Raw genomic sequence first — 229,666 nt, forward strand, 5'->3', positions numbered from 1 at the left:
TGCGGGAGTCACGAACGGCATGTCGCCCAGGCACACCAGCCAGCCATCGGCATCCAGACTGGCTTCGACACCCGTGCGCAGGCTGTCGCCCATGCCTGCGGAGTCGAGCAACACCACCTCGCAGCCGTAGGTTTCGCCCAGCTGAATCACCTGCGTCTTGTGCGCACGGGTGACCAGCACACGCCGCTCGAGCGTATCACCGAGGTTGCGCATCACCTGTTCGATGACGCTGCGCTCGATGCCGTCCAACCCGCTGCACTGGGCAAGCAGTTTGTCGCTGCCCTGCCCTGCGGCGTCCTGGAAACGGCGCCCTTGCCCTGCAGCGAGAATCAATGCACAGGGAGCGGTGATGGCTGACATGGGGGTAGGCTCCGATAGTCGCGATGCGCCGTACGGACGCTCAATACAGATTGGGTTCCATCTCCAGCACCACACCGAAGCGTGACTGGATATCGTCCTGGATCCGCTGGGCCAGGGCATGCAGCTGCTTGCCCGATGCATTGCCGTGATTGACCAGCACCAATGACTGCAAGCGGTGCACGCCGGCGTCGCCCTCGCGATGGCCCTTCCAGCCGGCGCGCTCGATCAGCCAACCCGCCGCCAGTTTGTACAGGCCATCGGCCTGGGGATAGGCAACCACATCGGGATGCTCGCGGCGAATGGCGTCCAGCACCGAGGCGGTCACGACCGGGTTCTTGAAGAAGCTGCCGGCATTGCCCAGCTCGGCAGGGTCGGGAAGCTTTTCTCGACGGATGCTGCAGATGGCGGCGCTGACGTCGGTGGGCGTCGGGTGCTGGATTCCCTGTTCGGCCAGCCGCTGACGCACCGGGCCGTAGTCCAGATGCACCGGCGCGGAACGTGAAAGCGTGAAGCGCACGCGCAGGATCACCCAACGGCCGGGCTGGCGCTTGAACAGGCTGTCGCGATAGCCGAATGCGCACTCGGCGGCGCTGAAGTCGCGTATCTGCAACGTGTCCCGGTCAAGCGCAGTGAGGCCGGCGAACACGTCTTTGATCTCGACGCCGTAGGCACCGATGTTCTGCATCGGCGCCGCACCCACGGTTCCAGGAATCAGGCTGAGGTTTTCCAGGCCCGCCAGACCCTGTTCCAGCGTCTGCAATACGAAGGGATGCCACGGCTCGCCGGCTTCGGCTTCCAGCACCACCTGATCACCCGCCTCTGCGAGCACGCGCACGCCGCGGCTGGCCATGCGCACCACCAGTACGTCGGAGAGGTCGGCGGTCAGCAACAGGTTGCTGCCACCACCGATCACCAGCGCACGCAGACCGTTCGTGGTGGCCCAGGCCAACGCCTGGATCAGCTCGACATCGTCATGCACCGCGACCAGAAACGCCGCCTTCACCTCGATACCAAAGGTGTTGTACGGCTTGAGCGACTGGTTGGCGCGAATGTCCAGGTTCAACAGCTCACCTGCCGGAACGTTGCCATGGGCTGCCATCAAGCCTCCAGCAGGCGCCGTACGCGCTCCAGGTCTTGCTCGGTGTCGACACCGGCGGGCGGCGCCTGCACGGCATCGGCCACATGGATGCGTACCCCGTGCCAGAGCGCACGCAGCTGCTCGAGGCGCTCGGTGTTTTCCAGCCAGCACGGGCCCCACTGCACGAAGTCCTGCAGAAAGCCGGCACGGTAGGCATAGATACCAATGTGACGACGGTAGGGCACCTGAGCCGGGAGGGCATCGCGATCGTTGGCGAACTCGTCGCGCGCCCACGGCAGCGGTGCTCGGCTGAAGGTCAGCGCCAGGCCGTTCAGGTCGGTGACCACCTTGACCACGTTGGGGTTGAACAACGCTTCCACGTCCGTGATCGGCTCGGCCAGGGTTGCCATGGCGGCCTCGTGGCTGGCAGCGAGATTGGCCGCCACCTGGTCGATGACTACGGGCGGAATCAACGGCTCGTCGCCCTGCACGTTGACCACGATGGACTCGGCATCCACACCCAAAGCCTGGCATACCTCGGCCAAACGGTCGGTACCGGACTCATGATCGGCCCGGGTCATCACCACCTCGGCGCCGAACGCTCGGCAGGCGGACTCGATGCGCACATCGTCGGTGGCAACCACGACTCGCGCCGCCGTGCTCTTGCAGGCCTGTTCCCAGACATGCTGGATCATCGGCTTGCCGGCGATCATCTGCAGTGGCTTGCCCGGCAGGCGGGTCGACTGGTACCGCGCGGGTATCACTACGGTGAAAGCCGTGCTCATTTATCCAGGCGCTCGTCGTCGGTCAGGGTCCGCGCTTCGGTTTCCAGCATCACCGGAATGCCGTCGCGGATGGGATAGGCCAGGCCAGCGCCCTTGCTGATCAGCTCGCGCTTGTCGGCGCTGAGCTTGAGCGGACCCTTGGTGATCGGGCAGGCGAGGATATCGAGCAGTTTGGTGTCCATGGAAAAATCCTTCAGGGCAAGGGGATCAGGGCAAAAGGCTGGTCAGGCGCTGGTCGAGCCAACCGATGAAATGGGGCGAAGGCTGGGCGTCGACGGCCAGGTACCACCAATCCGCAGCGGCGAACTCGCGGCACTTCACGGCATCTTTCTCGGTCATGACCACGGGCAACGGTGGCTCGAAACACAGGGCCTGCGGCGTGAACCGGGCATGATCGGCGAAAGCGTGAGCGACAGGCTGCCAGTGTAGCGCCTGCAGGGTGTCGAAGAAACGTTGTGGGTTGCCGATCCCGGCCACGGCGTGCACTGCCTGCCCTGGTGGGAAATGGCTCAATGGCCGGCGCTCGCCGCTGCGCACGTTGATCAACGCCCGGGCTTGCAGGGTCAGGCCGTAGCCACGCGGCGAATCGTCGGCGGCACCGTTGAACAGCACGGCATCGACCGAACGCAATCGCTCGGCGGGCTCGCGCAACGGACCCGCAGGCAGGCAGCGGCCATTGCCCAGCCCGCGCGCAGCGTCGATCAGCACCAGTTCGATGTCGCGCGCCAGGCGGTAGTGTTGCAAGCCATCGTCGCTGAGCACCAGGTCCACGGGCTCGGCTTCGAGCAGCGCACGTACGGCGCGGCCACGGTCGGGGTCGATCACCAGCGGCACCCCGCTGCGCCGCACGATCAGCAACGGCTCGTCGCCCGCCTGGGCAGCGTCCTGATCGGCGCGGACCCGCCATGGCAGGCTCGGTGGCCTGGCGCCGTAGCCGCGACTGACCACGCCAACGCGCAGGCCGCGCGCCTGGCAGTGCTCGATCAGCCAGAGGATCATCGGGGTCTTGCCGGTGCCACCGACGGTGATGTTGCCGACCACCAGCACCGGCACCGGGGCGCGGTAGATTGCGCCCTGCCCGGCCTCGAATCGCCGACGCTTGCGCGCCACGACACTGCGGTACAGACATTCCAGCGGACGCAACAGCCACAGCGCGCGATGGCCGGCATACCAGGCGGCGGACAATCGGTCGGCGAAGCTCATCAGGGATTCGCCTGCGCCTCGACGGTGATCATGCTGATCTGGCTGAAACCCAGCTTGCCGGCCGCGTCCATGGCGCTGATGACCGCTTGATGCGGCGTCTTGCCGTCGGCGCTGATCGACAGTGGCAGCGAGCTGTCACCGGCCGATGCGGTACGCAGGGCGTCGAGCAGGGTCGGCAGGTCGCTTTTCGGTAGCAACTGGTTGTTCACCGCATAGACGCCTTCGGCGCTGATGGCGATGTCGATGCGTTTGAGGTTGCTGGCCTGTTCCGGCGCGCCGTTCACCGCTTCGGGCAGCTCGACACGCAACTGGGTTTCGCGAGTGAACGTAGTGGTGATGACGAAGAACAGCAGCAGCACGAACACGACATCTATCAGCGAGATCAGGTTGAGCTCGATGTTTTCCCGACTGCGACGACGAAACTTCACGCTTTTTCCTCGGCCAGGTCGACCTCGCGATCCCCCTGCACGACTTCCACCAGTTTGATGGCTTCCTGCTCCATGCCGACCACCAGCTCGTCGATGCGCCGTTGCAACAGGCGATGGAAGAACAGCGCCGGGATCGCGACGATGAGACCTGACGCCGTAGTGACCAGCGCTTTGGAAATACCGCCTGCCATGAGACCGGGGTTGCCGCTGACGGTGCCTCCGGTGAACGAGCCGAAGATCTCGATCATGCCGATCACGGTGCCCAGCAGACCGAGCAGCGGCGCCATGGCGGCAATGGTGCCCAAGGTGCTGATGTAGCGTTCCAGCTCGTGGATGACTCGACTGGCCGCCTCCTCGATGCTTTCCTTCATGATTTCGCGGCCATGGCGAGAATTCGCCAGGCCAGCCGCGAGGATCTCGCCAAGCGGCGAGTGGGCACGCAACTCCTTGAGCTTTTCCTTGCTCAGTTGCTTGTCTTTCTTCCAGCGCCAGACCTGGCCGACCAGATGGGCAGGCGCAACACGGCTGGCACGCAAGGTCCACAAGCGCTCGGCGATGATAGCCAGGGCGACGATGGAGCTCACTATGATTGGCAACATCATCCAGCCGCCAGACTTAACCAATTCCCACACAGGTACGATCCCCTCGAAAAAGTTCGCCACTCTACCATAGGGGTGAGGCGCGTCGAAGCGTGCGATGACCGTTGGAAAGCTCAGGGGTGGTCGGGTGCCTCGCGCCAGAAACGTCGCTGGGAGCGCTGCCGCTGCACCGGGCCAAAGGTACCCAGGCGGACACGCAACGCGCCGTCCTCGGCGGTGTCGTGGGTGGCGATGCCCAATGCCTGAAAACGCGCCAGTACGGAGGCATGGGGATGGCCGAAGGTATTGCCATGCCCCCTGGAGATCAACGCTGCCTGTGGACGCACTGCATCCAGCAAGGGCTTGCTCGATGACGTCCGGCTGCCGTGGTGCGGCACTTGCAACCAGTGCGCCTGAACCGGCAAACCGCTCGCGACCAGGGCTTTTTCGGCCGCCGCGTCGATGTCGCCGCTGAGCAGCAGGCGCTCGCCATTGGCTTCGACCCAGAGTACGCACGAGGCAGGATTGCCGGGCACGGCCGACGGCCAGCGCCACAAGACGAACTTCACCTCGTCCCACTCCCAACTGCGCCCAGGCTCGCAAGGCTGCGCCTGCCACGCGGCGGGCAAAAGGTCGGGCTCACCGGCCAGCGTCTGGTCGACCGGCAGGCGTCGCATAACGGTGCCAGCACCACCGGAATGATCGAGGTGCGCATGACTGATGATCATCGCATCCAGGCGCCGCACGCCCAGGGCTACCAGGCTGGGCACCACCACACTGGCGCCGGCGTCGATTTCGCCCAGGCCGGGACCGGTGTCGTAGAGCAACTGGTGGTAGGCGGTGCGCACGAGCACACCCAGCCCCTGGCCGACATCCAGCACCCAGATATCGGCCTGGCCCACGGGCGGTGCCTGACGCGGGCTGAACAACAGCAGCCCGACCATCGGCACGCCCAACCAGCGCAATGGAGTACCGGCCGGCAGCAATAGCAACAGCACGCCGATGACCAGCACCAGCCATACCCCGGGCGACAGCCCCGGCGGCAGCCAGGAAGGCCCCCACTCGGCGGCCCAGGTCAGCCATTGAAACAGGCCGCGCAGTGCGCCGCCGGCCAGCCACAGCAGGGTTTCGCCCACCCAGGGCACAGGCAGCAGCACGGCACCGGCCATGGCCACCGGCAGCACCAGCAGACTGATCCAGGGCACGGCCAGCAGATTCACCAGCGGCCCGCTGATACTCACCGGCAACGCCAGGGCCACCATCACCGGCAGCAGACCCACCGCCACGCAGCACTGCGCGCGCGTCCAGGCCTGCCACCAGCGCCAACCGCCCAGACGTCCGGAAAACGTCAGCAGCAGCACTCCCACCGCGCAAAACGACAGCCAGAATCCCGGCTGCAGGCTGACCAGTGGGTCGACCAGCAAGACCGTGGTGAATGCCAGCAGCAGCGGCGACCACACGCCCAGGTGGCGAAAGCGCAGCCGCCACAACAGCACCAGGCCGATCATGATGCAGGCTCGGCGTACCGGCACCTGGAAGCCGGCCAACAGCCCATACGCCAACGCGCCGGTGAACGCCAATGCGCAGGCACAGGGCAACCAGGGCCAACGCGCCGGCCAGACACCGAGTTTTGCCAACAGGGCAACCAGGCCATACAGCAACCCCGCAAGCAGGCCGACGTGCTGGCCTGAGATGACCAACAGATGCACGGTCCCCGTGGCCTGGAGAACGTCCCACTGCTGGCGGGACACGCCCGAACCGTCGCCCAGCAGCAAGGCGGCGAGCGTGCCGCCCTGCTGCTGGCTGTCCACAGCCAGCAGCCGCTGACGCACGCCATCGCGCCAGGCCAGACGGGCGGCCCGCACCCGCCGGCCGGCCTTGACGCTGCCGGTGGCGCCGATGCCCTTGGCCAGGGCCCAGGCCTGGGCGTCGAAACCTCCGGGGTTGACCAATGCCCGCGGCCGCTTGAGTTTCACGGCCAGCCGCCAACGCTCGCCGCTGACGACCCGCGGGCCGCCATACCAGGCCAGGCGCAGGTGCGACGGTAGCTGCGCACGGCGCGACCAGGCTTCGGCCAGTTCGAAGCGCACCGTGCTGCCGTTGGTTGCCGGCAGGCCCACCACCTCCCCTTCGAGCCACAGGGTTTGTCCGTCCAGCGCAGACGCCAACTGTCCGTTCGTCGCCCAGTGGGCGTGCAGGCAGGCCCAACACAGGCCCAGCAGAACGAGCGCGCAATGCCAGCGGCGCGCTGCCAGCAACAACATCGCACCTGCACCCATGCCTACCAGCCAGCTCAATGATGGAAGCGTCGGCAGCCAACGCAGACACACCATCCCGGTCGCCAACGCCAACATCGCTGTGCGCATACCTTCCTCCCTGGAAAAACCGCCGGGCAAGGCTAAGGGCAAACGGGCCGCGTCGCGCCTTATCAAATGTCACAAAGTCTGAGCTCGGACTTCAGGCAACTTGTGCATACTGCCGGACACATCCAGACAGATACGTGCGAGACCGCTATGCCGCGTCGCCTGTTCAAGCGCTACATGCCGGACCCAGAGACGATTCGTGAACACAAGTCGCTGCGATTTTTGGGTCGCCTCCTGCATGACGCCAACCTCTGGCACCTGAACCGTCATTCCGTGGCCCGGGCGATGGCGGTCGGCCTGTTCGCCGCGTTCATGCCCATCCCGCTGCAGATGCTCCTGGCGGCGGCCCTGGCCATCGTGGTGCGCGGCAACATGCCCATCGCGGTCAGCCTGGTGTGGCTGACCAACCCGATCACCATGCCGCCGGTGTTCTATTGCACGTACAAGGTAGGGTCCTGGCTGCTGGGTCAGCCACCACGGCAGCTACCCGACGCCTACAGCTGGGACTGGGTGATGAGCCAGATGTCCACGCTGTGGCAGCCGTTCCTGCTCGGCTCGGTGGTGACTGGCGTGGTACTGGGAGCGTTGGCATACTTCCTGACAATGTTTTACTGGCGCTGGTGGGTCAGTCGCCAATGGCGGCGACGCAAGCAGCGGCGGTAGCACTGCTCACTGTGGCGTGCAGCAGGTCGGAGCACGCGCATCGAGTGGTGAATTCAGTGTATCTTGCCGCCGGTCAGGACGAGTTGTTGTGTTAAAAACCCAGCGGCTTGGCAACTTGCCACCAGTGCGCTTGTCCTAGCCTCGAACGTCAACACAGCATTCTCCTCTAGGGACTCCGTCATGCTCCGATCATTGCGCTTCGCTGCCCTGCTTGGCGGCCTCATCATGAGTGCGTCCGCGTTGGCGAAGGATATCGACCCCGCCACCTATGGCTATCCGCTCACCAACCCGTTCGAGGCCACGATCGCTTCGACACCGCCGGAGCTACGGCCCAAGCTGCCCCTGGACGAAGACATCGATCAGGCCGACTACAGCCTCAACGTGCGCCCGGAGCGAGAGTTCATCCTGCCGGACAATTTCTGGGCCGTGAAGAAGCTGCGCTATCGCCTGGCCCAGCAGGACCATGCCGCGCCGCTGATCTTCCTCATTGCCGGCACCGGTGCGCCCTACAGCAGTTCGCTCAACGAATACCTGAAAAAGCTGTATTACCAGGCCGGCTACCACGTGGTGCAGCTGTCCTCACCCACCAGCTTCGACTTCATCAGCGCCGCGTCGCGCTTCGCCACTCCGGGCGTGACCCGCGAAGATGCCGAAGACCTGTACCGGGTCATGCAGGGCGTGCGTGCCCAGCATCCGAAGTTGCCGATCACTGATTTCTACCTGACCGGGTACAGCCTGGGCGCGCTGGACGCCGCGTTCGTCAGCCAGCTGGATGAAACCCGCCGCAGTTTCAACTTCAAGAAAGTGCTGCTGCTCAACCCGCCGGTCAATCTGTACACCTCGATCACCAACCTCGACAAGTTGGTGCAGACCCAGGTCAAGGGCATCAACAACAGCACGACGTTCTACGAGCTGGTCCTCAACAAGCTGACGCGCTACTTCCAGCAGAAGGGCTATATCGACCTCAACGATGCGCTGCTCTACGATTTCCAGCAGTCCAAGCAGCACCTTTCCAACGAGCAGATGGCCATGCTGATCGGCACCTCGTTCCGGTTCTCGGCTGCCGACATCGCCTTCACCTCCGACCTGATCAACCGCCGCGGGCTGATCACGCCGCCCAAGTATCCGATCAGCGAAGGCACCAGCCTCACGCCGTTCCTGCGCCGGGCGCTGCAGTGCGACTTCGACTGCTACCTGACCGAGCAGGTGATTCCGATGTGGCGCGCCCGCACCGACGGTGGCAGCCTGCTGCAGCTGGTGGATCAGGTGAGCCTGTATGGCATCAAGGACTACTTGCAGAACAGCACCAAGATCAGCGTCATGCACAACGCCGACGATGTGATCCTGGGCCCTGGCGACCTGGGCTTTTTGCGCAAGACCTTTGGCGATCGCCTGACCGTTTACCCTTATGGCGGCCATTGCGGCAACCTCAATTACCGCGTCAACAGCGACGCTATGCTGGAGTTCTTCCGTGGCTAGAACATTCCTGTTGATGGCAACGCTGCTGTGCGCAGGCGTTGCCCAGGCCGACGACAGCACCGTCCAGAAGGTCGACAGCGACGGCTTCAAGCAACCGTTGCAGGTACTCAAGTTCAACCCGGGCCTGGACCAGCGCGAGTTCGAGCGCTCCACGCTCACGGCGCTGAACGTCTACGACCCGTTGGAAAACCTGAACCGGCGCCTGTATCACTTCAACTATCGTTTCGACGAGTGGGTATTCCTGCCGGTGGTCAACGGCTATACGTACATCACGCCGTCGTTCCTGCGCACCGGGGTGAGCAACTTCTTCAGCAACCTGGGCGAAGTGCCGAGCCTGGTCAACAGCCTGCTGCAGTTCAAGGGCAAGCGTGCCCTGGATACATCTGGACGGTTGTTGGTGAACACCACGCTGGGCGTGGCGGGCCTGTGGGACCCGGCCACCTGGTTCGGCCTGCAGAAGCAGGCCGAAGACTTCGGCCAGACCCTGGGCTTCTACGGTGTGCCGAACGGCGCCTACCTGGTCTTGCCGATCCTGGGGCCGTCCAACCTGCGCGACACCACCGGCCTGGTGTTCGACTTCGCCGTCGAGAACCAGATCAATTTCCTCAATGTGTCCGAGGTCAGCAGCAATCATCCAGAGTTGTGGGCGTTGCGTGCCGTGGATCGGCGCTACAGCAACAGCTTCCGCTACGGTCAGCTGAACTCGCCGTTCGAGTACGAGAAGGTGCGTTACGTGTACACCGAGTCGCGCAAGCTGCAGATCGCCGAGTAAGCGCATCGCGCACGGGCCTCTTCGCGGGTATCAACCGCTCCTACGAGAGCTGAGCTTCAGGCGATTGTGAGAGCGGGGTCGACGCTGGTTCGTCCACCCCACCCCGCTCAGCGCTTCTCGTACAGTTTCGGTGCGCCGACTGGCCGCGACTTGAAGCGGCGATGGGCCCACAGGTACTGCTCGGGGCATTCGGTCACGGCCTGTTCCACCCACTGGTTGATGCGCAAGGCATCGGCCGCTTCGCTCTCGCCGGGGAACCCCTGCAGCGGTGGATGCAAAACCAGCCGATAGCCAGAGCCGTCTTCCAGTCGCCGTTGCGTGAACGGGATGACCCGTGCCTTGCCCAGCCGGGCGAAATGCGTGGTAGCCGTCACCGTGGCCGCCTCGATACCGAACAGCGGCACGAAGATGCTCTGCTTGGCGCCATAGTCCTGATCGGGTGCGTACCAGATAGCGCGGCCCTTGCGCAGCAGCTTGATCATCCCGCGCACGTCCTCGCGTTCTACCGCCAGCGAATCGGGATTGTGCCGTTCGCGGCCCTGGCGCTGGACGAAATCGAACAGTGCATTGCGATGCTCGCGGTACATGCCGTCGATGGTGTGGCGCTGGCCCAGCAACGCTGCGCCGATTTCCAGGGTGGTGAAATGCAGCGCCATCAGAATCGCGCCCTCGCCCTCACGTTGCGCCGCCTGCAGGTGTTCGAGCCCTTCGATGTGCGCCAGCCTTGCCAGGCGCGCCTGTGGCCACCACCAGCTCATGGCCATTTCGAAGAATGCGATGCCGGTGGATGCGAAGTTTTCCTTGAGCAGGCGTTTTCTTTCGACGGGCGGCATCTGCGGGAAGCACAACTCGAGGTTGCGCGCCGCCACGCGGCGACGTTCGCTGGCCACGCGGTACATGCCCATCCCCAGCCAGCGGCCCAGCCTGAGCAAGGCGCGATACGGCAATTGCACGACCAGCCACAACGCGCCGAGCCCCAGCCACAGGGGCCAGAAGCGCGGATGAAGAAAAGATCGGCGAAAACGCGGGCGGTCCATTGACGATTCCGAACAGGCAACAAGGCGGGGCATTCTACATGGGTTGACCACCCATCGCTGCGTCGCGGCTTGCAGGGGAAGGTGGTTCTCGCTATAAGTCTCGGCACTTTTTTTAGTTACAAGGCGCGTTTTGCCGACCATGAGCCAGACCGATCAGCTAGACCAGGAACCTGTGTTCCAACTCAAGGGCAGCATGCTCGCCATCACCGTGCTTGAGTTGGCGAAGAACGATCTTGCCGGCCTCGACCGCCAGTTGGCGGCCAAGGTCGCGCAGGCCCCGAACTTCTTCAGCAACACGCCGCTGGTGCTGGCGCTGGACAAACTGCCCGCCAACCAAGGCAGCATCGACCTGCCGGGCCTGATGCGCATCTGCCGTCATCATGGCCTGCGGACCCTGGCGCTGCGTGCCAGCCGCATCGAAGACATCGCGGCGGCAATCGCCATCGACTTGCCGGTGCTGCCACCCTCGGGTGCCCGCGAACGACCGCTGGAAGTCGAAGAGCGCAAGCCCGAGAAGCTTCCGGAAAAGCCTCCAGAGCCCTTGATCCAGCCGACTCGCGTGATCACCACGCCGATCCGTGGCGGCCAGCAGATCTACGCTCAGGGCTGCGACCTGGTGGTGATCAGCTCGGTGAGCTCGGGTGCCGAACTGCTGGCCGATGGCAACATTCATGTGTACGGCCCGATGCGTGGCCGCGCCCTGGCGGGCATCAAGGGCGACCGCAAGGCCCGCATCTTCTGTCAGCAACTGGGCGCCGAACTGCTTTCCATCGCCGGGCAGTACAAGGTCTCCGAAGACCTGCGTCGCGACCCGCTGTGGGGTGCGCCCGTTCAGGTGAGCTTATCGGGGGATGTGTTGAACATCACCCGTCTTTAACGGATACTGCCGCCATTTTCAGCGCAACTTTCAAATAGCGCGGTTGTCGAGCGGTACGCTTCCGGTACCGCAGACACATGCAGTCCGCCGATGTTTTGAAGTCATGTTTTCTCGGGGATTAACAGTCCCTTTTTAAGTAGGGGTGATACACCTTGGCCAAGATTCTAGTGGTTACATCCGGCAAGGGTGGTGTGGGCAAGACCACCACCAGCGCCGCCATCGGCACCGGCCTCGCACTGCGCGGCCACAAAACCGTCATCATCGACTTCGACGTCGGCCTGCGTAACCTTGACCTCATCATGGGCTGCGAACGCCGCGTGGTGTACGACTTCGTCAACGTGGTGAACGGTGAAGCGACCCTGCAGCAGGCCCTGATCAAGGACAAGCGCGTCGAGAACCTCTTCATCCTGGCTGCCAGCCAGACGCGCGACAAGGACGCCCTGACCAAGGAAGGCGTCGAGAAGATCATCACCGAGCTGTCCAAGACCCACGACTACATTCTGTGCGACTCCCCGGCAGGCATCGAGAAAGGTGCTCACCTGGCCATGTATTTCGCCGACGAAGCAATCGTGGTGACCAACCCCGAGGTGTCCTCGGTACGCGACTCGGACCGCATGCTTGGCCTGTTGGCGAGCAAGTCGCGACGCGCCGAGAACGGCGAGGATCCGATCAAGGAACACCTGCTGATCACCCGCTACAGCCCCGAGCGCGTCAGCCGCGGCGAGATGCTGGGCGTGGAAGACGTCGAGGAAATCCTGGCCATCCGCCTGCTGGGCGTGATTCCGGAATCCGAAGCAGTGCTCAAGGCGTCCAACTCGGGTACGCCGGTGATTTTCGACGACCAGAGCGACGCCGGCCAGGCGTACAGCGATGCCGTCGACCGTTTGCTGGGCAAGGAAAAGCCCCACCGCTTCCTTGATTTCAAGAAGAAGAACTGGGTCGAGCGCCTGTTTGGAGGTCGCTAATGAATATTTTCGACTTCTTTCGTGACCGCAAGAAAGGCAATACCGCGTCGGTCGCGAAAGAGCGTCTACAGATCATCGTGGCGCATGAACGCGGCCAACGCACTACCCCTGACTACCTGCCGGCTCTGCAGAAAGAGCTGGTGGAAGTGATTCGCAAGTATGTGAACATCGAGAGCGACCAGGTACAGGTTGCGCTCGAGAATCAGGGTAGCTGCTCGATTCTGGAATTGAACATTACCCTGCCCGACCGCTGAGCCCTGCGCTCGGCTCCACGGCGGCCCGCCGGCCCTTTGCTGAAAAGGGTCGACGCGCCGCCGTTGGCGTTTCTGAGAGATAGACCTTTCATGCCGTTGTCGAACATTCGCATCATCCACCAGGACGCCGCCGTGCTGGTCATCGACAAGCCGACCCTGTTGTTGTCGGTGCCCGGGCGCGCCGACGACAACAAGGACTGCCTGATCACCCGCCTGCAGGAAAACGGCTTCCCCGAGGCGCGCATCGTGCATCGCCTGGACTGGGAAACCAGCGGCATCATTCTGCTGGCGCGCGATGCCGACAGCCACCGCGAGCTGTCCCGTCAGTTCCACGACCGCGAGACGGAAAAAGCCTATACCGCCCTGGCCTGGGGCCAGCCTGCGCTGGACAGTGGCAGTGTCGACCTGCCGCTGCGCTACGATCCGCCGACCAAGCCACGGCACGTGGTGGATCACGAGCACGGCAAGCATGCGCTGACCTTCTGGAAGGTGCTGGAGCGCTGCGGCGAGTGGTGTCGCGTGGAGCTGACGCCGATCACCGGGCGTTCCCACCAATTGCGCGTGCACCTGTTGTCGATCGGTCATCCGCTGCTGGGTGACCGGCTGTATGCCCACCCCGAGGCGTTGCAGGCACACGAGCGGCTTTGCCTGCATGCCAGCATGCTGGCGTTTACCCATCCGGTGACGGGCGAGCGGATGAAATTCGAGTGCGCCGCACCCTTCTGAACAGCGGTGAGGCTTTCGCGGCCGATGACCGCTCCTGCCGGTATGCCAGGTCCTGTGTGGGAGCAGCAGCCACACGGGTGGGCAATCGGGTAAACTCGGTGGCATTGCTGTCTGGAGTTTTCTATGCGTGAAGCTTTGAACCAAGGCCTGATCGATTTTCTCAAGGCCTCCCCTACCCCATTCCACGCCACCGCGACGCTGGCTCGCCGCCTCGAAGCAGCCGGTTACCAGCGGCTGGACGAGCGCGAGAGCTGGAACACGGTGCCCGGTGGGCGCTACTACGTAACGCGCAACGATTCCTCGATCATTGCCGTCAGGCTGGGCAAGCATTCGCCGCTGCTGAGCGGCTTGCGCCTGGTTGGCGCTCACACCGACAGCCCCTGCCTGCGCGTGAAGCCGCAACCCGAGTTGCAGCGCCAGGGCTTCTTCCAGCTGGGCGTCGAAGTCTATGGCGGTGCGTTGCTGGCGCCCTGGTTCGACCGCGATCTGTCGCTGGCCGGGCGGGTCACCTTTCGCCGTGACGGCAAGGTCGAAAGCCAGCTGATCGATTTCCGCCTGCCGATTGCCGTGGTGCCCAACCTGGCCATTCATCTCAACCGCGAGGCCAACCTGGGCTGGGCGATCAACGCACAGAACGAACTACCACCCGTGCTGGCTCAGGTGGCCGGTGACGAGCGGGTCGATTTCCGTGCGCTGCTGACCGAGCAATTGGCACGCGAACACGGGCTCAATGCCGACGTGGTGCTGGATTACGAGCTCAGCTTCTACGACACGCAAAGTGCTGCGGTGATTGGCCTGCACGGTGATTTCATCGCCGGCGCGCGGCTCGACAACCTGCTGTCCTGTTATGCAGGCCTGCAGGCCCTGCTCGATGCTCAGGGCGATGAAAGCTGCGTGCTGGTGTGTACCGACCATGAAGAGATCGGTTCCAGTTCGGCCTGTGGCGCCGACGGGCCGATGCTCGAACAGGTCCTGCAGCGCCTGCTGCCCGAGGGCGACGAGTATGTACGCAGCATCCAGCGTTCGCTGCTGGTGTCGGCCGACAATGCCCACGGTGTTCACCCCAACTACGCCGACAAGCACGACGCCAACCACGGGCCCAAACTCAATGCCGGGCCGGTGATCAAGGTCAACAGCAACCAGCGCTACGCCACCAACAGCGAAACGGCGGGGTTCTTCCGCCACCTGTGCATGGCCGTGGAAGTACCGGTGCAAAGCTTCGTGGTACGCAGCGACATGGGTTGCGGTTCGACCATCGGCCCGATCACCGCCAGCCACCTGGGCATCAGGACCGTCGACATCGGCTTGCCGACGTTTGCCATGCATTCGATTCGCGAGCTTGCCGGCAGCCATGACCTGGCGCATCTGGTGAAGGTACTGGGCGCGTTCTATGCCAGCAACGAGCTGCCCTAGCAGCACGCACGTGAGCGGCCGGCACGCAGGTGACGCTCACGTTTACACTCTTCGTGGTCGGCCCTCGGCGGGCACAGGGCGGACCACGCAAACACCGATCTACAGGTGATTCCACTGATGGCCCTTTTCCTGCGCCTGGCGCTTGCAGTCCTGATGCTACTGCCGATCACCGCCCAGGCCGTTGCCTTGCCTGGATTGCTGGGGGGAAGTTCGGAGAAACCCGCCGAGCAACCTGCCCAACCCCTGGGTCAGTCCCTGGATCAGGTGATCCAGACCCTGGAAAACGAACAGCAGCGCACGCGCCTGCTGAGCGACCTGAAAAAACTGCGGGACAGCACCCGGCAAGCCCAACCTGCGGCCGAGCAGGGCGTGCTGGGCATGATCGGCAGTGCCCTGGCGCACGTCGACCAGCAGTTTTCCGGCGATAACAGTCCGTTTCAGCGCTGGGGCGCGGAAGTCGCCCTGGCCCATGAAGAGCTAGAGGCGCTGGCCCTGCCGATGGCCGAATGGCCGCCGATCATCGGCGCATTTCTGTTGATCATTCTGGTGTGGAGCCTGCTTGCCTACAGTTTGATCTGGATCGGTCATCGCGTGCGTGTGCGCTTTGGTCTGTCGGAAGAGTTGCCGCAGCATCCGCGTACCCTCGACCTGCTGCGCTTTGCCTTGCGCAAGCTCGGGCCCTGGCTGGTGGCGCTGGTCATTACCGTTTATGTGGGCTACGCCCTGCCCTCTTCATTGGGCAAGAGCCTGGCGATGGTGATGGCCTACGCGCTGGTGGTCGGCACACTGTTTTCCGCGATTTGCGTGATCGCGTTTTCCCTGCTCGACGGACCCCATCGACACCGCGCGCTGAACATCCTGCGTCACCGTGCGTTTCGCCCCCTGTGGCTGATCGGCAGTTTCGCCGCCTTCGGCGAGGCGTTGAGCGACCCACGGATGGTCGCTGCGCTCGGCCAGCACCTGGCACACAGCGCCGCGACCCTGGCCAATGTGCTGGCGGCACTGTCGACCGGGCTGTTCATCCTGCGCTTTCGCCGGCCCATCGCCCACCTGATCCGCAACCAGCCGCTGTCGCGGCGCCTGACCCGACGAGCCTTGAGCGACACCATCGAGATCCTCGGCAGCTTCTGGTACCTGCCGGCGCTGGTGCTGGTCGGCATCTCGCTGTTCGCCACGTTCTTCTCGGCCGGCGACACCAGCACGGCCCTGCGCCAGTCGCTGATGTGTGCGGTGCTGTTGATCCTGTGCATGGTCATCAATGGCCTGATCCGGCGTCACGCCCTGCGCCCGCCCAAGGGCCCGCGGCGTCATGCCTTGTATTCAGAGCGCTTGAGTCACTTTGCCTACACCTTGATGCACCTGCTGATCTGGGTGGTTTTCATCGATCTGGGGCTGCGCGTGTGGGGCATGTCGCTGATCGGCTTCACCGAAGGCGATGGCCACGAGATCTCGGTGCGCCTGGCCAGCCTGGTGGGCACGCTGATCTTCGCCTGGCTGGTGTGGATCCTGGCTGACACCGGTATCCACCATGCCCTCACGCGCTCGCGCAAGGGCATGGCCAATGCGCGCGCGCAGACCATGATGCCGCTGATTCGCAACGTGCTGTTCGTGACCATTTTCATCATTGCGGCGATCATTGCCCTGGCCAACATGGGCATGAACGTCACGCCACTGCTGGCGGGTGCGGGTGTGATCGGCCTGGCCATCGGTTTTGGCGCGCAGTCGCTGGTGGCGGATCTGATCACCGGGCTGTTCATTATCATCGAGGATTCCCTGGCCATCGATGACTACGTGGATGTAGGTGGGCACCTGGGCACTGTGGAAGGCCTGACCATCCGTACCGTGCGCCTGCGCGACATCGACGGCATCGTGCACACCATTCCGTTCAGCGAAATCAAGAGCATCAAGAACTACTCGCGGGAATTCGGCTATGCCATCTTCCGCGTGGCGGTGCCCTACAGCATGGGCATCGACGACGCCATCAAGATGATGCGCGAAGTGGGCCAGAAGATGCGCAGCGATCCGTTGCATCGGCGCGATATCTGGTCGCCGCTGGAGTTTCAGGGCGTGGAGAGCTTCGAGTCGGGCACGGCGATCCTGCGGGCGCGGTTCAAGACCGGCCCGATCAAGCAGTGGGAGGTGTCGCGGGCCTTCAACCTGGCACTCAAGCGGCAGATGGACGAGGCCGGGCTGGACCTGGCGACGCCGCGCCTGAGTGTGCAGGTGATCACGGCAGGGGCGGTTGGCGAGAAATAGCGGGGCGCCCTTCGCGGCCACTGACCGCTCCTACAGGGGGTCTAGGCTTTCGCGGCCGATGGCCGCTCCTACGGCGATCCAGATCTCCCGTAGGAGCGGTCATCGGCCGCGAAAGGGGCGCCGCGATGCTACAGATTCACCACATTGGCGATCCGCACCGGCGCGCTGTCATCAATGCGCAGGTTGTGAAAGTCGAACAGGTTGCGGTCGGCCAACTGCGATGGCATCACGTTCTGCAGGCTGCGGAAGATGCTGTCGGTGCGGCCGGGCGTCTTGCGCTCCCAGTCAACCAGCATGTCCTTGACCACCTGGCGTTGCAGGTTTTCCTGGGAACCGCATAGGTTGCAGGGAATGATCGGGAACTGCTTGAAGTTGGAGTAGGCCTGGATGTCCTTCTCGTGGCAGTAAGCCAACGGCCGGATCACCACGTTGCGCCCGTCGTCGGCAAGCAGCTTGGGCGGCATGGCCTTGAGCGAGCCATTGAAGAACATGTTGAGGAAGAACGTCTCGACGATATCGTCGCGGTGGTGCCCCAGGGCCATCTTGGTTGCACCGATCTGGTCGGCGAAGTTGTACAGGGTGCCGCGACGCAGGCGCGAGCACAGCGAGCAGGTGGTCTTGCCTTCGGGGATCAGCTCCTTGACCACCGAATAGGTGTCCTTCTCGACGATGTGGTACTCCACGCCCAGCTGTTCCAGGTAGGCCGGCAGCACCTGCTCGGGGAAGCCCGGCTGCTTCTGGTCCATGTTCACGGCGACGATGCTGAAAGCGATGGGCGCCACCTTCTGCAGGTGCAGGAGCACATCGAGCATCGTGTAGCTGTCCTTGCCACCCGAAAGACAGACCATGACCTTGTCGCCGTCTTCGATCATGTTGTAGTCGGCGACGGCTTCACCGGCCAGCCGGCGAAGGCGTTTCTGCAATTTGTTCTGGTTGACCGAAAGAGTGCCCATGGCGACAGGATCCGCGAGGTGTGTGACAAAAGCCGGGCATTTTACGCGCTTTGATGTATTGGGTGTAGCGCCGCGGCAAGCGATACCTACGCGTGGTACCGACGGGTGGCTCGGCAATGCCTGGACGTTGCGGCATAATCGGCGCATCTGGAGTGTGTCAAAGAATGCCCGAGCAACTCAATCAACGCGTCGAAGCCTGCTTCTGCCAGGCCGAACTGTTTTTCAAGCGGCCTTTCCGGCGCCCGGTGGTCAGCACCAAGCTGCGCGGGCAGAAAGCCGGTGTCGCGCACCTGCATGAAAACCTGCTGCGCTTCAATCCACAGCTCTACCGCGAGAACACCGAGGACTTCCTCAGGCAGACCGTGCCCCACGAAGTCGCGCACCTGGTCGCCCATCAGTTGTTCGGCGACCGCATTGCGCCCCATGGCGAGGAATGGCAACTGATCATGCGCGGTGTCTACGAGCTGACACCCCACCGTTGCCACAGCTATGCGGTGAAACGTCGCCAGGTTATCCGTTACCTCTACAAATGCCCCTGCGCCGACGGCGACTTCGCCTTTTCGGCCCAGCGCCACGGCATGGTTGGCAAAGGCCGCCGCTACCTGTGCCGGCGGTGCCGCCAGACCCTGGTATTCAGCGGTGAAACGCGCGTGCAATGATCGTCATTCCCTTGCACGACGAGGCTGGGCAGAATGCGCACATGAATACAGCCCTCCCCGCTTGCCTGAGCGATCTGCGCCAGCACTGGCCACTGCCTGAATCGGTGCCCGGCGCAAGGTTGTTCAGCAACCGTTTCGAGCACAGCGCGTTCACGACCGAGGATTTCGCGCGGTGCGGCATCGTGCCGCCTGCGTCGATCCAGCGTTCGGTGGCCAAGCGCCAGGCCGAGTACCTGGCTGGGCGTGTCTGCGCACGCGAGGCACTGCTGGCCCTCACCGGCGAAGCGCAGGTGCCGGTCATCGGCGCCGACCGCGCGCCGATCTGGCCTGAACAGACCGTAGGGTCGATTACCCATGGCAGCGGTCGGGCCGCAGCCGTGGTCGCCAGCCGCGATGACTGCCAGGGACTGGGCCTGGATATCGAGAGCCTGCTGCCGCTGGCGCGCGCCGAACGGCTGCGCGCGGAAATACTGACCCGGGACGAGCAGGCCCGGATGGACCCGAACCAGGTGGCCATGGTGGTGACCCTGACGTTCTCCCTCAAGGAAAGCCTGTTCAAGGCGCTGTATCCGCTGGTAGGCAAGCGCTTCTATTTCGAACATGCCGAAGTGCTGCATTGGTCTGCCCAAGGGCAGGCACGCCTGCGCCTGTTGATCGATCTGTCACCGCAGTTCGCCAGCGGATTCGAAATCGACGGGCAGTTCGCCTGGCTCGATGGGCAGCTGTTGAGCCTGGTGGCGGTCCGTTGAGACCACCCCGACGGCAGCGTGCTCGGCGTGCTCGGCGTGCAGCGGCTTTGCTGGTTGCACTGGCGCTGTGGGCCGGCCTCTCCGGCGCCGCCGATCTCGACAGCCCGCGTCTGCTCGATCAGACGCTGAACAGCCAGGCTGCACGGCAATCCATCGCGCGAATCCTCGCTTCACAGCCGTCGGTGAGTACGCCCTATCGAGGTGCCCGGGACTTTCTCCAGGCACAAGGGCTGGCCAACCATGCGACAACCACTTGGGATGAACTGGACACGCTGCCTGCACGCGGCCACAGCCTGATGCTGCTGCACCGGCAAACACCGCTGTCGGCCCAGCAAGTCGACCGTCTGCTGGGCTGGGTACAGCGTGGCGGACGCCTGCTGGCGGTCGCCGACGCCTTGTGGGACGAGGCCCGCGCCAGCAGTGGGGACGCTTTGCTCGATCGCCTGCAGATTCGCGTGCAGTCGAGCTCGCAGTTGCCGCAACTGCCGCCTGCGGCGGGCGACGACTACCCTTCGCTGACCAAGCTCTATCTGGAAGACGAATCGGCGCCGGCCTACATGGGTTTCGACACGCAACGCCATCTGGATGACCCGACCGGCAAGGTCCAGTCCTGGGCCAACAGCAACGGCGCCACGCATCTGATGCAGATGGCCTACGGCGAGGGCCTCATCACCCTGGTCAGCGATGCCCGCCTGTGGACCGACGAGCAGATCCAGCGCTACGACAATGCCTGGCTGCTGTGGTACCTGAATCAGGGCAGCGAAGTGACCTGGGTGTTCGAGCCGGTGCCTGAGCCGCCTGGGCGATACGCGCTGTGGGTGTTTGCCGCGCTGCTTCTGGCAGCCGTGCCGGGCCTGTGGTGGATGAGGACGCGACAGCGGCCGCACCGTGCGCCGAACCTGCTGGACCGAAGTCAGTTGCGGGGCATTCGTGAGCAAGGACGTCGATCCCTGCGCGAGCTGGGGCCGAGAGAAGTGTTGGCCGCCCTGCAGCGAGACCTGCTGCAGCGTGCCTGCCTGCACCATCCGGGCTTCGACGCGCTTGCAGTGGCCGAGCAATGGCAGGTGCTGGCCCAACTCTCGCAGCAATCGACCCGCAGCATCGGTGCCGCACTGATGCCCGTGCGCGGTCGGCGGATGCCCGCTCGAGTGTTCACCCGCACCGTGGCGCAATTGCAAAGCTTGCGGGACAGCCTGGGGCCAATGTCGGCCGCTGCCCGGATCGGCCACCCCGTCGCTGCTGCAGTGGGGACGGTCGGGCCGTCCGCCGTGCCGGCCGAACGGGCGGTGATGATCCTGCTCGAGTGTGGTGCCTGGTCCAGTCACCCGGGTGCCCACTCAAGCGACCTGAAACACGCCGTACACGCTTGCCTGCAACTGGGCGAAACAGTACTGGCTGACGGATTCGCCGTCGGCCTGCACGTGTCTTCCAGCACGTCGCCCGTACACTTGAAACCGCAACCCGGCGCCGAACAGTTGCAGCGCCTGGTTGAAGCGCTCGCGCAGCTCGAGCCCTGCCCGATAGACGGCGATCCCGCCACGGTCCTGGATGCCCTGCACCGCGACGAACACGACTACGCACTGCTGGTGATGGTGACCGGCTTTCATGCCGGGATCGAATCGACCTTGCCCCTGGCGTTGAGCAGGGCCGCGCAGCGCTGGCCGGTATTGCTGGCCAGTCTGCGCGACGAAGCACTCGAGCGCCTGCGTCAACAGCCAGTCCGAACCCGCCGCGAAGCACTGCTCTACTGCGGAGTGATGCAGCGCCTGTTGTTGCGCCAGCGCCTGCATGATCGGCTGGCCGCAGGCGGCGTGAATGTCGTGGACGCATGGCCTGGCGAGATCGCCGCAGAATCGCTGATGCGCTATCGAAGCCTGCGGCAGCCGCGTACCTGAACCCTGGATGACCCGTCAGGCCGACGTGCCATGGGGATGGAACGTGAAATACTGACGCAGCGCGTCGACCAGCTTGAGGAGCTCGGTGGGCACCTGGCCCTGCAGCTCGAAGCCCGAATCGTAGTGCCCCGGCGTGGCGTCTTCATGGCACCACAGGCACTGCGCCGAGAGGTCGATGAGCTTGGGCTCGCCTTCGACCGAAGGGATTTTCACCTGCAGTTCGAACACCGGCCCGACCAGCAACGGCAGCTCGCTGATCAGCATCAGCCCGACATCCGACACGTTGCCCATGTAGCCCATGGCACGACCGGTGTGACGGTTGTAGACCTTGAGGTAGTACGGCAGTTGATGCCGCTCGATCCGACGCTCGGTGTACATGATGGGCCTGCTGTAGATATCCGGCATATGTGTCGTGTTCATCCTCTGTCGTTTCGTAGCTCCACTCGTCCAGCGTAGCCCAGGCCTTCTTCAAGGCCGTTTCAGAGTACAGGAAATTTACCTCAGAATGCCGCCGGCCGTGGCTGCGCGGGCACACCCGGACGCACGTGGCCCAGTTGATCGAGTGTCTGCAGACGCGCCTGGGCGCGGTAGGCGTACTCGCTGGAGGGATAGCGGTTGATGATGTACTGGTAGGTCTGGGCGGCATCGACGTACAACTTCTGGCGCTCCAGGCACTGGCCACGCAGCATCGAGACCTCCGGTTGCACATAGGGCCGCGACCGGCTCTTGCGGTCGACCTGGGACAGTTCCAGCACGACTTTCTCGCAGTTGCCGTCGTCGTAGGCGCGATAGGCGCTGTTCAAGTGCTGGTCCATCGACCAGCGGGTGCAGCCTGACACGGCGATGGCCAGGGCAATCAATACAAGCGCGCGCATGGGATTCTCCTGCCGCAGGGGGGTATCAGGGTTTATCGACCCATTGCCGGGAATCTTCAATACCCAGGCATTGGATGCCGGTGCGTGCAAATCCTCCCGGCCAATTCCTGGACATGTTGTGCAGAGGAACGATGACTACAGCGCAATTGAGGAGTAGCCTTTGGCAGCGCTTCAATAAAGGAGTCAGTGCATGACCGTTCGCCGTACCAAAATCGTTGCCACCCTGGGCCCCGCCTCCAACTCGCCGGAAGTGATCGAACAACTGATCAAGGCTGGTCTGGATGTCGCTCGCCTGAACTTTTCCCACGGTACACCGGATGAGCACAAGGCTCGCGCCCGTCTGATCCGCGAGATCGCCGCGCGCCTGGGGCGTCACGTCGCCCTGCTCGGCGACCTGCAAGGTCCGAAGATCCGCATCGCCAAGTTCACCAACAAACGCATCGAACTGAAGGTCGGCGACCGCTTCACCTTCTCCACCAGCCATCCGCTCACCGACGGCAACCAGGAGGTCGTGGGTATCGACTACCCGGACCTGGTCAAGGATTGCGGCGTGGGCGACGAACTGTTGCTCGACGATGGCCGCGTGGTCATGCGCGTGGAAACCGCCACCGCCGACTCGCTGCACTGCTCGGTACTGATCGGCGGTCCGCTGTCCGACCACAAGGGCATCAACCGCCGCGGTGGTGGCCTGACCGCACCGGCCCTGACCGAGAAAGACAAGGCGGACATCAAGCTTGCCGCCGAGATGGACCTGGACTACCTGGCCGTGTCTTTCCCGCGTGATGCGTCGGACATGGAATACGCGCGTCAGTTGCGCGACGAGTCGGGCGGTACCGCCTGGCTGGTGGCCAAGATCGAACGCGCCGAAGCAGTCGCCGACGACGAAACCCTCGACGGCCTGATCCGCGCCAGTGACGCGGTCATGGTGGCCCGCGGCGACCTGGGAGTGGAAATCGGCGACGCCGAGCTGATCGGCATCCAGAAAAAGATCATCCAGCACGCTCGCCGCAACAACAAGGCGGTGATCGTGGCGACCCAGATGATGGAGTCGATGATCCAGAACCCGATGCCGACCCGCGCCGAAGTGTCCGACGTGGCCAACGCCGTGCTCGATTACACCGACGCCGTGATGCTTTCGGCCGAAAGCGCTGCCGGTTCCTACCCGATCGAAGCCGTGCAGGCCATGGCGCGGATCATCGTCGGCGCCGAGAAGCATCCGACCAGCAAGAAGTCCAGCCATCGCCTGTACACGCAGTTCCAGCGTTGCGACGAAAGCATCGCGCTGGCTGCGATGTACACGGCGAACCACTTCCCGGGTGTGAAGGCAATCATCGCGCTCACGGAAACCGGCTACACCTCGCTGATCATGTCGCGCCTGCGTTCTTCGGTGCCGATCTTCGCCTTCTCGCCACAGCGAGCTACCCAGGCCCGTGCCGCGATGTTCCGCGGGGTCTACCCGGTGGATTTCGATCCGGCCGTTCTGCCGCCGAGCGAGGTGAGCAAGGCTGCCATCGACAAGCTGCTCGAGATGGGCATCGTGCAACAGGGCGACTGGGTCATCCTGACCAAGGGCGACAGCTACGCACAGACGGGTGGCACGAACGGGATGAAAATCCTGCACGTGGGTGACCCGCTGGTCGACTGATAGCCGTTGGCTGCAAGACCGAAGGCCCCGGGGTTGAAACCTCGGGGCCTTTTGCATTTCTGTAGGAGCGCTCTGTGGCCCGCGAATGCGTGTTGCGACTCAGCCGCGGCCGACGAAGACATCGCTGTACAGCTGACTTCGGGGCAGGCCGGCCAGGAACAGCCTTCGGGAAAACTCTTCCACGCTGATCGGCGAGCCGCACACCAGGGCGATGGTCTGGCGCGACAGGAGGCGCAACGGCGGCGGCTCGCCTGCCGGAAACTGCTCTACCGCAAGGTTGGCATGAAGCTGGGCAAGCGCGCGCAACGGTTCATGCAGGTAGTGCTCGTTGGCCATGTGCAACAACCGGATCGGGCCGTGATGACCTTGTCGCAACGCTTCTCGCAGCACACCCCACAACGGAGCCAGACCCGTGCCGGCAGCGAACAACCACAATGGCCGAGCCTGCCATTCAGGATCGTAGTGCAAGGCTCCACCGCGCACTTCGCCCAGCTGCAGAGTATCGCCAACCTTCAGGCGACGAGCCTGGTCGATGAAAGCACCGGGGCGCCGACAGTCCAGATGAAACTCCAGAAAGTCATCGGCCTGGGCGAGGCTGGCGATGGAATAGGGCCGCGCGATTTGCACGCCGTCGGGTGCAACCGTCCACAGCAACATGTGCTGACCGGCCTGATAGCGCAGCGGGCGCTGCGCCTCTAGTCGAAGGCGCAGCACGTTTGCCGAAGGCCAGTCACAGCCGATCACATGCGCCGTCACACCGTCGCCCTGTGGATCGAAGACAGCCACCCGCAGATCCTCGACGACTTGACACTGACAGGCCAGGCGCCAGCCCTGCTCACGCTTGGTGGCATTCAACGCATCGGGCTTGCGGTCCTGTGGCTCACCGCCAACACAGCGCACCAGGCAGGCGTGGCAACTGCCGGCGCGACAGCTGAAGGGCACCTGCAAGCCGGCCTGGTTGAGGGCGTCGAGCAGGTTGCTGCCCGCCGCCACCGTCCAGCGCCTGCCACCGACGTCCAGCTCAGGCATCGGCCATGTCCCAGGCCGCCGCGCAGCGGTTGCGGCCCTCACCTTTGGCGCGATACAGCGCCTGGTCGGCACGCTGCAGCGCATCATCCAGGTCATCGCCCTGCTTGAGCATGGTCATGCCCACCGACAGACTCAGATTGGCTGCGCCCAGCCCTTGCGGATCGGCGTCGGCAAAGGCGCTGCGCAGCCGCTCGCAGCACCGCACCAGCTGGTCTGCGTCGACTTCGGGCATGAGCAGCACGAATTCTTCACCGCCGTACCGGGCCAGCACGTCGCCGTCGCGCAGGCAATCCTGGGTCAAGGCCGCGAAGGCTTGCAGCACCTGGTCACCGGCCGCATGGCCGTGGATATCGTTGATGCGTTTGAAGTGATCGAGGTCGATCAGCGCCAGGCCATGCTCGACATCGGGCTTGAGCGTGGCCAGCTCGCGCGAGGCCAGGTGCAGGAAGTGTCGACGATTGAACAAGCCTGTCAGCTCATCGGTGGCGACCAGGTCTTCAAGCTGGCGCATCATGCCCCGCAGGGTGTCCTGATGGGCCTGCAAGGCATAACGGCGTTGGCGCATGCGTTGGCGCGAGGTTTGTACATAGCTTGCATACATGCACAACCACAACAGCACCACCAGCATGGCGCAGATCTGCAGAGTGGCCAGGCCCGGGTCCGGCAGGGCCATGCGGTAGGCCTCCCACAGATTGACCCCGACGAAGGCGACGAACACCACCAGCGCACAGCGTACGAAGGCGCGACGTGGCAGGTGGAAAACGCCGAACAGCAGGATCAACACATACATCACCATGAAGGTGCCGCGTGCCACTTCCAGATTGCCGATCAACCAGGTGTGCCAGGCTACCGCCAGCAGCACCTGAAACTCGGTGAGACTGGGATCGCTGAAACGTTGATTGGCACCGCTGCGAAATACCCAATACAGCGCGCCCTGGCTGATCGCGACCAGGCAGGTGGTGCCTACCGCCGTCACCAGAGACACGCGGCAATACTGCGTCAGAACCGCCACCCACACCAGCGCCACTACCAAAGCGTAAGTGCCGGCGGCCAGTGAGAAACGCTTGATCAGTAGATGTTGCAGGGTGGACTCGGTCACTCGCAGGCTCGCTGTGCTGAATGGGAATCCCTCCCCTGATTGCACCGTAATAGTGCAAAGGCGTGATGCCATAGTAATGGCCAAGGGGTGAAATAACTATTCAAATTTGGATTGCTCGACGAAGTCTACTGGCTACCGGACCAACGGCGTATCCGCCTCGACACCACGCCAACCCGCCATTGCGGAGTGTCAGCTCGATCCAGCCGCGCTATACTGCCGCGCCTTTTTCGCGCCGACCTGCTACAAGTTGACGCACCTCGAAAGCCATGCGCCAGGCAAGACCTGACCGGCTTTTTCAACGAATGTTCCCCACAAGAGGAGCGCGCCCCATGACCGTGATCAAACAAGACGACCTGATTCAGAGCGTCGCCGACGCCCTGCAATTCATTTCCTATTACCACCCCGTGGATTTCATTCAGGCCATGCACCAGGCCTACCTGCGTGAAGAATCCCCGGCGGCGCGCGACTCCATCGCCCAGATCCTGATCAACTCGCGCATGTGCGCCACCGGCCATCGGCCGATCTGCCAGGACACCGGCATCGTCACCGTGTTCGTGCGGGTAGGCATGGATGTGCGCTGGGACGGCGCCACCATGAGCCTGGACGACATGATCAACGAGGGCGTGCGCCGCGCCTACAACCTGCCGGAGAACGTCCTGCGCGCGTCCATCCTGGCCGACCCGGCTGGCGCTCGCCGCAACACCAAGGACAACACGCCGGCCGTGATCCACTACTCCATCGTTCCCGGCAACACCGTGGAAGTGGATGTGGCCGCCAAGGGCGGTGGCTCCGAGAACAAGTCGAAGATGGCCATGCTCAACCCGTCCGACTCGATCGTCGACTGGGTCCTCAAGACCGTGCCAACCATGGGCGCCGGCTGGTGCCCGCCCGGCATGCTCGGCATCGGTATCGGCGGCACGGCCGAAAAGGCTGCGGTGATGGCCAAGGAAGTGCTGATGGAGTCCATCGACATCCATGAGCTCAAGGCACGTGGCCCACAGAACCGCATCGAGGAGATCCGCCTGGAGCTGTTCGAGAAAGTCAACCAGCTGGGCATCGGCGCCCAGGGCCTCGGCGGCCTGACCACCGTGCTCGACGTCAAGATCATGGACTACCCGACCCACGCTGCCTCCCTGCCGGTGTGCATGATCCCCAACTGCGCCGCCACTCGCCACGCCCACTTCGTGCTCGACGGCTCCGGCCCGGCTGAACTCGAAGCGCCGGACCTGGACGCTTACCCGGAAATCGTCTGGGAAGCCGGCCCGTCGGCGCGCCGGGTCAATCTCGACACGCTGACGCCCGAAGAGGTGCAAAGCTGGCAGCCCGGCGAGACCATCCTGCTCAATGGCAAGATGCTCACCGGCCGCGATGCGGCGCACAAGCGCATGGTCGAGATGCTGAACAGGGGTGAAACCCTGCCGGTCGACCTCAAGGGCCGTTTCATCTACTACGTCGGCCCGGTCGATCCGGTCCGCGAAGAAGTGGTAGGCCCTGCCGGCCCGACCACCGCCACGCGGATGGACAAGTTCACCCGGCAGATCCTCGACCAGACCGGCCTGCTGGGCATGATCGGCAAGTCCGAGCGCGGCCCAACCGCCATCGAGGCGATCAAGGACCACAAGGCCGTGTACCTGATGGCCGTGGGTGGCGCCGCCTACCTGGTGGCCCAGGCGATCAAGAAGTCGCACGTAGTGGCCTTCGAAGAACTGGGCATGGAAGCGATCTACGAGTTCGACGTCAAGGACATGCCGGTCACCGTGGCCGTCGACAGCAAGGGTGAGTCGGTCCACATCACCGGGCCAGCCATCTGGCAAGCCAGGATCGCCGAAAGCCTGGCGGTGGAAGTGCAGTAAGCGTTTTGTGCTGAACCGAGAAGCCCGGCTCTGTGCCGGGCTTTTTGCGTTCATGAGCCGGATTCAGCTGGACAGGCGACCCTAACCGCGTGGCCAGGCTTTGCCTACCTATCAGTTCTGTGGATACCCCGCTCTCGGCAGGCCCGCTAAAAAGTCGGCCTGATTACCCCCTTGAGCGAGGCACACCATGAACACACCTGAACTCCCCGACCCAGTTTTCGACGACGGCGACCACCTGCCTCCCGAGGTCGAGCTGCCCGAGCTGGCGGATCCAACACCTAACCCGCTGTTCGACAACCTGGTTCCGCTCACTCCGGAAAACCGCCTGCTGGGCAGAATGAGCTTCGCCGACGCGATGCCGGAAATGGGCATGAGCTCGGTGTTCGACATCATTCGCCAACCCAAGGCCGAATTCACCCGTCAGCTACGCACCCTCAGCGATGCCGATGGCGAGCTGGCCTACGACAATGCCCTGTGCTACGCCACCCAGATCGCCCGTTCCTATCGTGAAGACATCGTGTCCTCAGGCCGCAACCTGCCACTGATCGCTCCGCAGACCGGCGTGCGTGCACTGGTCGACATCGGCCCGAGCTACCCCAACCTGTTCAAGGAAAACTGGGACCAGTTCTGCAAGGTCGGCGCCATCGAAGCCATGGACGGCCCCGTGGCCTACCTGGGCTCGTTGCGCCGCTTTGCCGAGCAGAAGATCGAAGGCGCGTCCACGTCGCCACTGCGGATACCGCTGGCGGTGCGCCGGCCGGACCTGGACAGCCTGGTGATCGACGAGCAGAGCACCTATCAGAGCCGCCCGATGCTGGACCTGGTGAACACGGTGCTCACCCAGGGCATCGAGAAGTACCAGGTAGAAAAAGAAGACCCACGGCCGGTGCATCAACTGCTGGCCGAGAAGAAACACCCGTTCGTCTTTCCCTATCACTTTGCCCATCAGCAGGTGAGTTTGGCGCTGGAAGGTGACAAGCCAGTACTGGGTGCGCTGAACCTGGCGCTGAGGACGGGTCTGCAAGCATCCGCCCATCCTGTGGATCAACGTAACGCCTTGGCGCTGTTGTCCGGTTTGAGCCCTGCGCAGCAACATCTGTTAATGGCCGAAAGGCGCTTTCCAGCCTTCAACTTGTCGCTGCAAGGCCCTAGCTGGTACACACCAATCATTTCAAACATCCACCTGTGGGACAGCAACACCACTCATATCGAGATACCTGAGCAAGAGTCGGTCATAAGCGTTTTACACACTGACAGCGATACGCTGATAGAAATGCGCCTGATCAACAATGGCCGATCCCAGACAGTCAAACTGCGTGGTCGAGTGCTTCAGGAAGGTGCTGGCGGCAGTTGGAAAATGAGCCATCAGCATGCGGATGGTAACTTGGGCATTTGTTTTGTTCTCTATTACAAAGCCGAAGATAATCCCGGAGTGGAGTTGGCACTTCACTATGATGCCCCCTTGGTATTGAACGTCATGGTGACTGTTGCCGGCCAATCGCGCATCGGTCGCCAGATGGTGTTCGATGTCAGTACGCTTGGCGATCCTGTTCTGGGCCGTGATTTGAACGTTGCCGAGCGCGACTATCTCCAGGCCCACCTGGCAATTGACCAACGTAACCTCGGCGAGTCGCTGTTGAACCGGGCCAAGGTCTTCTGCGACAAAACCGGCGTCGATGCCCAACAGCTGACGGCACTGCTCTCGCAAAAAGACCATAGCCCTCACGTCTCGCCCAATTGCCCCATCCGCAACAAGACCGGTGCCAGCAATCCGTTGCGACGCTCGCCTACACCGATGAACTATGGCGCTGTTTTCATCAACGGCAACGGGGCCATTGATCGCTTCAAACCCCGCGACAACAGCTATCAGTACAACAACGCTGTTTCCCTTGTGGAAGAAACGCTGGGCAGCGAGCGTACTGTCTATCTGGCCTATACCTCACTGGATAGGTTCGACCGAATGCAGCGCATGATCCGCCTGCAACGTTGGACCAAACTGCCATTCGCCGAGTTGGATACCCTGATCGTCTCGGCCATGCGCGCGGAAGGCGATGCCAACCCTGACTTGACCCTCAATCCTAATACGTTGCGTATGCTGGGCGCTTATCGCTATCTCAATGGCCGCCATGGCATTGGCGCTGAAGAGTTCGCCGCGTTCGTTCATGATGTGTCTGCGTTCGCCAGCGGCACCCGCACACCGCTGTTCGACCAGGTATTCAACAACCCGGTACTGTTCGGCACACCCCTGGTTCTGGACCACGGCTCATTCAGCCACACCAGTGACGACCCTGCCCACCAAGCCACTGTCAATCAGCTGTGCGCAGGGCTTGGCTTGACACCTGAGGCATTCGCCGCGGTCGCGCTTCAGACCATCGAGCATGTCGGTCCTCTCAACCGCTCACTGCTCACGGTGTCGGCTTTGTACCGACTGACCCGAATCGCACGCCTGTTCAGGCTCGAGGTAGAAGACTGTCTTTACCTGATCGAGTGCCTGGGCGGCCGCACCTACCTGCGCCATTGCACTGTGGGCACGCTCCTGCAAGGTAATGAAACGCAAACGGACGTGCTGGATATCCTCATTCATCTGGATGGCGTGGTCGACTGGTTGGGGCGCCACAAGTTGAGCGTTGCCAAGATGAGGACGCTACTTGCGGTGGATGCCGAGGCCAGCCCGACCACAGGCGTGCTCGAACGTCTGCAACAGCTGGCAAGCGACGGTCGCAGCACTGCCGTGACACCGGTGGCAGTGGCCGCCTTGGCTTTGCCCGGCAAGGCCACAGGGGCGACCATCGACTGGTTCAGCGAACTGGGCAAGGGCGCCAACGCGCTCATCGACAGTGCAGGGTTGATCAAGCCACCGAACGCAAACGTGGCAGGCAGTGATCACGCGCAACTGGCCGCGCAGGTCCGCGCCTTGATCGCAACCCTGGGTCTGGGGAGTGACGACGTGGCTGCCGCTGAAACCCGGCTTACTGCTTTCTTGCTCGACGCCTGGGCCCGCCAACAGCGCTTGGTCGAAGGCCTGCTGCAGGAACACACCACGCTCCTGCCGGAATTGGCGGTGTGGGTCGCCCACTGCGCCGATGTTTCACCTTACCGCCTGCTCGAGCGCACCCTCCAGGCCTGGCCGATGGACGCCGAGCCCGATGCCGCCAAAGTGAGTGCGGTTCTGGCCGACCTGCGCCAGATCGACACCTGCGCACGCGCTGTCAGCTGGGCCAAGGTTGGCACCGCCGCGTTGCGCACCTTCGTCGTCAACCCGGCGTGGCTGGGGTGCGAAAGCCTGTGGCCGTTGTCCTTGAACACCCTGCACCTGCTCAAGGCCTACGACAGCCTGTTCAACACCTTGGGGCAGCCGGAAGAGCGCCTGCTCGGTTACGTGCAGCAGGCCAATGCATTGGTATCCAGACGGCCCGGCAAACGCCAACTGGCGGTCCAGTCGCAAACCTGCAATGCCGCACTGGCGAGCTTGCTGGGCTGGAGCGAAAGCGAGGTGGCGGTGCTCACCGCGCTGCTGCCTCAGCAAACCGCCAAGAGCGTTGCCCATATCGACTGGGTGCGCCGCGCACAGGCCCTTTCGCTGGAAACCGGCCTCAACGCCGCGACCCTGCTCAAAGCCTGCTCCCTGCATGCCGACAGCCCCGAAGCTGACTGGCAAGCGGTGGGCCAGGCGGCCATGGCGGCTGTAAACCGCTGATTCACTGGGTGTCCAGGCCGGCCCCTTCGCGGGCAGAGGGCTCAGCCCGCGAAGGGGTCAGCACTGGCGCCCCTCCATTACTCATCCAAAGGAATACCTGCATGACCATCGCAGCCACACTCAACGAAAGCTTTCGCGACGCCCTCGTCGCCTACTACCTGGGCGAAGTCGTGCCCAACGACGCCACTCTGGCCGACCTTGGCCTGGCCAATAAACTGAAAACCGAAAACGACCTGTACGAATACCTGCTGCTGGACACCCAGGTCACCCAGGCCGTGGAAACCAGCCCCGTAGCCAGTGCCATCGCCAGTCTGCAGCAGTACATCAACGGCGCGCTGCTGGGCATGGAGCCGGGTTACAACGACGTACGCTTCAGCGAAGCGCTGCTCGGCGAATGGCGCGACCAGCGTAGTCAGTACCCACTGTGGGCGGCCAACCAACAGTTGGCCTGGTACCCCTCGCTGTACATCGACCCCTCGCTGCGGATGAAGAAATCCAGCTATTTCCAGCAGCTCGAGAACGACATCAATCAGAACCGCATCAGTTTGGACACTACTCAGGAGGCGGTGCAGAACTACTTGGCCAGCTTCGAGGAAGTGGCCAATCTGAGCATCATCAACGGTTACATCGCCGGCACCGACTTCAAGGAGTCCACCTACTACTTCATCGGCAAGTCCCGCGCCGAGGGCGCCTACTACTGGCGCTCGGTGAACATGGCCGAACGTACCTACGTCAGTGGTACTCAAGGGCCGAAGGTGGACAATCCGAACCCAGGGGCTTGGTCGGACTGGAAACGGGCCAACCTGCCCATCTCCGATACTGCCATCGAACACACCATTCGCCCGGTTTACTTCAATAACCGGTTGTTCGTGGTGTGGGTTGAGTACGTTGAAAGTGTAGAGCCCGGCGGCAGCGGTGACCTTGAGGCCACGCCGCCCGAAGATGGCAAGTATCCCCATCGCTCATTAACCAGCAGCAAACCAAAAATGTCGGCGAAGCTGCGCCTGAACCTCACCTACAAGAAATACGATGACAGTTGGAGCGCACCGCAGTGCTACATGGATGTTGACGTTGACCCGGGATCAGCCGCTATGCTGGACGTACACACAGTTGCGGTAGTGGATAAGTCGACAAATCCTGAAGGCCTATTGATGCTGATGCACAAAGGTTATTCGACCGGCGCAAACAACGACGGTACCCGCGACACCTACAAGTGCCTGAAGAGTCTGAAGCTAGACAAAAACTTCGTGACCACGGCGCTATTTCCTGAGCGCGGGATGGTTGATGACGACACCTCCGACACCGGCATCTACAGGTTGATGGTACTGCGAGCGGGACGATTGTTCGCCAACGCCAATGCCGGGCGTTTTCAGTTTCCGGTAACAGCGGGCGTCATATCCATCAAGTCTGTAAGCACCACTTCCCCCCATCCCAATAGTTCTGAAGTTCAAGGCTGGAACTATCTTGGGTGGCAGGACAGGGTGGGGAATAGTTCGGTAAACCGCCAGGTGACGTTCAACGCCACGACCAACAGGCTCAGCTTTTCATCACACGTGGCCACCGCGTTCACATCCGAACAAGAGTTCAATATCGAGTGTACAAACACTGGCTTTAGTTTATCGTTGATCGGACTCAAACCGACAGATGCAACGAGCGACATTATCCTGGACGCAAGGTCCACATTTCGAGCTACATATGACGCTTTCAAGCAGAATTTCGATTACACATTTTACAAAAGTCGTGAGGGTACATTTACTCCATTCCTGAAAAATAGTACAGGCTCAAACCTGACGCTGAACGCTTCGTCCGGTACCGCCAGCCTAGCAGGCAAGCGGTTGACGCGGGCAGCCTTTGACCGCCTCACCGGTTCAGATCCAGCCATTCCACCAGGGCTCGGCCTGACTATCACGCATACGAGCAGTGGCGTTTTTTTCCATCAGGGTCTTCTCAACGCTTTACCCAACACCCTCACTCAGAACTATCAGCAATTTCTCGCCCGAGCAACGTCGGTTACTACGCCAACACCGCCCAGCATGACGCAAAAGACTAATCTGAAAGTTGCGCCGACAGCGACTTCCGAGTTGTTACCCGGCCAGCATAACCAGAGCATCGATATCGCCATCAATCCGGAGACACTGCGGCCTGATTGGTCAGCCAACTTCCCGGACACAACCTTCACCGTCATTCACGGCGTCTATGTAACCCAGCGTGGTGTTGGCGTTACCAGAAGCCTGGGGCACTGCTGCAAAGCTACAAAAATCGAACTTCAGGCGATTGGTTCCGGAGACAGCCTGCGCGCTCCAAAGATTTCTCGGCATACCAACCCAACGTTGGGCACCGTTGAGTACATAGACTTCGCCAACTCAACAATTGCCAAGAACGACAACAACAACGCCAACCGACAACCCATCCGCATGAACACCCTGTTCGCCCGCAACCTGATCGAGCGCGCCAACGTTGCCTTGGAAAACCTGTTGTCCTGGGAAACCCAATGCCTGCCCGAGCCTGGGCTAGGCAACGGCTCGGCAGACCCCTTCATGGACTTCAAAGGCGCCAACGGCCTGTACTTCTGGGAGCTGTTCTTCCACCTGCCGTTCCTTATCAGCCACCGCCTGAACACCGAGCAACAGTTCAGCGAAGCCGAGCACTGGCTCAGCTTCATCTTCGACCCGAGCCGACGCGCCGACAGCAGCGGCCGTCCCGACTACTGGAACGTGCGCCCGCTAGTGGACGACCTGAGCCGCGAGCGTGCCACCCGCGCGCCGATCGATCCGGACGGCATCGCCAGCGACAACCCGGTGCACTACCGCAAGGCGGTGTACAGCCACTTCGTTCGCAACCTGCTGGACCGCGGCGATGCGGCGTATCGCCAGTTGACGCCGGATGCGTTGAACGAAGCCAAGCTTTGGTATGTGCGCGTGCTGGACCTGTTGGGCCCGCGTCCGGACAAGCGCCTGGTCAGCGGCTGGAAGCCGCTGACGCTGAAAAAGCTGTCGGATTCGGTCAGTGGCGGGCTGCGCGCGTTCGAGCAACGTCTGATCGAGCAGGAGCGCCTGGTCGCCGAAAGTGCCGCCGAGAACGACGGTCGGTCACTCATCATCTTCCAGCAGCCGCCGCTGGCGCTCATGCCTTTTGCGGTCGACCCTTCGCTGGCCGAACTCGACAGCCCACATTTCCGCGTGGCCCTGAACCGCGAACTGGTGCAGAACTGGGACACCGCCGAAGCGCGGCTGCGCAACCTGCGGCATAACCGCACCCTGGACGGCAAGCCGCTGCAGTTGCCACTGTTCGCCGCACCGCTGGATCCACGCGCGCTGATGTCGGCGTTCGGCTCCGCAGCCGCCGGGGGCGGTAGCGGTCGGTTGCTCGGCCAGGAAATCCCGCACTACCGTTTCAGCGTCATGCACAACCGTGCCAGCGCTGCGGTAGAAAACCTGATCCAGTTCGGCAGCACCCTGCTCTCGTTGCTAGAACGCAAGGACAACGCTCAACTGCAGGAAATGCAACAGCAGCAAGCCTGGGACATGGCCAAGCAGGCCATCGTCCTGCAGCAGCTGGTTCAGGGTGTGGAGGCCGAAGGCCGCAAGGCGCTGTTGGCCAGTCGTGCAATCGCTGAAAACCGCTTGAGCCATTACGCCACCCTGGCTTCTGAAGTCGTGAGCGCCGGCGAAGTATCTGCCGGCGCCTTGCACCTGCAAGGTCGAGTCGCCGAAGGGGTGGGTTTCGTCTCCCAGGCCATCGGCGAGGGCCTCAAGGTAGCGCCCAACCAGGTCGGTGCAGTGGGCGGCGTAATCGCCGGCATGGCCGGTGGCGCAATCGTCGGCGCCACCACTGGCGGCTGGCGCCTGGAAGGCGTCACCGGTATTGCCACCGCCGTGGCGCAGGGCATGGCCACCGCGTTCCATGGTGCAGCCGAAGCACTGGACCGCACCGAGCAATACCGTCGTCGCCATCAGGAGTGGATGCACGCCGAAGAACAGGCCAAACGCGAGATCGAGCAGATCGATGCGCAGCTGGCGGTGCACGACGAGCAGGCCAAGGTCACCGCCGAGCAGTTGCGGCAGACCGAACTGATGGTCGATCAAGCGGCCACCACCTATCAGTTCCTCAACAAACGCTTCACCAATGCCCAGCTCTACCAATGGCTCAACGGTCAGTTCGCCACGTTTTACTACCAGGCCTACGACACCACGTTGTCGCTGTGCCTGGCCGCCGAAGCGTGCTGGCAGTACGAGATCGCCGACTTGAAGACCCGCTTCGTTCAGCCAGGTGCCTGGAAGGACAGCTACCGCGGCCTTACCGCCGGTGAGTCGCTCAAGCTCAACCTGATGAAGATGGAAGCGGCCTATCTGCAACGCAATGCGCGCTCGCTGGAGATCACCAAGACCGTGTCGGTGCGCCGTCTGCAGGAAACCGAGGCCAAGCCGTGGGCGACCATCGTCGAGGACCTGGGCAAGACCGGTGGGCTGGAAATCAAGCTGGAACAGGGCCTCTTCGACAACGACTACCCCGGCCAGTACCTGCGCCGCATCAAGCGCGTCAGCGTGACCTTGCCAGCGGTGCTGGGCCCTTACGAGGACCTGGCGGCCGTGCTTACGCAAACCTACAGCAAGGTGGAAATGGCCGACACGGTGGGTGCCAACGTCTGGGAAAACATGCGCGCCAGCCAACAGATCGCCCTGTCCAGCGGTGTCGACGACGACGGCATGTTCACCCTGAACTTCGACGACGAGCGCTACCTGCCGTTCGAGGGCACAGGGGCGGTGTCGACCTGGAACCTGCGTTTCACCCGCTCCACGCCCGAGCTGTTGGCGGCGTTGAGCGATGTGATCGTGCGGGTTAGCTACACGGCGAAGTCGGCGTAGTTCGGGCGGTCGCTTTCGCGGGCAGAAGGCTCGCAAACAAGGCGACTCATCATTCAAAGGACCGGGCCACGCGCTCGGTCTCTATCCCATCTTCAGTGATACCTACTCATGAATACACACCACGACACTCCACTGGCGATCAACACGCCTTCACTTCCCAAAGGCGGCGGCGCCATCCAGAGCATCGGCAAGGGCTGGGGCTCGGTGGGCGCCAGCGGCGCTGCCTCGTTCAGCATCGCGCTGCCACTCTCACCTGGCCGCGGCGCCACCCCACAACTGGGCTTGAGCTACAGCAGCGGCGCCGGTAACGGCCCCTGCGGCATGGGCTGGGGGCTGAGCCGCCAGAGCATCGCCCGGCGCACGCAAAAAGGCGTACCGGCGTACACCGTCGACGACGAAATGGTCGGCCCGGGCGGCGATGTCCTGCTGCCACAGCGCGACGCCCAAGGCGTCATCGTCAGCACCACCGTCCATACCTTTCGCGGCCAGGCGCTGGGGGCCAGTTACCGAGTGACTCGCCACTGCCCCAGAGTGGAAGGCAGCTTCGCGCGTATCGAGCATTGGCAGCTGGACGATGCCGACGCCGGGTTCTGGCTGGTCCATGGCAGCGATGGCGGCCTGCACCTGTACGGCAAGCGCGCCAGTGCGCGCGTCTTCCCAGCCCACGCGCCGAAGCAGGTGGGCGAATGGCTGCTGGAGGAATCGGTAACGCCCACCGGCGATCACGTCGTCTACGAGTACCGCGCCGAAGACGGCGTTGGCCTGGCTGAAGGCGATGAACGCGACCACAGCGCCCAGCGTTACCTGAGCCGTGTGCGCTATGGCAACTTCACCGCCCATGCACCGCTGTATTTGTGGGATGAAGCGAGCCTGCCCGAGCATTGGCATTTCGACCTGGTGCTGGACTATGGCGAACGCGCCATCGAGCAGGGCAGCGTACCGACCTACGCCGCCAGCCAGCCCTGGCCGCTGCGGCCCGACCCCATCGCCAACTTTGCCTACGGTTTCGAACTGCGCAGCTTGCGGCGGTGCCATCAGGTGCTGATGTTCCATCGGTTCGACGAACTGGGCAGCGTGCCCGTGCTGGTCAACCGCTTGTGGCTGGAATATCGCCAGTGTCACGGTTACAGCCTGCTCACGGCCGCCATCGCTCAGGCCTGTGAAGGCACCGAGATGGTCGAACAGCCGCCGCTGGAATTTCGCTACGAGCATTTCCGCTTCGAAGACGCGCGTTACCGCGGGTTCGAAGCGATGCCGGGCCTCGACGATGGCCAGACCTATCAGTTGGTTGACCTGTATGGCGAGGGCCTGCCCGGCGTGCTTTACCGCCAGGACGACAGTTGGCGCTACCGCGAACCGGTGCGCGGCGATGACTCGGCCGACCCAGATGCCGTGGCCTACGCACCTTGGCAGCAATTGCCCAGGCAACCGGTCGCGGACGCGCGCAAGCCCGCTCGCCAGTTCCTCAGCGACCTGACCGGCGACGGCCGTCTGGATTGGATCGTCGCCCAGCCCGGGTACAGCGGTTTCTTCACCTTGGGCAACGATCGAGCGTGGTCCGGTTTCCACCCGTTCGATGCCTTTCCACTGGAGTTCTTCAGCGCCGAGGGGCAAATGACCGACCTTGTCGGCGATGGCCTGCGTGATTTCGCGATGATCGGCAGCCGCAGCGTGCGGCTGTACCCCAGCGCGCGCGACAAAGGTTTCGCCCTGCCCCGTGACGTTGCCCACGCCGACGACGCGCTGCCATTGGCCAGCAACAGCCAGCATGAGTTGGTGGCGTTCAGCGACGTGCTGGGCAGTGGCCAGCAGCACTTGATCCGCATCCGCCATGACGAGCTGCGCTGCTGGCCGAACCTGGGCCGCGGCATGTTCGGCAAAAGCTTCAAGATGGCCAGCCTGCCGTTTGCCTTCGGTGAGTTCGATGCGTCGCGGGTACGTCTGGCTGACCTGGATGGCTCCGGCGCCGCCGACCTGATCTACCTGAGCAGCGAGCATGCGCAGGTGTTCCTGAACCAGAGCGGCAATGGCTTTGCCGAACCGGTGCTGCAGGCCTGGCCCCAGGGCCTGCGCTACGACAACAGCTGGCAGGTCAGTGTTGCCGACCTGCAAGGGCTGGGCTGTTCGAGCCTGGTGCTCAGCGTACCGCACTTGCCGGGACAGCATTGGCAGCTGGACTTCAATTCAGGTCGCAAGCCCTACCTGCTGGTGGGGTCGAACAACAACATGGGCGCCGACACCCAGGCCTGCTACCGCAGTTCGGCTCAGGAATGGCTGGATGAAAAAGCCGAACAGCTGGCCGCAGGGCTCACACCGGTTGCCGAACTGCCGTTTCCGGTGCACGTGGTGGTGGGCCAGACCCAGCACGACGAGATCACCGGCAATACCTTGAGCCAGCGCGTGCAGTATCGCCGAGGTCATTACGATGGCCGCGAGCGCGAGATGCGTGGCTTCGGCCTGGTGATCGCCACGGACTCCGAAGCGCCGTCGGCGAGTGCCGAGCCAACCTCGCCAGTGCTGCTGACCAAGACCTGGTACCACACCGGCCGAGCAGTGGATGAAGTCCTGCATGGCACCGTCGAGCATGATCCGCAGGCACGGACACTGGGCCCGATTCTGCTGCTGCGCCACGATGCCCAGACCGGCAATGACAGCATCGTCACCGAGCAGGACGAAGGCTTGCGCCACGACATGGCCTGTGCGCTCAGTGGTCAGGTGCTGCGCACCGAAGTGTTCGGCCTGGACGGTCAAGCCTGCGCGGCGGTGCCTTATTCGGTGCAGGTACAGCGCCCTGCCCTGCGCCTGCTGCAACCGCGCAGCGCGCGGCAGCGTTACGCCACCCTGCTGCCCATGACCCTGGAAACCCTGAGCTACCAGTACGAGCGCATCGCCGACGACCCGCAATGCAGCCACAGCGTGCAATTGCGCGCCGATGCTTTCGGTACAGTGACCCACGCAGTCAGCATCGCCTATGCCCGGCGCAAGCACGAGATCGACGCCCCACCCTACAGCGACGAACACGAGCAGACCTGGTGGCGAGATGCGTTCGACCCGGCCCAGCATCGCTATTACTTCAGCGAAAGCCGTACCCAAGCCATCCATCTGGCCGATGACCCACAGTACTGGCGCTTGCACCTGCCCTACCGTGCACGGGGCAACGCCTGGTCGCTGCCCAAGGCCGACGTGACACTGGACCAGCTCGGCTACGAAGCGCTGTTGCGTGACGATGGGCTGTTGGGCAACACCGCGCCCAGGACCCTGACCGCCTTGAGCATGCAACGCTATCAAGGGTGCAGCGACGGCAGCGCCAGTTTCCTCGCCCTGGCCGACTTCGCCGAGGCGGCCGAGCTGGATGAAGCAGCGCTGCAAGCCTATGCAGAGGTATTGGAGCCGCAAGCGCTGGACGCCAAGCTGGTGGAACTGGGCTATCGACGCATGCCGGCATTCCTGCCCGAAGAGCCGGACCGCGTGCTGTGGTCGGTGCGCCAGGGGTATGCCACCTACGGCGACGCCCAGGCGTTCTACAAGGTCCAGGCCTACCGGCAGAGTCCCGCGATGGGTGAAACACGCGTGCAGTACGATGCCTACCAGTTGCTGCCAGTGAAGGTAATCGCCGCCGATGGCTGCACTACCCAGGCACGGTATGACTACCGGCACTTGCAGCCGGTGGACGTGGTCGACCCCAACGACAATCGCCAGCAAGCCAGCTATGACGCCTTCGGACGCTTGTCGCTGAGCAGCTTCTTCGGCACCGAGATGGGCGAGCCGGTGGGCTTTGCACCGTTGCAGGGCCAGACCATGGCCGGCAGTATTGCCGAAGCGATTGCCGACGACGCCGCTGGCCTGGGTGACTGGGCCATGGCCTATATCCATGAAGGCGATGCCTGGATGGGCGAGGTGCCCGCTGTTGGTGTGACCGACAGCTACGCGCTGGGCGAGCAGGTGATGGCCGGTCGCGTGACCCTGAGTGGGCAGCTGCGTGCCTCGGCTCGCAAGGGATGGCAGCAGGGCCTGTTGGCCGACGCGGTCGCCGAGACTCTGGCGCCACTGGCCAGCTATCCTCGCCAGCCGGTTCGCGTGGCGGCGTTCCAGGCCGATCGCTACCCCGGCGACCCCGAGCGCCAGGTACGCATGAGCATCGAGAGCTTCGACGGCTTCGGGCGCAACCTGCAAAGCAAGCAGCGGGTCGAGCCCGGCATGGCCCACCAGGTGGACGGTGACGGCATGCTGCTGGCCGAGGATGCCCATGCCGATCCACGCTGGCGGGTCAGCCAGCGCGTGGAGTACGACACCAAGGGACAGGTGATTCGTGTGTACCGTCCGTACTTCGCCAACAGTGATCGCTATATCGATGACGCCAGCCATCGCGATGCCGAGCACAGCTACCATGACCTGCAGCGCTATGACGCTCTGGGACGGCCGACGGAGACCTGGACTGCAGCCGGCTGGTTGCGCCGCCAGCGCCATACCCCTTGGTACAGCATCAGCGAAGACGAGAACGACACGGCCGAGGAGGTGCTGGCGATGCGCGCTGCCGAGGCTTGATCCCTGCCGCCGCTAGCCCGGCGGACACTGCTCGCAGGGCGGCATGTCGCCGCCCTGTCGAGCCATGAAGTGACAGCGTCGCTTGCCAAGCCCGGTGAGCGTCAGTTGTCTAGTGGGCCTGTGGCGAGGTTCACCAAAAGTCTGGGGACAAACGGTCATTTGCCTCCAGTCCAGACACGGCGCGGGCTAGCGCCGTCACCCACACAATACCCACATGTTATCCACAGTCTGGCACCTTGCAATGACCCCCAGACCGCATTATCTTGTATCCCCGGCGCGCAAAACCACTACATGTAGGGTTTCGCCTGAAAAACCAAGCACAAGTCAAAGCAAGAACTCAAGCCCTTGCAGCGTGCTTTCCCCGAGTTTTTTCGCCCACGAATTCTCCGCCTGCCGCTACCTGCGGACGGCCGCATTTTCCGCTCTTTCCTACACCCGGCTGAAGGCCTCGGCCTTCCGCGGACAGCTTTTCGGTGACGGACCCAACGATTGGCGTCCGCTCAAATTTTTGAACGTGGAGATACTCACCCCATGCAAACCGACACAACTCGCGAGAACTCGCCGGCCAAGGCGCCGCAGGCCAACGATGCCAATCTGGATCTGGCCGCGACCGCTCCAGGCCAACTGCGCGTGATCAAGCGCAACGGTACCGTGGTCGGCTACACCGACGACAAGATCACCGTGGCCATCACCAAGGCGTTCCTTGCAGTTGAAGGCGGCAACGCCGCCGCCTCGTCGCGCATCCACGACACCGTCGCGCGCCTGACCGAACAGGTCACCGCCACCTTCAAGCGGCGCATGCCATCGGGTGGCACCATCCACATCGAAGAGATCCAGGACCAGGTCGAACTGGCCCTGATGCGCGCCGGCGAGCAGAAGGTCGCGCGCGACTACGTGATCTACCGCAACGAGCGCTCCAAGGAGCGCGCCACCCGCACTCCGGCCGATGCACCGGTCGAAGCGCACCCCAGCATCCGCATCACCAAGGCCGACGGCAGCCTGGCGCCGCTGGACATGGGCCGCCTGAACACCATCATCAACGAAGCCTGCGAAGGCCTGGCCGAAGTCGACGGCGGCCTGATCCAGAAAGAAACCCTGAAGAACCTGTACGACGGCGTAGCCCTCACCGACGTCAACACCGCCCTGGTGATGACCTCGCGTACCCTGGTCGAGCGCGAGCCGAACTACTCGTTCGTCACCGCCCGCCTGCTGATGGACACCCTGCGCGCCGAAGGCCTGAGCTTCCTGGAAGTGGCCGAAAGCGCCACTCACCACGAGATGGTCGACCTGTACGCGAAGGCACTGCCTTCCTACATCGCCAAGGGTATCGAGTTCGAACTGCTGAACCCCGTGCTGGCCACCTTCGACCTGGAAAAACTGGGCCGGGCGATCAACCATGAGCGCGACCAGCAATTCACCTACCTGGGCCTGCAGACCCTGTACGACCGCTACTTCATCCACAAGGATGGCGTGCGTTTCGAACTGCCGCAGATCTTCTTCATGCGCGTGGCCATGGGCCTGGCGATCGAAGAGAAGAACAAGGAAGACCGTGCGATCGAGTTCTACAACCTGTTGTCGTCCTTCGACTACATGGCCTCGACCCCGACCCTGTTCAACGCCGGCACCCTGCGTCCGCAGCTGTCGAGCTGCTACCTGACCACCGTACCGGACGACCTGTCGGGCATCTACGGCGCGATCCACGACAACGCCATGCTGTCCAAATTCGCCGGCGGCCTGGGCAACGACTGGACGCCAGTGCGCGCGCTGGGCTCATACATCAAGGGCACCAACGGTAAATCCCAAGGCGTCGTACCTTTCCTGAAGGTCGTCAACGACACCGCCGTGGCAGTGAACCAGGGCGGCAAGCGCAAGGGCGCGGTCTGCGCGTACCTGGAAACCTGGCACCTGGACATCGAAGAGTTCATCGAGCTGCGCAAGAACACCGGTGATGACCGTCGTCGTACCCACGACATGAACACCGCCAACTGGATCCCCGACCTGTTCATGAAGCGCGTCTTCGACGACGGCAAGTGGACCCTGTTCTCGCCCAACGAAGTGCCGGACCTGCACGACCTGACCGGCAAGGCCTTCGAGGAGCGCTACGAGTACTACGAAGCGCTGACCGAGTACAACAAGATCAAGGTATTCAAGACCGTCCAGGCCAAGGACCTGTGGCGCAAGATGCTGTCGATGCTGTTCGAAACCGGCCACCCATGGCTGACCTTCAAGGACCCGTGCAACCTGCGCTCGCCGCAGCAGCACGTGGGCGTGGTCCACAGCTCGAACCTGTGCACCGAGATCACCCTGAACACCAACAAGGACGAGATCGCGGTCTGCAACCTGGGCTCGATCAACCTGCCGAACCACATTGCCGACGGCAAGCTGGACACCGCCAAGCTCGAGCGCACCATCAACACCGCCGTGCGCATGCTCGACAACGTGATCGACATCAACTACTACTCGGTGCCGCAGGCGCGCAACTCCAACTTCAAGCACCGCCCGGTCGGCCTGGGCATCATGGGCTTCCAGGATGCGCTGTACAAACAGCACATCCCGTACGGTTCCGATGCCGCCGTCGAGTTCGCCGACAAGTCGATGGAAGCGGTCAGCTACTACGCCATCCAGGCGTCCTGCGACCTGGCCGACGAGCGTGGCGCCTACGAGACGTTCCAGGGCTCGCTGTGGTCCAAGGGCATCCTGCCGCTGGATTCGCAACAGATCCTGATCGAGGCCCGTGGCCAGAAGTACATCGATGTCGACCTCAACGAATCGCTGGACTGGGCGCCGGTCCGTGCCCGCGTGCAGAAAGGCATTCGCAACTCGAACATCATGGCCATCGCGCCGACCGCGACCATCGCCAACATCACCGGCGTGTCGCAGTCGATCGAGCCGACCTACCAGAACCTGTACGTGAAATCGAACCTGTCGGGCGAGTTCACCGTGATCAACCCCTACCTGGTTCGCGACCTGAAAGAGCGCGGCCTGTGGGACTCGGTCATGATCAACGACCTGAAGTACTACGACGGCTCGGTACAGCAGATCGAACGCATCCCGCAGGAATTGAAAGACCTCTATGCGACCGCGTTCGAAGTGGACACCAAGTGGATCGTCGACGCAGCCAGCCGTCGCCAGAAGTGGATCGACCAGGCCCAGTCGCTGAACCTGTACATCGCCGGCGCTTCGGGCAAGAAGCTCGACGTGACCTACCGCATGGCCTGGTACCGTGGCCTGAAGACCACCTACTACCTCCGTGCCCTGGCCGCGACCAGCACCGAGAAGTCGACCATCAGCACCAGCAACCTCAATGCAGTGTCGAGTGGCGGCAACAGCGCCCCGATGCAGGCCGCGCCAGCCGGCCCGGCTCCTGTGCCAAAGGCCTGTGCAATCGACGAGCCGGATTGCGAAGCCTGTCAGTAGGGTTCATAAGCTTTAAACGTATACTTAGCTAAATCTCCAACCCCAATAGATACAAGGGGTTGGAGCGTCCACTCCTCGTATACCCTCTCTATACTTGCCGCCCTATCTAGCTCATAGGTCGGAATCGTATACATTGCTCACTTTCCCCATCAGATCTTTCACCGAATTAGACGACTTTCCGATGACCGCGCTGGTCGATCAGGAAGGGCGCCCATTTAATGTTTCGGACTGCTTTTGGTGAAAGACACGAGCGGTTTTGGGGGACTCCTCACATCCAGCGCAATTCGCCAATACCCGACGTCATGCCAGGCGCCATGCTTGAATCCCACTTCTGGATACGTACCGATGTGAGCGAAGCCCAGCGCTTCGTGCAACCCAATACTGCCGTCGTTGGGCAGCGCGATCCCGGCGTAGGCTGCGTGAAAACCTTGCCTCTTCAATGTCGGCAGCAACACGTCATACAGTGCCCGACCGACGCCACTACGGTGCGCTTCTGGCGATATATAGACGGTAACGTCGACCGACCAGCGATATGCCTCCCGAGCCCGGTGCTGACTGGCATATGCATAGCCGATGACCTGGCAGTCTCGCTCCGCTACCAGATACGGGTAGGTAGGCAAAGTCGACCCAATCCGCTTGGCCATTTCTTCGACGGTAGGGGGCTCAAGCTCAAACGAAATCGCGGTGCGTTCTACCATCGGTGCGTAAATTGCCTGGATGGCTTGAGCGTCCGAAATCTGCGCAATCCTTACTGTCGTGTTGCTCATCTCTATCCTATTGGTGGCTCAAATCGATCTTTGATTGACTCGTTTCGAGAGTGCCTCGGCGCTTTCCTTGCGCTCCGAGTAGCGGTCTACCAGATACGTTTCCCGGCCCCGAACCATCAGCGTGAACTTCATCAGTTCCTCCAGCACGTCCACCACACGGTCGTAGTAGGCAGATGGCTTCATACGCCCTGCGTCGTCGAACTCCAGGAAGGCTTTGGGTACTGACGACTGGTTTGGGATGGTGATCATCCGCATCCAGCGCCCGAGGGTCCGCAGCTGGTTTACCGTGTTGAAGGACTGTGATCCACCGCAAACCTGCATGACGGCCAGCGTCTTGCCCTGAGTGGGCCGGACAGCGCCCATGGTGAGCGGAATCCAGTCGATCTGGGCTTTGAATACAGCAGACATTGCACCGTGACGCTCTGGCGAACACCACACCTGTCCCTCTGACCATAGAACCAGATCCCGCAGCTCTTTGACCTTTGGATGGTCTTCCGGAGCGTCGTCGGGGAGAGGTAGACCCGAGGGATCAAAGATGACGGCTTCGGCTCCGATTAGGTTCAGGATGCGCGCTGCCTCTTGGGTCAGTAGCCTGCTGAAAGAGCGCTCACGGGTCGAACCATACAACAACAAAATACGTGGCTTGTGGGCCAGGTGATCGTGGCCCTGAAGCAGATCCATTGAGGGGATATCAACCAGTGACAGATCCAGATTTGGAAGATCCGGACCAATATCCGTGGACAATTCGTCCATTACAGTTCACCTATTCGATCTAGTTCGCGCTTCAATTCCTGCGGTGTAAGCGTCGAATGATCCAGACTGAAGAATGCCTCGAAACGCTTTTTAATCAGGACTACGGTTGCGTCAAATGCGGCCTGGATTTCGCTGTCTGTTCCTTCAACATCGGAAGGATCGGCAAGACCCCAGTGGCTTTTGACAGCAGGCCCGAAATAGACCGGGCAGGGTTCGCCTCCAGCCTTGTCACACACGGTGATCACCACATCCGGTGGTGAGTTCGAAAAAACCTCTGAGCCTTTGCTGTAGAGATCTGTGGTGCCGATACCGAGCGCTTGCAGCGTGCTCACGGCACGCAGGTTCAGGTGCCCGCTTGGGAAGCTCCCCGAACTGAGGGCAGTAAAACCGCTCGGGGCCACGTGGTTGAACACCCCCTCCGAGAGAACGCTCCGGCAGCTGTTTGCCGTACACATAAATAGTACTTTCATGGGTTTCTCCTAGACAGGGATGCTCAGCCGTAACGCCAGTGCCATCAGCGTTACCAGCAAGATAGGAAGGGTGAGGATGCTGCCGACTTTGAAGTAGTAGCCCCAGGTGATGCGGATATTTTTCTGCGACAGCACATGCAGCCACAGCAACGTGGCCAGACTTCCGATGGGCGTGATCTTGGGGCCAAGATCGCAACCGATGACGTTGGCGTAGATCATGGCCTCACGTACCAGTCCCGTAGCGTCGCTGCCCTGAATGGACAGAGCGCCGATAAGCACACTCGGCATGTTGTTCATGATCGAAGACAACAGCGCAGCGGTGATACCGGTGCCCAAGGTAGCGGCCCATAGGCCATGCTCGGCAAATATGTTCAGCAGCCCCGAGAGCGAGTCGGTTAGGCCGGCATTACGCAGGCCATAGACCACCAGATACATGCCCAGCGAAAACACGACAATTTGCCAGGGCGCGTGCTTGATGACCTTTCTTGTGGAGATGATGTGGCCTTTACCTGCGATGACCAGCAGGATCATCGCACACGCAGCAGCAACGGCGCTGATGGGGATACCTAGCGGCTCCAGTGCGAACAGACCAATCAGCAGCAGGCCAAGTACCCACCAGCCAGCAATGAAGGTCGCCCGATCACGAATTACCGACTCTGGAGCCTCAAGCTGACCCGCGTCGTACTGGGCGGGAATGTCCTTGCGATAGAACATCCAGAGCATGAATAGCGTCGCTGCCACCGCCACCAGGTTCACTGGCCACATCACCGATGCATACTTACCGAAACCCACGCCAAAAAAGTCTGCCGAAACGATGTTGACCAGATTGGACACCACCATGGGCAGACTGGCGGTATCCGCGATAAAGCCTGCGGCCATCACGAACGCTAAAGTCGATGCTGGACTAAAGCGCAGCGCCGTCAGCATCGCGATGACGATCGGGGTCAGAATCAGTGCGGCTCCATCATTGGCGAACAGTGCTGAGACGGCTGCACCGAGCAGGATCATCAGCGCAAACAGGCGTCCGCCTTTGCCCTGACCCCAGCAAGCCACATGTAGCGCCGCCCATTTGAAGAATCCCGCTTCATCGAGCAGCAAACTGATGATGATCACGGCAATGAAGGTCGCGGTAGCGTTCCAGACGATGTGCCATACAACCGGCACATCCCCCAGGCTCACCACGCCGGTCAACAATGCCAGAACGGCACCCGCTGCTGCGCTCCAGCCGACGCCTAAGCCCCTTGGTTGCCAGATAACGAGCACGAGCGTAACTACGAAAATCGACGCAGCGATGAGCATGGGTATGTTCCAGATCAGGAGGTCAGCAGCAGGAGGCTTGGCGCACTGGTCTGTCTTCCATGGAAGCCAGCCGCCCTTGATGGTCGTTAACCCAGGACTGGTGGGCCTGTGTAGTGACGTTCAGAACATCTAGCGCCCACTGTTCAAGTTCGGGATGTAGGCGGTAGTAAACCCACTGACCCTGCCTGCGATCCGCGAGTAACCCGCAAGCACGCAACTGTGCAAGGTGCCTGGAAACCTTCGACTGGTTATCGTCCAGTGCCCAGATCAACTCGCACACGCACAGCTCACCCTCTGCGGACAGCATGAGCATGATCCGAGCGCGGGTTTCGTCTCCCAGGCACTTGAAGAAGGTGTGTGGTGCAAGGTTCATAAGCAATCGACCTAGATATGTGGATAACCGAATATACAGATATAAACACATTCAGTTCTCTTGCACAAATGACTAGCGACCGGACTTGATGATCCAGGTATCGGAGGTTGAGGTTCACTTCAAAGGCAGCGATAGCGCGAGATCAGCACTCGCCAGCTTGCATGTGATCGACGATTTGGGGCCTAGTTGATTCCCCATGGACTCCCCATCTGACTCGGCTCCGGTGTAGGCGATCTGCCATACGTCGCTAAGTCCGCTTGCGATATGATGCCAAGCAGATATCAAGCAGGCAGCTTGGGAACGGTTGAAAGGCCGGGGCTGTATGGCTTTTATTTCACAACACAGGAACGTGTTCTATGCCAGTCGATGCACCTCCATTTGTCCCTCCACCACGACTGCCTGTAATTCCTCTCCCACCCACGTACCAAGGGCAGCAGGCATACCTTCCACCAGGTGCTAGTGAGTGGATGCCGCTGACAGCTGAGGCTTATCAAGTCCTGAAGGGCGTCGAGCCTGATGATGAAAATGTGATCAGCTCGAACAGGAATAGGCTTAGCGAGATGTTTTCGTCTGCTCTTCAGGTACCTAACTTAGGTTTTTTTGCTGGAAGCGGTACATCTCTAGGTAACCCAGGCGGGCCTAGCATGTGGAAGCTATGGCAAGACTCGATGTGTGACCCGCAGACCCATGCGCTGACAGCTGCCGGCCAGCAGGTTACTGAGCGTGTCCGTTACGCCGAGCGCGATAATCCGAACATTGAGCATTTCTTATCACAGTGCGACGCCTACCTGGCGTTCAATGACGACCAAGTCGTCGAAGAGTTTGTCGCACGCGTGAAGGAGCAAATCCTACACGCTTGCTCAACGTTCATTACTCTGCCCACTTCAGACATATCGGCATATCGTGAACTCCTCCAGAAGCTGGCTAGGAGAAGGGTTCGTGACCCGCGCCTGAAGGTGTTTACGACAAACTATGACATGTGTTTTGAAACGGCAGCGTCGGAACTGGGCATGGTCATTATTGACGGATTTTCCTACACCCGCAGACGCCGGTTTGACGGCAAACATTTCACGTACGACATCGTGCGCCGGGAGGCAGACAGCCACGAGTTTGCCGAAGGCATTTTTCAACTGCTGAAGCTACACGGATCAGTCAGCTGGAGCCGTGATGGTCATGAAATCTATGAGGACAGCCGACCGACGCCGGAAAACGCATGCCTGATATATCCCGCAAAAGGAAAATACCAGCAAGCGTTTCTTCAACCCCACTTGGAGCTGCTTTCAAGATTTCTGGAGTTTTTACGTCAACCAAACAGCTGTCTGGTTGTGTCAGGATTCGGGTTTAACGATGACCACCTTTCCGAACCGATCTATTCAGCCTTGCAATCCAACCCTAGCCTGAAGCTGATTCTTTGCGACTACAGTGGCATCAGCCATGTCCACAATCGTGGGGATAATGGATCGAGCGCCTACTGGGGAAAATTCCGCGATCTCGCTCAGCGTGGTTTCGACGTCCATTTTGTTAGTGGTTCATTCAGCGATCTGGCCGCGCATATCCCCCACCTACGCACGGCTTCGCCAGCTGAGAATTTGGCGAACGCAGTCAAACGGATCGGTAGGTAATCATGTCCCCAGAAGGAATACTCCTTAGCACGCTTAAAATCGGGGTGGTCACCAGCGTGGCTGCGCAGTTGATCAAAATCAACTTGGCACATGCTGGAGAGAACAGCGGTCGATATCTCGGTCAAAATCGCTATGGCAAGGGTGAGGTGGGGGAACTGGTTCTGATCGAGGGTCAGCAGGCAGTGCTCTTAGGACGCATCACCGAGGTGAACCTACCTGATCGCGAGCGTACCGAGATTTCCCAAGATTTTGCTGGCACGCATGCTATTGACGCGATCGGCTTTATCCGCCTGCTGGGGTCTGTTCACCCTCACACCTTGAAAGTCACTGCAGGCGTCAGCTCCTACCCACGATTGGGAGACCGGGTTTACTCAGCACCGGGCTCGTTTATCTCCAAAATCCCAACATTGATTTCGAGCGGAATAAATGGAGAGTCTCCCCGCGTAACGCTTAACCTCGGACATGTTTCTGGGGACGGCGGTTTCGCGATTGCTGTAACGCCAGAAAAACTCTTTGGTCGGCATTGCGCGATCTTGGGCTCAACTGGGGGAGGGAAAAGCTGGACGACTTCAAAGCTTATTGAGGAGTGTCGTCGATATGCCTGCAAGATCGTGCTTGTGGACGCTACCGGGGAGTACCGGTCGCTTGAGGGGGAGGACTCAACACATCAACATCTTGGAAACCCGCTGCATCGCACGACAGGCTCACTTGAGGTAGGCATTCCACCCACCTGCTTCAATGAGACTGATTTCATTGCACTCTTTCAGCCATCTGGTAAAACCCAAGGCCCGAAACTCAGAGAAGCCATCAAGAGCCTGAGACTGGCAGCGTTGGCTCCAGATATCTTCCCAGGAGGGTATGTCCCGAAAGTAAGTCAACTCAAAGCTGATTTCCGTCGAGCGATGAACAGGGACGACAACGCCAACAGGGTAGGTAATCCAAATCTACCCTTCGATCCGGGCATGTTGGTTCGGCAAATTGTCGAGGAATGCTGCTACCCGACCGGCCATAACAACGATATGACTAGATGGGGCGCTGCGAGTAGCGAGCTATCTTATTGCTCCTCTCTTATGACACGTATCATGAGCGTAATGGACTCCCCTTCGTTGAGCAGCGTATTTAGCCCAGCTCAGGGCTTACCGAGTTTAGTTGAACATCTGGATGAATTTATTACCGGTGAAAAGCGGCTATTCAGAATATGCCTCAGCTCAGTTGGCTATGAGTTCAACGCGAGAGAAGTCATCGCCAACGCTATCGGCAGACTGTTATTGCTTCGAGCACGCAACGAGTCTTTCAGGCAGCGCCCGCTAATCGTCATCTTGGACGAAGCTCACAATTTCCTAGGAAAAACATTAGGGAATGAAGACGACGTTCAGAACTTGGATGCGTTCGAACTCATCGCGAAAGAGGGACGAAAATACGGGCTTAACATCTGCCTGGTGACTCAGCGACCGCGAGACATCACAGAGGGAGTGCTGAGTCAGATGGGCACGTTGCTCGTGCATCGCCTTACAAATGATCGTGACCGAGAAGTGGTCGAGCGTGCGTGTGGAGAGCTGGATCGTTCCGCTGCGGCGTTCTTGCCCAATCTGAAACAAGGTGAGGTGGCATTGGTAGGTGTAGATTTTCCAATCCCTGTAACTATTCAGATCGGACGTCCCACCCAGCCTCCAAAATCGGACGGGCCGAGCTTCCAAGAATTATGGTGGAATCGCGATCCTGGTCGATAGGCGCTAGCTTAGCCGGATTGAAGCGTGGCCTGCTCGTAGATTGGTCAGGGACGTCCGACATCAGAAAATTGGGGGGTTAAAATCTGGACTGTAAAAACGTATACTTTGACCTTCAAAATGAAGCTGAAAACACCAAATGTATACGTTTTCGCAAAAAATTCTGAAAAATTATCTGGTCAAACCCCCGCCAGCGTTGGGCAAGACGAATGTATACGTAGATTCCTATAAGTATTATGCCAGTAAGCGGCGGCTAGACCCTGAAGCCCGCCTCACGGTAACGTGAAGCGGGCTTTTTTGTGCTCGGCGCGCGGACGCTGTTCTCGCACATCCCGAAACACCGCACGTGGAACCTTCCCCACGGTTACCCGTCAACCCCTCGAACCCACTCTCGGATTGGTCACTACCATGAAAACCACCGCTGCCCTGCTCCTGGCCTGTATGGCCGCCCCAGCCTTTGCCGCCGAAATGTCGCACAGCAACAGCGACATGACCCCAATGCAGCACGAGTACATGACGAGCATGGAGACCATGCAGAAATCCATGCACGAAGGCGGCATGGAGACAGACGCCGACGTCGCTTTCGCCAAAGGCATGCTGGCCCACCACAAGGCCGCACTGGACATGGCCAGGATCGAGTTGAAATACGGCAAGGACGCTGAGATGCGCAAGCTGGCCGAGAACATCATCAAGGCCCAGCAGGCGGAAATCAATCAGATGGAGACGTGGGTCAAGAAGCATCAGAAGTGATGTAAGCTTTCGCCCTATCGCGCTCGCCCCCCACTTCAAGGAGTCCGCCCATGAGCAACCGCCAAAGCGAAATCGCAGCCGCCCTGGCCGTGATCCCGCCGTTCGCCGACGACCACGCCATCGACCAGGAAATGGAACGCCGCAAGGCGTTCATCAAGCAGTGTCTGACCACGGCCGGCTTGAAGGTTCTGGTACTGGGCATCAGCGGCGGCGTCGACTCGCTCACGGCCGGGCGCCTGGCACAGGTGGCCATCGAGGAACTGCGCGAGAGCAGCGGCGACCCTGACTACCGATTCATCGCAGTGCGCCTGCCCTACAACGTCCAGCACGACGAGGACGACGCTGCCGCCTCGTTGCGCTTCATCAAGGCGGATGTCGAAGAAACGGTGAACATCGCCGATGCCGTGCAAGGCGTTGCCCAGCAGACAGCACAACTGCACGGTCTGAGCGATGCCCGTCGCGATTTCGTCATGGGCAACGTCAAGGCACGGATCCGCATGGTCGCGCAGTACACCATCGCCAATGCCAACAATGGGCTGGTGATCGGCACGGACCATGCCGCCGAGGCCGTCATGGGGTTCTTCACCAAGTTCGGTGATGGGGCGTGCGACCTGGCGCCGCTCAGCGGGCTGGTGAAAAACCAGGTTCGTGCCATCGCCCGCCGGCTCGGGGCACCAGACAATCTGGTGATGAAAGTGCCAACGGCCGACCTCGAAGAACTGCGACCCGGCAAGCCGGACGAAGACGCCCATGGCGTGAGCTACCAGCAGATCGACGCGTTCCTCCACGGTGAGCCGGTGGGCGACGAAGCCTATGGGATTATCGTGAAGGCGTACGACCAGACGCATCACAAACGTGTGTTGCCGTTTTCGCCTTGATTTCCCTTCGATGTGCGGTTGATCATCTGAACAGGTCAGGGAGATCAACCCACAATGAAATTGCATCAACTGCGCGCACTTGTCTGTATTCATGAAACCGGGAGCCTGCAAGACGCCTCGCACGTGCTGCACCTGACGCAGTCGGCATTGAGCCGGGCGATGAAGGAACTGGAAAACGAAATGGGGGTTACCCTTCTGGTTCGTTCCAACAAAGGCATGAGCCTGACCGAGCATGGCCAGCGCATGCTGACCCACGCTCGCCAGGCGCTGGAAAGCGTGCGGCGAGCGCGTCAGGAAATCGAAGACATGAAGGGGCTGACCGTGAGCGAGGTCACCCTGGGAGTGACGCCCGTCACCGCGCTGCTGCCGCCACTGCAACAGACCCTTCTGCGTTTCCAGCAGACCTACCCAAACGCCGCGCTGAAGGTACTGGAAATGCGCCCTGCCCAGTTGCTGCAGCATCTGCGCGATGGCCTGCTGGACTTTGCCCTGACGTCGCAAGTGCCAAGCCATGCCGTAGGCCTGGACTGGCAGCCGCTGTGCCGCATTCCCGGCAGCGTGGCGGTGCGCAAGGATCATCCGCTGCGCCACGTGCGATCGCTGCGGTTACTGCAGCACGCCCAGTGGATCAGCGTCGATCCTGTTGCAGACAGCCAATCCCAGTTCAATCAACTGTTCGCTGGCAGCGCGCTCGGCCGCCCGTCCAAGGTGTTCGAATGCACCGCAATGAATCTGGCGCTGAAGATGCTGATCGAGAGCGATGCCGTGATGGTGGTCAGTGAGAGTGCCCTCGGACCCTGCTGGGCGGGCATGACCGATATGGCCAACTACCTGCATACGCTTGAGTTGCAAGAGGCGGTTCCCGATTTTTCGGTCAATGTGGTGTGCGTGAACCAGGCCTACCTGACCCGGACCGCGAGCCTGTTGTTCAGTCAACTGCAGGCCAGCTTTGCGTAAACGGCCACTTGGACCAATGCCCTGACGGCAACCCCTTCAAAACAGCGGATTCAGACATTTCGAGTTGAGCAATACTCAAGCCCTTGCCCGGACCGCAATTTCAGACGCTCCACATCGCCGAATCCCCAGGCTAGAGCCTACGGTCAGTGAATGAAACGGCTTCAGCTCAGCAGGCAACGCCTCCCACGGTTACCAACCTTCCCATTTTCCGCTACTCGTCTGGATGGTTTTGGGTCGCTCATCCCCCGCCAGCAGCGCCATCCGGTATCAGTCATCGCCTCCATTGAAACCAAGCCATAAGCCCTTGATTAAATGTGATGTGCAGTGACTGAACCCATCCCCGACACTGGCCCGCACCACGATTCCGGGTACAGGCCTTACCTATGAAAAGCACTCTTGCCAGCGATTCACCTCTTCCTGTCGCCGATGCACCGCCCGCACCGCAGCCCAACAAGATGCGCCGGGTCATCATCGCTTCTTCCCTGGGCAACGGCCTGGAGATCTACGACTTCACCGTGTACAGCTTTTTCGCAGTCATCATCGGTCAGTTGTTCTTTCCCGGGTCCTCACCCATGGCCTCGCTGCTCATGTCTCTGGCGACATTTGCCGTCGGCTTCGTCATGCGGCCCTTGGGTGCGTTGCTCATCGGTCGAGTCGCCGACCGCCGAGGGCGCAAGGCTGCACTGTCGTTGACCATTGCCCTGATGACGGTGGGTACCGGCATCATCGCCTTCACACCCACCTACGCCAGTATCGGCATCAGTGCCAGTGTCCTGCTGGTGATCGCCCGGCTGCTGCAGGGGCTTTCGGTCGGTGGCGAAGTGGGTTGCGCGTCGGCGTTCATGATGGAGTCGGGCCGCACCGACAACCGTTGCTTCGTGGTCAGCTGGCAGGGCGCCAGTCAAGGCGCTGCCGCATTGCTGGGTGCGGGCACGGGCTTGCTGCTGACCAGCAGTCTCAGCGAGGCATCGTTGCTGGAGTGGGGATGGCGGGTGCCCTTCGTGATCGGCCTGCTGATCGGCCCGGTCGGCTGGTTCATCCGCCAGCATCTGGATGAAACGCACACGGCCACCGCCACTGCACCCTCGCTGGGACAGTTGCTCAAGACGCAAAGCCGCACCCTGTTGCTAGGCATCGCCTGGATGTCGGCAACCACCGTGACCATGTACATGGTGGTCTATTACATGCCCACCTACCTGACCCAGACACTTGGCCGCCCGCAGAGCCTGGGGTTTGCCCTGGTCGGCCTGGCCAGCGCCCTGCTCGTCGTCATTACGCCCATCGCCGGCCGTTATGCGGACGGTTTCATTCGCCGCAAGCCGTTGCTCTATGGGGTTACCGGGCTGGCGCTGCTGACGGTCTACCCGGCATTCATGCTCTTGAGCCACGAAAACGTTCTGCTGTGCATCGTGGCCATCATCCTGCTGATTCTACCGATGGCGATCGGACTGGCGCCGAGCATGGCCATGCTGCTCGAAGCATTCCCCCGGGAACAGCGGGTGACCGGCATGTCGATCATCTACAGCGTCAGTGTGACGCTGTTCGGTGGATTCTCACCGCTGCTGGTGACATGGCTGATCAACGTCACCGGCAACCCATTGACCCCGGCGCTGTACCTGGTGGCCACCGTGGCGCTCAGTCTGTGTGCCCTGCGCCTGCTGCCAGAGCATCCCGGCCGCGACTGATCGTTCAATACACTGCAACACAGAGGAAGATGCCCATGAGCGAGCCCATGGTTCACCCGCACCTGCTCAGCACTGCAACACGATTTGCGACACTGCGCCAAGACATTCACCGCCACCCCGAACTGGGGATCGACACCTGTCGCACCGCGGCAATCGTGGCCGAACGGCTCGCTGCATGGGGTTATGAAGTCCATGCCGACGTGGGCAAAGGCGTTGTGGGCGTACTCAGGCGTGGGCAATCCACACGTACGCTGGGCATCCGAGCGGACATGGATGCATTGCCCATCCTGGAGCGCAACGGGCTGCCCTGGGCAAGCGAGCGCCCAGGCTGCATGCATGCCTGTGGCCACGATGGGCATACTGCAACCTTGCTCGCGGCGGCGGAGCATCTGGCGGCAGACGCTCGATTCGACGGCACCTTGAATTTGATTTTCCAGCCGGACGAGGAAGGTTTGACGGGGGCGCGCTCGATGCTGCAAGCCGACCTGTTCGCCAGGTTTCCCTGCGATGCGGTCTATGCCTTCCACAACATGCCCGGCTTGCCGGTCGGGGTGGCCGTGGTTCAGTCCGGCGCCTTCATGGCGTCTTCGGAAGAAGTGCAGATTACCCTGACAGGCCGAGGTGGCCATGGCGCCATGCCGGAACGCGCCATTGATCCTATACCAGCCCTGGCAGGCATCATCACTGCGTTGCAAACGGTGGTTTCGCGCAACCTTTCGACCAGCGACGCTGCGGTGGTGAGTGTGGGCAAGGTCCGCGCCGGTACCGTCTACAACATCATTCCAGAGAGCGCCACCTTGATGCTCGGTGTGCGTACCGCAACGCCTGCCGTACGCGAAAAGGTGGAGCAACGGATCCGCGAAATCGTGCAGGGGCAGGCAGCCAGCTTCGGCGTCACCGCAGCCATTGAATACCGGTTGCTGGCACCCGTGCTGGTCAATGCGCCCGAAGAAACCGCACGTATGCATGCCGCAGCCTGCGCGGTGTTGGGTGCGGACAATGTGTTGGAGCAGATGCCGGTGCGCTTGATGGGCAGCGAGGACTTCGCCTGGATGCTGAACGAGCGCCCAGGCTGCTATTTCGTCCTGGGGAACGGCACTGGATCGTTCAATGGCTGCTCGGTGCACAACGACCACTATGACTTCAACGACGCGGTCATTCCCTTGGGCGCCGCGTGCTGGGCGAGGCTGGTGGAAGACTATCTGCAACCACTGGGCGACTAGCGCTTGCTTGCCGCCTGAATCAACGCCTTCATCTCGGCCACCGCGGCCTTGAAGCCCACGAACAACGCATGGGCCACCAGCGCGTGACCGATGTTCAGCTCGTTGACCCCGCGAATCGCGGCCACCGGCTCGACGTTGTGATAGTGCAGACCATGGCCGGCGTTGACGATCAGCCCGTGGCCCAGACCGAAACCCACGCCGTCGACGATTCGTTGCAGCTCATCGGCGACATCGGTCGGGGTCTGGGCGTCGGCATAGCGGCCGGTGTGCAGTTCGATAGCCGGCGCACCCACCCGCTTCGAGGCTTCGATCTGGCGCTCGTCGGCATCGATGAACAGCGACACCTCGCACCCCAGCTTGCCCAGACGCTCGACGGCGGCCTTGATCTTGGCCTCCTGACCGGCGACGTCCAGGCCGCCCTCGGTGGTCAGTTCTTCGCGGGTTTCAGGCACCAGGCAGACGTGAGCCGGGCGAATCTGCTCGGCAAAGGTCAGCATGGCCTCGGTAACGCCCATTTCGAAATTCATTCGCGTCTGCAACACGTCCTTGAGCAGCAGCACGTCGCGCGGCTGGATGTGCCGACGGTCTTCACGCAGATGCACGGTGATGCCATCGGCTCCGGCTTCCTCGGCGTCGAGCGCGGCCTTGACCGGATCGGGGTAGCGCGTGCCACGGGCCTGGCGCAGCGTCGCCACGTGGTCGATGTTGACGCCCAGCAGAATGCGGTTACAGGTATTCACGAGAACTCTCCGAAAAATCCAGGCCACAGCATACGTGTTGGTCAGGGCTTGCGAAACAGCTCGCGACTGACCAGCGGCCGACCGCCCAGGTGCACCGCCAGGGCCTGGCGCATGAGGCGCTTGGCCGCCGCCAGTGCACCTGGCGTTTCCCAGCTGGCCTGGGCCATGGCCAGCAACTCGGCGCCCTGGAACAACCCTGGCTGCAACAGCTCGACCCGTTCCAGGCCAGCATCCACCAGCAAGCGGTACAAGCCGTCGGTCGCTACAGGCTCACCATTGACGTCGACGTCCAAGGCGAAGCCATAACCGAGCTGGTCCAACAGGCGCCACTCGAAGGAGCGCAGCAAAGGCTCCAGCGCCCGCCCTGCGCCAAGTGCCTGAAGGGTGGCGGCATAATGCTCGAACAGCTGGGGGTGGGGATCTTCACTGGGCAACAGGCGAATGATCAGCTCGTTGAGGTACAGGCCGCTGAACAGCGCGTCGCCGAGCATCCACACCGCCACCCCGGCGGACTCCATACGCGAAACGTTCTTGAGTTCGCCCTTGCCGCGAAACTCGACCTCGAGCGGTACGAACGGACGCGCCAGGGTGCCCGCCTTGCCGCGCGCGTTACGCAACACGGCGCGCAGGCGGCCCTGGGGGGTGAGGAAATCAACGAGGGCACTGGTTTCGCGATAGGCGCGCGAGTGCAGGACGTAGGCAGGTTGTGGCGTCGGGGCATTGGACATGACTTACGCAAACCTGTAGCAGCGGCGCAAGCCGCGTCACGAACCCACGCGAACGAACAGAAGATCTGCTGCACCCTGTGACGCGACTTGCGCCGCTGCTACAGGGTGTCGTCCGCGATGTGAAATTACTGGTCGTTGTAACCCAGCGAACGCAGCGCTCGCTCGTCGTCGGACCAGCCGCCCTTCACCTTCACCCATAGATTGAGCATGACCTTGGAGTCGAACAGCACCTCCATGTCCTTGCGCGCTTCCATGCCGATGCGCTTGATACGCTCGCCCTTGTCACCAATGATGATTTTCTTCTGACCATCACGCTCGACGAGGATCAAGGCATGGATGTGCAGCGTCTTGCCCTGCTGCTTGAATTCCTCGATCTCGACGGTGATCTGGTACGGCAGCTCGGCGCCCAGCTGGCGCATGATCTTCTCGCGCACCAGTTCGGCAGCGAGAAACCGGCTGCTGCGGTCGGTGATCTGGTCTTCCGGGAAGAAATGCTCGTTCTCCGGCAGATGCCCGGCAATCACTTTTTCCAGCGCTTCGAGGTTATGCCCGTGCTGCGCGGAAATCGGCACGATCTCGGCGTTCGGCAGCTGCTCCTGCAGCCAGGCCAGGTGCGGCATCAGCTCAGCCTTGTCCTCGATGCGGTCGGTCTTGTTGATCGCCAGGATCACCGGCCCCTGCACGTACTGCACCCGCTCCAGAACCAGTTGGTCTTCGTCCGTCCACTTGGTGCGGTCGACCACGAAGATCACCACGTCGACGTCTTTCAACGCTGCCGAGGCGGTCTTGTTCATGTAGCGGTTCAGGGCCTTTTCATTGCCCTTGTGCATGCCCGGGGTGTCGACATAGACGGCCTGGATCTCGCCCTCGGTCTTGATGCCCAGCATGTTGTGGCGGGTGGTCTGCGGCTTGCGCGACGTGATCGCCAGCTTCTGCCCCAGAATGTGGTTGAGCAACGTCGACTTGCCGACATTCGGACGGCCGACGATGGCTACATAGCCACAACGGGTAACGGGTGCATCAGTCATTGCCATTCTCCACGCCCAGGGCGATCAGGGCAGACGCGGCGGCCACCTGTTCGGCGATGCGACGGCTGACGCCCTGGCCCCGGCTTTTCTCATTCAGAAGGACGACTTCACACTCGACGAAGAACTGTCGGCAGTGCGGGTCGCCCTGGATATCCACCACTTCATAGCGCGGCAGTTCAGCACCGCGCGACTGCAGGAACTCCTGCAGGCGGGTCTTGGGATCTTTGTTGGTGTCGACCAGCGTCAGTCCTTCGAACTGCCCTTCCAGCCAGGCCAGCACGCGATCACGCGCTGCATCCATACCGGTGTCCAGGTAGATGGCCCCGATCAGTGCTTCGAGGGCATCGGCCAGGATCGATTCGCGGCGAAAGCCACCACTCTTCAATTCGCCCGAGCCCAGGCGCAGGTAATCGCCCAGATCGAAGCCGCGGGCCAGTATGGCCAGGGTTTCACCCTTGACCAGACGCGCCCGCAGGCGTGAAAGCTGGCCTTCGCGGGCTTGCGGAAAACGCTCGAAAAGCGCTTCGCCAGCGACGAAATTGAGGATAGCATCGCCGAGAAACTCGAGGCGCTCGTTGTTGCGCCCGGCGAAGCTGCGATGGGTCAGTGCCAGCACCATCAGGTCCTGGTCCTTGAAAGTGTAGCCCAGCTGGCGTTCGAGGCGGCCCAGGGAAGCAGTCACGGCTTGACCACGCTGAACTCACGATCGAACTTGACCACCACATCCAGATTCTGGATCAGTGGCTCACGCTTTTCGTACTTGAGGTGGGCCTTGAACGTGTTACCCGCCTCGGTGATGCTTAAAACCTTGTTCAAATCCAGATCCTGAATATTGTTGACCTGCATGGCCCGGCTGACGTGGCCATAGAATTCACCCACTGTATCGACCCGGGTGGACTTGTCGGCACCCGCCGACTCGATGGCCTGGGTCAGCGTCCGGTAGTCCATGTAGTGCGGCACCAGCTTGAAAGCCGTACTGGCCACGAACGCGATCACCGCCAGGGTGAGCAACCAGCCAACGATGGACATGCCTTGCTGGGACTTCACTGCGTTCATGCTGGACACCTCTGAAAACATTCGGCGCCGTCCGTGGACGGCGCCGGCGGCGCTACTTGATCAGCCCGACTCGCGAGAAGTTGGGCAAGTGGCTGAGCTTGGGCTCGGGCCAGCTCATCCAGATGGCAAAGGCCTTGCCGACGATATTCTGGTCGGGGACCATGCCCAGCAGTTCCTTGGGAATCGACGGATCGTCCCAGTAGCGGCTGTCGTTCGAGTTGTCGCGGTTGTCGCCCATCATGAAGTAGTGCCCGGCAGGCACCGTCCACTGGCTGTCGGGCGGCGCGCGATAGCGCGACATTTCCTGGCGGATGACGTGCTCGACTTCGCCCAGCTTTTCCTTGTACAACTCGGCGCTGCCCAGGCTGCCCGGCTCGCTGCCAACCAGTTGCCGCGCGATCAATTCGCCGTTGACGTACAGCTGCTTGTCCGAGGTGTAGCGAATCTGGTCGCCCGGCAAGCCGATCACGCGCTTGATGTAGTTGACGTTGGGGTCGCTGGGGTAGCGGAACACCATGACGTCGCCGCGCTTGGGATCGTTGACCTCGATGATCTTCTTGTCCACCACCGGCAGGCGAATGCCGTAGGAGAACTTGTTCACGAGGATGAAATCACCCACTTCCAGGGTCGGGATCATCGAGCCCGAAGGAATCTGGAATGGCTCGACCAGAAACGAGCGCAGCACCAGCACGATGAACAGCACCGGGAAGAACGACTTGCCGTACTCGACCAGCAGCGGTTCCTTGTCCAGGCGCTCGACCACCGCCGGCTCGGGCTGGCTGACGCTGCCCTCGTAGGTGGCGATCGCAGCCCGTCGTCGTGGCGCCAGGACGACCAGATCAAGCAAGGCCAGCAGACCACAAACGGCTACGGCGATGACCAGCAACAGCGGGAAATTTAGTGACATAGGACTCGACTATTCCAACCTGAGCACAGCAAGGAAGGCTTCCTGTGGAATTTCCACGTTGCCGACCTGCTTCATGCGTTTCTTACCGGCCTTCTGTTTCTCCAACAGCTTGCGCTTACGGCTCACGTCGCCACCGTAACACTTGGCCAGTACGTTCTTTCTGAGCGCCTTGACAGTGGTCCGGGCAATGACCTGTCCGCCAATGGCGGCCTGGATTGCCACATCGAACATCTGCCGAGGGATCAGCTCCTTCATTTTCTCGGTCAACGCACGGCCCTTGTAGGCCGCATTGTCGCGGTGCACGATCAGCGCCAGGGCATCGACCTTGTCGCCGTTGATCAACACATCCAGCTTGACCAGGTTGGCCGACTGGTAACGCTCGAAATGGTAATCCAGCGAGGCATAGCCACGGCTGGTGGATTTCAGGCGGTCGAAGAAGTCCAGCACCACTTCATTCATCGGCAGGTCGTAGCGAACCTGAACCTGGCTGCCGAGGAATTGCATGTCGCGCTGCACGCCGCGCTTCTCGATGCACAGGGTAATGACGTTGCCCAGGTGCTCTTGAGGCACAAGAATCGTCGCCGACACGATCGGCTCGCGGAAGTCCTCGACGGACGAGGCGTCCGGAAGCTTCGACGGGTTGTCCACATAAATGGTTTCACCGGTCTTCATGACCACTTCGAAGATCACGCTCGGCGCCGTGGTGATCAGGTCCAGGTCGTACTCGCGCTCCAGGCGCTCCTGGATGATTTCCATGTGCAGCATGCCCAGGAACCCGCAGCGGAAACCGAAGCCCAGGGCATCGGAGCTTTCCGGCAGGTACTGCAGCGAGGAATCGTTGAGGGTCAGTTTCTGCAACGCGTCGCGGAAATCTTCGAAGTCTTCCGAGCTGACCGGGAACAGCCCGGCGTAGACCTGCGGCTGAATGCGCTTGAAGCCGGGCAGCACGGCAACATCGGGCGTGCTGCTCAAGGTCAGGGTGTCGCCGACCGGCGCGCCGTGAATGTCCTTGATGCTGCCGATGATGAAGCCCACCTCGCCCGCCTTGAGGTCGGCCGTGGCGGTGTGCTTGGGCGTGAAGACGCCGACGCTGTCGACCAGGTGCACCTTGCCGGTGGACTTGACCAGAATCTTGTCGCCCTTCTTCACCCGGCCATGGCGCACGCGCACCAGCGAGACAACGCCCAGGTAGTTGTCGAACCAGGAGTCGATGATCAACGCCTGCAACGGTGCTTCGATATCGCCGGTAGGGGCTGGAATGGTCTGCACCAGGCGCTCGAGCACGTCGATCACGCCCATGCCGCTCTTGGCGCTGCAGGCCACGGCGTCGGTGGCGTCGATGCCGATGATCTTCTCGATCTCGTCCTTGACCTTGTCCGGGTCGGCCTGGGGCAGGTCCATCTTGTTCAGCACCGGCATCACTTCCAGGCCTTGCTCGATGGCCGTGTAGCAGTTGGCCACGGACTGGGCTTCGACGCCCTGCCCCGCATCCACCACCAGCAGCGCGCCTTCGCAGGCCGCCAGCGAGCGGCTGACTTCGTAGGTGAAGTCGACGTGCCCAGGGGTATCGATGAAATTCAGCTGGTAGGTTTTGCCGTCCTGCGCCTTGTAGTGCAGGGTGACGCTGTGCGCCTTGATGGTGATCCCGCGCTCACGCTCCAGGTCCATGGAGTCCAGGACCTGGGCCTCCATTTCGCGGTCGGCCAGGCCGCCGCACATCTGGATGAACCGATCGGCGAGGGTCGACTTGCCGTGATCGATGTGGGCGATGATGGAGAAATTGCGGATATGACTCAAATCACTCACGGGTCAACACTCAAAAAGGCTGCGGGCCGAACGCCCAACGAAAAATAGCCGGGAATTGTACCTGAATAACGTTCGGGTGTGGGAGCGGTGGGTCGAGGGGTGGTTGTACGGACGTCTTCGCGGGCACAGGGCCCGCGAAGGCCACACCACCGCTCACAAAAAAGGCGACCCGAAGGCCGCCTTTCGTTCATACACCCAACCTGCTTACTCAGCCAGCTTGAAGGTGATGAAGCTCGCCCTGCCCTGACGCAGCACGCGCATGGACACCGAACGATTCTTCGGCAGGCCCTTGGCGATATCGGCGAACTGCTTCGACGACTCGATGGCCTGGTTGTTCAAGTGCGTGATGACGTCGCCGGGCTGCAGGCCGATCAGCGCAGCCGGACCGTCCTGCACCTCCTTGATGACCACGCCGCCCTTGAGCTCGAGTGCCTTTTTCTGTTCGGTGGTCAGCTCTGCCACCGACACACCCAAACGATTGCTGCTGCGCTCGGTCTGGGCCTTGGCGCCTGTATCCAGGTCCTGATCGTCATCCGGCATCGCACCAACGGTTACGTCGATCGTGCGGCGCTTGCCTTCCCGGATCACTTCCAGGCTGGCCTTGGCACCGGCCTTGAGCCCTCCGACCAGGTGCGGCAGGTCGGCCGACATATCGATCGGCTGGCCATTCATGCTCAGGATCACATCACCTACCTGCAAGCCGCCCTTGGCTGCCGGGCCTTCTTCGAGCACCTGGGCAACCAGTGCACCGGCCGGCTTGTCCAGGCCGAACGACTCGGCCAGGTCCTTGTTGACCTCTTGAATGACCACGCCCAGCCAGCCGCGGCTGACCTTGCCGTCCTTCTTGAGCTGGTCCGAAACGTCCAGGGCAACGTCGATCGGAATGGCGAATGACAAGCCCATGAAGCCGCCGGAACGGGTGAAGATCTGCGAGTTGATACCCACCACTTCACCGTTCATGTTGAACAGCGGGCCACCCGAGTTGCCCGGATTGATCGCCACGTCGGTCTGGATGAACGGCACGTAGGCGTCATTGGGCAGTGTACGGCCCTTGGCGCTGACGATGCCCTTGGTGACCGAATGGTCGAAGCCGAACGGCGAACCGATGGCCAATACCCACTCGCCTACTTTCAACTTGGCCGAATCGCCCAGCTTGACCGTAGGCAGGTTCTTGCCGTCGATTTTCAACAGCGCCACGTCGGTGCGCGGATCGGTGCCGACCAGCTTGGCCTTCAGCTCACTGCGATCGGACAGGCGCACGATGATTTCGTCGGCGTCGGCGATCACGTGGTTGTTGGTGAGTACATAGCCGTCGGCCGACACGATGAAACCCGAACCCAACGACTGCGCTTCGCGCTGACGATCGCCGCGCTGCGGGGAACGCGGTCCACCGCGCGGCATGTTGCGCTCGAAGAACTCGCGAAACATCGGCGGCAGGCCTTCCAGATCTGGCATCTGGCTGGCAGCCACACCGCGATCCGGCAGCTTCTGCGTGGTACTGATGTTCACCACGGCGGGCGAAGCCTGTTCGACCAGCGTGGTGAAATCAGGCAACGCTTCAGCCTGCACGCTGGCAACGTTGCCCAGCATCAGCACTGCCGCGAACAGTGAAAGAAAGGGGTTGAAACGTGTTATCGACATACGGCTCCCGTTCGTAACGAGCATGGTTGAGCAATAGGGTTGTGCGGTCGGCAAAACCGGAATTCGGCCCTCTGGCAATCCCGTGTTCCGGCGCGGCGCACGGCAGCGAACCAGCAACTGCATAACGGTTCGCCCCCGAAGCACAGACCTATAAGAAAAAAACCGGCGGTTTGCAACCTGCATGAAACAGCTTTCACGTTACGTCGCGATGATTAAACCAGCATGAAGGCCTGTCGCGACGCATGGACGGCGCCTTTGGGCGCGCACAGTTCAACGCCGAGCCTGAACATCCTGGCGTTGCATCGACAGGGCTATTCGCTCTGCGGTACCCAACGGGATTTCACCCACTACCGTGATCATCATTTCACCTTCCGAGGTCTTCAACCGTCGCGACACTGCCGCCGTCGGGCCAAGCTGGACGCGGGTATCGCGCGCAGATGCACCATTGAGCGGTTCAACAAATACAGAAAAATGCGCAAGCCCATCGGCGTACAGCAGACTGGTCACACTGGCATTGCTGGCCGAAGATTTGCGCAGGCCTGTCTGAGCCAGTTCGAAGCCAGCCGGGATCCATTTGGAGCGCCACGCGGAGACATCGCGCGGTGCAGTGGCAGCGAGCGCGTGCAATACAGGCTTACAATTTGGTGTCGCCTTCAAGTCAGCGGACGCAGGGGTTCCCACTGCCAGACGCGTGTACTGCAAGCGTTCGAGCAGTCGCCCTTGCGCGTCGATCAACAAAGACTTGAGCAACAGGCCGGTACGTGCGTCCAGATGCATCTCGAAGGCATAGCGGTCGCGATCCCTGGGAACCAGAGTCACCACCACCGCCTCGCGGCCGGCGACCCTGGAAGCTCCGGCAACGCGCAGGTCGTACCACGACATCAACTTGAGCGGATCGACAACGCCATCGGAGCCAACAGGACCTTGCACCACGCCGAGCACTGGGTTGCCCGTTGCGCAGGCCGTACGGCCACCGGCCTGGACACGCTCGGACGCGATACCATCCAATTTGAGCACACGCTCACGCACCCCGCCGTCGCCAGCACGGTGCCAAACCTGATAAGTGGAGAAATCACCGTCACGTTCGTAGACGAACGTGCCTTCGAAACTCTGCGTGCGCTCGGCGCGCGTCATGCTTTCAAGCCACTGAGCTGCATCGGGTGCAGCAGCGGCCGGTGCGGCCAGGCCAAGGAGAAATGGCAGGAGCAGAGCCGCACGCATGATCGGGATTAACGGTTTTCCATGCTCGCGGAACGGGCATAGGGCAGAGCGCTTTCCGAACCTTTGGCGGCAGCTTCCTGCGAATGTTGACGCAGATAACCCGGCAGGCGCTGGTCGTTCAAACCTTCCTCACCTTTAAGCACACCGTTGGCCATCGGCCCTGGTGCATCGGAGCTATCAGGCGTATAGCCCGCCAGAACGGCCGGACCTTGCAGCATCGGCGTCGACGGCGCTTGCTGCGCGGGCTGCTGCTGCGCCAGCTCGGCGCCGGTGATGTCGTCCTGGTTGTACAAGCGCACGCCTGCCAGCACGGCAACGGTCACCGAAGCAGCCACGGCCAGACGACCGAGGCTGCGCCATGGGCCGCGAGCAGCCGCCGCCGGCGCAACGTCTTCGGCAATGGCTGCCGACACTGCAGCCGACAGGTCCAGGCGCGGATCCAGAAGGTCCTTGTGCATGACAGCACGAGCGACCTGAAAACGTGCCCATGTGGCACGGGTTTCGGCATCGTCCAGCGCGGTCAGTACCCGACGCAGTTCCAATTCGTCCGCTTCGTTATCCATCACTGCGGACAGCGATTCCTGCAGGGCTTCACGACTCATGGCGTTCCTCTCTTGGCTATCGCCGCTGTCTCAGGATTCCTGCAACAACGGCTGCAGGGCTTTGTCGATGGCTTCCCGGGCACGGAAAATCCGCGACCGCACGGTCCCCACCGGACACTGCATGACACTGGCAATGTCTTCGTAACTCAAACCGTCGAACTCACGCAGGGTCAATGCCGTGCGCAGGTCTTCAGGCAGCTGCTGGATGGTTCGATGGACGGTGCCCTCGATCTCATCGCGCAGCAGTGAACGTTCCGGTGACTCGAGATCCTTGAGGCCATGATCGCCGTCATAGAACTCCGCGTCCTCGGAACTTACGTCACTGTCCGGTGGCCTGCGTCCGCGGGACACCAGATAGTTTTTCGCCGTGTTGATGGCGATACGGTACAGCCACGTGTAGAACGCGCTGTCTCCGCGAAAATTGCCCAACGCGCGGTAAGCCTTGATGAAAGCTTCCTGCGCCACGTCCTGGGCTTCATGGGTGTCGTGCACGAACCGCACGATCAACCCGAGAATCTTGTGCTGGTATTTCAGCACCAACAGATCAAACGCTCGCCGATCACCGCGTTGTACACGCTCGACCAGCTGCTGATCCTCTTCCTGGGTTAGCATGAACACTCCTCATGGGTCCGGAAGGAGCGCTGCTCAGGCCATCGTTCAGGCTTGCAACCATAGACTCGGGCTATTCGCAAAAGTTCTCCCCTCCAGGCAAGTTTCCCGCAGGCCTGGATCAAGCCTGCACGGAAAGCGCAGCTCGAACGTGCCGGGCTGCGCCGATAATCTTTCCGTCGAGCGCTGCACCTTGGCATTGCCAATGCAACCACTGTTCGACGCTGTTTCCTTCCTATAGGCAACCTTCTATTGATTGCAGGCTTTCTTGGAAAGTTCCCACAAAAACGAAGGTCTAGGCCTACACGCACGGCTTACTCGGTCCAACAACCGTTCCTACAACTGAAGTGATTCAGCTCGCGCAGCCCAGGTCGAACGCCTGTTCGCGTAGCGCAAGCGTCGATGCGGCTGCTATAAATGCCGCGCCACGCCAGCGGGAAACCCTGGACTCCGTGCGTCGAAGGTGCCGCTATTGTGCCGCTACCCCCTTGGATATACCAGCGGGACGTGCACAACAGGCGCGAACGGCACGCTGGATGGCGCTTCACGCAATCTTACTTTCGACCTGCGGATGACCTTCGAATGGGCAAGCAACTGCAACACGATGTTCTGGTGATCGGTAGCGGAGCCGCAGGCTTGAGCCTTGCGCTGGCGTTGCCCGCCACGCTGCGCATCGCGGTCATCAGCAAAGGTGGGCTGGGCGATGGCTCGACGCCCTGGGCACAGGGCGGCGTGGCGGCCGTACTGGCCGATACCGATACCGTCGAGGCTCACGTTCAGGACACGCTCGAAGCGGGCGCCGGCCTGTGCGATGAAGAGGCCGTGCGCTTCACCGTAGAGCACAGCCGGGCGGCGATTCAGTGGCTGGTCGAGTTGGGCGTGCCGTTTACCCGTGAACACGAATCGGATCCCGAGCACACCGGCTTCCCCTTTCATCTGACCCGTGAAGGCGGCCACAGCCAGCGCCGCATCATTCATGCGGCGGATGCCACCGGCGCCGCGATGTTCGACACGCTGTTGGCAGCGGCGCGCCTGCGGCCCAACATCGAACTCATGGAGCAGTGCGCGGCCATCGACCTGATTACCGAACGGCGCCTGGGCCGCGTGGAGGACCGCTGTCTCGGCGCCTACGTGCTGGATCATCGCAGCGGCGCGGTGAACACTCACGCGGCGCGCTTCACCGTGCTGGCAACCGGTGGCGCCGCCAAGGTCTACCTGTACACCAGCAACCCCGACGGTGCCTGCGGCGATGGCATTGCCATGGCGTGGCGCGCGGGCTGCCGGGTCGCCAATCTGGAATTCAACCAGTTCCACCCGACCTGCCTGTATCACCCCCAGGCCAAGAGTTTTCTCATCACCGAAGCGCTGCGTGGCGAGGGCGCCCTGCTCAAGCTGGCCAACGGCGAGCGTTTCATGCCTCGCTTCGACTCGCGTGCCGAGCTTGCCCCGCGCGATATCGTGGCGCGCGCCATCGACCACGAAATGAAGCGCCTGGGCGCCGAGTGTGTGTACCTGGACATCAGCCACAAACCGGCAGACTTCATCCGCAGCCATTTTCCGACGGTGTACCAGCGCTGCCTGACGTTCGGCATCGACATCACCCGCCAGCCCATTCCTGTCGTGCCAGCCGCTCACTACACCTGTGGCGGCGTGCAGGTGGACCGGCACGGCCGCACCGACGTCCCCCATTTGTATGCCATTGGCGAAACCAGTTGCACCGGGCTGCACGGCGCCAACCGCATGGCCAGCAATTCCCTGCTCGAATGCATCGTCTACGCCCGCTCCGCCGCCGAGCACATCGTTTCCTGCCTGGCCGAAGTCGCACCGCCCGGACCGTTGCCGCAGTGGGACGCCAGCCAAGTGACCGATTCGGACGAAGACGTGATCATCGCCCACAACTGGGACGAATTGCGGCGCTTCATGTGGGACTACGTGGGCATCGTGCGCACCACCAAACGTCTGCAGCGCGCGCAGCACCGAGTGCGCCTGCTGCTCGACGAGATCGATGAGTTCTACAGCAACTATAAGGTCAGCCGTGACCTGATCGAACTGCGCAACCTGGCGCAAGTGGCCGAGCTGATGATCGCGTCGGCCATGCAGCGCAAGGAAAGCCGAGGCCTGCACTACACACTCGACTATCCAGACCTGCTGCCAGAGGCACATGACACTATTCTGGAACCGCCCACCTTTGCCGACTGAACTTGAGCCGCAGGCGCAGGCGTCGATGGGTGTCTGCATCCAGGCAGTCAGGCAGGACACAAGCGCTGCGCACCTGTCGCTGACCGGCCAGGCGGAAGCGCAGCACAACCACATGGGGCAGCGCCATGCTGTCGGGGCGCAGCTGCACCGCTTGCCAGCCAGCGGCCGCGGTCCACACGGACCAGCCGCTACGATCACGGCGCAGGCCGGTCACGGCGTGGGGGCTGCCGAGCAACACTTGCCGCGGCAATACGTACAGTGCGTGCGCGATGCATAGCGCCGCGGCGGCCAGGTGCACGAGTAAGGGCGCATCCATCAGCAGGTTGGCCAGCCACGCCGAGGCCTGTGCCAGCACGTAGAAGGCCAGCAGCCGCCGCGAGGGCTGCCAGTGGCACTCGAAGCGGTTACTTGGGCTGGACACGATCCAGGATCATCCGAACCATGCGCTGCAACTCGGGGTCATCGGACTCGTTACGCTCCATGAACCAGCCGAACATGTCCTGATCTTCACATTCGAGCAGGCGTACGTAGACATCGCGATCCACCTGATTCAAGTGGGGATAGACTTCCTTGACGAAAGGCACCAGCAACACGTCCAGCTCCAGCATGCCGCGACGGCTGTGCCAGTAAAGCCGGTTGAGTTCAACGTTTTCGACCATGGGGGGCTCCTTGAATAGGCGCGCAGTATACAGAGGCGCCGGTGGGGTGTCAGGGCGGAGGGGATAGCATTCCCCCGGCGCGGGGCTCTATGATGACGTCCAGTCTTTTCAACTCAGCGATGACCCATGTCCGATAGCGCTATGTTCTGCACCCTGACCCACGAGGGCGTCCTCGCCGTTCGCGGCTCGGACGCCGGCAAGTTCCTGCAGGGCCAGCTCACCTGCAACCTCAACTACCTGAACGAGCACACGGCCAGTCTCGGCGCGCGCTGCACGCAGAAAGGCCGCATGCAGTCCAGCTTTCGCATTCTTTTGCAGGGCGATGGCTGTGTTCTGGCCATGGCCCGCGGCCTGCTCGAAGCACAATTGGCCGACCTGAAGAAGTACGCAGTGTTCTCCAAGTCCAAGCTCACCGACGAGAGCGACGCCTGGGTGCGCTTCGGCGTGCAGCACGGCGATGGCGCGCTGAACGCGCTGGGCCTGGACCTGCCCCTGGAAACCGATGCCGTGGTACGTCACGGCGCGCTGATCGCGGTGCGCGTCTCGCCGGCTCGGGCCGAACTGTGGGCGCCTGCCGAGCAGGCCGAGAACCTCGCCACGCGGCTGGCCGAACAATTGGCCCAGGGCTCGCTCGACGATTGGCTGCTGGGGCAGATCCGCGCCGGTATCGGCCAGGTGCTGGAGCCGACTCGCGAGCTGTTCATCCCACAGATGCTGAATCTGCAGGCCGTGGGCGGCGTGAGCTTCAAGAAGGGTTGCTACACCGGCCAGGAAATCGTGGCGCGCATGCAGTACCTGGGCAAACTCAAGCGACGTCTCTACCACGTGCAGCTGGCCGGCCCGACGCGTCCGGAACCGGGTACTGCGCTGTTCTCGCCGGTGCATGGCAGCGCCATCGGCGAGATTGCCCTGGCCGCACCGACGGCCGAGGGCTACGAGGCCCTGGCCGTACTGCAGGACAACGCCGTCGAGGATGGCCGCATTCATCTGGGCAGTCTCGAAGGCCCTGCGCTGGCACTTCTGACCTTGCCCTATACACTTGATCGAGACCGTGAAATACAGCGCTAGCATGGCCCGCTGCAAGGCCTGCGCACCCCTCTCCCGCTATGCCGAGGCGTCGAATGAATCAGCTGGCCGATACAGTACAAAGGGATTTGCTGGCCGCCATCGACCGTGACGAGCTGGTGTTGCCGACCATGCCGGAAGTGGCCCTGAAAATTCGTGAAGCGGCCGAGGACGACAACGTCAGCGTCAATCGCCTGAGCCAGGTCATCGCTCAGGACGCGGCGCTGTCGGCGCGCCTGCTCAAGGTGGTCAACAGCCCGCTGCTGCGCGCCAGCTTCGAGGTCACCGACGTGCGCACGGCGATCAATCGGCTGGGCGTCAACTACAGCAGCAATCTGGCCATCGGCCTGGTCATCGAACAGATCTTCCACGCCCGCGCGCCCGCTGTGCAAAGCCGCATGCGCGAGGCCTGGCGGACCAGCCTGGAGGTGGCCGGCATGTGCACCGAACTGGCTCGACGCTTCACCACCCTCAAGCCCGACCGCGCCGCCCTCGCCGGCCTGGTGCACCAGATCGGCGTGTTGCCGATCCTGACTTATGCCCAGGAGCACAACGAGCTGCTGGCCGACCCGGTGAGCCTCACCCATGTGGTCGAGCATATCCATCCGCGGATTGGCGACCACATCCTGCACAAATGGGATTTTCCGGCCATGCTTGCGCAGGTGCCCGGCCAGTTTCTGGACCTGAACCGGCACAACACCGAAACCGATTATGGCGATCTGGTGATGATCGCCACGCTGTTGCGCTTGCCGCACAACACGGGCCTGCCGATCCTGGTCGAGCATCCGGCGTACCAGCGCCTGGAGATCAAGCAAAGCCCGGTGCTGCTGGCCAGCGATCTGCTGCAGGCCCAGTCGCTGCTGAACTAGAGCGCGAAGTCGACTCGCACCTTCAAACCGCCCCTGGCGCCATCGTGCAGGCTGATGCGCGCCATGTGTGCGCGGCAGATTTCCCCGACGATGGCCAGCCCCAGTCCGGTTCCGCTGCTCTGCGCATTGCGCCGGTAGAAGCGCTCGAACACGCGATCGCGTTCGTCCGCAGGAATGCCTGGCCCGTCGTCCTCGACTTCGAGGATGCCGGGGGCCAGCACGCGCAGAATGACGTTACCGCCGGCCGGGGTATGCGCCAGAGCGTTGTCCACCAGGTTGCTGAGCAGCTCGTTGAGCAACGTCGGCTCGCCGCGCAGCCAGATGGGCTCGTCGGCCTCCAGTGCCAGCGCCACGCCTCGGCCGTGGGCCAGGGGCGCCATGGCCATGCCCAGTTCTCGGGCCAATTGGCTCAGGTCCAGGCGCTGGGCGCCGCCTTCGGCAATGGCCCGTGCGCCGTTCTCGACCCTGGCCAGCGACAGCAACTGATTGGCCAGGTGGGTCAGTTTGTCGGTGCCTTCCACCGCCTGCTGCAGAGTGGTGCGCCAGACTTCCGGCTGTTCGGCGCGCAAGCCCAACTCCACCCTCGCCTTGAGCGCTGCCAGCGGCGTGCGCAACTCGTGAGCAGCATCGGCAATGAACTGCGCCTGACGCTCGAACTGGACGCGCAGGCGCTCGGTGAAATGGTTGAGGGCCTGCACCAGCGGCCACAGTTCGCGCTGGACCTCGACCAGCGGCAGGGGGCGCAGGTCATCCGGCTGACGGTCTTCGACTTCGTCGCGCAAACGCTCCAGTGGGCGCAGGGCGGCGCTGACCGTGACCCACACCAGCAACAAGGCGCCGCCGCCGAGCATGCCCAGGCGCAACAAGGTGTCGGCCATCAGGCTACGGGCCATCGACACGCGCGCTTCTTCGGTCTCGGCCACGCGAATTTCTGCCATGCCGATCATGTTCGGTTCGCTGACCGCCTTGAGCAGGCTCACCACGCGTACGTCCTGCCCCAGATAACGGCCGCTGTAGAACGTGGCCAGGGCCGGATAGTCGTCAGTACGCGGAGTGCCGCGGGGTGGCGCCGGCAGGTTTTCGTAGCCGGAGATCAGCTTGTGGTCGATGTCGTTGACCTGGTAGTAGATGCGCCCGGCGCTGTCGTAGGCGAAAGTATCCAGGGCCACGTAGGGCACGTCGGCACTGAGCGTGCCGTCGCGCTGGGACAGCCCGGCGGCAATGGTGCGCGCCGAGGCCAGCAGGGTCCGGTCATAAGCCGTGTCGGCCGCTTCGCGGCCATTCCAGTAGGCACTCAGACCGCTGGCCAGCATCAGGAAGACCAGCAGCATGGCGAGGTTCCACAGCAGCCGCCAACGCAGGCTGCTGACTTCACGCATCGCGGCTTTCCAGCAGGTAGCCCAGACCGCGGAAGGTGACGATGGCGATCGGTTGCTTGTCGAGCTTCTTGCGCAGGCGGTGCACATAGATCTCGATGGCGTCGGCGCTGGCTTCCTCGTCCAGGCCGAACACCTGCGCCGCCAACTGCTCCTTGCTCATCACCCGTCCCGGACGGGCAATCAGCGCCTCGAGCACGGCCTGCTCCCGGGAGGTCAGGGTCAGCAGCTCCTTGCCCAGGGTGAAGCGCCGCGTATCCAGGTCATAGGCCAGCGGACCGCAGCGCTGCTGCCGCTCTCCTCCAAGCACGGTGCGCCGCAGCAGGGCCTTGACCCGGGCTTCCAGCTCGGTGAGCTCGAACGGCTTGGCCAGGTAGTCGTCGGCGCCCAGGTTCAGGCCATGGACGCGGTCCTTGACGTCGCTGCGCGCCGTGAGCATCAGCACCGGCAAATTCTTGCCCCGCGCCCGCAGGCGCGCCAGCACTTCAAAACCGTCGAGCCTGGGCAGGCCGACGTCGAGTATCGCGGCGGCGTACTCCTCGCTGGCCAGGGCCAGGTCTGCCGCGACGCCGTCGTGCAGCACATCGACGGTCAAGCCGGTGGCCTTCAGCGCCTGGGCGACACTTTCGGCCAACTGCAGGTGATCTTCTACAAGCAGGACACGCATCGGTATTCCTCACGGCCAATCTTTTCTATATCGGAATGATGTTGCCGTAGTACGGTATTCGCTGATGTCAGCGCCAGCTGCGAAAGGCTCATCAACCGCTTTATGTGCCCGAGTTTACAGGCCCGCGCCGGACTGTGAAGCAGTCTTGGCAGATTGACCGCCACTGAAAGCTTGGTGAAAGGTTCGCAACATAAGGTTTCAGCAAGGCGAGTCCGTAGAGACCTGCCACGCAAACGTCACGATACGTTTTCGATAACAAGAACAACAATGGAGAAATACCCATGATCCGCGCCATGCGTCCGCTTGCCCTGGCTGTCAGCTGCCTGTTCATCAGTGCCCCGCTGCTTGCCCAGGAAGAACCCAAACGTCCTGAATGCATTGCCCCAGCCTCGCCGGGCGGTGGCTTCGACCTGACCTGCAAACTTGCCCAAAGCGCACTGGTCAACGAGAAACTGCTGTCCAAACCCATGCGCGTCACCTACATGCCCGGCGGTGTCGGCGCGGTAGCGTACAACGCGGTGGTCGCCCAGCGCCCAGCCGACGCAGGCACCCTGGTGGCATGGTCCAGCGGCTCGCTGCTCAACCTGGCGCAGGGTAAGTTCGGCCGTTTCGACGAAAGCGCCGTACGCTGGCTGGCCGCGGTAGGCACCAGCTATGGTGCCATCGCGGTCAAGAGCGACTCGCCCTACAAGACCCTGGATGACCTGGTCAAGGCGCTCAAGGCTGACCCGAGCAAAGTGGTGATCGGCTCAGGCGGCACCGTCGGCAGCCAGGACTGGATGCAGACCGCGCTGATCGCCAAGGCCGCCGGGATCAACCCGCGCGACTTGCGCTACGTTGCCCTGGAAGGTGGCGGTGAAATCGCCACGGCCCTGCTCGGCGGCCACATCCAGGTCGGCAGCACCGACATCTCCGACTCCATGCCGCACATCCTCAGCGGCGACATGCGCCTGCTCGCGGTGTTCTCCGACAAGCGTCTGGACGAGCCGGAAATGAAGGACATCCCCACTGCCAAGGAGCAGGGCTACGACATCGTCTGGCCTGTGGTGCGCGGCTTCTACCTGGGGCCGAAGGTGACCGACGCCGAATACGACTGGTGGAAAGCGGCGTTCGACAAGCTGCTGGCATCCGAGGAGTTCGCCAAGCTGCGTGACCAGCGCGAGCTGTTCCCGTTCGCCATGACCGGGCAGGAGCTGGACACCTACGTGAAGAAACAGGTCGCCGAGTACAAGACCCTGGCCAAGGAATTCGGCCTGGTTCAGTAATCGGCTTGGGACTGCGGGTAGCCATTCGCGGGCAGAGACCCGCTCCCACAGGGTTGGATGTACACGTCCACTGTGAGAGCGGATCTCTGCCCGCGAAGGCTTCCCTGCCGACACCACCATCGTCCTCCTTCACGAAGGAACATGACCATGATCATGATCGTTCAACGGCTTTTCGCCCTGCTGTTGCTGCTTGTCTGTGCCGGTCTGGCACTGATGGCCTGGCCCTACCAGGCACCCTTTTCCTATGAGCCGGTAGGCCCGCGCGCCTACCCGTTGCTGATGCTGGGCCTGATGAGCCTGGCCCTGCTGTATCTGGTGTTTCGTCCCACTCCGATCGTGCACAGCGAGGAAGAGCCGCCGCTGGACCGCCCGACCTTGAAGAAGATCGCCATGTGCATCGGTTTGCTGCTGGTGTTCGCCGGGCTGTTCGAACCCCTGGGCTTCATTCTCAGCAGCATCCTGATCGGCATTCCGATGGCCCTGCTGTACGGCGGCCGCGCAGTGCCCAGCGTGATCATCATCACCTTGATGAGCATCGGCCTGTACGTGCTCTTCGATAAAGTCATGGACGTGCCGCTGCCCTTGGGCCTGCTCAGCGTTCTGGAGAACTGACATGGATACTCTTGGCTACCTGGGTCAGGGCTTCGGCGTTGCCCTGACCCCCTACAATCTGATCACCGCCCTGTCGGGCACCCTGATCGGCACCGTGGTCGGCCTGCTGCCGGGCCTGGGGCCGATCAATGGCGTGGCACTGCTCATCCCGATCGCCTTCGCCCTGGGCCTGCCGCCGGAGTCGGCGCTGATCCTGCTGGCAGCGGTGTACCTGGGCTGCGAATACGGCGGTCGCATCAGCTCGATCCTGCTCAACATTCCCGGCGAAGCATCGACCGTGATGACCACTCTGGACGGCTACCCGATGGCCCGTCAGGGCCTGGCTGGCGTTGCGCTGTCGTTGTCCGCCTGGAGCTCGTTCATCGGTGCATTCATCGCCACCTGCGGCATGGTCATGTTTGCCCCGATCCTGGCCAAATGGGCGATTGCCTTCGGCCCTGCGGAATACTTCGTGTTGATGGTGTTCGCCATCGTCTGCCTGGGCGGCATGGCCGGTGACAGGCCGTTGAAGACGTTCATCGCCGCGCTGATCGGCCTGTTCCTGTCCAGTGTCGGCATCGACGCCAACAGCGGCGTGTACCGGTTCACTGGCGACAACATCCACCTGGCCGACGGCATCCAGTTCGTCGTGCTGGTGCTGGGCCTGTTCTCGATCAGTGAAATCCTCCTGCTGCTGGAAAAGACTCACCACGGCAGCGTGGCCGTCACGGCCACCGGGCGCATGATGTTCAACCTCAAGGAAGCCGCTTCGGTGTTCTGGGTGAACATTCGCTGCGGCGTGCTGGGCTTCATCATGGGCGTCCTGCCCGGCGCCGGCGCCACCCTGGCCAGCGCGGTGGCCTACACCACCGAGAAGCGCCTGGCAGGTGCCAGCGGCAAGTTCGGCCAAGGTGACAAGCGTGGCCTGGCCGCACCGGAAACCGCCATCGGCGCCACTGCCTGCGGCGCCCTGGTGCCGATGCTGACCCTGGGCGTACCGGGTTCGGGCACCACCGCAGTGATGATCGGCGCCCTGTCGCTGTACAACATCACTCCAGGCCCGCTGCTGTTCCAACAGCAACCGGACATCGTCTGGGGCCTGATCGCCTCGCTGTTCATCGCCAACATCATGCTGGTGATCCTGAACATCCCGATGATCCGCATCTTCACCAAGATCCTCGCCGTGCCGAACTGGGCACTGGTACCGGTCATCGCCATCATCACCGGCATCGGCGTCTACGCGGTCCACGCGACCACCTTCGACCTGTTCCTGATGATCGGTATCGGCATCTTCGGCTACATCCTGCGGAAGCTGGATTTCCCGCTGTCGCCTGTCCTGCTCGGTTTCATCCTGGGCGGCCTGATGGAGCAGAACCTGCGTCGCGCGCTGTCGATTTCCAACGGCGAACTGCAGATCCTCTGGGGCAGCCCGATCACCGCAGGTGTCTGGATCCTGACCATTCTGATGCTGCTGCTGCCGGTGGTTCGTATCTGGCGCAAGCGCGCTGCCATGCGTCGTGCCGCTGCCGATGTTTGATCGGTTCCTGCACAACTGGTGGGGTACACCGTTCGTAGGTCTGGCTGGCGGCTATGTCGCCAGCCTGATCGGCTGGCCGCTGCCCTGGATGATCGGCTCGTTGCTGGCGATCATCCTGGTGCGCTGCCTGACACCTTGGCAATTGGCGGAAATACCCAATGGCCGCAAGCTGGGCCAGTGGATCGTCGGCATAGGCATCGGCCTGCACTTCACCCCCTTGGTGATGGAGCAGGTGGGCGGCCATTTCGGCCTGATTTTTTTCGGAGCGCTGATCACCAGCGTTTCCAGTGCCGTGGGCGTGTGGCTGATGCTGCGCACCGGTGAAGACCGGGCCACGGCTTTTTTTTCCAGCATGCCGGGCGGTTCCGGCGAAATGGTCAACCTGGGCGCGCGCAACGGCGCCGACCTCAGCCGCGTCGCCGCAGGGCAGAGTCTGCGGGTGCTGGCGGTGGTGCTGTGCGTGCCGGCGCTGTTCAAATTCCTGATGGGCGACGGCACACCCATCAGCCATGAAGGCGGCGTCGACTGGGCCTGGCTGGCGTTGATCTTCCCCCTCGCCGGGGTGGCGGCCTGGATCTGGCAGCGACTGGACCAGCCCAACCCCTGGCTGTTCGGCCCCCTGCTGGTCAGCGCTGCCATGAGCGTAAGCTTCGATCTGCACATCGGCCTGCCGGACGGTGGCAGCCAGATCGGCCAGTGGCTGATCGGCAGCGGCCTGGGCTGTCACTTCAATCGCGCGTTCTTTCGCCGCGCACCGTCGTTTCTCGCTCGCACGCTGGTCAGCACCGCCCTGACCATGGCCATTGCCGGCGGCTGCGCGCTGGCCCTGAGCGCCCTGACCAACCTCGACCTGCGCTCGCTGACCCTGGGCATGATGCCCGGGGGCATTGCCGAGATGAGCCTGACCGCCGAGGTGCTGCAGCTGTCGGTACCGCTGGTGACAGCGATGCAGGTGATGCGCCTGCTGTTCGTGCTGTTTCTGGCCGAGCCGCTGTTTCGCCAGTGGCAGAAGCGCCGACCGGTGCCTTAGGGCAGGCGCCAGTCGATGGCGGTCAGCCCGTTCTGTTCGAGAAACTTGTTGGCACGACTGAAATGCCCGTTGCCGATGAAGCCCTTGTGCGCCGACAACGGCGAGGGGTGCACAGAGGTCAGCACCAGGTGCTTGCTGTTGTCGATCAGCTTCTGCTTGCTCTGCGCATGGGCGCCCCAGAGCATGAACACCACGCTGGCCTGCTGCTCGCTGACCACTTCGATGATGCGGTCGGTGAACGGCTGCCAGCCTTTTTTCGCGTGGGCGGCGGCATTCGCCCTTTCCACCGTCATGGTGGTATTCAGCAGCAACACCCCCTGCTCCGCCCAGCTTTGCAGATAGCCATGCTTGGGGATGTCGATGTTCAGATCGCGCTTGAGCTCCTTGTAGATGTTCACCAGCGAGGGCGGCGTGGGGATGCCTGGCTGCACCGAAAAACACAGACCATGCGCCTGGCCCGGACCGTGGTAGGGATCCTGGCCGAGAATCACGACTTTTACCTGTTCCAGCGGCGTGGTATTGAGCGCGTTGAAGATCATCGGCCCGGGCGGATAGATTTCTTTGCCCAGTGCATGTTCCTGGCGCAGGAATTCGCGCAACTGGGCCATGTAGGGCTTGTCGAATTCCTCACGCAGTGCAGCTTTCCAGCTAGGCTCGAGTTTGATGCGGTCGTCTGTGCTCATATGTTCACCAAAAAGAAGCAGGCACCAAAAAACAGAAGGCGCCGGAAATCAGTGGGCGGACGGTAGGAAAGCGGACACGGAAAGTCAAATCCGGAAAAGATCGCTGCAACCCTACGCCGGCCATTCGCTATGGCTGTTCCGCGGCTACCGCCCCTTTGATGCGAGGTCACGATGGATTTGAATTTCGAAGAACTCAGTGCCGGCAATGGCGCACGTATCGGTATTGTCTCGCTTGCTGCAGAGAAGAGTCTCAACGCTTTGACCTTGCCGATGCTCGAAGCGCTCGCCGGAAAGTTCGATGAGTGGGCGCAGGATGACCGTGTGGTCTGCGTCGTCTTGCGCGGCGAAGGCGAAAAAGCCTTCTGCGCCGGGGGCGATGTGCGCAGCCTGGTTCAGGCCTGCCGCGCCCACCCCGGCGAAGTGCCGCCGCTGGCAGCGCGTTTCTTCGCTGCCGAATACCGCTTCGACTACCGCCTGCACACCTACCCCAAGCCGGTGATCTGCTGGGGCCACGGCTACGTACTGGGCGGTGGCATGGGCTTGCTGCAGGCGTCGAGCATTCGCATCGTCACGCCGAGCAGCCGCCTGGCCATGCCCGAGATCACCATCGGCCTGTACCCGGATGTCGGCGCAAGCGGATTCCTTTCTCGCATGCCCGGCAAGCTCGGTCTGTTCCTGGGCCTGACCGGCGCGCAGATCAACGCCCGTGACGCCCTCGACCTGGGCCTGGCCGACCGTTGCCTGCGCGACGATCAATACGAGGATCTGCTCGACGGCCTGCTGCAGCTGAACTGGCAGGAGCAGACAGCCATGCAGTTGAACAGCCTGCTCAAGGCCCTCGAACACGATGCGCGCGACAGTGCACCAGCAGCGCAATGGCTGCCGCGCCGGGCCGCCATCGACGCCCAGCTGGACGTCAGCGATGCGCCGGGCGCCTGGCATGCACTGGTGCAATGGCAACGACACGAGGACCCCTTGCTGGCCAAGGCCGCCAGCAACCTCGCCAAAGGCTGCCCGCTGACCGCGCACTTGATCTGGGCGCAACTGGCCCGCGCCCGCCACTTGTCGCTGGCCCAGGTGTTCCAGATGGAATACAGCTTGAGCCTGAACTGCTGCCGTCATCCCGAATTCAGCGAAGGCGTGCGTGCACGCCTGATCGACAAGGACAACCAGCCGCACTGGCACTGGCCCGATGTCGACCATGTACCGCAGGCAGTGGTCGAGGCGCATTTCGGCAAGGCCTGGGAAGGCCGTCATCCGCTGGCGGATCTTTGTGATTACTGAATGGCAGGTGACAAAACGAAAACGGCGCCCCTGAGGGCGCCGTTGCTGATTAGTGCCGACCGCCCCGGCCAGGGCCGCGGTCGGAGCCTCGACCCCGATTCCAATCCTGGCCGTAATGCCGCGCCGGCCCGTCGCGCCAGCGTGGATCGGGGCCGCGCCCTGGCCTGAACCCCGGCCGGTAGTGCGGCGCAGGCGGACCGTAGTAGCGCGGCGGCGGCACCGCGTAATACCGAGGCGCCGAGAAGTAGCGCGGCCCCTCGTAATAGCGCGGTGCCGGCGTCACGTAGTAACCGCTGCCATAGGGCTGGCTGTAGGGGTAGTAGCCGCCTCTCGGCGAGCTGTCCACGGAATAGACTTCGGTGCGGTAGTAACCTCCCCCTCCATAGGGCACACAGGCACTTGTCAACAAGCCCAATACCACGATCAAAAGAGCTCTAGGGGACATAAGCGGCCTCCTGGACCGCGAGAGGGATCGAACCAGCACGACTGGTCGTTACCCGGAACGATGGTTCTGGGCATAACTCAGACAGCGGAAAAGATACTGCATTTCACACGGCAATAAATTGATACAAAGCGTTCTGCATTGACGCTTTTCGCCGACCTGCAGGGCGCTGAAGTAGAATGCCACGTTCATACCTTCACGGATCGCTCATGACCACGCTCGCGCTGACCGACAGCCGCCTTTGCCCAGCCTGCGGCGGCCGCAACGACTGCACATTGGCCGATGCCAAGACGGCTGCACAGCCGTGCTGGTGCTACACGGTCAGCATCGACCCCGCTGTGCTGCGAGCTTTGCCCGAGCATTTGCGCAACGCCGCCTGCTTGTGTCCGCGCTGCGCGCGAGTGAATGAGCAACTGCCTGAGTCGGAGGCATAGCGCAGCAATGCGTCTGGACAGATTTCTTTCCAATTTCGAACGCTTCAACCGGCAGCAGGTGCGCCTGGCCTTGATCGCAGGACGGGTCCAGGTGGATGGCAGCGTGGTCCGCGACCCGCTGCATCCCGTCACTGAATTCAGCGAAGTGCGCCTCGATCAGGACCTGTTGCAGGTTGGGCATCGCGCACGCTACCTGATGCTGCATAAACCAGCCGGCTGCGTCAGCGCTACCCAGGATCCGCAGCATCGCACCGTGCTCGACCTGGTCGACGTGCCGGACAAACATCAACTGCACCTGGCCGGGCGACTGGATTTCAACACCACCGGGTTGATGATCCTGACCAACGATGGGCAATGGTCACGCCGCCTGACCCAACCGGCAACCAAGCTGCCCAAGGTGTACCTGGTCGAGACCGAGCAGGTCATCGAACCCCATTACGTCGAGACGTTCGCCAAGGGCATCTACTTCGCTTTCGAAGACCTCACCACCCTGCCCGCCCACCTCGACATCCTCGGCCCGCGCCTGGCGCGCCTGAGCATCGTCGAAGGGCGTTACCACCAGGTGAAGCGGATGTTCGGCTACTTCCAGAACAAGGTGCTCACGCTGCACCGAGAGCGCATGGGCGCGCTGGTACTCGATGACAGCCTGCAACCCGGCCAGTACCGCAGCTTGAGCGCAGAGGAGATCGGTCTGGTTTGAGGGGAATCGAGCAGAGAAACGAAAATTAGCGCTTCAAATTGCCAGGCGCTTCTGGTACAAAGTCAGCCGCCCGGAGCAGGTGTCTAAAGACGCAGTGCACCGAGGTCGCCAAGCTGGCAATCGAGTTCGCAATGAACTGCCAGCGGCACGGAAACAACGCGTCATGCGGGTATAGTTTAGTGGTAAAACGAAAGCTTCCCAAGCTTTAGTTGAGGGTTCGATTCCCTCTACCCGCTCCATGTTTCAGGCAGTATTTTCATTTCCCTACCATTCCCGCTCAGCTTCGTATCCGCCGAATGCCGTTCGACATACTCCGTAGAACATTGCCTCCGACGTAACGAATTTGCGGCTATCTGCTTTGACAGCTCTTGGATATCATCAGCCAATACCGCGAGCGGAACGACCAGCGACACCGTGTCCCACACGGATTGACGTCTCACTGCAGGTGGCCCGCACGGGTGTGCTGGATATGGTTTGGGGAAGCAACACGTACGCCAAGACGTTTGCAAACCAGCGTGCTCACCTGACAATCCACTATTTGTGCATAGAGCCAGCGTATATCTGCCACAGGAGGTCGACATGCCCATACACGCTAAAAGAACTGTCAAGGCTGAAAACCCGCATATCGAAGCTGCCGAGCGATTTCGTCAGTTGGCTCAGATCCTTGCAAGCGATCCAGCAGAGGCCAAGGCTTTTCGCCTCAAGACCGGGATCTACAACAGTAAAGGTCAGCTCAAGGCCTCTTATCGCTGATGTACCAGCAGCTTCCTTCGTTCGTTCTTGGCTTCCATGGCTGCGATCGCGAGATCGGGGAAGCTGTTCTTGCAGGCGACCACATCGCGGCAAGCGTCAATGACTATGACTGGTTGGGTAGAGGTGCCTACTTCTGGGAGAACAGTCCCGAACGCGCGTTTAGCTACGCCGAACATATCAGTAAGTACACCAAGCGCGGTAAGGGGTGGATCAAGCATCCCTATGTCATTGGCGCGGTCATCGACTTGAAGCTGTGTCTCAACCTTACTGATGAGGGCGCACTGGAAGAGCTACGCGGCGCTTACGAGATCCTTGTCGCCACCTCGGACGAAATCCCGATAAACCGACCTGGATTCAACGCAGACCAGGACAACCTGCTCAGACATCTGGATTGCGCCGTGTTCATGACCCTTCATGAAGCCAGAGATTCGGTGGGTCTTCCTGAGTATGCATCGGTGCGTTCTCCATTTTTGGAAGGGCCGCAGCTTTACCCAGGCACTTTTTTTCGCAAGCAAACCCATGTTCAACTCTGCATCCGCGACGCGTCTTGCATCAAAGGCTATTTCCTCCCCAGGAACAGCGACGGATCACTCTTCCAGCCCTGACTAACTAAATGTAGTTTCCGGGACTTTCAGTCCGATCTTCTCCGCAGCCTCATCGACCACCAGCCTAAACCGCGTCAATGCCGGTGAACGAACTTGCCCGCACTATACGTGCGACAAAATAGCGCACGTATGAAAATGTACATCGTTCAGCAAACCGCGCTAAATGACCGCCCCTTCGCGGCGACTTCATTGATGAGTTCGTTGAGACGTATCCGACCCTGGATTGCCTGCTTGGCGATCTTGATGAACATTCTGGCCATGCCGCTCAGCCGTGCGATGCAAGCGCCCGATGTAAATCTCATGATGTGGGGCGGATTCTGTTCCGGGGGAAACTCGAGCGTCGTTTCAGCTGAGTTTCGCCAGGCGATCGAGGCGCTTCAGATACCTCAATCCGAACCCGAACGCGCCATGCACCATGTGGACTGCTGTTGCGGCCATGCCGGGCTGGCGGCCCTGCCCTCGGATTACTACCGCCATTTCCTGCCGCAGTACACCCCCAGGGTCATTCTTGATGATCCTGAACTGCCAACCTTGCACCCAAGGATCCGCTGGCCCAGCCTGAGTCCACGCGCCTCCCCTTTCGCCTGATCGCAACACCGCCCACTGCGTGCGGTGCTGCTCGCTTTGAATTCGTTCCGCGATCCGCGACGGTTGCCGAACGCCCTTGAAGTTTCTTGATGATCAGGAAGTGCGTCCCATGCCTGCTCCATTTTCTTTGCGCCATGCAAAGCGTTTCTCTGTGTCCCGTTCCATATGGCCCGTATTGTCGATAGGCGTACTGGCATCCAGCCCGCTGTCCTTGGCACTGGCTGAAGCCGGCAGGCTGGAAAACTCAACGCTCACCTTGGGCGCCGTGAGCGTTCAAGGCTCGACCAGCGGCCCTTTGGCCACCCGCAGTGTGCTCAGCTCAGTGGATATTCTGGGCGCTGACATCCTTGAAAAAATGCCGGTCAACTACAGTTGGGAGCTTTTCCGCCGCGCCCCGGGGGTGATGCTGACCGAGTTCAATCAAGGCACCACTTCGGGAAAAATCTCGTTCCGCGGCTTCAATGGTGAAGGTGAAGTGAACGCGGTCAAATTATTGATCGACGGCATCCCCAGCAACAGCAACGACGGCAACATGCCGTACATGGACATGATTTTCCCCATGGAGTTGGACAGCATCGAGGTGGTGCGTGGCACCAGCGATGCGCGCTATGGCCTGAACAACATTGCCGGCAACGTCAATATGCTGACCCGCACCGGAGGCGACTACAGCAAGGTACGGCTGCGTTATGGCAGCTTCAATACTCAGGAAGCGCAACTTGCCAAGGGCATTGAAAGCAGCAACTGGTCGCAGAACTATTTCTTTGCCTATCAGAAATCCAGTGGCTACCGGGATCACGCCGAAGCAGACAAGTTTTCAATGTCGGGCAAGTGGTTCTACACACCGGATGACGACAGCTATCGCATCGGACTGATCGCTCGTCACTACGAAACCGAAGCACAGGAGCCGGGCTATCTGGCCGAAGCCGATGCACGTCATCATCCGGAAATGACCAACAGCTTCAATGCGACGGACAAGGGCACTCGGCGCATGAACCAGATCAGCTTGAATTTGGATACCGACTTGACCGATACGCTGGCCTGGTCAGCGAAAACCTACGTCAATACCTTTGATGACAGGCGCTGGACGCAATATTGGCGCACGAGCTCACAGCAAGAGCGTGACGCCTACGAGACGCAATATGGCGCGCTCACCTCGCTGACCTGGCGCCCTGAAGTCAGCTGGCTCCACGACTTCGCTCTGGAAAGCGGTGCAGACGTGCAGCAGCAGCAAAACGAAAGCGAACGCTATCGCACCAGGGACCGCGCTCGTCTGGCAACTACCCGCGATCAACGATTCGACTTCGACATTTACGGCGCTTATGTCCAGGCTGAGATCAAACCTTTCGAGTCACTGAAGATCGTGCCGGCCTACCGGGTCGACAAGATCCAGGGCACCTTCACCAACGAAATGATCGGCAAGGATTACGACATCAACGACTACGGGCTGATCAAGCAGCCAAAGATCAGCGTTGTCTATTCACCGTGGGACGTTGCCAGCGTCTATGCAAACTGGGGGCGTACCTTTCAGGTGGGCACAGGGGCTGCGGCTTACAAGATTCCGCCCAGGGACACCGATCTGGCGCCCTCGATCAACGAAGGTTGGGAAACCGGGGTCAAGTTCACTCCGGCCGACTGGATGGACGGACGTTTAGCTTATTGGCAGCAGGAAGCTTCAGGAGAGGTCAGTCGCAGACTGAACGACCCTAGTGGCGAGTCCGACAACGTCGGAGAAACCCGGCGCTGGGGCTACGATTTGCAGATGAACCTGTACCCCAACGAGCGCACCGACATCTGGTTGGCCTACTCTTGGCAGTACTCGAAGATTCTTCAGCCGAGCAGCTCGCTGCCTGACAGCAAAGGCCAGGAAATCGACCATATCCCCCATCATCTATACAGCGCCGGCATCAGCTATGACGCGACACCTGCATTGCAACTGACTGCATGGATGAACGGGCAGACCGACTATTACCTGGAGCGTGAGAACACGAAAAGACGTTATGGCGGCTACGTTCTCATGAACTTAGGCGCGACGTATCAAGTGACTCAGTCAGTCAGCGTAGACTTGCAATTGAAGAACCTTGCCGACCAATACTATGAATACGTTTGGTACGACCCGGACGGCGCTAGGGCATCCCTGCACTCACCAGGCGATGGTCGTGCGATTTACGCCGGAGTGACCGTGGACTTTTGATCGAGCAAGATCGCTGGGGCCTGTTTGGCCCCAGCAACACGGAAGACCGAACCAATACCCATACCGAGTTGGGTATCAAGCACGCGACCTGAAGAAAGTGTGATTCACCGGGTTTTGCCTTCCACTTCCATTGCGCGAGAAAACATCCGCCGATACTCGGATGGCGAGGTGCCGAGTTGCGCGCCGAATTGCTGCCTCAAGGATAACGGCGTTCCAAAGCCGGCCTCCCCGGCAATGCATTCAATGGGTAGATCCGTGGTTTCGAGCAGCTGTTGCGCCCGAGCCACTCGCTCGGCATTCAACCATCTGGATACGGTACCGCCAGTGGCCTCCCTGAAACGCCGAGTGAATGTGCGTCTGCTCATTTTTGCCTTGTCCGCGAGCACGTCCAACGGCAACTCGCTGGCCAGGTTCATTCTGGCCCACGCCAGTACTTCGGATAAATGGGTCTCGCTGGAAAGCTGCGGCACAGGATGCTCGACGTATTGCGCTTGACCGCCCTGCCGGTGAGGCGGCGTCACCAGCATCTTCGCCGTGCGATTCGCCACGTCGGCGCCAAGTCGCTGCCGAACGAGGTGAAGGCAGCAGTCAATGGCCGCTACCGTTCCTGCAGAGGTCACGATGTTGCCGGCACTGACATAGAGCACTTCAGGCCTGAAACACGCTTTCGGGAAACGCCTGGCGAACTCGTCCCTTACAGCCCAGTGAGTAGTCGCTTCTTTACCGTCCAGTAACCCGGCGTCGCCCAGGACGAATGCACCCAGACACAATCCGACTATGAGCTTGCCCTGCTCATCGGCGAGCTGCAGCGCTTTCACGAGTTCGGCGGACGCAATAACCGATTGATCGCCCCACGCAGGGATGACGATGACGTCCGCTGCCTCCATCAGCTCAAGGCCGTGCGCGACTGCCAAGCCGATGCCTTGATCACTGGTCACCATACCTGGCAGCTCTGCGCAGTAACTGACCTCGTATCGGGGTGCGCCAGGCGCTGATTGCGCCGTACCCAGCACCATTCCCGGTACCGAAAGGTGGAAGAGGCTCACGCCGTTGAACGCCAGAACCGCTACACGGATGGATTGCATGGAGGAGCCTCTCCAGATTATCGACGTCGCCAAACAAAGCAACAGATTGGCCCGATTATATCGAACTATGTCATTCAGGCCACTGTTGCCTACTTTCCCATTACGCAAGAATGGAATCATCCACATATCAACAGGATGTATCTCCATGAATATCAGAAACCTCCCCTTTGCGCTCAGCATGGCCTGCACTGCAGTCGCCATGCCGGTATTGGCAGGCTCGAACCTATCCGAGACACCCGATGCGGCTCATGCAGTCAGCCTGCAGCAGGTTCGCAACGCGACGGTGAAAATCACCTATGGCGCTACGACCTTCTTGATCGATCCGATGCTGTCCAAAAAAGGAACCTACCCAGGATTCGAGAACACTTATCGCAGCAACTTGCGTAACCCGTTGGTCGACCTGCCTGAATCAGCTGAAAAAGTGATCTCCGGCGTCGACGCGGTCATCGTCACTCACACGCATCTTGACCACTGGGACGATGCCGCACAAAAAGCGTTGCCCAAAGACATTCCGTTGTTCACGCAGCATGAAGAAGATGCGAAGTTGATTCGTTCCCAAGGTTTCAAGAAAGTCCGCGTTCTTCAGGGTGATGCCGAATTCGGCGGCGTCAAACTCACCAAGACAGGTGGCCAGCATGGCACTGACGAAATGTATGCCGTGCCCGCTCTCGCGAAACCTCTGGGTGAAGCAATGGGCGTCGTTTTTCAAGCGCCGGGCTACAAGACCCTATACCTCGCGGGGGACACCATCTGGCGTAAAGGAGTGGACGAAGCTATCGCGAAGTATCACCCCGAGGTCATTGTGCTGAATGCCGGCAAAGCCAAGATGACCGGTTACGAAGGCGCAATCATCATGGGCGAGGAAGATGTTCTGCGTGCAACGAAGGCCGCGGAAAACGCGAAGATCGTTGCTGTGCACATGGACGCTGTCAACCACATGTCACTTACGCGTGAAGAGCTGCGTACCTACGTCAAGCAGCAAGGTATCGAGCGTCACGTCGACATTCCGGAGGACGGTGCTTCACTGAAGTTCTGATCGCGGACGCCAGCTTGATGCCCCGTGAACAGTTCGGTCCTTACAGAGCCAACACATTGATAATACGACTGGAGATGACTCATGAAACGAGGTCTTGTAGTAGTTGATTTGCAAAACGAATACTTGCCCACTGGCAACCTGCCGTTGACCAGGATTGAAGAGGCCGTCGCGAATGCAGTGCGGGTGATCCGTCATGCACGCGATGCCGGCATTCCGGTGTTTCACATACGGCATGAGACGGACAATGAAGGCGCCACGATCTTCGTCAAGGGAAGTGCCGGTGCGCAAATCCAATCCGCGGTAACGCCCGAGGACCGCGACCCTGTGATTGTCAAAAAGCACATCAATGCCTTCAGGGAAACCGATCTGAAACAGCGCCTGGATGCTGAAGGTGTAGAGGAAATCGTAGTGATAGGGGCGATGAGCCATATGTGCATCGACGCCGTTGTACGCGCCGCTGTAGATATGGGTTACCCGGTCACGGTACTGCATGATGCGTGTGCCACCTTGGATCTGACTTTTCGTGGTGTGACTGTGCCCGCAGCGCAGGCCCATGCGGCAGTGATGGCAGCATTCGAGTTCGGCTACGCCAGCGTCCAATCCGTCGACGAGTACTTGTCGGCTTGAAAGCGTAGTAACTCGGTCAGTCGGAGCCCGTAAGGGCTCTCTCTAGGGGAGCGGCCCGATAACGGAGTTGTCTCGTTCAAGATCAAGCGGTGATCAAAATTCAAGGTCAATCTGCCACCCGGGAACGCCGTTTCAGAACACAAACCGGTGCCCCATCTCCCCCTCCATCCACGTCAGAAACCGCCTGACCCTGGGAAAGGACGAATGGGCTTTTGGGAACACCAAGTGGTGAGCAGCAACAGCGGCACTCAACGATTCAGGTGCAACTTCCACAAGTGCGCCCGACGAGAGATATTTCTGCGCCAGCAGCGTACTTTCCAGTGCAAAACCAAGGCCGTGGCTTGCAGCCTCCAATGTCATGTAGGAACGATCGAAGCTCAACGCATAGGGATGTTCGGGGCGGGCCAGGCCGTGCTGTGCGAACCATTCGGGCCACTGGAGCAGCGTCGCTTCCGAGAGGATCAACTCCTTGTTCAACAAGTCACCGGCGCTGACGACTGGACGCTTTGCCAACAACTGTGGAGAAGCCAGCACCGCAAAGGCTTCGTTGCGCACCGTTCGCACTTCATAGCTGGGCCAGTTGGGAAGGCCATGGCGTATATCGACATCAATCTTGTCCCGACTGAAGTGCAAGGACTCATAGGAACACGACAGGTTGATCTGGATATCGGGATGACTCACGCGGAATGCTTCCAGGCGCGGCATCAGCCAAAGCAGGCCGAAGCTTGGAGAGGAGTGCAGTCGCAGGCAGTCGAGACTCACGTCACTGGCGGCTCTTTCGGTCGCCACCTCGAGGCTGTGCAGCAAACCGGAAATATCCTTGAGGTACTGCTCGCCCACCGGGGTGAGGGTGACGCCACGGGCAGCGCGCACGAAAAGCTGTCTACCTATCATCGCTTCCAGATTCGCCAACTGATGGCTGACAGCTGAGGGTGTCAGATTCAATACTTCGGCCGCCCTGGCGAGATTGCCAAAGCGGGCCGTTTGCTCGAAGGCTTGAATGGCCCTCAGCGGTGGCAGGTCCCGGGGCGCACTGTCGTGAAGGCGCATAAGTACTCGGCTCTTATTGTTGAGATTTTCTGGGCGAGTCTTATTCAATCATCCTGCGTGTCTGGTGACGAGAAGTGAATTTTCCTCAGCTAGCAGTGAGGCTTGCAATATTGCTGGATGCGCGTGCGAGGAACACCCTGAGCCATCGATTTTCGAATCGAATCATAAAAACAATCACAGGAATTCCCCATGCTTCTTCAAGGCAAAGTTGCAATCATCACCGGTGCTGCATCTGAACGCGGAATCGGTCGAGCCACTGCCATCACGTTCGCCCAGCAGGGTGCCCATGTCGTCATCCTGGACCTCGATGAATCCGCCGCGCGCGACGCCGCTTCGGCGTTGGGTGAAGGCCATCTGGGAGTGGCCGCCAACGTCGCAGACCAACATCAAGTCAAACAAGCGGTCGACAAGGTCATCGCGCGCTTCGGTCGAATAGACATTCTGGTCAACAACGCGGGCATCACCCAGCCGATCAAGACCCTTGATATCAGCCCTTCCGACTACGACAGAGTGTTGGATGTAAGTTTGCGCGGCACTTTGCTCATGTCTCAAGCCGTCATTCCGTTCATGAAAAGTCAGGCCTGCGGAAGCATCGTCTGCATGTCGTCGGTATCGGCTCAACGCGGTGGCGGCATATTCGGCGGGCCGCACTACAGCGCGGCCAAAGCGGGCGTATTGGGCCTCGGTAAGGCAATGGCCAGGGAATTCGGGCCGGACAACATTCGCGTCAATTCCATTGCTCCCGGTTTGATTCATACCGATATCACTGGCGGCTTGATGCAGGAGGAGCGTCGTCACGCGATTATCGATGGCATCCCGCTAGGTCGGCTCGGCGCGGCTCAGGATGTCGCCAACGCTGCGCTGTTTCTTGGAAGCGATCTGTCTTCGTACCTCACTGGCATCACGCTGGATGTCAATGGCGGCATGCTGATCCACTGAGGACAGGTAACCGGGTCGACACTGACCCGTGTTGTTCTAGATCAATGGCACGCTGGGCAACTGCGCCTGGCCGTCTATAAAAACAAGAGATCGGACAATCATGATGACTTCCATGACGCTCGAAGTGGTTTCGACCGTGCGCTCGAATGCTTATCGCAAAACCGCCTGGCGGCTGATGCCTTTCTTGATGCTCTGTTATCTGTGTGCGTATCTGGATCGTGTGAACGTCGGCTTCGCCAAACTGCAAATGATGAGCGACTTGTCGCTCAGTGAAACTGTGTACGGCCTCGGTGCCGGCATGTTCTTTCTTGGCTACTTTCTCTGCGAAGTTCCCAGCAATCTGATTCTTCACAAAGTTGGGGCGCGTCGATGGATCGCCCGCATCATGATCTCGTGGGGCATCATCTCTGCCCTCTTCGCCTTTGTGGAAACGGCCTGGCAATTCTATGTGCTGCGCTTCCTCCTGGGCATTGCTGAAGCAGGCTTGGCGCCGGGGTTGCTGCTTTACCTCACCTACTGGTTTCCCTCGTATCGCCGAGCCAAGATGACCGTGCTCTGGTTCATTGCGATTCCACTTTCAGGAATGATCGGCGGACCTCTTTCCGGCTTGATCATGGCCAAGTTTGCAGGCTTTCATGGATGGGCCGGCTGGCAGTGGATGTTCGTCATCGAAGCGATACCTACGGTCATTGTTGGCTTTTTCGTACTGGCGTATCTGAAGGATGGCGTACACCAGGCCACTTGGCTCACCGATGAAGAAAAGGAGCTTGTGAACAAGGAACTGGCGGAGGACAACAGTCGTAAGGTCACTCACGGTTCGGTACGTGATTTTTTGCGCGACCGTCGCCTGTGGATGCTGGCGTGCATCTACTTTTGTGTCGTGATGGGTCAGTACGCGATCACCTTCTGGCTACCTACCTTGATCCGCAATGCCGGGGTTTCCGACCCCCTGCACATCGGCTTGGTCACCAGCTTGCCTTACATGTGCGCAATCGTGGCAATGCTGTTGATGGGCCGAAGTGGCGACAAGCACCGCGAACGTCGGTGGCACTTGATTGCACCCATGATCGCAGGGGCCTTGGGCCTTACGTTGGCAGCCATCTTCGGTGGAAACCTGGTCGTCTCTGTCCTGAGTCTCTGCCTGGCGGCGGCAGGGGTTCTGTCTGCCTCCTCCCTGTTCTGGATGCTACCGACCACACTGCTGGGCGGGGTTTCTGCCGCTGCGGGAATCGCCGGCATCAACAGCTTTGCCAACCTCGCCGGCTTCTGCTCGCCCTACCTGATTGGCTGGATCACCACCACGACCGGATCAAGCGCGATAGGGATGTACCTCATCACCGGCGTGCTGTGCATGGGTGCTTGCCTGGTACTGCGAATCCCCGCCGCCTCGGTCAATCGTTGAGTCAACGGAGTACATGCAATGACTGCTATTTCATCCAAGGTTTCTGAAACATCACTGGCACAACGCGCCCTGAATATCCGTCGTCATGCGCTGCGCATGGGCCAGGTTCAAGGTCAAGGCTACGTCGGTCAGGCATTGGGAGCGGCTGACTTGCTCGCTGTGGCCTACTTTCACGCATTGAACTACAAGCCCCACGACCCCGAATGGGAACAACGTGACCGCTTCTATCTCTCCATTGGCCACTATGCCATTGCGCTGTATGCGGCACTGATCGAAGCGGAAATCATCCCGTTGGACGAGCTCGAAACCTATGGCTCCGATGACAGCCGCCTGCCGATGTCCGGGATGGCAACCTACACCCCTGGCATGGAGATCACAGGCGGCTCGCTGGGCCAGGGTCTGGGCATTGCCGTTGGTGCGTGCCTGGGGCTCAAACGTAAAGGTTCTGACTCGTTCGTCTACAACCTGCTGTCCGACGGTGAGCTGAACGAAGGGTCGACCTGGGAAGCGGTGATGTCAGCCTCTCACTGGAAGCTCGATAATCTGATCGCCATTGTGGACGTAAACAACCAACAAGCGGATGGCCGCTCCAGCGAAGTTCTGGCGTTCGAACCCATCGTTGACCGTTGGCAGGCGTTCGGTTGGTTCACGCAGCGAGTGGATGGCAATGATCTGGACGCGTTGGTCGAGGCTTTCGATGCCGCACGCAGCCATTCGCAAGCTCAACCGCGAGTGATCATCTGCGATACCAAAATGGGTAGAGGCGTGCCGTTTCTGGAAACTCGGGAGAAGGCCCATTTCATTCGCGTGGATGAGCATGAGTGGAACCTGGCCTTGAACCACCTCGAAGAAGGAGACACTGTATGAACGACTTGAAGAACGACACTGCCCAGGCTCCAGTGGCCGCCAAGAAGAAACTCACCACCTCTGCAATGATTGCGTCGATCGCTTCTGAAGGTCAGGCAACCCGATCGGCCCCATTTGGCCACGCCCTGGCGGCCCTGGCTGCAGACCGGCCTGATATCGTTGGGCTCTCCGCCGACCTGGCCAAATACACCGATCTGCATATCTTCGCGCAGGCACATCCTGACCGGTTCTATCAGATGGGCATGGCTGAACAGCTACTGATGAGTGCCGCTGCAGGCATGGCGCGCGAGGGCTTTGTTCCCTTTGCCACTACCTATGCCGTGTTTGCCTCGCGCCGTGCCTATGATTTCATCTGCATGGCAATCGCTGAAGAGAACCTCAACGTCAAGATCGTCTGCGGGTTGCCAGGTTTAACGACCGGTTATGGCCCCAGCCATCAAGCCACCGACGATCTGGCCATCTTCCGCGCGATGCCGAACCTGATGATTGTCGACCCCTGCGATGCGCTTGAAATCGAGCAAGCCGTTCCCGCCATCGCCGCTCACAACGGCCCGGTGTACATGCGTTTGCTGCGCGGTAACGTTCCGCTGGTGCTGGATGAATATGGCTACACCTTCGAGATCGGAAAAGCCAAGACCCTGCGCACAGGCAATGACGTTCTGATCGTCTCGACCGGCTTGATGACCATGCGAGCCCTGGAGGCAGCCAAGGCGCTTCAAGCCGATGGTATTGATGTGGCGGTACTTCACGTACCCACCATCAAGCCGCTGGACGAACAAACCATTCTGGCGGAAGCTCGAAAGCCAGGCAGGCTGGTCGTGTCGGCAGAGAACCATTCGATCATCGGTGGTCTGGGTGAAGCAGTGGCGACTGTCCTGCTGCGCAATGGCGTGACGCCCGCATTCCGGCAAATTGCACTGCCCGACGCCTTTCTCGACGCTGGCGCTCTGCCTACACTGCACGACCGTTATGGCATTTCCACTCAAGCCGTATGCGCTCGGATCAAGAGCTGGCTTTGACTCATTTCTCGGGGGCTGTATGCCCCCGATTCAGAGAAGGAACAGCCTGATGGACACAGATAGGCTCCTTGATCCGTCCTATGAATTCTTCCTGACCGAGCCCTCCAGGCTGTGGACTCGAGAAACCCTTGCAAGCATCCGGGATGATATCCACAACGACTATCCCTCAGCCGACACGGCCCACGGTCAGCAACAATGGACTGAGAATGATGCCGACGGTCCACCTGTACGTTTGCGCATTCATCGACCAAGATCCGAAACGACCCAGAACCCACCATTGCCGGCCATCCTGTACATCCACGGGGGTGGCTTTGTTCTGGGTTGTCCGGAGATGGCGGACGGCTATCTGGCCGACCTTGCCGCCGATCTTCAGGTCGTCGTGGTTGCAGTCGACTATCGCCTGGCGCCAGAACATCCTTTTCCGGCGCCCCTCGAGGATTGCTACAGGGCACTGACCTGGATCTATCTCAACTCACTTTCTCAAGGGATAGACGAGCATAAAGTAGTCATCATGGGCCACAGCGCAGGGGGCGGGCTCGCTGCCGCTTTGGCGCTGTTGGCAAGAAACAGGGAGCAACGCAAGGCTGCAGGTCTGGTGATGATTTACCCCATGCTTGATCATCGAACGGGATCTGCATCATCGCTCATGAATAACCCGGCGACGGGCAGGCTGAGTTGGTCGCGAGCAGCGAATCATTTCTGTTGGCAGTGCATGCAAGGTGAATACGACGCCAATGATGAACGAGCGTATTTATTGTCTCCCTCGCTCGCTCCGCATCTTGAGGGCCTTCCACCAAGCTTCATCGGTGTTGGCGCGCTGGATCTGTTTTTGGAAGAAGACGTAGAGTTTGGTCTGAAATTGTCACGATCCGGCGTTCCGGTGGAGATGCACGTCTACCCCGGCGTACCTCATATGTTCGATCAGTACCCGGGGGCCGTTACAGAGCAAAGCAACAGCGATGTGAGGAGGGCACTCGGGAAGATGGTGCACGTTGCAGTGGCAAACTGAAGCATAGTCAGACGCCAATCTTCTCTAGTGCGCTGTCTACAGCTCCACCTTGATTTCGCAACCAGGGGCCAAGCGGCGGCCCCCTCGCGCCCCTTTGAGCGATCTGCGACCCCGGACAGCCACGCCCTGAAGCGGGACGAAGTGAAGATGATGGTGCAGGTCAATGGCAAGCTGCGTGGGGAAATTCTGATCCAGGCCGACGCCGACCATGACACGATACGTGCCCAGGCGCTGTCCCATGCGGTGTTAAGCAAACATCTGGAAGGGGCTGGAAGGATGATCGTAGTACCTAACCGGTTGGTGAACTTCATCGTCTGACTATTCAGGTGATCCGCTGGAAACAAGAAAACCGGCATTTCTCGCGGGATGCCGGTTTTTTCGTTCAGCCCTGAGTCGGGTAGCGAAGCAGATCAGTATTTTGATTTTTTCCACCCTCCCCGCTCAGCCTCTTATCCGCCGAACGCCTCTCGCCATACTCGTAGAACACTGCATCCGGCGTAACGACTCTCAGGCCATCTGCTTCGCCAGCTCATGGATATCATCAGCCAATGCACAGACGCCGATTCGCCCCCCCTACATCCTGCAAATCGAGCACGGTAACGTACGGTCAATCGCCAACTGGATATGATCGGGAACTTGCGCAGACCGGTATCCCTCTCCTGTAGGTGATTGCTCAGGAGTGATAAACCATGGAAACCTCGATTTTCTGGGCGGCATCCGCCGTGATCGTTCTGTTGCTGGACGCTTGGGTACTGACCAGTGTCTGGCGAAGCACCAAAAGCTCCGGCACGAAGCTGGGCTGGACGGTGCTGATCTTTGTACTGCCCCTTGTCGGACTCGCTATATGGGGCATCGCGGGGCCGCGAGGGGTTGCCATCCCGCCAACATCGGATAAACACAGCAAAGGCTGATGCCGATCCTACCCATCTGATACGCGTTGGCTGGCATGTATTTGATTCGCCATCCCCAGGCGTTTGGCTGAAGGCGTTCATATCGCCCAGCCAAGCGTGATCGCGGTCAGTGCCAGATAGCGGAACGCCTTGGCCAGTGTAACCACGACCAGAAAACGCCAGAGCGGCTCACGCATGACGCCAGCGATCATAGTGATGGGATCACCGATGATCGGCACCCAGCTGAACAAGAGCGCCCAGTATCCGTAGCGCAGGTAGGCATTCTGCGCTTTATCCAAGTGGCGCTCACTGATGGGAAACCAACGGCGGTGCCGAAAACGTTCGATAGAGCGGCCCAGGTACCAGTTCACGACAGAACCCAGCACGTTGCCCGCCGTGGCGATCAGTACGAGCAACACCGTTGCGTAGTGTTGCGAAACAAGCATGCCCACCAATGCTGCTTCGGATTGCAAAGGCAGAAGCGTGGCGGCACCGAACGCCACGACGAAAAGGCTTACATAGCTGGTCAGTTCGAACACCTTGTCATCTCGCGTGTGCAGGCCTGCTGCGGAGTGAACGTTTCAAACGCAGTTATCCGCAACAGCTCGCAGGTTTCAAGGGCTGATACCAGCTCTGCTGTACCGCATGGTGTGGAAACTGTCCCATTGGCACCAGCTATACAGATAAACAAGATGCAGATGTAGCGCATCGATCAGCACAGATTCGTTGCCCGGAACCTTGCAAAGCCCCCCGCCCAGTACCCTTCATTTCTCGATCAAACAGCCAGTTACGCCAACTCAATCAGAAAACCACCCAACATTGCGAAGAAATTTCTGACACTGACGTTGACGGTTCAGTTGCCTATCCAGCCTAGTAATACCCTCTTACTTGATAGGGACATCCATCATGATCATCCTGGTAGCCGGTATTCATGGCGTGGGAAAAACCTGGCATTGCGAGCATTACGGGCACCGTCGGGGCGTGTTGCACAGCAGCGCTTCGGGTTTGGTCAGGCAGGTGCTGGCCTGTGTGAAATGGAGCGATGATCGCTACGCGACCAATCGAGACCGCAACCGCCAGGCACTGGAACTGGCCGTGACCAGCATCGCCGCCAGTGGCAAGTCGATGCTGCTGGAAGGAAACGTGGCGTTGATGGGTAAGCGCCCACGTTCGTCGGGCACCGATCTGACGGCGTTCGAGCGGCTTTCCCTGGGGGCGATTCTATTGCTGGAGAGCGATCCGTGGACGGTGTTGAAGCGCTTGCCGGCCAGCCACGCTTCGCCGACCGAAGTCGAGGTGTTCCAGCATCAGGAGCGTGACAGCGCGCGAGCGGTGGCGCGGCATCTGGACATTCCGCTGATGCTGCTGCGCGACTGCAGTGATCACACCTTTTGCCAGACCCTGGACGCATGGCTAAAGCGCGGCCAGCCCATCTCCATTGATACAGCCAGACGCCATCCACCTGGATTTCATCGCCAATACCGCTGAGAAGCATTGCCGCTACGAGATGCCGCTCGTCGCCTCGACGGCACCTTGCGCGCAAGAGGCTGGCCCAATGCTTGTACCCCCCATTCACTGCGGAGATGCACCATGATGATTAGCAAAAAGCTTGCCTCGCTGGCTCTGGCCGGTCTTCTGTCGGCTTCGTCGTTCGCGGCGATGGCGGCGTCCAACGACAGCAACCCCACGGCTACGCCAGAAGCGCCATCGGGCAAGCAGGTCATTCCAGGCACTGACAAGTCACCCGACAATGGCAACGCCACTGGCATAGACGGCAAGACCGGTTCGATGAGCCAGGGCGCAGATGCCGGCACCACCGACGGTGGCCCTACCCCGATGGGCGCGACCAAAGGCGAAGGCAGCTCGGGCAACAGCGGCGGCAACGGCAGCGGCGCTGGCAAATAAGCCCACCGCACCTTCTGCAGCGGCGCGAATTCCGTCCTTCAAATTGCCAAGCGCAATTGCAAGGTCAACCGGATTCGCGCCGTTGGCGTTTCTGCAGGTCAGTAACCGTTGCGTCGAAGAACCTCGATAACCGATTCAGCGGCAGGACGCTTGTAGAACTTCAGCAGCTCGCTGGTACGGTTGGTGAAGATGCCATCCACGCCTGCGTCACTGACCTTCTTGAAATCGACTGGTTCGTCCACGGTATACACGTGCACCAGAAGGCCTTTGTCATGAACCAGCGTGTTCATCCACGGCTGAACCAGGTCCATGTAGCTCTGCTCTCCCCCCTCGGTCAACGCCGCCGAAGGCCCGGTAGCCACCGCGCCGTTGGCTTTGGCGATGTCCAGCCAGCGCTCGAACTCGGCATGGTCGCGGGGCCGTTGCTGGGCGTAGTAAGCCGCTTTGTCCTTCATGCCGGACGCTGCGAACGTCACCTTGGATTCGGGCTCGATGCTGCCCTCGCCTACCCATAGCAGCAATACCTTGGGCACCTGCGGCATTTCCTTGGCCAGCAGCTCCAGGCTGCCTTTTTCGAACGTCTGCAACACGACCCGGTGCTGACCGTCGAGCCAGCCACGCTGCTCGAGTTTGGCCTTGAGGTCACGCTCGATACCAGGAAACTGCTGCGGCACCTTGGTTTCGATGTACACCCCAGGCGTGTGCGTACCGCCTTGCGCCACATCGAGTACCTCATCGAGGGTGAGAATCTTCAAGCCTTTGTAACTGTCACGGGCGCGCTCGGGGTGCGCTGCGTTGAACCAGCTGCCGGCATCCAGGGTTTTCAGCTCCGCCAGGGTAAAGTCGCTGGCCGGCTTGTCCTTGCGCTCGGGAAATTTGCTGGCGATGTCGGTGGTGCGCAGCAAGGTATCGTCGTGCAGTGCGATCAGTTGCCCGTCACGAGTGCGCTGCACATCGAGTTCCAGATAGTCGGCGCCCAGGTCACGGGCCAGCAGGTAGGCCGGCAGTGTCGATTCCGGCGCATCGAACGAAGCACCTCGATGGGCAATGACCGCAGGGTGCGGAATGTTGGCGGCATGAGCCAACTGATCGGGGGTTTGCCCCTGGGCCGAGGCAGCTGCGCCCATGGCAGCAGTGAGGCAGAGCGTCTTGTACAGGTGTGCCAACATGTGTAGTCCTTCCACGGATGATCGAAAACGGCGCGGTTTGATGCCGGTGAACCGACCCAGCATAGACGGCGTCGGATGACAGGACATGGCGTGATAGAGTCGCGCCCTTGCCCAAGACACGAGTAGAACGAATCATCACCATGGCACATGACACCTTCGACGCCCACCTCGACGATTGGCAAACCCTGCATAGCCGTCAGCCTGCACAAAGCCTGTTGCTGGGCAACGGCGGCAGCCGCGCCGTGTGGCGCAGCTTCGCCTACGACGGGTTGTTCGAGCGCGCGCAAAAGGTGCGCAACAAACCCTTGAGCCTGACCGACCTGGCCTTGTTCAAATCGCTGCAGACCCACAGCTTCGAGCAGGTGCTGGCAGTCCTCAACAGTACCGTTCGGGTCAATGCCGCCCTGGCGATCAGTTCCACCGCCCCGCTCAATCGCTACTATGCGATCAAGGAAGCGTTGATCCATGCGGTGCGCAGCGTGCACATTCCCTTTCGCCTGCTCGATGAACAGCGCCTGGCCGCGCTCAACCTTGCACTGCGCGCGTTCGACACGGTGTACAGCAGCAACTACGACCTGCTCTGCCCCTGGGCCGTGCAGCACGACCCGCAGGGATTTGCCGAGCTGATGGACGTGGATACCGGTTTCGACATTCGCCACACCGCCTCCACAGGCTGCCGCATGCTGTACCTGCATGGCGGTCTGCACCTGATCAAGAACAGCGACGGCACGACCCGGCAACGCACCGCCGAGGGCGAAGCCTTGCTCGACGGGTTTGCGATCAACACGCCTGGCGATGTGCCGTTGCTGGTCAACGAAGGCCCCAGTGCGCAGAAGCTGCGCACCATCCGTGATTCGGACTACCTGAGCTGGTGCCACGGCGAGTTGAGCCGGCAAGACGGCACTGTGTGCATCTTCGGCCACAACCTGGACAGCGACGATGCGCACATCCTTCAGGCGCTGCGCCTGGCGCCTGCGCAGACTTTTTATGTGTCGATCTTCCCGCTCAGCGATGCCTGGATCATCAGCCAGAAACAGCGCTTCGAAGAGTTGTTCGCCGGCTGCGGCAAGGCGCTGTATTTCTTCGACGCGACCAGCCATGGCCTGGGCAGTGCGCAATTGAACGTGGCCGTTCCTGCGGTATTGAAGAAGCGTCGTTGAAGACTCGAGCGCAACCAGGCGCTCACCACAGCGATATCAGACCTTTCTGCAGCGCCAGCAGCACGGCCACGCTGCGCGAGCCCACGGCGAACTTGCGGCGAATGTTGGCGAAATGGAAATTCACCGTGGCCTCGGAGCAGGCCAGTATGCGCGAGATTTCCCACGAGGATTTGCCCCTGCCACTCCAGACGAGCACTTCCTGCTCGCGCGGCGTCAGCTTGATGTCGAGCGTCACTGCGAACTCCAACCCTTGACTTGAGCCTCATGGTGGCGCTCGTCAGGGGTGGGTCACAATGCCGGCGACTTGTAGTCCCGATGCCTCACAGCGCCTGGCCCAGCAGACCGTCTTCCTGCAGCAGGGTCTGCAGACGCTGCTCGCGAATGCCGTAGAAGGCTTTCAGTTCCTCGATCTTCGCCAGCGCTTCGGCGGACGGGCCGGACGTGTCGCGCTTGACCGCCAGAATCATCTTGTTCTTGTTGGTGTGCTCCAGGGAAATGAACTCGAACACCTTGGTCTCGTAGCCACAGGCGTCCAGCAGCAGGGCGCGCAAACTGTCGGTGACCATCTCGGCCTGCTGGCCCAGATGCAGGCCATATTGCAGCATGGGCTTGAGCAAGCCTGGGCTCTGGATCTGCAGGCGGATTTCCTTGTGACAGCACGGCGAGCACATGATGATCGCCGCGCCACAGCGAATGCCGGTGTGAATGGCGTAGTCGGTGGCGATGTCGCAGGCATGCAGGGCGATCATCACGTCGATCTCGCTGGGCACCACCGAACGCACGTCACCGCACTCGAACACCAGCCCCGGATGTTCCAAGGATGCGGCGGCGGTATTGCACAACTCGACCATGTCCGGACGCAGTTCGACGCCGGTGACCTGAGCCTGACGCTGCAGCGAGTTGGCCACATAGTCATGGATGGCGAACGTCAGGTAACCCTTGCCCGAGCCGAAATCGGCGACCCGCACGGGCGCGTCTGTCCTGGCCAGCACGGACGAGGCGAAGGCGTGGGAAAACACCTCGATGAACTTGTTGATCTGTTTCCACTTGCGCGACATCGCCGGGATCAACTGCTGCTGCTTGTCGGTGACACCCAGGTCATGCAGAAACGGCCGGCTCAGCTCCAGATAACGCTTCTTCTCCCGATCGTGACCCAATTCCGGCGCGGCCCGCTCCTGCTGTTGCTTGTTGCGGTGCAGGCTGGCCTTGTTCTTCTTGCTGAATTCGAGCTGCAACTCGTCGGTCAAGGTCAGCAGGTGCGCGTTCTTGAAGGTGTCGGGCAAGGCGTCGGCAATGAATTGCTGGCCATCGGTCAGGCTGAAGTTCTTGGTGATGTCGCGCGTCTTGTAGCGATACACGAACGACAGGCAAGGCTCGCCCTTGATGGTCGCCAACTTGACGATCAGCCGCTGCAGGTCCGGTTCCTGGCCGACATGGCGAGCCAGCACCACTTTGATGAAAGCGTTCTGCGCCAGGCTGGTGTCGAGCAGGGCAAGGAATTCGGCGCGGGGGTCGGTGACGGACATGGCGAAACGGATCTCGGGTCTATTCAGGCAGGCATTTTAGTGGCTGTGAATGGACTTGGGGGATTTGATTCGACGCTGCTTGCGCGGATGCATTTGTATCAATCCCGGCACCCGACTGGATTGACGAGCGCCGATACGTTAAAACACCTCCGGCAAACTATAAAAACACTGTCACCCGTAATCGGCTGCGGCATCCCTGCGGTAGGCCAGAGAGAAGAACTCAATGAACAAGCTGTGTCTGCTGGGTGTCGTCGTTGGCCTGGCCTTGCAAACCGCGTATGCCGATAGCCCTTCCCTAGGTCCGCAGAACAAGGATGCATTCGTTGCCGACCTGCTCGCACGCATGACCCTGGACGAGAAGATCGGCCAGTTGCGCCTGATCGCCATCGGTGGGGAAATGACTCACCAGCGCATCGAGGCCGAGATCGCCGCAGGGCGCATCGGCGGCACTTTCAATTCGGTTACTCGCGCCGACAACAGGCCCATGCAGGATGCCGCGCAGCGCAGTCGCCTGAAGATTCCCATGTTCTTCGCCTACGACGTGATCCACGGTCACCGGACGCAGTTTCCGATCAGCCTGGGCCTGGCCGCGAGCTGGGACATGGAAGCCATTGCCTTGAGTGCCAGAACCTCGACCGCCGAAGCGGCGGCCGACGGTATCGACATGACCTTCGGGCCGATGGTCGACATCTCTCGCGATCCGCGCTGGGGCCGCATCAGCGAGGGGTTTGGCGAAGACACCCACCTGGTGTCGAAAATTGCCCGGGTGATGGTGGAAAACATACAGGGCCCCAGCCCGGCCAACCCGGACCGAATGATGGCCAGCGCCAAGCACTTCGCCTTGTACGGCGCGATCGAGGGCGGGCGCGACTACAACACCGTCGACATGAGCCCGCAACGGATGTTCCAGGACTACCTGCCGCCTTATCGCGCCACGGTCGATGCTGGCGCAGGTGGCATGATGGTCGCCCTGAACTCCATCAACGGTGTGCCGGCGACCTCCAATACCTGGCTGATGCAGGATGTGCTGCGCAAGCAATGGGGGTTCAAGGGCGTCACCATCAGTGACCACGGTGCAATTCATGAATTGATAAAGCATGGCGTGGCCAGCGACGACCGTGAGGGGGCCAAGCTGGCCATCAAGGCCGGCATCGACATGAGCATGAACGACCAGGCGTACGGCGAACATCTGCCGGGGCTGCTCAAGAGCGGCCAGATCAGCCAGGCCGACATCGATAACGCGGTGCGCGAGGTGCTTGGCGCCAAATACGACATGGGCCTGTTCGCCAACCCGTACCTGCGCATCGGCAAGGCCCAGGACGACCCGGCCGACGTCAACGCGGAAAGCCGCCTGCATCGCGCCGAAGCGCGTGATGTCGCGCGCAGGACGCTGGTGTTGCTGAAAAACCAGAAGCAGACGCTGCCGCTGAAAAAAGACGCGCGCATTGCCCTCATCGGCCCCCTCGCCGACGCGCCGGACGACATGCTCGGCAGCTGGTCGGCAGCCGGCGTCGCGACGCAATCGGTGACGTTGCTCAACGGATTGCGCAATGCCGTGGCCGACCCCGCCAAGGTCACTTATGCCAAGGGGGCGAATCTCACCGATGACCGTGCGACGCTGGACTTCATCGCCCACTTCAACCCCGAGCACGTGAAGCAGGCCATCGACCCACGCTCCGGCCAGGCCTTGATCGACGAGGCGTTGGCAGCGGCACGCGATGCCGACGTGATCGTGGCCGCGGTGGGCGAATGGCGCGGCATGACCCATGAATCGGCCAGCCGTGTTGCCCTCGACCTGCCGCGTACCCAGCAAGCCTTGATCACTGCACTGCGCGCCACGGGCAAACCGCTGGTTCTGGTGCTGATGAACGGCCGCCCGCTGACCATTGGCGAACAACAGCGCCAGGCAGATGCGGTGCTGGAAACCTGGTACAGCGGCACCGAAGGGGGCAATGCCATTGCCGACGTGTTGTTCGGCGACTACAACCCGTCCGGCAAACTGCCGGTCACCTTCCCGCGCTCGGTCGGCCAGGTGCCGCTGTACTACAGCCACTTGAGCATCGGCCGACCGTTCACGCCGGGGCATCCGGGCAACTACAGCTCGCAGTATTTCGACAGCGAGCAGGGCCCGCTGTACCCCTTCGGCTACGGCTTGAGCTACACCGACTTCAGCCTGTCGGACGTCAGCCTGTCGAGCAAGCGCCTGAGCCGCGACGGCAAGGTGACGGCCAGCATCAACGTGCGCAACGTCGGCAAGGTCGCCGGCGAGACCGTGGTTCAGCTGTATCTGCGTGATGTCGCTGCTTCGATGGCTCGACCGGTCAAAGAGCTCAAGCATTTCCGCAAGGTGATGCTCAAGCCGGGCGAAAGCCAGACCCTGACATTCGATATCGTCGAGGGTGATCTGAAGTTCTATAACCAGCAACTGGTGCGGGCCGCCGAGGCCGGGCAGTTCACCGTGATGATCGGGCTGGACTCCGAGGACGTCAAAGAGGCCACCTTCGAGTTGTTGTAGGTCGGCAACGGCTCGATAGCGCCCGTGACCGGTTCCCGCGCCCCGCGCCTGGCCGTCATCGTGCTGGTCATCGTGGCCGGCGCGTCGTTGTCCGCCGTATGGGCGGGCCGTCACGCCCAGCTGCTGGCGCAGAACGAGGAGGCGGCACGCAGCAATGGCCAGTTGGCGCTGTACGCCAACAGCCTGCACACCCTGATCGAACGGTATCGCACCCTGCCTGCCGTACTGGCGCTGGATCCTCAGCTGCAGCAGTCGCTGCAGGGGCCGATCGATCCGGCCACCCAGAACATGCTCAACCGCAAGCTTGAGCGCATCAACGCGGCGGCGCGGTCGTCGACCCTGGAACTGCTCGACCATCAGGGGCTGGCGGTGGCAGCCAGCAGCTGGCGTCTGCCGACCAGCTATGTGGGTCACAACTACGCCTTCCGTCCCTATTTCAGCCAGTCGGTCAGCCAGGGCAGCGGGCGTTTCTATGCGGTAGGCGTGACCAGCGGCATTCCCGGCTACTTCTTGTCGAGTGCGATCAAGGACGCTCGGGACGGTTTTCTCGGTGCCATGGTGGTCAAGCTCGAGCTGCCCGAACTGGAACAGGAATGGGCGCAGGGGCCCGATACCTTGCTGGTCAGTGACGCGCGCGGGGTGGTGTTCATCGCCAACCGACCGGGATGGCGGTATCGCACCTTGCACCCCTTGAGCGAGGCCGACCGCGCCGAACTGCAGCGCACCCGTCAGTATCACGATCAAGCCTTGCAGCCGCTGGACCACCAGGTGCTGGGCAACCTCGATGGAGCGGCCCGGCACGTGCGCGTCAACGGCCCTCAAGGCACGGCCGACTACCTGTGGGCATCGTTGCCGATGGCCAGCGAAGGCTGGACCCTGCACTTGCTCAAGCCTCCCATGGCGAGTACTGAGGACAGCCGCAATGCCGCGCTGGCAGCGGCCGGCCTGTGGTTGAGCCTGGTCTTCGGCGGCCTCTGGCTGAATCAGCGTCGGCGCCTGGCTGCGCTGCGCCAGCGCGGTCGCGAGCAATTGGAATCACTGGTCAGGGCACGCACCCGGGAGCTGCGCGATGCTCAGGAGGGCCTGGTCCAGGCGGCCAAACTGGCGGCATTGGGGCAGATGTCGGCGGCCTTGGCCCACGAGATCAGCCAGCCGCTGACAGCGCAGCGCATGCAGCTGGCGAGCCTGCGGCTGTTGCTCGATCAGGATCGCATCGACGCCGCGCGCCAGGCCCTGGCGCCGCTGGAACAGATGTTGGTACGCATGACGGCCTTGACCACCCATTTGAAGACCTTCGCGCGCAAGAGCCCGGCCGGCGTGCGCGAACGAGTCGACCTGGCGCAGGTGCTCGATCAAGCCTTGCAGTTGCTGGAGACACCCCTGCATACGGCAGGTGTACGCCTGCAGTTGCAGGTCCGGCGGCCGGCCTATGTCCGCGGCGACGTGATTCGCCTCGAACAGGTGCTGATCAATCTGTTGCGCAACGCGCTGGACGCCATGACCGGGGTGCCGGCCAAGGACATGCACATCAGCCTGCAGCTTCATGGCGAGCAATGGCAGCTGGACATTGCCGACAGCGGTGGCGGCATCGCCAGCGAGCACCTCGAACACTTGTTCGACCCGTTCTTCACCACCAAGCCCATCGGCGAAGGCCTCGGCTTGGGGCTGGCGGTCTCCCTGGCGATCGCTCACGAACACGGCGGCCAGTTGAGCGCGGAAAACCTGGCACACGGCGCACGTTTCACCCTTGCCCTGCCCATCGATACGGAGCCTGCATGAGCAATCAAGTGATGGTCATCGACGACGAAGCGAGCATTCGCGACGCTGTTGAACAGTGGTTGGGCCTCAGCGGCTTTTCGGTGCAGCGCTTCAGCCAGGCCGAAGACTGCCTGGCGCAGCTGCCGGCGGATTTCGCCGGGGTCATACTCAGCGACGTGCGCATGCCGGGCATGGGCGGGCTCGCCCTGCTGGCACAGGTCCAGGCCCGCGACCCCGAGTTGCCGGTGATTCTGTTGACCGGGCACGGTGACGTGCCGATGGCGGTGCAGGCCATGCGCGAGGGTGCCTACGATTTTCTCGAGAAGCCTTTCAGCCCGCAAAGCCTGTTGACCAGCCTGCAGCGCGCTCAGGACAAGCGTCGACTGGTTCTGGAAAACCGGCGCCTGCACAGTCGGGCCGATTTCAGCGAGCAATTGCAGGCGACCCTGCTTGGCGCTGCGCCCGCCATCGCCCAGCTGCGGCGCCAGGTACTGGATCTGGCGCAGTTGCCGGTCAACGTGGTGATTCGTGGCGAAACCGGCAGTGGCAAGGAGTTGGTTGCGCGCTGCCTGCACGATTTCGGCCCACGGGCTGGCAAACCCTTCGTAGCGCTCAACTGTGCCGCGATTCCCGAGGCATTGTTCGAGGCCGAACTGTTCGGCCACGAGAGCGGTGCGTTCACCGGCGCCCAGGGCAAGCGCATCGGCAAATTGGAGTACGCCCACGGCGGGACTCTGTTTCTCGACGAAGTGGAGAGCCTGCCGATGGCTCAGCAGGCCAAGCTGCTGCGTGTGCTGCAGGAGCAGAAGCTCGAGCGCCTGGGCTCCAACCAGAGCATTCCGGTTGACCTGCGGCTGGTCGCAGCGAGCAAGCCCGACCTGCTGGAGCAGGCACGGGCTGGGTTGTTTCGCGAAGACCTGGCCTATCGGCTGAATGTCGCCGAACTGCGCCTGCCGCCATTGCGCGAGCGGCGCGAAGACATCGTGCGGCTGTTCGATCACTTCACCGCGGCAACCGCGAAGCGTCTGGCGCGACAGGCGCCGCCGGTCAATTCGGCGCAACTGGCCCAGTTGCTCAGCCATGATTGGCCTGGCAACGTCCGCGAGCTGGCCAATGCTGCCGAACGCCACGTGCTGGGCTTGGCCGCGCCAGCGGCGGAAACGGTCAGCGTCCGGCTGTCCCTGGCGGCACAACAGGAAGCCTTCGAAGCCCAATGCCTGCGCGCGGCACTGGCGCGGCACCGCGGCGATATCAAGTCGGTGATGGAGGAACTGCAACTGCCTCGGCGCACCCTCAACGAAAAGATGCAGCGTCACGGCCTGGCCCGCGACGACTTTCGCGAGTAGGCAAGAATCCGCTCACTCCACCTCTCGTATCGGCAAGAATCCGCCGGCTTTTTTTCGTGAACCCTCTGAAAGCGGGGGGTGCAGCGGCTGGCACGGCTCCTGCTATTGCCTTGGCAAGCGCGAACCAACGCGCTACCAACAATAATGAGAAGGATCCATCATGGATAACTCCAACACCCTGCCCGCCGGGGCAACCGCTGCATCCGCCCCGCCTCGCACCACCGCCAGCCGCGTCAAGTCGATCTTCAGTGGCTCGGTCGGCAACATGGTCGAATGGTACGACTGGTACGTCTACGCGGCATTCTCGCTGTATTTCGCCCAGGTGTTCTTTCCCAAGGACAGCCTCAACGCGCAACTGCTCAACACCGCCGCGATCTTCGCCGTCGGTTTTCTGATGCGTCCCATCGGTGGCTGGCTGATGGGTTTGTACGCCGACCGCAAGGGCCGCAAGGCTGCGCTGATGGCGTCGGTATTGCTGATGTGCTTTGGCTCGCTGGTCATTGCGCTGACACCAAGCTACGAAACCATCGGCATCTGGGCGCCCGTGCTGCTGGTGCTGGCGCGGCTGATGCAGGGCCTCTCGGTGGGCGGCGAGTACGGCACGTCCGCCACCTACCTGAGCGAGATGGCAACCAGGGAACGGCGCGGCTTCTTCTCCAGCTTCCAGTACGTGACCCTGATTTCCGGCCAGTTGATCGCGCTGGCGGTGCTGATCGTGCTGCAGCAGACGCTCACCGAAGAACAGCTGCTCAGCTGGGGCTGGCGTGTACCGTTCGTGATCGGCGCGCTGTGCGCAGTGGTGGCGCTGTGGTTGCGCCGTGGCATGGAAGAGACCGACTCCTTCACCCAGAAAAAGGAATCCAAGGAAAGCACGATGCGCACCCTGCTGCGCCATCCCAAGGAACTGTTGACCGTGGTCGGCCTGACCATGGGCGGTACCCTGGCTTTCTACACCTACACCACCTACATGCAGAAATACCTGGTCAACACGGTGGGCTTCAGCAAAGCGGACTCGACGGCCATCTCGGCGGCCACGCTGTTCCTGTTCATGTGCCTGCAACCGGTGGTCGGCGCCCTCTCCGACAAGATCGGCCGACGCCCCATCCTGATCGCGTTCGGGGTACTGGGCACGGTGTGTACCGTTCCCATCCTGACCACGCTGCACACCATTCAAACCTGGTGGGGTGCGTTCTTCCTGATCATGGCGGCGCTGATCATCGTCAGCGGTTACACCTCGATCAACGCCGTGGTGAAAGCGGAGCTGTTCCCCACCGAGATCCGCGCGCTGGGCGTGGGCCTGCCCTATGCGCTGACCGTGTCGATCTTCGGCGGAACCGCCGAACTGATCGCCCTGTGGTTCAAGCAGATCGGCATGGAAACCGGTTACTACTGGTACGTGACCGCCTGCATCGCCTGCTCGCTGCTGGTGTACGTGTTCATGAAGGACACCAAGACGCACTCACGGATCGAAACGGACTGAAGCTGAGCATGCCTGCGCCGCAAAGGCGGGGGCAGTTGCACTGGCCGCCATGGCCGACGCACACTGGGGGCACCTGAACGCTGAGGATTGCCCCTGATGTCGGATGACACCTACTACTACGAGCCGGCCAAGGGCCATGGTCTGCCCCACGACCCCTTCAACGCCATCGTCGGCCCGCGGCCCATTGGTTGGATCTCTTCCCACGACCGTGAAGGTCGCCTGAACCTGGCGCCGTACAGCTTCTTCAACGCCTTCAACTACACGCCGCCGATCATCGGTTTCGCCAGTGTGGGACGCAAGGACAGCCTGAACAACATCGAACAGACCGGCGAATTCGTCTGGAACCTGTCTACTCGTGCCCTGGCCGAGCAGATGAACCAGAGCTGCGCCGCGGTCGGCCCCGAAGTCGACGAGTTCGAACTCAGTGGCCTGCACCATGCACCGTCGACAATCGTCAGCGTGCCGCGGGTGCTCGAAGCGCCGGTGTCGTTCGAGTGCAAGGTGACGCAGATCATTCAGCTCAAGGGCGCCGACCAGCAGGAAGTGTCCACCTGGCTGATCCTGGGTGAAGTGGTGGCGGTGCACATCGCCAAGTCATTGCTCAAGGACGGGATCTACGACACGGCCGCAGCCGGTCCGATCCTGCGCGGCGGCGGGCCGGCCGATTATTTCGAGATCGGTCCGCAGGCGCTGTTCAAGATGCACCGACCGCAGGTCAAGTAGGCTCGAAGCGCGGCTCGCCTTCATCGTCGACAGCGGCCAGAGTCAGCAAAATCTCGGCGGCAGCGCCATCGGCCTCGTGCGCGGTACGGAACGACTGGCCGTCGAGCACCTTGTGAAACCGCGGCGCACTACCGCCCTGCAGGGCCTTGATGGCGATGGCGGCGTGGTAACTGCCTTCATTGGGCACTACCGCTGAAACCGCTTCGTGATGTTCGAATACCTTGCGTGCCATGACGTACCTCGCAGCTATGCAAAAGCCACGATTGTACGCAGCTCAGGCCGCGCTGGCCTGTTCGATCGCGGCATCCTCGAAGGTGTGCAGATCGAGGCTGGTGACCAGCAGGCCCTGGACCAGGTCGGAGAACACCTGCATGCCGGGCGATTTGAACCAGGCGGTCATCGCGGCGTGATCGCGCCAGACGCCGGCCACTTGCCACAATCGCTCGTCGCCGTGGCTGCGCTGGACTGCAAAATGCAGGCAGCCGGGCATGCCCAGCGCAGGCCGCACCAGTGCCGACAACCCCAGCCCGACCTGTTCGGAATGCCCATGCCGGGCGGTGACCAAGGCACAGTGACTGACAGTAGAAAGGCTGACGGTAGATAATGAGTTCATGCTCGACTCTCCCTGATTGAACGGTCTGCGGTGAACAAGGTTGCAGCGACAACGTTACGCAACCCCGGACCACAGGGGTTAGCCGTTTCCTGTCAAGGTCTTGCCCGATCCTGCAGGGTTGCAGTTTCAATCAACCCAAGCGGCCCTGTGTGGCGGTTTTCCTGCCCATCCGCACAGTGCACGTGCGGGTTCGGACAAGACGCTCCTACAACTTGGCAGGATTGGGCAAACATCCTGCAGCTATCGTCTACCCTTGGCATTAAGCGCGGATTATCCTCGTGGTCATGTGATGCACAGATCATGGAGCCTGCATGAAACCCGCCGCACCTGCTGCCCTGCCCCTGCACCCTGCCCTGGAACGAAGTCGCTGCGAACTTGCCGAGCGCATTGCCCGTGGCGCACAGGCACCCGGCTGCCATGGCACCGCGATCAGCGGCTTGCATCTGGTGCGCTATGAAGAGTGCGTGCAGTCGTTCCCGGCGTTGGTGCAACCGGCGCTGTGCATCCTTGCCCACGGCAGCAAGGAGGTGCGCCTGGGGGAAGAGCGCTATATCTACGACCCGCTGAACTTCATGGTGGTGTCGGTGGCCATGCCGATCTCGGGACGGATCCTGGATGCCAGCCCCGGCGACCCTAGCCTGTCCCTGCGGTTGGACATCGACCCCGACGAAATCAACGCGGTGATCGCCGACGCCGGGCCACTGGGCGTGCCTTCGCGTTCGACCCAGCGCGGCCTGTACGTGGAGCAGATGGACACCGCGTTTCTCGATGCCGTGCTGCGCCTGGTACGCCTGCTGGAAACACCGAAGGACATTGCCGTGCTGGCACCACTGGTGCGGCGGGAAATCCTCTATCGCCTGCTGGGCGGGCAACAGGGTCACCGCTTGTATGAAATCGCCGTAGCCCACAGCCAGACCCACCGAGTCAGCCAGGCCATTGCCTGGATCAATCGGCATTTCCAGCGCAGCCTGCGCATCGAAGACCTGGCTCGCGAAGTCAACCTGAGCGTGTCCACCCTGCATCACCGTTTCAAGGCCGTGACGTCCATGAGCCCGTTGCAGTACCAGAAACAGCTGCGCTTGCAGGAGGCTCGTCGACTGATGCTCAGCGAAGATCTCGATGCGTCGGCCGCCGGGTATCGCGTGGGCTACGAAAGTCCTTCGCAGTTCAGCCGCGAATACAGCCGGCATTTCGGCGCACCACCGGTGCGTGACCTGGCACGCCTGCGCATCAGCCTCTGATGTCATGCTGGCAGAGTTGAAAAAAAACCGCAGATCACCAATAGAACCGATAGCTAGCTATCAAGTACACTCGAAGACCGCAGCCCGTGGCCATCTTGCCGGGGCGTCTCTTTGCAGGCCTACCTGTGACCGATCTCAGCCACTCCCCGCCGGCCATCAAGAGCATTCTGGTGGCCCTGATGCTGGCCATTTTCCTGGGCGCGTTGGACCAGACCATCGTTGCGGTCTCCATGCCGGCGATCTCCGCCCAGTTCAACGACGTCGACCGCCTGGCCTGGGTGATCTCCGGGTATATGGTGGCCATGACCGTGGCCACGCCGATCTACGGCAAGCTGGGCGACCTGTATGGACGCCGACGCATGATTCTGATCGGCACGGGATTGTTCACCCTGGCGTCGCTGTTCTGCGGCATGGCGCAGAGCATGGAGCAACTGGTGCTGGCGCGCCTGCTGCAGGGCGTCGGCGCTGGCGGCATGGTTTCGGTGAGCCAGGCGATCATCGGCGATGTCGTGCCGCCGCGCGAACGTGGCCGCTACCAGGGCTATTTCAGCAGCATGTACGCAGCCGCCAGCGTGCTGGGCCCGGTACTGGGCGGCTACATGACGCAGTACCTGTCGTGGCGCTGGGTGTTTCTGATCAACCTGCCGCTGGGCGCGTTCGCCTGCTGGTACGCCAGCCGCAAGCTGGCGGGGCTGCCCATACCGCAGCGTACGCCGATCATCGATTACCTGGGTACGGTGCTGATGATCGTCGGCCTGAGCACCTTGCTCATGAGCATCACCCGCGTTGGCCAGGGGCATGGGCTGGACGACACCCAGGTGTGGGCGCTGCTGGTGATTGCCGCGGCAGCGCTGCTGGGTTTTGTCTGGCATGAACGACGCTTTCGCGAACCGCTGCTGCCGATGCATCTGTTTGCCAATCGCGCAGCGGTGCTGTGCTGGTGCACGGTGTTTTTCACCAGCTTCCAGGCCATCGGGCTGAGCGTGATGATGCCCCTGCGCTTCCAGACCGTCACCGGTGCCGGCGCGGATCAGGCGGCTCTGTACCTGCTGCCACTCGCATTGGGGTTGCCCATCGGGGCTTTTCTGGGCGGGCGTCGCACATCGCAGACCGGGCGCTACAAACCGATCATTCTGACCGGGGCGTTACTCGCTCCGCTGGGGATTCTGGGCATGGCGTTCAGTGCGCCGGACAACCTGCTGCTCAGCGTGACCTTCATGCTGTTGACGGGGTTTGCCTGCGGGTTGCAGTTTCCCACCTCGCTGGTCGGCGCGCAGAATTCGGTGCAGGCCAGGGACATCGGCGTGGCCACCAGTACCTTGGCGTTGTTTCGTTCGTTAGGCGGCGCTGTTGGGGTGGCTTGTCTGTCGGCTTTGCTGTTGGCCATGCTGCACGGTGTGCAGTTGGCGGATGGTGCCTTGAGCGGTCATGGGCTCGAGGTAATGACCGACAACGTGCTGCTGACCGGGCTCAACGCTGCGGCCGGCCCTGCTCGCGATGCCTTGCGCATGGAACTGGCGCAGACCTTCCAGCACTTGCTGTGGGCCAGTGCCGGCATCTCCCTGCTGGGAGTGGCCGTGGCACTGGCGCTGCCCAATCTGGAATTGCGCGGCCGCGGGCATGGCGAGAAGTAGCTTGGGCGCAAGGCAGGCCTGGCCTCTTCGCGGGTAGAACCCGCGAAGGGGCCCGCTCAGGCAACCGGTCGCTTCTTGCGCTGGGCCCAGGCTACGGCCAGGCCGCTGAGGCAGATGACGCTGATGCCCACCACCCCGAAGATGTCGGGGGTGTGGTCGAAGATCAGGTAGCCATACATCCCGGCGAACAGGATCTGCCCGTAACTGAACGGTGCCAGCAGCGCCGGCGCGGCATGGCGAAAGGCCTGGGTCAGCAACAGATGCCCGAGCATGCCGCAGGTGCCCAGCCCGACCATGAACAATGCATCGATCCACCCCGGCGCCTGCCAGAAGAACGGCAGCGCGGCGCTCATGATCAGCGTGTTGAAGATACCGGCGAGAAAATTGCTGGTGGTCGGGCTGTCGATGCTGCTGAGCTTGCGCGTCAGCAATTGGTACAGGCCGAAGAAGAACGCGGATATCAACGGCAGCAGGATGGCCGGCGTGAACAGGGCACCGCCGGGGCGGATCACGATGAGCACGCCGATGAAGCCGGTGATCACCGCCGCCCATTGCGCGCGGGTCACCACTTCCTTGAGCAGCGGCACCGACAACGCCGTCACCAACAGCGGTGCCAGGAAGTTGACCGCTGTGGCTTCGGCCAGCGGTATGTAGCGCAGGCTGGTGGTGAAGAACAGGCTGGTGGCGATCAGGCACAGCGCGCGCAACAGCTGCAGCCCCGGCCGCTTGGTGCGGATCACCGTGGACAGCCCGGTCTGCGGCACGAATATGACCAGCATCAGCAAGGTGTGCACCACGTAGCGCGCCCACACCACCACAACGATGGGGAACAGCCCGGAGAGGTACTTGGACAAGGCGTCGTGGCTGGCGAACAGCAACGTTGCCAGACAGATCAGCGCGATACCGCGCAGCGGCTGGTTGACCCCGGTGAGCAACGGGTTTTGCACGCTCATTCACACGCTCGCAACAGGATGATGAAAGGGTAACGGTCGTGACCTGTCCGCCGCACGCAGGTACTCGGGCAGCGGCTGGATGGTGTCGGGTCGATGATGGCGCGAGCGGGGGCGCTGTTACAACTTGATTCAGAACTTTATTTGCGCAACGCCGGTGTCAGGCTCAGCGTCTGCAGGCTCAGGTCCACCCAACGCTCCGCTTCCTGATAGAGATCGAAACTGTCGGGGACGAGCAACCATTGGCCGACCATGCCATCTATATAGGCGTGCAAGGCGATGGCCGCCCTGACGGTGTCCAGATCGTGCGGCAACTGCTCGCGGTTCACGGCGTTGCGCAACGACCGTTCGATGCGCACATTGCAGTCGATGCTGACCGACTGGCGCTGGCGGCGCATGTCACACATTTCATCGGTGAACTCGCACTTATGATGCAGAATTTCGTTGAGGCGGCGGGTCTTGGGGTCTACGGCGATCTGCTGGAAAAGGCGGATCAGCAACTGACGCATGCAACCCAGTGGGTCGGGCTCATCCTCGCTCTCGCTGGCCTGGGCCAGCTCCTCGAGCGGCTCCTGCAAGCTGTCGAGCATGGCCTGGACCAGATCCGCCTTGTTGCTGAAGTGCCAATAGATGGCGCCGCGCGTCACCCCTGCCAGGGTCGCGATGTCAGCCAGGGTCGTGCGCGCCACGCCGCGCTCGTAGAAGGCCTGCTCGGCCGCCTCGAGAATCTGGCTGCGGGTTTCCTGGGCTTCCTCTTTGGTACGGCGAACCATGGCAGTCGAACCTCAATCTTCAATGCACGCGCGATGCGTAACGCAGCGCCTGCTCAGGCCGGGAATCCCTTTTGTGCGGGGCTTGTCCGGAATATCGATGGGTGCGCCGCAACGTCGCGGGCATCAGGCCATCAAGTTGTTTACAAACAACCACGAATGTAAGTATATTCGTTAGTAAGCTATTAATCCAGTCGTAACATTTTTTTACCTTTCCACTATTCTTGAGCCCTCCCCCGCGCTCACGACCCGAGGATCTTCATGCAATTCAAGCCAGTTGTTACCGCTCTGGTATCCGCCGTCGCCCTGGCAACCTTGCTCAGCGGCTGTGACAAAAAGGAAGAAGCAGCCCCGCAACAGGCTCAGCAAGCTCCTCAGGTCGGCGTGGTTACCCTGAAAACCCAACCCTACACATTGACCAGCGAACTGCCGGGCCGGACCACCGCGTACCGCGTGGCCGAAGTACGGCCGCAGGTCAACGGGATCATCCTCAAGCGTCTGTTCAAGGAAGGCACCGAGGTCAAGGCCGGGCAGCAGCTCTACCAGATCGACCCGTCGGTGTACGAGGCTACGCTGGGCAGCTCCCAGGCGACGCTTGAGTCGGCCAAGTCGCTGGCCGGGCGCTACAAGCAGCTGATCGACGAGCAAGCCGTCAGCCGCCAGGAATACGACAACGCACGCTCGCAGCAGCTGCAGGCAGAGGCCTCGGTGAAGAGCGCGCAGATCGACCTGCGCTACACCAAGGTGATGGCGCCGATCTCGGGCCGCATCGGCCGTTCCGACGTGACCGAAGGCGCACTGGTGACCAATGGCCAGACCAACGCCCTGGCGACCATCCAGCAGCTGGACCCGATCTACGTCGACGTGACGCAGTCGTCCGCCGAAATGCTTCGGCTGCGACGCGACCTTGACAGCGGCAAGCTGCAGAAGGCTGGCGACAACGCCGCTTCGGTCAAGCTGACCCTGGAAGACGGCAGCGAGTACGCCCAGGCCGGCAAGCTGGAGTTCTCCGAAGTGTCGGTCGATCAAGCCACAGGCTCGGTGACCCTGCGCGCCGTGTTCCCCAACCCGGAACACGTGCTGCTGCCCGGCATGTTCGTGCACGCCAAGCTGCAGGCCGGTGTGCGCAGCGAAGCCATCCTGGCGCCCCAGCAAGGCGTGACGCGTGACCTGAAGGGCACCCCGACCGCCTTGATCGTCAACAAGGACAACAAGGTCGAGCAGCGTCAGCTGGTGGCCAATCGCACCGATGGCGCCTATTGGGTGATCGAAAAGGGCCTTAACGCCGGCGATCGCTTGATCACCGAAGGTCTGCAATACGTCAAGCCGGGTGCCGATGTGACCGTCAAGGATGCTGGCAACCTGACTCCTGAACAGTCCGCCCCTGCCGCCAACGGCAAAGGTGAGTGATCGATGTCTAAATTCTTTATCGACCGACCCATTTTCGCCTGGGTACTTGCCCTGGTGATCATGCTGGTGGGTGGGCTGGCCATTCTCAAGCTGCCCATCAACCAATACCCGGCCATCGCGCCGACCGCCATCGACATCCAGGTCACCTACCCAGGTGCGTCCGCACAGACCGTGCAGGACACCGTGGTACAGATCATCGAGCAGCAGCTCAACGGTATCGACAACCTGCGTTACGTTTCCTCGGAGAGCAACTCCGACGGCAGCATGACCATCAGCGTGACCTTCAACCAGGGCACCAACCCCGACATCGCCCAGGTGCAGGTGCAGAACAAGCTCAACCTGGCCACCCCACTGTTGCCGCAGGAAGTGCAGCAACAGGGCCTGCGCGTGACCAAGTCGGTGAAGAACTTCCTGTTGGTGATCGGCCTGGTGGCCGAAGACGACACGCTGACCCGTGAAGACTTGTCCAACTACATCGTCTCCAACATCCAGGACCCGATCTCGCGGACCTCGGGCGTGGGCGACTTCCAGGTGTTCGGTTCGCAGTACGCCATGCGCATCTGGCTGGACCCGGCCAAGTTGAACAAGTATCAACTGACACCGGTGGAAATCAGCGCCGCGATCAGCGCGCAGAACGTGCAGATCGCTACCGGTCAGCTCGGCGGCCTGCCGGCCGTGCCTGGCACCCAGCTCAACGCCACCATCATCGGCAAGACCCGCCTGCAGACCGCCGAGCAGTTCGGCAACATTCTGCTCAAGGTCGACGCTGACGGTTCGCAGGTACGTCTCAAGGACGTTGCACGCATCGCCCTGGGCGGCCAGAGCTACAGCATCGACGCCCAGTTCAACGGCAAGCCGGCCTCGGGCATGGCGATCAAGCTGGCGTCCGGCGCCAACGCACTGGACACCGCCAAGGCGATTCGCGCCACCGTGGCCAACCTGGAGCCGTTCTTTCCGCCTGGCATGAAAGTGGTTTACCCGTACGACACCACGCCGACCGTGACCGAGTCGATTTCCGGCGTCGTGCACACGCTGATCGAAGCGATCGTGCTGGTGTTCCTGGTGATGTACCTGTTCCTGCAGAACTTCCGCGCCACGGTCATCACGACCATGACGGTACCGGTGGTATTGCTCGGCACCTTCGGCATCCTCGCCGCGTTCGGTTTCACCATCAATACCTTGACCATGTTCGGCATGATCCTGGCCATCGGACTATTGGTGGACGATGCGATCGTGGTGGTGGAGAACGTCGAGCGGGTCATGGCCGAGGAGCACTTGTCGCCCAAGGAGGCGACCAAGAAGTCCATGGAGCAGATCCAGGGCGCGCTGGTCGGTATCGCCATGGTGCTCTCGGCGGTACTGCTGCCGATGGCCTTCTTCGGCGGCTCCACCGGTGTGATCTACAAACAGTTCTCGATCACCATCGTTTCGGCCATGGCGCTGTCGGTACTGGTCGCGCTGATCTTCACCCCGGCATTGTGCGCCACCATGCTCAAGCCGATCGATCCGGAAAAACACGGCCAACCCAAGCGTGGGTTCTTCGGCTGGTTCAACCGAACCTTCGACCGCAGCGTGGTCAGCTACGAGAACGGCGTGAAGCGCATGGTCACGCACAAGCTGCCGGCGTTCATCGTTTATCTGATCATTTTCGCTGGCATGATCTTCCTGTTCACCCGCATCCCTTCGGCGTTCCTGCCTGAAGAAGACCAGGGCGTGATTTTCGCCCAGGTGCAGACGCCTGCAGGCTCCTCGGCCGAACGGACGCAGAAGGTCATCGACGAGATGCGCACCTTCCTGCTCGACGGGGAAAATGGCGAAGGCGCTGGTGTGAAGTCGGTGTTCAGTGTCAACGGCTTCAACTTCGCCGGTCGTGGCCAGAGTTCGGGCCTGGCGTTCGTCATGCTCAAACCCTGGGGTGAGCGCGACGCCGAGACGACTGTGTTCAAGATCGCCGAGCGGGCGCAGAAGCATTTCGCCAGCTTCCGCGATGCCATGGTTTTCGCCGTGGTCCCGCCTTCGGTATTGGAACTGGGTAACGCATCGGGCTTCGACTTCTACCTGCAGGATCAGGGCGGGGTTGGCCACGAAAAACTGCTGGAGGCACGTAACCAGTTCCTCGGCATGGCCGCCCAGAGCAAGATCCTGGCGGGCGTGCGTCCCAACGGTCTGAACGACGAGCCGCAGTACCAGCTCACCGTGGATGACGAGAAGGCCAGTGCCCTGGGCATCACCTTGTCGACCATCAACCAGACCCTGTCCATCGCTTTGGGCGGTAGCTACGTCAACGACTTCATCGACCGCGGTCGGGTGAAGAAGGTCTATGTGCAGGGCGAAGCGGCAGCGCGGATGACCCCCGAAGACCTGAACAAGTGGTACGTGCGCAACGACTCCGGGACCATGGTGCCGCTGTCGGCCATCGCCACCGGTGAGTGGATCTACGGTTCGCCCAAACTGTCGCGCTACAACGGCGTGGCGGCGATGGAGATCCTGGGTACGCCGGCACCGGGCTACAGCTCGGGTGATGCCATGGCCGAGGTCGAGGCGCTGGCGAAGAAACTGCCTGATGGCATCGGCTACTCGTTCACCGGCCTGTCGTACGAAGAACGTCTGTCCGGCTCGCAAGCCCCGGCGCTCTATGCGATCTCGCTGCTGTTCGTGTTCCTCTGTCTGGCAGCCCTGTACGAAAGCTGGTCGATCCCGATCGCGGTGCTCCTGGTGGTGCCGCTGGGTGTGATCGGTGCGCTGATCGCCACCAGCATGCGCGGCTTGTCCAACGACGTGTTCTTCCAGGTGGGCCTGTTGGTCACGGTGGGGTTGGCGGCGAAGAACGCCATTCTGATCGTCGAGTTCGCCAAGGAACTGCACGAACAGGGCAAGAGCCTGGTCGATGCAGCAGCCGAGGCGTGCCGCATGCGTCTGCGGCCGATCATCATGACGTCCCTGGCGTTCATCCTCGGCGTTGTCCCTCTGGCGATTTCCAGCGGCGCAGGTTCGGGCAGCCAACATGCCATCGGTACCGGGGTGATCGGCGGTATGATCACCGCCACCGTCCTGGCAATCTTCTGGGTGCCGATGTTCTACGTGGCCGTGTCGTCGATGTTCAAGAGCAAATACGACAAGGAACACGAGCAGGACAAGGGCAACGACAAAGCCATTACACACGAAGAGGCTGGCCAATGAGCAAGTCACTGATATCCATCGCTGTCGCCGCCTTCGTGCTCGGCGGCTGCTCGATGATCCCCGAGTACCAGCAGCCTGCCCTGCCAGTGGCCGAGCAGTTTCCGCAAGGCGAGGCCTACGCGCCCGCCGATGCGGCCGAAGTGGCTGCGGCCGAGCAAGGCTGGCGGCAGTTCTTCACCGACCCGGCGCTCGAGCGCCTGGTGCAGGTGGCGCTGGAGAACAACCGCGACCTGCGCGTGGCGGCCCTGAACATCGAGGCCTACCGGGCGCAGTACCGCATCCAGCGCGCCGATCTGTTCCCGGCGATCAACGCCGACGGCACCGGTACGCGTCAGCGCACACCGGCCGACCTGTCGCAGCTTGGCGAGTCGGGCATCTCCAGCCAGTACGGGGTCACCCTGGGCGTCAGCGCCTATGAACTGGACCTGTGGGGCCGCATCCGCAGCCTCAACGAACAGGCGCTGCAGACCTACCTGTCCAGCGAAGAGGCACGTCGTTCCACCCAGATCAGCCTGGTGGCCAACGTGGCCAATGCCTACCTGACCTGGCAGGCCGACCAGGCGCTGCTGAAACTGACCCAGGACACCCTGGGCGCGTTCGAGCAGAGCCTCAAGCTGACCAGCCGCAGCACCGAAGTGGGCGTGTCCTCGGCCCTGGACCTGAGCCAGGCGCGCACCGCGGTAGAAACCGCCCGGGTCAGCCTGGCCCGCTACCACCGCCAGGTGGCCCAGGACCGCAACAGCCTGACCATGCTGCTGGGCACGCGCATTCCGGTGGACCTGCCCGAAGCCCGTGGCCTGGATGCCGACCTGCTCAGCGAAGTGCCCGCAGGCATGCCGTCGCAGCTGCTGACCCGGCGCCCGGACATCCTCGAAGCCGAGCACGCCTTGCTGGCCGCCAACGCCAACATCGGCGCGGCTCGCGCAGCGTTCTTCCCCAGCATCAGCCTGACCGCCAACGCCGGCACTTCGAGCCGCCAGTTGTCCGGCCTGTTCGACGCCGGTTCCGGCAGCTGGTTGTTCTCGCCCAGCATCAGCCTGCCGATCTTCAACGCCGGCGCGCTGCGTGCAAGCCTGGACTACTCGAAGATCCAGAAGGACATCAACATCGCCAACTACGAGAAGGTCATTCAAACGGCCTTCCAGGAAGTGTCCGACGGCCTCGCCGCACGCAAGACCTACAACGAGCAGTTGCAGGCCCAGCGTGACTCGGTACAGGCCAACCAGGATTACTACCGCCTGGCAGAGCGTCGCTATCGGATCGGTATCGACAGCAACCTGACCTTCCTCGATGCCCAGCGCTCGCTGTTCAGTGCTCAGCAATCGCTGATCACCGACCGGCTTTCGCAGCTGACCAGCGAGGTCAATCTGTACAAGGCCCTGGGTGGCGGCTGGTACGAGCGTACGGGCCAGGCCCAGTTGGCACAGCCAGCGCAGGCGCCGAAAAGCTGAAGCGCAACGTTGCAAGAAAAAACCACCGCCTGCGGTGGTTTTTTTATGCAGGTCAGGCGGCGACGTCGGCACGAACAGGGTAGCCCCTGAAGAAAATGTCACACGGGACTGGCCGAAAGTTCAATCTTGAGCAATAGTGGTCTGATGACCAGATAACTGACTTGTTATTAACCAGTTAGTTAGTGTTCGGTTATCGCACGTATTCCCGTGCGGTCGGTTGAATCGGGCGTCACCCCAACGCACCATCCGCGCAACACTTAGAAACATGCATGACCTGCTCGTACAAGCGTGCGTCAATCATAAAATCAATAACAATAGGTTTACCCCATGCGCCAGCACTTCCGTCGTTCACCCCGTCTGTTGCCCAACCTGATTGCGCTGACCGTTGCCACGGCCGCCCTGCCCTCCTTTGCGGCCGAGTCCGGCTTCCTGGAGGACGCCAAGGTAGGGCTGAACCTGCGCAACTTCTACTTCAACCGCAATCACACCAACCCGGCCTTCCCGCAGAGCAAGTCCGAGGAATGGACCCAAAGCTTCATTCTCGATGCCAAGTCCGGCTACACCCAAGGCATGGTCGGCTTCGGTGTGGACGTGCTGGGCATGTACTCGGTCAAGCTCGACGGCGGCCGTGGTACCTATGGCACGCAGTTGTTGCCTGTGCATGACGGCAATGACCCGGCCGACGATTTCGGTCGGTTGGGTGTGGCCGCCAAGGCCAAGATATCCAAGACCGTGCTCAAGGTCGGTGAATGGATGCCGGTGCTGCCTATCCTGCGCTCGGATGACGGGCGCTCGCTGCCGCAGACTTTCCAGGGCGGACAGGTCACCTCCCAGGAAATCGACGGCCTGACGCTATACGGCGGCCAGTTCCGCAAGAACAGCCCGCGCAACGACGCCAGCATGGAGGACATGTTCCTGCAGGGCCGCGCCGGCATCACTTCCGACCGCTTCAATTTCGTCGGTGGCGAGTACACCTTCAACGGCAAGAACACCCTGGTCGGCCTGTGGAATGCCGAGCTCAAGGACATCTACCAGCAGCAGTACCTGCAGATTCTCCACAGCCAGCCCTTGGGCGACTGGACCCTGGGTGCCAACCTGGGCTTCTTCCATGGCAAGGAGGACGGCAGCGCACGGGCCGGTGACCTGGACAACAAGACCTGGTCGGCGCTGCTGTCGGCCAAGTACGGCAGCAACACCTTCTATGTCGGTCTGCAGAAAGTCACCGGCGACAATGGCTGGATGCGCGTCAACGGCACCAGTGGCGGCACCCTGGCCAACGACAGCTACAACTCCAGCTACGAGAACGCCAAGGAGAAATCCTGGCAGTTGCGCCATGACTTCAACTTCGCCGGCGTGGGCGTACCGGGGCTGACCCTGATGAACCGCTACATCAGCGGCGACAATGTGCACACCGCCACCGTCACCGACGGCAAGGAATGGGGCCGCGAAACCGAACTGGCCTACACCGTGCAGTCGGGCACCTTCAAGAGCCTGAACATGCGCTGGCGCAACTCGACCATGCGCCGCGACTACAGCACCAGCGAGTTCGACGAAAACCGGGTGATCGTCAGCTATCCGCTGAGCATTCTGTAACCCTCGCGCCGGTGACGGGCATGTCGCCCGCACCGGCCCGCTCGGGCGTCACTGGCGGGATTCGACGCCCAGCTCATCCCATACCGATTCGGCCAGGTGAAACGTCGCGTTGGCCGCCGGAATGCCACAATAGATGGCGCTCTGCATCAAGACTTCCTTGATCTCTTCACGGGTGACACCGTTGCTTGCCGCCGCACGCAAGTGCAGCTTGAGCTCGTCGTTGCGATTCATGCCGATCAGCATGGCGATGGTGACCAGGCTGCGGGTGTGCCGCGGCAGGCCCGGACGGGTCCAGATATCACCCCACGCATGGCGGGTGATCATCTCCTGGAACTCGGTATTGAACTCGGTCAGGTTGTTCAGGCTGCGTTCCACATGGGCATCGCCCAACACCGCTCGCCTGACTTTCAGGCCTTCTTCGTAGCGTTCTTTTTCGTCCATGGACGTGCTCCTTCAGCGCAACAGAAATTCGACGACGCGGGCACTGAAAGGCGCACCGACTTCAACGTTGGACAAATGCGCCGCGGCAAACTCGGCGTACTGCGCACCGGCCACCTGCTCGACGATGAATTGCGCGTCGGCGGGCGTGGTCACAGCGTCCTCGGTGCCTGCGATCACCAACAGCGGTACCTGGATGGCACCCAACTGTTCGCGGAAATCGGCGTCGCGCACGGCCGCGCAGATGGCGGCGTAGCCTTGGGGCGAAGTGGCCGCGAGCATGTCGGTGATGCGCCGGGTTTCGCCCGGGCTGGCTTCGGCGAACGCCGGGGTGAACCAGCGCGCGATGGAGGCGTCGCGCAGCGACTGCATGGCCGCCTCGCCCTGCCCAAGGACCATTTCGATCCGAGGGTTCCAGACGTCCTGGGTACCGATTTTCGCCGCCGTGTTGCAGATCACCAGCTTGTGCAGGCGCTCGCCAGCGTTGATCCCCAGCCATTGGCCGATCAAGCCGCCCATGGACAGGCCGCAGAAGTGCACCTTGTCCAGTCGCAGGGCATCGAGCAGCGCGAGCACGTCGCCACCCAGCTGCTCGATGGTGTAGGTGCCCGGGGTCACCAGGGATCGGCCATGGCCGCGGGTGTCGTAGCGCAGCACCTGAAAATGCTCGGTGAAGGCGGCCATCTGGCTGTCCCACATGTGCCGGTCGGTGCCCAGCGAGTTGGACAGCACCAGTACCGGCTTGTCCTCGGGGCCTTGCAGACTGTAATCGAGTTCGCCGTCGGCGAGTTGTACCTGTGCCACGCTCATCTCCTCACGCATTCAAAAGATCGTGTTCGGCCACCGCCCGTTCGACCCAGACCTGGGCCTGGCCCAGGTAGTGCGAAGGGTCCAGCAGACGGTCCAGTTCATTGGCGTCCAAGTGCTCGGTGACCTGCGGCTCGTCGCCGAGCACCGCGCGCAGGTGCCGGCCCTGGGCGACGGCCTGCTTGCAGCACTGTTCCAGCACATGATGGGCGCGGTCACGACCGATCCGCTGGGCCAGCACGATGCTCACAGCTTCGGCCAGCACCAGGCCGTGAGTCAGTTCCAGGTTCGCCAGCATGCGCCCATCGTCGACCTGCATGCCGTCGGCGATGGCCAGCGCCTGCTGCAGCGCGCCGGACACCAGGCAGCAGATCTCCGGCAGCGTTTCCCATTCGGCGTGCCACAGCCCCAGGCTGCGCTCGTGTTCCTGCGGCATCGCGCTGAACAGCGTGGCCAGCAGACCCGGCACCCGGGTGGCAGCGCCAATGAGCACCGCCGCACCGACCGGATTGCGCTTGTGCGGCATGGTCGAGGAACCGCCCTTTCCCGGTGCCGAAGGTTCGAAGACTTCCGCCGCCTCGGTCTGCATCAGCAGGCTGATATCACGCCCCAGCTTGCCCAGACTGCCGGCCAACAGGCCCAGCACCGAGGCCAGCTCCACCAGTCGGTCGCGTTGAGTATGCCAAGGCTGCTCGGGCAGGTTCAGGTGCAGTTCCTCGGCCAGTGCCTGGGCCACCGGCATGGCTCGATCGCCGAGTGCGGCCAAGGTGCCCGATGCGCCGCCGAATTGCAGGCAGGCCAGCCGCGGCCTGAGCTCGCGCAGGCGCTGTCGGCTGCGGGTCAGGGCGCCGAGCCAGCCAGCGATCTTCATGCCCAGGGTGACGGGTGTGGCGTGTTGCAGCCAGGTTCGTCCGGGCATCACCGTGGCCGCATGGCGGCGAGCCTGCTGGCTCAGGGCGTCGGTCAGCAGGCGCAGGTCGGATTCGATCAGCTCAACTGCCGCCAGCAGCTGCAGGACCAGCCCGGTGTCCATGACATCCTGGCTGGTCGCCCCCAGATGCACGTAGCGCTCGGCCTCGGCGTCGGTGGCGGAAATGACCTTGCCGAGCATCTTGACCAAGGGAATGGCCGAGTTGCCAGCACTGGCAATGGCCTGCGCCAAGGCCTGGAAGTCGTATAGCTGGGCCTTGCACGCGGCCTCTATGGGAGCGACTGCCGCGCTGGGGATCACACCGACCCGCGCCTGGGCGCGAGCCAGCGCGGCTTCGAAATCGAGCATGCCCTGCACCCGGCCATGGTCGCAGAAGATCTGGCGCATGGCCGGGGCGGTGAAGTAGACATCGAACAACTGATTGTTCGGCGGTTGGTTCATGGAGCTCCCCTGCAAGGGCGCGCCAGCGATGGCGCGCCCCTGGGTTTAATGGTCGGTATGCAGGTACTTGGGCTGCTTGGGCAGACGCAGGCTGAACAGGAAGGCGATGGCCATCATCACCGTGACGTACCAGTAGAACGCGTTTTCGTTGCCCATGTTCTTCAGGTTCAAGGCGACGAACTCCGCTGAACCGCCGAACACCGCGTTGGCTACCGCGTAGGCCAGGCCGACGCCCAGGGCGCGCACCTGCGGCGGGAACATCTCGGCTTTGACCAGGCCACTGATCGAGGTGTAGAAGCTGACGATGGCCAGGGCCAGGGTGATCAGCACGAACGCCAGGAACGGGCTGGTGACGGTCTTCAATGCCATGAGGATCGGCAAGGTGCACAAGGTACCGAGCCCGGCGAACCAGAGCATCGAGGTGCGTCGGCCGATGCGGTCGGCGAGCATGCCGAACAGCGGCTGCATGCACATGTACAGGAACAGCGCGCCGGTCATGATCAGGCTGGCGGTCTTGGCATGCATGCCTGCGGTATTGACCAGGTACTTCTGCATGTAGGTGGTGAATGTGTAGAAAATCAGCGAGCCGCCGGCGGTGTAGCCCAATACGGTGATGAAGGCTGCGCTGTGATTCTTGAACAGCCCGGCGATGCTGCCGGCGTCCTTGTCGTTGCGCGTTTCGGCGGTGCTGGTTTCCTTCAGCGTACGGCGCAACAACAGCGAGATGATCGCGGCGACGGCACCGACGAAAAACGGAATGCGCCAGCCCCAGGCCCGCAGTTCCTGCTCATCGAGAAACTGCTGGAGGATGACCACGGTCAGCACGGCCAGCAGTTGCCCGCCGATCAACGTTACGTACTGGAACGACGCGAAGAAACCACGCTGGCCACGCAGGGCGACTTCGGACATGTAGGTCGCCGTGGTGCCGTATTCACCACCTACCGAGAGACCCTGGAACAGCCGGGCCAGCAACAGGATGATAGGTGCCCAGACACCGATGGTGGCGTAGGTCGGCAGGCAGGCGATCACCAGCGAGCCAGCGCACATCATCAGCACCGAGATCATCATGGAGTTCTTGCGGCCATGCTTGTCGGCCACGCGGCCGAACAGCCAGCCACCGATCGGCCGCATCAGAAAGCCTGCGGCGAACACTCCGGCGGTGTTGACCAGTTGCACGGTTGGATCGTCGGAAGGAAAGAAGGCTGGGGCGAAATAAATGGCGCAGAAGGCGTAGACATAGAAGTCGAACCACTCCACCAGGTTGCCCGATGAAGCGCCGACGATCGCGAATATGCGCTTCTTGCGCTCCTCACCGGTGTAATGAACTGTTGTCATGTTTTAGTTCTCATTGAGGTCGGTAAAGGCTAGACATAACCTGTTACAACCTCAGGCACAAGGTGATTGGCGGTCTGGGAGGTTGAGGGTTGGCTTTAGGGCCTCTTCGCGGGCAGAGCCCGCTCCCACAGGAGCCTGCTCCCACAAGAACATTTGATCTATGTGGGAGAGGGCTTTTCTGTGGGAGCGGGGCGGGCGGCGAGCCCTCTGCCCGCGAAGAGGCCAGTGAAGCCCCCTCAAACCCGCTCGATCGCCAACGCCAGACCCTGCCCTACCCCCACGCACATCGTCGCCAGCCCGCGCTTGCCGCCACTTTTTTCCAACTGATGCAGCGCGGTCAACACCAGCCGCGCCCCGCTCATGCCCAATGGGTGCCCCAAGGCAATCGCCCCGCCGTTGGGATTGACCTGCGCCGCGTCGTCCGCCAGCCCCAGCTCGCGCAGCACGGCCAGGCCCTGGCTGGCGAACGCTTCGTTAAGCTCGATCACGTCGAAGTCTTCGACCGTCAGGTTCAGGCGTTCCAGCAGCTTGCGCACTGCCGGTACCGGACCGACGCCCATCACCCGTGGCGCCACCCCGGCACTGGCCATGCCCAGCACCCGGCCACGGGCCGTCAGGCCATGCTTCTGCACTGCCTCGGCACTGGCGAGAATCATGGCGGCGGCGCCGTCGTTGACACCCGAAGCATTGCCTGCGGTCACGCTCTTGTCGGCGCCGTTGACCGGCTTGAGCCGGGCCAGGGTTTCCAGGGTGGTATCGGCACGTGGATGCTCGTCCTGCTCGACCACGGTGTCGCCCTTCTTGCCGGGAATGCGCACCGGTACGATTTCCTCGGCGAAGAACCCCGCCGCCTGGGCGGCAGCGGTGCGTTGCTGGCTGCGCACGGCGAAGGCGTCCTGGTCCTCACGGGAGACCCGATAATCGTCGGCCACGTTGTCGGCGGTCTGCGGCATCGCATCAACGCCGTATCGGGCCTTCATCAGCGGGTTGATGAAGCGCCAACCGATGGTGGTGTCTTCCAGCTTCATGTTGCGGGAAAAACCGGCGTCGGCCTTGCCCATGACGAAGGGTGCGCGCGACATCGATTCAACACCACCGGCAATCGCCAGCTCCATCTCGCCACTGGCAATGGCGCGGAACGCCGTGCCCACCGCATCCATGCCCGAAGCACACAAGCGGTTGAGGGTCACGCCCGGCACGCCTTCGGGCAGGCCGGCCAGCAGCAGCGCCATGCGTGCGACGTTGCGGTTGTCTTCGCCCGCCTGATTGGCGCAGCCCATGAACACTTCGTCGACCTGCGCCCAATCCACCGCCGGGTTACGCTCGAGCAACGCCTTGATCGGCACGGCGGCCAGGTCGTCGGCACGCACGTTGGCCAGGCTGCCGCCAAAGCGACCGATGGGCGTACGTACCGCATCGCAAATGAATACGTCACGCATCATGCTTCTCCCGGCGCTTGGCCATGGGCGGCCGCGGTGCGTGCTTCCAGGGCGCGCAACGCCTCCAGTTCGGTGGTGTCGGGCTCGGCCGTGGTCTGCACGTCGTCGGCGAAGCGGACCTTCCAGCCGGTGGCAGCACTGATCTGCTCGCGGGTCACACCGGGGTGGATGGAGGTGACCACGAACTCGTTGGTGCCGGCTTCCGGTTCCATGATGCACAGGTCGGTGATGATCCCCACCGGGCCTTGCCCCGGCAGGCCCAGGCGCTTGCGCGAGTCGCCGCCGTCACCGTGGCCCACCGACGTGAGGAAATCGAGCTTCTCGACGAAGCTGCGGTGCGACTGCTTGAGGATGATCAGCACGCTCTTGGCTGAACCGGCGATTTCCGGCGCCCCACCAGCGCCCGGAAGGCGGACCTTGGGCTGATGATAGTCGCCCACCACGGTGGTGTTGATGTTGCCGAAACGGTCGACCTGGGCGGCGCCGAGGAAGCCGACGTCGATACGTCCACCCTGCAGCCAGTAGCGGAAGATCTCACCCGTCGGCACCACCGTGTCGGCGGTTTCCGCCAGTTCGCCGTCGCCGATGGACAAGGGCAGCACGGTGGGTTTAGCGCCAATCGGACCGGATTCGTAGATCAGCACCACGTCCGGCGAGGAGGTCAGACGGGCCAGGTTGGCGGCCTTGGACGGCAGGCCGATGCCGACGAAGCACACCGCGCCGTTGCGCAAGCGCCGCGCAGCCGCGACGGTCATCATCTCGTTGGTGGAGTAAGTCATGGGGTCACCTGCGCTGCGCTGGCCAGTTTCGCCTGGTATTCGCTGAAGTTCTGGGTGCCACGGATGTAGGTGTCGATCCAGGCGGTAAAGGTCTGCCGGTCTCGCGCGATAGGGTCCCAGGCCTGGTAGAACACGTTGTCGCGCTCGGTGTAGCCGTGGGCGTAGGACGGATGTGCCCCACCCGGTACGTGGCAGACCGCAGTCAGTGCCCAGGTTGGCAGTACACAGGAGTTCATGGGGGCCTGCAGGTCGTCGACGATTTCTTCCACCGTGACGATGCAGCGCTTGGCGGCCAAGGCGGCCTCCTTCTGCACGCCGAGGATGCCCCACAGCAGCACGTTGCCCTTGCGGTCGGCTTTCTGCGCATGGATCACTGTGACGTCTGGACGGACCGAAGGCACAGCGGCCAGCACTTCGCCAGTGAACGGGCAGGTGACCGTCTTGATCAATGGGTTGACCTTGGGCAAGTCGGAGCCTGCATAGGCCCGCAACACCGCAAACGGCAGGCCCGAGGCGCCGGCCACATAGGCATTGGCCAGGTCGGCATGGCTGTGCTCTTCGATCTCCAGCGCTTGCGGCCACTGCTTCTCGACTGCGTCGCGCAGTCGATGCAGCGAACCGACACCGGGGTTGCCGCCCCACGAGAAGATCAACTTGCGAGCGCAACCGGCGCCGATCAACTGATCGTAGATCAGGTCGGGGGTCATGCGCACCAGCGTAAGGTCTTTCTTGCCTTGACGAATGATCTCGTGACCTGCAGCGGTTGGAATCAGGTGGGTGAAGCCTTCGAGCGCGATGGTGTCGCCATCGTTGACGAATTGCTTCACCGCGTCGGTGAGCGACAGAATTGCAGCCATGTGGGCAGGACTCCTCGGTACTGTGAGCCATCTTGTTTGAATGAAGCTGGCATACAGGTTAGGGCGCCAGCCTCACACGAACAATCCGATTATCGACTATCTGTTCGATTATCGAACAGTACAGCAGCGTTCTTCAGGTAGCGTCGGCGTGGCTGACCCGGCTCTTGATCAACAAGGCCACGGTGGCCAGCACGGCGGGGACGACCAGCGCCGTCAGCACCTGTTCGAAATTCCAACCCAGGCCAAGCAGTGTCGCGCCCATCCAGGCACCCAGGATTGCGCCGAAACGACCGATGCCCAGCATCCACGACACACCGGTGGCGCGCCCCTGCGTCGGGTAGAACCGCGCGGCCAGCGACGGCATCGCCGACTGCGCGCCGTTGACGCACATCCCGGCGATCAGCACCAGCGTCGCCAGCACTGTGATGTTGCCTAGGCTTTGCCCTACCGCGTAGGCGAATACGCCAGCCAGCAGGTAGAACGTGGCGATGACCTTGTGCGGGTTGAACCGGTCCATCGCCCAACCCACGCCTACGGCACTCAGTACACCGCCGAACTGGAACAGCGCGCCGATGAAGGCGGCCTGCTCGAGGCTCGCGCCGCTGTCGCGCATCAGCGTCGGCAGCCAGCTGGTCAACAGGTAGACGATCACCAGACCCATGAAGTAGGTCAGCCACAGCAGCAAGGTCCCGGCACGGTAGGTGCCCGAAAAGATCACCGCCAGGACGTTGCTCGCTTTGACGGTTTTCTGTTCGGGAACGCTGAAACGCTCGGCCCGCGCCACTTGCTCAGGGTCGATCGGTGCAAGGGTGCGACGGATTTTTTCCACGCTTTTGTTGCGTACCACTAGGTACCGCGCCGACTCGGGCAGCCAGACCATCAGCACTACCGCCAGCAGCAGCGGCAGCACACCGCCGAGCAACAGCAGGCTGTGCCAGCCGAAGGCAGGAATCAGCTTGGCGGACATGAACCCGCCACCGGCCATGCCCAGGTTGAAACCGCAGAACATGCTGGTCACCAGCAGCGAACGAAAGCGTTCGGGGGTGTATTCGGACAACAGCGTGGTGGCGTTGGGCATACCCGCGCCCAGCCCCAAGCCGGTGAGAAAGCGCAGGATCAGCAGTTGATCGACGTTGCTGCTGTAGGCCGATGCCAGGCTGAACCCGCCAAACACCAGCACCGCCCCAACCAGCACCAGCTTGCGCCCGAAGCGGTCGGCCAAGGGCCCGGAGCCCAGCGCGCCGAACACCATGCCAATCAGCGCGGCGCTCATCACCGGCCCGAGGCTGGCCCGGTCGATGCCCCACTCCTGCGACAGCGCGGGCGCGATGAAGCCCATGGCGGCGGTGTCCAGGCCATCGAGAAAGACGATCAGGAAACACAGGATGACCACGCGCCATTGGTAGCGCGACAGCGGTCGGTCGTTGATCAGGGTCTGCACATCCAGGCACACCCCTGCAGCGTTGGCAGGTCTGTTCATTATTGTTCTTGTCATTGTAGTTATTCGGGAAAGACGGGCACATCGACACATGCCTGAGCAGTCGATGCGATGGACATTAGTCAGCGCGCCCCGGCCCGGTCAATCGCGCACCTGCAGATGTGTGCGGTCACCGCACTGCAATGCCCACGCTGGCCACGATGGTTCAAGCGAACAGTTGCGCACTCAAGTCGCGGCTGGCAGCCAGCATGATCGGCAGGAAGCGTTGCTCCAGTTCCGCCCGCGTCACTCGACCGGCGTGGGTGCTGACGTTGAGCGCCGCCAGCACCTGGCCCGACGCGTCGTACACCGGCACGGCAATCGAACGCAGGCCCTGCTCCAGCTCCTGATCGACGATGCACCAGCCCTGCTGGCGAACCCGCTCCAGGCATTCGAGCAATGTCACCTTGCTGGTCAAGGTACGGCTGGTCTTGGGCGCAAGGTCGGTGTGCTGCAGGTATTCGTGCAACGAGGCGTCGTCGAGCGCGGCGAGCAATATGCGGCCCATGGAGGTGCAATACGCCGGCAGCCGGCCGCCCACCGACAGGTCCACGGAGATCAGCCGCTGGGTCGTGGCCGAGCGCGCGATGTAGAGGATGTCGTCGCCTTCGAGCGTGGCCATGTTGCAGGCTTCGTGCAGCTGCTCGCTCATGCGATCCAGATACGGCTGTGCAGACACCGCCAGGGGTGTCGACGACAGGTAGGCATGGCCAAGGGTCAGGACCTTGGGCAACAACGAGTAGGTGCGCCCATCGGTGGTGGCGTAGCCCAACTTGATCAGGGTATGCAGGCAACGTCGCACGGCGGCCCGAGGGATTTCGGTGCGGTGGCTGATCTGCGCGATGGTCAGGTGTCGCTTGCGCTCTTGGAATGCCTGCACCACCGCCAGCCCGCGGGCCAGCGAGGTCATGAAGTCAGGATCGCCGGTAAACGCCTGGATGCGCTTGGCCGGCGATGCCACGATCGGCGGAGCCAGGGAGCTGAACGCAGTTCGCTGGGGCACTGTCGAGGCTGCCGGTGGAGTGTCTTCGCTCATCAAACTGCCCTCTGGATACTGGGAACTGCCCAGGGCGATTATCGAACCAGCGGGCGATAATCGCAAACCTGTACAGCGGGCGTTTCGTGGTCAGTGCTGAAACTTATCCCTGTTTGCGTTTTCCTAGTGTGTATCGAGTCGAGCTACACACATTCGATGACAGACCCAGGTGCCCCGTTGACACTGCGACTCGCTACAATGCGTTCGCCAACTGGCACGGCGCTGGAGAAACCTTGTCAGCCGGTTTCAACTTTCCATTTATCAGAGTAATGAATGTGACGAAAGACGAACTGCGCGCGCAACTGGAGCGCCAGGAACAACGTTACAAGGAAGTCTACGGCGGCGAGATCACCACCTACGCTGCTCAGCCGGAACCCGAACGCAAACCTTGGCGCAAACGCGCCAGCATTGTCGATCTGGCATTCCAGGAAGAGATCCAGAAGATCGAAAAAGACCTGCAACAGCCTAACGCCTGATATTGACGTGGCACGACGCACCGCGCCGGCCCTGCCACGTCAATTGCCATCAAAAATGCGTCATGTGGCGATAGATTTCATACGCCCGTTTGAATTATCCAGGGTTGTATGCGGGACGTTGCCTGCTACCGATAGCCCGAATTTTCGGGGCCAAGGTGCCTGCTGCATTGGCGTCAGCCCTCGCCACTGCCTGCTGAATGCCGGAAAAGCGGACCCACCGGTCAGCGCCTGGGGGGTCATAACGCCTCGATTTCTGGCATAATCGCGCCCCCTCAATGGCCCGGTCACAAAACCTTCATGATCGAATTATTCAGCGCACTGGATGCGTGGGTGTTGGTCAGCCTGTTCTTAGCGCTGGCGTTTGTTCTCACCTTCGAATTCATCAACGGCTTTCATGACACCGCCAACGCGGTGGCCACAGTCATCTACACCAAGGCAATGCCGCCGCACCTGGCCGTATTCCTGTCCGGTATCTTCAACTTCCTCGGCGTGCTGCTGGGCGGCGTTGGCGTGGCCTACGCGATCGTCCACCTGCTGCCGGTGGAGTTGCTGATCAACGTCAACACCGGACATGGCCTGGCCATGGTGTTCTCGCTGCTGGCCGCGGCCATTACCTGGAATCTGGGCACCTGGTATTTCGGCATTCCGGCCTCGAGCTCGCACACCCTGATCGGCTCGATCCTGGGCGTGGGTCTGGCCAATGCCTTGATCAACGACATCCCACTGGGCGACGGCGTCAACTGGCAGAAGGCAATCGACATCGGCGCCTCGCTGGTGTTCTCGCCCATCGCCGGCTTCGTGGCGGCGGCCCTGGTGCTGATCGGCCTGAAATGGTGGCGTCCGGCGTCCAAGATGCACAAGACCCCAGAGCAGCGGCGCAAGCTGGACGACAAGAAGCACCCACCGTTCTGGAATCGCCTGGTGCTGGTGTTGTCGGCCATGGCCGTGAGTTTCGTGCACGGTTCCAACGATGGCCAGAAGGGCATCGGCCTGATCATGCTGGTATTGATCGGTATCGTCCCGCAGCAGTTCGTACTTGACCTGAACTCGACCACCTACCAGATCGAGCGGACCCGCGACGCGACCCAGCACTTGAGCCAGTTCTACCAGCGCAACCAGGCCACCCTGGGTGAGTTCCTGGCGCTGGGCAAAGCCCAGCAGGGCGATCTGCCAGAGAAGTTCAGCTGCAATCCGCAGCAGACCGAACCTACCATCGCAGCGCTGTTGAGCACGCTTGAAGGTGTCTCCGACTACCATTCGCTGGCGGCCGAGCGTCGCATCGAAGTGCGTCGCTACCTGCTCTGCCTGGATGACACGGCGAAGAAGGTCGGCAAGTTGCCAGCACTGGAGCCGCGTGAGAAATCCGACCTCGAAAAGCTGCGCAAGGACCTCACCGCAACCACCGAATACTCGCCGTTCTGGGTCATCCTGGCCGTGGCGCTGGCCTTGGGTACCGGCACCATGGTCGGCTGGAAACGCGTGGTGCTGACCATCGGCGAGAAGATCGGCAAGCAGGGCATGACCTACGCCCAGGGCATGTCGGCGCAGATCGTCACAGCGTGCGCCATCGGCGCAGCCAACGTGTTCAGCCTGCCGGTGTCGACTACCCACATCCTGTCCTCGGGCGTCGCTGGCACCATGGTGGCCAACAAGAGCGGGCTGCAGGGCGGCACGGTGCGCACCATCATGCTGGCATGGGTGTTGACCCTGCCAGCCTCCATGGGCCTGGCGGCTGGACTGTTCTGGTTGGCGAGCCGACTGGTCGGGTAGGTAATGAGCGACAGTTGCAAAAAGGCGCCCGCGGGCGCCTTTTTGCATGGGTGGGAAAACGCTGGACGCTACTTGCGCTTGCTGCCGCCCAGCAAAGACCCCATCAAGCCGCGGACCAACTGGCGACCGAACTGGTTGGCCGCCTGGCGCATCGCTGACTTCAATGCCTGCCCCGCCGCGCCACTGAGAAACTCGCCGGCCTTGTCGGCCAGGCTTGGCGCGGGCGGCTGTGCAGGGTCCGCGGCGGGCGCCAGCTTGCGCGCGGTCAGCAGTTCATAGGCGGACTCGCGGTCCACCGGCTGATCGTAGCGCCCGGCCAGTGCAGAGTGGCGGACCACGGCGGCACGCTCGGCGTCCGTCAGCGGGCCGATACGCGACTGCGGCGGCGCGATCGAGACGCGCCGGACCATCGCCGGGGTGCCTTTCTCCTCCAGCGTTCCGACCAAGGCCTCGCCGGTGCCCAGCTCGGTCAGCACCGCCAGGGTGTCGAACGCGGGGTTGGGGCGGAAACCTTCGGCAACCGCCTTGAGCGCTTTCTGCTCTCGGGCGGTGAACGCCCGCAGACCGTGCTGGATGCGCAGGCCCAGTTGGGCCAGCACCGCATCGGGCAGGTCGCTGGGGGACTGGGTGACGAAGTACACGCCGACGCCCTTGGAGCGAATCAACCGCACCACTTGCTCCAGGCGATCCTGCAGGGCTTTGGGGGTGCCGTTGAACAACAAGTGGGCTTCGTCGAAAAACAGCGCCAGCAACGGCTTGTCGGCGTCGCCGCGTTCGGGCAATTGCTCGAACAGCTCAGCCAGCAGCCACAGCAGGAAGGTGGCGTAGACTTTCGGCGCCTCGTGCACCAGGCGGCTGGCGTCGAGCAGATGGATGCGGCCGCGGCCATCGGCGTCGGGGTGCAGAATGTCTTCCAGGCGCAGGGCCGGCTCGCCGAACAGCGCTTCGGCGCCCTGCTGCTCCAGCGTGGCAAGGCGGCGCAACAGGGCCTGGCTCGAGCCCGTGGTCATCAGCGCGCTGTCGTCACCGAGCAGCTCTGGGTTGTCCCGGAGGTGGTTGAGCAGCGCCTTGAGATCCTTGAGGTCGAGCAGCAGCAAGCCTTCGCGGTCGGCTACCTTGAAGGCGGCGTACAGCGCGGATTGCTGGCTGTCGGTGAGTTCCAGCAGGCTGCCCAGCAGCAGCGGCCCCATTTCGCTGAGCGTGGTGCGCAGCGGATGGCCGGACTGCCCATGAATGTCCCAGAGGGTGACCGGGCAGGCCTGGGGGCGGTACTCCAGCCATGGCATCTGCGCAATCCGCTCGGCGATCTTGCCCTGCGGATTGCCACCGGCGCCCAGGCCGCACAGATCACCCTTGATATCGGCGGCAAAGACCACCACCCCGGCCTCGCTGAATGCCTCGGCCAGGCGCTGCAGGGTGACCGTCTTGCCGGTTCCGGTGGCACCGGCGATCAAACCGTGGCGGTTGGCCAGGCGCAGGTCCAGACCCACTGGCTCGCCGCTCAGGTCGGCACCGAACAATACGTGTCGGGCATCCGTCATGTTGCACCTCTGCTGTTATTCAATGAAGCCTGACCCAGCGTAATGCCAAACCGGCCGGTGTGCAGGAAAAAATCCTGGGTGAATCCAAGTCGCTGACGAATCGCGCCGACGCGGCTATCATCTCGCCCACGACGGCCCGATGCCGGCCCATACGGACTCTTCCATGCAGCGCACTCGCCTTTCCCCTCCCGCGAACCTCGCGACGACTCGCCTACCATGAGTCGTATGCTGTGGCTGGTTCTGATCATCGCCGTCGCCGTGCTCATTCCCATCGTCATGGGCGGCAGCGAAATGCTCCAGCGCCTGCGCGGGTTCTCGCTGCTTCTGCTATTGGGCATGTTCGGCATGATCTGCGTCGGCTGGGTGGTGAATGCCATGCGCCTGCGGCTGCTGCTGGCCGAGCAGGCCGCACGCATCGGTCGGCTGAAGACGGTTGCGGTAGTGATGGCGGCAGAGTTCGCCTATTGCGCCACCCCGGGCGGCAGCGGCGCACCACTGACCCTGCTGGCCTTGCTGGGACGCCAGGGCATCGGCGCGGCCAAGACCAGCGCCGTGTTCGCCATGGACCAGCTCAACGACCTGATGTTCTTCTTCTTCGCCCTGCTGTGCATTCTGGTCTACGCGCTGTTTCACAACCTCAGCCAGGCACTGGAAAGCATGCTGCTGGCCAGCGGGGTTCTGATGACGGCCGCGTTGATCGCCTGTGCGGTACTGGCGCGCTATCACCGTCCGGTGATCAAGATCAACGGCCGGCTCCTGCAATTGCTGCGCATCAAGCCCGCCACACGACGGCGCTGGGCGCGCAAACTGCTGCATTTTCTCGACGCTTTCGCTGACAACTTCCGCCTGCCCCGCCGCGTGCTTGCCCAGGTGTTTGCCTTGACCTGCGTGCACTGGACGCTGCGCTACAGCGTGCTGTATTTCACTTTGCAAGGGCTGGGCAGCGAGGTGGACTGGGCGTGGAGCTTTCTGATTCAGATGCTGGCCCTGAGCGCCGGCCAGTTCAGCCTGTTGCCCGGCGGCGCGGGCGCCGCCGAGCTGGCCTCGGCCGCCCTGTTGGCGCCCATGGTAGGCAAGTCGACCGCTGCCGCCGCCATTCTGATCTGGCGGCTGGTCACCTACTACTTCTACCTGATCGCCGGCGGCCCGGTGTTCGTCGCCCTGTTGGGCAAACCCTTGCTCAACAAGCTGCTGCGGGCCCGCCAGGCTTGACCGCAGCGGGCGTGTCGACGTCGCTGGCAGGCTCGCCCTGCTGCTGTTCCCGCAGCTGCTGCGCCCACAACGCCTCGGCACCCGGAAAATCGGTGCCGTGCTCCTCGCTCAGCGCCTCGGGATCGAAGCGGCTCGCACAGCCCGCACCGAGCACCGGCAACGGCTTGGCACTGGCCTTGTCGCCCGGCTCGTCCATGCTCAGCTGAAGACTACGGTCTTGTTGCCGTGCACCATCACGCGGTCTTCGAGGTGATAGCGCAGACCACGGGCCAGAACCATTTTCTCGACATCGCGACCGAAGCGCACCATGTCGTCGATGCTGTCGCTGTGGCTGACGCGAACCACGTCCTGCTCGATGATCGGGCCGGCGTCCAGCTCCTCGGTGACGTAGTGACAGGTGGCACCGATCAGTTTCACGCCGCGCAGCGAGGCCTGGTGGTAAGGCTTGGCGCCGACGAAAGACGGCAGGAAGCTGTGGTGGATGTTGATGATCTTGCCGGCATAGGCCTGGCACAACTGCGGTGGCAGAATCTGCATGTAACGCGCCAGCACCACGACATCGGCCTGGTGCTGATCGACCAGGCGCGAGACTTCGGCGAACGCCGGCAGTTTGTCCTGAGGGTCGACCGGCACGTGGTAGAAGGGAATGCCATGCCATTCGACCATGCTGCGAAGGTCGTCGTGGTTGGACACCACGCAGGCGATGTCGCAGTCCAGCTCGTTGCTGTGCCAGCGGTGCAGCAGGTCGGCCAGGCAGTGGGATTCGCGGCTGGCCATGAGCACCACGCGCTTCTTCTGCGCGGTGTCGGTGACCCGCCATTCCATGGCGAATTCTTCGGCGATGGGCGCGAAGGCTTCGCGGAAGGCGTCGATGTCGAACGGCAGGGTGTCGGCACGAATTTCGTGGCGCATGAAGAACCAGCCGTTCTGGTCATCGGAGTGGTGGTTCGATTCGCTGATCCAGCCGTTGTGGGACGCCAGGAAATGGCTGACTTTGGCAACGATGCCAACGCGGTCCGGGCAAGCGGTCACCAGCCGAAAAGTGCGCATGTATTCAAACTCCAGAAACTTCGCAAAGGGCGCCATTCTAGCGGCTGACGGCCGAATCTGCAGTATTGATTGCAGCCTTTCAAGCGTGTCGCACATCCGCCCCGCTCCACCGAACGGGTCGGCCGGCACACTGTCGATGGAGTCACAGGTATTAAATAGATCTGCCCGGTAATGACATGAAAAATCATTCACCTCGATGTTGCAGGCACTGTCGGTATCAACGCTGTGTTTCCGTTAAATGTTTACTTGGCCTCGGTGGATGCTTATTATCACGACACTGTTTCCACTGACACTTGCATTACCGAGGTATGACCATGTCCCTGATCAACGAATATCGCGCAACCGAAGAGGCTATCAAAGAGCTTCAGGCACGCTTGAAGAACCTGTCCGAAGACGACAAATTGCAAACCGAACTGGAATTCGAAGGCAAACTGCGCACCCTGATGGGCGAATACCAGAAATCACTGCGCGACATCATTGCCCTGCTGGATCCGGAAGCCAAGTTGAACAAGGCACCGCGCCCTGCCACAGGCAAAGTTACCGGCACCAAGCGCGCGCGCAAGGTCAAACAATACAAGAACCCGCACAACGGTGAAGTCATCGAGACCAAGGGTGGCAACCACAAGACCCTGAAAGAATGGAAAGCCAAATGGGGTGGTGACGTGGTCGAAAGCTGGGCCAGTTTCCTCGGCTGATCGCTACATCGTTTGGATCGCAGTCTGTAGATCACAGCCTGTAGATAAAAAAACGCCAGTCCTGTGACTGGCGTTTTTTATGGCCGCGACTTCAATTCAAGTCGGCTGTAGGCCCAGGCGCGCCGCCAGTGCCTGCGCGTAGGTCTGCCAGTGATTCAGCACCTGGGTCTGCGCCGGATCGGCCTTGACCATGCAGTCGGCCAGCGCGGCATTGAAACCTTGCAAAGTATTGGGCGCGCCCATTAGTGGATCACTCAGGCGCTGTTGGCAGAATTGCAACCAACGCTGTGTTTCAAGAGGATTCAGGGTATGCGGAAAGTTGCGCGCCCTGTAGCGGAACAACAATTCAGGCAGGCGCTCGTCATCGAATACCCACTGAGCTGTCGCCAACTGTTCTGGATCCAATGTGCGAATCCGTTCGCACAATAACCGGTCGCGGTCACCGATGAACCCGTCATACAACTGTTGTTCCGGATCGACACTCTCGGAAAACGCCTGCGCTTGATACAACGGTGACAATTTGTAATGCCATTGCGGTTGGGCATCGCACAAACGCATTGCCCGAGCTTGATAAAGCGGCTTGTCCAGATTCAGGCGCTGCCAATCTTCGTCGCGCAGTACGCCGAGCGGGGCTATTACCGGGCAGCGATTGATGTGCAGAAGTTTCAAAGGCAATGGCGCCTCGCCCTCCGCGAGATCCTCGCGGCGTTTGTACAGACGCTCTTGCAATACCTCGATACTTTGCTCGATCAACGGCTGCGGATCATGAGCCAGGTCGTAGACAATCAAGGCATTGCGATTCTTTGGATGCCAAGCCAATGGCAACACCACCGCGGCATAGCGTCGCGCTGCGCCGAATTGCCCGGAAACATGTACCAGCGGCTGCAACAGCTGGATATTTTCCTGCACTCGTTGTTTGCCACGCAATTGGAACAGCCAGTCGTAGAGCCGGGGTTGGCGCTGACGGATCAAGCGTGCCAGGGCAATGGTGGCACGAACGTCGGACAAGGCGTCATGCGCCTGGCCATGGTCGATGCCGTTGGCGGCCGTGAGCAACTCCAGGCGCATGCTCGCCCGTCCGTCCACCTGCGGCCAGTGGATGCCCTCGGGGCGCAGCGCATAGGCAGCGCGAACCACGTCGATCAAGTCCCAACGGCTGTTGCCACCTTGCCACTCGCGCCCGTAAGGGTCGAAGAAGTTGCGATAGAGGCTGTAGCGGGTCATTTCATCGTCGAAGCGCAAGGTGTTGTAGCCGGCCCCGCAGGTACCGGGCATCGCCAGCTGGGCGTGGACCCGGGTCATGAAGTCGGCCTCGCTCAGGCCGCGATCGGCCAGGCGCTGCGGAGTGATGCCGGTGATCATGCAGGCTGCCGGGTGCGGGAGAATGTCGTCACTGGGCTGGCAGTACAGATTGACCGGCGCCGCGATCTCGTTCAGGTCTGCATCGGTACGGATGCCGGCGACCTGCAAGGGCCGATCGCAGCGCGGATTGATACCGGTGGTTTCGTAGTCGTACCAGAAAATGCTGGAAGTCACTGAGGTGTCCTGTGCGCAGTTGCGCGACAGTGTAGAGCCCTGCCCCGCATGAGGCCACGGTTGTCGGGCGGCCTCAGCCCCGGCGCCGAAACACCGCCACGCTGAGGCGATCCATCCAGCCGAAAATGCGTTGCTGAACCCGCCCCCAGAACGGCCGACGGCGCCAATCGGCCAGGCTGACTTCGTGGCTGGCGGCGAAGTCGGTGATGAAGCTGCGTTCCACTGCCGTAGTCAAGCCAGGGTCCAGCGCTTCGAGGTTGGCTTCCAGATTGAAGCGCAGGTTCCAATGGTCGAAGTTGCACGAACCGACACTGACCCAGTCGTCGATCAAGACCATTTTCAAATGCAGGAAACAGGGCTGGTATTCATAGATCTTGACCCCCGCCTTGAGCAACTTCGGGTAATAGTTATGGCCGGCATAGCGTACCGATGGGTGGTCGGTGCGCGGACCGGTGAGCAACAGCCTGACGTCGATGCCGCGGCTGGCGGCGCGACGCAGCGAGCGGCGGACCTTCCACGTCGGCAGAAAATACGGTGTCGCCAGCCAGATGCGGCGCTGTCCGCTGTTCAGTGCGCGCACCAGTGACTGCAGAATGTCGCGATGTTGCCGGGCATCGGCGTAGGCGACCCGACCCAGCCCCTGGCCGCCGTCGGGCATGGGCGGCACGCGCGCCAAGCCGAAATGGGTAGGCGGACGCCAGGCGGTGCGCCGCAGGTTGGCGCGCCATTGGCGGTCGAACAGCATCTGCCAGTCAGCGACCAAGGTGCCGGTCATGGCCACCATTACCTCATGCCATTCGCTGACACTTTCATTCGGCTGCCAGAACTCGTCGGTGACACCGGTGCCGCCGACCATCGCCCATTGCTGGTCCACCAGCAACAGTTTGCGATGGTCGCGGTAGAGGTTGCGCACGCCCCGGCGCCAACTGATCGGGTTGTAGAAACGCAGCTCCACCCCGACGTCGGTCAACTGCGCGCGCAGTTCTGCGGTGAAGGCCAGCGAGCCGTAGTGGTCGAACAGGCAGCGTACATGCACGCCCCGTGCGGCCGCCGCGTGCAGTGCCTGGACCACGGCCTGGGCACAGGCGCCGGCCTCCACCAGGTACAGTTCCAGATCGATCGCGTGCTCGGCCTGGCCGATGCGCTCGAGCATGCGCGGGAAGAACTGCGGCCCGTCGATCAGCAACTCGAATTCGCTGCTCTCGCGCCACGGAAACACCGGCCCGCCCATGTCAGCGCCCCTGCATGACAGATAGGGTCGCTTGCAAGCCGTTCGATTCACGCATGGGCAGTCCTGTAACCAGGTGGATGGAGACATCGGTGGCGGGTGCAGGCAGACCAGGTTCGGGCCGGTTCATCCGTCGCTCCCGGGAATCAATCGGCAGCCTTGCCGGGGCCCAACCCAGGCCGCCGTATTGCTGCGCCCCAGGCCGCTGGCCATAACCCGCCGCTGGCCAGCGTCCTCGCTCAGGCTGCTGAGCGGCAGATACTGCTTGATGTAGCTCTGACAGTAGTCGGCACTGTTTTGCAGCACATAGCGGCACGAACAGTATTCCTTCGCTGAAAAGGCGCTGAGAATGTCGGGAAAGGCCAGCAACTGCGTGCGTTCGTGCCACAGCCAAGTGGCCGCCGCCAGCGACAGCAGCAGGCCGAGCGCCGCCCAGGCGCGCTTGCCAGTGCTCATTGGCCACCCGGTGCGGCGAAGGCGGCCACGATCCGCTGCAACAGCGCATCGTGGCTGAAGCTGCCATCGCGGTCGTCGGCATAGCGCACCACCACCAGGCGTTGCTCGGGCAGCACGTACAGCGCCTGTCCCCAATGCCCCAGTGCTGCCATGGTGCTGCGCGGAGCATGGGGCCAGGCCATATTGCTGTTGAGCCACCAGTGCGCGCCTGCTGCGGGCTCTCCCGCAACGTGCTCACTCGGGGCGAACGGCGTGCGGTTGAAGGCCACCCACGCCTGCGGCAGCAATTGCCGGCCACGCCATTGACCATCGCGCTGCATCAGCAGGCCCACCCGGGCCAGATCGCGCGCGGTCAGGTAGGCATAGGACGAGGCGACGAATGTGCCGCTGGCATCGGTTTCCCACACCGCCTGGTCGATACCCAGAGGCGTGAACAACGCCTGCCAGGGATAGTCCGGGTACTCGTGCAGGCCGACCATGTTGCGCAGCGCTGCGGCGAGCAGATTGCTGTCGCCACTGGAGTAGCGGAAATGTTCGCCGGGCACGTAGGCACGCCGGTGGCTCGCCGCATAGCTGGCCATGTCGTGATGACCACGGGTGTAGAGCATCGCCACCACCGAGGAATTGAGCGGTGCATATTCGTAGTCTTCCTGCCAGTCCAGCCCCGACGCCCAGTGGAACAGGTCCTGCACGCGTATATCGCGGTGCTGGGCTAGGGGCTGGAAATAGTCAGCGGCGGCATCCTGCAGGGCAAAACGCCCTTCGCCATAGGCCACGCCCATTACCGTGGCCAGCAGGCTCTTGCTGATCGACCAGGTGGCATGCACCCGGTCGGCAGCACCGGGGCCGGCGTAGCGCTCGTAGACGATCTCGCCGTCGCGGACCACCAGCAGCGCATCGGTGCGCACGCCTTCGCGCACGGCGTCATCGCGGGCGACGAACGCGTATTGCTCCAGGGCGGCAATGGCCGGCGACGCCGGTGCCGGTGCCTGGTTCCATCGTTCGGATGGCCAATTCTGCGCACCCACCGGTAACGCGCACAGCAGAGAGATCGACAGGATAAGCAGACGCGGCATGCGGGGAAGGCTCGTGATCGAGGTTGGAGCGAGTGTGCAGTGCGGGTATGACAGCCGTTCGCTGCAAGAGTTGTGTGGCGTATGGCAGTCGAGGGCTGTCACGCAAGCATCACCAAAGCTTCATGGTGATGACACCGGGTCTTCCTAGGCTGGCCATGCCTAGCAAAATCGACCTGCCGCACTCACCGGCCGGCTTTTGGAGACTTGCAATGACTCAGATCGCACGCTCTGGCGACACCCGTACCGAACGCCGTCTGCACGCCGAACGACTTGTCGGCCCGCAAGCTCTGCACGAGGCCCAGGCCCTGCGCTTCGCCGTGTTCAGCACCGAGCTCAACGCCAAACTCAAGAGCGCCGAGCAAGGTCTGGATATCGACGACTACGATGCCCATTGCCAGCACATCGGGGTGCGCGACCTGGCCACCGGGCGACTGGTAGCAACCACACGCCTGCTCGACCACCGCGCTGCCGACCGGCTGGGGCGCTTCTACAGCGAAGAAGAATTCAGCCTGCACGGCCTGCGCCACCTGCAAGGCTCGATCCTGGAAATCGGGCGCACCTGCGTGGCCCCCGCCTACCGCAACGGCGGCACCATCGCGGTGCTATGGGGCGAGCTGGCGGAGGTGCTGAACGAAGGTGGCTACGACTACCTGATGGGCTGTGCCAGCATCCCGATGCAGGATGGCGGCATCCAGGCCCAGGCGATCATGCAGCGTCTGCGCGAGCGCTACCTGTGCACCGAGCACTTGCGCGCCGAGCCGAAGATGCCCCTGCCCAGCCTGGACATTCCAGGCAACGTCATTGCCGAACTGCCGCCGCTGCTCAAGGCCTACATGCGCCTGGGCGCGAAGATCTGTGGCGAGCCATGCTGGGACCCGGATTTCCAGGTTGCCGACGTGTTCATCCTGCTCAAGCGCGACGATCTCTGCCCGCGCTACGCTCGCCACTTCAAGGCGGCCGTGTGATGCCGCGCTGGCGCGTGTACGCGCGCATCCTGCGCCTGCTCTGGGTGATCGGCCTGGGCCTGGCGCTGGCCGCGATGTTCAGCCTGCTGGAGCGGCTGCGCCTGCCCGACTGCATGGGCCGCCGTCAGCGCTGGTCGCGCTGGTTCATGGTGCGCCTGAGCAACGCGCTGCCGTTCGAGGTGACCGTGCAGGGCGAGTTGCCGCACAAGCCCATGCTGTGGGTCGGCAACCATGTCTCCTGGACCGACATCCCTCTGCTCGGCATGCTGGCGCCGCTTTCGTTCCTGTCCAAGGCCGAAGTGCGTACCTGGCCAGTGGCCGGCTGGCTGGCGCTCAAGGCCGGCACGTTGTTCATTCGTCGCGGCGCGGGCGACAGCCAGTTGATCCGGCGGCAGATGACCCAGCACTTGCGCAACGATCTGGACCTGATGATCTTCCCCGAGGGCACCACCACCGATGGTCACAGCCTGCGTACGTTCCATGGGCGGCTGATGTCCAGCGCCATAGACGCCGGCGTGCCGGTGCAGCCGATCGCGATCCGCTATCAGCGTGACGGCGAGCTGGATCCGATCGCGCCGTTTGTGGGCGATGATGATCTGCTGTCGCACTTGCTGCGCATCTTTGCTCAGCCCCGCGGGCAGGTGTTGATCCAGGTGCTGGCGCCGATCGCCAGCCTGGGCAAGGAACGCGCGGCACTGGCCTATGAGGCTCAGGAGGCAGTGCGCTTCGCGTTGTTCGGGGAGGTTGAGGAGCTGCGGCAGGCGGCGTGAGTCTGGTGTTCCGAGTTGCGTCATTCGCGGGCGGCGAGCCCTCTGCCCGCGAATACGTCAGTACAGTCACCGCCTCTCCCGCGCGAACCCCTGCACCACCGGATAGAACGCGCGGAAATCTTCGGTCAGTGGCGCGTACAGGGCTCGTACTTCCTCGAACCCTCCAGCCAGCCCTTCGGGCTTGGACAACCGCCGTGAGATCCCCTGCAGCACCCGCTCGATGATCTGGAAATCCCGGTACGACCCCAACCAATCCTCGGCGATCATGTGCGGCGCCATGGCCGCCAGCCGCCCCGGCAGCTCAGCTTCGGCTGCCAGCACCCGATAGACATGGTCGGTGAACGCCGTCAGCGGCTGCCGGGAATAGTCCGCCCAGTGCAGCGCCAGGCAATGATCGAAAAACACATCGACGATGATCCCGGCATAGCGGCGCCGTTCGGCCGGGAAGCGGCCGATGGCGCGCAGCACCAGCGGGTGACTGTCGGTGAATGCATCGATCTGCCGATGCAGGCGAATGCCGGCCTCCATGGGTGCGCTGAAGCGCCCTGCCAGCGGGCCTTTGACGAAATCGCCATAGAGGCTGCCGAGCAGTTGCTCAGGTGCAGGACCGCCGAGATGAAGGTGTGCCAGGTAGTTCATGCCGCGCAGCTTAGCACCATTGCGACTGTATCGTTATAACCCGATATAGCCGAATGACCCGTCGTTAGCACACATTCATATTTGTATATCGCGAAATACAGATATATATTTCGCCTCGTCCCGATATAAGCCGAGTACGTCATGTCCCTCGATCTCGACGAAATAATAAAAGCCCTCTCCCACCCCGTGCGCAGGGAAATCCTGGCGTGGCTCAAGGATCCCCAAGGGCAGTTTCCCGATCAGCACCACAGCACCGAAAACGGTGTATGTGCCGGGCAGATCGACCAACGCTGCGGCCTCTCGCAGTCAACCGTCTCGGCGCATCTGGCCACCCTGCAACGGGCCGGCCTGATCAGCAGCAAGAAGGTTGGCCAGTGGCACTTCTTCAAACGCAACGAGGACGTCATCCAGGCGTTTCTCGCGCAAATGAGCGCACAGCTCTGACAAGGATTTTTTCATGCCTTTATCCCTGCTGATCCTGGCGCTGAGCTCCTTCGCCATCGGCACCACCGAGTTCGTCATCATGGGCCTGTTGCCCGATGTGGCGGGCGACCTCGGCGTCAGCATTCCCAGCGCCGGCTGGCTGGTGACCGGCTACGCCCTGGGCGTGGCCATCGGCGCGCCGTTCATGGCCCTGGCCACCGCGCGCCTGCCGCGCAAGGCCGCGCTGGTGGTGCTGATGGGCATCTTCATCGTCGGCAACCTGCTCTGCGCCATCGCCAGCGACTACAACGTGCTGATGTTCGCTCGGGTGGTTACTGCGTTGTCCCACGGTGCCTTTTTCGGCATCGGCTCGGTGGTGGCTGCAGGGCTGGTGGCACCCAACAAGCGTGCCTCGGCGGTGGCCTTGATGTTCACCGGCCTGACCCTGGCCAACGTGCTGGGCGTGCCATTGGGCACTGCGCTGGGCCAGGCGGCGGGCTGGCGCTCGACGTTCTGGGTGGTCACCCTGATCGGCGTGATCGCGCTGATCGGTCTGCTGCGTTTTCTGCCAGGCAATCGCGAAGAAGCCAAGCTGGACATGGTCGCCGAACTGTCGGCCCTCAAGGGCGCCGGGATCTGGCTGTCGCTGAGCATGACAGCGCTGTTCGCCGCGTCCATGTTCACCCTGTTCACCTACATCGCGCCGCTGCTGGGTGATGTCACCGGCATATCACCGCGCGGGGTCACCTACACGCTGCTGCTGATCGGCCTGGGCCTGACCGTGGGCAACATCATCGGCGGCAAGCTGGCCGATCGACGCCTGGGCGCCACCCTGATCGGGGTCTTCGCGGCCATGGCCGTGGTGTCCACCGCGCTGAGCTGGACCGCAGTGGCCGTCATCCCGACCGAAATCACGTTATTCCTCTGGGCCGCCGCGGCATTCGCCGCCGTGCCTGCGCTGCAGATCAACGTGGTGACCTTCGGCAAGTCGGCGCCCAACCTGGTGTCGACCCTGAACATCAGTGCCTTCAACGTCGGCAACGCCCTGGGCGCCTGGATCGGCGGCGCCGTCATCGCCGGCGGCCTGGGCCTGACCAGCGTGCCGCTGGCCGCCGCAGCGCTGGCCGTGCTTGCCCTGATCGTCACCCTGATCACTTTTCGCCAGACCCGGACTCCCGACCTGGCACCCGTCACTCACTGATAGAGGCTGTCCTACATGACCACACTTTTCGACCCGATCAAGCTCGGCGCACTGGAACTGCCGAACCGCATCATCATGGCACCGCTGACCCGTTGCCGCGCCGACGAGGGCCGCGTGCCCAACCAGATGATGGCCGACTACTACGTGCAACGCGCCAGCGCCGGGCTGATCCTCAGCGAAGCGACCTCGGTGACGCCCATGGGCGTCGGCTACCCGGACACCCCTGGCATCTGGTCCAACGACCAGGTTCGCGGCTGGGCCAACGTCACCCAGGCCGTCCACGCCGCCGGTGGCCGGATCATGCTGCAGCTGTGGCACGTGGGCCGGATCTCGCATTCGCAATACCTGAACGGCGAACTGCCGGTGGCCCCCAGCGCAATCGCCGCCGACGGCCACGTCAGCCTGGTGCGTCCGATCACCGGTTTCGAAACCCCACGGGCGCTGGAAACCGCTGAAATCGCCGACATCGTCGAGGCCTATCGAGTGGGCGCAGAGAACGCCAAGGCTGCGGGCTTCGATGGCGTGGAAATCCACGGCGCCAACGGTTACCTGCTCGACCAGTTCCTGCAGAGCAGCACCAACCAGCGCACCGACGCCTATGGCGGCTCCCTGGAAAACCGTGCACGGCTGCTGCTGGAAGTGACCGATGCGGCCATCGACGTCTGGGGCGCCGACCGTGTCGGCATGCACCTCTCGCCACGTGCCGACCTGCACGACATGGGCGACGGCAACCGTGCCGAAACCTTCACCTATGTTGCCCGCGAACTGGGCAAGCGCGGCATCGCGTTCATCTGTGCCCGCGAGAAGGAAGGCGAGGACAGCCTGGCCGCGCAACTGCGTGATGCGTTTGGCGGTCCGTACATCGTCAACGAGCGTTTCGACAAGGCGTCGGCCAACGCCGCCCTGGCCAATGGCATTGCCGACGCCGTGGCCTTCGGCGTTCCGTACATCGCCAACCCCGACCTGCCGGAACGCCTGCAGGCCGACGCGCCATTGAACGAGCCACACCCCGAAACGTTCTACGCCAAGGGCGCCGCAGGCTACCTGGACTACCCGCGCATGTAAGCGGCAGGCCGGGCCGCCGCCAGGCGTGCCCGGCCGTTCAGCGTCGCAGCTGGCTGATCTGCTGCTGCAGGTTCTGCACCTGACTCTGCAGCGTGTTCAAGCTGCGCGTGGCCTGTCCGCGGAACGCATCGAACTCGCTGATGCTGGGGCCACTGGTGGCCGCCGGTCGATTGTCCTGCTCGCTCTTGAGCACGATGAGATCCTGCTCCAGGCGTTCGAGCTGCGCGCCCGGATTGCTCTTCTTCAACGCGGCAAGCTCGCCGTCCACGCTGTCCAGACGTGCCTGCAACTTGCCGGTGTCCGGCTGTGCCTGCTTCAACGTCGCAAGCTCGGTCGCCAGTGCCTTCAACTGCGTCTGCAATTGCTCGTTGAGCGTCTGCTGCGCAGCCACCTGAGACGCGGCCTGTTCCAGACGGGTCTGCAAGGTGCTCTGCTGGCCGGCCACGCCACTCTGTTGCTGAGTCTGTTGCGCCAGCTGGTCCTGCAACTGCTTGATTTCGGCCCGCAGCGCTTCGCTACCCGATACGGCAGTGGACTGGGTGTTGGCTACTTTGCCGCTGATGTCCTGCAAGCGCCCCGCCGCTTCTTCGCTGATGCGCGCAAAACTTTCCTGAGTCGCTACCAGTTGCTGCTCCATCAGGTTGATCTGCTGGAAACTCCACCAGCCCAGGCCGCCCAGGGCGATGAACAACGCGCCGATCAGCGCCCACAGCGCACCCGTGCTGGGCGCCTTGACGCGCACCACCGGCGTGTTGCGCGAGTACAACGCGTCGCGATCGCGCCCGCTGCCCACTGGGGCAAACTCGTGGTCGTCGCGGGTATCACCACGCAAACTGGGCAGGTTGTCGTCGAAGTCGTCGGGAGCATCTTTGCGCATGTGAGAAACCTTTGTGTCACGGGGTAATGGCCAGGACCGCGAGTATACCCTTGCAACGGCGGGCACTGGCCGACCACCCGGGCGATTGGCTCAACCGCCGGGCGTGCCCTGGGCACGCCACCAGCCACAGAATTCATCCAGCGATGCCCACACGGACGTGCGTGGCTCGTAGCCCAGGTAATGCCGGGCGCGATTGATATCCAGGGTGAAATGCTCGTGCAAGGCCTGGACTTCAAAACGCGACAAGCGCGGTCGGGGTTGGCCTGGCCACAGCAGGCACGCCGACTCGCAGACCGCAGCACTGACGTGGGCCAGGCCGAAGTCGCGGTAGCGACGTACCTGGGGCAACTCCAGCTGACGCATCACGTAGTTGATCACGTCCCACAGCGGTATCGGCGCGCCATTGCTGATGTTGTAGACCTGGTTGAGCGCGGTATCGCCCGCCGTCAGAGCGCCCAGCAGTGCCTGGTTGAGGTTCTGCACGCTGGTGAAGTCGACCTTGTTCAAGCCGTCGCCGATGATCCGCAGGCGATTCTTGTGCTGCATCTCGATCAACCGCGCGAACTGCTGCCCGTCGCCGGCGCCGGTCACCCTGTGCGCTCGCAGCACGATGGTTTCCAGGCCGAACTCGGCAGCGCCGAGCACCTTGCGCTCGGCCAGCCATTTGCTGCGCGCGGCATGCCCGCGCAGACGTCCCGGTACCTGCTCTTCCTTGACTGCCAGGTGGCTGCGACCGTCGAAACAGACCGCGGCCGAAGACAGATATACCAGCCGCTGCACGTGCTCCTTGAGACAGGCCTCGACGACGTTCTCGGTAACCTCGACATTGGCCTGCTGGAACATCTGGGCGCGGCCCCAGGTACCTGCGGCACCGGCGCAATGGACCACGGCGTCGACGCCGATGCACAGGCGCTTGGCCAGATCGGGGTCGAGCAGGTCGCCCTGCATGAACTGTGCGCCGCGTCGTACCAGATGCTCGACCCCTTCGGCCCGGCGACCGTTGATGCGCACTTCAAGCCCCTGCTCCAACGCCAGGCGCGTGAAGCGCCCGCCGATGAAGCCGCTTGCGCCGGTAACCAGAATCTTCATGAATTGCTCCGCTGTGCATCGTTCAATGTGTTACCGCAGCACGACCTCGGGAAGGTCCTGCAGCGTTCTTCGAGGTCACTCGCTGCCCGGCACCCTGGCTGTAGGCGACCGGGCCGCTAGCGGTAGACGCACGCAGGGCTCACAGCGGCACCAACCAGCTTGCGGCGCCCTCGCGCAGATGCCGGGTGAGGCGCTCGAGCAATTGCCCACCGTTGCGCCAGTGATGCCAGTACAACGGTACGTCCACCGGATGCCCGGTGACGATCTCGATCAGGCTACCATCGGCCAGTGCATCCTCGACCTGCAGCTCGGGGACCATGCCCCAGCCCATCCCGGCCTTGGCCAACCGGTTGAACCCTTCCGACGACGGGCACAGGTGATGGAGAAAACCTTCCGCCAGCCCCAGCGACGCCAGAAAACGATGTTGCAGATAATCGTCGGGGCCGAACACCAGCGCGGGCGTGCGGGGCAGATGGGCCGGTTCGAAGCCTGCGGGAAAATGCCGAGCCATGAACTCGGGGCTGGCCAGCGCGCGATAGCGCATGGCGCCCAGCAACAGGCTGCGTGCCCCGGCCAGGGGCCGCTCGCTGGCACACAGGCAGGCGGCCACTTCACCGGCGCGCATACGCTTGAGCCCGACGTCCTGATCCTCCACCACGTGGTCCAGCAGCAATTGCTCGCGAATGCAGAAATCCGCGACCGCGCCGGCCCACCAAGTGCCCAGGCTGTCCGCGTTCAAGGCAATCCGCAGGCGCTCGGGCATGCCCTGTTCATCCAGCGCCGGCACCTGCCCCTGCAGGTCACGCTCGAGCAAGCGTACCTGCTGCACATGGTTGAGCAGGCGGCGGCCGATATCGGTGGGTGCCGGCGGCGTGACCCGAATCAGCACGGGCTGGCCCACCCGCGCCTCGAGCAGCTTGATCCGCTGCGACACGGCCGACTGCGACAGGCCCAGCACCTGCGCGGCGCGCTCGAAGCCCGTTTGCTCCACCACAGCGGCCAGCGCGGCGAGCAGCTTGTAATCGAACATCAGATTTCCTAATGAGTGATCAGCACTATTGCTTTTTCTTATACCGCGCCACCCCTCACAATGGCCAGCATCAAATGGGAGATACAGCGATGTGGCAGAGTTACTTGAACGGTTTGCTGGTCGCGTTCGGCCTGATCATGGCGATCGGCACGCAGAACGCTTTCGTTCTGGCGCAGAGCCTGCGCCGTGAGCATCACCTGCCCGTGGCGCTGCTGTGCGTGGTATGCGATGCGCTGCTGGTGGCTGCGGGTGTGTTCGGCCTGGCCACGGTACTGGCGCACAATCCGACCTTGCTGGCGGTGGCACGCTGGGGCGGTGCGTTGTTTCTGCTCTGGTACGGCGTCAAGGCCCTGCGCCGTGCCTGCTCGCGGCAAAGCCTGGAACAGGCCGGCACCGCCGGGTTGCGCTCGCGCAGGGCGGTGCTGCTCAGCGCGCTGGCGGTGACCCTGCTCAACCCCCACGTGTATCTGGACACGGTCCTGCTGATCGGCTCGCTCGGCGCCCAGCAAAGCGTGCCTGCCGCCTATGTCGCCGGCGCCACCAGCGCATCGCTGCTGTGGTTCTTCGGCCTGGCCCTGGCTGCGGCGTGGCTGGCGCCCTGGCTGGCGCGGCCCAACACCTGGCGCCTGCTCGATCTGATGGTGGCGGTGATGATGTTCGCCGTAGCCGCGCAACTGGTATTCGCCTGAAACCGTCAGTCTGGCCACGCAAAGGCTCTGGAACCTCTATTCCACACAGTTGTTGCGTGGTTAAGCCACTATGCCGATGCTATGATCCGGCACTGCGTCGCAAAGAGTAAAAACTCGCCGACGTTTTCCAGGCCGCCCGTGATCGGCCTTGCGCAAACCGCAACAGACCTGATTAGGAGAATCACCATGGCTTTCGAATTGCCGCCGCTGCCCTACGCCCACGATGCCCTGCAGCCGCACATCTCCAAGGAAACCCTGGAGTATCACCACGACAAGCACCACAACACCTATGTCGTGAACCTGAACAACCTGGTGCCTGGCACCGAGTTCGAAGGCAAGACCCTCGAAGAGATCGTCAAGTCGTCTTCCGGTGGCATCTTCAACAACGCCGCCCAGGTCTGGAACCACACCTTCTATTGGAACTGCCTGGCGCCAAACGCCGGCGGCCAGCCTACCGGTGCCCTGGCCGAAGCCATCAACACCGCGTTCGGCTCGTTCGACACCTTCAAGGAAGAATTCACCAAGACGTCGGTCGGCACCTTCGGTTCCGGCTGGGGCTGGCTGGTGAAGAAAGCCGACGGTTCCCTGGCCCTGGCCAGCACCATTGGTGCCGGCAACCCGCTGACCAACGGCGATACCCCGCTGCTGACCTGCGACGTCTGGGAACACGCCTATTACATCGACTACCGCAACGTCCGCCCCAAGTACGTCGAGGCGTTCTGGAACCTGGTGAACTGGGACTTCGTTGCCCAGCAGTACGAAGGCCAGGCGTTCACCGCCTGACCTGCTGCACTGTTGAAAAGCCCGGCCTTCGTGCCGGGCTTTTTTGTGCCTGCCTGCATACGCCGAAGGCACGCTTCGTTTACCTTGTTGCTACATGGCCGCTCAAGAATACGTCCGGGTCGGCCGACACACTGGCGCGTCCTCCGGTATTCAAGACCATCGGTACGGCTCGCGCACATTTGTGGCTTTACGGCTTACGGTAAGTTGCCAATACTCATGGCATCTTGATGCCAAGCGTTCGAAACAAGGAATTGCCATTGAAGCTGGAAGTCAGGAACAGCTTGTCCGTCAAGTTGCTTCGCGTGGTACTGATGTCGGCACTGGTCGTGGGCATGGTGCTCAGTTGTGCGCAAATCGTCTTCGATGGCTACAAGACCCGCCAGGCCATCTCCGCCGACGCCGAGCGGATCCTCGCCATGTTCCGCGATCCGTCGACCCAGGCGGTCTATAGCCTGGACCGGGAAATGGGCATGCAGGTCATCGAAGGGTTGTTCCAGGACGATGCCGTGCGCCAGGCTTCCATCGGCCATCCCGACGAACCCATGCTCGCCGAACGTTCGCGTCCGCTACAGAGCCTGACCAGCCGCTGGCTGACCGATCGCATCCTCGGCCAGGAGCGCAGCTTCAGTACACGCCTGATCGGCCGCGGGCCCTACAGCGAATACTACGGCGACCTGCACATCACCCTGGACACCGCCACCTATGGCGAGGATTTCATCGTCAGCTCGGTGATCATCTTCATCTCCGGCACCTTGCGCGCGCTCGCCCTGGGCCTGTTGCTGTACCTGATCTATCACTGGCTGCTGACCAAGCCGTTGTCGCGGATCATCAAACACTTGCTGCAGATCAACCCCGACCGCCCCGGCGAGTACCAATTGCCGTTGCCGCGCGGCCATGAACACAACGAGCTGGGCCTATGGGTGAATACCGCCAATCAACTCCTGGCCTCCATCGAGCGCAACACCCAACTGCGCCACGAAGCCGAAGACAGCATGCTGCACATGGCCCAGCATGACTTCCTGACCGGCCTGGCCAATCGCGTGCAATTGCAGCAGCAACTTGACAAGGTGCTGCTCGACGCCCATCGCCTGCAGCGGCGGGTGGCGGTGCTGTGCGTCGGCCTCGACGACTTCAAGGGCATCAACGAACAGTTTGGCTACCAGACCGGTGACCAGTTGCTGCGCGCGCTGGCCGATCGCCTGCGGGCCCACAGTGGTAGGTTCGGCACCCTGGCCCGCCTGGGCGGCGATCAGTTCGCACTGGTCCAGGCCGACATCGAACAACCTTACGAAGCGGCAGAACTGGCCCAGCGCATTCTCGACGACCTCGATGCCGCCTTCCCGCTCGACCCGCACTCCATTCGCCTGCGCGCAACCATCGGCATCACCTTGTTTCCCGAAGACGGCGACAGCACCGAAAACCTGCTGCAGAAAGCCGAGCAGACCATGACCCTGGCCAAGGTCCGCTCGCGCAACCGCTACCAGTTCTACATTGCCAGCGTCGACACCGAGATGCGCCGGCGCCGCGAGCTGGAAAAAGACCTGCGCGAGGCACTGGCACGCAATCAACTGCATCTGGTGTACCAGCCACAGATCAGCTACCGCGACCACCGGATCGTCGGCGTCGAGGCACTGCTGAGGTGGCAGCATCCCGAGCACGGCCTGGTGCCACCCGATCAGTTCATTCCGCTGGCCGAGCAGAACCGCAGCATCATTGCCATCGGCGAGTGGGTGCTGAACGAGGCCTGCAGCCAACTGCGCGAGTGGCACGATCAGGGTTTCAGCGGCTTGCGCATGGCGGTCAATCTGTCGACCGTGCAGTTGCATCACAACGAACTGCCGCGGGTGGTCAGCAACATCCTGCAAATGTACCGCCTGCCGCCGCGCAGCCTCGAACTGGAAGTCACCGAAACCGGCCTGATGGAAGACATCAGCACCGCCGCGCAGCACCTGCTGAGTCTGCGACGCTCGGGTGCGCTGATCGCCATCGACGACTTCGGCACGGGCTATTCTTCGCTCAGCTACCTGAAGTCACTGCCACTGGACAAGATCAAGATCGACAAGAGTTTCGTTCAGGACGTGCTCAACGACGAGGACGACGCGACCATCGTCCGGGCGATCATCCAGCTGGGCAAGAGCCTGAACATGCAGGTGATCGCCGAAGGCGTGGAAACGCTGGAGCAGGAAGCGTACATCGTCGCCCAGGGCTGTCATGAGGGCCAGGGCTACCTCTACAGCAAACCCCTGGCCGCTCGCGAACTGACCGCCCTGCTCAAGCAATCCGAGCGCAGCCGTACCAGCCTGGCGCGGACTCCGTCGCAAACCTAGCGGCAGACATGCCAGCCTGAAGGTTTTTTCACATTAACCCTTTACAGAAAATGCAAATCTTTCGCATTATGGCGCAGTTTTGCGCGCCACAGGCGCGCCCGCTCGCCACTCTTGACGCAGGATTTCGCCATGATTCGTACGCCCCTGGCCACCGCCAGTCTGCTGGCCATCGCCATCGCTCTTGCCGGCTGCGACAGCAAGGACAAGCAAACCACCACCGCTGCCCAGGCCCCAGCCCCGGCTGCATCCGCCCCGGCGGCCCCGGCTGCGGTGCCCACGGCCTCCGGGACTCTGGACGAGGCGGCCGCCAAGGCCGTGGTTGCCCATTACGCCGACATCGTGCACGCCACCTTCGAAGACGCGCTGAGCACTGCCCAGACGCTGCAGAAAGCCGTGGACGCCTTCCTTGCCGCACCCAGCGACGCCACCCTGAAGGCCGCACGCGACGCCTGGGTAGCCTCGCGCCCTGCCTACCTGCAGACCGAAACCTTTCGCTTCGGCAACACCCTGATCGACGATTGGGAAGGCCAGGTCAATGCCTGGCCGCTGGACGAAGGCCTGATCGACTACACCGACAAGAGCTACGAGCACGCTCTGGGCAACCCGGGCGCGACCGCCAACATCATCGCCAACAAGGAAATCCAGGTCGGTGAAGACAAGGTCGACGTCAGCGAGATCACTCCCGAGAAGCTTGCCAGCCTGAACGAGCTGGGCGGTTCGGAGGCCAACGTCGCCACCGGCTACCACGCCATCGAATTCCTGCTCTGGGGCCAGGACCTCAACGGTACCGGCCCTGGCGCCGGCAACCGCCCTGCCTCCGACTACATGGACGGCGCGGGCGCCACCGGCGGCCACAACGATCGCCGTCGCGCCTACCTCAAGGCCGTCACCGATCTGCTGGTCAGCGACCTCGAAGAGATGCTCGCCAACTGGAAGCCCAACGTGGCCGACAACTACCGCGCCACGCTGGTCGGCGAACCGGTCGACAGCGGCCTGCGCAAAATGCTTTTCGGCATGGGCAGCCTGTCGCTCGGCGAACTGGCCGGCGAACGCATGAAGGTCGCGCTCGAAGCCAACTCGCCGGAAGACGAGCACGACTGCTTCAGCGACAACACGCACAATTCCGCCTTCTACAATGCCAAGGGCATCCGCAACGTGTACCTGGGCGAGTACACCCGTACCGACGGCACCAAGCTGACCGGCGCCAGCCTGTCCTCACTGGTGGCCAAGGCCGACCCGGCTGCCGATACCGCACTCAAGGCCGATCTGGCCGACACCGAAGCGAAGATGCAGGCCATCGTCGACCGCGCCAACAAGGGCGAGCACTTCGACCAGTTGATCAGCGCCGACAACGCCGCCGGCCAGCAGGTGGTACGCGATGCCATCGCCGCCCTGGTCAAGCAGACCGGCGCAATCGAACAGGCCGCCGGCAAACTGGGCATCACCGATCTGAACCCGGACACCGCCGATCACGAGTTCTGATTCAACCGGGGGCTGCACTGGAGAAGGCTACGCCGACGCCAGTTGCAGCCCCCATGCGTCGGCCGAACATCCGCTTCCTTCACCACAGCTTTCCATTCATGCGCCCATCCCTGCCCCGTGTCGTCTTCCTGCTCCTGGCCTGCGGCCTGGTCGGGTGTGACGACGCCCCGCGTTTCACCCAGGCAGAGCCGGGCGAAGCACAGAGCGCGGGGCAGGCCACCGTGCGCAAATTCGATGTCAACGCCTACTCCATGCCCTCGGCCAATCTTTCGCCGGTCCGCCGCCTGGATTTCAGCGTGGGCAACAGCTTCTTCCGCAGCCCCTGGGTCATCGCGCCGTCTACCACCACCGCGCGTGACGGCCTGGGGCCCCTGTTCAATACCAATGCCTGCCAGAACTGCCACATCAAGGATGGCCGCGGCCATCCGCCCGAAGACAACGCGCTCAGCGCCGTCTCCATGCTGGTCCGCTTGTCGCTGCCCGACAGCCCGCATTACCTGCACGAGATCGAACGCCTGGGCGTGGTGCCCGAGCCGGTCTACGGCACACAGCTGCAAGATATGGCCATCCCTGGCCATGTGCCCGAAGGCAAGGTGAGGGTCACCTATCAAAGCGTGCCGGTGCGCTTCAAGGACGGCACTCTGGTCGAGCTGCGCCAGCCGCAGTTGCAGATCAGCCAATTGGGCTACGGCGCACTGCATCCCGACACACGCTTCTCTGCGCGGGTCGCACCACCGATGATCGGCCTGGGCCTGCTCGAAGCAATCAGCGAAGCGGATATCCTGGCCAATGCCCGCAACCAGGCCGATAGCGCCGGGCCGATCAAGGGTCGGCCCAATCAGGTATGGGACGACAGCCAAAGCCGCAGCGTGCCGGGCCGCTTCGGCTGGAAAGCCGGACAGCCAAATCTGAACCAGCAGAATGTCCATGCCTTTTCCGGCGACATGGGGCTGACCACCACGCTGCGACCCTTCGATGACTGTACGGCGGCGCAAACCGATTGTCGCCAGGCGGTCAACGGCAATGGCCCGGGCGGGGAACCCGAAGTCAGTGATAACATTCTGCGTCTGGTGTTGTTCTACACCCGCAACCTGGGTGTGCCTGCGCGCCGCGACGTCGACTCGCCGCAGGTCCTGGCCGGCAAGAATCTGTTCTATCAGGCCGGCTGCCAGGGTTGCCACGTGGCGCAATACACCACGGCCAGCGACGCGGCGGAGCCCGAGCTGCGCAGCCAGACGATTCGCCCCTACACCGACCTGCTGCTGCACGACATGGGCCCCGGCCTGGCCGACGGGCGCAGCGAGTTCAAGGCCGGCGCACAGGACTGGCGCACGCCGCCGCTGTGGGGCATCGGCCTTAGCGAAACGGTCAGCGGGCATAGCCAGTTTCTCCACGACGGTCGCGCGCGCAACCTGCTCGAAGCCGTGCTGTGGCACGGCGGTGAAGCCGAAGCGGCCAGGCAACAGGTATTGCAATTCGACGCCCAGCAGCGCGCTGCGCTGCTGGCGTTCTTGAACTCTCTCTAGATGAACACACGTTTCAGGAGCCTACATGTTCCGTCCCAAGCTGCTCTTCACCGGCCTCGCCGCCCTGGCACTGGGTGCCTGCTCGCCGCAAGATCGGCAAGCCGTTACCAGTGCGGCCATAGCCAAGCAGGTCATCCTGCCGACCTATAGCCGCTGGGTGGAGGCCGATCGGCAACTGGCTGCCAGCGCCCTGGCGTTCTGCCAGGGTACGCAGCCACTGGATGCGGCGCGTGCCGATTTCCTCAAGGCGCAAAGAGCCTGGGCCGAGCTGCAACCGCTGCTGATCGGGCCGCTGGCCGAGGGCAACAAAGCCTGGTCGGTGCAGTTCTGGCCGGACAAGAAAAACCTCGTCGGCCGTCAGGTCGAGCAACTGGCCAACGCCGAGCAACCCATCGACGCACAGGGTTTGGCCAAGGCCAGCGTGGTCGTGCAGGGGCTGTCGGCCTATGAGTACATCCTGTTCGACAGCAAGCCGGAAATTGCCGATGCCGCGCAGAAAGCGCGCTACTGTCCACTGCTCAGCGCCATTGGCGAGAGGCAGAAAGCGCTGGCCGAAGAAATCCTCGCCAGCTGGAACAGTGCCGACGGCATGCTCGCGCAGATGACCAAGTTTCCCAACCAGCGCTACGCCGACTCCCACGAAGCCATCGCCGATGTGCTGCGTGCGCAGGTCACCGCACTCGACACCTTGAAGAAAAAGCTCGGCGCGCCCATGGGCCGCCTCAGCAAGGGTATCGCCCAGCCCTACCAGGCCGAGGCCTGGCGTAGCGCGCAGTCGATGCACAGCGTGCGGGCGAGCCTGGCGGCCGCCCAGACCGTCTGGGTCGGCGTCGACGGCAAGGGGCTGCGCGGCCTGTTGCCCACCGAGCAGAAACCCCTGGCCGACAAGATCGACGCCGCCTACGCCGCGTCCATGAAGCTGCTCGACGGCAATACCCGCAACCTCGGTGAACTGCTCGGCGACGATGCCGGCAAACAGTTCCTCAACACCCTCTACGACAGCCTCAACGTGGTCCACCGTCTGCACGAAGGCGAACTGGCCCGCGCCCTGAACATCCAGCTGGGCTTCAATGCCAACGACGGTGACTGACGATGATTGTACGCTCGGCGCAGAAGCTGACCCACGTACTGCTCAAGGCACTGACCCTGGGCAACTGGACGCTGGCCCGGCATCCGCAGCGCGAACCGCTGCTGTTGTCTGCGCGCGATGATGCCGATGGCGGGCACTACGCCGTGGGTTATCGGCTGGACGGCCGCGAGGTGTTCGCCACGCAGGTAGGCCAACGCTGCCATGACATCGTCACGCACCCGACGCTGCCCGTGGCGCTGTTCGTGGCTCGCCGTCCCGGCACCGAAAGCTACTTGATCGATCTGCGCGACGGCGTGTTGCTGCAGACCCTGGCATCCCAGGCAGATCGGCACTTCTATGGCCACGCAGTAGTGCACAAGGATGGCGAGTGGCTGTACGCCACCGAGAACGACAGCACCGAGCCAGGCCGTGGCGTTCTGGGGGTCTACCGCTTCGTCGACGGACGCCTGGTGCACAGCGGCGAACTGTCCACCCATGGCATCGGCCCTCATCAGGTATCGTGGATGCCGGACGGCGAAACCCTGGTGGTGGCCAATGGCGGTATTCGGACCGAGGCCGAAAGCCGGATCGAGATGAATCTGGATGCCATGCAGCCGAGCCTGGTGATGATGCAGCGCGATGGCACCCTGCTGAGCAAGGAGTGCCTGGAACAGCCGATGAACAGCGTGCGGCACCTGGCAATCGGCAGCGACGCTACCGTCTTCGCCTGCCAGCAATTCATGGGGCCTGCCCATGAAAGCGCGCCGCTGTTGGCGGTCAAGCGTCCCGGTCAGCCTTTCGAAGCCTTTCCCGTCTCGCTGACGCAATTGCAATCCATGGGTCACTACACCGCCAGCGTTGCGGTGCACAGCGAGTTGCGCCTGGTGGCGCTGACGGCGCCGAGGGCCAACCGCTTCTTCATCTGGGACATGGACAGCGGTGCGGTCAGGCATGACGGCACCTTGCCCGACTGCGCAGGCGTGGGGGCTGTGGAAGACGGTTTCGTGGTGACGTCGGGGCAAGGCCGCTGCCGCCATTACGACTGCCGAGCGGCGCAGCTGGTGGGCATGCCGCTGCAATTGCCATCGGGGCTTTGGGACAACCACCTGTACCTGGCTTGAGCCAGTGCAACGTGAGCCAGCGAACTGGCTCGGGAATTCAACCCTGGGTGCGCACGCCTTGGCTCAGGCCCAGCATGAACAGGATGAAATCCTTGTCCGGGGTCACTGCGATGTGCGCTTTCTGCGACCGGGGCAATGGGCAATTGCCCTCACCGTGGGCCGCACTGACAATGGCCGAGCGGGGTTGTTCCCACGCCGCTGCCGCCGCAGTGGCCACCCCCAGGGCTGCCACCAGAAACAAACCTCGTGCCATTTCTAGTTTCATCACGCTAAACCTTTGATGGAGCTGCCGAATGCCGCTTCATAAAGGTAGATCAACTTCTGCCAGTCGGGTGCACTGAACGACGAATGGCGACGCAGCTGCTTCATGTCGTGGGAGGCAGCTTGCTGCGCGGTCATGCGCTGACGGCACTTCTCCAGGTCCAGCAGCGCTACCTCACCGCGTGCATTGCTGCCCTCGCCTGTCACGCGCACGAACACATGCTTGATATAGATGCAGCTGTGCTGCCAGCGGCCGCGGTGCATGCGCGCCAGATTGGTCGCCAGGCTCTGCAGAATCTGCTCGTGGACCGCTTCGCCGTGGCGTTCGCGGCCCCCGCCCTGCAGCCAGTGCTCATACTCCTCGAAACCGTCCAGGGAACGCGTCACCAGCAGTGCGCGCCACTGATTGTTCTCGTCGCGCTGCGTACCGCAGAAGATCATCTTCGGTACATTGACGTCGAGCTGGTAGAGCGCGGTCAACGCATCGCGTTCGCGCAGCACCGTCGGGCGACCGAACGGGTGCAGCCAGCTGCGGTAGATATGCCCGACCTGGCGCTTGACGTAGATCATCTGCCCGTCGGCAACGAACAGGCGTTGCACGCCGCTTTCACCGCCGCGCCTGACATTGGGCTCTTCCACCCAGGCACCCTGCTGCCGCCAATAGTGATCGAAGTCGGCATCTCCGCTCGCCGTGCCTGCCGTCATGCCTTCAACCGCCATCCTGCTTACCCCTTACGTAGAACGTATACTCGCCACATGGCGTACATCGGTAAAAAGTCCAGGCGTTCCTGGATACGGAAGCCGGCCTGGATGAACTCCGCTTCAACGGTTGCCGCCGGCAACACGAAGCGGTTCTGATACCCATCCTGCTCGTTGTGCAGGCGTCGACGCTGCTCGGCCCGCTCACGCTTCCAGGCCTTGAAGTTGCCATCGACCCACAACGACAAGACCACACTGTCACGCGTCACTCGATGAAACTGCTTGAGAATCGTCATGCGGTGCTCGGCCTCGCCGATGTGGTGCAGCAGCCTCATGCAAAAAATGCTGTCCACCGAATTGTCCGGCAGGGCCACATCGAATGCCGAGGTCTGCAGCGGCTGCACCCGGCCAACGATGTGCGCCGGCTGTGAAGCGCAGGCGGTTTCCACCATGGCCGCAGAGTTGTCCGCACCAATGATCACCCGGTTCTGCTTCTCCGCCAGCAGCGGCCAGAAACGACCGGCACCGCACGGCAGGTCCAGCACCAATCCAGGCTCGCCGACCAGGGCCAGGGCTTTGCGGGCCAGCTGTTCGTCACGTCTGTGCGACATGCGTCGAGCAAAACTGTTGCGGTGTTTGTCGAAATACTTCTGCGCGTGAGCGCGATCGTACTTATCGGAAAATTCCAGCTTCACGGGATCGGACATGGGCACGCCTCCAGGACAGTGGCGCACACCTTATTCATCCAACCGTCATGGCTAGGTCATGTCATTGTGAAAAATTTGTCAGAAGTTTCCGAGCTGATACAGGATATTTCCTACAATAATTGCACCTGGGGTGCGAAGCAAGCATCACCCCAGGGCTTGCTTGCCAAGGCCCAGCTCCACACTGAAGCGACAGCCATGAGGCTCGACGGCCTCCAGACGGACTTGCCAGCCCTGGTCCTCGCAGATCCGCTGGACCAACGACAGACCCAGGCCTAGCCCTTCTCCACGCTTTTCCGGGCCGCGCACGAACGGTTGGAACATGGCCTCGCGCTGAGCCTCGGGAATCCCTACACCGCTGTCTTCCACATGGAAGCTGCTCGCCCCCAGCGTCAGACGAATGAAACCCTGATCGGTGTAGTGCAGGGCATTGCGCAGCAGGTTGCCCATGACGGCGTGGAGAAAAGCACCGTTATAGGTCTGCGCCAAGGGCGCACCAGCGACGAACTCTAGGGCCAGGCCTTTCTTTTCGATGGCTGGTCGCCATTGGGTCAGCAGCGCTTCGGCTACCTGACCCAGAGTGGCCGGCGTGGCTCTGCCGCTGTCGTCGCGCTGGGCCCGCGCCAGCATCAGGAAGGTCTGCACCAGGTCACGCATGTCTTCGCAGGCTCGGGCAATGCGCAGCACCTGCGCACGGGAGCGCTCCGGCAGCGCCGGATTCTCCAGCAGCAGCTCGCAGGAGCTGGCGAGCACCATCAACGGCGTGCGCAGTTCATGGCTCACGTCGCTGGTAAACAGCCGTTCGCGGGTCAAGGCATCGCGCAGGCGGCCAAGGGTGGCATCGAAGGCCACGGCCAGCTCGCCGACTTCGTCGGCCGTATAGTCCGGTGCCAATGGCGGTGCCAGGCCAAGAATCTGATCACGATGGCGCACCTGGCGGGCCAGGCGCACCACGGGCGCCATGACCTTGCGTGCCAAGACCCAGCCAAGAAAGATCGCCAGGGCCAGGCTGAGCACGAAGCCCACCAGCACCACGGCGAACAGCACTCTTTCGCGCTCTTCGAAATCGCTCTGATCCTGCAACAAGGCGTAACGACGACCGTCGACTACCTCGATCATCGCGTGGTAGGAAAGGTCACCGCGAAACACTTCGTGGAAGCCGCGTGGCAGATGCCTCACATCGGCAGTGAGCGCGAAGTCGCCCGGACCGTTATCGTAGTAGAACAACTGATCGGGTTCGGGGCGATGGCTCCAGTCGGCCGCGTTGTCCATCAGCAGCAGGCGCTGCAGGTCGCCGCCCAGGCCTGCGGATATCAACCGCTCCTCCACCAGGTGCACGGTAGCCACGATACCGACCGCGAACGCCCCTGCGACCAGCGCACTCATCAACGCAAACGCGATGATGATGCGTTGTGCGAGGCTCTGCTTAAACTCCATCGCGGCCTTCGGCAAGACGGTAACCGACACCGTGCACGGTGTGCAGCAAGGGCTTCTCGAACGGCTTGTCGATCACCTGGCGCAGCTGATGGACGTGGCTGCGCAGGCTGTCGCTGTCGGGGCAGTCATCGCCCCACAGGGCTTCCTCGAGCACTTCGCGGCGCAGCACATGGGGGCTCTTCTGCATCAGCACGGCGAGCAGCTTGAGGCCCACCGGGTTGAGCTTGAGCAGGCGGCCCTCGCGGGTGACCTCGAGGGTGTCGAGGTCGTAGATCAGATCGCCCACCTGCAGCGAGCGACGACCGCCGCCCTGGGCCCGGCGCAGGACCGCTTCGATGCGTGCCGCCAGCTCCGACAAGGCAAACGGCTTGAGCAGGTAGTCGTCGGCACCGGAACGAAAACCCTGCAGGCGATCGTCCAGCTGGTCGCGCGCGGTGAGCATGATCACCGGCGTATCGCGCCGGGCATCTTCGCGCAGGCGCTTGCACAGCGTATAGCCATCGATGCCCGGGAGCATGATGTCGAGCACGATGAGGTCGTAGTGCTCGGTCGCCGCCAGGTGCAATCCGGACAGGCCGTCCTGGGCGCAGTCGACGGTGTAGCCTTTCATACCCAGGTAATCGGCCAGGTTGGCCAGGATGTCGCGGTTGTCTTCAACCAGTAGGATTCGCATGGGCAGGTCTCCGAGTGCTGCTGTCGCCCCGGCGGGGCTCGCGCAGCTTATAGGCTGGGCAGGCATAAAAAAACCCCGGCCATCGCTGGCCGGGGTTTTTCTTACCTGAGGACAGGTAGAGCGCGGGACTCGCTTACATCATGCCGCCCATGCCACCCATGCCGCCCATGTCTGGCATGCCGCCGCCAGCCGAGCCTTCGGCTTTCGGCTTGTCGGCAATGGCCGCTTCGGTGGTCAGGATCAGACCACCGATGGAAGCTGCAGCCTGCAAGGCCGAACGGGTCACCTTGGTAGGATCCAGGATGCCCATTTCGATCATGTCGCCGTAGACGCCAGTTGCAGCGTTGTAACCGTAGTTACCATTGCCGTTCTTGACTTCGTTGACGACAACGCTTGGCTCGTCGCCGGAGTTGGCAGCGATCTGGCGCAGCGGTGCTTCGACTGCGCGACGCAGTACAGCTATACCTACGTTCTGATCAGCGTTGTCGCCGGTCAGGTTGGTCAGCGCTTCCAGAGCACGGATCAGTGCAACGCCACCGCCAGGTACCACGCCTTCTTCGACGGCTGCGCGGGTTGCGTGCAGGGCGTCTTCAACGCGGGCTTTCTTCTCTTTCATTTCAACTTCGGAGCCAGCGCCAACCTTGATCACTGCAACGCCGCCAGACAGCTTGGCCAGGCGTTCCTGCAGTTTTTCACGGTCGTAGTCCGAGGAAGTTTCGGCAACCTGGGCACGGATCTGGTTGATACGGGACTGGATGTCGCCTTCAACGCCAGCACCGTCGACGATGATGGTGTTTTCCTTGGAAATGGTCACGCGCTTGGCGCTGCCCAGGTTTTCCAGGGTGGCACTTTCCAGGCTCAGGCCGATCTCTTCGGAGATAACGGTACCGCCGGTCAGTACGGCGATGTCCTGCAGCATGGACTTGCGACGATCGCCGAAGCCCGGCGCCTTGACGGCAGCGACTTTGACGATACCGCGCATGTTGTTCACGACCAGAGTCGCCAGGGCTTCGCCTTCGACGTCTTCGGAAACGATCAGCAGCGGGCGGCCGGCCTTGGCAACAGCTTCCAGCACCGGCAGCATTTCACGGATGTTGGAGATTTTCTTGTCGACCAGCAGGATCAGCGGGCTGTCCAGCTCGGCGACCATGGTCTCAGGCTTGTTGACGAAGTACGGGGACAGGTAGCCACGGTCGAACTGCATGCCTTCTACAACCGACAGCTCGTTTTCCAGGCCACTGCCTTCTTCAACGGTGATCACACCTTCTTTACCGACTTTTTCCATGGCTTCGGCAATGATGTCGCCGATGGAGCTGTCGGAGTTGGCGGAGATGGTGCCGACCTGAGCGATGGCCTTGGTATCGGCGCACGGCTTGGACAGGTTTTTCAGCTCGGCAACAACGGCGATGGTCGCCTTGTCGATGCCGCGCTTGAGGTCCATCGGGTTCATGCCGGCAGCGACGGCCTTGTAGCCCTCGTTGACGATGGCCTGGGCCAGAACGGTAGCGGTGGTGGTGCCGTCGCCTGCGTCATCGTTGGCACGGGAGGCAACGTCTTTGACCAGCTGCGCGCCCATGTTTTCGAAACGGTCTTCGAGCTCGATTTCCTTGGCAACGGAAACGCCGTCCTTGGTGATGGTCGGAGCGCCGAAGCTCTTCTCGATGATCACGTTACGGCCTTTCGGGCCCAGGGTCGCTTTTACCGCGTCAGCCAGGACGTTGACACCAGTCAGCATTTTCTTGCGGGCGGAGTCGCCGAATTTAACTTCTTTAGCAGCCATGATCGATTTCCTTGAATACTGGGTAGTAACGGGAGTTCAGTGGTTTCAGACTTCGACGACGGCGAGGATCTCGCTCTCGCTCATCACCAGCAGGTCTTCACCGTCGACCTTGACGGTGTTGCTGCCCGAGTAAGGGCCGAATACCACCTTGTCACCCACTTTGACGGCCAGCGCACGAACTTCGCCGCTATCCAGGATCTTGCCGGTGCCCACTGCGACGATTTCGCCACGGTTGGGTTTTTCAGCGGCCGAACCTGGCAGAACGATACCGCCAGCGGTTTTGGACTCTTCTTCGCTGCGACGGATAACGACGCGGTCATGCAGAGGACGAAGCTTCATTGTCGATCTCTCCTAATTATGGTTTTCATCGGCCGGTGTGTACCGGCGGTGTGGATCTTCCGGCGTAACCGGTCGCGTCTTGCACCGCAAGACGCGGGAACATGTGTGGCGCAATCGCCACAAACCTTGCGGTGACCCATACATGAGGTCGGCGCGAGCGATTACAAGGGCCGGGCTGAAAAAATTTGCAGGCAAAGCTGCAAAAGAAACGGCGCCCGAGGGCGCCGTTGACAGGTTGCAGCAGGTGTTCAGCGGTCCGGACGCGAGGTGTCGCGACCGACCACTTCGCCTTCGATCACCTCGCCTTCGATGACGTGGGCCCGGTAGGCCTGGGCCGGGCCACCCGGGGGCGGCATGTCGTCGGCGAACGCGCGCTGGCGCATGGCTTGCGCCTGGGCACGCTCGCGTACCTTGCGGATCAGGAAGTGCCGGGTGAATGGCAGCAGGCACAGCACAGCCAGCAGATCGCTGATGAAGCCGGGCACGATCAGCAGTACGCCGCCGACGGCGGTGACCAGACCATTGAACATCTGCTCGGCAGGCAGCTCGCCGCGCTGCAGGCTGGCTCGGGTACGCAGGACGGTGGCCAGCCCGGCGACGCGCATGACCAGCACACCCAATGCCGAACCGGCGATGATGAGCAGCAGCGCGGGAAAGAACCCGATCGCCGTGCTCACCTTGAAGAAGACGTACAGTTCCAGCACGGGGAACAACAGGAACAGCAATAGAAAAGCGCGCATCAAATGGTTTCCTCTACGGAAGAATGCCTTCCAGTAGACCCTAGATGACGTCAATAAATCGTTAATTCAAGGTGGCGACCCATCAGTCGCTTAAGCCAGTCCCGCGAAACCCGCGCCAGCCGGGCCTCGCAGACTTGTGTCGGCGTATTGCAATGTTACCAGGCGACACCGAAACCGGCGGTGTAGCGGGTACTGTCCAGGTCCGCACCACTGGTGCCGCTGACCAGGTCCTTCTCGGCCTTGAGGTTCAACGACGCCCATTCGGTAACCTTGTAGCGCAGGCCCATTTCGGCATCCAGGCTGTAGTCGGCGACGTTGCCGATCGGCTTGCCGAGTTCGCCGCGGGTGAAGAACTCGACCGTCTTGCCGATCAGGTAGCGGTTGTAGTCCCACTTCATGGCCAGCGAATAGAAGTTGTCCTTGTCGCCGTCGGCATACTGGTAGTCGGTGCGGTTGATCAAGCCACCGAGGGAGAACGCACCCAGTTCGTCGTCCCAGAACTGGTAGCCGGGGCCGGTACCCACGGTGCGCTGACGCTCCAGGTCCTCGATCTTGTCACGCTTGTAATCAACCCGGCCCTGCCAGAACCACTGATCGGTGAGGAAGCGGTCAAGGGAGTATTCGAGATCGAAATTGTCGGTCGTGACGATGCTGTCCTGGGACTCGCGGTTGTACTCGCCAGAGCCGATATGACGCCACTTGCCGTGCCTGGCGGTAGTCTTGAAGGCGACGTTGTAGTCGTCGGTATCGGTTTCGGCACGCTTGTAGTCCAGGCCCAGGTCGACGTTGCCCTTGATCTGCAGATCAGTGACCACCGGCTTGGGCTTGATGATCTGCTGGATGCTGGCCAACTCGACGGTCTTCGGTGCATCACCGTTCTGCAGGATGACCTTGCCGTCTTCGGCGGCCTTGAACGACTTGGTTTTCTCGCCGATGTAGTCATCCTGCTTGACCAGCAGTTCCTGGTCGCTTTCCATGGTCTTGATCTGTTTCCAGTCCAGGGGAATCGAACCACCGTATTCAGTCTTCACCATCAGCTTGCCACCGTCGAACACGGTAATCTTGCCGGAGATACGGTCGCCGTTCTTCAACCAGACTGTATCGGCAAACGTCACGGAAGAGGTGGAAGCCAGGGCAAGGCACAGCAGGGTTCTAGGCAACATAAGCGGATTCTGGGTGCTCTGAAGTGTAGGAAATGCGGCATTATTCGGTAGGACAAGATCCGAGCAAGGACAGACCCCGAGATGACAGACGAGTTCAATTCTCAACTGCAAAATACTCCGGATCAGGCTGCGGCCGTTCGCCGCACTGCGCTGTACACCGTGCTGGCTCAGGTACCGGAGGGCAAAGTGGTGACCTATGGACAGTTGGCCGAACTGGCCATGCTTGGGCGGGCGGCCCGCTGGGTCGGACGTACCCTGAGCCAACTGCCGGACGGTACCCGCCTGCCCTGGCACCGTGTGGTTGCCGCCGGCGGGCGGCTGAGCCTGGCGGCAGGCACGTGCAGCGGGGCCGAACAACGCGCACGCCTGCGTGGCGAAGGCGTGCTGATCATGAAGAATCGCGTGGATATGGCACGCCATGGCTGGCGTCCGGAGCAGGCATGCGGTTAGAGTGCGCGCTTTGTTTCGCAAACTGAGGCAGATTCCAGCCCATGCCCCGTAAAACCTGGCGCGCCGCGCTCGCCGCTTATGCCAGCCCTTCCACCGTTGTGCTTCTGCTGCTCGGTTTCGCTGCCGGCCTGCCGTACATGCTGGTGTTTTCAACCCTGTCGGTGTGGTTGCGTGAAGCGGGCGTCGCCCGTGAAACCATCGGTTACGCCAGCCTGATCGGTCTGGCCTATGCCTTCAAATGGGTATGGTCGCCGCTGCTCGACCAGTGGCGGCTGCCACTGCTCGGCAAGCTGGGCCGGCGCCGTTCCTGGCTGGTTCTGGCCCAGGCTCTGGTGATCCTCGGCCTGGTGGGCATGAGTTTCTGCGACCCGCAGAAGCATCTGTCGTGGTTGATCGCGATTGCCGTGGTGGTCGCGTTCGCCTCGGCCACTCAGGACATCGCGGTAGACGCCTACCGCCTGGAAATCGCCGAAGACCAGCGCCAGGCCGCCCTCGCCGCCAGCTACATGGCCGGCTACCGCGTGGCCGCGTTGCTGGCCACCGCCGGTGCGCTGTACTTCGCCGAAGGCTTCGGTTCCACCGGCTTCGCCTATCTGCACCAGGCCTGGGCCAACACGTACCTGCTGTTCGGTGTGCTGATGGTACCGGCACTGATCACTACCCTGATCATGCGCGAACCCCCGGTAGCCCTGCGCACGCAATTGTCCGCAGCGCGCTACGGCTTCAGCCACCAACTGATGTCGGTGTTCGTGCTGATCGTGTTGCTGGTGTCGGTGCCGGCGATGTTCACCCAGTTGTACAACACCGATTTTGCCAGCGTGCTGTTCGGCAGCCAGAGCCTGATCGACCTGCTGCTCGAAGACCGGGCATTCCTGCGTGCGCTGCTCTACATAATCCTGACTGCGGTGTGCCTGTCTTCGGTCGGTCGCCGCGGGTTGGCTCCCGTGCTCACACCGATCAACGATTTCATCCTGCGCTACCGCTGGCAGGCATTGCTGCTGCTGGGCCTGATCGCGACCTACCGGATGTCCGATACGGTGATGGGTGTCATGGCCAACGTCTTCTACATCGACCAAGGCTTCACCAAGGACCAGATCGCCAGCGTCAGCAAGATCTTCGGCCTGATCATGACCCTGCTCGGCGCCGGCTTCGGCGGCCTGCTGATCGTGCGCTTCGGCATCCTGCCCATTCTGTTCATCGGTGGCATCACTTCGGCGGGGACCAACCTGCTGTTCCTGATGCTGGCCGACATGGGGCCGAATCTGCAGATGCTGGTGCTGACCATCTCGCTGGACAACTTCAGCTCCGGGCTCGCCACTTCGGCCTTCGTCGCCTACCTGTCGAGCCTGACCAACCTCAAGTTCTCGGCGACCCAATACGCCCTGCTGAGCTCGATCATGCTCCTCCTGCCGCGCCTGATCGGGGGCTACTCAGGGGTGATGGTCGAAAAGTTCGGCTACCACAATTTCTTCCTGATCACTGCCCTGCTCGGTGTGCCGACCCTGCTGCTGATCGCCCTGCACTGGAAGCAGGAGAATGCCCGCATCGCGCGCGACGGGCCTGACGAAGAACCCTCCTGACAAAAAAGCCCCGGCCATGATGACCGGGGCTTTTTCGTGAAGCCTTGCGAACCTACTTGGCTTCGCCTTCCTGCATCACCCGAATCACACGCTGCGGAAACGGAATGTCGATGCCTTCGGCACGCAGGCGATCGCGGATCTCGCCGTTGAGCATATTGGTCACGCCGCCGAAGTCGCCAGTGTTCACCCAGATCCGCAGGGACACGGTGATCGAGCTGTCGCCCAGGGCCGCCACGACGGCCTCGGGTGCCGGGGTCTGCAACACGCGTGGGTCCTTGGCCAGGTCCAGGAGGATCTCGCGGGCTTTCTGCAGGTCGGCATCGTAGTCCACACCGATGTCGAAGGTGATCTTGCGCGTGGGCTGACGGTTGGTGTTGGTGATGATGCCGTTAGACAGGTTGCCGTTGGGCAGGATCACCGTGCGGTTATCGCCGGTGCGCAACACGGTATGGAAGATCTGGATGGAGTCGACCGTGCCGCTCACACCCTGTGCTTCGATCCAGTCGCCGATGCGAAAGGGACGGAACAGCAGAATCAGCACGCCGCCGGCGAAGTTCGCCAGGCTGCCTTGCAGGGCCAGGCCGATGGCCAGGGTCGCACCACCGATGGCGGCAACGAACGAGGTCGTCTCGATACCGATCATCGAGGCCACGCTGACCATCAAGAGGATCTTCAGGATGATATTGGCGATCGTGCCGATGAAGTTCTGCAGCGCCAGATCGATGTGACGCAGGGCCAGCAGTTTCTGCAGGTTGGCGGTGACTCGGTTGATCAACCACCAACCCACGCACAGCACCACCAAGGCGAGGATCACCTTGCTGCCGTACTGCATGACCATCGGAATCCAGGCCTGCGAGGCCTGGACCAGATGATTGACTTCCGCGTTCAAATCCATGGGGTTCTCCTACCGCCTTCGTTCAAGCTTCGTTCAAGCTTCGTTCAAAAAAAGCGTGCGATAACCGGCAAAGACCGGCTCGGGCGTACCGGCGCCACGATCTGAAAGGCCACGGCAAGCCCGGCGCCAGAGGCTCCGGCCGCACTGATGCTCCGACGCCGGTCGCCTGGCAAGGTTCAGCCCGGCCCGCCGCTCTTCATCAATCGCGAAAGTTGTTGAACTGCAGCGGCATGCCGAATTCCTTCGCGCGCAGGGCAGCGATTGCCTCCTGCAAGTCATCGCGTTTCTTGCCGGTGATACGCACCTGCTCACCCTGGATGGCAGCCTGCACCTTGAGCTTGGCGTCCTTGACGTGAGCGACGATCTTCTTCGCCAGTTCCTTCTCGATACCTTCGCGCAGGATCGCTTCCTGCTTCATTTCCTTACCCGAGGCATAGGCATCCTTGACCTCGAGGCATTGCACGTCGATCTTGCGCTTGACCAGTGCCAGCTTGAGAATCTCGATCATGGCTTCCAGCTGGTACTCGGCTTCGGCGGTCAGGGTGACCGTCAGCTCCTTGAATGCGAAACTGCCTTTCCCCTTGAGATCGTAACGGCGATCCAGCTCCTTGATGGCGTTGTCGACCGCGTTGGTGACTTCGTGCTTGTCCAACTCGGACACTACGTCGAACGAGGGCATGTGTTTCCTCCAGAATTGATCGGCGGCTCGTTGAAAGAAGGAGCACGCCTGGCTTGACGATTGAAATGCCCGCTCATTATAAGGGAGCCGGCATCGTGAAATGCCACCCCACCGCTTGAATTCAGGCATGGGTCATCACTTTCCACACGAGCCTGACATGCGCAACCTCCCCCCAAGCAATGCGGCCGCCGACGAACCAGCGCTGGTCGTCGCAGAACCGCCGGCAGCCCGATCCTGGCATGTGTTGGGCGCGGGCAGCCTGGGTACGTTGTGGGCGTGCCGCCTGGCCCGCGCGGGCTTGCAGGTGCAGCTGCTATTGCGCAATGCCGCGCGCCTGCAGGCCTACCGCGCAGCCGGTGGCTTGCGCTTGACCGAGAGCGGCGAAGCCAGCGTTCACTGCCTGCCGGCCACCGACGTGGCCGCCGAGGGCGCGATCACCCGCCTGTTGCTGACCTGCAAGGCCTACGATGCGCAAGCGGCCATTGCCAGTGTCGCCGCGCGGCTGGCACCCGGCGCCGAAGTGATCCTTCTGCAGAATGGCATGGGCAGTCAGCAGGCGGTGGCCGAAATGCTGCCGCAGGCGCGCTGTATCTATGCCTCGACCACCGAAGGCGCCTACCGTGCCGCCGATTTCCAGGCGGTTTTCGCCGGGCAGGGCTTTACCTGGCTGGGCGATGCCGACCCGGCCTGCCCCACCCACCCTGCAGCCTTGCTGGCCGACCTGGAGCGTGCCGGCATCGCTCATCACTGGACACCCAGTATCCATTCGCGCCTGTGGCGCAAGCTGGCGCTCAACTGCGCGATCAACCCGCTGACCGTGCTGTACGGCTGTCGCAATGGCGCGTTGGCGGACCATCACGACGAAGTGGCCATTCTTTGCGCCGAGCTGGCACAGCTGCTGGGCGCGTGCGGGCAGGTGGACGCGGCCCAGGGGCTGCACGAGGAAGTACGACGGGTTATCCAGGCGACCGCTGCCAATTACTCTTCGATGTACCAGGACGTCGACCAGGGTCGGCGCACCGAGATCGACTATCTGCTGGGCTACGCCTGCCAAGCCGCGCTGGAGCGGCACTGCGAGGTGCCACATCTGCAAGCGCTGCAGGCGCGGCTGGTGCGGGCCTTGAACAAGACCTGAGACCGCGCCCTTCGCGGCCACCGACCGCTCCTACGGAGGGACGCACGATCTCCGTAGGAGCGGTCCGTGGCCGCGAAACAGTCGCGCGGTGAATCAGGCATACCGCAGCGCGCTCTTCGCGGCCACTGGCCGCTCCTACGGAGGGACTCACAATTTCCGTAGGAGCGGTCATCGGCCGCGAAACAGGCGCCGCGGTGTATCAGGCGAACCGCGGGATTTGCAAAACAGGTTTGCTACACTGGCGCTCTGCCCTGCCGTGGAAGCGACCCGCCAATGCCCTTGCGCCAGAGACTCGAAAACCTGCCGGTTGGCCAGAAACTGCTGGCGGCCCTGCTGGTGCTGTTGACCACGGTCCTGCTGGTCGCCAACCTGACGTTCATCAGTGCCGCCTACTGGATTTCCCAGGAAAGCATGGCGCCCCAGGCCTTGCAGACCATCGGCCGACTGCTGGCCAACCCTGGCCTTGCGCAGCGGGCGGTACGCTCGCCGCAGGACGCCGAAGCGCTGCTCGAAGAGCTCAACAGCTATTCCCCGTTGCGCGCCGCCGCCATCTACGACGCCCAGGGCGAGCGCCTGGCCCAGTTGCAGCACGGCGACCGGCTGAAGATGCCGGCCCGCTTCGCCAGCATCGAAGCCTGGCGCTCCACCGAATTCCGCAGCACCCAGTTGGTGCCTCTGCCCAGTGCCGGCCATCTGCTGCTGGTGGCCAGCAGCGAACTGCCCGTGGCGTTCTACACCGGCACCCTGACTGCCAGCCTGGGCATCCTGGTGTTCAGCGTGCTGTTGTGGATGATCATCGCCCGGCAGATCAAGCGCTTGATCACCCAACCCATCTATCGCCTCGAAGAGCTGTCGCGCCAGGTCACCCGCGAAGAAAACTACGCCTTGCGCGCCGGCCGCGGCAACCACGACGAGATCGGCAGCCTGGCGGAAGCGTTCAACACCATGCTTTCACGCATCGAGGCCCGCGAACAGCAACTCAAGCGTGCCCGCGACGAGTCCCAGGCCGCCTACGACCAGGCCCAGGGGCTGGCCGAAGAAACTCGCCACACCAACCGCAAGCTCGAACTCGAAGTCCAGGTGCGCAGCAAGATCGAGAAGAAACTCACCGGCTTTCAGAACTACCTCAACAGCATCATCGACTCCATGCCTTCGGCACTCATTGCCCTCGACGAGCAGCTGTACGTCACCCAGTGGAATCAGGAAGCCAGCGCACTTTCCGGAACGCCGCTGGACGAGGCGCTCAATCAACCGATCTTTCTTGCATTCGCCCCGCTCAAACCGTTCCTGCCGCAGCTCAAGACCACGGTCGAACAGCACACGGTGGCCAAGATCGAGCGGGTCACCTGGGTCAAGGACGACACCCCACACCATTACGCGCTGACCTTCTATCCGCTGATGGGCGGTGCCGGCCGCGGCGTGGTGATTCGCATCGACGACATCACTCAGCGCCTGTCCCTGGAAGAGATGATGGTGCAGTCGGAAAAGATGCTCTCGGTGGGGGGGCTGGCCGCCGGCATGGCCCACGAAATCAACAACCCCCTGGGCGCGATCCTGCACAACGTGCAGAACGTCAGGCGCCGCCTTTCGGCCGACCTGCCGAAGAACCTCGAACAGGCCAGCGATGCCGGTGTCGATCTGGCAGCAGTGAACGCCTACCTGCAAGGGCGCGAAATCCCGCAGCTGCTCGACGGCATTCAGCAGGCCGGTGCACGGGCAGCCAAGATCGTCACCCACATGCTCAGCTTCAGCCGCCGCAGCACGCGGGAAATGGCACCGTGCGACCTGCCCGCCCTGATCGACCAGGCGGTGGAGATCGCCGGCAACGACTTCGACCTGGCGATCGGTTTCGACTTCAAGGGACAAAACATCGTGCGCCAGTTCGACCCGGCGCTGGGCCCGGTACCGGGCACTGCCAACGAGCTGGAGCAAGTGCTGCTCAACCTGCTGAAAAACGCCGCGCAGGCCATTCACCAGCGCAACGACGAGCACGAGCCGGGGCGCATCATCCTGCGCACCCGGCTGAGCCCGCCGTGGGCGGAAATCCAGGTCGAGGACAACGGCGTGGGCATGCCCGAAAGCGTGCGCAAGCGTACGTTCGAGCCCTTCTTCACCACCAAGGAGATTGGCCAGGGCACCGGCCTGGGCCTGTCGGTGTCCTACTTCATCATCACCAACAACCACAAGGGCCAGATGGAAGTGCAATCCAGCCCTGGCCAGGGCACCTGCTTCACCCTGCGCCTGCCGTTGGCCGGCAATCCGCTGCCCCTCACCACCACGGAGATATGAGCATGGGCTTTCGCCTGACGAAGATTTACACGCGCACCGGCGACCAGGGCGAAACCGGGCTTGGCGATGGACGTCGGGTGCCCAAGGACCATCCGCGAGTCGAGGCTATTGGCGAAGTGGACACCTTGAACAGCCAATTGGGCGTGCTGCTGGCGGGACTGACGGAGGATGCTCGCCTGAACGAGGTGTACGAGGTGCTTGCGCCCTGCCAGCATCGGCTGTTCGATCTGGGTGGTGAGTTGGCCATGCCCGCGTACCAGGCACTCGATGCTGGCGAAGTGCAGCGTCTGGAAACGGCCATCGATACCTGGAACGACGAAGTCGGCGCGTTGGAGAATTTCATTCTGCCAGGCGGTTCAATGCTGATCGCCCAGGCCCATGTCTGTCGCAGCCTGGCACGCAGTGCCGAGCGTCGCTGTCAGCAGCTCAATGCCGTGGAGCCTTTGTCAGCGGTGAGCCTGGCGTACATCAATCGGCTTTCGGACCTGCTGTTCGTGGCGGCGCGGATCATCGCTCGACGCCAGGCTATTGCCGAGATCCTTTGGCAGCCTGCCAAGCCGTGAGAGTGGCGCAGGCTGCAGGTCGCCAGTACCGCGTCAGGTCAGTGGGTCTCGAGGGACAGCTGACGCGGCCTGCGCTGCTGCTACAGGAGCCAAGGCGGCTACAGGGTTGGCCAGAACGCGCGGATGCCTGCGACGCCCTGCGCGCCGATCTCCCAAGCCTTCGCCTGATCCTGCGGACCCATCCCGCCCAGTAGATAGACCGGCTGGTTGAAACCCTCGATCAAACCATGCGCCTGATCCCATCCCAACGGCTGGGCATCGGGATGCGTGAGGGTCGGTTGCACCGGCGACAGGGTGATGAAATCCACCCCCATCTGCCGCGCCAGCGCCAGCTCCTCGGCGTCGTGACAAGAGGCCGCCAGCCAACGCTCCTGAGGAAACGGCCGGCCCTTGCTGGCGTACTTGCGCAACTGCGCCGACGTCAGGTGCCAACCGGCCGAAGGGAAATCGCCCAGCCATTCCAGCGGCCCCTTGAGCATCAACTGGGCCTTGCCGGCGCACAACCCCACTGCATCCACCGCCAGGTCGCGGTACTGCGGATCGTAGCCATTGGGTGCACGCAGCTGCAGCAGCTTGATGCCACCGGCAATCGCCTTCTGCATCCCGCGCAACAAGGTCGGGTTATCGAGCCCATCCGGAGTGATGAGATATTCACCGGGCAGGCTCGCTGCCGCGACGATGGGACGATTGGCTGCCGGAAACTCGTAGCCCGGCAACTCGCGGGCTTTGACCCACGCCACGGGTTGACCTTCGACGCCGTGCGGCTGGCCAGTGAACTCGGTCACTTCCCAGACATCCAGCAGCACCTGCTTGTCGGCATAGTCGTGATGCACCTTGATCAATGGCCGCGCCTGGCCGACCTCGATCCCCAGTTCTTCGCGCAGCTCCCGCGCCAGCGCCGTCTGCACCGTCTCGCCGGCCTCGACCTTGCCGCCGGGAAACTCCCATAAACCGCCCTGGTGCTGGGCATCGGCACGGCGGGCAATCAAGATACGGTTATCTGCGCCACGGATCACCGCGGCGGCTACATGCACTCGTTTCACGCATTCTCCAGGCCGCACTGAGCTACCAACGCCCAGGTGCACCATGGAGCACACCCGGGCCTGACCGTCAGGTACGGTATTCGGCGTTGATCTTCACATATTCATGGGACAGGTCGGTGGTCCAGATGGTCTCGCTGCAATCGCCGCGGCCCAGCTCGATACGAATGCCGATTTCGGCCTGCGCCATCACCGCCGAACCCTGCTCCTCGGTATAGGTGGCCGCACGCGCGCCACGACTGGCGATGCACACCTCCCCCAGGAACACATCGATCTTGCTGACATCCAGTTCCGGCACGCCTGCACGGCCGACCGCCGCCAGGATGCGCCCCCAGTTCGGATCGGAGGCGAACAAGGCGGTTTTGATCAGCGGCGAGTGAGCCACGGTGTAGGCCACATCCAGGCATTCCTGGTGGTTGCTGCCGCCGTTGACCTGGACGGTGACGAACTTGGTCGCCCCTTCACCATCGCGCACGATGGCCTGGGCCACTTCCATGCACACCTCGAAGACCGCCTGCTTCAGCGCCGCGAACAACGGGCCGCTGGCCTCGCCGACCTCCGGCAATGCCGCCTGCCCGGTAGCCACCAGCATGCAGCAGTCGTTGGTCGACGTGTCGCCGTCGATGGTGATGCGGTTGAACGACTTGTTGGCGCCGTCGCGCAGCAGATCCTGCAGTACGTGGGGCGCGACCTTGGCGTCGGTGGCAATGTAGCCAAGCATGGTCGCCATGTTTGGCCGGATCATGCCCGCACCCTTGCTGATCCCGGTCACGGTGACCGTCACGCCGTCGTGCTGGAACTGGCGGCTGGCGCCTTTGGGCAGGGTATCGGTGGTCATGATGCCAGTGGCCGCGGCGGCCCAGTTGTCCACCGACAGGTCGTCGAGAGCGGCCTGCAGGGCCCCTTCGATCTTCTCCACGGGCAGAGGCTCGCCGATCACTCCGGTGGAAAACGGCAGCACGGCGCTGGCGTCCACCCCGGCCAATTCGGCGAGCCGCGCCGTGGTGCGCTCGGCGGCAGCCAGGCCGGGCTCACCGGTACCGGCGTTGGCATTGCCGGTGTTGGTCAGCAGGTAACGCACAGCGCCGCCCACGCGCTGCCGGGAGACGATGACCGGTGCCGCACAGAACGCATTCAGGGTGAACACGCCAGCGACGCTGGAACCCTCGGCGCAGCGCATGACCACCACGTCCTTGCGGCCGGGGCGTTTGATGCCGGCGCTGGAGATGCCCAGCTCGAAACCGGGAACCGCATGCAGCGTGGGCAGTGGACCAAGACCAACAGCCATGTGAGCACTCCTTTGAAGACTGTACGGCGTAGCGTCGACGCCGCCATTGAATGGACGAACGCCGCGATCGGATCACCGAAATCCACCGCAGGAGCGGTCAGCGGCCGCGAAACAGACGACGCGGTATACCTGCCAGACCGTGTCGTACTTTTCGCGGCCACTGACCGCTCCTACGGGGAGCCGGCGTCAGTCGCGGCGTGCTACTGCTTGCAGCAATGTGCGGCGATCAGTCGATCTTGCCGTGGCAATGCTTGAACTTCTTGCCTGAACCACACCAGCACAGCTCGTTGCGGCCCAGTTTCTGGTCATTGCGCACCGGCTCCGACACCGTGGCGGCAATCACTTCGGCGTCCTCCGCCAAGGCTTCGGGCTGATCCAGGCCTGGTGCAGGAGCGTGTTCGAACTGCATGCGCGCAGCCAGCTCTTCGGCATCGCGACGCAGACGAGCTTCTTCCTCGACCGGATCTTCGCGGCGCACCTGAACGTGGGAAAGCACACGGATGGTGTCGCGCTTGATCGAATCCAGCAGCTCCTGGAACAGGCTGAACGACTCGCGCTTGTATTCCTGCTTCGGGTTCTTCTGGGCGTAGCCGCGCAGGTGGATACCGTGACGCAGGTGGTCCATGGTCGACAGGTGATCTTTCCACAGGTCGTCGAGCACGCGCAGCAGGATCTGCTTCTCGAAGGTGCGCAACGCATCGGCGCTGGCCTGGTCTTCCTTCTCGGTGTAGGCCGCCAGCAGCTCGGCCATGACTTTCTCGCGCAGCGTTTCTTCGTAGAGCTTGTCGTCGGCGTCCAGCCACTGCTGGATCGGCAGGCTCACACCGAAATCGGTCTGCAGCGCCGCTTCCAGACCGGCCACGTCCCACTGCTCGGGCAGCGACTGTGGCGGAATGTGCTGGGCGAACAGCTGGCCCAGCACTTCCTGGCGGAAGTCGGCAATGGTGTCACCGACGTTGTCGGACGCCAGCAGACTGTTGCGCATGTGGTAGATGACCTTGCGCTGCTCGTTGGCGACGTCGTCGAATTCGAGCAATTGCTTGCGGATGTCGAAGTTGCGGCCTTCGACCTTGCGCTGGGCCTTTTCGATGGCGTTGGTCACCATGCGATGTTCGATGGCTTCACCGGACTGCATGCCCAGCGCCTTCATGAAGTTCTTCACCCGGTCGGAGGCGAAGATGCGCATCAGGCTGTCTTCCAGCGACAGGTAGAAGCGGCTGGAACCGGCATCACCCTGGCGACCGGCACGGCCACGCAACTGATTGTCGATACGGCGTGATTCGTGACGCTCGGAGGCGATCACATGCAGGCCACCGGATTCGAGCACCTGCTGGTGACGCTTCTGCCAGTCGGCCTTGATCTGGGCAATCTGCTCCGGCGACGGGTCCTCGAGGGAAGCCACTTCGACCTCCCAGTTGCCGCCCAGAAGGATGTCGGTACCACGGCCGGCCATGTTGGTGGCAATGGTCAGCGCACCCGGACGACCGGCCTGCGCGATGATCTCGGCTTCCTTCTCATGGAACTTGGCGTTGAGCACCTTGTGCTCGATGCCTTCCTGGTTGAGCAGGCGCGACATGTGTTCGGAGGTTTCGATGGTGGCAGTACCCACCAGCACCGGCCGGCCCTGGGCCATGCTTTCCTTGATGTCGGTGACGATAGCGGCGTATTTCTCGTCCGCAGTCAGGTACACCAAGTCGTTGAAGTCCTTGCGCGCGAGCGGCTTGTTCGGCGGAATGACCATCACGTTGAGCTGATAGATCTGGGCGAATTCGAACGCCTCGGTATCGGCCGTACCGGTCATGCCCGACAGTTTGTTGTACAGGCGGAAGTAGTTCTGGAACGTGGTCGAGGCGAGCGTCTGGCTCTCGGCCTGGATGTTCAGGTTTTCCTTGGCCTCGATGGCCTGGTGCAGGCCCTCGGACAGGCGACGGCCCGGCATGGTACGACCGGTGTGCTCGTCGACCAGCAGGATCTGGCCGTCCTGGACAATGTACTCGACGTTGCGGTTGAACAGCTTGTGCGCACGCAGGCCGGCATACACGTGGGTCAGCAGGCCCAGGTTGTGCGCCGAATAAAGGCTCTCGCCCTCGGCCAGCAGACCGGCGCGGGTGAGCATTTCCTCGATGTACTGGTGGCCGGCTTCGTTGAGTTCGACCTGGCGGGTCTTCTCGTCGATGCTGTAGTGGCCTTCCTTGGTGACCTGGCCTTCCACTTCCTCGATGTGCTGCTCGAGTTGCGGAATCAGGCGGTTGATTTCGGTGTACAGCTTGGAGCTGTCCTCGGCCTGACCGGAAATGATCAGCGGCGTGCGGGCTTCGTCGATGAGGATGGAGTCGACTTCGTCGATCACGGCGAAATTCAGCTCGCGCTGGAATTTCTCTTCCATGCTGAACGCCATGTTGTCGCGCAGATAGTCGAAACCGAATTCGTTGTTGGTGCCGTAGGTGATGTCGGCGGCGTAGGCCAGACGCTTCTCGTCCGGCGGCGCGAACGGCGTGACCACGCCCACGGTCAGGCCCAGGTACTCGTACAGCGGACGCATCCAGTTGGCGTCGCGACGGGCCAGGTAGTCGTTGACCGTGACCACATGCACGCCCTTGCCGGACAGCGCATTGAGGTAAACGCCCAGGGTCGCCACCAGGGTCTTGCCTTCACCTGTACGCATTTCGGCGATCATGCCTTCGTGCAGGGTGAGGCCGCCGATCAGCTGGACATCGAAGTGCCGCATGCCCATGACGCGCTTGCCGGCTTCGCGGCACACGGCGAAGGCTTCGGGCAGCAGTTGGTCGAGGGTCTCGCCTTTTGCCAGGCGGGCCTTGAACTCTGCGGTCTTGGCGCGCAGCTGCTCGTCCGAAAGGGCCACCATCTGCTCTTCGAAGGCATTGACGGCTTGTACCGTCTTGAGCATGCGTCGTACTTCACGCTCGTTCTTGCTTCCAAAAAGTTTCTTTAACAAAGGCGCAAACATATTGGCAGGATCTTCCACACATAGGGATGGAGGGCGGCCCCGTGAGTCGCCCGTGCAGCCCTCATGGCCGCATGCGAACGAGCATTCTACCCGGAAACGATGGAGAGGAAAGTGGCGCGATGTCCACGATGCTGGCACAGCGTTGTGACGGGGCGGTTTTACAATAAGGGCTTTTTCGACAACTTCAACCCGCAGGGTGCAGATGTCATCTATTCGAACGTTCACAGGCCCGCCGGTGTACCCACGTAAAACGGTGACGACAAGGGATTCTGTTAACATGCCGACTCTGTAACCTCAGGTGTATCTCCATGGTCTTTCGGCCCCTGCCCGCCCGGGCTCCAGCGGTGCTGCTGCGCGAAGCCAAGCCGCTCAAGGCCTTGTTCAGCCATGCCCAGCGCCTGTCGCACCTGCAGCGCCTGCTCGAGAGCCAGCTGCAGCCTGCGGCGCGCGAGCATTGCTACGTTGCCTCGTGGCGCGAAGGCAGCCTGTTGCTGATCGTCACCGACGGCCACTGGGCCACGCGCCTGCGCTATCAGCAAAAGCGACTGCAGCGCGACCTGCAGGCCCTGGAGGAATTCGGCAGCCTGACCCGTATCCTGTTCAAGGTGCAGCCGCCCACGGTGCAGAGCAAGGCCGGAGAGCGCAGCATCGATCTGTCCATCGGCGCGGGCGAGAACATTCAGGCCACCGCCGACGGCATCAGCGATCCGAATCTGCGCGCCGCGCTGGAGCGCCTGGCAGCCCACGCCAAACGCGTGCGCTGAACCCGCCGGCAATGCCCTGGGTACCCTGAACGCCACGCAAAAAAAAGCCACCCAATGGGTGGCCTATAAATGTGTAACCAGAAAAGAGAGGTTGTATCAACCCAACGCAGCTGGCCGCATGTAGGAGATCGGTACCGTACTGGCATCTTCGAACGTGACCACTTCCCACGCATCGTCCTGCTCGAGCAGACGACGCAGAAGCTGGTTGTTCAGTGCGTGGCCCGACTTGTAGCCACGGAATTCGCCAATCAGGCTGTTACCCAGCTGATAGAGATCGCCGATTGCATCGAGGATCTTGTGCTTGACGAACTCGTCTTCGTAGCGAAGACCGTCCTCGTTCATGACGCCTGCCTCGTCCACCACGATAGCGTTCTCGACGCTGCCGCCCAGTGCACGATTGTGCTTGCGCAGGTACTCAAGGTCGCTCATGAAACCAAAGGTGCGGGCGCGACTGACTTCCTTCACGAAGGACGTGCTGGAGAAGTCGACACTGGCACTCTGGGTGCGGTCCTTGAAGACAGGATGATCGAAATCTATCTCGAAGCTCACCTTGAAACCTTCGAAAGGCAGGAAAGTGGCGCGCTTGTCGCCCTCCGTCACTGTCACTTCACGCAGGATGCGGATGAATTTCTTCGGCGCGTCCTGTTCTTCCAGGCCAGCCGATTGAATCAGGAATACGAAGGGTCCGGCGCTGCCATCCATGATCGGCACTTCGGACGCGGAGAGCTCGACGTAGGCGTTATCGATTCCCAGGCCCGCCATGGCCGACAGTAGATGCTCTACGGTATCGACCTTGACATCGCCATTGACCAAAGTGGTGGACATCGTGGTGGCGCCGACATTGTGGGCGCGTGCAGGAATCTGCACGACCGGGTCAAGGTCGACACGGCAGAACACGATGCCGGTATCCACGGGCGCAGGCTTCAAAGTCAGGTAGACCTTCTCACCGGAGTGCAGACCGACGCCTGTGGCACGGATAATATTCTTCAGGGTGCGTTGTTTAATCATGGCATTGGCCGCTTCAGCGCAAATTGCGAACTGGTATCAACAAAGGCTGGCGATGATAGCAGACCCAACCTTTGCTGAACACCAATCACCCTAATACCCCTGATAAATTGCATCAATCGGCCTGACGACGCAGGAAGGCCGGGATGTCCAGATAATCCAGGTCATCCTGTGGGTTCAGCTTGGCCGCGGCGGCAGCACCGGCGTGGGCCTGGTTGCGCATCACGGTCGGACGATCCAGATCGCGGTAGTTCACCGACGGTGCGTCCTGGCGAGCCGGCTGCTGCGACGGTGGAGGCGTCTGCGCTGCGGTCTGCATGGTGTTGTCGATGACCTTCACAGGCTTCTCGATCTTCGCGCCCAGGCCGGTGGCCACGACGGTCACGTGCAGTTCGTCGCGCATGTCCGGGTCGATGACGGTGCCGACCTTGACCATCGCGTGGTCGGAGGCGAACGCTTCGATGATGCTACCCACGTCGGAGTATTCACCCAGCGACAGGTCGGGACCTGCGGTGATGTTGACCAGAATGCCGCGAGCGCCCTGCAGGTTGACGTCCTCGAGCAGCGGGTTGCGAATGGCCGCTTCGGTGGCCTCGCGCGCGCGGTTCGGGCCGCTGGCGCAGCCGGTCCCCATCATCGCCATGCCCATTTCGCTCATCACGGTACGAACGTCGGCGAAGTCGACGTTGATCATGCCCGGACGCTTGATGATGTCCGAGATACCGCGAACGGCACCGGCCAGCACGTCGTCGGCCTTGGCGAACGCCGACAGCAGGCTGGCGTCCTTGCCCAGGATGGTCAGCAGCTTCTCGTTGGGAATGGTGATCAACGAGTCGACGCTTTCGGACAGCATGCGAATGCCTTCGTCGGCGATCTGCATGCGCTTGCGGCCTTCGAACGGGAACGGACGGGTCACGACCGCAACGGTCAGGATGCCCATTTCCTTGGCCACTTCGGCGATGATCGGCGCAGCACCGGTACCGGTACCGCCGCCCATGCCGGTGGTGATGAAGACCATGTTGGTGCCTTGCAGCACTTCGGCGATGCGCTCGCGGTCTTCCATCGCGGCCTGACGGCCGACTTCAGGGTTGGCGCCAGCGCCCAGGCCCTTGGTCACACCGGTACCCAGCTGCAGGATGGTGCGCGCGCCGATGTTCTTGAGTGCCTGAGCATCGGTGTTGGCGCAGATGAACTCAACGCCTTCGATGTTGCTCTTGACCATGTGGTTGACGGCGTTGCCGCCGCCGCCGCCGACACCGATAACTTTGATTACCGGGCTTTGCGGGATGTTGTCTACGAGTTCGAACATGTGCCCTCTCCTTTCTCTATTTGTGTGCGCCTACCGCTACTGCCGTTTTGAATCAGAAATTGCCTTGCACCCAACGCTTCAGCCGTTCCAGCACCGGAGCCTTGGTGTCATCGCTGTAATTGCCGCTGTTGCTGATACCTGACAGGTTCAAGCCATCGGACTGTTTCTGCAGGCCATACATCAGCAGGCCCACGCCGGTGGAATAGATCGGGTTGCTGATAACGTCGCTCAGTCCCCGCACGCTATGCGGTACGCCCAGGCGCACCGGCATGTGGAAGATTTCTTCGGCCAGCTCGACCGCGCCTTCCATTTTTGCCGTACCACCGGTCAGCACGATGCCGGCCGGGATGAGGTCTTCGTAGCCGCTGCGACGCAGCTCGGCCTGAATCAGGGTGAACAGCTCGTCGTAGCGTGGCTCGACGACTTCGGCCAGCGCCTGGCGCGACAGCTCGCGCGGAGGACGGTCGCCGACACTGGGTACCTTGATGGTTTCGCCGGCGCCGGCCAGCTTGGCCAGGGCGCAGGCGTAACGGATCTTGATTTCTTCGGCGTACTGCGTCGGTGTGCGCAGGGCCATGGCGATGTCGTTGGTGACCTGATCGCCCGCGATGGGAATGACCGCGGTGTGGCGAATGGCGCCTTCGGTGAAGATGGCGATATCAGTGGTGCCGCCGCCGATGTCGACCAGGCAGACACCCAGCTCTTTCTCGTCATCGGTCAGCACCGAATAGGCCGATGCCAGCTGCTCGAGAATGATGTCGTCGATTTCCAGGCCGCAGCGGCGCACGCACTTCTCGATGTTCTGCGCAGCGTTGACGGCGCAGGTGACCACATGGACCTTGGCTTCCAGACGCACGCCGGACATGCCCAGAGGCTCGCGCACGCCTTCCTGGTTGTCGATCACATAGTCCTGCGGCAGGGTGTGCAATACGCGCTGGTCGGCGGGAATCGCCACGGCCTGGGCCGCGTCCAGAACCCGCTCCAGGTCAGCGGTGCTGACCTCGCGGTCGCGAATGGCCACGATACCATGGGAGTTCAGGCTGCGGATGTGGTTACCGGCGACGCCGACGAACGCCGAGTGAATGCGGCAACCGGCCATCAGCTGGGCTTCCTCGACCGCGCGCTGGATCGACGCCACGGTCGACTCGATGTTCACCACCACGCCCTTCTTCAGGCCGCGCGAGGGGTGGGTACCGATCCCGACGATGTCCAGCGTACCGTCGGCTGCCACCTCGCCCACCAGCGCCACCACCTTGGAGGTGCCGATGTCCAGCCCGACGATCATTTTGCCGCTTTGAACGTTTGCCATGGTCCTGCCTCTTGTCAATTCTTCGCGACGGCGGGCTTGTCCGCAGTCGGGGCGCTCGGTTCACGCCAGCCCACGGCCAGGCCGTTGGCATAGCGCAGGTCGATACGCGCGATATTCGTGATCTGGTCTTTGAGTGTCTTGTCGTAAATGGCGATAAAGCGGCGCATTTTTTCCAGCAAGTGGTCACGTCCCAGCAACAGCTCGATGCCCGGGCCGGCGCTTCCTGCGCCTGTGGTGAGAAACCAGCTGCCGCGTTCGGTCAGTTCCAGTCGGGCAACTGAATAGCCCAGTGGACGCAACATCTGACTCAGCACCTGGTATTGCTGCATCACCTGCTGTTGGGCCCGTACCGGGCCGAACAACTGCGGCAAGTGTTCGTAGTTGCCCAGTTCGCGAGGCGCGAACGCCTGGCCCTGGTTGTTGAGCAGCGATTCGTTGCCCCAGCGCGCGACCGGCAGTTGCTCCTCCAGGCGGATCACCACCTGGTCAGGCCACACCCGACGCACTTCGGCATGGGCGATCCAGGGCATGGTTTCCAGCTCGGTGCGCATGCGGGTCAGGTCGATGCTGAAGAACGTCATGCCAACATAAGGCTGGATGCGCTCCTGCACCGACTGCTGGTTGATGTAGGCCAGGTCGCCCTGTACAGACACCTTGGTGATCGGGCGATCGGCGTAGGGCATCAGGTACTGGGCACCTTCGTAGGTGCCAAAGCCCAGACCCACCAACAGCACCGGCCACATCAGCTTCCTGAAGATGCTGAAATTGGCCTTGGGCAGGCGCACCGACAGTGGCTCCTTGGCCACCATACGGCTGGCGCCACGCGGCACCGGCTTGTTGCGGCCGATGGCGGGTGACTGATGGCGAATCATTGGGCCGTGCATGGTCTTAACCTCGCGCCTTGCAACTGGCAGCCAGAATCGCCAGCACCAACTGCTGGAAATCCAGGCCAGCCGCGTTCGCCGCCATGGGCACCAGGCTGTGATCGGTCATGCCTGGAGCGGTGTTGACTTCCAGCAGCCAGAAACGGCCCTGCTGGTCCTGCATCACATCCACACGCCCCCAACCCTGGATGCCGATGGCATCGCAGGCGCGGGCGCAGAGTTCAGTGAGTTCCTGTTCCTTGGCGGGAGCAAGGCCGCAGGGGATGCGGTACTGGGTATCGTTGGCGACGTACTTGGCGTCGTAGTCGTAGAACGTGTGGGGCGTGCCCAGCGCAATCGCAGGCAGCATCTGGCCACGCAGCGTCGCGACGGTGAACTCGGGGCCGTGGACCCATTGTTCGACCAGCACTTGCGAATCGTAGGTGCTGGCGGCTTTCCAGGCGACGACCAGTTCGTCGACGCTGTTCACCTTGGCCATCCCGATGCTTGAACCTTCATGGGCGGGTTTGACGATCAAAGGGAAGCCCAGTTCCCCAGCGGCAAAAATACAATCCTGCTCGCTGGCCAGCACGGCGTGCGACGGGGTCGGCAGGCCGAGGCTCTGCCACACCTGCTTGGTGCGCAATTTGTCCATCGCCAAGGCGCTGGCAAGGATGCCGCTGCCGGTGTAGGGGATGCCCAGGCACTCGAGCAACCCTTGCATGCTGCCGTCTTCGCCGCCGCGGCCATGGAGGATGATGAACGCACGGTCGATCTTCTCCGCCTGCAGGCGGGCCAGCAGATCGTCGCCAACGTCGATGCCGAACGCGTCTACCCCGGCGCTCTGCAAGGCCTGCAGGCACGCGGCGCCCGATTTCAGCGACACCTCGCGCTCGGCGCTCTTGCCGCCGTAGAGCACGGCCACGCGACCGAAGTCACTGGGCATGATCTGCGAGCGCAGGGTGTTGGGATCCAAAATGTTCATTGCGATTTCTCCGAGGCCTGCGCGAACAGCGGGCTTTTGAGCAACTGCGGGGCAAGCCCGCCGATGTCACCGGCACCCTGGCACAGCAGGATGTCGCCTGCGCGCAGCAGCGGCTTGACCAGTGGCGCCAGCTCGACGCCGCGTTCGATGTAGATAGGGTCCAACTGGCCGCGCTGGCGGATGCTGTGGCACAGCTGACGGCTGTCGGCGCCGGGGATGGGTTCTTCGCCGGCCGGGTAGACCTCCATCAGCAGCAGCACATTGGCGTCGGCAAGCACCTGTACGAAATCGTCGTACAGGTCACGCGTGCGGCTGAAACGGTGCGGCTGATATACCATCACCAGACGTTTATCGGGCCAGCCACCGCGCACGGCGCTGATCACTGCCGCCACTTCGCGAGGGTGATGACCGTAGTCGTCGACCAGCATCACGCTGCCGCCTTCGACCGGCAATTCGCCATACACCTGGAAACGTCGACCCACGCCCTGGAAGCCGGAGAGGCCCTGGACGATGGCGCTGTCGCTGATGCCTTCATCGGTGGCAATGGCAATCGTCGCCAGGGCGTTGAGCACGTTGTGGTTGCCCGGCATGTTGACCGACACGTTGAGCGGCTCGCGGTCGCGGCGCAGCACCGTGAAGTGGGTCAGCATGCCCTGCTGGCGCACGTTGATGGCACGCACGTCGGCCTCTTCGCTGATGCCGTAGGTCAAGGTCGGCCGCGCGATCTGCGGGAGGATCTCGCGCACGACCGGGTCATCCAGGCACACCACGGCCAATCCGTAGAACGGCAGGTTGTGCAGGAACTCGACGAAGGTCTTCTTCAGAACGTTGAAGTCGTTGCCGTAGGTCGCCATGTGATCGGCGTCGATGTTGGTGACGACGGCCACCAGCGGCTGCAGGTGCAGGAAGCTGGCGTCCGACTCGTCGGCCTCGGCGATCAGGTAGCGGCTGGTACCCAACTGGGCATTGGTGCCGGCCGCATTGAGCCGGCCGCCGATGACGAATGTCGGGTCCAGGCCACCGGCCGCGAACACCGAGGCGATCAGGCTGGTGGTGGTGGTCTTGCCATGGGTGCCGGCCACGGCAATGCCATGCCGGTAGCGCATCAGCTCGGCCAGCATCTCGGCACGCGGCACCACTGGAATCCGCCGCTCCAGCGCGGTGGCGACTTCCGGGTTGCTGGTGTTGACCGCACTCGACACCACCAGCACGTCGGCGCTGGCGGCGTTCTCGGCACGGTGGCCGATGAAAATCTGCGCGCCGAACGACGTCAGTCGCTCGGTCACCGGCGAAGCCTTGAGGTCGGAACCGGACACATCGTAGCCCAGGTTCAACAGCACCTCGGCGATGCCGCACATGCCCACACCACCGATACCGACGAAGTGGATACGACGGATACGGCGCATTTCCGGTTGCGGAATGGCTCTCTGGTTCTCAACCATGGGCCACCTCCAGGCAGACGTCGACCACATTGCGCGTGGCATCGGGTTTGGCCAGGCGGCGGGCAGTGCTCGCCATGCTCAGGAGTTTTTCGGGTTGCATCAAAACCTCTTTCAGGCGCTCGGCAAGCTGTGCCGCGCCGGTTGTCGCTTGTGGCATCAGGAAGGCAGCGCCTTCGCGAGCCAGATAATCGGCATTGCGAGTCTGGTGGTCGTCGATCGCGTGGGGCAGCGGCACCAGCAACGACGGCAGGCCGGCGGCCGCCAATTCGCTGATGGTCAACGCACCCGCGCGACACACCACCAGGTCGGCCCAGCCATACGCCTGGGCCATGTCCTTGATGAACGGCGCGACCTGCGCCTCGACACCGGCGGTGCGATAACGCTCGGCGGTGATTTCATCGTGTTGCTTGCCGGCCTGGTGGAACACCTCGGGGCGGTAGTGCGCAGGCACCTGAGCCAGGGCTTCGGGCAGCAGCTTGTTCAGCGGCTCGGCGCCCAGGCTGCCACCCAGTACCAGCAGGCGTGGCTGGCGACCGATGAGGACCTGACGCGGGGTTTCCATGAACAGTTCGGTACGCACCGGGTTGCCGGTGGTCCGACGCTTGGCCGAGGCGGCGAAGGTGTCGGGGAAAGCTTCGCAGACCCGGCTGGCGAAAGGCACCAACAGGCGATTGGCGGTACCGGCCACGGCATTCTGCTCGTGCACGATCACCGGCACACCGGCCAGCCGCGCGGCGACGCCACCGGGGCCGGTCAGGTAACCACCGAAGCCGACCACGCACACCGGCTGCAGCCGGGCGATGATGCGGCGCGCCTGGAACACGGCCTTGCAAATGGCGAACGGCGCCTTGAGCAGAGCCAGCCGGCTCTTGCCGCGCACACCGCTGACATCGATCAGGTGCAGTGGCAGGCCATTGGCAGGCACCAGCTCGTTCTCGATCCCGCGCGGCGTGCCCAGCCAGTGCACGCTGAAACCGCGCGCCTGGAATTCCCGTGCGCAGGCCAGCGCCGGGAACACATGGCCCCCGGTACCGCCCGCCATGATCAGCACATTGCCTTTACCGGCCATGGGGCGTCTCCTCGGCGAAATCGCTCTCGCTGAATTCCACCTCTTCGCTGCCCAGGTGCGAACGGCTTTCCCATTCGATGCGCAGCAGCAGCCCCAGACAGGCGCAGCAGATCACCAGCGAACTGCCGCCGTAGCTGAGAAACGGCAAGGTCAGACCCTTGGTCGGCAGCAGGCCGACGTTCACGCCAATGTTGATCAGGAACTGGCCGATCCACAGGAACGACAGCCCATAGGCCACGTACGCGGCGAAATACTGTTTGGCCCGCTCGGCCCAGTAACCGATGTACATGCCGCGGATACAGACGAACACGAACAAGGCCACGGTGCACAGTGAACCGATCACCCCCAGCTCCTCGGCCAGTACCGAGAACACGAAGTCGGTGTGCGCTTCGGGCAGGTAGAACTGCTTCTGCACGCTGTTGCCCAGGCCGACACCGAACCACTGGCCACGGCCAAAGGCGATCAGTGCCTGGGTCAATTGATAGCCCGAGCCGAACTGGTCGCTCCACGGGTCGGTGAAGGTGATCAGCCGCGCCATGCGGTACGGCTGCGCCTGGACCAGCACGAACACCGCACCGACCGCCAGAGCCACCATCAAGGCGAAGCGGAACAGGCCCACCCCACCGAGGAACAGCATCGCCGCCGCTGCGCCCATCATCACCACCGTGGCGCCGAAGTCCGGCTCCATCAGCAGCAGCCCGGCCATCGGCAACAAAACGAAGAACGGCTTGAAGAAGCCCATCCAGCTGTCGCGGACTTCCTGCTGGCGACGCACCAGATAGCCCGCCAGGAAGATCACCACGAACACCTTGGCGATTTCCGAAGGCTGCACGTTGAACATGCCGAAGCCGATCCAGCGCATCGAACCGTTCACTTCGCGGCCAATGCCGGGCAACAGCACCATCACCAGCAAGCCGAAGGCGGCGATCAGCAGCGTACCGCCCAGGCGCTGCCAGGTGGCGATGGGCACCATCATGGTGACGATGCAGGTACCGATACCGATCACCAGGTAGACCAGATGCCGGATCATCATCGACAGCGAATTGCCCGAGTTGACCGCAGCTACTTCCGAAGAGGCCGAGGTGATCATCACCAGGCCCAGGCCGAGCAATGCCAGGCAGCCCGCGAGCATGGCGAAGTCGATGTCGATCCCGCGGCCACTGATCAGCGGCGAGGGAAATGGCTTGATGACACCAAAGATCATGACAGGCCCTCCACTGCCTGGGCGAACCGCCGCCCGCGTTCTTCGTAATTCTTGAACATGTCCAGACTCGCGCAGGCCGGTGACAGCAACACGGCATCGCCGGGCTGCGCCAGTTCGGCACACTGCTGAACCGCTTCCTCGATCGAGGCAACGGTAACTTGTGGAACGCCCGGCCCGGCCACGGCGGCGATGCGCGGGGCATCGCGGCCCAACAGCACCAGTGCCCGGCAGTGACGCTGGATGGGCTTGCCCAGCGCGGTGAAATCGGCGCCCTTGCCGTCGCCACCGGCGATCAGCACCAACTGGCCGTCGATATCGGCGCCCAGGCCTTCGATGGCGGCAATGGCAGCGCCGACGTTGGTGGCCTTGGAGTCGTCGTACCAGGCCACGCCATCGCGCTCGCGCAGCCACTGGCAACGGTGCGTCAGCCCGGTGAATTCACGCAGGCTGGCCAGCATGGCGTCGAACGGCAGACCTGCCGCGTGTCCCAGAGCGAGCGCGGCCAGGGCATTGGCCTGGTTGTGCGCGCCACGCACCTTGAGCGCGCTGACCGGCATCAGGTTCTCGAACTCGTAGGCCAGGTACTTCTGCCCGTCTTCCTCGCGCAGGCCGAAGGCCTTGAAGTCCGGCTTGTTCAAGCCGAAGGTCCAGCACGGCATGCCTTCGCCGATCAGCGGCCGGCTCATGGCGTCCTGACGATTGAAGACGAACTTGCGCGCGCCACGGAAAATCCGGTGCTTGGCCAGGTGATAGGACGGCAGGCCGCTGTAGCGATCCATGTGGTCTTCACTGACGTTGAGCACTGTGGCCACTTCGGCATTGAGCTGATGGGTGGTTTCCAGCTGGAAGCTCGACAACTCCAGCACGTACAACTCGACGTCGTCAGCGAGCAGATCGAGCGCCGGCTCGCCGAGGTTGCCGCCCACGGCCACGCGCTTGCCAGCCGCAACCGCCATCTCGCCAACCAGGGTGGTCACGGTGCTCTTGGCATTGGAGCCGGTGATCGCCACGATCGGCGCCTTGGCATGCCGGGCGAACAGGTCGATGTCGCCGGACAGGTGCACGCCGCGCGCCGCCGCCTGTTGCAGGGCGGGGGTCGCCAGCGCCAGGCCGGGGCTCACGTAGAGCTCGTCGGCGCGGCACAGGAACTCCACGTCCAGCTCGCCGCAACGCACTTCCACCTGGGGATAGTCACGCTGTAGCGTCGCCAGTTCCGGCGGCGCTGCTCGCGTGTCGGCCACGGCAAACGCCACGCCCTGGCGCGCCAGGAAGCGCACCAGCGACATGCCGCTCTTGCCGAGGCCGACAACGATGCGGAAGTGGGAAGAAGCGATCAGAGACACTCGTTCTACCTCAGCTTCAGGGTGGCAAGGCCGATCAACACCAGAATCACGGTGATGATCCAGAAACGCACGATGACCCGAGGTTCGGGCCAGCCCTTGAGTTCGAAATGGTGATGGATCGGTGCCATGCGGAATACGCGGCGACCGGTCAGCTTGAACGAGGCGACCTGGATCACCACCGACAGCGTCTCGACGACGAAGATGCCGCCCATGATGAACAGGACGATCTCCTGACGCACGATCACCGCGATGGTGCCCAGCGCGGCGCCCAGCGCCAGCGCGCCGACGTCGCCCATGAACACCTGGGCCGGATAGGTGTTGAACCACAGGAAGCCCAGCCCGGCGCCGATCAGCGCGCCGCAGAAGACGATCAGCTCACCCGCGCCCGGCACATAGGGAATCAGCAGGTATTCGGCGAACTTAATGTTGCCCGACAGATAGCAGAAAATCCCCAGCGCGCCGCCCACCATCACCGTCGGCAGAATCGCCAGGCCGTCGAGGCCATCGGTGAGGTTGACCGCATTGCTGGAGCCGACGATGACGAAGTAGGTCAGCACGATGAAGCCGGCACCCAATGGGATGCTGGCGTCCTTGAGCATCGGGATGATCAGGGTGGTTTCCACCGGGCTGTTCGCGGTCATGAACAGGAACACCGCCGCACCCAGGCCGAACACCGATTGCCAGAAGTATTTCCAGCGGCTGGGCAGGCCGCGCGAGTTTTTCTCGATCACCTTGCGATAGTCGTCCACCCAGCCGATGCCGCCGAACAACAGGGTGACGACCAGTACGACCCAGACGTAGCGATTGGACAGGTCGGCCCACAGCAGCGTGCTGATGGCGATGGCCGACAGAATCAGGGCGCCGCCCATGGTCGGTGTGCCGGATTTGGACAGGTGCGATTGTGGGCCATCGTTGCGCACTGCTTGGCCAATCTGACGAATCTGCAGGGTGCGGATCATCCAGGGGCCCAACCAGAGGGCCAGCGACAGCGCGGTCAGTACGCCCAGAATCCCGCGAAGGGTCAGGTACTGAAAGACCGCGAAGCCTTTGTAGAACTGTTGCAGAAATTCCGCCAGCAGCAGCAGCATCAGTGTTTCTCCCCGCCAGGACCGCACAGTGCCGCCACGATGTTTTCCATCGCCGCGCTGCGTGATCCCTTGATCAAAATAGTGGTAGTGGAACCCTGCTCGGCGCCCAGCGCCGCAATCAGGTCTGCCTGGTTGGCGAAGTGTCGGCCCTGAGCACCGAACGCAGCGACTGCGTGGCTCATCAATGGGCCCACCGCGTACAGCGCGTCGATTTTGCCGACCGCGTATTCACCGACCTGGCGATGGCCCGCTTCAGCCCAGGCGCCCAGTTCGCCGATATCGCCGAGAACCAGGACGGTGCGCCCGGAAAAGCCGGCGAGTATATCGATTGCCGCACACATCGAGGTGGGGTTGGCGTTGTAGGTGTCGTCGATCACCCGCGCACCGTTGACCGCGAGCTGCGCCACGGTGCGGCCCTTGACCGGCTGCACCGCGTTGAGGCCTGCCTGGATGCCGGCCAGCGTCACACCCAGGGCATGGGCCGCGGCAGCGGCTGCCAGGGCATTGAGCACGTTGTGGGTACCGAGCAGGTTGAGCTGGACTGGCACCTCGCCGTCAGGCCCGTGCAGGGTGAAGGACGGGCAGCCGCGCGCATCGCTGTGGCGGGCGCTGGAATGAAAGTCAGCCTTGGCGTTGTCCAGCGAGAAGGTCAGCACGGCATGCTGGCCGGCACGCGCCTGCCAGATTGCAAAAGCCTTGTCGTCGAGATTGAGAACGGCCGTACCGCCCTCGCCCAGGCCCTCGAGAATCTCGCCCTTGGCTTCGACGATCTTTTCCGGGCCGCCGAATTCGCCGACGTGAGCGGTGCCCGCATTGGTGATCAGTGCTACCTGTGGACGCGTGAGGCCCACGGTGTAGGCGATTTCGCCCAGGCGCGACGCGCCCAGCTCGATCACCGCTGCCGTGTGCTGTGGCGCCAGCTCGAGCAGCGTCAGCGGCGCGCCCAGGTCATTGTTCAGGTTGCCACGGGTGGCGAGCACCGCACCTTGTGTACGCAGGATGCTGGCGAGCATTTCCTTGACCGTGGTCTTGCCGCTGGAGCCGGTGATGGCTGCCACCGGACGGCTGAACGCAGCGCGGTTCAGCGCACCGAGCTGACCCAGCGCCAGGCGCGTATCGGCCACCACCAGCTGGGGCAGCGTTGTGCCAGCAACTTCGCGCTGCACCAACGCGGCTACTGCTCCCTTGGCAGCCACCTCGTCGAGATAGTCATGGCCATCGAAGCGAGGACCGGCCAGCGCGACGAACAGATCGCCGGCAACGATGGCACGGCTGTCTATGCTGACGCCGTCGAAGCGCGCATCGCCGCCACGCACGTGGCCTTGCAGGGCGTCGGCCAACTGGCTGAGGGTCATGGCGTCAAGCATCGACGGTCCCCCATGCGGCCAGGGCCTGTTCGGCCTGCTGCAGGTCGGAGAACGGCTGACGCTCACCATTGATCTCTTGATAGTCTTCGTGCCCCTTGCCGGCCAACACGATCACGTCATCGACCGAGGCAGCACCGATCAGCTGGGCGATGGCCGCGCCACGGCCAGCCACGAACGTTGCGTTGGCGGCACTGGAGAAGCCGGCGCGAATGTCGTCGAAGATGCGCAGCGGATCTTCGCTGCGAGGGTTGTCGTCGGTCACCAGCACACGGTCGGCGAGACGCTCGGCCACCTCGGCCATCAATGGACGCTTGCCGCTGTCGCGATCACCGCCGCAGCCGAACAGGCACAGCAACCGGCCCTTGGCATGGGGGCGCAAGGCTTGCAGCACCTGGTCCAGAGCATCGGGCGTATGGGCATAGTCGACCACCACCAGCGGCTTGCTTGCGCCACCCAGGCGCTGCATGCGGCCAACAGGGCCTTCGACGTTGCGCATGACCTTGAGGATGTCGTCGAGCGGATAGGCCATGCCCATCAGCACCCCTACCGCCGCCAGTACGTTGCTCAAGTTGAAGCGCCCGAGCAGGCGGCTGCTCAGGCTGTATTCCCCGTGCGCGGTGACCAGGGTGGCGCGCACGCCGTGGTCGTCGAAGCGGGTGTCGCGGCAGAACAGCGTCGCGGCGCTGTCGGCGAGGCTGTAGGTGATCAAGCGTGAGTCCTGTTCCTGCTCGGCCAACTGCCGACCGAATTCGTCGTCCAGATTGAGCACGCGACACTTGAGCCCCGGCCAGGCGAACAGCCGCGCCTTGGCCGCTGCATAGGCCTGCATGCTGCCGTGGTAGTCCAGATGGTCGCGAGACAGGTTGCTCAGCACCGCGATGTCGAAATCCAGCGCGGCCACGCGGCCTTGATCGAGCGCGTGCGACGACACTTCCATGGCCACGGCATGGGCGCCGCCCTTTTTCAGGTCATACAAGGTGGACTGCACGGCGATCGGGTCGGGGGTCGTCAGTCGGCCGCTCTGCAGGGCGCCGTAGAAACCGGTGCCCAGGGTGCCGATCAGGCCGCAGTGCTCGCCCAGCGCATCAAGTGCCTGGGCGACCAGTTGGGTGATGCTGGTCTTGCCGTTGGTACCGGTCACGCCGACCAGATTGACCAGGCGACTCGGCTCGCCGTAGAAACGCCCGGCAATGCTCGACAGCTGCGCGATCAAGCCTTTCACGGGAATCAGTGGTACATCGGTGAGCGGCAGCACGGTGCTGCCATCCACTTCGTAGGCCACGGCGGCGGCACCCAGCTTGAGGGCGTCGGCGATGTGCGCGCGGCCATCGACCTTGCTTCCAGGCACGGCCAGGAACAGGTCGCCGGGGCGAACGTTGCGGCTGTCCAGGGTCAACTCGCGAATCAGCGGATCGCGGCTGGCTTCGGGAAAAAGCTTGCTCAGGGGCATGGTCATCAGCCGCGCCCTCCTTTTATCAATGGAGTCGCCGGTGCGGCGTTCACCTGCTGCTGTGGCACGGGCGGTGGCAGGTTGTCGGGCTGCACGTTCATCAGGCGCAACGTGCCGGACATCACCTTGCTGAACACTGGCGCGCTGACCAGACCACCGTAGTAGCCACCCTTGCTGGGTTCGTCGATCACCACCACGATGGCGTAGCGCGGGTCGCTCATCGGGCCGAACCCTGCGAACAGCGAGCGATAGGCGTTCTCGGTATACCCACGCGAGCCGATGGTGGCCTTGCGCGCGGTACCCGACTTGCCTGCCACGTGATACGAAGGCACCCGTGCGCGATAAACGCCGCGGGTGTCTTCGATGACTTGCTGAAGCATGCCCTGCACGGTCTTGGCGACCTTCTCGGGGATGACCTGCGCCGCGGTCGGCGGCTGGTCGCTCTTGAGAATGGTCAGCGGCACGATTCGGCCGTTGTTGGCGATCGCCGCATAGGCGTGCACCAGCTGCAGCGCCGTCACCGACAGGCCGTAGCCGTAGGACAGCGTCGCGGTCTCGGCCTTGCGCCATTCGCGATGGTTGGGCAGGTTGCCGACGCGCTCGCCCGGGAAGCCCAGGCCGGTGTACTGGCCCAGGCCGACCGCCGACATCACCCGGTAGATGCTTTCACCGCCGATGTCGAAGGCGACCTTGCTCATGCCCACGTTACTGGAGTTGATCAGGATGCCGGTCAGGTCGAGCACCGGGCCTTCGGTCTTGGTCACGTCCTTGATGGTGTAGCGGCCGATCTGCAAGGTACCGGGGTAGACGTCCACCTTGTCGGTGGGTTTCCAGCGGCCGGTTTCAAGCGCCGCACTCATCGAGATCGGCTTCATGGTCGAGCCCGGCTCGAACACGTCGATGATCGCCCGGTTGCGCATCGCCGCCGGCAACATGGTGCGGCGATTGTTGGGGTTGTAGGTAGGCTGGTTGACCATGGCCAGCACTTCGCCGGTCTTCACGTCCATGATGACCATGCTGCCGGCCTTGGCTTCGTTCTCGTTGATGGCGTTGCGCAGCTCGCGGCTGGCCAGGTATTGCAGGCGCAGGTCAATGGACAATGCCAAGGTCTTTCCGGCCTTGGCATTCTTGGTCACCTGGACGTCCTTGATCAGCCGGCCGCGCCGGTCCTTGATGACCTGACGCTTGCCGGGCACGCCGGCCAGCCACTCGTCATAGGCCAGCTCGACGCCTTCACGGCCGTGATCGTCGAGGTCGGTGAAACCGACCATGTGCGCAGTGACATCGCCGGCCGGATAGAACCGGCGGAATTCCTCGATGCCGTAGACACCCGGGGTTTTCAGGTCGAGCACCGAGGCGCCTTGCTCAGGCGTCAGGCCACGTACCAGGTAGATGAATTCCTTGCTCGCCTGCGCCTCGAGACGGGCGGCCAAAGCTTTCGGCTCCTGCCCAAGCGCGCGCGCCAGTTCGGGCCACTTGTCCTTGGACAGCTGCATTTCCTTGGGATTGGCCCACAGGGTGGTCACCGGCGTGCTCACGGCCAGAGGCTCGCCGTTGCGGTCGGTGATCAAACCACGGTGCGCAGGAATGGGGATATGGCGCATGCTGCGCGCATCGCCCTGACCGATCAGGAAGTCACGGTTGATGACCTGCAGGTAGACGATCTGCGCAACGATACCGGCGACCAGCAGCAACAGCAGGCCGACCATCAGGCGGAACCGCCACGGGAACAAGGCCCCGTCGAGCTTCATCATGGCGACACCATGCGAATGTCAGCGGCATCCGGGATGCGCATTTTCAGTTGTTCGGCGGCCAGGGTTTCGATACGGCTGTGCGCGGTCCAGGTGCTTTGCTCCAGGATCAGGCGCCCCCACTCGGCCTGCGCCTTGTCGCGATCGCTGAGTTCGCCGTACAGCGTATTGAGCAACTGCCGATTGATGTGCGCACTGTAGGAAACGCCGATGGCCGAAACCAGCACGGCGATGAACAGCAGCAGCATGAGAAAACTGCCGCCTGGCAGCGGCTTGTTGAGGAGCTTGCTCATCGCAGCTTCTCCGCGACACGCATGACCGCGCTGCGCGAACGCGGGTTGGCCTTGAGCTCGGTTTCGGAAGCAAACTGCGCCTTGCCGTGCAGCTTGGCCTTGGGCACGAAGGCTTCGAAACGCACTGGCAGGTTGCGCGGCAGGTTGTCGGCTTCGCCCTTGGTCAGTTTGCGCATGAACAGTTTGACGATGCGGTCTTCCAGGGAATGAAAGCTGATAACCACCAGACGGCCGCCGATTTCCAGCGCATCGAGGGCAGCCTCGAGGCCTGCCTCGAGGTCGGCCAGTTCGTTGTTTACGTGAATGCGCAGGCCCTGGAAGGCGCGGGTTGCCGGGTTCTTGCCCTTCTCCCACGCCGGATTGGCGACCTTGAGCACTTCGGCCAGGTCGGCGGTGCGCTCGAACGGCTGCACTTCGCGACGCTGCACCACCGCACGTGCCATGCGCCGGGCGAAGCGCTCCTCGCCGTATTCCTTGAAGACGCGGGCGATTTCTTCCTCGGCAGCGGTTGCGATGAACTGGGCCGCGCTCATGCCGCGCGAAGGGTCCATGCGCATGTCCAGCGGGCCGTCATGCAGGAAGCTGAAGCCGCGCTCGGCATCGTCGAGTTGTGGCGATGAAACCCCCAGGTCGAGGAGGATGCCGCTGACCTTGCCATGCATGCCGCGCTCGCGCACTTCGGCGCCAAGTTCGGCAAAGCTGCGCTGTACAATGACAAAGCGGCCGTCTTCGGCCGCCAGCGCTTGCCCGGTGGCAATCGCTTGGGGGTCCTTGTCGAACCCCAACAGGCGGCCGTCGGGCCCCAGGTGGCGCAGGATCAGGCGGCTATGGCCGCCACGGCCGAAGGTGCCGTCCAGATAGCAACCATCGTCGCGCACGGCCAGAGCCTCGACGGCCTCGTCGAGCAGCACGGTGATGTGGTTGAAGCCGCTATCAATAGTCACAAGATCAAATCACGCAATTCTTCGGGCATGGCGCCCGGTTGTTGTATAGCTGCAAGGTCTGCCGCACTGACGGCATTCCACGCACCCTCGTCCCACAATTGAAACTTGTTCAGCTGGCCAACCAGCATCGCGTGCTTGTCCAGCCGGGCGTACTCGCGCAGGCGTGGAGGCACCAGGAAGCGTCCGCTGCCGTCGAGCTCGAGGTCGACGGCATTGCCGATCAGCAGGCGCTGCAGGCGCCGGTTGCTTTCCACCAGCGATGGCAGGGCGCGAAGCTTGGCCTCGATGAGTTCCCATTCATCCAGCGGGTAGACACACAGGCAGGGGTCGATGGTATCGACCGTGATGATCAGCTGGCCGGCGCATTTGGAATCCAACTCGTCACGATACCGACTCGGCATTGCGAGCCGTCCCTTGGCATCGAGGTTGATCGGATTTGCTCCACGAAACACGTCGCGCTTCCCCTGAACTCAGACTTTTACACTCGAAAAACCCACTTTTCGCCACTTCCCGCCACTCGCGCACACTATAGGAACCCCCCCACCACACCGTCAAGGCGCGTCTGTAGGGAAAAGCCTTATAGATCGGAGATTTAGAACGCAAAATGAAGGGAAGACGGTATTTGAGACGCGTCGGGGAGGAACAAAGCCGTTTGAGTTCAAGCATCTGCGTCTTGAACTTAAAGTAGAGTCTCAAGACTAAGATTTTTTCGACATTACCAAAGGGGGTTTGGTAGCCGTTTTTTTCTGCGAAACAGCGCAAGGGACAGCGAAGGGACGCGAAGGTAAAAGGTGGAGAGTCGATCTGTAAGCCGGGTTTTGTCGAGGACAGTCATTCCTCTACGATGGCCATCGCTGGACACCTCTAGCAACCTACCCGGTTCCAACGCGGGCCGCGCCATATGGAACCCTATTTGGTCTTGCTCCGAGTGGGGTTTACCTAGCCACGAACTGTTGCCAGACGTGCGGTGCGCTCTTACCGCACCTTTTCACCCTTACCGGCGCTTGCGCGCTTAGGCGGTTATTTTCTGTGGCACTTTCCGTAGGCTCGCGCCTCCCAGGCATTACCTGGCACTCTGCCCTATGGAGCCCGGACTTTCCTCCCCCCGCTCTGCCCAGCAACCTGGGTTGCGGAACAAAAACAGGCAGCGACTGTCCGATCGACTCTCCGGCGCGCAGGTTAACGACATGCACCGGCCAGGACAAGCTTTTATCGCTCCGATCGACCTGGAGCCGAATCAATCTCACGCCTTCTGCTTTTCCAGGGCCACCTGGTAGAGCAGATTCTTGCGCACGCCGGTGATCTCGGCCGCCACCGCGGCAGCGCGCTTGAGCGGCATCTCTGCCAGCAGCAGGTCCAGAATGCGCATGACTTCGGTGCTGACGGCCTCATCGCTGACCGGCGCAGTCCATCCCGCCACCAGTACCACGCACTCGCCGCGCTGCTGATTGCTGTCGGCTTCCACGAATGCACGCAACTCGGACAGCGGCAGGCCTTTGAGGGTTTCAAAGGTTTTCGTCAATTCGCGTGCCAGCAGCGCAGAACGTTCACCGCCGAAGACTTTCTCCATGTCCTGCAGGCATTCGAGTATGCGATGCGGCGCCTCGTAGAAGATCAAGGTGCGCGGTTCTTCCCTGACCTGCTCCAGGCGCGCACAGCGACCGGCGGTCTTGGCCGGCAGGAAACCTTCGAAGATGAAACGGTCCGACGGCAGGCCAGCCGCCGACAGCGCCGCGATCAAGGCACAGGGACCGGGGACCGGCACTACCTGCACGCCCGCCGCACGCGCCTGACGCACCAGGTGATAACCGGGGTCGGAGATCAGCGGTGTACCCGCATCGGAAATCAGCGCGATGTCATCACCCGCCAGCAGCCGCTGGATGAAACGGCTGCCTTCGTCCCGCTCGTTATGCTCGTGACAGGCCGCCAGCGGCGTATTCAACCCGAAGTGCTGCATCAGACGCACCGAATGGCGGGTATCCTCGGCCGCGATCAACGCTACTTCGCCCAGGATCTTCAACGCGCGCGCGCTCATGTCGTCCAGATTGCCGATGGGCGTAGCCACTACATAAAGTGTGCCTGGGGTGGAATTAGAAGCGCTTGAAGCAGTCACAGCACACACCTTGTCGTTCGGCCAAACCCGCATTGTACAGGCTCCAGGCCAGCCAGTGCTCGCCCAGCGATCCGGCACGGCCGACGTGAAACATTTGCTTGTCCTATATAAGGACAGGCTTGCCATCCTCGTCGCACCCCGGCCGATGCTTGGGTACACTTGCCCGTCTATTGATCGAGTAAATCAGGAAGATACCCATGACAGCCTGCCTGCGGCTTCTATCTGCCCTATGCCTCGCCGCCTTGCTGGCCGCGTGCGCCAGTTCGCCTTCATCCAATCTCGGTGAGCTGCCGCGCACGCCGGACGCGACCGTCGAGCAGCTGCTCGAACGTGCCACCGCCAGCAAGTCGCCGGAAGAAGCGGCAGCCTTGCGCTTGAGCGCGGCAGACCAGGCCGCTCGCCAGGGTGATCCAACCCGCGCCGCGCAGATCCTGCAGCAAGTGCGAATCGAACTGCTCAAGCCAGGCCTGCAGATATTGGCCAGCACCCTGGGCGCAGAGCTCGCACTGACCCGCAACGATGCCAAGGCCGCGCTTGCCGCCCTCGATCATCCGAGCCTGCAGCGCCTGGGCGAGCTGCCCGCAGACCAGCAGGTACGCGCGCATCTGGTGCGCGCCCGGGCCCTGGAAGCCGACGGCCAGATCCTGGCTGCGGCGCGCGAGCGCGTATTCGTGGCACCCCTGCTCAGTGGCGAGGTCGCCGGCCAGAATCACGAAGCCATCTGGGCACTGGTGGGTTCGCTGCCGGTGGAGCAGCTGCAAAACCAGGGCACCGACGACTTCGCCGGCTGGCTGAGCCTGGCCCTGGCCGTCAAATCGGCAGGCACCCTGGAACAGCAGCAGGCCGCCATCGATACCTGGGTGGCCCAGCACGCGGCTCACCCTGCCGCCAGACAGCTGCCGACCCCCTTGGTCAAACTCAAGGCCCTGGCCAGCCAGCCGCTGACCCGAATCGCCCTGCTGCTGCCACAGGAAGGCCAGTTGGCCGGCGTGGCCCGCGCCTTGCGCGAAGGCTTCATGGCGGCGTACTACCAAGCCCAGCAAGCCGGGCAAAAGCCGCCGGTCATCGACGTGATCGACAGCTCGCGCCTCAGCTCGCTCGACGACTTCTACCGCCAGGCGCAGGCGCAAGGCGTGCAACTGGTGATCGGCCCGCTGGAGAAAAATCTGGTCAAGCAACTGGCGGCACGCACCCAGCTGCCCCTGCCAACCCTGGCATTGAACTACAGCGACAACAACCAGCTCGGTCCACCCCAGCTGTTCCAATTCGGCCTGGCCGCCGAAGACGAAGCGCGCGAAGTGTCCCGTCGCGCACGTGCCGACGGCTTGCACAGCGCTGCGGCAATGATCCCCAAGGGTGAGTGGGGCGACCGTGTGCTCAATGCCTTCCGCCAGGACTGGGAAGCCAACGGCGGCACGCTGGTTGCAGCCGAACGCGTCGACCAGCCGGTCCAACTGGCCCAACAGATCGCCGACATGCTCAACGTGCGCAACGCCGGCAGCGGCCTGCAGAGCAGCACCGGGACACAGGGATCGCGTCGCCAGGACATCGACTTCATCTTCCTCACCGCCACACCGCAGCAGGCCCAGCAGATCAAGCCGACCTTGAACTTCCAGTACGCCGGCGACTTGCCGGTCTATGCCACTTCGCACGTGTTCAGCGCCAGCGGCGATCAGGCCCAGTACAACGACATGACCGGCATCCGCTTCTGCGAGACGCCGTGGTTGCTCGACACCAGCAACCCGTTGCGCCAGCAGGTTACCCGCCAGTGGCCGCAGGCCAACGGCAGCATGGGCCGACTGTATGCCATGGGCGTCGACGCCTACACCCTGGCCGCACGCCTGGGCCAGCTCAAGGCCCTGCCCGACAGCCGTATCGAAGGCCTGTCCGGCAACCTTGGCATGAGCGCCAGCCAACGCATCGAGCGCCAATTGCCGTGGGCGCAGTTCGCCGGTGGCCAGGTCCAGCGCCTGCCCAACACCACGCCGTAATGTCGCTGACCCCCCGCCAGCAGGCGGGTCGCGAGGCCGAGCAGCAAGCCCTGGAGCACTTGTGCGCACAGGGCTTGACGCTGCTGGCGCAGAACTGGCTGTGCAAACGAGGCGAGCTTGATCTGGTCATGCTAGATGGCGATACAGTAGTATTCGTCGAGGTCCGCTATCGCCTGCATGCACAATGGGGTGGAGCGTTGGCCAGTATCGACGCCCGCAAACGCCAAAAGCTGGTGCTGGCCGCGCAATATTTCCTCATCGAGGAAGCGCGCTGGGCCCAGCATCCATGTCGTTTCGACGTGATCGCCCTGGAAGGCACCGGCACTCGGGCCACGCGCCTGAACTGGATCCGCAATGCCTTCGACAGCTGACACTCGACACCCTTGCCACCGGTTTTTGCTCTTTGCTTTGCGGGCTGCACATTCTTGTGCCGGGAACCACCGCCGCGTTGCGGTCTTGCCCGACCAGCCGCCCTACTTAAGGTCACCTTGATGGACATGCAATCCCGAATTCGCCAGCTTTTCCAGGCCAGTATCGATACCAAGCAACAGGCAATGGAAGTCCTTGCACCGTACATCGAACAAGCCAGCCAGGTCATGGTGGGTGCCTTGCTCAGCGATGGCAAGATGCTTTCCTGCGGCAATGGCGGCTCGGCCGGCGATGCCCAGCACTTCTCGTCCGAACTGCTCAACCGCTTCGAACGCGAACGCCCCAGCCTGCCTGCCATCGCCCTGACCACCGACAGCTCGACGATTACCTCGATCGCCAACGACTACAGCTTCAACGAGGTATTCTCCAAGCAGATCCGCGCGCTGGGCCAGCCGGGCGACGTGTTGCTGGCCATCTCCACCAGCGGCAACTCGGCCAACATCATCCAGGCGATCCAGGCCGCCCACGACCGCGACATGGTCGTGGTGGCTCTGACCGGCCGTGACGGGGGCGGCATGGCCTCCCTGTTGTTGCCCGAAGACGTCGAGATCCGCGTGCCGGCCAACGTCACGGCACGCATCCAGGAAGTTCACCTGCTGGCGATCCACTGTCTCTGCGACTTGATCGACAGCCAACTGTTCGGGAGTGAAGAATGAAGCGTAACCGCCTTGCCCTAGTGGCCCTGAGCCTGGCCTTGAGCGTCACCGGCTGCAGCTCGGTCCTGACCGCCACCCGCGACAACCCGATCAACGATGATCGCGGTACCCGCACCCTGGGCAGCAAGATCGACGATTCGCTGATCGAAACCAAGGTATCGGTGAACATTGCCAAGGCCAACATCGACCTGGACAAGAACTCCCATGTCGTCGTGACCAGCTACAACGGTGTGGTCCTGCTCGCCGGGCAGACGCCGCGCGCCGACCTCAAGGCCCTGGCCGAGCAGGCCGCCAGCGAAGTGCAGCGAGTCAAGAAGGTCCACAACGAGATCCAGGTGCTGGCGCCTTCCTCGTTGCTGGCGCGCAACAACGACGCCTGGCTGACCACCAAGATCAAGACCCAGATGCTGGCCGACAGCGCCATCCCCGGTTCGCGCATCAAAGTCGTGACCGAGAACGGCATCGTTTACCTGTTGGGCCTGCTGACCCAGGCCGAGGCCACCCGCGCCACCAACCTGGTGCAAGGCGTCTCCGGTGTGCAGAAGATCGTCAAGCTGTTCGAGTACATCGACTGACCACAGCCGTTCACCACCATGAAAAAAGGCGATCCTTGCGGATCGCCTTTTTTCATTTCACCACTTTCAGACTCGGCCGCCCGGTTGGGCGCGGCGGCGGGTTGCCTGGCGGTGGAACGTCGTCATCGGATTCGACGATGTCTTCGAACTCGGCTTCTTCCTCGTCCAGCTCGGGCGACTCCAGGTCGAAGACCATGCCTTGGCCATTCTCCCGGGCGTAGATACCGAGGATGGCACCCGAAGGCACGAACAGCGTGTGCGACACGCCACCGAAGCGACCGTCGAAGCTGACCGCCTCGTTGTCCATGTGCAGATTGCGCACAGCGCTGGGTGACACGTTCAGCACGATCTGGCCATCGCTGGCGAAACCTTGCGGCACCTGGACCGAGGGATACTCGGCATTGACCAGCATGTGCGGGGTGCAGTCATTGTCAACGATCCACTCGTATAGCGCGCGGATCAAATAGGGACGACTGGAGTTCATCAACGGCTCCTCAAAACCTAGCGCATTTCACGTTCAGCCGCGGACAGGCTGGCCTTGAAGGCCTCCCGCGCGAACTGACGTTCCATATAGTCGAGCAGCGGCTTGGCAGGCCGCGGCAGTTCGATACCCATGATCGGCAAGCGCCAGAGTATCGGCAGTAGACAGCAGTCGACCAGACTTTGCTCATCGCTGAGAAAGCAGGGCTTGTCGGCGAACAAGGCCGAAACACCGGTCAGGCTTTCGCGCAATTCCTTGCGCGCCTGCACGCGGGCGGCTTCCTTGCTGCGCGGGTCCAGGATCAGGTCCGCCAGGCCGCACCAGTCGCGCTGGATACGATGGATCAGCAACCGGCTGTTGGCACGTGCCACCGGGTACACCGGCAGCAGTGGCGGATGCGGATAGCGTTCGTCGAGGTATTCCATCACCACGGTCGATTCGAACAGGGCCAGATCGCGATCGACCAGTGTCGGCGTGCTGCCGTAGGGGTTCACTTCGATCAGCCTGGGTGGCAAGCGACCGCCCTCCACGTTGATGATCTCTGCGCTGACGCCTTTCTCGGCGAGAACAATACGCACCCGATGAGAATAGTGGTCGGCGGGGTCGGAGTAACAGGCCAACCGATTGGTCACGCCCATGGCGGTCCTCCTCGCGAATGTATGAATGCAAAAACGAGCGCCACCGGCAGGGGGCGCAAGCAAGCCGCGCAGTTTACCGCACTTTCAACGCACGTCCTTCCAGTATTCGCGTTTCAGCAAGTAAGCAAGGATGATCAGCAGCGCCAGGTACAGCAGCACGTACATACCGATCTGCCGGCTCTGTGCCTTTGCCGGATCGGCCGAGTACGCCAGGAAGGCCACCAGATTCCGTACCTTGGCGTCGAATTGCTGCGCATCGAGGCTGCCGGTACCGGGTATCACCCGCAGCTGCGTACACGGCTGGCCCGTGGGTTCGGGGCAGTCGAGCACCTGGCGGCCCTGCAGGCTTTCCAGCACGTTGGGCATGCCTACGTTGGGGTAGACGACATTGTTCACACCCCAGGGGCGCTGGGGGTCGGCGTGAAAGCCGAGCAGGTAGGCGTGCAGCCAGTCCGTGCCGCGCACACGAGCCACCAGGGTCAGGTCGGGCACCTCGGCGCCGAACCAGGCTTTGGCATCGGCCGGCTGCAGGCGCGTCTGCATGTGATCGGCAATGGCTGCGCCGGCTGGGGCCAAGGTCTGCAGCATTTGCTCATAGGGTATGCCCAAGTCGTCGGCCACTGTCTGGTAACGCTGAAACCTGGCCCCGTGGCAGCCCATGCAATAGCCGACGAAGGTGCTTGCACCGTCTCGCAAGGCCGCCTTGTCGGTCACCTCGATCGCCACCGGGCGCACCAGCGGCGCCACCGGGTCCGCCCAGGCCCGCGGCAGGGCCAGCAACAGCAAGACGGCAATCATGAATTTCATCGGCGAGGGATCCGATCGGGTACCGGCCGGGTGATCTCCCGTCGCGTGTACAGCGGCATGGCCAGGAAATAGCCGAAGTACAGCACCACGCCCCCCCGCGCTATCCAGGTGGTGATGACCGTGGCCGGTTGCATGCCGACGTAGCCCAGCGTCACGAACGCCACGCAGAACAGCGCCAGCGCCGCGCGACTGAACCAGCCTTTGTAGCGCATCGACTTGACCGGGCTGCGGTCCAGCCATGGCAGCACGAACAGGATGGCAATCGCGAAAGCCATGGCCAGCACCCCCATGAGCTTGTCGGGAACGGCGCGCAAGATGGCGTAGAACGGGGTGAAGTACCAGACCGGCGCGATATGTTCGGGCGTCTTGAGCACGTTTGCAGGCTCGAAGTTGGCCGGCTCCAGGAAATAGCCGCCCATCTGCGGAAAGAAGAACACCACCGCGCTGAACACAAAGAGAAAGATCGCCACCCCGAGCAGGTCCTTGACCGTGTAGTACGGATGGAAGGCAATGCCATCCAGCGGCTTGCCATCGGCATCCCGAAGCTGCTTGATATCGATGCCGTCGGGGTTGTTCGAGCCTACTTCGTGCAACGCGAGAATGTGCAGCACCACCAGCCCCACGATCAGCAGCGGTAATGCCACCACGTGCAACGCGAAGAAACGGTTCAAGGTGATACCCGAAACCAGATAGTCACCGCGGATCCACTGAGCCAGGTCAGCGCCCACGATCGGAATCGCTCCGAACAGGGAAATGATCACCTGCGCGCCCCAATACGACATCTGCCCCCACGGCAGCAGGTAGCCCATGAACGCTTCCGCCATCAGCAGCAGGTAGAGCGACATGCCGAAGACCCACACCAGCTCGCGCGGCTTTTGATAGGAGCCATACAGCAGCCCGCGGAACATGTGCAGGTAGATCACGATGAAAAATGCCGACGCACCGGTCGAATGCAGGTAGCGCAGGAGCCAGCCATATTCGACGTCGCGCATGATGTATTCGATGGAGGCGAAGGCGCCTTCGGCGGTGGCTGTGTAGTTCATGGTCAACCAGATGCCGGTAAGCAACTGGTTGAGCAGCATCAACAGCGCGAGCGAGCCGAAGATATAGAAAAAATTCAGGTTCTTGGGGACGTAGTAATGGCTCAGATGATCACGCCATACCCTGCCCACCGGCAGACGCGCCTCGATCCACTGCAGCAGGCCACGCATCAGGCGCCCTCCCCGTCGACACCCAGCACCAGTACCTCGGCACTTTCGTAGTGATGCGCGGGCACGGCCAGGTTCAACGGCGCGGGCTGTGCCTTGAAGACCCGTCCGGCAAGATCGTAGTGCGAGCCGTGACACGGGCAGAAATACCCGCCCTGCCAGTCCGGCCCGAGGTCGGCGGCGGCGACCTCGGGACGAAAGGTCGGCGAACACCCCAGGTGCGTACAGATACCCACCACCACCAGCACTTCGGGCTTGATGGCTCGCAGGGCTGGGTCGACATAGCCTGGCTGATCGGAATCGCGCGACTGGGGATCGGCCAGATGCTCGGTGTTCTGGGCCAGGCGTTCGAGGATCTGCGGCGTGCGTCGGCAGATGAAAACGGGTTGGCCGCGCCACTGGACAACCATCTGCTGCCCCGGTTCGATCTTGGCGATATTCACCTTCACCGGCGCGGCTGCTGCGCGGGCTTTCGCGCTGGGCTGCCATGACGCCACGAAGGGCACTGCTGCAGCCACTGCGCCGGCAGCGCCTACCAGCGTCGTGGTGCCGACCAGAAAGCGTCGGCGACCCTGGTCGATGTCACACGCGCCGCCCTGCTCATCTGCCATCATTTACCTTAGCCTGCTGCAACAGGCGTGTGCATTGTCTTGCGCGCAGTGTACCAGCGCCTCCCAAGGATTGACGGGCGAAAAAAAACCCGGCTCGCGAGAACCGGGTTTTTTCTGGAACGAAGACGCGAATTAACGCTTCGAGTACTGCGGACGCTTACGCGCTTTACGCAGACCGACTTTCTTACGTTCAACTTCACGAGCATCGCGAGTCACGAAGCCTGCTTTACGCAGGGCCGGACGCAGTGCTTCGTCGTAGTCCATCAGTGCACGAGTGATACCGTGACGGATCGCACCGGCCTGACCGCTGACACCACCACCGATAACGGTGACGTAGATGTCGAACTTCTCGGTATTCTCGGTCAGCTCCAGCGGTTGACGAACTACCATGCGGGCAGTTTCGCGACCGAAGAAGGTTTCCAGAGTGCGATTGTTGATGGAGATCTTACCGGTGCCCGGACGCAGGAAAACGCGAGCGGTTGCGGTCTTGCGACGGCCAGTGCCGTAATTTTGAGTCGCCGACATAATGAACTATTCCGTTAAAACTTCAGTTCTTGGGGCTGCTGAGCAGTATGAGGGTGAGCAGCGCCCGCATAGACTTTCAGCTTACGGTACATGTCGCGACCCAGCGGGTTCTTGGGCAGCATGCCCTTGACCGCGGTCTCGAGCACGCGCTCAGGCGCCTTGGCGATCAGCTTTTCAAAGTTGATCGACTTGATACCGCCCGGGAAACCGGAGTGGGAGTAGTAGATCTTGTCAGTGGTCTTGGCACCAGTGACACGCACCTGCTCGGCGTTGATGACGACGATATAGTCGCCGGTGTCAACGTGAGGAGTGTACTCAGGCTTGTGCTTGCCACGCAGACGGCTCGCGATTTCTGTAGCCAGACGACCCAGGGTCTGACCAGCAGCATCAACGACGAACCAGTCGCGCTTTACTGTTTCCGGTTTAGCAGTAAAAGTTTTCATTCTTTATAGCCTCAGGGGCCGCCCAGCAAAAAGAGACGGCGGATCTTACTGAATAGTGCTTACTTTGACAAGTCAAAGGCAGCCGGGCACGGGACACTTTTGGGGGGCTCGGGTCTTCGCGTCGCATACACGGCAAAATTCTTCCGGGAGGCGGGGCATCACTTCCACTTCGCAGAGAGGGGCCGAATTATCCAGATTGCGAAAAAAATATCAACCTGCTTTTATGATTCCTTTGCCAAGAGGAGTCACCGATGCACTATCGCCAGCTGGGACGTACCGATCTGAACGTGAGCGCGCTGTGCCTGGGCACCATGACCTGGGGCGAGCAGAACACCGAGGAGCAAGGCTTCGCGCAGATAGAAAGGGCCAAGGCGGCCGGCATCAATTTCATCGACACCGCAGAAATGTACCCGGTGCCCCCGCGCCCGGAAACCTATGCCGCCACCGAGCGGGTGATCGGCAACTGGTTCAAGCGCCAGGGCGACCGCGCCGACTGGATCCTGGCCAGCAAGATCGCAGGCCCCGGCAATGGCATCAGCCACATCCGCGATGGCCAGCTGAAGTTCGACCGCGCGCATATCGTTGCGGCGCTGGACGCCAGCCTGCAGCGGTTGCAGACCGACTGGATCGATCTCTATCAGTTGCACTGGCCGGAGCGCAGCACCAATTTCTTCGGCAAGCTGGGCTACCAGCACACCCAGGATCAGCTCGATACCCCGCTGCAGGAAACCCTGCAGGTGCTCGACGAGCAGGTCAAGGCCGGCAAGATCAGGCATGTCGGGCTGTCCAACGAAACCCCATGGGGCACGATGAAGTTCCTGGGCCTGGCCGACAGCGGCAACCTGCCCCGCCCGGTGTCCATCCAGAACCCCTACAACCTGCTCAACCGCACGTTCGAAGTAGGCCTGGCCGAAGTGGCGATCCGCGAGCAGTGCGGGCTGCTGGCCTACTCGCCCCTGGCGTTTGGCATGCTCTCGGGCAAGTTCGAGAACGGCGCGCGGCCGGCTGGCAGTCGTCTGGCGCTGTTCAGCCGCTTTACCCGCTATGCCAATGAGCAGGCGGTCGCTGCCACCAGCCGCTACGTAGAGCTGGCCCGCGAACATGGTTTGGACCCGGCGCAGATGGCTCTGGCCTTCGTCACCGCGCAGCCGTTCGTGACCAGCAACATCATTGGCGCGACCTCGCTGGAGCAGTTGGACAGCAACCTGGCCAGCATCGACCTGGTGCTGTCCGAAGACGTGCTGGCGGGTATCGAGGCGATCCATAAGGCGCAGCCGAATCCGGCGCCCTGATTTCTGATCGTTGCCGTTCGTGATGACCTCTTCGCGGCCACTGGCCGCTCCTACCGGATCGTATGGATCTTTCGCAGGAGCGGTCAGCGGCCGCGAAGCAATCAACCTCCCCATTCTCGACCTCGCTTGAACCCAACGACGCTTCGGCCATATCCTGACCGCTTTCACCCCACAAGAATAAAATCATGATCTTCACGCCCCACACGCCCGCGCTGCGGCGCGTCTGCATTCTGGCCACCGACCAGGTCATGGCCTCGACCCTGATGCAGGCCAAGGACTTCTTCCACATGGCCAGCCTGCGTTATGGCAAGCAGATGGGCCTGGAACGCCACGCCCTCTTCGAGACACGCCTGGTCAGCCCGGATGCGCTACCGGTGCGCAGTTTCAGTGACGTCATGCTGCCCGTGGACGGTGGCCTCGAAGATGCCGACCTGATCATCCTGCCTGCCTGCTGGGGCGACTTCGACAGCGCTGCCGCGCGCTACCCCCAAGTGCTGCCCTGGCTATGCGCTCAACACGCGCGCGGCGCTGTGCTGTGCGGTGAGGCGAGCGGCGTGTTCTGGCTGGCCGCCAGTGGCTTGCTGGACGGCAAGGAGGCAACCACCTACTGGCGTTTCTTCGAGGAATTCAGACAGCGCTTTCCAAGCGTTCGGCTCAATCAGGACAAGCACCTGACCGACGCCGACAACCTGTTCTGCGCCGGCGGACCGGTATCGGCCTGTGACCTGTACATTCACCTGATCGAGCGGTTCTGTGGCGCCCACGTGGCTCAGGCGGTCTCGCGCGATACCCTGTACGAGGTGCAGCGCAGCTATACACCTGGACGCATCGGCTTCGGCGGGCAGAAGCTGCATCGCGACGTGCCGATCCTGCATATACAGCAATGGCTGGAAGAGCATTTCGCCGAGAAATTCCGCTTCGAAGATGTCGCACGCGAACGCGGCATGAGCATTCGCAACTTCATGCGTCGCTTCCATGCCGCCACCGGTGACAAGCCGCTGCACTACCTGCAGCGATTGCGCATCGAAACCGCCAAGGGGCTGTTGTCGGGTACCCGCAAGAGCGTCAAGACCATCAGCTACGAGGTGGGCTACGACGATGCCAGTTTCTTCGCCAGGCTGTTCCGCCAGCACACCGAACTGTCGCCCAACGGCTATCGCCAGCAGTTCATGCAGGAGGCCTGAACGACAGCGCCGTGCCCTTCGCGGCCGCTGACCGCTCCTACCGGGAATTGTTGGAGCGGTCAGCGGCCGCGAAGGGCGCAACATCGGACCGCTCCCACACAAGTCCGTGCCAAGCAGGAATTTTGTAGGAGCGGTCAGCGGCCGCGAACCAGACGCTGCGGTATGTCAGGGCTTGTGCGCGCGCGACAGGAACTCGTGGGACTGCATCTCCAACAGTCGGCTCAAGGTGCGCTGGAACTCGAAGTTCAAACGCCCACCGGTGTACAGGTCCTTGAGTTCCACTTCGGCCGAGATGATCAGCTTCACGTTGCGATCGTAGAACTCGTCGACCATGTTGATGAAGCGGCGAGCGATATCGTCGGTGGTCACGCTCATCTGCTCGACACCGCTGAGCAGCACGGCGTTGAAGATCTTGCCCAACTCGATGTAGTCGTTCTGGCTACGCGGGCCATCGCACAGCTCGCGGAATTCGAACCAGGCCACGTCATCGCAGGTGCGCAGCGCACGGATCTCGCGGTTCTCGATCATCAAGGGATCGTTCTCGACCACCTTGGTGCTGTTGTGCGTCAGCGCCTTGAAGCTTTCGCGCATGCTGGCCTGAGCCGCCTCATCGAGCGGCGAATGGAACAGCTCGGCCTGTTCCAGGTGGCGCAGGCGATAGTCGACGCCGCTGTCGACGTTGACGATCTCGGTATGCTCCTTGATCAGCGCGATCGCCGGCAGGAAACGCGCTCGCTGCAGGCCATCCTTGTACAAGCCATCGGGCACGATGTTGGAAGTCGCCACCAGCGTCACGCCGTTCTTGAACAGCTCTTCCATCAGGGTGCCGAGAATCATTGCATCGGTGATGTCGGAAACGAAGAATTCATCGAAGCAGATCACCCGCGCCTCGTCGGAGAAGCGCTTGGCGATGACCGTCAGCGGGTTTTTCACGTCCTTGAGGGTTTTCAGTTCCTCGTGCACGCGCTTCATGAAACGGTGAAAGTGCGTGCGCACCTTCTGCTCGAACGGCAAGGCATCGAAGAAGGTGTCGACCAGGTAGGTCTTGCCACGGCCAACGCCGCCCCAGAAGTAAATCCCCTTGACCAGCTTGGGTTCCTTCTTGCCGAACAGCTTGCCGAACACGCCTGGCTTGCTGGTGCCGGCAGCGACCAGATCGTCGTACAGACGCTGCAGGTGGCGGACGGCATTTTCCTGGGCGGCGTCGTGGAAGAATTCGGGACGTTTGAGATCGGCTTGGTATCGTTCTAGGGGCGTCATATTCGTTAGCAAGGCAACAAAAACGGGCCGTCACTGTAGCGACGGCCCAGGATAATGGCAATGAGCTTTGCGACAGCGTGTCGCATCACTCCCCTTGAGGTTGCAGCGCCTGGCGCAACGCCTGGACGGCGGTATCGCGCGCTTCTGCCGTGGTGAACGACGGGCCGTCGGCCACGCAGGTGTCGTCCAGCCACAGCGTGAAGCTTTCGGCATCGCTGCGGATGTCCAGTTCATTACCTTGTTGCAGTTGCTTGCTGACCTGACCGGCTGCCTTGCCGTCGGGGAAGCTGCGCGACAGCAGCAGTTGTTCGCCGCCGGCATCGAGCAGGCGGAAGCGGAAGCTGCCATCGTCGTCACGAAAGCTGACGAAACGTGCGGTCTTGGCGGCTTTTTTCTTGCCAGCCGTGGTTACCTGGACCTGCTCGCGGAAAGAGCGCAGCCCCACCGCTTCACGCAGCTCACCCAGGAACGGCGTGGCGACGGCACGCGCTTTCGCAGCGCCCGCCAGGAGAATGTCCTCCAGTTCGGCCGGGCGTTCGATGAAGTGGTGATAGCGTTCGCGCGCTTCGCCCAGCTCGGCATCGAGCAGGCTGAACAGACGCGCCTTGGCTTCGCCCCAGCCCAGCCCTTCACGCAGCGCGGCATGGAACTCGGCGCTCTGCTCGGGCGTGGCGAACGCCTGAAACAGAGTAAACAGGTGCGAGTTGTCCGGATCCTTCGCCTCGCCTGGGGCGCGCGAGTCGGTGACGATGCGCGAGATCGCATCCTTCATGTCCCTGGCGCTGGTGAACAACGGAATGGTGTTGTCGTAGCTCTTGGACATCTTGCGCCCGTCCAGGCCCGGCAAGGTGGCGACGCTTTCCTCGATCAAGGCCTGGGGCATGACGAAGAACTCGCGGCCCTTGCCGAACAAATGGTTGAAGCGCTGGCCGATGTCGCGGGCCATTTCCACGTGCTGGATCTGGTCGCGACCGACCGGCACCTTGTGCGCGTTGAACATCAGGATGTCGGCGGCCATCAGCACCGGATAGCTGTACAAACCCATGGAAATGCCGGCATCCGGGTCTTCCCCGGCGGCGACGTTGTGGTCGACCGAGGCCTTGTAGGCGTGGGCACGGTTGAGCAGGCCCTTGGCAGCAACGCAGGTCAACAACCAGGTCAGCTCGGGGATTTCCGGAATATCGGACTGCCGGTAGAAGGTCACTCGTTCCACGTCCAGGCCCGACGCCAGCCAGGTGGCGGCGATTTCCAGACGCGAACGCTGAATGCGCAGCGGGTCATCGCATTTGATCAGGGCGTGGTAGTCGGCCAGGAAATAGAACGAGTCGGCGTCACTCTGCCGACTGGCAACGATCGCCGGGCGAATGGCCCCGGCGTAGTTGCCCAGGTGAGGCGTGCCAGTGGTGGTGATACCGGTCAGGATACGAGTGGTCATGGGTCGGTTCTTGTTCAGGGGCCGTGGACAGGCATCAGTTCGAAAGGCGCGGCAGCAGCAGATCCTTGAGGTCGGTCAGCTTGCCGTGAAAAAAGTGCCCGCATTCTGCCACTTTCAGCAGCTCATGGGGGCGATCGAGGTTGTCGGACCAGTCGTAGACCAGCTGCGGATCGACCACTTCGTCGGCGTCCGGCTGGATCACGGTCAACGTGGCCTGTTGCGGCAGGCTTTCAGTCATCCGCATCACCGCAGGAGCGACCATGAACAGATGCTTCACCGCCTCGCCCTGGGCTTCCAGACGACCTGCCAGGGTGGCTGCAACGAAACCGCCAAATGAAAAGCCCAGAATCGTCAGCGGCAGCTCGGGGTGTTTCGCTCGCAGCCAGGCAGCCACGGCCTGGGCATCGTCGACCTCCCCCGTGCCCATGTCATGGCTGCCTGCGCTGGCGCCCACGCCCCGGTAGTTGAAGCGCAGGGTCGACAGGCCGACGTCGCGCGCGGTGCGTTGCAAGGTGGACACCACCTTGTTGAGCATGGTCCCGCCCTGTACCGGATTGGGGTGGCAGATCAACGCGATGCCGGTGGCATCGGCGGTGTCGAGGTACAACGCTTCGAGTGAGCCCGAGGGGCCGTCGATGAAAACTGCGGTTTCGCGGATGAGCAAGTGATGAACTCCGTGACCTCAAGAAGGGTCGACTCGTCTAGCTGGAAAGATTGCGTCCTGCGAATTTGCGCAAGCGCGCGGTATACAGCGCAGGTCCGAGCCGTTAACGTAAAGCAAAGCCGTTTATAGAGGAAGGACTCGTGGAACTCTCGCTCTTAGTTTGGTTGTTGCCGACCCTGGCCCTGGTGGTCGGTGTGGTCATCGGTTTTGCCGTCGCACGCCTGGCGCCTCGCGCCGTACCCAATGGCACGCAGCGTCAGCTCGATGACATCCAGGAACGTTTCGACACCTATCAGAACGAAGTGGTCACCCACTTCAACAGCACCGCGATCCTGGTCAAGAAACTGACCCAGAGCTATCAGGAAGTGCAGGATCACCTGGCCGAAGGCGCCGACCGTCTGGCCCTGGACGAGCTGACCCGTCAGCGCCTGCTGGCCGCCCTGCACTCGGACGCCCCGCAGCCTCACCGCGAGCGCCTCACGCCACCACGCGACGCCGAGCCGCCTCGCGACTACGCACCCAAGGCAGCGAACTCGCCTGGCATGCTGGACGAGCAGTATGGGTTGAAGCGCAAGTAGGTTTCACTGGCGCCGATCAAGAAGCGGGCCCTGTTTTCAGGTCCCGCTTTTTTTATGCCCGCTGCAGGGCCTCATGCTCCTACAGGCTCAGGTACACCTCGTCGCAAGGCGCCTTGATCTCCCTACGCAGAATGCCGATCACCTCGCGTCCGGCAGCTTCATCGGCCTTCTGCCGTTCCACGCCATCGAAGCGCTGCTCCACGGTTTTCAGATGCGCAGTGGTGTATTGATCGCGGGGCGTGCGGAGCTCTCGGTAGTGAAAATGCGCGTACCACAACGGCGTTCCCGTGGTGTCGGCAATCAGGTATTCCTCGAGGAAACCCGACGAGCGCTTGAGCTTGCTGCGCCCGCCCACGCGACTGATGCGCACGGCCTGCTCGCGGTAGAGGTAGTCGACCCGCGCAGCCGTGGGCGCCTGGCGCTTGATCATGTGGATACGAATCAGCCTGCCGTCCTTGACGAGTTGCCCGGCCTTGTCGCGGAACAACTGGGCGCGGCCATGGGCCGACGCGTGCTGGCTGGTGGCCTGGTCTACCGCATTGTGCCGGGTGAGCTGCTGCTCGACGGCGTCGGCGCTGTCGTCAAGCTGGCGAGCATAGAGGGTGAGTTGATCTTCGACCTCGCCCGGCAGGTAGTCTTTTTCGGCCTGTTTCCAGGCTTGCTTCAGCGCACTGTCGGCGCCCTGCAGCAACCGGTTGCCGCGACGAACCGCGGCATTGACCGACGTCGCCACTGCACGTGGCCGGGGTGCAGGCGCCACATCAAGCTGACGCCAGTTGCCTTCGGCCAGATCCTTGCCGAAGGAGGCGACGACCTTTTTCTCGATTGGATCGATGACATCGATGATGTCGCTGTCCGAGGGTTTGAGCTTGGGCCGTCGCTGGCCGACCACCAAGCCTCGACGGTGGGTCATGTACAGGTTTTTGTGGCGCACCTGCTGGCGCTGCTTGCGGGTCATCCTGAGCTGCTCGCGAACCAATGGCACCAGCGACGCCTGCGCATCGTCGCGCAGCTCGGCGATCAGCGCGGTCAGGCGGTCGAACGCCGGACGATGCAACTGCTCTCCCAGCAGCTCGCCATGCAGGGTCAGTGCCTGCTGGGCCGCTTCATACTGCAAGTCCAGGCTGTTGAGCACTTCGACGCGGTCATTGAGGTTGTAGCTGGCGCTCTCCTCGAGGGCTGCATGGGTTTGCGCGGCCAACCGCACGGGCCCGGCCACCGACTCCATGATCCGCTCGGCTTCCTGCAACGCAGGGATCTTGCGGATGCAGGTCAGTGCCAGACCGTCGACCAGCAGACCGATCCAGCGCTGTATCGACAACTCCTGTATCCAGTCCACCTTGAGCTTTTTCAGGGCGGCCTCGCCTTCGAGGGGCATACGCTGAAGCTGGCGTTTCCAATCGGCCAGCTCCTTGCTCAGCTGTATCTGTTTATCCATCACCTCGGTGCTGTCGGCCACGAAGTCGAAGAACGCGGCGGACTGCGCGGTATCGAGATCCGAGGCGTCGAGTGTCGCCGGCAGCCGGTCGGCCTGGTCCCGATACGCGATGCTCTTGTAGCGCAGATTGACGATCTCCTCCTGGGCCAGTTCACACAGTTGGAACAGCGCCCCGGCCTGCTCCTTCGAACGATCGGCATAGGGGTCCAGTTCACTGAGTTTCTTGCTGGCACGCAGCACCGTGCGCAAGGCCCCGAGGTAGCTTTCGGTGGCCTCGCTCAGGGCCTCGCGCAGACCGGTCAGACGTTCGCTGTCCCCGGCCTGCATGGCACGTCCAAGCTTGCCGAGCACCCGGTCGACACGTTGGTGCAAGCCTGCACGCTGCTGGTTGAAAGCCACGACTTCAGCGTTGTAGGACACCATCAGCGCCTGGTTGCTGGCACGCAAGGCCGCGATGCGACGCTTGGGCCCGCCGCCGCGCAAACGCAAGCGCAGGTCCAGGCGCCAGCGTCCCACTTCGTCTCGCGCCAGCCAGGGCCCCGGGCGCTGCGGGCGTTTGCCGTCGACTATGCGCAACTGGTCTTCGTCGGCAGCCACCTCATAGAAGTGGCCGTCCAGGGCCAGCAACCAACGCTCGCCGTCCAACTGCAGGCCTTGATAGCGACCGTGCGCCAATGGCGGCGTCATGCTTGGCCCCGGTGTGGTGCGATAGGCCGCCAGAGCCTTGATCTGATCAGTGCCGAGCCGATGTTGCGCACTCGTCCAGGAAAAGCTCAGCGTGCCTTCGGAGTGGGCGATGGCATCGCGCGGTGCCGCCCAGGTACTGCGGACCGGCGCAGTGTTCTGCCGGCCTGCCGCAGGCTGGCCGAAACCTCGACCGGTCGGCGTCTGGCCAGCGTCATGGGCCAGCAGGACCAGGGCGATGTTGAACAGCAGGTCGAACATCTGATCATCGACCGCGGCAGAATCCCCCGCAGCCTGCGCAATCAGCGTGACGTTCGTCGCGGCCATCGCCTGCACCAGCCAGCCCGCCGTGGCCAGCGGTCCGGGGAGGACCGGCAACAAGGCGTTGAACAGCGTCCAGCCGAGCGCCTGAAACCCGATCCAGCGACTTTCCTCGCTGGACACCGATCGACGGTCCGCGACGTTGATCAAAGCCTGTACGTTGCTGCGGTACAGGTGCTCGAGCAACGGTGGGGCGATGTCTGTGAGTTGCAGCGCTGCAGGGGCCGGCGTGCTGATCGGGGCGAAATCCGAACCCTGCGCGAAACGCAGCAGATGCGGCTCGCGAAAGCCGCCGCTGGCATAGCGCGCACGAGCGCCCTCGCCCAACCAGTCCAGTACGCTGCGCTGCAGATCGCCCGGTTCGCTGATCGCGGCCATGAGCGCGGCAGCGCTGGTGTATTGGCTCAAGCAAGGTTTGAACAAGGGTCGGTAGAGCACCTGCACCCCGCTGCCGTCCAATGCGCCGAATACATACATGTTGCACACGACATCGACGTTCATGCCCGGTGCCGGCAGGAAACCCAGGCTGCGAAGGCCGATACGATGCCCGTCGACATCCAGGTCACCCAAGCCATTCATGACCTGTTCGACATACAGCCATCCACGTTCGGTAAAGCCGTGCTGACCGCGGATGGTGTTCTCCAACGCCAGCAACGGCAACTGATAGGCCAGTTGCCGGGTGAACAGCTCCTGGCGACGTGGGGCCTGCACGGGGTCTTCGAGCAGTTGCCGATTCAGCAGCTTCAGGTAACGCCCGCCCACATCGGCGCGGGTTACCAGGGCTTCGATGGTGGCGGTATCGACCCAGTCCGGCAGCAACGCACCCGCGCGCGGCTTGATCAGCAGGTGCCCGCGGGGGCGGCCCGACAGGTTGAACAGAGCCAGTTCGGCGAGGCTGATCTGTTGATCTTCCAGGGCCATGTCGCCGGCATTGACCAGACTCAATTGCGCATTGGGCACGGTGAGAATGTGCACTTGAACGTCGTCGAGGTCGGCCAGCGGCTGGCCGGGATGGTCGGCTTCCATCTGTTCGACCAGGGTCGTCCGGGCAAAGGATTCAAGCGTGGGTATGGCATCGAGGAACGATGCGCCTTTCTGCTCATCGCGCACCATCGCCAACGCCGCTAGGTACAGGGAGAACGCGCGACGCTGGGTCAGACTGGCAGCTCGGAGCCACTGCGGCAGTGCACTGTGAAGCGCCTGGAGCCGGGCGCGTTCCTGGGCTGTGTCGAGCTCGAACAGGCTGGTGATGCTTTCGCAGCCCTCCGTCAGCGCTCGAGTGCCCAGGCGTTGTTGCTGGCAATAGACGCCCAGGGTCTGCAAGGCATTGAGTTGCTGCTCGAGAATCGCCTGTGCCTGCGCTTCGAAGATATCGCCATCAGGTGTATACAGGGCCAATTCCAAAGCCGAGCCGGTGAATTCGCGGCCCATGTGACCCGCGAAGGCATCCGCCAGCGCCTGCAGGTTGGCAAAGCCCTCCAAGCCATTGACGGGGGTGTAGAGCAGCACGACCTCGCGCCCCTGCAGGCCGAGGCGACGGCGGATGACCAGCGCGTGGGTCAGCTCGGCTTCCCGCTGCAGGCCGGCACCCGTCGCATGCACGCGGATCAGGCTGGCCTGAATCGGGTCACCTTCATGCCTGGCGCGCAGGCTGGCGGTGGGCATCGCCGCCAGCAACGAGGCCGCCGCCAGTTGCTCGCTGTCCAGGCGTCCGGCAGCTTTGTCCCGCTCGATACTGGCCTTCAGACGCGACTGCAGCGCCAAGGCCAGCCAATGCCAGCGATCGCTGCCGTCTGCCTGGACCTGGTCCCAGTAATCGCACAGTGCCTGGCTGTAGGTGGTAATGATCTGCGGGCCCCACTCGTTGACGATGCCCTGCACCTGCACCAGGGCCACCGGCAGGGCCGACGGGGGCGAGCCCAGCGGCTCATGTGCGAGCAGGTGATAGCCTTGAATCAGCCGGAGCTGCTGGGTATGGATGTAACGGTCGATCAGCACATCAATCAGCGCCAGCCGACGGTAGCGCTGGGCCTCATGCACAGCGGGGGCATTGGGCCTGGCCTGGGTGGCCAGCGGTTCGAGCAGCTGCAGGCGGTCGACGTCCAGTGCCAGGTCGGGGTATCGCGCCGACAGCTCGCTGGCGAGGATATTGCTGGCGACCTGGCGCAGGGTGGGCCGAGAGCAGAAATGTTTGCTCACGCTGCTGGCCAGTGGCGCAGCCTTGGCCACTTCGCCACTCAGGGAAAGGAGTTCAAGCATGGGTCGGTCCTTCGAGACAAATGAGCGCCTAGCAGGCGCTACCCTTGGCCTCGAAGGGTGGTAGACAGATAAGGCAGGCTGAAAAGACCGGAACCCGGATGCAGGAGCGGACGCTGTCCGCTCCTGCGGTTCCAGAAGGCCGAGGGCTTAGATCGCGCCGCGGCTGCGCAGCAGCTCCAGCACCTGCTTGACCCCTTCATCCACCGACGAGGCCTGGGTGTCGATCACCAGATCGGCATTCAGCGGCACGTCATACGGGAAGGACTCGCCGGGGATGTTGTCCTGGTCGGCGGCGTACAGGCCCTGTGGATCGCGTTCGCGGCAGACCAGAGGCGAGGCCTGGACGTAGACGGTCACCAGCCGATCGGCACCGATCAGGTCGCGTGCCTGCTCGCGGCCGGCGGCGTCCGGCGCAACGAAGGCGGCCAGAGTCACCAGGCCCGCTTCGTTGAACTGCCGCGCCACGTGAGCGGCACGGCGCCAGTTCTCGGTGCGCCCGGCGCGGTCCTGTGGCAGGCCCTTGTTCAGGTCATGTCGCAGGTTCTGCCCATCGAGCACGAATACCGCACGGCCCATGTCGAACAGTCTGCGTTCCACGGCGTAGGCCAAGGTGCTCTTGCCCGCACCCGAAAGACCGCTGAACAGCACGGTCGCCGGTTGCTGGCCGAAGCGCTGGGCGCGCTCGTCGGTGGTCACATGGGCGGAGCGACCATGAACCTTGCCACCCTGGCTGACGGCGGCCGGCGCGATGATCATGCCGGCGCCGACGGTGCCGTTGGTGAGACGGTCGATGATGATGAACGCACCGGTGGTGCGGTTGCTGTCGTAACCGTCCAGAGCGATGGCGCTGTCCAGCGACACCTTCACCTTGCCGATTTCGTTGAGCTGCAGCGCGCTGCCCGGCCCTTCGGCCAGGGTGTTCACGTCGACCTTGTGGACGATGCTGGCGATCGAGCCCGGCACGTAGCTGGTGGCCCGCTTGATGTCGTATTTCTTGCCGGGCAACATCGGTTCTTCGGCCATCCATACCAGCATGGCCTCGAAGCTGTCGGAGACGGTCGGCACATTGGCGGCATGCACCAGCAGATCGCCGCGAGAGATGTCGATCTCGTCTTCCATGGTCAGGGTGACCGCCTGGCCAGGGCCGGCGTGTTCCAGCTCACCTTCGAAGGTGACGATGGACTTCACCCGGCTGCTTTTGCCCGACGGCAGGACGACCACTTCATCGCCCTTGTGCACGATACCGCTGGCCAGGGTACCGGCGAAGCCGCGGAAGTTCAGGTTCGGCCGGTTGACGTACTGCACCGGGAAGCGCAGGTCGTCGAAGTTGCGATCGGCCGCGACTTCCACGGTTTCGAGGATTTCCATCAGCGTCTGGCCGGTATACCACGGCGACTGCTCGCTGCGGTTGACCACGTTGTCGCCCTTGAGCGCCGACATCGGCACGAAGGCCAATGTGGTTGGCTGCAGGCTGATGGCCTCGGCGAACTTCAGGTAGTCGGCCTTGATCTGCTCGAACACGCCCTCATCGAAGCCCTTTAGGTCCATCTTGTTGATGGCCACGACGATGTGCTTGATGCCCAGCAGGGACGCGATGTAGCTGTGTCGACGGGTCTGGGTCTGCACACCGTAGCGGGCATCGACCAGGATGATCGCCAGGTCGCAGGTGGACGCGCCGGTGGCCATGTTGCGCGTGTACTGCTCGTGGCCCGGGGTGTCGGCAATGATGAACTTGCGCTTGGCCGTGGAAAAGTAACGGTAGGCGACATCGATGGTGATGCCCTGCTCGCGCTCGGCCTGCAGGCCGTCGACCAGCAACGCCAGGTCGACTTCTTCACCCGTGGTGCCGGATTTCTTCGAGTCGCGGGTGATGGCTTCCAGATGATCTTCGTAGATCATCTTGGAGTCGTGCAGCAGGCGCCCGATCAGGGTGCTCTTGCCGTCGTCGACGTTGCCGCAGGTAAGGAAGCGCAGCAGTTCCTTGCGTTCGTGCTGAGCAAGGTAGGCGAGGATGTCCTCGCTGATCAATTCGGATTGGTGCGACATGTTCTGACCCTGCTCTAGAAATAGCCCTGACGTTTCTTGTCTTCCATGGAACCGGCGCCATCATGATCGATGACACGGCCCTGGCGCTCGGACGTTCGCGTCAGGAGCATTTCCTGAATGATGTCGGTGAGGCTCTGCGCCTCGGACTCCACCGCGCCCGTCAACGGGTAGCAGCCAAGGGTACGGAAACGCACTTTCTTCTTGACGATGCTGGCCTTCTCTTCCTCGCTGAGGTGCTCGAGAATGCGCTCGTCGTCGATCATGATCAGCGTGCCGTTCTTCTCGATCACTTCGCGTTCGGCGGCGAAGTACAGCGGCACGATCGGGATGCCTTCCAGGTAGATGTACTGCCAGATGTCGAGCTCGGTCCAGTTCGACAAGGGGAATACGCGGATCGATTCGCCCTTGTTGACCTTGCCGTTGTAGACGTTCCACAACTCCGGACGCTGGTTCTTCGGGTCCCAGCGATGCTTGCTGTCACGGAACGAGTAGACCCGCTCCTTGGCCCGCGACTTCTCTTCGTCACGGCGCGCACCGCCGAAGGCGGCGTCGAAGCCATACTTGTCCAGCGCCTGCTTGAGGCCCTGGGTCTTCATGATGTCGGTGTGCTTGGAACTGCCGTGGGTGAAGGGGTTGATGCCCTGCGCCACGCCTTCGGGATTGACGTGTACCAGCAGGTCCAGGCCCAGCTCCTCGACCATGCGGTCGCGGAACTTGTACATCTCCTGGAACTTCCACTGAGTGTCGACGTGCATCACCGGGAACGGCAGCTTGCCGGGGAAGAAGGCCTTGCGCGCCAGATGCAGCATCACGGCCGAGTCCTTGCCGATGGAATACAACATCACCGGGTTATCGAACTCAGCGGCCACCTCACGAATGATGTGGATGCTTTCCGCCTCCAGCTGTTTCAGATGCGTCAGTTTGTCGACCATGGCTACTCACGGAATACAGTCTTTATGGACGGCCTGCGGGCCGTGTTCGAGCCGGGCACTTTAACACGGCGTCCGGTTTGGTCATCGGGAGTGGTTAGATCGAAGGGGTATATCAATATACCTCGTGGTTTGGAGGGTTTCGTGTTTGGCGCGCACAGGCTCGCCGGCCGCCTCGATCCCACAGGCAGTGCTCCCACGAGATCACTCGGATCACTGTGGGAGCAGGCTCAGCCCGCGAATCAGGCACCACCGTCCACCGATCAGACAGGATTGGGGCAGTCGATGAACACATGCTCGAGCGCGAAGCGCCGCGCCAGGTACTCACCCAGCGCCTGCACACCGTAGCGTTCGGTGGCGTGATGGCCGGCGGCGATGAAGCTGATGTCGTTCTCGTGGGCACTGTGAACGGTCTGTTCGGAGGCCTCGCCGCTGATGAACAGGTCCACACCGGCCGCGATCGCCCGGTCGATGTAACCCTGGCCGCCGCCGGTGCACCAGCCGACGCGACGAATCTTTTCGCTGCCTTCGATCAGCAATGGTTCGCGGCCCAGCACTTCCTGCACGCGACGGGCGAAGTCGCGCGGATGCATGGGCTCGGGCAATGAACCGATCAGCCCCACGACCCGGCTGTCCGCCGGATCCAGCGGCCCTTCCACGGTGATTTCCAACTGCCGCGCCAGCTGCACGTTGTTGCCCACTTCGGCGTGCAGATCCAGCGGCAGGTGGTAAGCCAGCAAGCTGATATCGTGTTTGAGCAAGGTCTTCAGGCGCCGCTGTTTCATGCCGACCACGCAGGGGTTCTCGCCCTTCCAGAAATAACCATGGTGCACCAGCACCAGATCGGCCCTGGCGTCCACCGCGGCATCGAGCAACGCCTGGCTAGCCGTCACGCCACTGACGATGCGCATAACCTGCGGGCGACCTTCCACCTGCAAGCCATTGGGGCAGTAATCCTGGATCTTCGTGCTGCTCAGGTAACGGTCGGCTTCTTCGACCAACGTGTTCAGTGCCACAGCCATGAAAGTCTCCACAAAGGCAGTTCAGCGCGGCGCGAGCGCCCGTATAATGCCGGCCATTATGGCGCCCCTGCGCGCCGAAGAAACAGCCCCCCGCTACCCTTCAGGATCGTTCCCATGTTCAAGGCCTTGCGCTTCTTCGGTTGGCCACTGTTGACCGGCATATTGATCGCCCTGCTGGTGATCCTGCGCTTTCCGCAATGGGTCGGCCTGCCCAGCCAGGACGTCAACCTGCAGCAGGCGCCGCAAAGCGCCAGCGTCATCCAGGGCCCGGTGTCCTACGCCGACGCCGTAGCCATCGCAGCGCCCGCCGTGGCCAACCTGTACACCACCAAGGCGGTCAACAAAGGGGCCCACCCGCTGTTCGAAGATCCACAGTTCCGGCGTTTCTTCGGCGACAACCTGCCCAAGCAGCGGCGTTGGGAGTCGAGCCTGGGCTCGGCGGTGATCATGAGCCCCGAAGGCTACCTGCTCACCAACAACCATGTGACAGCTGGCGCCGACCAGATCGTGGTGGCCCTGAAAGACGGCCGGGAAACCCTGGCACGGGTAATCGGCAGCGATCCGGAAACCGACCTGGCGGTGCTCAAGATCGATCTGAAGAACGTTCCGGCAATCACCATCGGCCGCTCCGACGGCATCCGTATCGGCGACGTCGCCTTGGCCATCGGCAACCCGTTCGGCGTCGGCCAGACCGTGACCATGGGCATCATCAGCGCCACCGGCCGCAACCAGCTGGGCCTCAATACCTACGAAGACTTCATCCAGACCGATGCGGCGATCAACCCCGGCAACTCCGGCGGCGCGCTGGTGGATGCCAACGGCAACCTGACCGGTATCAACACGGCCATCTTCTCCAAGTCCGGCGGCTCGCAAGGCATCGGCTTCGCAATCCCGACCAAGCTGGCGCTGGAGGTGATGAAGTCGATCATCGAACATGGCCAGGTGATCCGCGGCTGGTTGGGCATCGAAGTACAACCGATGACCGAGGAGCTGGCGGAGTCGTTCGGCATCAAGGATCGGCCAGGCATCGTCGTCGCCGGAGTGTTTCAAGGCGGCCCGGCCCACAAGGCCGGCCTGCAGTTGGGCGATGTCATCCTCAGCATCAATGGCGAGCCGGCCGGCGATGGTCGCCGCTCGATGAACCAAGTCGCCCGCACCAAGCCCGGCGACCGGATCGCCATCCAGGTGATGCGCAAGGGCAAGGAACTCACCCTCAACGCCGAAGTGGGCCTGCGCCCCCCACCAGCGCCGGCGGCGGTGAAGAAGGAGGAGAAGTAAGGTTGTGGGGTGAGGTAAAGAACCGTGTTTACTTGGCCCCTACCTCCAACCCTCTCTCTGAAAGACCGGGTTGAAGGACGAGACCCGTTCAATACGGATCTTCGCCTGCCGAAGGGAAAGTCGAACCAGCAGCGGCTTTCCTATTTGATACATGAAACAGACACTGCTTGGGGCAGCATGAGGTCTAGCAATGAAAGCTTATAAATCTCTACATTGGCAGACTGCAAAATTTGGCTGTTATATCTGAATACCAATAGCCACCGTCATACGCGATGCAAGCAACGAGAGTGCCCCTAAGGTCAATCTTGCAGTGCAAGCGCCGAGCTGTTACCGATGTGAATCCCTCGCTTGGCATATTTGTGGCTCCCTCCCAGATTATTCATCTCCAGCTTCATGAGAAGCCCTGGACACATATTCAAACTATGGCTGAGCGTCATTTTATCACCTGCATCTTGGCCGCGGCTCGACGTATGGCAGTAATGAAATAAGTGATCAGGGCCAATGTTAGAATCGCTACGCCAGCGTTGGTACCGCTCCACCCTACACTTACGAGCAACATGCCAGGAAGAAACGCTCCAGCAGTCGCCATGATGGCGATAATCAGGTCATTGATACCTTGGACTTTGATAGCCTCTTTTTTGCCTTCAAGTCGAAGGGCGAGCATCGCGCCTCCTGCTACATAGGTAAAATTCCAACCCACCCCTAAAACAACCAATGCGATCAATATGGAAGCTTGTGACAGGTAAAATAAATTAATCATAGCTGATGTTGACAGTAGCACTAGCCCTAGCAAAACCAACCGATTGACACCCATTCGGGCAATCAGATATCCAGTGATGAATGAAGGCGCAAACATAGCAAACACGTGCCACTGAATAGCTACACCGATGAGCTGAAAATGCGTGTGCATAGCCGCCATCTGTAAAGAGGCTTGAATCATGAGCAGGTTCATGAACCCATACCCCACTGCCGCAACAGTGATAGGCAGCGCCAGATCCCAGTTAGAACTATTTCGAAGCGGCACGGGTATTGCGCTATTGGCTGAATCTGTCATTTCAGCTATTGGCGTCACCTGATTGACGGCGGCGAATATGACCGCCAGTAGCACAAAAAAACCGTAGCACAGGGCAAAGTCGCTGAAGTCACCCACCGAACGAAGCAATGTCGCCACCCATGGACCAATGAAGGCTGCAACAACCCCCCCGGCAACGACCAAGGAAATAGCCTTGGCCTTCAGTGCGGCACTGAGCCCGTCGGTTGCGGCAAATCGATTGAAGTTTGCGAAAGCAATGTAGCCCCCTAATGCTGCATGAGAAACCACGACCCCATAAAAGCTACCCGTCTGTAGGGCATAAAGGCCAGTGATACCGGACACCGCCAGTGCCAAACTGCCTAAATGAAAACCGGCCCGCCGGCCATAGACGCTCATGAATTTTGATGCTGGATAGGTTGCTAACATCAAAGACAGGAACTACATGCCGTAGGGTAAAGTTGACCACTCCGGCGATGGAGCGAGTTGAGCGCCTATCACGGCAGCCATCGTCACCGACATGACTGCGGCCGTTAGATTGACAGACTGGGCTATGAAATAAAGATATGTCTTTAGAGGAAGCCTATCAAAGATCATAAATTTTCCTTTTTATAATTTTACATATAGCTTTTCTGATTGTATCGCCGCCAACTCACGAGCGAGCACTGGGCCTTATCGACTTTACGACATTCTCGGTACCATTGAGGGTTGCACGATGTTGAGCTGGGACATCCTCAGAGATAAGGCAATGTGCTCCAATCATCGTATCATTCCCAACCGAACCCAAGACAGTTCATAAACTTAATTGGCCAATCGATAGTGCAACACTGCCGCATAAGAGGTGTAATTTTTCGCTACAAACTCAAGATCACGCTGAGAACCTGGATCTTTCGACGCGAACGCTTTTAAATTCTCATAGACTTCTTGTGTAACAGAATAAAAATCTTGCCTCCTGAATATCTCCACAGCATCTTCCTTAGCGATGCATTCAAGCACACCCGCCTTCAAAAGTTGCTCTACCGTGCATCGAGCAAACTTACACTGCTCAGCGGTGAATGTGAGACCCAGCGATTCTTGATGTTGTATATCGATTGGATGTGCTCCGCAAAGCGCTCAAGAAGTTGTGCAGCTTGCACAACACAGGCTCAAAGAGGAATTTTGAATTGTTTCCTGATGCGAACGTGCAGGTACCTTACCTACGCATCACGGCTAGGGACAAGGAAGAGACATCCCGGCTTTGGGATTGGATGGAGATAGGTGTCAGATTAAAGCGGACCGCTGAGACCCGCGTTGCCGCCCCTATGTCCACTCCTTTTTTGAGGAGGTATAGGGGCAACGACAGCTAGCGCCAACCAGATCGTGGTGATCCTGATCCAGATGATGCGCAAGGCATGGAACTCACCCTCAATGCCGAAGTGGGCCTGCGCCTCCCGCCGAGGCCGGCGGCGGTGAAGAAGGAGGAGAAGTAGGGATGTAGTGAAAAACGGATGGCGGTTGGCTATCGCATGCAAGCTCGGTCACGTCATTTCTATCAGATGTAACACACCTATACACGCTCGAAGTTTTTATTCGCGCAGAAGTATCGACCGTCATACTCATGATTTTTACGCTCACCTGATAATTATCTTGGCCGCCCGGCGTTTAGCGAAAAGCCCACTGCGGTCTGAAAATACAAGATCACTCCTGTTTTGCTTGTAAAAAGATAGTTACCCAGGAACATGCAATCGTAGCTAGCCTGTTTTCTTGCCACACACACGGAGAAAATGGATCATGACTAACATAACGCCTACGACCACACCTCTGGCGCTGCCAGGAAATCTGTTACAGAACGCAGAGTTCGAACAAGGTTTCACCCACTGGATCACGGACGACAAAGGGGACCCCGCCAACTGCACCTCTTCACCGCCTGGCGCGATTCTGGTCAATCAGGCCAGCATCAGGCAGGGAGTGACCATAGAAGCGAGAGCCAAACAGTACACGTTCAGAATGATTGCCTTGGCGTTAAATAGCTCATCAAAGGCTACCCAAGCAGTGGCTGAAGTCGGCCGTGTCGTCATCAAGGAAAACGATATAGAGGTGGCAAGCTTCTACCTGAGGACAGGCGCGTTCGTATACGAGCTCGAACATGTAACCCAACCGGCGACGACTCATCTGGAAGTCGTAATCAGCTCTGAAGCAAGCACCCCTGTACAGTTCTGGAGTCCCAGCCTCGTCGATGACTTTCCCAATCCCGACGAACTCATCAAGGATAGCCACTTCGAGCGTCCGAATACGGACTGGAGAGGAGGGGGCGAGTGGCAGCACGGCGGCGTGCAACTGGCCAACGGCCAACGCGTCAGCCAGTTGGTCACTCGCATCGAACCTGGCAGTCATTACGTGATTACCTATACGGTGATGCCGTTCATCAATCCTATAGGCGAGGAGGAAAACTTCGCCTTCGGCGCGATATCGGGCAGTGGTGGGGTCCCCAACACAGATATCACGTCCAGTGAGTCGATAGCGCCAATACCCTTCACGGCTACTCAGAACACCTTGTCAATCACACTTACGGGGCCTCGTATCCGTTTCGGGTCATTCTCCTTGAAAAAACGCTAGGCGATGAACACACTGCCGGCAGC

At 62.2% G+C, this 229,666-nt stretch carries 205 protein-coding genes, 1 tRNA gene, 1 other RNA gene and 1 pseudogene (1 of these 208 cut by a window edge); 94 read left to right on the forward strand and 114 right to left on the reverse strand.

Annotated features, from left to right (window positions below):
• The 8 genes from IFT80_RS05625 to IFT80_RS05660 form a co-directional block, all read right to left on the reverse strand.
• On the reverse strand, window positions 1-360 hold the 5' portion of the coding sequence (locus IFT80_RS05625) for a nucleotidyltransferase family protein (RefSeq protein ID WP_192136950.1). 234 nt of this gene lie to the left of the window's left edge; only the first 360 of its 594 coding nucleotides appear in the window; the start codon lies at window positions 358-360; the stop codon falls past the left edge of the window.
• 40 nt (window positions 361-400) lie between these two features.
• Window positions 401-1,423, reverse strand: coding sequence for a UDP-N-acetylmuramate dehydrogenase (gene murB, locus IFT80_RS05630; RefSeq protein ID WP_244647898.1), 1,023 nt, complete (start codon window positions 1,421-1,423; stop codon window positions 401-403).
• 35 nt (window positions 1,424-1,458) lie between these two features.
• Window positions 1,459-2,223, reverse strand: coding sequence for a 3-deoxy-manno-octulosonate cytidylyltransferase (gene kdsB / locus IFT80_RS05635; protein WP_192057589.1), 765 nt, complete (start codon window positions 2,221-2,223; stop codon window positions 1,459-1,461).
• Window positions 2,220-2,405: a Trm112 family protein gene (locus IFT80_RS05640; protein ID WP_122479326.1), complete on the reverse strand. Its 186-nt coding sequence runs from the start codon at window positions 2,403-2,405 to the stop codon at window positions 2,220-2,222. The genes kdsB and IFT80_RS05640 overlap by 4 nt, the downstream gene beginning before the upstream one ends.
• A gap of 25 nt (window positions 2,406-2,430) precedes the next feature.
• A complete protein-coding gene (gene lpxK / locus IFT80_RS05645) occupies window positions 2,431-3,426 on the reverse strand; it encodes a tetraacyldisaccharide 4'-kinase (protein WP_192057590.1) in 996 nt (331 codons plus the stop codon).
• Complete coding sequence (locus tag IFT80_RS05650) at window positions 3,426-3,854, reverse strand: ExbD/TolR family protein (protein ID WP_122479328.1); 429 nt, start codon at window positions 3,852-3,854, stop codon at window positions 3,426-3,428. The genes lpxK and IFT80_RS05650 overlap by 1 nt, the downstream gene beginning before the upstream one ends.
• Window positions 3,851-4,486, reverse strand: coding sequence for a MotA/TolQ/ExbB proton channel family protein (locus IFT80_RS05655; protein WP_192049900.1), 636 nt, complete (start codon window positions 4,484-4,486; stop codon window positions 3,851-3,853). Before IFT80_RS05655 ends, IFT80_RS05650 begins: the two co-directional genes overlap by 4 nt.
• Window positions 4,487-4,566: 80 nt before the next feature.
• Window positions 4,567-6,798 carry a DNA internalization-related competence protein ComEC/Rec2 gene (locus tag IFT80_RS05660; protein ID WP_192136951.1) on the reverse strand — a complete coding sequence of 744 codons (2,232 nt, stop codon included), beginning with the start codon at window positions 6,796-6,798 and terminating at the stop codon, window positions 4,567-4,569.
• 147 nt (window positions 6,799-6,945) lie between these two features.
• Here IFT80_RS05660 and IFT80_RS05665 point away from each other — a divergent pair, with 147 nt between their 5' ends.
• From IFT80_RS05665 to IFT80_RS05675, 3 genes are all read left to right on the forward strand, one after another.
• The gene (locus IFT80_RS05665) at window positions 6,946-7,458 is read left to right on the forward strand and encodes a DUF2062 domain-containing protein (RefSeq protein ID WP_192136952.1); all 513 of its coding nucleotides are present in this window, start codon (window positions 6,946-6,948) and stop codon (window positions 7,456-7,458) included.
• Window positions 7,459-7,638: 180 nt separating this feature from the next.
• Window positions 7,639-8,937: a serine/threonine protein kinase gene (locus IFT80_RS05670; protein ID WP_122479332.1), complete on the forward strand. Its 1,299-nt coding sequence runs from the start codon at window positions 7,639-7,641 to the stop codon at window positions 8,935-8,937.
• A complete protein-coding gene (locus IFT80_RS05675) occupies window positions 8,930-9,709 on the forward strand; it encodes an MlaA family lipoprotein (RefSeq protein WP_122479333.1) in 780 nt (259 codons plus the stop codon). The genes IFT80_RS05670 and IFT80_RS05675 overlap by 8 nt, the downstream gene beginning before the upstream one ends.
• A gap of 107 nt (window positions 9,710-9,816) precedes the next feature.
• On the opposite strand, the gene IFT80_RS05680 is transcribed toward IFT80_RS05675, so the two are convergent.
• Window positions 9,817-10,746 carry a lipid A biosynthesis lauroyl acyltransferase gene (locus IFT80_RS05680; RefSeq protein WP_122479334.1) on the reverse strand — a complete coding sequence of 310 codons (930 nt, stop codon included), beginning with the start codon at window positions 10,744-10,746 and terminating at the stop codon, window positions 9,817-9,819.
• A gap of 139 nt (window positions 10,747-10,885) precedes the next feature.
• Here IFT80_RS05680 and minC point away from each other — a divergent pair, with 139 nt between their 5' ends.
• The 6 genes from minC to IFT80_RS05710 all read left to right on the forward strand — a co-directional run bounded on the left by minC (window position 10,886) and on the right by IFT80_RS05710 (window position 17,237).
• On the forward strand, window positions 10,886-11,623 hold the full coding sequence (minC, locus tag IFT80_RS05685; RefSeq protein ID WP_192136953.1) for a septum site-determining protein MinC: 738 nt from the start codon (window positions 10,886-10,888) through the stop codon (window positions 11,621-11,623).
• A gap of 152 nt (window positions 11,624-11,775) precedes the next feature.
• Window positions 11,776-12,588, forward strand: a complete 813-nt coding sequence (gene minD, locus IFT80_RS05690; protein ID WP_122479336.1) for a septum site-determining protein MinD — start codon at window positions 11,776-11,778, stop codon at window positions 12,586-12,588.
• Complete coding sequence (gene minE, locus IFT80_RS05695; RefSeq protein WP_122479337.1) at window positions 12,588-12,842, forward strand: cell division topological specificity factor MinE; 255 nt, start codon at window positions 12,588-12,590, stop codon at window positions 12,840-12,842. Before minD ends, minE begins: the two co-directional genes overlap by 1 nt.
• A 90-nt stretch (window positions 12,843-12,932) precedes the next feature.
• Window positions 12,933-13,568 (forward strand): RluA family pseudouridine synthase, encoded by a 636-nt coding sequence (locus tag IFT80_RS05700; protein ID WP_122479338.1) that lies wholly within the window; start codon window positions 12,933-12,935, stop codon window positions 13,566-13,568.
• Between the two features lie 123 nt (window positions 13,569-13,691).
• Window positions 13,692-14,981: a M18 family aminopeptidase gene (locus IFT80_RS05705; protein ID WP_122479339.1), complete on the forward strand. Its 1,290-nt coding sequence runs from the start codon at window positions 13,692-13,694 to the stop codon at window positions 14,979-14,981.
• 117 nt (window positions 14,982-15,098) lie between these two features.
• Window positions 15,099-17,237 carry a mechanosensitive ion channel family protein gene (locus IFT80_RS05710; RefSeq protein ID WP_192103918.1) on the forward strand — a complete coding sequence of 713 codons (2,139 nt, stop codon included), beginning with the start codon at window positions 15,099-15,101 and terminating at the stop codon, window positions 17,235-17,237.
• A gap of 128 nt (window positions 17,238-17,365) precedes the next feature.
• Here IFT80_RS05710 and ttcA read toward each other — a convergent pair whose 3' ends face one another.
• Entirely contained in the window at window positions 17,366-18,190 is an 825-nt protein-coding gene (ttcA, locus tag IFT80_RS05715; RefSeq protein ID WP_185793958.1) for a tRNA 2-thiocytidine(32) synthetase TtcA, read from the reverse strand.
• 164 nt (window positions 18,191-18,354) lie between these two features.
• Between ttcA and IFT80_RS05720 the strand changes: the two genes are divergently transcribed.
• The 3 genes from IFT80_RS05720 to IFT80_RS05730 are packed head-to-tail and all read left to right on the forward strand — an operon-like array spanning window position 18,355 to window position 21,493.
• On the forward strand, window positions 18,355-18,849 hold the full coding sequence (locus tag IFT80_RS05720) for a SprT family zinc-dependent metalloprotease (protein WP_122479342.1): 495 nt from the start codon (window positions 18,355-18,357) through the stop codon (window positions 18,847-18,849).
• Between the two features lie 41 nt (window positions 18,850-18,890).
• The gene (locus IFT80_RS05725; protein WP_192136954.1) at window positions 18,891-19,598 is read left to right on the forward strand and encodes a 4'-phosphopantetheinyl transferase family protein; all 708 of its coding nucleotides are present in this window, start codon (window positions 18,891-18,893) and stop codon (window positions 19,596-19,598) included.
• A gap of 47 nt (window positions 19,599-19,645) precedes the next feature.
• On the forward strand, window positions 19,646-21,493 hold the full coding sequence (locus IFT80_RS05730; protein ID WP_192136955.1) for a DUF4350 domain-containing protein: 1,848 nt from the start codon (window positions 19,646-19,648) through the stop codon (window positions 21,491-21,493).
• 15 nt (window positions 21,494-21,508) lie between these two features.
• Here IFT80_RS05730 and IFT80_RS05735 read toward each other — a convergent pair whose 3' ends face one another.
• Window positions 21,509-21,871: a PilZ domain-containing protein gene (locus IFT80_RS05735; RefSeq protein ID WP_192137123.1), complete on the reverse strand. Its 363-nt coding sequence runs from the start codon at window positions 21,869-21,871 to the stop codon at window positions 21,509-21,511.
• 122 nt (window positions 21,872-21,993) lie between these two features.
• Window positions 21,994-22,368 carry a tetratricopeptide repeat protein gene (locus IFT80_RS05740; protein ID WP_056843377.1) on the reverse strand — a complete coding sequence of 125 codons (375 nt, stop codon included), beginning with the start codon at window positions 22,366-22,368 and terminating at the stop codon, window positions 21,994-21,996.
• A gap of 190 nt (window positions 22,369-22,558) precedes the next feature.
• Here IFT80_RS05740 and pyk point away from each other — a divergent pair, with 190 nt between their 5' ends.
• On the forward strand, window positions 22,559-24,013 hold the full coding sequence (gene pyk / locus IFT80_RS05745; RefSeq protein WP_122479344.1) for a pyruvate kinase: 1,455 nt from the start codon (window positions 22,559-22,561) through the stop codon (window positions 24,011-24,013).
• A gap of 99 nt (window positions 24,014-24,112) precedes the next feature.
• On the opposite strand, the gene IFT80_RS05750 is transcribed toward pyk, so the two are convergent.
• Together IFT80_RS05750 and IFT80_RS05755 are read right to left on the reverse strand one after the other, a co-directional pair.
• On the reverse strand, window positions 24,113-25,042 hold the full coding sequence (locus tag IFT80_RS05750) for an iron-sulfur-binding ferredoxin reductase (RefSeq protein ID WP_192136956.1): 930 nt from the start codon (window positions 25,040-25,042) through the stop codon (window positions 24,113-24,115).
• Window positions 25,035-26,141 (reverse strand): diguanylate cyclase domain-containing protein, encoded by a 1,107-nt coding sequence (locus IFT80_RS05755; RefSeq protein ID WP_192136957.1) that lies wholly within the window; start codon window positions 26,139-26,141, stop codon window positions 25,035-25,037. The genes IFT80_RS05750 and IFT80_RS05755 overlap by 8 nt, the downstream gene beginning before the upstream one ends.
• A 329-nt stretch (window positions 26,142-26,470) precedes the next feature.
• Here IFT80_RS05755 and IFT80_RS05760 point away from each other — a divergent pair, with 329 nt between their 5' ends.
• The 5 genes from IFT80_RS05760 to IFT80_RS05780 all read left to right on the forward strand — a co-directional run bounded on the left by IFT80_RS05760 (window position 26,471) and on the right by IFT80_RS05780 (window position 44,518).
• Window positions 26,471-27,994 carry a fumarate hydratase gene (locus tag IFT80_RS05760; protein WP_192103926.1) on the forward strand — a complete coding sequence of 508 codons (1,524 nt, stop codon included), beginning with the start codon at window positions 26,471-26,473 and terminating at the stop codon, window positions 27,992-27,994.
• 187 nt (window positions 27,995-28,181) lie between these two features.
• Complete coding sequence (locus IFT80_RS05765) at window positions 28,182-31,691, forward strand: Tc toxin subunit A (RefSeq protein WP_192136958.1); 3,510 nt, start codon at window positions 28,182-28,184, stop codon at window positions 31,689-31,691.
• 101 nt (window positions 31,692-31,792) lie between these two features.
• Entirely contained in the window at window positions 31,793-36,556 is a 4,764-nt protein-coding gene (locus tag IFT80_RS05770; protein WP_192136959.1) for a Tc toxin subunit A-related protein, read from the forward strand.
• A gap of 108 nt (window positions 36,557-36,664) precedes the next feature.
• A complete protein-coding gene (locus IFT80_RS05775) occupies window positions 36,665-41,101 on the forward strand; it encodes a SpvB/TcaC N-terminal domain-containing protein (protein ID WP_192136960.1) in 4,437 nt (1,478 codons plus the stop codon).
• 531 nt (window positions 41,102-41,632) lie between these two features.
• Window positions 41,633-44,518: a ribonucleoside-diphosphate reductase subunit alpha gene (locus tag IFT80_RS05780; protein WP_122479351.1), complete on the forward strand. Its 2,886-nt coding sequence runs from the start codon at window positions 41,633-41,635 to the stop codon at window positions 44,516-44,518.
• Window positions 44,519-44,733: 215 nt separating this feature from the next.
• Here the strand turns inward: IFT80_RS05780 and IFT80_RS05785 are convergent, their stop codons facing one another.
• Genes IFT80_RS05785 through IFT80_RS05805 form a run of 5 tightly spaced genes read right to left on the reverse strand, consistent with a single transcriptional unit; the run spans window position 44,734 to window position 48,180 of the window.
• Complete coding sequence (locus tag IFT80_RS05785; protein ID WP_192057603.1) at window positions 44,734-45,285, reverse strand: arsinothricin resistance N-acetyltransferase ArsN1 family B; 552 nt, start codon at window positions 45,283-45,285, stop codon at window positions 44,734-44,736.
• Between the two features lie 18 nt (window positions 45,286-45,303).
• Window positions 45,304-46,017 (reverse strand): arsenical resistance protein ArsH, encoded by a 714-nt coding sequence (gene arsH, locus IFT80_RS05790; protein WP_192057787.1) that lies wholly within the window; start codon window positions 46,015-46,017, stop codon window positions 45,304-45,306.
• Window positions 46,018-46,037: 20 nt separating this feature from the next.
• Window positions 46,038-46,508 (reverse strand): arsenate reductase ArsC, encoded by a 471-nt coding sequence (locus tag IFT80_RS05795; protein ID WP_192057604.1) that lies wholly within the window; start codon window positions 46,506-46,508, stop codon window positions 46,038-46,040.
• Between the two features lie 9 nt (window positions 46,509-46,517).
• Window positions 46,518-47,807 carry an arsenic transporter gene (locus tag IFT80_RS05800; protein WP_192057605.1) on the reverse strand — a complete coding sequence of 430 codons (1,290 nt, stop codon included), beginning with the start codon at window positions 47,805-47,807 and terminating at the stop codon, window positions 46,518-46,520.
• Window positions 47,808-47,829: 22 nt separating this feature from the next.
• Window positions 47,830-48,180 (reverse strand): metalloregulator ArsR/SmtB family transcription factor, encoded by a 351-nt coding sequence (locus IFT80_RS05805; RefSeq protein ID WP_192057606.1) that lies wholly within the window; start codon window positions 48,178-48,180, stop codon window positions 47,830-47,832.
• Window positions 48,181-48,647: 467 nt separating this feature from the next.
• Here IFT80_RS05805 and IFT80_RS05810 point away from each other — a divergent pair, with 467 nt between their 5' ends.
• The 7 genes from IFT80_RS05810 (at window position 48,648) to IFT80_RS05840 (ending at window position 57,022) form a co-directional block, all read left to right on the forward strand.
• The gene (locus IFT80_RS05810; RefSeq protein WP_230692045.1) at window positions 48,648-49,802 is read left to right on the forward strand and encodes an SIR2 family protein; all 1,155 of its coding nucleotides are present in this window, start codon (window positions 48,648-48,650) and stop codon (window positions 49,800-49,802) included.
• 2 nt (window positions 49,803-49,804) lie between these two features.
• The gene (locus tag IFT80_RS05815) at window positions 49,805-51,532 is read left to right on the forward strand and encodes an ATP-binding protein (protein ID WP_192057607.1); all 1,728 of its coding nucleotides are present in this window, start codon (window positions 49,805-49,807) and stop codon (window positions 51,530-51,532) included.
• A 405-nt stretch (window positions 51,533-51,937) separates the two neighbouring features.
• A complete protein-coding gene (copM, locus tag IFT80_RS05820; RefSeq protein ID WP_192136961.1) occupies window positions 51,938-52,279 on the forward strand; it encodes a CopM family metallochaperone in 342 nt (113 codons plus the stop codon).
• Window positions 52,280-52,329: 50 nt separating this feature from the next.
• Window positions 52,330-53,157, forward strand: coding sequence for an ammonia-dependent NAD(+) synthetase (gene nadE / locus IFT80_RS05825; RefSeq protein ID WP_192136962.1), 828 nt, complete (start codon window positions 52,330-52,332; stop codon window positions 53,155-53,157).
• Between the two features lie 54 nt (window positions 53,158-53,211).
• The gene (locus IFT80_RS05830) at window positions 53,212-54,114 is read left to right on the forward strand and encodes a LysR family transcriptional regulator (RefSeq protein ID WP_192136963.1); all 903 of its coding nucleotides are present in this window, start codon (window positions 53,212-53,214) and stop codon (window positions 54,112-54,114) included.
• A 383-nt stretch (window positions 54,115-54,497) separates the two neighbouring features.
• Window positions 54,498-55,799 carry an MFS transporter gene (locus tag IFT80_RS05835; protein WP_192136964.1) on the forward strand — a complete coding sequence of 434 codons (1,302 nt, stop codon included), beginning with the start codon at window positions 54,498-54,500 and terminating at the stop codon, window positions 55,797-55,799.
• Between the two features lie 35 nt (window positions 55,800-55,834).
• On the forward strand, window positions 55,835-57,022 hold the full coding sequence (locus IFT80_RS05840; protein WP_185793971.1) for a M20 aminoacylase family protein: 1,188 nt from the start codon (window positions 55,835-55,837) through the stop codon (window positions 57,020-57,022).
• Here the strand turns inward: IFT80_RS05840 and pdxJ are convergent.
• The 11 genes from pdxJ to rpoE form a co-directional block, all read right to left on the reverse strand.
• Window positions 57,019-57,762: a pyridoxine 5'-phosphate synthase gene (gene pdxJ / locus IFT80_RS05845; protein WP_192053694.1), complete on the reverse strand. Its 744-nt coding sequence runs from the start codon at window positions 57,760-57,762 to the stop codon at window positions 57,019-57,021. The two genes, IFT80_RS05840 and pdxJ, sit on opposite strands and share 4 nt — an antisense overlap.
• Window positions 57,763-57,803: 41 nt before the next feature.
• Window positions 57,804-58,490 (reverse strand): DNA repair protein RecO, encoded by a 687-nt coding sequence (gene recO, locus IFT80_RS05850; RefSeq protein WP_192136965.1) that lies wholly within the window; start codon window positions 58,488-58,490, stop codon window positions 57,804-57,806.
• Window positions 58,491-58,615: 125 nt separating this feature from the next.
• Window positions 58,616-59,518: a GTPase Era gene (era, locus tag IFT80_RS05855; protein WP_122797209.1), complete on the reverse strand. Its 903-nt coding sequence runs from the start codon at window positions 59,516-59,518 to the stop codon at window positions 58,616-58,618.
• Window positions 59,511-60,200 carry a ribonuclease III gene (rnc, locus tag IFT80_RS05860; protein WP_122479360.1) on the reverse strand — a complete coding sequence of 230 codons (690 nt, stop codon included), beginning with the start codon at window positions 60,198-60,200 and terminating at the stop codon, window positions 59,511-59,513. The genes era and rnc overlap by 8 nt, the downstream gene beginning before the upstream one ends.
• Window positions 60,197-60,574, reverse strand: a complete 378-nt coding sequence (locus IFT80_RS05865; protein ID WP_122479722.1) for a DUF4845 domain-containing protein — start codon at window positions 60,572-60,574, stop codon at window positions 60,197-60,199. Before IFT80_RS05865 ends, rnc begins: the two co-directional genes overlap by 4 nt.
• Before the next feature lie 52 nt (window positions 60,575-60,626).
• Window positions 60,627-61,481 (reverse strand): signal peptidase I, encoded by an 855-nt coding sequence (gene lepB / locus IFT80_RS05870; protein ID WP_122479361.1) that lies wholly within the window; start codon window positions 61,479-61,481, stop codon window positions 60,627-60,629.
• 9 nt (window positions 61,482-61,490) lie between these two features.
• Window positions 61,491-63,287: a translation elongation factor 4 gene (lepA, locus tag IFT80_RS05875; protein WP_122479362.1), complete on the reverse strand. Its 1,797-nt coding sequence runs from the start codon at window positions 63,285-63,287 to the stop codon at window positions 61,491-61,493.
• A 204-nt stretch (window positions 63,288-63,491) separates the two neighbouring features.
• Entirely contained in the window at window positions 63,492-64,877 is a 1,386-nt protein-coding gene (locus tag IFT80_RS05880) for a DegQ family serine endoprotease (RefSeq protein WP_244647901.1), read from the reverse strand.
• Between the two features lie 321 nt (window positions 64,878-65,198).
• Window positions 65,199-66,149, reverse strand: a complete 951-nt coding sequence (locus tag IFT80_RS05885; RefSeq protein WP_192053688.1) for a MucB/RseB C-terminal domain-containing protein — start codon at window positions 66,147-66,149, stop codon at window positions 65,199-65,201.
• 8 nt (window positions 66,150-66,157) lie between these two features.
• Window positions 66,158-66,751, reverse strand: a complete 594-nt coding sequence (locus IFT80_RS05890; RefSeq protein ID WP_192136966.1) for a sigma-E factor negative regulatory protein — start codon at window positions 66,749-66,751, stop codon at window positions 66,158-66,160.
• Between the two features lie 30 nt (window positions 66,752-66,781).
• A complete protein-coding gene (gene rpoE, locus IFT80_RS05895) occupies window positions 66,782-67,363 on the reverse strand; it encodes an RNA polymerase sigma factor RpoE (protein WP_011535354.1) in 582 nt (193 codons plus the stop codon).
• A gap of 579 nt (window positions 67,364-67,942) precedes the next feature.
• Between rpoE and nadB the strand changes: the two genes are divergently transcribed.
• Complete coding sequence (gene nadB, locus IFT80_RS05900; protein ID WP_192136967.1) at window positions 67,943-69,559, forward strand: L-aspartate oxidase; 1,617 nt, start codon at window positions 67,943-67,945, stop codon at window positions 69,557-69,559.
• On the opposite strand, the gene IFT80_RS05905 is transcribed toward nadB, so the two are convergent.
• Together IFT80_RS05905 and IFT80_RS05910 are read right to left on the reverse strand one after the other, a co-directional pair.
• Window positions 69,528-69,980: a protein YgfX gene (locus tag IFT80_RS05905; RefSeq protein WP_192136968.1), complete on the reverse strand. Its 453-nt coding sequence runs from the start codon at window positions 69,978-69,980 to the stop codon at window positions 69,528-69,530. The two genes, nadB and IFT80_RS05905, sit on opposite strands and share 32 nt — an antisense overlap.
• Complete coding sequence (locus IFT80_RS05910) at window positions 69,964-70,218, reverse strand: FAD assembly factor SdhE (RefSeq protein WP_122479368.1); 255 nt, start codon at window positions 70,216-70,218, stop codon at window positions 69,964-69,966. The genes IFT80_RS05905 and IFT80_RS05910 overlap by 17 nt, the downstream gene beginning before the upstream one ends.
• Before the next feature lie 126 nt (window positions 70,219-70,344).
• Between IFT80_RS05910 and ygfZ the strand changes: the two genes are divergently transcribed.
• Together ygfZ and IFT80_RS05920 are read left to right on the forward strand one after the other, a co-directional pair.
• Window positions 70,345-71,286 (forward strand): CAF17-like 4Fe-4S cluster assembly/insertion protein YgfZ, encoded by a 942-nt coding sequence (ygfZ, locus tag IFT80_RS05915; protein WP_192136969.1) that lies wholly within the window; start codon window positions 70,345-70,347, stop codon window positions 71,284-71,286.
• A 53-nt stretch (window positions 71,287-71,339) separates the two neighbouring features.
• Complete coding sequence (locus IFT80_RS05920) at window positions 71,340-72,152, forward strand: HDOD domain-containing protein (protein WP_122479370.1); 813 nt, start codon at window positions 71,340-71,342, stop codon at window positions 72,150-72,152.
• Here the strand turns inward: IFT80_RS05920 and IFT80_RS05925 are convergent.
• Complete coding sequence (locus tag IFT80_RS05925; protein ID WP_192103953.1) at window positions 72,149-73,531, reverse strand: sensor histidine kinase; 1,383 nt, start codon at window positions 73,529-73,531, stop codon at window positions 72,149-72,151. The two genes, IFT80_RS05920 and IFT80_RS05925, sit on opposite strands and share 4 nt — an antisense overlap.
• On the reverse strand, window positions 73,524-74,195 hold the full coding sequence (locus IFT80_RS05930; RefSeq protein WP_049860714.1) for a response regulator: 672 nt from the start codon (window positions 74,193-74,195) through the stop codon (window positions 73,524-73,526). Before IFT80_RS05930 ends, IFT80_RS05925 begins: the two co-directional genes overlap by 8 nt.
• 281 nt (window positions 74,196-74,476) lie before the next feature.
• Here IFT80_RS05930 and IFT80_RS05935 point away from each other — a divergent pair, with 281 nt between their 5' ends.
• From IFT80_RS05935 to IFT80_RS05950, 4 genes are all read left to right on the forward strand, one after another.
• The gene (locus IFT80_RS05935) at window positions 74,477-75,460 is read left to right on the forward strand and encodes a Bug family tripartite tricarboxylate transporter substrate binding protein (protein WP_122713340.1); all 984 of its coding nucleotides are present in this window, start codon (window positions 74,477-74,479) and stop codon (window positions 75,458-75,460) included.
• 153 nt (window positions 75,461-75,613) lie between these two features.
• A complete protein-coding gene (locus IFT80_RS05940; protein WP_192104050.1) occupies window positions 75,614-76,072 on the forward strand; it encodes a tripartite tricarboxylate transporter TctB family protein in 459 nt (152 codons plus the stop codon).
• Window position 76,073: 1 nt separating this feature from the next.
• A complete protein-coding gene (locus IFT80_RS05945) occupies window positions 76,074-77,588 on the forward strand; it encodes a tripartite tricarboxylate transporter permease (protein WP_122479373.1) in 1,515 nt (504 codons plus the stop codon).
• A complete protein-coding gene (locus tag IFT80_RS05950; protein ID WP_122479724.1) occupies window positions 77,581-78,618 on the forward strand; it encodes an AbrB family transcriptional regulator in 1,038 nt (345 codons plus the stop codon). The genes IFT80_RS05945 and IFT80_RS05950 overlap by 8 nt, the downstream gene beginning before the upstream one ends.
• Here IFT80_RS05950 and ung read toward each other — a convergent pair.
• The gene (ung, locus tag IFT80_RS05955; protein WP_192136970.1) at window positions 78,615-79,301 is read right to left on the reverse strand and encodes a uracil-DNA glycosylase; all 687 of its coding nucleotides are present in this window, start codon (window positions 79,299-79,301) and stop codon (window positions 78,615-78,617) included. The two genes, IFT80_RS05950 and ung, sit on opposite strands and share 4 nt — an antisense overlap.
• Before the next feature lie 171 nt (window positions 79,302-79,472).
• Between ung and IFT80_RS05960 the strand changes: the two genes are divergently transcribed.
• Window positions 79,473-80,585: an enoyl-CoA hydratase/isomerase family protein gene (locus tag IFT80_RS05960; RefSeq protein ID WP_192057619.1), complete on the forward strand. Its 1,113-nt coding sequence runs from the start codon at window positions 79,473-79,475 to the stop codon at window positions 80,583-80,585.
• 49 nt (window positions 80,586-80,634) lie between these two features.
• Here the strand turns inward: IFT80_RS05960 and IFT80_RS05965 are convergent, their stop codons facing one another.
• Window positions 80,635-81,030, reverse strand: coding sequence for a hypothetical protein (locus IFT80_RS05965; RefSeq protein ID WP_122713343.1), 396 nt, complete (start codon window positions 81,028-81,030; stop codon window positions 80,635-80,637).
• 221 nt (window positions 81,031-81,251) lie between these two features.
• Between IFT80_RS05965 and IFT80_RS05970 the strand changes: the two genes are divergently transcribed.
• The 7 genes from IFT80_RS05970 to IFT80_RS06000 all read left to right on the forward strand — a co-directional run bounded on the left by IFT80_RS05970 (window position 81,252) and on the right by IFT80_RS06000 (window position 86,298).
• Window positions 81,252-81,461 (forward strand): cysteine-rich CWC family protein, encoded by a 210-nt coding sequence (locus tag IFT80_RS05970; protein WP_185794202.1) that lies wholly within the window; start codon window positions 81,252-81,254, stop codon window positions 81,459-81,461.
• Window positions 81,462-81,468: 7 nt separating this feature from the next.
• The gene (locus IFT80_RS05975; protein WP_192136971.1) at window positions 81,469-82,161 is read left to right on the forward strand and encodes a pseudouridine synthase; all 693 of its coding nucleotides are present in this window, start codon (window positions 81,469-81,471) and stop codon (window positions 82,159-82,161) included.
• A 165-nt stretch (window positions 82,162-82,326) separates the two neighbouring features.
• Window positions 82,327-82,400: transfer RNA gene (locus tag IFT80_RS05980), tRNA-Gly, on the forward strand.
• 340 nt (window positions 82,401-82,740) lie between these two features.
• Complete coding sequence (locus tag IFT80_RS05985; RefSeq protein WP_163007609.1) at window positions 82,741-82,914, forward strand: hypothetical protein; 174 nt, start codon at window positions 82,741-82,743, stop codon at window positions 82,912-82,914.
• Window positions 82,914-83,519 carry a hypothetical protein gene (locus tag IFT80_RS05990; protein ID WP_122479378.1) on the forward strand — a complete coding sequence of 202 codons (606 nt, stop codon included), beginning with the start codon at window positions 82,914-82,916 and terminating at the stop codon, window positions 83,517-83,519. The genes IFT80_RS05985 and IFT80_RS05990 overlap by 1 nt, the downstream gene beginning before the upstream one ends.
• 192 nt (window positions 83,520-83,711) lie before the next feature.
• Complete coding sequence (locus tag IFT80_RS05995; RefSeq protein ID WP_122479725.1) at window positions 83,712-84,107, forward strand: DUF2946 domain-containing protein; 396 nt, start codon at window positions 83,712-83,714, stop codon at window positions 84,105-84,107.
• A 109-nt stretch (window positions 84,108-84,216) separates the two neighbouring features.
• On the forward strand, window positions 84,217-86,298 hold the full coding sequence (locus IFT80_RS06000; protein ID WP_192136972.1) for a TonB-dependent receptor: 2,082 nt from the start codon (window positions 84,217-84,219) through the stop codon (window positions 86,296-86,298).
• A gap of 104 nt (window positions 86,299-86,402) precedes the next feature.
• Here the strand turns inward: IFT80_RS06000 and IFT80_RS06005 are convergent, their stop codons facing one another.
• Window positions 86,403-87,383, reverse strand: coding sequence for a GlxA family transcriptional regulator (locus tag IFT80_RS06005; protein WP_122479380.1), 981 nt, complete (start codon window positions 87,381-87,383; stop codon window positions 86,403-86,405).
• A gap of 145 nt (window positions 87,384-87,528) precedes the next feature.
• On the opposite strand from IFT80_RS06005, the gene IFT80_RS06010 reads away from it, so the two are divergent.
• Both IFT80_RS06010 and IFT80_RS06015 read left to right on the forward strand, forming a co-directional pair.
• Window positions 87,529-88,419, forward strand: a complete 891-nt coding sequence (locus IFT80_RS06010; RefSeq protein WP_192136973.1) for an MBL fold metallo-hydrolase — start codon at window positions 87,529-87,531, stop codon at window positions 88,417-88,419.
• Between the two features lie 81 nt (window positions 88,420-88,500).
• Entirely contained in the window at window positions 88,501-89,046 is a 546-nt protein-coding gene (locus tag IFT80_RS06015) for a cysteine hydrolase family protein (RefSeq protein WP_192136974.1), read from the forward strand.
• Between the two features lie 132 nt (window positions 89,047-89,178).
• On the opposite strand, the gene IFT80_RS06020 is transcribed toward IFT80_RS06015, so the two are convergent.
• Entirely contained in the window at window positions 89,179-90,096 is a 918-nt protein-coding gene (locus IFT80_RS06020) for a LysR substrate-binding domain-containing protein (RefSeq protein ID WP_122479383.1), read from the reverse strand.
• A gap of 189 nt (window positions 90,097-90,285) precedes the next feature.
• Here IFT80_RS06020 and IFT80_RS06025 point away from each other — a divergent pair, with 189 nt between their 5' ends.
• The 7 genes from IFT80_RS06025 (at window position 90,286) to IFT80_RS06055 (ending at window position 96,243) form a co-directional block, all read left to right on the forward strand.
• Entirely contained in the window at window positions 90,286-91,035 is a 750-nt protein-coding gene (locus IFT80_RS06025) for an SDR family NAD(P)-dependent oxidoreductase (RefSeq protein ID WP_192136975.1), read from the forward strand.
• A gap of 103 nt (window positions 91,036-91,138) precedes the next feature.
• Entirely contained in the window at window positions 91,139-92,437 is a 1,299-nt protein-coding gene (locus IFT80_RS06030) for an MFS transporter (protein WP_446730980.1), read from the forward strand.
• An 18-nt stretch (window positions 92,438-92,455) separates the two neighbouring features.
• Window positions 92,456-93,304, forward strand: a complete 849-nt coding sequence (locus IFT80_RS06035) for a transketolase (protein WP_122479385.1) — start codon at window positions 92,456-92,458, stop codon at window positions 93,302-93,304.
• The gene (locus tag IFT80_RS06040) at window positions 93,301-94,323 is read left to right on the forward strand and encodes a transketolase family protein (protein ID WP_122479386.1); all 1,023 of its coding nucleotides are present in this window, start codon (window positions 93,301-93,303) and stop codon (window positions 94,321-94,323) included. Before IFT80_RS06035 ends, IFT80_RS06040 begins: the two co-directional genes overlap by 4 nt.
• 49 nt (window positions 94,324-94,372) lie before the next feature.
• Window positions 94,373-95,332 carry an alpha/beta hydrolase gene (locus IFT80_RS06045; protein ID WP_192136977.1) on the forward strand — a complete coding sequence of 320 codons (960 nt, stop codon included), beginning with the start codon at window positions 94,373-94,375 and terminating at the stop codon, window positions 95,330-95,332.
• A 147-nt stretch (window positions 95,333-95,479) separates the two neighbouring features.
• The gene (locus tag IFT80_RS06050; protein WP_244652332.1) at window positions 95,480-95,650 is read left to right on the forward strand and encodes a hypothetical protein; all 171 of its coding nucleotides are present in this window, start codon (window positions 95,480-95,482) and stop codon (window positions 95,648-95,650) included.
• A gap of 371 nt (window positions 95,651-96,021) precedes the next feature.
• Window positions 96,022-96,243, forward strand: coding sequence for a PLDc N-terminal domain-containing protein (locus IFT80_RS06055; protein ID WP_122479387.1), 222 nt, complete (start codon window positions 96,022-96,024; stop codon window positions 96,241-96,243).
• Between the two features lie 77 nt (window positions 96,244-96,320).
• Here IFT80_RS06055 and IFT80_RS06060 read toward each other — a convergent pair whose 3' ends face one another.
• Window positions 96,321-96,761: a VTT domain-containing protein gene (locus tag IFT80_RS06060; protein ID WP_192136978.1), complete on the reverse strand. Its 441-nt coding sequence runs from the start codon at window positions 96,759-96,761 to the stop codon at window positions 96,321-96,323.
• 367 nt (window positions 96,762-97,128) lie between these two features.
• On the opposite strand from IFT80_RS06060, the gene IFT80_RS06065 reads away from it, so the two are divergent.
• Both IFT80_RS06065 and IFT80_RS06070 read left to right on the forward strand, forming a co-directional pair.
• Window positions 97,129-97,710 carry a hypothetical protein gene (locus IFT80_RS06065; RefSeq protein ID WP_192136979.1) on the forward strand — a complete coding sequence of 194 codons (582 nt, stop codon included), beginning with the start codon at window positions 97,129-97,131 and terminating at the stop codon, window positions 97,708-97,710.
• A gap of 102 nt (window positions 97,711-97,812) precedes the next feature.
• Window positions 97,813-98,127 carry a hypothetical protein gene (locus tag IFT80_RS06070; protein ID WP_192136980.1) on the forward strand — a complete coding sequence of 105 codons (315 nt, stop codon included), beginning with the start codon at window positions 97,813-97,815 and terminating at the stop codon, window positions 98,125-98,127.
• A 98-nt stretch (window positions 98,128-98,225) separates the two neighbouring features.
• On the opposite strand, the gene IFT80_RS06075 is transcribed toward IFT80_RS06070, so the two are convergent.
• Complete coding sequence (locus IFT80_RS06075; protein ID WP_192136981.1) at window positions 98,226-99,296, reverse strand: glycerophosphodiester phosphodiesterase; 1,071 nt, start codon at window positions 99,294-99,296, stop codon at window positions 98,226-98,228.
• Window positions 99,297-99,436: 140 nt separating this feature from the next.
• Between IFT80_RS06075 and IFT80_RS06080 the strand changes: the two genes are divergently transcribed.
• Window positions 99,437-100,456 (forward strand): DUF4917 family protein, encoded by a 1,020-nt coding sequence (locus IFT80_RS06080; RefSeq protein WP_192136982.1) that lies wholly within the window; start codon window positions 99,437-99,439, stop codon window positions 100,454-100,456.
• A 22-nt stretch (window positions 100,457-100,478) separates the two neighbouring features.
• Here IFT80_RS06080 and IFT80_RS21715 read toward each other — a convergent pair whose 3' ends face one another.
• Together IFT80_RS21715 and IFT80_RS06090 are read right to left on the reverse strand one after the other, a co-directional pair.
• Window positions 100,479-100,691, reverse strand: a complete 213-nt coding sequence (locus tag IFT80_RS21715) for a response regulator transcription factor (protein ID WP_342214176.1) — start codon at window positions 100,689-100,691, stop codon at window positions 100,479-100,481.
• An 85-nt stretch (window positions 100,692-100,776) separates the two neighbouring features.
• On the reverse strand, window positions 100,777-101,982 hold the full coding sequence (locus IFT80_RS06090) for a class I SAM-dependent methyltransferase (RefSeq protein WP_192136983.1): 1,206 nt from the start codon (window positions 101,980-101,982) through the stop codon (window positions 100,777-100,779).
• 223 nt (window positions 101,983-102,205) lie between these two features.
• Here IFT80_RS06090 and bglX point away from each other — a divergent pair, with 223 nt between their 5' ends.
• The 5 genes from bglX (at window position 102,206) to IFT80_RS06115 (ending at window position 109,804) form a co-directional block, all read left to right on the forward strand.
• A complete protein-coding gene (gene bglX, locus IFT80_RS06095; RefSeq protein WP_192136984.1) occupies window positions 102,206-104,497 on the forward strand; it encodes a beta-glucosidase BglX in 2,292 nt (763 codons plus the stop codon).
• 24 nt (window positions 104,498-104,521) lie between these two features.
• On the forward strand, window positions 104,522-106,276 hold the full coding sequence (locus IFT80_RS06100) for a sensor histidine kinase (RefSeq protein WP_342214334.1): 1,755 nt from the start codon (window positions 104,522-104,524) through the stop codon (window positions 106,274-106,276).
• Window positions 106,273-107,601, forward strand: a complete 1,329-nt coding sequence (locus tag IFT80_RS06105) for a sigma-54-dependent transcriptional regulator (protein ID WP_122479397.1) — start codon at window positions 106,273-106,275, stop codon at window positions 107,599-107,601. The genes IFT80_RS06100 and IFT80_RS06105 overlap by 4 nt, the downstream gene beginning before the upstream one ends.
• 160 nt (window positions 107,602-107,761) lie before the next feature.
• Window positions 107,762-109,081 carry an MFS transporter gene (locus IFT80_RS06110; RefSeq protein WP_185793992.1) on the forward strand — a complete coding sequence of 440 codons (1,320 nt, stop codon included), beginning with the start codon at window positions 107,762-107,764 and terminating at the stop codon, window positions 109,079-109,081.
• Window positions 109,082-109,177: 96 nt separating this feature from the next.
• On the forward strand, window positions 109,178-109,804 hold the full coding sequence (locus IFT80_RS06115; RefSeq protein WP_122479399.1) for a flavin reductase family protein: 627 nt from the start codon (window positions 109,178-109,180) through the stop codon (window positions 109,802-109,804).
• On the opposite strand, the gene IFT80_RS06120 is transcribed toward IFT80_RS06115, so the two are convergent.
• The gene (locus tag IFT80_RS06120) at window positions 109,797-110,036 is read right to left on the reverse strand and encodes a hypothetical protein (protein WP_192136985.1); all 240 of its coding nucleotides are present in this window, start codon (window positions 110,034-110,036) and stop codon (window positions 109,797-109,799) included. The genes IFT80_RS06115 and IFT80_RS06120 overlap by 8 nt on opposite strands.
• A gap of 42 nt (window positions 110,037-110,078) precedes the next feature.
• The gene (locus IFT80_RS06125) at window positions 110,079-110,417 is read right to left on the reverse strand and encodes a putative quinol monooxygenase (protein ID WP_122479401.1); all 339 of its coding nucleotides are present in this window, start codon (window positions 110,415-110,417) and stop codon (window positions 110,079-110,081) included.
• Window positions 110,418-110,728: 311 nt separating this feature from the next.
• Between IFT80_RS06125 and IFT80_RS06130 the strand changes: the two genes are divergently transcribed.
• Window positions 110,729-111,658, forward strand: coding sequence for an AraC family transcriptional regulator (locus IFT80_RS06130; protein ID WP_122479402.1), 930 nt, complete (start codon window positions 110,729-110,731; stop codon window positions 111,656-111,658).
• A 125-nt stretch (window positions 111,659-111,783) separates the two neighbouring features.
• Window positions 111,784-113,292 (forward strand): MDR family MFS transporter, encoded by a 1,509-nt coding sequence (locus IFT80_RS06135; RefSeq protein ID WP_342214335.1) that lies wholly within the window; start codon window positions 111,784-111,786, stop codon window positions 113,290-113,292.
• Between the two features lie 56 nt (window positions 113,293-113,348).
• On the opposite strand, the gene IFT80_RS06140 is transcribed toward IFT80_RS06135, so the two are convergent.
• The gene (locus IFT80_RS06140; protein ID WP_122479404.1) at window positions 113,349-114,245 is read right to left on the reverse strand and encodes a DMT family transporter; all 897 of its coding nucleotides are present in this window, start codon (window positions 114,243-114,245) and stop codon (window positions 113,349-113,351) included.
• A gap of 137 nt (window positions 114,246-114,382) precedes the next feature.
• Window positions 114,383-115,015: a TetR family transcriptional regulator gene (locus IFT80_RS06145; RefSeq protein ID WP_192136986.1), complete on the reverse strand. Its 633-nt coding sequence runs from the start codon at window positions 115,013-115,015 to the stop codon at window positions 114,383-114,385.
• 258 nt (window positions 115,016-115,273) lie between these two features.
• On the opposite strand from IFT80_RS06145, the gene IFT80_RS06150 reads away from it, so the two are divergent.
• From IFT80_RS06150 to IFT80_RS06165, 4 genes are all read left to right on the forward strand, one after another.
• Window positions 115,274-116,422 (forward strand): efflux RND transporter periplasmic adaptor subunit, encoded by a 1,149-nt coding sequence (locus IFT80_RS06150; protein ID WP_122479406.1) that lies wholly within the window; start codon window positions 115,274-115,276, stop codon window positions 116,420-116,422.
• A gap of 3 nt (window positions 116,423-116,425) precedes the next feature.
• Entirely contained in the window at window positions 116,426-119,602 is a 3,177-nt protein-coding gene (locus IFT80_RS06155) for an efflux RND transporter permease subunit (RefSeq protein ID WP_192057636.1), read from the forward strand.
• Window positions 119,599-121,053 carry an AdeC/AdeK/OprM family multidrug efflux complex outer membrane factor gene (locus IFT80_RS06160; protein WP_122479408.1) on the forward strand — a complete coding sequence of 485 codons (1,455 nt, stop codon included), beginning with the start codon at window positions 119,599-119,601 and terminating at the stop codon, window positions 121,051-121,053. Before IFT80_RS06155 ends, IFT80_RS06160 begins: the two co-directional genes overlap by 4 nt.
• A 327-nt stretch (window positions 121,054-121,380) precedes the next feature.
• Window positions 121,381-122,646, forward strand: coding sequence for an OprD family porin (locus tag IFT80_RS06165; protein WP_122479409.1), 1,266 nt, complete (start codon window positions 121,381-121,383; stop codon window positions 122,644-122,646).
• Window positions 122,647-122,694: 48 nt separating this feature from the next.
• Here the strand turns inward: IFT80_RS06165 and pcaC are convergent, their stop codons facing one another.
• The 9 genes from pcaC to pcaR form a co-directional block, all read right to left on the reverse strand.
• Entirely contained in the window at window positions 122,695-123,087 is a 393-nt protein-coding gene (gene pcaC / locus IFT80_RS06170; protein ID WP_185793997.1) for a 4-carboxymuconolactone decarboxylase, read from the reverse strand.
• A gap of 12 nt (window positions 123,088-123,099) precedes the next feature.
• A complete protein-coding gene (gene pcaD / locus IFT80_RS06175; RefSeq protein ID WP_192136987.1) occupies window positions 123,100-123,888 on the reverse strand; it encodes a 3-oxoadipate enol-lactonase in 789 nt (262 codons plus the stop codon).
• A 10-nt stretch (window positions 123,889-123,898) separates the two neighbouring features.
• Complete coding sequence (locus IFT80_RS06180) at window positions 123,899-125,263, reverse strand: 3-carboxy-cis,cis-muconate cycloisomerase (RefSeq protein ID WP_192136988.1); 1,365 nt, start codon at window positions 125,261-125,263, stop codon at window positions 123,899-123,901.
• A gap of 45 nt (window positions 125,264-125,308) precedes the next feature.
• Entirely contained in the window at window positions 125,309-126,598 is a 1,290-nt protein-coding gene (locus IFT80_RS06185) for an MFS family transporter (RefSeq protein ID WP_122479412.1), read from the reverse strand.
• A gap of 236 nt (window positions 126,599-126,834) precedes the next feature.
• Entirely contained in the window at window positions 126,835-128,040 is a 1,206-nt protein-coding gene (gene pcaF, locus IFT80_RS06190; protein ID WP_192103988.1) for a 3-oxoadipyl-CoA thiolase, read from the reverse strand.
• A complete protein-coding gene (locus IFT80_RS06195; protein ID WP_122479414.1) occupies window positions 128,037-128,816 on the reverse strand; it encodes a CoA-transferase subunit beta in 780 nt (259 codons plus the stop codon). Before IFT80_RS06195 ends, pcaF begins: the two co-directional genes overlap by 4 nt.
• Window positions 128,813-129,673: a CoA transferase subunit A gene (locus IFT80_RS06200; RefSeq protein WP_192136989.1), complete on the reverse strand. Its 861-nt coding sequence runs from the start codon at window positions 129,671-129,673 to the stop codon at window positions 128,813-128,815. The genes IFT80_RS06195 and IFT80_RS06200 overlap by 4 nt, the downstream gene beginning before the upstream one ends.
• 133 nt (window positions 129,674-129,806) lie before the next feature.
• Complete coding sequence (locus IFT80_RS06205; RefSeq protein WP_122713370.1) at window positions 129,807-131,153, reverse strand: MFS transporter; 1,347 nt, start codon at window positions 131,151-131,153, stop codon at window positions 129,807-129,809.
• 163 nt (window positions 131,154-131,316) lie between these two features.
• Window positions 131,317-132,186, reverse strand: coding sequence for a pca regulon transcriptional regulator PcaR (pcaR, locus tag IFT80_RS06210; protein WP_185794003.1), 870 nt, complete (start codon window positions 132,184-132,186; stop codon window positions 131,317-131,319).
• Window positions 132,187-132,461: 275 nt separating this feature from the next.
• On the opposite strand from pcaR, the gene IFT80_RS06215 reads away from it, so the two are divergent.
• A complete protein-coding gene (locus IFT80_RS06215) occupies window positions 132,462-132,662 on the forward strand; it encodes a hypothetical protein (RefSeq protein WP_122479727.1) in 201 nt (66 codons plus the stop codon).
• Window positions 132,663-132,959: 297 nt separating this feature from the next.
• Window positions 132,960-134,432, forward strand: a complete 1,473-nt coding sequence (locus IFT80_RS06220) for an inorganic phosphate transporter (RefSeq protein ID WP_192057643.1) — start codon at window positions 132,960-132,962, stop codon at window positions 134,430-134,432.
• A 68-nt stretch (window positions 134,433-134,500) separates the two neighbouring features.
• Here the strand turns inward: IFT80_RS06220 and IFT80_RS06225 are convergent, their stop codons facing one another.
• Window positions 134,501-135,973: a helicase HerA-like domain-containing protein gene (locus IFT80_RS06225; RefSeq protein ID WP_192136990.1), complete on the reverse strand. Its 1,473-nt coding sequence runs from the start codon at window positions 135,971-135,973 to the stop codon at window positions 134,501-134,503.
• A gap of 216 nt (window positions 135,974-136,189) precedes the next feature.
• On the opposite strand from IFT80_RS06225, the gene IFT80_RS06230 reads away from it, so the two are divergent.
• The gene (locus IFT80_RS06230; RefSeq protein WP_192057645.1) at window positions 136,190-137,185 is read left to right on the forward strand and encodes a lysylphosphatidylglycerol synthase transmembrane domain-containing protein; all 996 of its coding nucleotides are present in this window, start codon (window positions 136,190-136,192) and stop codon (window positions 137,183-137,185) included.
• Here the strand turns inward: IFT80_RS06230 and IFT80_RS06235 are convergent.
• Complete coding sequence (locus IFT80_RS06235) at window positions 137,154-137,381, reverse strand: hypothetical protein (RefSeq protein WP_185794220.1); 228 nt, start codon at window positions 137,379-137,381, stop codon at window positions 137,154-137,156. The two genes, IFT80_RS06230 and IFT80_RS06235, sit on opposite strands and share 32 nt — an antisense overlap.
• Before the next feature lie 2 nt (window positions 137,382-137,383).
• Window positions 137,384-138,235: a formyltetrahydrofolate deformylase gene (purU, locus tag IFT80_RS06240; RefSeq protein ID WP_122479422.1), complete on the reverse strand. Its 852-nt coding sequence runs from the start codon at window positions 138,233-138,235 to the stop codon at window positions 137,384-137,386.
• A gap of 314 nt (window positions 138,236-138,549) precedes the next feature.
• Between purU and mvaT the strand changes: the two genes are divergently transcribed.
• Window positions 138,550-138,930, forward strand: a complete 381-nt coding sequence (gene mvaT, locus IFT80_RS06245) for a histone-like nucleoid-structuring protein MvaT (protein ID WP_122479728.1) — start codon at window positions 138,550-138,552, stop codon at window positions 138,928-138,930.
• 96 nt (window positions 138,931-139,026) lie between these two features.
• Here the strand turns inward: mvaT and sbcB are convergent, their stop codons facing one another.
• From sbcB to IFT80_RS06265, 4 genes are all read right to left on the reverse strand, one after another.
• Window positions 139,027-140,466 (reverse strand): exodeoxyribonuclease I, encoded by a 1,440-nt coding sequence (sbcB, locus tag IFT80_RS06250; RefSeq protein ID WP_192136991.1) that lies wholly within the window; start codon window positions 140,464-140,466, stop codon window positions 139,027-139,029.
• A 73-nt stretch (window positions 140,467-140,539) separates the two neighbouring features.
• Entirely contained in the window at window positions 140,540-141,697 is a 1,158-nt protein-coding gene (locus tag IFT80_RS06255) for a phospholipase D-like domain-containing protein (protein WP_192136992.1), read from the reverse strand.
• A 123-nt stretch (window positions 141,698-141,820) separates the two neighbouring features.
• Complete coding sequence (locus IFT80_RS06260) at window positions 141,821-142,150, reverse strand: amidase (RefSeq protein ID WP_192057648.1); 330 nt, start codon at window positions 142,148-142,150, stop codon at window positions 141,821-141,823.
• On the reverse strand, window positions 142,147-143,226 hold the full coding sequence (locus IFT80_RS06265) for a serine hydrolase domain-containing protein (RefSeq protein WP_192136993.1): 1,080 nt from the start codon (window positions 143,224-143,226) through the stop codon (window positions 142,147-142,149). The genes IFT80_RS06260 and IFT80_RS06265 overlap by 4 nt, the downstream gene beginning before the upstream one ends.
• 209 nt (window positions 143,227-143,435) lie before the next feature.
• Here IFT80_RS06265 and olsB point away from each other — a divergent pair, with 209 nt between their 5' ends.
• Window positions 143,436-144,191 (forward strand): L-ornithine N(alpha)-acyltransferase, encoded by a 756-nt coding sequence (olsB, locus tag IFT80_RS06270; RefSeq protein ID WP_185794009.1) that lies wholly within the window; start codon window positions 143,436-143,438, stop codon window positions 144,189-144,191.
• On the forward strand, window positions 144,191-144,961 hold the full coding sequence (locus tag IFT80_RS06275) for a lysophospholipid acyltransferase family protein (RefSeq protein ID WP_192136994.1): 771 nt from the start codon (window positions 144,191-144,193) through the stop codon (window positions 144,959-144,961). Before olsB ends, IFT80_RS06275 begins: the two co-directional genes overlap by 1 nt.
• 66 nt (window positions 144,962-145,027) lie before the next feature.
• On the opposite strand, the gene IFT80_RS06280 is transcribed toward IFT80_RS06275, so the two are convergent.
• Window positions 145,028-145,600: an acyl carrier protein phosphodiesterase gene (locus IFT80_RS06280; protein WP_192053630.1), complete on the reverse strand. Its 573-nt coding sequence runs from the start codon at window positions 145,598-145,600 to the stop codon at window positions 145,028-145,030.
• A gap of 141 nt (window positions 145,601-145,741) precedes the next feature.
• On the opposite strand from IFT80_RS06280, the gene IFT80_RS06285 reads away from it, so the two are divergent.
• The 3 genes from IFT80_RS06285 to IFT80_RS06295 are packed head-to-tail and all read left to right on the forward strand — an operon-like array spanning window position 145,742 to window position 148,289.
• Window positions 145,742-146,044, forward strand: a complete 303-nt coding sequence (locus IFT80_RS06285) for an ArsR/SmtB family transcription factor (protein ID WP_043186925.1) — start codon at window positions 145,742-145,744, stop codon at window positions 146,042-146,044.
• Between the two features lie 13 nt (window positions 146,045-146,057).
• Window positions 146,058-147,224, forward strand: coding sequence for an MFS transporter (locus IFT80_RS06290; protein ID WP_122479430.1), 1,167 nt, complete (start codon window positions 146,058-146,060; stop codon window positions 147,222-147,224).
• 15 nt (window positions 147,225-147,239) lie between these two features.
• Window positions 147,240-148,289, forward strand: a complete 1,050-nt coding sequence (locus IFT80_RS06295; protein ID WP_122479431.1) for an alkene reductase — start codon at window positions 147,240-147,242, stop codon at window positions 148,287-148,289.
• Window positions 148,290-148,326: 37 nt separating this feature from the next.
• On the opposite strand, the gene IFT80_RS06300 is transcribed toward IFT80_RS06295, so the two are convergent.
• The 3 genes from IFT80_RS06300 to IFT80_RS06310 form a co-directional block, all read right to left on the reverse strand.
• Complete coding sequence (locus IFT80_RS06300) at window positions 148,327-149,166, reverse strand: ATPase (protein WP_122479432.1); 840 nt, start codon at window positions 149,164-149,166, stop codon at window positions 148,327-148,329.
• A 90-nt stretch (window positions 149,167-149,256) separates the two neighbouring features.
• Window positions 149,257-150,255 carry an NAD-dependent epimerase/dehydratase family protein gene (locus IFT80_RS06305; protein ID WP_192136995.1) on the reverse strand — a complete coding sequence of 333 codons (999 nt, stop codon included), beginning with the start codon at window positions 150,253-150,255 and terminating at the stop codon, window positions 149,257-149,259.
• Window positions 150,256-150,394: 139 nt separating this feature from the next.
• Window positions 150,395-151,285, reverse strand: a complete 891-nt coding sequence (locus IFT80_RS06310; protein WP_192057654.1) for a LysR family transcriptional regulator ArgP — start codon at window positions 151,283-151,285, stop codon at window positions 150,395-150,397.
• A gap of 89 nt (window positions 151,286-151,374) precedes the next feature.
• Between IFT80_RS06310 and IFT80_RS06315 the strand changes: the two genes are divergently transcribed.
• The 7 genes from IFT80_RS06315 (at window position 151,375) to IFT80_RS06345 (ending at window position 160,282) form a co-directional block, all read left to right on the forward strand.
• Entirely contained in the window at window positions 151,375-151,974 is a 600-nt protein-coding gene (locus IFT80_RS06315) for a LysE/ArgO family amino acid transporter (protein ID WP_122479435.1), read from the forward strand.
• A 186-nt stretch (window positions 151,975-152,160) separates the two neighbouring features.
• Window positions 152,161-152,757, forward strand: coding sequence for a superoxide dismutase (locus tag IFT80_RS06320; RefSeq protein WP_122479436.1), 597 nt, complete (start codon window positions 152,161-152,163; stop codon window positions 152,755-152,757).
• 257 nt (window positions 152,758-153,014) lie between these two features.
• Window positions 153,015-155,084, forward strand: a complete 2,070-nt coding sequence (locus tag IFT80_RS06325; protein WP_122479437.1) for a putative bifunctional diguanylate cyclase/phosphodiesterase — start codon at window positions 153,015-153,017, stop codon at window positions 155,082-155,084.
• 129 nt (window positions 155,085-155,213) lie between these two features.
• Window positions 155,214-156,566, forward strand: coding sequence for an imelysin family protein (locus tag IFT80_RS06330; RefSeq protein ID WP_192104008.1), 1,353 nt, complete (start codon window positions 155,214-155,216; stop codon window positions 156,564-156,566).
• Between the two features lie 98 nt (window positions 156,567-156,664).
• Complete coding sequence (locus tag IFT80_RS06335; RefSeq protein WP_192104010.1) at window positions 156,665-158,092, forward strand: di-heme oxidoreductase family protein; 1,428 nt, start codon at window positions 156,665-156,667, stop codon at window positions 158,090-158,092.
• Between the two features lie 25 nt (window positions 158,093-158,117).
• On the forward strand, window positions 158,118-159,182 hold the full coding sequence (locus IFT80_RS06340; protein ID WP_122479439.1) for an imelysin family protein: 1,065 nt from the start codon (window positions 158,118-158,120) through the stop codon (window positions 159,180-159,182).
• A gap of 2 nt (window positions 159,183-159,184) precedes the next feature.
• Complete coding sequence (locus IFT80_RS06345; protein ID WP_192136996.1) at window positions 159,185-160,282, forward strand: DUF1513 domain-containing protein; 1,098 nt, start codon at window positions 159,185-159,187, stop codon at window positions 160,280-160,282.
• Window positions 160,283-160,319: 37 nt separating this feature from the next.
• On the opposite strand, the gene IFT80_RS06350 is transcribed toward IFT80_RS06345, so the two are convergent.
• From IFT80_RS06350 to IFT80_RS06390, 9 genes are all read right to left on the reverse strand, one after another.
• A complete protein-coding gene (locus tag IFT80_RS06350; protein WP_122479441.1) occupies window positions 160,320-160,547 on the reverse strand; it encodes a hypothetical protein in 228 nt (75 codons plus the stop codon).
• The gene (locus tag IFT80_RS06355; protein ID WP_192136997.1) at window positions 160,547-161,263 is read right to left on the reverse strand and encodes a lipopolysaccharide kinase InaA family protein; all 717 of its coding nucleotides are present in this window, start codon (window positions 161,261-161,263) and stop codon (window positions 160,547-160,549) included. Before IFT80_RS06355 ends, IFT80_RS06350 begins: the two co-directional genes overlap by 1 nt.
• Window positions 161,264-161,268: 5 nt before the next feature.
• Window positions 161,269-161,949 carry a class I SAM-dependent methyltransferase gene (locus IFT80_RS06360; RefSeq protein WP_122479443.1) on the reverse strand — a complete coding sequence of 227 codons (681 nt, stop codon included), beginning with the start codon at window positions 161,947-161,949 and terminating at the stop codon, window positions 161,269-161,271.
• Window positions 161,950-162,093: 144 nt separating this feature from the next.
• A complete protein-coding gene (locus tag IFT80_RS06365) occupies window positions 162,094-163,383 on the reverse strand; it encodes a sensor histidine kinase (protein WP_192136998.1) in 1,290 nt (429 codons plus the stop codon).
• A complete protein-coding gene (gene colR / locus IFT80_RS06370) occupies window positions 163,373-164,056 on the reverse strand; it encodes a two-component system response regulator ColR (RefSeq protein WP_122479445.1) in 684 nt (227 codons plus the stop codon). Before colR ends, IFT80_RS06365 begins: the two co-directional genes overlap by 11 nt.
• Window positions 164,057-164,189: 133 nt before the next feature.
• The gene (gene groL / locus IFT80_RS06375; RefSeq protein WP_122479446.1) at window positions 164,190-165,836 is read right to left on the reverse strand and encodes a chaperonin GroEL; all 1,647 of its coding nucleotides are present in this window, start codon (window positions 165,834-165,836) and stop codon (window positions 164,190-164,192) included.
• A gap of 45 nt (window positions 165,837-165,881) precedes the next feature.
• The gene (locus IFT80_RS06380) at window positions 165,882-166,175 is read right to left on the reverse strand and encodes a co-chaperone GroES (RefSeq protein ID WP_192136999.1); all 294 of its coding nucleotides are present in this window, start codon (window positions 166,173-166,175) and stop codon (window positions 165,882-165,884) included.
• Between the two features lie 248 nt (window positions 166,176-166,423).
• The gene (locus tag IFT80_RS06385) at window positions 166,424-166,915 is read right to left on the reverse strand and encodes an FxsA family protein (protein WP_122479448.1); all 492 of its coding nucleotides are present in this window, start codon (window positions 166,913-166,915) and stop codon (window positions 166,424-166,426) included.
• Between the two features lie 155 nt (window positions 166,916-167,070).
• Window positions 167,071-168,078 carry a DUF481 domain-containing protein gene (locus tag IFT80_RS06390; RefSeq protein WP_185794023.1) on the reverse strand — a complete coding sequence of 336 codons (1,008 nt, stop codon included), beginning with the start codon at window positions 168,076-168,078 and terminating at the stop codon, window positions 167,071-167,073.
• An 81-nt stretch (window positions 168,079-168,159) separates the two neighbouring features.
• Between IFT80_RS06390 and IFT80_RS06395 the strand changes: the two genes are divergently transcribed.
• Both IFT80_RS06395 and IFT80_RS06400 read left to right on the forward strand, forming a co-directional pair.
• Window positions 168,160-168,528: an MGMT family protein gene (locus IFT80_RS06395; protein WP_122479450.1), complete on the forward strand. Its 369-nt coding sequence runs from the start codon at window positions 168,160-168,162 to the stop codon at window positions 168,526-168,528.
• A 41-nt stretch (window positions 168,529-168,569) separates the two neighbouring features.
• Window positions 168,570-170,108: an AmpG family muropeptide MFS transporter gene (locus IFT80_RS06400; protein ID WP_122479451.1), complete on the forward strand. Its 1,539-nt coding sequence runs from the start codon at window positions 168,570-168,572 to the stop codon at window positions 170,106-170,108.
• 52 nt (window positions 170,109-170,160) lie between these two features.
• Here IFT80_RS06400 and IFT80_RS06405 read toward each other — a convergent pair whose 3' ends face one another.
• Both IFT80_RS06405 and IFT80_RS06410 read right to left on the reverse strand, forming a co-directional pair.
• The gene (locus IFT80_RS06405; RefSeq protein WP_122479452.1) at window positions 170,161-171,003 is read right to left on the reverse strand and encodes a mechanosensitive ion channel family protein; all 843 of its coding nucleotides are present in this window, start codon (window positions 171,001-171,003) and stop codon (window positions 170,161-170,163) included.
• A gap of 199 nt (window positions 171,004-171,202) precedes the next feature.
• The gene (locus IFT80_RS06410) at window positions 171,203-171,682 is read right to left on the reverse strand and encodes a YajQ family cyclic di-GMP-binding protein (protein ID WP_122479453.1); all 480 of its coding nucleotides are present in this window, start codon (window positions 171,680-171,682) and stop codon (window positions 171,203-171,205) included.
• A gap of 157 nt (window positions 171,683-171,839) precedes the next feature.
• On the opposite strand from IFT80_RS06410, the gene IFT80_RS06415 reads away from it, so the two are divergent.
• The 3 genes from IFT80_RS06415 to IFT80_RS06425 all read left to right on the forward strand — a co-directional run bounded on the left by IFT80_RS06415 (window position 171,840) and on the right by IFT80_RS06425 (window position 175,669).
• Window positions 171,840-172,817 (forward strand): putative 2-dehydropantoate 2-reductase, encoded by a 978-nt coding sequence (locus tag IFT80_RS06415; protein WP_192137000.1) that lies wholly within the window; start codon window positions 171,840-171,842, stop codon window positions 172,815-172,817.
• 273 nt (window positions 172,818-173,090) lie between these two features.
• Window positions 173,091-175,106: an ATP-binding protein gene (locus IFT80_RS06420; RefSeq protein WP_185794025.1), complete on the forward strand. Its 2,016-nt coding sequence runs from the start codon at window positions 173,091-173,093 to the stop codon at window positions 175,104-175,106.
• A 2-nt stretch (window positions 175,107-175,108) separates the two neighbouring features.
• The gene (locus IFT80_RS06425) at window positions 175,109-175,669 is read left to right on the forward strand and encodes a cob(I)yrinic acid a,c-diamide adenosyltransferase (RefSeq protein ID WP_192137001.1); all 561 of its coding nucleotides are present in this window, start codon (window positions 175,109-175,111) and stop codon (window positions 175,667-175,669) included.
• Between the two features lie 98 nt (window positions 175,670-175,767).
• On the opposite strand, the gene IFT80_RS06430 is transcribed toward IFT80_RS06425, so the two are convergent.
• The 3 genes from IFT80_RS06430 to secA form a co-directional block, all read right to left on the reverse strand.
• Entirely contained in the window at window positions 175,768-176,712 is a 945-nt protein-coding gene (locus IFT80_RS06430; protein WP_185794027.1) for a Nudix family hydrolase, read from the reverse strand.
• Between the two features lie 67 nt (window positions 176,713-176,779).
• Complete coding sequence (gene argJ, locus IFT80_RS06435; protein ID WP_185794028.1) at window positions 176,780-177,997, reverse strand: bifunctional glutamate N-acetyltransferase/amino-acid acetyltransferase ArgJ; 1,218 nt, start codon at window positions 177,995-177,997, stop codon at window positions 176,780-176,782.
• Window positions 177,998-178,223: 226 nt separating this feature from the next.
• Complete coding sequence (gene secA, locus IFT80_RS06440; RefSeq protein WP_185794029.1) at window positions 178,224-180,965, reverse strand: preprotein translocase subunit SecA; 2,742 nt, start codon at window positions 180,963-180,965, stop codon at window positions 178,224-178,226.
• Between the two features lie 308 nt (window positions 180,966-181,273).
• On the opposite strand from secA, the gene IFT80_RS06445 reads away from it, so the two are divergent.
• On the forward strand, window positions 181,274-181,729 hold the full coding sequence (locus IFT80_RS06445) for a DUF721 domain-containing protein (RefSeq protein ID WP_122479460.1): 456 nt from the start codon (window positions 181,274-181,276) through the stop codon (window positions 181,727-181,729).
• A gap of 96 nt (window positions 181,730-181,825) precedes the next feature.
• Here the strand turns inward: IFT80_RS06445 and lpxC are convergent, their stop codons facing one another.
• The 18 genes from lpxC to rsmI form a co-directional block, all read right to left on the reverse strand.
• On the reverse strand, window positions 181,826-182,737 hold the full coding sequence (gene lpxC / locus IFT80_RS06450) for a UDP-3-O-acyl-N-acetylglucosamine deacetylase (protein ID WP_043186858.1): 912 nt from the start codon (window positions 182,735-182,737) through the stop codon (window positions 181,826-181,828).
• Window positions 182,738-182,849: 112 nt separating this feature from the next.
• Window positions 182,850-184,043 (reverse strand): cell division protein FtsZ, encoded by a 1,194-nt coding sequence (ftsZ, locus tag IFT80_RS06455; RefSeq protein WP_049860625.1) that lies wholly within the window; start codon window positions 184,041-184,043, stop codon window positions 182,850-182,852.
• Between the two features lie 52 nt (window positions 184,044-184,095).
• The gene (gene ftsA / locus IFT80_RS06460) at window positions 184,096-185,352 is read right to left on the reverse strand and encodes a cell division protein FtsA (RefSeq protein ID WP_122479461.1); all 1,257 of its coding nucleotides are present in this window, start codon (window positions 185,350-185,352) and stop codon (window positions 184,096-184,098) included.
• 14 nt (window positions 185,353-185,366) lie between these two features.
• Window positions 185,367-186,236 (reverse strand): cell division protein FtsQ/DivIB, encoded by an 870-nt coding sequence (locus IFT80_RS06465; RefSeq protein ID WP_122479462.1) that lies wholly within the window; start codon window positions 186,234-186,236, stop codon window positions 185,367-185,369.
• A 4-nt stretch (window positions 186,237-186,240) separates the two neighbouring features.
• A complete protein-coding gene (locus IFT80_RS06470; RefSeq protein WP_192137002.1) occupies window positions 186,241-187,200 on the reverse strand; it encodes a D-alanine--D-alanine ligase in 960 nt (319 codons plus the stop codon).
• Window positions 187,197-188,642 (reverse strand): UDP-N-acetylmuramate--L-alanine ligase, encoded by a 1,446-nt coding sequence (murC, locus tag IFT80_RS06475; protein WP_122713415.1) that lies wholly within the window; start codon window positions 188,640-188,642, stop codon window positions 187,197-187,199. The genes IFT80_RS06470 and murC overlap by 4 nt, the downstream gene beginning before the upstream one ends.
• On the reverse strand, window positions 188,635-189,711 hold the full coding sequence (murG, locus tag IFT80_RS06480) for an undecaprenyldiphospho-muramoylpentapeptide beta-N-acetylglucosaminyltransferase (protein ID WP_192137003.1): 1,077 nt from the start codon (window positions 189,709-189,711) through the stop codon (window positions 188,635-188,637). Before murG ends, murC begins: the two co-directional genes overlap by 8 nt.
• On the reverse strand, window positions 189,701-190,915 hold the full coding sequence (ftsW, locus tag IFT80_RS06485) for a putative lipid II flippase FtsW (protein WP_122479466.1): 1,215 nt from the start codon (window positions 190,913-190,915) through the stop codon (window positions 189,701-189,703). Before ftsW ends, murG begins: the two co-directional genes overlap by 11 nt.
• Window positions 190,912-192,258, reverse strand: a complete 1,347-nt coding sequence (murD, locus tag IFT80_RS06490; protein WP_192104030.1) for a UDP-N-acetylmuramoyl-L-alanine--D-glutamate ligase — start codon at window positions 192,256-192,258, stop codon at window positions 190,912-190,914. The genes ftsW and murD overlap by 4 nt, the downstream gene beginning before the upstream one ends.
• A 5-nt stretch (window positions 192,259-192,263) precedes the next feature.
• Window positions 192,264-193,346: a phospho-N-acetylmuramoyl-pentapeptide-transferase gene (gene mraY / locus IFT80_RS06495; protein ID WP_122479468.1), complete on the reverse strand. Its 1,083-nt coding sequence runs from the start codon at window positions 193,344-193,346 to the stop codon at window positions 192,264-192,266.
• The gene (locus IFT80_RS06500; protein ID WP_192137004.1) at window positions 193,346-194,713 is read right to left on the reverse strand and encodes a UDP-N-acetylmuramoyl-tripeptide--D-alanyl-D-alanine ligase; all 1,368 of its coding nucleotides are present in this window, start codon (window positions 194,711-194,713) and stop codon (window positions 193,346-193,348) included. Before IFT80_RS06500 ends, mraY begins: the two co-directional genes overlap by 1 nt.
• Window positions 194,706-196,169 (reverse strand): UDP-N-acetylmuramoyl-L-alanyl-D-glutamate--2,6-diaminopimelate ligase, encoded by a 1,464-nt coding sequence (locus IFT80_RS06505; protein ID WP_122479470.1) that lies wholly within the window; start codon window positions 196,167-196,169, stop codon window positions 194,706-194,708. Before IFT80_RS06505 ends, IFT80_RS06500 begins: the two co-directional genes overlap by 8 nt.
• Window positions 196,169-197,914, reverse strand: coding sequence for a peptidoglycan D,D-transpeptidase FtsI family protein (locus tag IFT80_RS06510; RefSeq protein WP_163007622.1), 1,746 nt, complete (start codon window positions 197,912-197,914; stop codon window positions 196,169-196,171). The genes IFT80_RS06505 and IFT80_RS06510 overlap by 1 nt, the downstream gene beginning before the upstream one ends.
• Window positions 197,914-198,207, reverse strand: coding sequence for a cell division protein FtsL (gene ftsL, locus IFT80_RS06515; protein WP_192137005.1), 294 nt, complete (start codon window positions 198,205-198,207; stop codon window positions 197,914-197,916). The genes IFT80_RS06510 and ftsL overlap by 1 nt, the downstream gene beginning before the upstream one ends.
• Entirely contained in the window at window positions 198,204-199,151 is a 948-nt protein-coding gene (gene rsmH / locus IFT80_RS06520) for a 16S rRNA (cytosine(1402)-N(4))-methyltransferase RsmH (RefSeq protein WP_425311980.1), read from the reverse strand. Before rsmH ends, ftsL begins: the two co-directional genes overlap by 4 nt.
• Entirely contained in the window at window positions 199,148-199,603 is a 456-nt protein-coding gene (mraZ, locus tag IFT80_RS06525) for a division/cell wall cluster transcriptional repressor MraZ (protein ID WP_122479473.1), read from the reverse strand. Before mraZ ends, rsmH begins: the two co-directional genes overlap by 4 nt.
• Window positions 199,604-199,942: 339 nt before the next feature.
• Window positions 199,943-200,318, reverse strand: an RNA gene (rnpB, locus tag IFT80_RS06530) — RNase P RNA component class A.
• Window positions 200,319-200,394: 76 nt separating this feature from the next.
• On the reverse strand, window positions 200,395-201,297 hold the full coding sequence (gene rsmI / locus IFT80_RS06535) for a 16S rRNA (cytidine(1402)-2'-O)-methyltransferase (RefSeq protein ID WP_192104038.1): 903 nt from the start codon (window positions 201,295-201,297) through the stop codon (window positions 200,395-200,397).
• A 164-nt stretch (window positions 201,298-201,461) separates the two neighbouring features.
• Here rsmI and IFT80_RS06540 point away from each other — a divergent pair, with 164 nt between their 5' ends.
• The 4 genes from IFT80_RS06540 (at window position 201,462) to IFT80_RS06555 (ending at window position 204,915) form a co-directional block, all read left to right on the forward strand.
• Complete coding sequence (locus IFT80_RS06540) at window positions 201,462-203,255, forward strand: penicillin-binding protein activator (RefSeq protein ID WP_192137006.1); 1,794 nt, start codon at window positions 201,462-201,464, stop codon at window positions 203,253-203,255.
• On the forward strand, window positions 203,255-203,626 hold the full coding sequence (locus tag IFT80_RS06545; protein WP_192137007.1) for a YraN family protein: 372 nt from the start codon (window positions 203,255-203,257) through the stop codon (window positions 203,624-203,626). Before IFT80_RS06540 ends, IFT80_RS06545 begins: the two co-directional genes overlap by 1 nt.
• Window positions 203,627-203,746: 120 nt before the next feature.
• Window positions 203,747-204,340, forward strand: coding sequence for a phosphoheptose isomerase (locus tag IFT80_RS06550; protein ID WP_122479477.1), 594 nt, complete (start codon window positions 203,747-203,749; stop codon window positions 204,338-204,340).
• The gene (locus tag IFT80_RS06555; RefSeq protein WP_192137008.1) at window positions 204,337-204,915 is read left to right on the forward strand and encodes a BON domain-containing protein; all 579 of its coding nucleotides are present in this window, start codon (window positions 204,337-204,339) and stop codon (window positions 204,913-204,915) included. Before IFT80_RS06550 ends, IFT80_RS06555 begins: the two co-directional genes overlap by 4 nt.
• Window positions 204,916-204,967: 52 nt before the next feature.
• Here IFT80_RS06555 and IFT80_RS06560 read toward each other — a convergent pair whose 3' ends face one another.
• From IFT80_RS06560 to rplM, 7 genes are all read right to left on the reverse strand, one after another.
• Window positions 204,968-205,399 (reverse strand): ClpXP protease specificity-enhancing factor, encoded by a 432-nt coding sequence (locus IFT80_RS06560; protein WP_122479479.1) that lies wholly within the window; start codon window positions 205,397-205,399, stop codon window positions 204,968-204,970.
• A 17-nt stretch (window positions 205,400-205,416) separates the two neighbouring features.
• Entirely contained in the window at window positions 205,417-206,034 is a 618-nt protein-coding gene (locus IFT80_RS06565; RefSeq protein ID WP_049860608.1) for a glutathione S-transferase N-terminal domain-containing protein, read from the reverse strand.
• 84 nt (window positions 206,035-206,118) lie between these two features.
• Complete coding sequence (locus tag IFT80_RS06570) at window positions 206,119-206,841, reverse strand: cytochrome c1 (protein WP_122479480.1); 723 nt, start codon at window positions 206,839-206,841, stop codon at window positions 206,119-206,121.
• Complete coding sequence (locus IFT80_RS06575; protein ID WP_244647865.1) at window positions 206,838-208,052, reverse strand: cytochrome b; 1,215 nt, start codon at window positions 208,050-208,052, stop codon at window positions 206,838-206,840. Before IFT80_RS06575 ends, IFT80_RS06570 begins: the two co-directional genes overlap by 4 nt.
• A complete protein-coding gene (petA, locus tag IFT80_RS06580) occupies window positions 208,052-208,660 on the reverse strand; it encodes a ubiquinol-cytochrome c reductase iron-sulfur subunit (protein ID WP_185794208.1) in 609 nt (202 codons plus the stop codon). The genes IFT80_RS06575 and petA overlap by 1 nt, the downstream gene beginning before the upstream one ends.
• 132 nt (window positions 208,661-208,792) lie before the next feature.
• The gene (rpsI, locus tag IFT80_RS06585) at window positions 208,793-209,185 is read right to left on the reverse strand and encodes a 30S ribosomal protein S9 (protein ID WP_122479481.1); all 393 of its coding nucleotides are present in this window, start codon (window positions 209,183-209,185) and stop codon (window positions 208,793-208,795) included.
• 14 nt (window positions 209,186-209,199) lie between these two features.
• A complete protein-coding gene (gene rplM / locus IFT80_RS06590) occupies window positions 209,200-209,628 on the reverse strand; it encodes a 50S ribosomal protein L13 (RefSeq protein WP_043186791.1) in 429 nt (142 codons plus the stop codon).
• Window positions 209,629-209,879: 251 nt separating this feature from the next.
• On the opposite strand from rplM, the gene IFT80_RS06595 reads away from it, so the two are divergent.
• Both IFT80_RS06595 and IFT80_RS06600 read left to right on the forward strand, forming a co-directional pair.
• The gene (locus IFT80_RS06595; RefSeq protein WP_192137009.1) at window positions 209,880-210,920 is read left to right on the forward strand and encodes an NADP(H)-dependent aldo-keto reductase; all 1,041 of its coding nucleotides are present in this window, start codon (window positions 209,880-209,882) and stop codon (window positions 210,918-210,920) included.
• A 287-nt stretch (window positions 210,921-211,207) separates the two neighbouring features.
• Window positions 211,208-212,104, forward strand: a complete 897-nt coding sequence (locus IFT80_RS06600) for a helix-turn-helix domain-containing protein (RefSeq protein ID WP_185794209.1) — start codon at window positions 211,208-211,210, stop codon at window positions 212,102-212,104.
• Between the two features lie 165 nt (window positions 212,105-212,269).
• Here IFT80_RS06600 and zapE read toward each other — a convergent pair whose 3' ends face one another.
• The 3 genes from zapE to IFT80_RS06615 all read right to left on the reverse strand — a co-directional run bounded on the left by zapE (window position 212,270) and on the right by IFT80_RS06615 (window position 215,463).
• Complete coding sequence (zapE, locus tag IFT80_RS06605) at window positions 212,270-213,364, reverse strand: cell division protein ZapE (protein ID WP_122479484.1); 1,095 nt, start codon at window positions 213,362-213,364, stop codon at window positions 212,270-212,272.
• An 85-nt stretch (window positions 213,365-213,449) separates the two neighbouring features.
• Entirely contained in the window at window positions 213,450-214,799 is a 1,350-nt protein-coding gene (locus tag IFT80_RS06610; RefSeq protein ID WP_192057673.1) for a tryptophan--tRNA ligase, read from the reverse strand.
• Window positions 214,800-214,833: 34 nt separating this feature from the next.
• The gene (locus IFT80_RS06615) at window positions 214,834-215,463 is read right to left on the reverse strand and encodes an alpha/beta hydrolase (protein ID WP_122479486.1); all 630 of its coding nucleotides are present in this window, start codon (window positions 215,461-215,463) and stop codon (window positions 214,834-214,836) included.
• A 140-nt stretch (window positions 215,464-215,603) separates the two neighbouring features.
• On the opposite strand from IFT80_RS06615, the gene IFT80_RS06620 reads away from it, so the two are divergent.
• The gene (locus tag IFT80_RS06620) at window positions 215,604-216,041 is read left to right on the forward strand and encodes a YhcB family protein (RefSeq protein WP_049860598.1); all 438 of its coding nucleotides are present in this window, start codon (window positions 215,604-215,606) and stop codon (window positions 216,039-216,041) included.
• Between the two features lie 79 nt (window positions 216,042-216,120).
• Here the strand turns inward: IFT80_RS06620 and IFT80_RS06625 are convergent, their stop codons facing one another.
• The 4 genes from IFT80_RS06625 to IFT80_RS06640 form a co-directional block, all read right to left on the reverse strand.
• A complete protein-coding gene (locus IFT80_RS06625; RefSeq protein ID WP_192137010.1) occupies window positions 216,121-220,743 on the reverse strand; it encodes a hypothetical protein in 4,623 nt (1,540 codons plus the stop codon).
• A gap of 147 nt (window positions 220,744-220,890) precedes the next feature.
• Window positions 220,891-222,789 (reverse strand): sulfate adenylyltransferase subunit CysN, encoded by a 1,899-nt coding sequence (gene cysN, locus IFT80_RS06630; RefSeq protein ID WP_192104042.1) that lies wholly within the window; start codon window positions 222,787-222,789, stop codon window positions 220,891-220,893.
• 14 nt (window positions 222,790-222,803) lie between these two features.
• Entirely contained in the window at window positions 222,804-223,721 is a 918-nt protein-coding gene (gene cysD, locus IFT80_RS06635; RefSeq protein WP_122479489.1) for a sulfate adenylyltransferase subunit CysD, read from the reverse strand.
• A gap of 260 nt (window positions 223,722-223,981) precedes the next feature.
• Window positions 223,982-224,740, reverse strand: a complete 759-nt coding sequence (locus tag IFT80_RS06640) for a Nif3-like dinuclear metal center hexameric protein (protein WP_192137011.1) — start codon at window positions 224,738-224,740, stop codon at window positions 223,982-223,984.
• 114 nt (window positions 224,741-224,854) lie between these two features.
• Between IFT80_RS06640 and algW the strand changes: the two genes are divergently transcribed.
• On the forward strand, window positions 224,855-226,018 hold the full coding sequence (gene algW / locus IFT80_RS06645) for a Do family serine endopeptidase AlgW (protein ID WP_122479491.1): 1,164 nt from the start codon (window positions 224,855-224,857) through the stop codon (window positions 226,016-226,018).
• A gap of 433 nt (window positions 226,019-226,451) precedes the next feature.
• Here the strand turns inward: algW and IFT80_RS06650 are convergent, their stop codons facing one another.
• Both IFT80_RS06650 and IFT80_RS21850 read right to left on the reverse strand, forming a co-directional pair.
• A complete protein-coding gene (locus tag IFT80_RS06650) occupies window positions 226,452-227,447 on the reverse strand; it encodes an MFS transporter (RefSeq protein ID WP_244652334.1) in 996 nt (331 codons plus the stop codon).
• A gap of 405 nt (window positions 227,448-227,852) precedes the next feature.
• Window positions 227,853-227,957 (reverse strand): annotated as a pseudogene (locus IFT80_RS21850) (serine O-acetyltransferase); the annotation flags it as partial.
• Window positions 227,958-228,818: 861 nt separating this feature from the next.
• Here IFT80_RS21850 and IFT80_RS06655 point away from each other — a divergent pair.
• Window positions 228,819-229,643 carry a hypothetical protein gene (locus tag IFT80_RS06655; RefSeq protein WP_192057676.1) on the forward strand — a complete coding sequence of 275 codons (825 nt, stop codon included), beginning with the start codon at window positions 228,819-228,821 and terminating at the stop codon, window positions 229,641-229,643.
• Window positions 229,644-229,666 lie beyond the last annotated feature (23 nt).

Source organism: Pseudomonas sp. CFBP 8771, assembly GCF_014841695.1.
Taxonomy (GTDB): Bacteria; Pseudomonadota; Gammaproteobacteria; order Pseudomonadales; family Pseudomonadaceae; genus Aquipseudomonas; species Aquipseudomonas baltica.

Excerpts from the sequence above, each read along its gene's own strand:
- kdsB (WP_192057589.1), bottom strand. The coding sequence starts at position 2,223 with ATGAGCACGGCTTTCACCGTAGTGATACCCGCGCGGTACCAGTCGACC.
- IFT80_RS05640 (WP_122479326.1), bottom strand. The coding sequence starts at position 2,405 with ATGGACACCAAACTGCTCGATATCCTCGCCTGCCCGATCACCAAGGGT.
- lpxK (WP_192057590.1), bottom strand. The coding sequence starts at position 3,426 with ATGAGCTTCGCCGACCGATTGTCCGCCGCCTGGTATGCCGGCCATCGC.
- IFT80_RS05660 (WP_192136951.1), bottom strand. The coding sequence starts at position 6,798 with ATGCGCACAGCGATGTTGGCGTTGGCGACCGGGATGGTGTGTCTGCGT.
- IFT80_RS05665 (WP_192136952.1), top strand. The coding sequence starts at position 6,946 with ATGCCGCGTCGCCTGTTCAAGCGCTACATGCCGGACCCAGAGACGATT.
- IFT80_RS05670 (WP_122479332.1), top strand. The coding sequence starts at position 7,639 with ATGCTCCGATCATTGCGCTTCGCTGCCCTGCTTGGCGGCCTCATCATG.
- IFT80_RS05680 (WP_122479334.1), bottom strand. The coding sequence starts at position 10,746 with ATGGACCGCCCGCGTTTTCGCCGATCTTTTCTTCATCCGCGCTTCTGG.
- minC (WP_192136953.1), top strand. The coding sequence starts at position 10,886 with ATGAGCCAGACCGATCAGCTAGACCAGGAACCTGTGTTCCAACTCAAG.
- minE (WP_122479337.1), top strand. The coding sequence starts at position 12,588 with ATGAATATTTTCGACTTCTTTCGTGACCGCAAGAAAGGCAATACCGCG.
- IFT80_RS05700 (WP_122479338.1), top strand. The coding sequence starts at position 12,933 with ATGCCGTTGTCGAACATTCGCATCATCCACCAGGACGCCGCCGTGCTG.
- IFT80_RS05705 (WP_122479339.1), top strand. The coding sequence starts at position 13,692 with ATGCGTGAAGCTTTGAACCAAGGCCTGATCGATTTTCTCAAGGCCTCC.
- IFT80_RS05710 (WP_192103918.1), top strand. The coding sequence starts at position 15,099 with ATGGCCCTTTTCCTGCGCCTGGCGCTTGCAGTCCTGATGCTACTGCCG.
- ttcA (WP_185793958.1), bottom strand. The coding sequence starts at position 18,190 with ATGGGCACTCTTTCGGTCAACCAGAACAAATTGCAGAAACGCCTTCGC.
- IFT80_RS05720 (WP_122479342.1), top strand. The coding sequence starts at position 18,355 with ATGCCCGAGCAACTCAATCAACGCGTCGAAGCCTGCTTCTGCCAGGCC.
- IFT80_RS05725 (WP_192136954.1), top strand. The coding sequence starts at position 18,891 with ATGAATACAGCCCTCCCCGCTTGCCTGAGCGATCTGCGCCAGCACTGG.
- IFT80_RS05735 (WP_192137123.1), bottom strand. The coding sequence starts at position 21,871 with ATGTACACCGAGCGTCGGATCGAGCGGCATCAACTGCCGTACTACCTC.
- IFT80_RS05740 (WP_056843377.1), bottom strand. The coding sequence starts at position 22,368 with ATGCGCGCGCTTGTATTGATTGCCCTGGCCATCGCCGTGTCAGGCTGC.
- pyk (WP_122479344.1), top strand. The coding sequence starts at position 22,559 with ATGACCGTTCGCCGTACCAAAATCGTTGCCACCCTGGGCCCCGCCTCC.
- IFT80_RS05750 (WP_192136956.1), bottom strand. The coding sequence starts at position 25,042 with ATGCCTGAGCTGGACGTCGGTGGCAGGCGCTGGACGGTGGCGGCGGGC.
- IFT80_RS05760 (WP_192103926.1), top strand. The coding sequence starts at position 26,471 with ATGACCGTGATCAAACAAGACGACCTGATTCAGAGCGTCGCCGACGCC.
- IFT80_RS05765 (WP_192136958.1), top strand. The coding sequence starts at position 28,182 with ATGAACACACCTGAACTCCCCGACCCAGTTTTCGACGACGGCGACCAC.
- IFT80_RS05770 (WP_192136959.1), top strand. The coding sequence starts at position 31,793 with ATGACCATCGCAGCCACACTCAACGAAAGCTTTCGCGACGCCCTCGTC.
- IFT80_RS05775 (WP_192136960.1), top strand. The coding sequence starts at position 36,665 with ATGAATACACACCACGACACTCCACTGGCGATCAACACGCCTTCACTT.
- IFT80_RS05780 (WP_122479351.1), top strand. The coding sequence starts at position 41,633 with ATGCAAACCGACACAACTCGCGAGAACTCGCCGGCCAAGGCGCCGCAG.
- IFT80_RS05785 (WP_192057603.1), bottom strand. The coding sequence starts at position 45,285 with ATGAGCAACACGACAGTAAGGATTGCGCAGATTTCGGACGCTCAAGCC.
- IFT80_RS05795 (WP_192057604.1), bottom strand. The coding sequence starts at position 46,508 with ATGAAAGTACTATTTATGTGTACGGCAAACAGCTGCCGGAGCGTTCTC.
- IFT80_RS05800 (WP_192057605.1), bottom strand. The coding sequence starts at position 47,807 with ATGCTCATCGCTGCGTCGATTTTCGTAGTTACGCTCGTGCTCGTTATC.
- IFT80_RS05805 (WP_192057606.1), bottom strand. The coding sequence starts at position 48,180 with ATGAACCTTGCACCACACACCTTCTTCAAGTGCCTGGGAGACGAAACC.
- IFT80_RS05810 (WP_230692045.1), top strand. The coding sequence starts at position 48,648 with ATGCCGCTGACAGCTGAGGCTTATCAAGTCCTGAAGGGCGTCGAGCCT.
- IFT80_RS05815 (WP_192057607.1), top strand. The coding sequence starts at position 49,805 with ATGTCCCCAGAAGGAATACTCCTTAGCACGCTTAAAATCGGGGTGGTC.
- copM (WP_192136961.1), top strand. The coding sequence starts at position 51,938 with ATGAAAACCACCGCTGCCCTGCTCCTGGCCTGTATGGCCGCCCCAGCC.
- nadE (WP_192136962.1), top strand. The coding sequence starts at position 52,330 with ATGAGCAACCGCCAAAGCGAAATCGCAGCCGCCCTGGCCGTGATCCCG.
- IFT80_RS05830 (WP_192136963.1), top strand. The coding sequence starts at position 53,212 with ATGAAATTGCATCAACTGCGCGCACTTGTCTGTATTCATGAAACCGGG.
- IFT80_RS05835 (WP_192136964.1), top strand. The coding sequence starts at position 54,498 with ATGAAAAGCACTCTTGCCAGCGATTCACCTCTTCCTGTCGCCGATGCA.
- IFT80_RS05840 (WP_185793971.1), top strand. The coding sequence starts at position 55,835 with ATGAGCGAGCCCATGGTTCACCCGCACCTGCTCAGCACTGCAACACGA.
- recO (WP_192136965.1), bottom strand. The coding sequence starts at position 58,490 with ATGTCCAATGCCCCGACGCCACAACCTGCCTACGTCCTGCACTCGCGC.
- era (WP_122797209.1), bottom strand. The coding sequence starts at position 59,518 with ATGACTGATGCACCCGTTACCCGTTGTGGCTATGTAGCCATCGTCGGC.
- IFT80_RS05865 (WP_122479722.1), bottom strand. The coding sequence starts at position 60,574 with ATGAACGCAGTGAAGTCCCAGCAAGGCATGTCCATCGTTGGCTGGTTG.
- lepB (WP_122479361.1), bottom strand. The coding sequence starts at position 61,481 with ATGTCACTAAATTTCCCGCTGTTGCTGGTCATCGCCGTAGCCGTTTGT.
- IFT80_RS05880 (WP_244647901.1), bottom strand. The coding sequence starts at position 64,877 with ATGCTGGGCAACGTTGCCAGCGTGCAGGCTGAAGCGTTGCCTGATTTC.
- IFT80_RS05885 (WP_192053688.1), bottom strand. The coding sequence starts at position 66,149 with ATGCGTGCGGCTCTGCTCCTGCCATTTCTCCTTGGCCTGGCCGCACCG.
- IFT80_RS05890 (WP_192136966.1), bottom strand. The coding sequence starts at position 66,751 with ATGAGTCGTGAAGCCCTGCAGGAATCGCTGTCCGCAGTGATGGATAAC.
- rpoE (WP_011535354.1), bottom strand. The coding sequence starts at position 67,363 with ATGCTAACCCAGGAAGAGGATCAGCAGCTGGTCGAGCGTGTACAACGC.
- nadB (WP_192136967.1), top strand. The coding sequence starts at position 67,943 with ATGGGCAAGCAACTGCAACACGATGTTCTGGTGATCGGTAGCGGAGCC.
- IFT80_RS05910 (WP_122479368.1), bottom strand. The coding sequence starts at position 70,218 with ATGGTCGAAAACGTTGAACTCAACCGGCTTTACTGGCACAGCCGTCGC.
- ygfZ (WP_192136969.1), top strand. The coding sequence starts at position 70,345 with ATGTCCGATAGCGCTATGTTCTGCACCCTGACCCACGAGGGCGTCCTC.
- IFT80_RS05920 (WP_122479370.1), top strand. The coding sequence starts at position 71,340 with ATGAATCAGCTGGCCGATACAGTACAAAGGGATTTGCTGGCCGCCATC.
- IFT80_RS05925 (WP_192103953.1), bottom strand. The coding sequence starts at position 73,531 with ATGCGTGAAGTCAGCAGCCTGCGTTGGCGGCTGCTGTGGAACCTCGCC.
- IFT80_RS05930 (WP_049860714.1), bottom strand. The coding sequence starts at position 74,195 with ATGCGTGTCCTGCTTGTAGAAGATCACCTGCAGTTGGCCGAAAGTGTC.
- IFT80_RS05935 (WP_122713340.1), top strand. The coding sequence starts at position 74,477 with ATGATCCGCGCCATGCGTCCGCTTGCCCTGGCTGTCAGCTGCCTGTTC.
- IFT80_RS05940 (WP_192104050.1), top strand. The coding sequence starts at position 75,614 with ATGATCGTTCAACGGCTTTTCGCCCTGCTGTTGCTGCTTGTCTGTGCC.
- IFT80_RS05945 (WP_122479373.1), top strand. The coding sequence starts at position 76,074 with ATGGATACTCTTGGCTACCTGGGTCAGGGCTTCGGCGTTGCCCTGACC.
- IFT80_RS05950 (WP_122479724.1), top strand. The coding sequence starts at position 77,581 with ATGTTTGATCGGTTCCTGCACAACTGGTGGGGTACACCGTTCGTAGGT.
- ung (WP_192136970.1), bottom strand. The coding sequence starts at position 79,301 with ATGAGCACAGACGACCGCATCAAACTCGAGCCTAGCTGGAAAGCTGCA.
- IFT80_RS05960 (WP_192057619.1), top strand. The coding sequence starts at position 79,473 with ATGGATTTGAATTTCGAAGAACTCAGTGCCGGCAATGGCGCACGTATC.
- IFT80_RS05965 (WP_122713343.1), bottom strand. The coding sequence starts at position 81,030 with ATGTCCCCTAGAGCTCTTTTGATCGTGGTATTGGGCTTGTTGACAAGT.
- IFT80_RS05975 (WP_192136971.1), top strand. The coding sequence starts at position 81,469 with ATGCGTCTGGACAGATTTCTTTCCAATTTCGAACGCTTCAACCGGCAG.
- IFT80_RS05985 (WP_163007609.1), top strand. The coding sequence starts at position 82,741 with ATGCCCATACACGCTAAAAGAACTGTCAAGGCTGAAAACCCGCATATC.
- IFT80_RS05990 (WP_122479378.1), top strand. The coding sequence starts at position 82,914 with ATGTACCAGCAGCTTCCTTCGTTCGTTCTTGGCTTCCATGGCTGCGAT.
- IFT80_RS05995 (WP_122479725.1), top strand. The coding sequence starts at position 83,712 with ATGAGTTCGTTGAGACGTATCCGACCCTGGATTGCCTGCTTGGCGATC.
- IFT80_RS06000 (WP_192136972.1), top strand. The coding sequence starts at position 84,217 with ATGCCTGCTCCATTTTCTTTGCGCCATGCAAAGCGTTTCTCTGTGTCC.
- IFT80_RS06005 (WP_122479380.1), bottom strand. The coding sequence starts at position 87,383 with ATGCAATCCATCCGTGTAGCGGTTCTGGCGTTCAACGGCGTGAGCCTC.
- IFT80_RS06010 (WP_192136973.1), top strand. The coding sequence starts at position 87,529 with ATGAATATCAGAAACCTCCCCTTTGCGCTCAGCATGGCCTGCACTGCA.
- IFT80_RS06015 (WP_192136974.1), top strand. The coding sequence starts at position 88,501 with ATGAAACGAGGTCTTGTAGTAGTTGATTTGCAAAACGAATACTTGCCC.
- IFT80_RS06020 (WP_122479383.1), bottom strand. The coding sequence starts at position 90,096 with ATGCGCCTTCACGACAGTGCGCCCCGGGACCTGCCACCGCTGAGGGCC.
- IFT80_RS06025 (WP_192136975.1), top strand. The coding sequence starts at position 90,286 with ATGCTTCTTCAAGGCAAAGTTGCAATCATCACCGGTGCTGCATCTGAA.
- IFT80_RS06030 (WP_446730980.1), top strand. The coding sequence starts at position 91,139 with ATGACTTCCATGACGCTCGAAGTGGTTTCGACCGTGCGCTCGAATGCT.
- IFT80_RS06035 (WP_122479385.1), top strand. The coding sequence starts at position 92,456 with ATGACTGCTATTTCATCCAAGGTTTCTGAAACATCACTGGCACAACGC.
- IFT80_RS06040 (WP_122479386.1), top strand. The coding sequence starts at position 93,301 with ATGAACGACTTGAAGAACGACACTGCCCAGGCTCCAGTGGCCGCCAAG.
- IFT80_RS06045 (WP_192136977.1), top strand. The coding sequence starts at position 94,373 with ATGGACACAGATAGGCTCCTTGATCCGTCCTATGAATTCTTCCTGACC.
- IFT80_RS06050 (WP_244652332.1), top strand. The coding sequence starts at position 95,480 with ATGATGGTGCAGGTCAATGGCAAGCTGCGTGGGGAAATTCTGATCCAG.
- IFT80_RS06055 (WP_122479387.1), top strand. The coding sequence starts at position 96,022 with ATGGAAACCTCGATTTTCTGGGCGGCATCCGCCGTGATCGTTCTGTTG.
- IFT80_RS06065 (WP_192136979.1), top strand. The coding sequence starts at position 97,129 with ATGATCATCCTGGTAGCCGGTATTCATGGCGTGGGAAAAACCTGGCAT.
- IFT80_RS06070 (WP_192136980.1), top strand. The coding sequence starts at position 97,813 with ATGATGATTAGCAAAAAGCTTGCCTCGCTGGCTCTGGCCGGTCTTCTG.
- IFT80_RS06075 (WP_192136981.1), bottom strand. The coding sequence starts at position 99,296 with ATGTTGGCACACCTGTACAAGACGCTCTGCCTCACTGCTGCCATGGGC.
- IFT80_RS06080 (WP_192136982.1), top strand. The coding sequence starts at position 99,437 with ATGGCACATGACACCTTCGACGCCCACCTCGACGATTGGCAAACCCTG.
- IFT80_RS06090 (WP_192136983.1), bottom strand. The coding sequence starts at position 101,982 with ATGTCCGTCACCGACCCCCGCGCCGAATTCCTTGCCCTGCTCGACACC.
- bglX (WP_192136984.1), top strand. The coding sequence starts at position 102,206 with ATGAACAAGCTGTGTCTGCTGGGTGTCGTCGTTGGCCTGGCCTTGCAA.
- IFT80_RS06105 (WP_122479397.1), top strand. The coding sequence starts at position 106,273 with ATGAGCAATCAAGTGATGGTCATCGACGACGAAGCGAGCATTCGCGAC.
- IFT80_RS06110 (WP_185793992.1), top strand. The coding sequence starts at position 107,762 with ATGGATAACTCCAACACCCTGCCCGCCGGGGCAACCGCTGCATCCGCC.
- IFT80_RS06115 (WP_122479399.1), top strand. The coding sequence starts at position 109,178 with ATGTCGGATGACACCTACTACTACGAGCCGGCCAAGGGCCATGGTCTG.
- IFT80_RS06120 (WP_192136985.1), bottom strand. The coding sequence starts at position 110,036 with ATGGCACGCAAGGTATTCGAACATCACGAAGCGGTTTCAGCGGTAGTG.
- IFT80_RS06125 (WP_122479401.1), bottom strand. The coding sequence starts at position 110,417 with ATGAACTCATTATCTACCGTCAGCCTTTCTACTGTCAGTCACTGTGCC.
- IFT80_RS06130 (WP_122479402.1), top strand. The coding sequence starts at position 110,729 with ATGAAACCCGCCGCACCTGCTGCCCTGCCCCTGCACCCTGCCCTGGAA.
- IFT80_RS06140 (WP_122479404.1), bottom strand. The coding sequence starts at position 114,245 with ATGAGCGTGCAAAACCCGTTGCTCACCGGGGTCAACCAGCCGCTGCGC.
- IFT80_RS06145 (WP_192136986.1), bottom strand. The coding sequence starts at position 115,015 with ATGGTTCGCCGTACCAAAGAGGAAGCCCAGGAAACCCGCAGCCAGATT.
- IFT80_RS06150 (WP_122479406.1), top strand. The coding sequence starts at position 115,274 with ATGCAATTCAAGCCAGTTGTTACCGCTCTGGTATCCGCCGTCGCCCTG.
- IFT80_RS06155 (WP_192057636.1), top strand. The coding sequence starts at position 116,426 with ATGTCTAAATTCTTTATCGACCGACCCATTTTCGCCTGGGTACTTGCC.
- IFT80_RS06160 (WP_122479408.1), top strand. The coding sequence starts at position 119,599 with ATGAGCAAGTCACTGATATCCATCGCTGTCGCCGCCTTCGTGCTCGGC.
- IFT80_RS06165 (WP_122479409.1), top strand. The coding sequence starts at position 121,381 with ATGCGCCAGCACTTCCGTCGTTCACCCCGTCTGTTGCCCAACCTGATT.
- pcaC (WP_185793997.1), bottom strand. The coding sequence starts at position 123,087 with ATGGACGAAAAAGAACGCTACGAAGAAGGCCTGAAAGTCAGGCGAGCG.
- IFT80_RS06180 (WP_192136988.1), bottom strand. The coding sequence starts at position 125,263 with ATGAACCAACCGCCGAACAATCAGTTGTTCGATGTCTACTTCACCGCC.
- IFT80_RS06185 (WP_122479412.1), bottom strand. The coding sequence starts at position 126,598 with ATGACAACAGTTCATTACACCGGTGAGGAGCGCAAGAAGCGCATATTC.
- pcaF (WP_192103988.1), bottom strand. The coding sequence starts at position 128,040 with ATGATGCGTGACGTATTCATTTGCGATGCGGTACGTACGCCCATCGGT.
- IFT80_RS06195 (WP_122479414.1), bottom strand. The coding sequence starts at position 128,816 with ATGACTTACTCCACCAACGAGATGATGACCGTCGCGGCTGCGCGGCGC.
- IFT80_RS06200 (WP_192136989.1), bottom strand. The coding sequence starts at position 129,673 with ATGGCTGCAATTCTGTCGCTCACCGACGCGGTGAAGCAATTCGTCAAC.
- IFT80_RS06205 (WP_122713370.1), bottom strand. The coding sequence starts at position 131,153 with ATGAACAGACCTGCCAACGCTGCAGGGGTGTGCCTGGATGTGCAGACC.
- pcaR (WP_185794003.1), bottom strand. The coding sequence starts at position 132,186 with ATGAGCGAAGACACTCCACCGGCAGCCTCGACAGTGCCCCAGCGAACT.
- IFT80_RS06220 (WP_192057643.1), top strand. The coding sequence starts at position 132,960 with ATGATCGAATTATTCAGCGCACTGGATGCGTGGGTGTTGGTCAGCCTG.
- IFT80_RS06225 (WP_192136990.1), bottom strand. The coding sequence starts at position 135,973 with ATGACGGATGCCCGACACGTATTGTTCGGTGCCGACCTGAGCGGCGAG.
- IFT80_RS06230 (WP_192057645.1), top strand. The coding sequence starts at position 136,190 with ATGAGTCGTATGCTGTGGCTGGTTCTGATCATCGCCGTCGCCGTGCTC.
- IFT80_RS06235 (WP_185794220.1), bottom strand. The coding sequence starts at position 137,381 with ATGGACGAGCCGGGCGACAAGGCCAGTGCCAAGCCGTTGCCGGTGCTC.
- purU (WP_122479422.1), bottom strand. The coding sequence starts at position 138,235 with ATGCGCACTTTTCGGCTGGTGACCGCTTGCCCGGACCGCGTTGGCATC.
- mvaT (WP_122479728.1), top strand. The coding sequence starts at position 138,550 with ATGTCCCTGATCAACGAATATCGCGCAACCGAAGAGGCTATCAAAGAG.
- IFT80_RS06255 (WP_192136992.1), bottom strand. The coding sequence starts at position 141,697 with ATGGGCGGGCCGGTGTTTCCGTGGCGCGAGAGCAGCGAATTCGAGTTG.
- IFT80_RS06260 (WP_192057648.1), bottom strand. The coding sequence starts at position 142,150 with ATGAGCACTGGCAAGCGCGCCTGGGCGGCGCTCGGCCTGCTGCTGTCG.
- IFT80_RS06265 (WP_192136993.1), bottom strand. The coding sequence starts at position 143,226 with ATGCCGCGTCTGCTTATCCTGTCGATCTCTCTGCTGTGCGCGTTACCG.
- olsB (WP_185794009.1), top strand. The coding sequence starts at position 143,436 with ATGACTCAGATCGCACGCTCTGGCGACACCCGTACCGAACGCCGTCTG.
- IFT80_RS06275 (WP_192136994.1), top strand. The coding sequence starts at position 144,191 with ATGCCGCGCTGGCGCGTGTACGCGCGCATCCTGCGCCTGCTCTGGGTG.
- IFT80_RS06280 (WP_192053630.1), bottom strand. The coding sequence starts at position 145,600 with ATGAACTACCTGGCACACCTTCATCTCGGCGGTCCTGCACCTGAGCAA.
- IFT80_RS06285 (WP_043186925.1), top strand. The coding sequence starts at position 145,742 with ATGTCCCTCGATCTCGACGAAATAATAAAAGCCCTCTCCCACCCCGTG.
- IFT80_RS06290 (WP_122479430.1), top strand. The coding sequence starts at position 146,058 with ATGCCTTTATCCCTGCTGATCCTGGCGCTGAGCTCCTTCGCCATCGGC.
- IFT80_RS06295 (WP_122479431.1), top strand. The coding sequence starts at position 147,240 with ATGACCACACTTTTCGACCCGATCAAGCTCGGCGCACTGGAACTGCCG.
- IFT80_RS06300 (WP_122479432.1), bottom strand. The coding sequence starts at position 149,166 with ATGCGCAAAGATGCTCCCGACGACTTCGACGACAACCTGCCCAGTTTG.
- IFT80_RS06305 (WP_192136995.1), bottom strand. The coding sequence starts at position 150,255 with ATGAAGATTCTGGTTACCGGCGCAAGCGGCTTCATCGGCGGGCGCTTC.
- IFT80_RS06310 (WP_192057654.1), bottom strand. The coding sequence starts at position 151,285 with ATGTTCGATTACAAGCTGCTCGCCGCGCTGGCCGCTGTGGTGGAGCAA.
- IFT80_RS06315 (WP_122479435.1), top strand. The coding sequence starts at position 151,375 with ATGTGGCAGAGTTACTTGAACGGTTTGCTGGTCGCGTTCGGCCTGATC.
- IFT80_RS06320 (WP_122479436.1), top strand. The coding sequence starts at position 152,161 with ATGGCTTTCGAATTGCCGCCGCTGCCCTACGCCCACGATGCCCTGCAG.
- IFT80_RS06330 (WP_192104008.1), top strand. The coding sequence starts at position 155,214 with ATGATTCGTACGCCCCTGGCCACCGCCAGTCTGCTGGCCATCGCCATC.
- IFT80_RS06335 (WP_192104010.1), top strand. The coding sequence starts at position 156,665 with ATGCGCCCATCCCTGCCCCGTGTCGTCTTCCTGCTCCTGGCCTGCGGC.
- IFT80_RS06340 (WP_122479439.1), top strand. The coding sequence starts at position 158,118 with ATGTTCCGTCCCAAGCTGCTCTTCACCGGCCTCGCCGCCCTGGCACTG.
- IFT80_RS06345 (WP_192136996.1), top strand. The coding sequence starts at position 159,185 with ATGATTGTACGCTCGGCGCAGAAGCTGACCCACGTACTGCTCAAGGCA.
- IFT80_RS06350 (WP_122479441.1), bottom strand. The coding sequence starts at position 160,547 with ATGAAACTAGAAATGGCACGAGGTTTGTTTCTGGTGGCAGCCCTGGGG.
- IFT80_RS06355 (WP_192136997.1), bottom strand. The coding sequence starts at position 161,263 with ATGGCGGTTGAAGGCATGACGGCAGGCACGGCGAGCGGAGATGCCGAC.
- IFT80_RS06360 (WP_122479443.1), bottom strand. The coding sequence starts at position 161,949 with ATGTCCGATCCCGTGAAGCTGGAATTTTCCGATAAGTACGATCGCGCT.
- IFT80_RS06365 (WP_192136998.1), bottom strand. The coding sequence starts at position 163,383 with ATGGAGTTTAAGCAGAGCCTCGCACAACGCATCATCATCGCGTTTGCG.
- colR (WP_122479445.1), bottom strand. The coding sequence starts at position 164,056 with ATGCGAATCCTACTGGTTGAAGACAACCGCGACATCCTGGCCAACCTG.
- groL (WP_122479446.1), bottom strand. The coding sequence starts at position 165,836 with ATGGCTGCTAAAGAAGTTAAATTCGGCGACTCCGCCCGCAAGAAAATG.
- IFT80_RS06380 (WP_192136999.1), bottom strand. The coding sequence starts at position 166,175 with ATGAAGCTTCGTCCTCTGCATGACCGCGTCGTTATCCGTCGCAGCGAA.
- IFT80_RS06385 (WP_122479448.1), bottom strand. The coding sequence starts at position 166,915 with ATGCGCGCTTTTCTATTGCTGTTCCTGTTGTTCCCCGTGCTGGAACTG.
- IFT80_RS06390 (WP_185794023.1), bottom strand. The coding sequence starts at position 168,078 with ATGTTGCCTAGAACCCTGCTGTGCCTTGCCCTGGCTTCCACCTCTTCC.
- IFT80_RS06395 (WP_122479450.1), top strand. The coding sequence starts at position 168,160 with ATGACAGACGAGTTCAATTCTCAACTGCAAAATACTCCGGATCAGGCT.
- IFT80_RS06400 (WP_122479451.1), top strand. The coding sequence starts at position 168,570 with ATGCCCCGTAAAACCTGGCGCGCCGCGCTCGCCGCTTATGCCAGCCCT.
- IFT80_RS06405 (WP_122479452.1), bottom strand. The coding sequence starts at position 171,003 with ATGGATTTGAACGCGGAAGTCAATCATCTGGTCCAGGCCTCGCAGGCC.
- IFT80_RS06410 (WP_122479453.1), bottom strand. The coding sequence starts at position 171,682 with ATGCCCTCGTTCGACGTAGTGTCCGAGTTGGACAAGCACGAAGTCACC.
- IFT80_RS06415 (WP_192137000.1), top strand. The coding sequence starts at position 171,840 with ATGCGCAACCTCCCCCCAAGCAATGCGGCCGCCGACGAACCAGCGCTG.
- IFT80_RS06420 (WP_185794025.1), top strand. The coding sequence starts at position 173,091 with ATGCCCTTGCGCCAGAGACTCGAAAACCTGCCGGTTGGCCAGAAACTG.
- IFT80_RS06425 (WP_192137001.1), top strand. The coding sequence starts at position 175,109 with ATGGGCTTTCGCCTGACGAAGATTTACACGCGCACCGGCGACCAGGGC.
- argJ (WP_185794028.1), bottom strand. The coding sequence starts at position 177,997 with ATGGCTGTTGGTCTTGGTCCACTGCCCACGCTGCATGCGGTTCCCGGT.
- secA (WP_185794029.1), bottom strand. The coding sequence starts at position 180,965 with ATGTTTGCGCCTTTGTTAAAGAAACTTTTTGGAAGCAAGAACGAGCGT.
- IFT80_RS06445 (WP_122479460.1), top strand. The coding sequence starts at position 181,274 with ATGGTCTTTCGGCCCCTGCCCGCCCGGGCTCCAGCGGTGCTGCTGCGC.
- lpxC (WP_043186858.1), bottom strand. The coding sequence starts at position 182,737 with ATGATTAAACAACGCACCCTGAAGAATATTATCCGTGCCACAGGCGTC.
- ftsZ (WP_049860625.1), bottom strand. The coding sequence starts at position 184,043 with ATGTTCGAACTCGTAGACAACATCCCGCAAAGCCCGGTAATCAAAGTT.
- ftsA (WP_122479461.1), bottom strand. The coding sequence starts at position 185,352 with ATGGCAAACGTTCAAAGCGGCAAAATGATCGTCGGGCTGGACATCGGC.
- IFT80_RS06465 (WP_122479462.1), bottom strand. The coding sequence starts at position 186,236 with ATGCACGGCCCAATGATTCGCCATCAGTCACCCGCCATCGGCCGCAAC.
- IFT80_RS06470 (WP_192137002.1), bottom strand. The coding sequence starts at position 187,200 with ATGAACATTTTGGATCCCAACACCCTGCGCTCGCAGATCATGCCCAGT.
- murC (WP_122713415.1), bottom strand. The coding sequence starts at position 188,642 with ATGGTTGAGAACCAGAGAGCCATTCCGCAACCGGAAATGCGCCGTATC.
- murG (WP_192137003.1), bottom strand. The coding sequence starts at position 189,711 with ATGGCCGGTAAAGGCAATGTGCTGATCATGGCGGGCGGTACCGGGGGC.
- ftsW (WP_122479466.1), bottom strand. The coding sequence starts at position 190,915 with ATGATCTTTGGTGTCATCAAGCCATTTCCCTCGCCGCTGATCAGTGGC.
- mraY (WP_122479468.1), bottom strand. The coding sequence starts at position 193,346 with ATGCTGCTGCTGCTGGCGGAATTTCTGCAACAGTTCTACAAAGGCTTC.
- IFT80_RS06500 (WP_192137004.1), bottom strand. The coding sequence starts at position 194,713 with ATGCTTGACGCCATGACCCTCAGCCAGTTGGCCGACGCCCTGCAAGGC.
- IFT80_RS06505 (WP_122479470.1), bottom strand. The coding sequence starts at position 196,169 with ATGACCATGCCCCTGAGCAAGCTTTTTCCCGAAGCCAGCCGCGATCCG.
- IFT80_RS06510 (WP_163007622.1), bottom strand. The coding sequence starts at position 197,914 with ATGAAGCTCGACGGGGCCTTGTTCCCGTGGCGGTTCCGCCTGATGGTC.
- ftsL (WP_192137005.1), bottom strand. The coding sequence starts at position 198,207 with ATGAGCAAGCTCCTCAACAAGCCGCTGCCAGGCGGCAGTTTTCTCATG.
- rsmI (WP_192104038.1), bottom strand. The coding sequence starts at position 201,297 with ATGCGGGTTTGGCCGAACGACAAGGTGTGTGCTGTGACTGCTTCAAGC.
- IFT80_RS06540 (WP_192137006.1), top strand. The coding sequence starts at position 201,462 with ATGACAGCCTGCCTGCGGCTTCTATCTGCCCTATGCCTCGCCGCCTTG.
- IFT80_RS06545 (WP_192137007.1), top strand. The coding sequence starts at position 203,255 with ATGTCGCTGACCCCCCGCCAGCAGGCGGGTCGCGAGGCCGAGCAGCAA.
- IFT80_RS06550 (WP_122479477.1), top strand. The coding sequence starts at position 203,747 with ATGGACATGCAATCCCGAATTCGCCAGCTTTTCCAGGCCAGTATCGAT.
- IFT80_RS06555 (WP_192137008.1), top strand. The coding sequence starts at position 204,337 with ATGAAGCGTAACCGCCTTGCCCTAGTGGCCCTGAGCCTGGCCTTGAGC.
- IFT80_RS06560 (WP_122479479.1), bottom strand. The coding sequence starts at position 205,399 with ATGAACTCCAGTCGTCCCTATTTGATCCGCGCGCTATACGAGTGGATC.
- IFT80_RS06565 (WP_049860608.1), bottom strand. The coding sequence starts at position 206,034 with ATGGGCGTGACCAATCGGTTGGCCTGTTACTCCGACCCCGCCGACCAC.
- IFT80_RS06570 (WP_122479480.1), bottom strand. The coding sequence starts at position 206,841 with ATGAAATTCATGATTGCCGTCTTGCTGTTGCTGGCCCTGCCGCGGGCC.
- IFT80_RS06575 (WP_244647865.1), bottom strand. The coding sequence starts at position 208,052 with ATGCGTGGCCTGCTGCAGTGGATCGAGGCGCGTCTGCCGGTGGGCAGG.
- petA (WP_185794208.1), bottom strand. The coding sequence starts at position 208,660 with ATGGCAGATGAGCAGGGCGGCGCGTGTGACATCGACCAGGGTCGCCGA.
- rpsI (WP_122479481.1), bottom strand. The coding sequence starts at position 209,185 with ATGTCGGCGACTCAAAATTACGGCACTGGCCGTCGCAAGACCGCAACC.
- rplM (WP_043186791.1), bottom strand. The coding sequence starts at position 209,628 with ATGAAAACTTTTACTGCTAAACCGGAAACAGTAAAGCGCGACTGGTTC.
- IFT80_RS06595 (WP_192137009.1), top strand. The coding sequence starts at position 209,880 with ATGCACTATCGCCAGCTGGGACGTACCGATCTGAACGTGAGCGCGCTG.
- IFT80_RS06600 (WP_185794209.1), top strand. The coding sequence starts at position 211,208 with ATGGCCAGCCTGCGTTATGGCAAGCAGATGGGCCTGGAACGCCACGCC.
- zapE (WP_122479484.1), bottom strand. The coding sequence starts at position 213,364 with ATGACGCCCCTAGAACGATACCAAGCCGATCTCAAACGTCCCGAATTC.
- IFT80_RS06610 (WP_192057673.1), bottom strand. The coding sequence starts at position 214,799 with ATGACCACTCGTATCCTGACCGGTATCACCACCACTGGCACGCCTCAC.
- IFT80_RS06625 (WP_192137010.1), bottom strand. The coding sequence starts at position 220,743 with ATGCTTGAACTCCTTTCCCTGAGTGGCGAAGTGGCCAAGGCTGCGCCA.
- cysN (WP_192104042.1), bottom strand. The coding sequence starts at position 222,789 with ATGTCGCACCAATCCGAATTGATCAGCGAGGACATCCTCGCCTACCTT.
- cysD (WP_122479489.1), bottom strand. The coding sequence starts at position 223,721 with ATGGTCGACAAACTGACGCATCTGAAACAGCTGGAGGCGGAAAGCATC.
- IFT80_RS06640 (WP_192137011.1), bottom strand. The coding sequence starts at position 224,740 with ATGGCTGTGGCACTGAACACGTTGGTCGAAGAAGCCGACCGTTACCTG.
- algW (WP_122479491.1), top strand. The coding sequence starts at position 224,855 with ATGTTCAAGGCCTTGCGCTTCTTCGGTTGGCCACTGTTGACCGGCATA.
- IFT80_RS06650 (WP_244652334.1), bottom strand. The coding sequence starts at position 227,447 with ATGAGCGTCTATGGCCGGCGGGCCGGTTTTCATTTAGGCAGTTTGGCA.
- IFT80_RS06655 (WP_192057676.1), top strand. The coding sequence starts at position 228,819 with ATGACTAACATAACGCCTACGACCACACCTCTGGCGCTGCCAGGAAAT.